The organism is Pseudothermotoga thermarum DSM 5069 (assembly GCF_000217815.1).
GTDB classification, from domain to species: domain Bacteria; phylum Thermotogota; class Thermotogae; order Thermotogales; family DSM-5069; genus Pseudothermotoga; species Pseudothermotoga thermarum.
Genome location: NC_015707.1, coordinates 1268773 through 1499458, shown reverse-complemented (window position 1 = coordinate 1499458; position 230686 = coordinate 1268773). Strand labels below are relative to the sequence as shown.

Sequence of the window (230686 nt, the reverse complement as noted above, 5' to 3'; positions counted from 1 at the left end):
AGAATCGATAAGGTTTTGACGTTATTGGGTTTAATCATGGTTTGGGTTACATTAATTATTCCTGTTGTGCTTTCATTCATAGTTTTAGTTCAACGGAGTGTGTTTTTGTTTGACTTCTTGATGCCTGCCGAGATGAGTTTTGTATTCTTTATAGGGGCTTTTCTGTTATTGTGGATTTCAAGGAAGAAAGGCATGTATTTCAAATTTGGGAATCATAATAGCTGCTGCAGCACTGTTGGGTGCACGGGGATTAGCTGTTATAACAGGACTTGCTTCTGGATCTATTGAACCCAAGGGATGGCCATTTGTTGCTGTAACTTTGTTGATAGTATTGTACAACCTTTCGATTATCCAGGTAGGTTTATTAGGCTTATGTTTATTCAGAAAGATCACTGTATGAGAAAAATTCGTGGGTCTTTGATAGGTTTGATTTGACAAGGTATCTGGCGCATTATCTCATCTTGCTCAGTTCTTGCTCAGCTCTCGTTACAATTTCTTCCTGTGCCTTAGTGAGGGGAGAACGGGAGGATAACTCAATCGCTTTCAGGAATGCCTCCTTTGCCTTGGTATTATTCCCTGTTTTTCTGTAAAGCAAACCGAGTTCCAAATATACATTTGGAAGATCAGGAGCGTACTCAATCGCTTTCAAGAAACGCTTTTCTGCCTCCTTGTAGTTGTTGAATGGCCACGGTGGTTCTCTGTACCTTATCGCAGAACCAATCAGCGCAAGGGCTTTGTACAACGGATCTTCAAGAAGTTCTATCGCCTTTTCAATGTAAACATCAAAATCGCGAAGCAACCTGAGCTTGGTAAATGGATCGCTGTAGTCGATAATTCTCGAAATTGCCAAAGCGGCAACGAACCAAGATCTACCGTTTGTTGGGTCGAGTTTAATAGCGTTCTCTGCAAGATTTCTCGCTTCGCTGTAATAGGACAATTTCTCTTTCTCCGTCGCACCCTAGATCGCATATTCCAAGATTGCCTCGGATAAGATGGTTAGAAGATGTGAATCAGCTGAATAATCTGGCTTGGCTTTCGCGGCTTCAATGAATTTTTTCAGACCGGTGACGTCTCTTTCTCTTCGCAGACTTTGAAAGATTCTATCGGCATCCTGCAAGTTATTAAAATCCAAGTCACTCACCTTCTCTGCAAAAACACATACAAGCTGTAAGAAAACAAGACACAACATTAAAATTCTGAGCAACATATGACACCTCAAAACAACTTTCTCAGGTTCAGTCCTTGTAAGTTTCAAACACCTTTCTTATCTCATTTGTTGCCTTCAAAAACAATTCGACGAGTACTGGGTCAAAGTGTTTGCCTGCTTCTGATCTGATCATATCCACAGCTTGGTCGAATGGAAAGGGATCTTTGTATGGTCTTTTTGTCGTTAGCGCATCGAAAACATCGGCTATCGCAACTATTCTACCTTCTATGGATATTTCTTCTCCTTTCTTTCCAACTGGGTAACCTGTCCCATCGTATTTTTCGTGGTGATCAGAGATTATTTTCATCGCTGTGCTAAGTAGGTCTTCTTCTGTCATCTGTCGAATTAGTACGTTAGCGTTTTTCACAATCTTCTGACCTATTTCGACATGTCTTTTCATTATTTCCCATTCCTGTGGGTCAAGCCTACCGGGCTTTAGAAGGATGGTGTCGGGGATTCCAACTTTCCCAATGTCGTGGATTGGTGCAAAATTGTATATTTCTCTGACTTTTACAGCAGGTAGTTCTATCACTTCGTCGGAGTATTTCTCAGCCAAGATTCTTGAATAATTTGCCACGCGCTTAATGTGGTTGCCGGTTTCAGTATCCTTGAACTCAACCAAGTTAACAAAGGATTGAGCCATAGCTGAAAGAGCTGTTTGTATAATGTAGCAGTAGTGCAAAATTTTGCCCAATGTTTGTGAGATGAAGAAAAGCTTTTTTCCATCCACTCGTGAATAGGCGTATTTCTTCCTCGAATTCACGAACAAAAATGCGAAAACTTTGTTATTTCTGAAGACTGGAACAGTTAAACTTGAGCGAAATCCCTCCTCAAGTATCAGCTTGGTTGCAAGAGAATTTGAAAACTCTTGGTCTTCAAGATCGTTGATGATTCTGAAAGCGTATTCACCAGTCACCAGTTTTCTTAAAGATGTTTCTGTGATGTGCTGCTTGAAATTTGGCTTCAGTCTAAGTTCTTTTCCCGAGGGTGCATACGCAGTTTCCGCTACAACGAATCCCTCTGGATCGATGAAGGCTATCGAAAATCTTTCGCACCCGATGATCTTCTGAACAGCTTCTCACACTTGTTCTATAAACGACTCCACATTGTAAACAGGAGACAATTGAGCGAAAACCTCATACTGTCGTATTTGATCCAAATCTTCTCTGAATAGGTTTAAAATCAATTCTGTGAGCAATTCACGTTGAAACTCACGAATTGGTTCATGAATAACCACGTCAGCCAAAGTTTGACCTCCTGTATCAAGAATTGTTGATCGATTATATTTTAATCTAAAAGCAATTATACAGAAAAATCTCAAAATTGCAGTTACAAAATCTCCGACAGACAGCCATGAGGCAGATGACGATTACTTTGTGAAGGCACATTGTACCCCTACAAAGTGTCAGTTAGATCTATGATGGATTTTCCTTAATTGCTTGGAATGTTCAGTGGTCCATAGCCGAGTGTATCCAAATTCCTCACCGATATGTAGGGGATAAATCCATGGTTGGAAATCTTTTCAATTAATTCCTTTACTTGTTTTTTGTTTCTTATGTCTGTGTAATCTATCACAATCACAGGGATGCCTTTTTTCTTAATCGATTTCAGCTTTGGAATGTAGAACTGAGTGAGATTTTCTGGAACTGAAAAGTAGTTGACCTTGTTATCCTTGGTTTTTTCCCACGTGCTGTATAAGCCCTCGAAGACAAAACCGCTGATCAAATGTTCGATATTATCGAGTATGTGAAAGGCTCTGTTTACAAGTATCCGTAAATGCGGATAGCGATTGCTCAACTGTATAATGAAATCAGCCAGAGCAATTTCGTACTCCTCCGCATCTTTTCCCTTTAGAACAAGCTGATACGAATCGAGGGTGTCCAAAAAAATCCCTGCGAATTTTTTAGGAACTATTTCACGTTCGATTTTTCTAAAAAGGTATTCACGATATTCTCTGACTCTTATGTCCATGATGTAACTGTTCCAAAGATCGTTTCTTCCGATGACCCATTGCCGATTGAGAGAAGGGCTAAGTTTTTCGGCTTCCCCAACGTTGAGATAAGCGAAAACAAGGTTTTTTCTCCTGACAAAATCCTCAGTTTCGAGATCGTTGGGATCTACAACTATCCAATCGAAGTATCTGTAGGCGGATTCCGATGGCTTGCCGTGGTAGAGAAACGCAACGGATCTGGGAAACTGAAGAGCCGCAAGAGAACAGCTCATGAGTAAAAACATTACAATCGCTATTCTCAAGAGAATCATCCTTTAAGTATAGAATTTGATCGGTTTCATTTTATCACAACCGCGATATTCTTTTTATAATTATCTTTAGTGGTGATCAAATGAGAGTTTACGAAATATTTATTTTTTCGGGTTTGATATTTCTTGTGGATATTGTTTTCAAATACTATGGTTATCTAACAGCTGATATCAACCCCTACGTCCTTTTTGCCGTTTACGTTGCGGCAAGGTATGGTCTGATGTCGTCACTCATTCTGACTTTTCTTTCAACCTTACTTACGATCCTATCAGTTTACATGCACTATGGTAAAGCGGCAACACAGATCGTTCTCAGCTGGGCAACCTTGCGAGTGCCACTTTTGATTCTAATGATATCGATCGTTGCAGGAATTCTCACAGATTTGCGCGAGAGGAAAATAAGAGATCTTGAGAATGAGCTGGTAATAACTCGAAATACGATAAAGGAATACAAGCAAAACTTGGAGAAGTATGAAACTATCACAAACACTCTTCAGAAGAGAATAGTTCTTGAAGAAGGTGTATCGGCTTTTGTCGAAAAACTTAGGCAGATAGAGCTGTACAACAGGGAAGACATTTTCAACCAGGCAATTGATTTGATATCCAAATTCATTGAAGCAACAACAATATCCATTTATCTTCTTTCGAGTAATAACTTTCTGAGGTTGAGAGTAAGAAAAGGTCCTGGTTTCCTTCCAAACTCTTTCCCAATGAACAGGTCTTTGGTTGTATCCAAGTCAGCGGAACTTGGAGTTTTCTCAGTCGCTGATCTTTACTTCACCTCTGAAAACGTTGACTTCAGCATTGAACCTGCGATATCTGTTGCAATAAGAAGCCAGGAAAAGGTGTTCGGATTCATCCTTGTTGAAGTCATTTCACCAGAACATCTTAACAGATCCACACAGACGTACCTGCAAGTTTTGGCTGACTGGTTGGCTTCCTTGCTTGAGATATCATCAGATCTTACAAATTTGGTTGTGACTGACGATGAGATGAAGTTCTATTCGTTTTTGCTGAAAATAAGCGAAAGATATGAAAAGTACAAAATACCTTACTCTGTTATCCACGCAAAACTGGGTAATTCCAAGGAATTTGATGAATTGAAACGTTTGTTGAGAGAAACGGATTTTGTCCTACATAAAGAAGGAGAACTTAGGATAATCTTGACTGTATGTGGCGAAGATGGCTTGAAGCGAGTCTTGGAAAGGCTGCAAAAGGTTCCAAGTTTGACAATAGAGGAGGCGTATAGCAGATCGTAATCTTAGGGCTATTATCAACGATTGTCGGAATGTTGGCATTCTATTTTAAATCATGGTTGTTCGTCATCGTTTATGCGGTGCTTTGCCTTTTTCTTACCAAAAAGGATTTGTTGTCCTTTATCTTGTCATTTGTCATGTTTCCCATTCTTCCTTTGATTTACGGGTTGAGCAAGAAAAATTGGAAACCAAAGTATAAAGAAACGCCGGATTTTGAACTTCCTTCGGCTGGCGTCAAGGTTAGTTACGACAAACTTGATGTAGTGCCTATAGATCTGATCATGAAATATGGATCTATCGAACAGAAGAAAAAAGCAATTGAGACAGTTTACAAAATGGTCGAGGAGTTAAGATTGGAAGCTGATAGGGCAGCTGCAATACTCTACACGTTCCTGATGAATGAAACTTCACAGGACATTGTGCTTTACTGTACAGAGTATTTGGAGCAAATCGAAAGTTTTCTCATTTCGCAGATAGGAAGATATTCAAAACTCGTTCATACGAAAGACGGTTTGTTTAATTTTGCACTCTACTCATATCAGTATTCGAAGACACCATTCTTGATAGATGAACAGAAAATCGAAATCCTGCGGTTTGTCAGAGAGAAATTGGAGCAATCTCCGAATGAATTTTTCGATAAGAACCTCGCAGATCTGTATCTGAGAATTCTCGTGGATCTCGGTGAGAAGGAAGTTTTTGAACAAAAGTTTAAAAGCTTTGAGAACTTGTACACAAACGCAGAAAAAGCCGTGCTTCTTTCATATGCAAGAAAGATTTTTGCTTGGGGTGAGAAAGATGGCAAAACTACTCGAGATAATGAGACGTAATGCGAAATTTTTCATTGCGTTGACGGCGACGGTGATTGCCCTTTCTTTAATCATTGCGGTGAATTATGAGACCCATGTTGAAATACCGGCTGATGGCTCGCAGATCTTGAGTTTGAACAAAAGGATGATTTATCTGAAGCAAAAAGAGCTACTCAAGAAAATTGAAGATACAAAGATTACATCAGAACGACTTGTTTTGCTTGATGAACTTTTAAGGATATCCAGTTTTCTTGGGGATAAAGAAACTCAAAAAATCGCTGTCCAAATCAAGAGGCAAACGCTTTTGAAAGAGTTACTCTCATCACTCGAGCAAGAAGAATCCATTGTGGAACTTTTTAGAACGATGATTGAGAACCTACCTGTGGAACAGCTTCGGAAAGTGAAGGACGAAATTGTAAGGTTGATAGGTGAATGATATGAGGGTTGGTTTGATTTTTGAAGGGACTTATCCTTATGTTACCGGTGGGGTGTCCACATGGGGACATCTTTTAATTCAGCATCTTAGAGATTTTGAGTTTTGTGTAATACATATAGGTGATATTCCGAAAGAAAAAATCCCAAAGTACAAACTCCCCGAAAATGTTGTGGAGTTCTTTGAGTTTCAACTTTTTGCACAGTACGATTTCACGGAAAAACGAGTTCAGCGCGAGTTTTTCGAGAAGCTTGGAAATTCGATCAAATATCCCTTCGATGAACTACAGATTTCGCAGGAGCTTTACAAATTGCTCGAGAGATATAGCGACAACGATTTCACAAAAGTCTTCCAGTGTGATTGCTACTGGAGTGCAATAACCGATTTTTACAAGATCTACCTTCCGGACGAGAGTTTTACGAATTATTATTGGACTGTCAGAGGCATGCTCATACCTGTTGTCAACAGTATGACAATGGGTCTACCCAAGTGTGATCTTTATCACACTGTCACGACGGGCTATGCTGGGTTATGTGCTACGATGAACAGCTTAAGGCATAAAAAGCCTTTGATCTTAACGGAACATGGCATCTACCACAGGGAAAGGGAACTTGAGATACTAAAGTCAAGATGGATTCCTGAAGCTTACAAAAAGGGCTGGATAAAGTTGTTTAAAGTCATGAGCGCTCTTGCATACCAGAGATCCAATGTTGTTACGACACTTTTTGAGAAGAATCAACTATTCCAAAGGGAACTTTGTAAGGATTATTCGAAACTTCGGGTCATTCCAAATGGTGTTGATTACATCAAATTCTCATCACTACCAAGGAAAAAGTCTAAGAAGCCTTTTGTGGCAGGTTTAGTCGGTAGGGTTGTTGAGATCAAGGATATAAAAACCGCTGTGAAAGTTGCCCGATACGTAAAAGATAGAATCCCGGATTTTAAACTGTTGATAATAGGACCTACTGATGAAGATGAGCAGTATTATCGTGAATGTCTGCAACTTGTTGAACTCTTCAAGCTTCAGGACACGGTTGAGTTCACCGGACCTGTTGACGTGACGAAGTACTATCCAGAGATAGATGTACTTCTTCTCACCAGCGTAAGTGAAGGACAACCTTTGGTGATATTGGAAGCTTTTTCAGCGGGTATACCGGTTGTTGCTACGGATGTTGGTGGTTGTTCTGAGTTGGTGTACGGATCCAAAGAAGATCTGTTGGCTCCAGCCGGTGTAATTGCAAAGCCCAAGGATTTCGTAGGTATAGGCGAGGGATTGATAAAACTATACGAAGACGATGAGTTCAGGCAAGCAGCTTCAAGAGTTGCCAAACAGAGGGTTGAGAGAAGATACACGATTGAGAGAATGATCGAGAATTATAGAAGACTTTATGAAGAAGTATCAAAGGAGAAATAGGAATGGCTGGTATTGGTTTTAGGTTGAACAGAATGTTTTATCGAGGTTCTGTAAGTTCGGACATTTTAGCCATTTTCTATTCAATGCTTGTAGCTGCAGGACCGTGGATTATTACAGCTGCCTCCCTTTTTGCAATACTTTATTTCTTCGATATCGAGGATCCGTACCTGTTTGTTTCGCTTGTTTACGGGTTTATCATCTCCGTTATCTTCTCTGGTTTGACAAACACTTTCCTAACTCGTAGGGTTTCTGATCATGTCTATACCCGCAATTACAAGAAGATCTTTCCAGAGACGATGGGATTGCTTTTGGTAGCGAATTCATTGCTAGCACTTTTCTGTGTGCTTTTCCTTGGCATCAACAAACACGAAGCTTGGTTTATATTTGCTTTTACGTATTTGTGCGTATCTTTGCTTTCCTTGTGGATTGTTTCAGTTGCATCACTGGCTACGGAGAATATTCAGCTATACATTGTAAGCTACATCATCTTTGGTGTGACCGCAGCTTTGTTCGTTCGATTTTTCGGCGACGGTTCCTTCGACAAAATCATGGGTTTTTCTCTTTCAGTCAATCTGTCCATGTTCTTGCACTTGATCAACACTTTAAGATCTTTTGGAACCGAAGAATTCATTTCATTTAAGTGGTTCGGTGCGCTGAAAAAATACTGGGAAAACATATTCATAGGACTTGCCTACAACCTGGCTATATGGATTGATGAGTTCGTAGTCTGGAGATCGAAGACTTATTCACAAGAGATTTTGAAAGGCTTCAGGTTTTCTTCTTACTACGATTTACCGATGTTCATATCTTATCTTTCAATAATTCCAACGGTTGTGATGTTTGTCATGGTACTCGAAACGAGGTTCTACAGAAGATACCATGAATTCTATTCGATAATAATCTCGAGATCAACTTTGAACGACATGGAGTTGGCGAAAGACAATATGGCTGAAGAACTCAGAAAAAGTGTCGAACTGACGGTGATCATTCAGCTGTTCTTCTCGACTTTGTTGTTTATTGCAAATGAAATCGGAATCTTTTCCAGAGCTTTTTATGTTGAGAAGGCAATACTCAGAATAGGTATAGTTGGAGCGATGTTCAACGGATTCTACCTAACGATCACCCTGTTACTTCTCTACTTTGATTTTCGTAGGGATGTTCTGTGGTTGAATACTCTCACATTCTTGTGTAATCTTTCATTGTCAATTTGGTTTGTCAACAAAGCACCGTATACTCTTTTACCGGCTTCATATACAATATCCTTCACTATTTTCACCTTCGTCAGTTATGCTATCTTGTTGAAGAAAGTAGAAAAGATAATCCAGATTGAATTTTCGAGGCAGAAGATCCAGATAGAGAAAGGTGTGGTGAGAACGTTGAAGGACCTGAGAGGTGATCTGCGATGAAAAGGGTGTTGATAACGCTATTGATACTGTTGTTAACGCTCAGCTGCGTTGCCTTTGGCGAGAAACCTTTTCTTTTGTTGTACAATCCAACCGAGCAGTACGGTGAATACATGATGAAAAATCACGTTGTACCCGTTCTTGAGAAACTTGGTATCCCCTATGAACTTAGGAGCATTTTCGGGCTGAATTACAACGAGATTGATCATCAAAAATATGCTTTCGTGATTTCTTGGTATTATTCACAAAACGTTCCCTATCCTGAATCATACCTTCGGCAGCTATCGATTTTTGTCAAGAATGGCGGAAAATTCTTCTTCCTCAACAATCTCGGTGTGAAAACATCTTTCAGAGAAGTGAACAATCTGATGAACTTGCTTGGTGTTCACTATCGCGGTGGTTTCAAAACATTGGAAAATTCAACTGCGCAGTTTGAGAAGGAGTATTTCGTACGGGCTCCTTATGGAACCACAAGTGTCCCAGCTGAAAAGTATGACATTTTTGGTAGCGATGTTAAGAAGATCTTATCTTACTTGGATGAAACCGGATCTGAATATCCGATGATCTTTTTGTCGAAAACGGGTGGTGGAGCTGTTTTCAACAGTTTCATAGACAAAGATGGACGCGTGATTCTAAACGTTCAGAAAATCATTGAGTCTTTCTTTGAAACAGCCGTCGGTAATGAGAACAAGGTCTTAGTTGTCAAGAGCGTTTTTGATCCGGATGAATATGTAAGAACACAAAAGGAATTTATAGAAATCTTTGAACTCGCAAAAATCGAGGTGGATTTCGTTGACGTAACCGAATTCTATCGGCTCTCCTTCTTTGAGTTGTGCAAATATCGTTTCATCATATGGAACACTGAGTCAACCTATTTCGAAACACAGACGATCAAAAGATATGTGGAAAGTGGAGGTACTTTCATTTTTTGCACAAACATTTTCAACACACCTTGGAATAAGAACGTTGTAAGCCAAAGAATAAACGTGGAAAAGTTGGTCTTTGTAAAGGAACTTTTCCCACTTCACAATTCAGCCGATGGTATCAAGTATAAAATAGCTAATTTTGTCGTTGGTTTTTCCGTTGTGCTATCAGACAAATCAACGGTACTTGCCAAGCTCGAAGGGGATGGTTCTACACCAGTTATATGGTATGAAGAACGAGGAAAAGGATTTGTTGGCTATATCTATCCAATCACTGTTTTGAAGCCAATTCGTGGATTAATTCTTCAAGCAATACTTGAAATGCAGAATTTCTCGATTTCTGGCTTTCTGAATTCTGTTACCTTCCATCTTGACGACTTTTCATTGCCATCGTACAACGTCGAGAAAAACGGTATATTGGACGATGAGTTCTACTACGATGTCTGGTGGAAGGATATGAAAAACTTCTCTGAACGCTTCGGCATTCCGTTCACAGCGATGTTGATTCTGACTTACAACGGGTCAAGTTCTCCTCCATTCGATTTCACCGAATTTTTCGTGAGCCGTTCTGCTGGACCTTTGAAAGCTGTTCTTGAGTTAAATCAATCGCACCACGAGCTGGGATTCCATGGGTACAACCATATCTCTTTAACAGCAGAAAACTGGAAGAATCCGGAAAATTTGATTCTCAGCCTGGGGGTTTCTAAAGAATTTGTTGAAAGATTAGTCGGTCACAGTATTTTCTTTACTACTTACACTGCTGCAAACAACATTATTGACCTGTATGGTGTTGAAAATCTGCTTAAGGCAATTCCTGAGATCAGGGTAATTTGTACTTCTTATTATTATCCAAACTTCTCTGAATACGAAATCCTCAGCGGCAACGTTTTGATTGTGCCGAGGTCAACATACGGTTATTATCCGGAAGAGAGTGTGGTGCTAACCATTGCAAGCAGTCTCGCACATTTTGGAAGCTTTGCACACTTCATACACACAGACGATGTTTTCGCATCAGATCGAAATCCAGATGGAAAGGACTGGAACGCACTTTATCGAAGTCTTGTAGGAATATATTCGCAGGTGAAATCAACTTTTCCGTTCTTGAGATTCCACACGGTTTCTGAGTTCTACAAGTACATGGTTGATTACATGACAAAAAGCGTTAGATATGATCTGGATGACCATGGGCTGTACATAAATGTCCCGAAAGACAGCCTTTTTCCGAGATACTTCTTCGTCAGGGCAAAAAGAAAAATTGAAACCGTTAAAGGTGGTAAAATCCTATCCTACTTTGCTGAATCCAATCTCTATGTAGTTGAAATGAACGACCATTATCTTTCCATTGATTTCACACATTAAGTCAGACTGCCTTTTTCGAAATGGTTTATCTTAGTTTCTGGAAATCATCTCTATGCCTTTTCGGATGTCTTTTCGAGTGTTTCTAACAAGACTGGTCTAAGACTTATCGAAACCTGCTTACTCAATTACAGCGGTTGCATTTTTTCAAGAAATCCTCACTCCACACTGGGTTTGTGAGAGCGCCTACTGGCAAACTTTCAATGGAAGTTTCTCCTTGCCAAAAAGTTGAAGGCACGCGAAGTTCTGCTCTGACGTACCCATGTTCTCTGAGGTCAACATCTAACACCGTTTCGCTTGATTCTTCGTTTAATTTTTTCTGCAGTAATCCACCTTGTGGTGAAAGCAATCTTAAGATCAAACCTTTTGCTTTTTTGGCAATCACTTTGACTGTATATTTGTTGGTTTTTACAACATCACCTTGCATTGCGATTTTTTCGTTGTTTTTGAAAATTTCCAAAGCCAAGAATGGTCCCAAAGGACAAGCGGATATAGTCACATGCCCAGCGCGAATACCTTCAAGAATGGATTCAACGGTTAAATCTTTTGCGTAAACCCAGGTTGTCGGATACCCAAGCCATTCAAATATGCCATTTCCCAGTTTAATTGGATGACTATCACTGCCGCCGACTGCGATGATTCTTCTTCCAGAAAGCAAAAGATCGTTCCAAACTTTCAAGCTGTGTTCGTTGTTCCTGCTCCAAATGGATTGCCAGACTTCCATACAGTCAAAATCAAACGAATAGCCAAATTCCCACTCTGGACCTCCTGGCTTTGGATGATTTATTGAAAATAAAAGCCTTTTGCGATGAACTTCTTCGCACAATTGTTTTATTTGTTGTTGAGAAATGCATCTGAAATCAAACCACTGTTTTATTCCCCAAACGTTTGCATGACCAAGGTAAGTGGTGATCTCTTCACCAGGTATAACACAGAAATCTTGGCATTTCAGTCTTTGAATATCCAAAAGGTGACTAACAGTGTTGTGATCGGTGATGGCAAGAAAATCAAGTCCACGTCGTCTTGCTGCGGCGATCAGTTCATCCACACCACACTGAGCGTCGGAATGATAAGTATGAGAGTGCAAATCTCCTTTAAACCAAGCTGGACCAGTTTTGCTACAAATGTGTGGATAATTTTCGCTAGTGGTTATTTTTACCAAAGGAATGCTCATGTTTGTCAAAGAAATCTCTGAATCATGAAGCAGTATTTCCACGGTGTAGTCACATCTTTCGGAGTTTATCTTGTAAAGTCCTAAGATGACTTTCCAAACGCCAGGAATTATCGGACCTGGTATATATCCAGGTGTGGCAAAAGTTTCAGCAATTATCACGTGGCTTTTAGCGCTGCCGCTCCAACCTCGAAATCCTTCTGATGATAAAAACGAACCACCTCGTGGATCGAATAAACCAAGATCTATTACATTCCCCTGGCTGCGATCGTAATCATATCGTATTTCCAAATACTTGACGTTCTCTGGCACACTGAACGCAAAAAGTCGATACACGGATGAAAGACGATCTGAAGGTTTGAAGCTTCCAGAATAAACAATCTTCATGGCCATAACCTTTCACCTGTTTCCGCAAAGATGTAAATTCTGTTGGGATTTAGATGAATATACATCTGGTTGGAAAAAGTGGGAGGTTGATCTGTAAAAAGTCTTACTGAAACCAAAGAAGTTCCAACTTGTAGCGTGATCAAAGTCTCCGCACCGAGTGGTTGAATCGCGTACAGATGACCAGGTATGGCGTAAGGACCTGGTTCGCTTGATAGCTTTACATGCTCCGGCCTGAAACCAAGCATAAGATACTTTTCACCTAGTTTTTCAAATGAAAATTTTTGCTCAAGCGGTAAAGTCAGATCAAGCTCAAACTCGTTTCCTACGATTATTGTGAGATCTTTTTCTTGTTTTAAAAAGCATGTGAGTAAGTTCATCGGTGGGTTTCCGATGAATCCAGCCACAAATATGTTGTTTGGCCTGTGGTAAATTTCAAAAGGTGTACCAATTTGAAGCAATTTCCCTTGATCCATAACTCCTATTCTGTCTGCCATTGCCATGGCCTCAGCTTGATCGTGAGTCACATATATGGTGGTTATCTTTTCTTCCTTGCACAAGTGCTGCAAAAAAGCGCGGGCTTCAAGTCTTAGCTTTGCATCAAGATTTGAAAGCGGTTCATCAAATAGAAAAATTTTTGGTCGATAAACCAAAGCCCTGGCAACAGCTGCTCTTTGTTGTTGTCCACCTGATACTTGACCAGGCCTTCGAGACAAAAGATCCTTGATCCCAAGACGCGTTGCGACTTCTAGAACTTTTTCCTCTATTGTTTTGCGCGGAACTTTTCGTAGCTTCAATGGATAAGCGATGTTCTCAAAAAGAGTCATGTGTGGGTACAAAGCATAATCTTGAAAAACCATGGCCACATCTCTTTCTCTTGGATGTACGTTTGTTATATCCTGACCATCAAGGAAAATCTTTCCTTCGGTTGGCTTTTCCAATCCCGCTATGAGTCGAAGGGTTGTTGTTTTTCCACATCCTGAAGGTCCAAGTAATGCAATGAATTCGCCTTTTGCGACGGAAATAGTCAAGTGATCCACGGCAACAGTTGTGCCAAACTTTTTCGTGACGTTGTCCAAAAGAAGATAATCCTTTGTTATCTTGTTTTGTTCCTGCGGTACAAGTTGATTTTCCTTTGTAATCATCTTTTTATCCCTCCAAAGAATCTGAATCCGTATTTCCAATTCACAAATAGATAAAGTACTATAGCTGGAAGCATGTATATCAAAGAATACGCCGAAACCAAAGTTAGCACCGGAGTTCCACCTTCGGTGTAAAACGTGTAAATGGCAATCGGAGCCGGCATTTTCAAAGGACTTCTAATTAAAACCATCGGGATTAGAAAATCTCCCCAAGACTGAACAAAAGCCCACACAGCAACAACCATCATTCCAGGTCTTATGATAGGAATAACAACATCTCTAAACATTTGCAAAGGTTTTGCGCCACTAACAATAGCTGCTTCCTCGTAGGAACGCGGAACACTGTCTACAAAACCTCGCATGAGGAAAATCCCAGTTGGTAACAATCCACCAATGTAGACGAGTATAGTCCCAAGGTGTGTGTCAATCAACTTTAGGGAATACAAAAGCAGAAAGATTGGAACCATTGCAGCCGTTCCAGTAACCACAGCGGAGAATAATATCAAAATGTAAACTATCAAACTTTGACCAGGAACTTTTATCCTGGAAAGAGCGTAAGCTGCAAGTGATGCTATCAAAGTAACTCCGATCATTGCGCCGCCAGCTATTATTGGACTGTTTACAAACAGTGCTCGAAACGATATTGGATTTGATAAAACTACTCGAAAGTTGTTCAAAGTAGGTTTAGTTGGAAGTGAAATTCTCAAAGTAGCAGCTCTACTGAACGGAGCAGTGAAAAGCCAAAGGAGCGGTAACAAAAAGAACGCGATCAAAATTACTATCAGCAATATTCGGGCCAAATTTGATAAAAAGGATTTCAAACGCCTCATTTGTACACCTCCTGACGCTTTAGAAACGTGAGGTAAATTATTGCCAAAATCAAATTGATGGTCATCGTTACTACGGCTGCACTTGCTCCTCTTCCAAACTCAAGAAATCTGAAAGCCTCTCGATAAGTGTACATCGGAATTGTCTCACTTTTGAACAAAGGTCCCCCGCCGGTTATAAGATATGGTGTGAATGAGTTGAACGTCCAAAGTGTGACCAAAATCAAATCGGTGAGTATGTGCGGTTTGATCAAAGGAAAAATCACGTCTCTAAATCTTTGCCAAGCCGTTGCTCCGATCACTTCGGATATATCCCAGTAAGAAGGCGGAATCGATCCGAGGGCTGCGGAAAACAAAAGCATTGAAAAAGCCGTTCCTCTCCAAATGTTGAATAAAATTATTGCAAGAAGAGGCTGCTCAAAGTACCAATCTATTGGACCTATTTTGAAGAATTTCAAAATGGCATTCAAAGTCCCAAAATCTCTATCCAAAAAGGCAATCCAGGCGAACGCAACAGGCACACCTGGTAAAATCCAAGCAGCTATGGCAAGCGTGTAAACAATTTCACGAATTGTTTTCCATTTAAATCTATGAAGCAAAAGAGCTATACCTAACCCCAACGGAACCTGCCCAAGAATTGCAGAACCAACGACGAAAATCGCCGTATTTTTCAAGGCATTACCAAATTCTCCTGGGCGCATCCAGCGTTGAAAGTTGAACAATCGAAGATAGTTCCTTAGTCCTACAAACGTAGGAGAAAGTGCGGCTGGACCGGTGAGTGCTCGATTGGTGAAACTTATCACGATCACCCAAAAGAATGGAAACAGAAGAAAAAGGCAGATGAACAATAGAGCAGGCACCAAAAACAAAAAACCAACTTTTTTTGGCAAAATCTCCATTGGCCTTTCCTCCCTTCGTTGACAAAAGGGTCCGGCATAAGCCGGACCCGATCAGCGTTTTGCTATGATTTATAATTAAAGTTACTTAGTAGGTACGATGATTACTCTCTCGCGGTCTACTATTTCAATCACCGCTTCTTTGTATGCTTCCATAGCCTCCTTTGGTGTCATTATTCCAGATATTACTCGCTCTGTCATGAGCTGGGCTTGGTAAGAAATCTTTGGATATTCCGGATACATCGGTCGAACGGTCGTAAGTGGCAAAACTGCTTCAGCCATGGCGGACATCACGGGATCACCTATAACTGGTACATCAACTCTTGCGCGAATTCTGGGTTGTATCTTTTGAAATTCTATCTGCATCTCTTTACTCATTGCAAAACTCAGCAAAGCCCACGCCAGATCGGGATGACGAGTGTTTGGATTGATGATAAAACCAGTTCCACCGGAGATGGAGACAAAATCTTGTCCACGGTATCCAGCGCCAGGTTCTTTAGCTGGCATCTTTGCCCAACCAACTATTTGCTCGCGGTTTGGAATTGCCCACTCGGAACCAGGAGCAAGGACTGATCTCCAGAACCAATCTCCTTCGACAAGCATGGCAATTTTTCCTTCTCTAAAGGCTTCGAAAGTTTTGGCACGAGCACCTGATGTCAGCTGCATTCGGGCATCTCCAAGTTTCTCGTCAACATAGACTTTTTTGTAGAACTGAAGGGCTTCCAAAATTCCTGGATGTTCAACGATCCATTTTTCAGATTCAAAGTCAAACATGTGAATTCCCGTACCGAGTAGGACCATGAACCAACCTTGCATGGTGGTAGCTTCACCCATTTCAGTACCTGCGTTGATTTGAAGTGGAATTACACCAGGCAGTTGCTTCTTGATCAACCTCGCCGTTTCCAAAAGTTCTTCCCAAGAACGTGGTTGCCATGGTTCTGGGATGCCAGCTTTTTGGAACAAATCACGACGATAGAAAATGACACGAACGTCTGTACCAGCTGCTAGTCCATAAACTTTTCCACGATAACTCAAAATTTCTCTCATTCCTTGAGGTATATACTGCCATCCTTCCCAGTCCCATACCGAAGGTCCGACAATTTCTTCAAGAGGTTTGACCAAACCGGCTTCGGCAAATTCAGGGATCCAAAAGCCGTCGAATCCCAGGATGTCTGCTCCTCTACCAACGCTCAAATCGAGTGCATATTGCTGCTTAAGTGCCTCATCGCTTCCGCTGAACTGAATGAATTCAACTTTCACATCAATGCCTTTCTCTTTCATTGCGGCGGTGAATGCAGGTACAACGATGTCCTCAAACCACTCAACAAGTTGAGTGTTGACCCCTCCTCGAACGGCTCTTGAAATAACTGTAAGCGTAATTGGTTGTCCAAACACCATCGATGCAACCAGCACACAAACCATTACAGTTACCATTAACTTAAACCATTTCACAGCAACCCCCCCCTTTGGAATGGCAGTTGTATATACTTCTATTGTCAGTATAAACGGGATCATGTGCCAATTTCAAGCCTAATTATTCGTGATTATAGGCAATTATCGCCAAAAAAGATTGTATATACAACATGGTATTTTTTCTTTCTCTTTCTTCCTTGTTTTTTCAAGTTTTTTCTTCAAAATATTAACTTTTGATTCCTAAAAAATACTTGATATCATTTCAACAGAAAGATCTCTCACAAAATTGGGAGAAGATGGATGAAATGAAAAAGTACGAAATGATCACAAGATATTTAGAGAGGCTCATACTGACTGAGAAAATCAAAGTAGGCGAAAAACTGCCTTCTGAGAATGATATTTCCAAGCAATTTGGTGTCACACGCATGACCGTTAGACGAGCTTTGTTGGAGCTCGAAAAGAAAGGTTTGATCTTCAAGATACGCGGTTTAGGAACTTTTGTCAGTAGCGATGATCTGCTCTCAACCAGAAGAATAGGTGTTCTGGCTCGAAGCCCAACCATCGTATTTGGAATAGTCAAAACATGTACAGCTCTTGGAATCAAATGCTACGTAGAAGATACAGGACAAGATGTAACAAGTGAAATAAGAGGATTGAAACATCTTTTAGAGCACAAAATTGACGGTTTGATAATAGAGCCAAGGGCATTTACCGTAGAAAATCATGTCTTTCATCGCCTTGTGAATGCGAGTTTCCCGGTTGTTTTTGTTGATAGACTTGTGGAAGGATACACGGATATACCAACGGTTTTATCCGATAACTACCTTGGGGCGAGTTTACTTGCCAAACACATGAAAGAACGTCATAAATCGAATAACGCCGTTTTCGTCACTTTTGAAGGGGTCAACATTTCAAGCGTCAAAGAGAGATATGAGGGAATATGTGAACAATTCAAGCAAAAAATAGAGGTTGTAGAAGTTGATGGTCTTCAAGGAGATTTTTTGCCTCTTCTTGATTTAGTGAAAACAAGAAATATTGACACAATATTCTTCTGCAATGATTTTCTTGCTGTGAGAGGGTTGGGTTATCTTTTAAAAAGCGGCTTGAAGGTTCCAGAAGATGTAAAAGTGGTTGGATTTGACGATGAACCAGTTTCAGCTTTAACTATTCCGGAGTTGACAACAGTCAAGCAAGATTTAGAGCAGGTTGGAAGCCTTGCGGTTTTAACGCTTGTCAAGCTAATCAAAGGTGAGAGCGTTGGGAAATTGTTACGCATAAAAACCGAGTTGGTAATCAGAAAATCTTGTGGCTGCAATTTGTAGGAGGTATTAACATGGCTTACCGCAAAAGGGAGATGGAAGTTTCTCACTTGAAGAGAGCTCTTTTTGAATTGGCGCCGTTTTGCGTTGTTAAAAGGTATCAAATTGGTGATTGGACAAATGAGGGAAACAAAATTTCTTTGCCTTTCAATTGGTCTGGAAAAGATATGACGACCTTTGAGTGTTTTTTTAATCAAGAATTGCCAACAGCAGAACGCGAAGTTTACTTAAACGCTTGGTTTGGTGGAGAAACTCTTGTAAAAATCGACGGAAAATCTTACGGGGAAGTTAATGAATTTCACAAAGAGATCGACTTAACGAGCTTTTGCGATGGTAAAAAGCATCGGATTGAAGCAGTTGTAGTTCCAAGAGGGTTATTTGGGACAAAAGAAGAACCCATTTTCAAATACTCCTACGTGGTTGTTTACGACAAAAAAATGAGGGAAATTTTTTTCTTTACAAAGAACGTTATTTCGGTGATAGAAGAAACGGACGATGAAAGTTTGGCAAACTACTTGATAGACGTAACCAACGATTTTCTTCAGTCGCTGGATTTTCCAAGGGATTTGGAAACTTTCAAAAAGGGGCTTTTCGACAACATCACAGCATGGGAAGTTGAAAAGGTTTGGGATTCGGTTGAAATAGTTCCAAACGAGGGATTGTTCAGCAAAGAAGTTTTGGATACAGTTTTGGAAAAGTTCGAATCGTTCAAAGAGAAAGTCAAAAAGGCTCCTTTTTCAAAGCACGGTACAGTTTACGTTGTGGGTCATTCTCACATAGATTACGCGTGGCTGTGGCCAGTTGAGGAAACAAAAAGAAAGATAATACGAACTTTTGCCAACGCGGTTTTCCTTGCCAAAAAGTACGATTATTTCATCTACAGCCAATCTTCTGCACAAATGTACCAAGATCTCAAGGAAATTGATCCGGAGTTATTTGAAGAGGTAAAGAAACTGGTTGAAAAAGGGCAGTGGGAACCAGCCGGAGGAATGTGGGTTGAATCTGACACAAACCTTGTTTCCGTTGAATCGCTTATAAGGCAATTTTACTACGGGCAGAAATTTTTTGAGAAAGAGTTTGGAAAACGATCCGATTTTTGCTGGCTTCCGGACGTTTTTGGCTTTAGCTGGGTTTTGCCACAAATACTTGTCAAATCTGGAATCAAGTACTTTGTGACGACAAAACTTAGTTGGAACGAATCAAACAGATTTCCGTACGACATATGCTGGTGGCAAGGAATAGACGGCAGTAGGGTTTTGTACTATTCGTACAAAAACGACGACGGAGGATACAACGGCAACATCAATGCAAAATCGTTGATAAATTCTTGGAAAAACTTTCGACAGAAAGAATTGACCAATAAAATACTGATAACCGTTGGCTATGGTGATGGAGGCGGTGGACCAACGGAAGAGATGTGTCAAAACTACATTCACCTGAATGAAATCCCAGGCATTCCAAAGGTTGAATTTTCAACGGTATCAAAGTATTTGAATTCGATGAAGTTTGAAGATACCAATCTTCCTGTTTGGAATGACGAGCTGTACCTTGAATTTCACCGTGGAACTTACACTTCTCAGTCAAAGGTGAAAAAACTTCACAAGCTGGCAGAAGATAGCCTTAGAAAAGCTGAAATTATAAATGCACTCAGCGAAAAAGATTACCAAGAAAAAATAGACGAACTTTGGAAAATCCTGCTTAGAAATGAATTTCACGACATACTTCCAGGCTCTTCGATTCGAAAGGTTTACAAAACCACAGAAAAAGAACTAAGCCAAGTTATTGAAGAATGTGAAAAAATCATAAAAAATTGTGTGAATCAAAGTGAGGCAAAAATCACCCTCTTTAACCCCTCTAGTTTCGAACAACGCATTAAATTCGAGCTTAAAGAAAACCTTACCATAGAAGGTTTTGACAAGGTGAGAACTTACGATGAAAAATATTTGTACTATTCTCAAGAAACTTTGCCACCTTTGGGTACAAAGGTTTTTGATGTAAAACAGTCAACCGAATTGAATGAAAAATTTGAAAAGCCCAAGGATAAGTCTTCGGTTGAATCGAAAAACTTAAGGTTTGTGGTGTTTGAAGATGGAACCTTCAACATCTACGACAAAAGACTTGAAAGATGGATTTTCAAGGAAAACGGTGGTAACAAACTTGTTGTCGCAAGGGATGTTCCTGCTTATTATGACAACTGGGATATAGACATAAACCATGAAAGGCATCTTTTCAAATTGAACGCACAATCCATAAAACTCGTTGAGGAGAACGAGCTGAGAGCGGTTTTTGAGGTTGTGTTTAAATATGGCAAGTCCTGGATTGTTCAGCATTACATCTTTTGGTTTGACGAAGAGTTTGTCGAAATAAGAACAAAACTCGATTGGAGCGAAAAAAGGACTATTCTTAAGGCTGTTTTCGAAACGGATATAAAAAGCAGATATGCAAAGTACGATTTGGATTGTGGTTTCATCGATCGTCCGACAACCAGAAACACAAGCTTTGAAATGGCAAAATTTGAAGTGCCAGCTCACAGGTGGGTTGATCTATCCGAATACGATTACGGTGTTACGATAGCAAACAATTGCAAATACGGTCATTCAGCCAAAGATGGAACCATTTCTTTGTCGTTGATAAAATCTGGCATTTTTCCTGATTTTTACGCAGACGTTGGCATTCATGAATTTTCCTACGCTGTATATCCACACCTAAAACTTGACTTAGGAGATGTTGTGAAATTTGCCGATGTTTTCAACAAACCCATCGAAGTTCTTAAAGGTGGACTTGCACAAAGTTGCTTGATCAGTTTTTGCAAAAAGAATTCGAAAACACTATCGTTAAGGCGAATTGGAAAAAGTTACTATCTAAGGTTTGGAGAAACCGTTGGAAGCCACGAAAAGGTAAAGGTATCTTTCAATCAAAAGGTTGAAAAAGTTTGGACGACAAATCTTTTGGACGAAATTGAACATGAAATCGACCTCACTGAACCAAACAGTTTCATTTTCGAATTGAAACCTTTTGAGATAAAGACCATCAGGGTGGATACTTTCTAAAACAGTTGGCGACCTTTCAAAAGGTGGTTCTCTATAGAGCCACAAATTTTTTATTTTGGTGTAAAATAGAATCAAACTTTCTGCGAGGTGATTTCTATGAAAAGGTTCTTTTTCATAACTCTGATGTTCGTTGTTGCTACAATGATCGCGGCAAATTATGGTGTTTATCACGATTCGACGTTTGACAGAGGTACTGCGATTTTCATTTCAAACATGAGCGAAGAAAAAGCCTATTTGAGAGTTGTCGTTTACAATTCAACGGGAGATGAGCTTTGGAAAAACACCTATCGGCTCAACCTTTACGAAACGATTTTGATCGATCTCACCAAAATCATAAATCCGGATATCAACACGTGGGGATTGGTACTTGTGCAGAGCGATCAGCTTCTTTCCATATCTGTTTCCTACCTTCAGGATGATGCTTTATTTTCACGCGATATCATCACGGAACCTGCACAAAGTTCAATGGATGCAAAATAATATTGGTACAGCGCTTATTATGAAAAAGTTGGGATGGCTGAAACAGACGTTATGATTTCAAACATTTCTACAAGGGAAGCCGATGTCTACGTTTGGATATACGATTTTCAGGGTAAGATTTTAAAGGAGCTTTCTGGAACAATAAGTCCAAAAGCTACCGCATACGTGAGTCTTTACGATGAGCTTGACGTTGAAACTGTTGGAGTGATCGACATTCGCTCTACAGAACCTTTGATAATAGCCGTTGAATACATCAGGGATGGAAAAAGCTGGTCTATAAAGAACATAGTCAATTGGTATACAACCACAAATTGGTAAATCTATTTGCTTTAAGGCTTTTTTAATTTGTATGTAGAATTTTTAGAGTCGGAGGTGATGCTTGATGATTAAAGCTAAATTTTTAGCCATTTTTGCAATTTTATGCGTTGGCGTAATAGCTTTAGGACAAGTTCTTGTTGTCGTGCAGGCAGAGCCATTTTCCATGGTTTATCTGAACGACATCTATTACGGAATGGTTGGTATCGACGGAAAGCTTGAGATAACCTTGACAAGCTATGGGCAATACAGGGTTAGAGTTGTGAAAGATTGGTTTGTAGCTTACGAATCGGTTGTTTATACATCTCCAAATACGCGAATCGTGATTGCCGCTCAGATGAAAAGAGCAGGTGCTCTTAGAATTTTCTCAAATGTTTATCCAGTTGAAGTTTATATTGAGGGGAAATTCATTGGAAGAGCAAATTCCGTCAAAGATTTACTCTATGTGCCCGAAGGAACGCAATATGTTACTTTCAAATCGGATGGGTACATCCCCGAAACGCGTATGTTGACTTTTAACTACACGAAAGAGACGGCTGTGAATATCAACCTAATTCCAGAAGCTTTGATGGTTGATTTGAAAATCGAACCTGAGGCTTTCTCGCCAAACGGAGATTGGTACAAAGATACCACAACCTTTTACATTTATCTGAGTAAACCAGCACAGCTTGTTGTTGAGGCAATTGACCAGAATAAAAATGTAGTTTGGAGCTGGAGAGGAAAAGGAAAAAGCGGAACCAACACGATAATTTGGACTGGTGTGGGACTTCCCGATGGTACTTACGAAATAAGAGTAACTGCTTTGACCGATTCTGAGGCTTATTACGTCAGCAGGCCAGTTACCATCGATAGAAGTGTTTACACCTACACCAAGGAAATAACGCTTACAGTGCTTGGGATAGGCCTTTTTGGAGTGCTTTTGTTCTTTTTGCTTTCAACTTCTCAATGATTAAATAAGTTGAAGGCACTGGCTTTACGGTAACTTTTTTCTTCTCTTCCGTTTGAACCCAGCCATCTAAACCCAAAGCCAGTGCTCTTTCTATTGCCTTCTCGTACTCCTCTTTAGTTATCCTGCGGTTCAAAAGTTCATCATTTCTTGCGCCAAAAAGAGGATTGTATTGGGCCATCAAAGAAACTGGTACATTTGGAGAAAGTCCAAAGTAGACAAATTCAAGAACTTTTTCAGTTGACGAAACATCGTTCGGAAGAACAAGATGTCTTATTATCAAACCCCTCATCTTTTCTTCTTTGAATGGTCCAACCTGCCGTAGCATTTCAACGACTGCTTTCTTGGCTACGGTGAAATAATCTGGTACCTTTGAATATTTCATCCCAGTTTCATCATCAGCGTATTTTATGTCTGCCAGGTATATGTCCACATAACCTTCCAACATTTTCAAAGTCTCGACCGACTCATAGCTGCTGGTGTTGTAAACCACTGGTAGGTTGAAGCCTTTCGATTTTGCAATTTCAAGTGCTTGTACAATTGCCAAAATGTGTGGCGTGGGAGTTACAAGGTTCAAAGTTTTCGCTCCGTTTTTTTGCAAATCCAAAAATATCTCGGCAAACTCTTCAAAGTTGATCTCAACTCCATGTGCAAGTTGGCTGAAGTACATGTTTTGACAGTAAATACATCTCATGTTACAACCGCTGAAGAAAATCGTGCCAGCACCAGTTTCGCCACTTATTGGAGGTTCTTCGCCAAAATGAAGAACCACGGCGTTCAGTATCGGCAAATAACCTGCTTTGCAGCGACCGGTGGAAAAATACCGGTTGACTTTGCATTTAACTGGACAGATATCGCATTTTTCAAGCCTTTTCTTTAAAACTGCCACAACTTCATTCATAATACTCCAACTTTGCTGAAAGCGATGAGAATTTCTCTATCAAATTTTCGTAACCACGAAAGATTTGATCGACATCGCTTATAATTGTGGTCCCTTTTGCCATTAAACCTGCTATCACCAAGGCAGCGGCAGCTCTAAGGTCAGTTGCGGAAACTTGAGTTCCACTTAAATATTCGACACCGTGAACAATGGCAGTCCCATCGGTCACCTCGATTTTTGCACCCATGCGACGTAGTTCATCGACATGGAGGAACCGGGATTTGAAAACCGTTTCTATTATGGTGGAAGTTCCTTCTGCAACCGTCAGGAAAGTCATGATCTGTGGCTGCAAATCCGTTGGAAAACCTGGATAAGGTGCTACATGAACCTTGACCGGTTTTGGCCTGGTTGTCATTTTTACTTCTACAGAGGTTTGATCGATTTTAAGTTCCACCCCAGAAAGGTTCAAAATCTCAAACAAAGAAAATAAATGCTTCGGTTCCAAACCTTCGACGACGGCGTTTCCCTGCGTTGCGGCAACGGCAATTATGTAGGTTCCAGCTTCGATTCTATCTGGAATAACCGAATGAACGCATCCTTTAAGTCTCTCTACTCCGAAGACTTCTATGGTTTTTGTACCAGCTCCTGAAATTCGAGCTCCGCATTTGTTCAAAAAGTTTGCAAGATCTTCTATCTCGGGTTCCATTGCGGCGTTTTGGATTACCGTGTAAGTACCGGCCATCAAAGCTGCGGTGGTCATTATGTGTTCCGTGGCGCCAACACTTGGAAAAGGAAAAGTCACGATCACTTGTGATGGCTTTTCGTTCATTCGAGCTTCAACTACACCATGTTCGACCTTCACCGAAAAACCCAGTTTTTCCAGCCCGTAGAGATGATAATCAACCGGTCGAACTCCAATAGAACATCCTCCAGGCAGAGGAACAAAGGCTTCTTTAAACTTCACCGCCAAGGGACCTAGGACGTTGAAAGAAGCCCTCATCTTTCTGACAAGTTCATATGGTACGGATGTGTTGGCTTTTTCAACAGGATATATCTCAAGTCTGGAACCTTTGAATTCGACCTTGCTTCCAGCGGATTCAAGAATTTGAATCATGGTTCTAACGTCCAAAAGATCTGGCACGTTTTCCAAAACAACTTTTTCATCGCAGAGTATTGAGGCGGCCATTATAGGCAAAACGGCGTTTTTCGCTCCAGATACTTTGACACGCCCCGATAATTTTATTGGCCCCTCAATTACAAGCTTTCCCATCAAGCTATCTCCTGCCTAAGGCTTTCGATCATGTTTTCAAGATTTTGTTCATCATCAGGGTAAACTCTGCAAGCAACCTTTACATGACAAGGTACAGCGCTAACACAGCCATTTTTGATCCTTTCAGCAACCTTCAAGGCATTCTCTTTGGTTATCTCGGTGAGAAGAACTATGAAGGTATCGTCAGAGAATCTTCCAACGCTGTCCATGGGAACGCGAACTATGCTTTTCAAAAACTTACCGAGCTGGATCAAATGTTTTTCAAAATCGTTGTTTTTGTCAACAAGTCGGACCAAAATAACAGCGTAACTTCTGTTTTCTTCAAAGGCTTTCTGGTGATAATAAGAAATGAGCTTGCTCATGTGCTCCATGTTGTAAGTTCTTGTCAAACTGTCGATTATTCTGCTTGTTCCTATATCCTTAACAAAGTCATCGTAAAGCTCAAACTGTTTTTTCACAAGTGCGTTGTATTCAGCAAGCATCTGTTCCATTTGAGCTTCGCGGGCTTTGTAATATTCAATCTGCTCTTCTAAAATTCTGATTTTCTTCAAAAGTTCTTCCCTTTCGTCCACTATTGATTCCTCCTAAAGGTTAAAGTTATTTTCCACATATATGATATCATCAAAATGAAAAATAAATACCCTTAAAAGGGAGTGATCGTTGTGAGAAAAATGCCACTCTTGCTTGTGGTTATTTTTGTAGTTGTGATTATTCTTGTATCCTGCAGTACCCCTACAAATCTGGTTGAAAACAAAAGTCCCCGTTTCAAATCCGCATATCCACCAAATGGTGCTACAAAGGTACCAACTGATGTGACTCTAAGTTGGGAATTCGAAGATCCAGACAACAACATAGTTAGATATGAATACAGAATAAGTAAGGATAAAAACAACCTTGGTAATTTCAAAGGTACCGATAAGAATTTTGCAAAAGTTCCATTAGATCTAGCCACTACCTACTACTGGGAAGTTGTGGCAATCGATACTTTTGGTGCAAAAGCAAGTTCTGGTGTGCTTAGTTTTACGACTGAGCGACCACCTGTGAAACCTTATAATCCCTCACCAGCAGATGATACTTTTATTTACGTTAAATCAATCGATTTAAATTGGGAATGTTATGATCCAGACGGAGATGAAGTTGTTTATGACCTCTATTTTGGTGAAACTAATCCACCTCCTTTGAAAGCAAAAGATTTGAAAGAATCAACTTACAGAGTGGATAACTTAGAGGAAAAGACATATTATTGGAAAGTTGTGGCAAAATCCGATGGTTTACAAGCAGAATCAGAAGTTTGGAGTTTTTCAGTTTCAATACCTGTTGGAAGCAATTTGTTTGTTCTAGCGCAATACAGAATTTATGAAGTTGATGCAACGAACATAACCTCACCGACAACTAGTTTATTGTTCGAATTAACCTCTGGAAAAGCCATCGACAGTTATAACAACAATGTGTACGTTGTTGGGGATAACGGTATCGCTGTTTATGATAGCAGAAGACTTTATCAAAACTCAGAATTCAAAGGTCACAGAATAATTGTCAAAGAGCTTTTAAGCAAAAATGTGAAAGTTGTAGCTGGTGATCTTTATGCGTTTGTGGCAGATAAAGAAGTTTTGAAGATACTGGATGTTAAAGATCCATCAAACATAGGAAAAGTTGCAGAATTTCTTACAAATAACCTGAAAGGCTTCTTTGTTGAAGATTCCAAAGTTTATCTTTGTGAAGAGAACATGTTGAAAGTCGTAGATGTAAGTAGTCCAGCTTCTCCCGCAGAAGTTGCTAAATATGAATTTGACTCAGAATACCCCATCGATGTTTACGTAGTTGACAATTTTGCGTACGTCATCACAGACAAAAGTTTGTGGAAATTCGATGTATCTAGTGAAAGTGAAATAAAAGAAGAAAAGCAAGTTTCTTTAACTGGTAATGGTAAAAGAGTCTACTACGATTCAGGTTTTGTCCTTGCTTTAACCGATCAAAAGCTTTATAGATTTAGCAGCGATTTTTCAAGCAAATTAGAGATTAATTTGTCAAATGGAAACGCTGTTGTCGCAAAGTCAGGATATGTTTACGTTGGTACTTCAAATGGTTTGAAAATTTTCGATATGAACTTAAGCCTTGTAGGAGAAGCTTTGAACAATGAGATTATAGAAGATATTTGCTTTGCACAATAAAATATGAAACCGAAAAAGATGGAAAAATAAAACCCGGCATCAAGCCGGGTTTTATTTTGTTATTCTTGTACCTGTCAAGCCATTCAGCGCCTCTTTCAACTTTGATATTTCCGTGATTAAGCATTCTCTACCAGTGCTTTTTACAAAGTTTATGGCAGCTTCTATCTTTGGTCCCATGCTGCCTTCTGGGAAGTGACCTTCCTTTAGGTATTTTTCAGCTTCCTCTATGGTCAAATGGTCCAAATCCACTTGATTTGGCTTTTTATAGTTTAAAGAAACCTTTTCAACTCCTGTTAGTATGATGAAAATATCTGCATTGATTTCAACTGCTAGCAAGGAGCTTGCCCTGTCTTTGTCTATGACAGCTTCAACTCCTTTTAGCTGTCCGTTTTCTTTTACAACTGGTATTCCACCACCACCAACTGCTATCACCACAACATCGCTAGTCAATAAAAGCTTTATGACATCTTTTTCAACGATTTCCAAAGGTTTTGGAGAAGGTACAACTCTTCTAAATCCTCTTCCGGCATCCTCTTTCATGACCCAGCCTTTTTCCTTTGCCAGTTTTTCAGCTTCCTCTTTTGTGTAAAACGGCCCAACTGGTTTTGTGGGGTTGAAAAATGCTGGATCGTTCTTATCCACAACAACCTGTGTTACGATGGCTGCTATTTCTCTTTTCATTCCCACTTTCAAAAGTTGGTTTCTAAGACTTTGGGCTATCATGTATCCCAAGCTTCCTTGAGTTTGAGCGTCGTTCACATCGATTGGAAATGGTGGTATAACCGACTTTGCCATCTCTTGTTGGATCAAAAGATTTCCAACCTGTGGCCCATTTCCATGGGTTATCACCACGCTGTAATCTTCAAGCAATTCCACGATGTGTTTCATGGCATCGTTTAAAGCACTTAGCATATTCTCAGCTGTCGGGCTTTCACCAGGTCGATTCACTGCATTACCACCGATTGCAATTACAGCTGTTTTCTTCATCCAAATACCTCCTCGCACCACAGAGTACTGCAAACAAAAAAATGTGCGAGGGTACATTCCCTCGCACATTTTCAAAAGTTAAAGTTCGATGTATGGCAACAAAGCCATCTGCCTAGCCCTTTTAATCGCTTTCTTGATCATTCTTTGGTGCTTGGAGCAATTTCCACTAACCCTCTTTGGAATTATCTTGGCTTTTTCGTTCAAAAATTCCCTCAAAAGCCTAACATCCTTGTAGTCTACGTACTCAACCTTCATTTCGCACAATTTACATTTTCTAAGTTTCTTTTTCCTTCTTCTTTGCTCTGCCATTTAAATCGCACCTCCTTAGAACGGTGGTTCATCTGGATTTTCACTTTCACGCCAAAAATCATCAAAGATATCCTCGTCGGAGTTTTCAATTTGACTTTCCGATTCAGCAAATTCAGTTTCTTCCTCTTCTTCAAACTCTGGTTCAACGGTTTCGGACACAGATTTTCGTTCCAAAAATCTTATGTCCCTTGCCCAAATTTCGGCGGTGGTTCTGGTTGTACCGTCTCTTGCCTGCCATCTTTGAAGTCTAAGTTCTCCTTCTACAAGTATCAACTGTCCTTTTTTCAGATACATCTTGGCAAATTCAGCAAGCTTGCCAAAAGTCACTATTCTGATAAAATCGGTGACCTCCTCCGCATCTGGCCGTGGAGGTCTGTTCACCGCAAGATTGAAAGTGGCTACCATCCGCCCGGAGGTAGTGTAACGCGTTTCTGGGTCCCGCGTGATTCGACCAACCAAAATGACCCTATTGAAATAGGGCATTAAGACACCTCATTCTGATTTTTCTTCGGTTGCCTGCTGCTCTTTCCGTTTCTTTGCTTCTTTCTTTTCGAGATCTTCTCTTCTAAAAGTCTGCCAACGTATGATCTGAGGTGTCACCCGGTAAAATTCTTCCAACTTATCAACGTTGGCAGGTGGGGCTTTGAAGTAGATGATCGTGTAATCTCCTTCGGTTTGATGGGCTATTGGGTAAGCTAATTTTCTGATTCCCCAGCGGTCAACGGATTGAATCGTTCCTTTGCACCTTTCGGTGATGATGCTTTTGACTTTTTCAACCAAGCTTTCTCTTTCCTCGCTGCTCAAGCGAGGATCCATGATGAACATGGACTCGTAAATTCTCTCCATACGATCCTCCTCCCTCGGTCTTACGGCCTTGCCTACCTCCGGCAAAGCGGGAGCCTTCAACATTATACAACGTTTATGTCCAACATTTGTTAAATCGTGGTTAATTGATGTGATTTGTGCAGAAAAAGAAGGTATAATCGTGCTTGAGAAAAAAGATTTTGCAAAGGGAGAAAGTGTTTCATGGTAAAAAACGTTGTTTTTGATCTTGGAGGAGTGCTTTTATCCTGGGAACCGTACAAGTACATGCTGGAAAATTTCGGAAAAGAGGTCGCCGATTTTTTGAATCAAAAGGTTTTTGAAGACAAAGATTGGTGGCTCATGGATCAGGGAGTGTACACCGAAAAGGAACTTTGGGAAAAAAAGAAAGCACAACTGCCTGAGTACAGACATTATTTGGAAATACTTGAAAAAGTTGTACCAGAATTACTTGTTCCAATTCAAGAGAACGTATCGGTGGCGTTGAGATTAAAGGAACTTGGCTACAAAATTTATATTCTTTCAAACTTCAGCAAGAACAACTTTGATTACGTTTATTCCAAATACGATTTTTTCAAAGCATTTGATGGCATGGTGATTTCAAGTCATGTGAACGTTGTGAAACCTGACGAGAAAATCTACAGAATACTCATAGAAAGGTATTCTTTGATTCCACAAGAATGTCTTTATGTGGACGACAGGAAGGAAAACGTTGAAATGGGATTGAAACTTGGATTTTTCGCCGTCCATCTCGAAGTCCCATATCAACTTAAAAGTATTGTTGAGAAGATTTTGAAAATCACACTTTAAACCCTTTTCAAACAGGTTTCTAAACCTATCACAGCCGCACCAAGCGCGCCAGTTACGGTTGGATCCTGCGGAACTTGAATGGAAGTGTTGAGAAGTTCTTCTAGGCACTTTTTGATCGCGATATTTTTTGCCACACCTCCGGTTAAAACCACCGGGCTTTCTCCATTTACTCTGCCGTACATTGCAATCAATCTTTTTGCTATCGCCATGTGAACGGCTTTGAGTATGTCCTCAACCTTATGTCCAGAGGACCTTAGAGATATCACTTCGCTTTCTGCAAAAACAGTACAAACACTGCTGATACTCAAATTTTCTTTGGCAAAAAGCGCTACTTCTCCAATTTTTTCTATCGGTACTTCCAACGTGTGCGCCATTACCTCGAGAAATCTACCTGTGCCAGCTGCGCATTTGTCGTTCATGACGAAATCTTTAACTTGCCCATCTTCAAGTTTTATGACCTTGCTGTCTTGTCCTCCTATGTCGATTATCGTTTTCACGTTTGGAAAAATCTCCCGAACCCCCTTGGCGTGACATGTTATTTCGGTAACTTGTAAATCTGCAAAGTCTAAAAGCGATCTGCCATACCCAGTTGCAACAACGAAAGCTTCTTCTCTTGAAATTTTCAACTTGCTTAAAACCTTTTCAAAAAGCATCGTCGCAACCTTGACTGGGTATGCACCAGTTTTTACGACTTCTTTGTAAAGCAAGTTTTTATTCTCATCCAAAACCGCTATTTTCGTTGTTGTAGAACCACTGTCAATACCGACGTAATATTTTGTTTTAGATTCCCTTCTCTCAATACCTTTTTCCATTTCGATCAGCGCCTCCAAACGAGTTTTGATTTGCTGATGATTCATTGAAAAATCGTTCTCAACCGTTACAAACTTTACGTTTAAACTTTTTAGTTGCATTTCGTCAAACCAGTAAAAATCGCAGAACTTTACCGTATGAATTACGGCAAGGTTGGTTTTGAATTTTTCAAATATCCACTCTGTTTGCCTTTCTTGGAGAGATCTTGCACAGAAAAGTCTTTGGCCAAGTAGTCTCAAGGCTATGTTTTCAAACGGATCTTTTGTGTATTCAAGTTGTGAAAACAAAACAAGTGGTCCACTGCACGTGGCGTTGATTGGGAGAACCTTGTTTTCTTCAACGATGCGAATGAAATTTTCATCCACAGGTGATCCAAGTACTATCAAAGGCTTTCCATGGTTTTTCATAGGTCCAACGTACTTTGAACCAGTTATTCTTTCGTACAAAACTTTGGCTTCTTCAAAACGAAATTGATAAACTGCTTGCTCGAGTTTTTCAATATCCTCGTACAGCTTTTTTTGAACCTCAAGCAGTTTTTCTCTACTCACCTTTTTGCCAAAGAACTTTTCCAGCTTCAGCAAGACAACTTCAAGGTCTTTTTTAAGCTTTTCTTTGCTGTGCTGATTAACCACAGTTGGCAGATGCAACGTAAAAACGCTGTGGGTTTTCGTCAAAAAGTCAACGGAACGTCTCATCGAGTCGCAAGAATCAATCCAAAAGAGCACGGCGTCTTTTGGCAGATCGGCGATGGTTCTTCTGCAAAAAGAGCAAACGTTTGGATGAAAATTTTCAAATTCGCAGCCTTTGATCTCAACCCTACGATATGGTATATCCAAACACATGAAAAACTCGAAAGGAACTCGTGGACAGTTGTAGATTATCATGATATCATCTCCAAAAAAGCATTTACCTTTGTTTTGTATTGAGCGGCAGATTGATTGTTGTGATCAACGCAATCGCCGTCCAAAGAAAGGAACGGAATGCCAATTTTTCCAAGTTCTTCCTTTATCAAAGAAACAGAGCCGGAAGATTGCTTACAACCCCAATGGTTGAACTGTATCACGCCATCAACCTTAAAATCTAAAGCAAGTTTCTTTATCAATTGAAGCCTTCTTTCAAGCGAACCTGTTTGGTAATTTTTTAAAAGCTTATCGGCAAGAGTTTCCAAAGGTCTTGAAGTGTCGATTTTCCAATCAAGCCAATCCCATTCAAGTTCACTGGTTACAACTGCGAATTTGGATTTTTCACCGAAAATTTCATAAAGCTCGTTGTCATAATAAGGTGTAAGATACAACCAAAGCAATCTTTTCTCCACATTTTTATAGGTGGGATAACCTTTCAATAAAGATCTTGCGGCTTTCAAAGTTACCAAACTTGGATTGACGTGAAGCGAGTACATAATGTTCACATGCTGATACAACTTCATCTTAATTGGTTCTTCACAAAATTTTTGATAAACTTCCCGCAAAATATCGTGGGTTTCTTTCTCAATTTCAAGGATTATCTTAAGTTTTTTCATGTCAAACTTCTTGTTCAAAAGCTTTTCAATTTCAACAATGAAGTCCTCAAGTTGTTTTGTTACATAATCTTTGTTTGAGGGAAGCTCTTTCCTTGGTATATCCAAAAGAAAAAACTTGATGTTGAACAGCCTTGAATGAGTATAGAAAGTTGGGATATTCCCATCACACAATACATTCGTTGTTGCAACGAACAACGGCTTTGGAAAAATTCCAAGAAGATTTATTCCAAGGCTGGTTCTGTGAAAGGTGCACATGTTACGTGCGATCCCCATCGACTCAGCTTTAGATATAGCAACATCCTCCAGCAGCATTGAAGCAAAAGCGCCAGCTAGTCCCTCAGCTGAAACAGGATGCAAATCAAAGGCTAGCAGAATCTCAACCGGAAAAAGCAAATTCACCCAAACAACATTTTTACCAAAAATAGCTTTTTGAACGACTTGCAAAGCACAGTAATCCATCCAGCTTGAAAAATCGTTTTTCAAAACTGCAACAGTTTTTCTTCTGAGAAACTCCGCGGAAAGCCCTGTTTTCAAAATTCTACGAGCTTTTGAAGGATTATAGATATATTTTCTCAATAATTTCCCAAAGGCAACACTTCTTTTACTCATTTCTCTTTCTCACCAACGAAAAAGTATACTATAAATGCAAAACAATTTATTTTGGAGGGATAACTAGTGTGTGGCATTTTTGGAATAGTTTACTCTCAAGATAGAGAAGACTTAGGACAAATTTTGACTGAGGCTGCTAAGAGGTTGGTTTACAGAGGATATGATTCTGTAGGAATTGCAACCATAAGAAAAGATAAAAGCTCGGAAATTAGAAAGGATGTCGGAGTCGTCGATGAAGTTGCTATTAGGTTGAACTTTACGCAGATGAAAGGTTTTAAAGGAATAGTACAACTTAGATGGGCTACTTTTGGAAAACCATCCCAAAAAAATGCTCAGCCTCACTACGATTGTGACAAAGACATGATTGGTGCGCACAACGGGAACATAGTGAACACAGTTCAACTTAGAAATCTTTTCTTGAGTAAAGGGCATATCGTTAGAAGTGAAAACGACGGAGAAATAGTCGTACACGCGATTGAAATGTTCTACGATCAGTTGAAAGATATGAACAAAGCCATTCAAGAAGCAAGCAAAATCCTCAAAGGTGATTTTGCGTGCGTTATTGCAAGGGTTGACGATGAAAAAATGTACTGTATCAAAAGAGGATCTTCGTTGTATCTAGGCGTTGGTGATGGATTTGTTTGCGCTTCATCTGATCTACCTTCGCTGATTCCATTGACAAGAAGAATTGTGCCACTTAAAGATGGTGAATACGTGGAGTTTACCTATGACAATTACACGATTAGAAGCCTTGAAAACGGTGAAGTTATACATCGTGAACCGCAGGTTATGGACATTTCTTCGGAGGCAGCGTCAAAACTTGGTTACGAGCACTACATGATCAAAGAAATAAAGGAACAACCAGAAAGACTTTCGGCTTTGTTTGAATTTTTGAGATACTACATGGATATATCAAAATACGTGAACATGCTCAACAATGCTAGGAACGTTTTCTTGGTTGGTTCAGGAAGTTCTTATCACGCAGCGCTTGCAGGAAGCTACTTTTTCAACAAAATAGCAAAGAAAGCAGTGTTTGCCTGCGAAGCCGGAAGATTTTTGGAAAATTACGGCGATTCTTTGAGTAAAGAAGATGTGGTTGTCCTCGTTTCACAAAGCGGAGAAACGAAGGATATCATCAACGTTCTAAACCATGTTGAAAACAAAGCAACCGTTCTTTCAATTGTCAACGTCATGGGTTCAACGGTGATGATGAGAAGTCAATTGAACATCCCACTTTGTTGTGAGCTTGAAATATCAGTTCCGGCAACAAAAACCTTTGTGAATCAACTTGCGGTATTCTATTATCTGGCTTCAAAAATGAGCTTTGACGATACCTATCTTAAAGCTGTCAAGACAATCCCTGAGCTTGTTAAAAAATCGATTGAGGTTACAGAGCCACAGATTCTAGAGCTCATAGACAGCGGAATAGACTTTGCAGATTCTTACATGCTGGGATATGGAATCATGCATCCTATAGCTTTGGAAGGAGCTTTGAAGATAAAGGAAGTAGTTTACAACCACGTGGAAGGTTTGCATTCATCCGAGTTCAAGCACGGTCCATTGTCAAGAGTTAAGGATGGATATCCTGTTTTCTTCATCACGCACAGCAGTCAAGCTTCGATCATAATTTCCCACATAAACGAAACAACGTGTAGGGGTGGATTGGCGATAGCTGTCAGCAACAAATCCGAAGAAATTGCAGCGAACGTTCAAAAATTCGTTGAGTATCCAGATTGTCCCTGGTATATTTCGGTTTTCTTGGCAACCGTCCCGTTGCAGCTTTTTGCTTACCATCTTGCGTTAAAATACGGAAACAACCCAGATCTTCCAAGAAATCTTTCAAAAACCATTACTGTAGATTAAATTTTGGTATAGTATAATTTCAGCCGGAGGTGAAAAATATGCCAGAATTTTTAAATCCATTCAGCGGGAAGGTACCAGAAAGAAAGATGACTCTCCAGGAATTGATAAGGGCAATCCGACTCAACCTTGCAGCCGAAGAAGAAGCTGTTCATCTTTATATGGCGCATGCTGAGGCAACCGATCATCCTTTGGCAAAGAAAGTGCTGATTGACATCGCAAATGAGGAAAGGGTACATGCAGGAGAATTTTTGAAACTTTTGGAAATACTCACAAAAGACGAGGCAAAATACCTTGAACAAGGTGCAAAGGAAGTAGAAGAACTGGCAAAGGACGAGTCTGATGAAGAGCCAACGATTGGTTCTCTGAGGGAAGGTGAGTGATATGGCAAACAAGTATCTTATGCAGGAGGATGCCCCCGTAAGTCAAGAAGTATGGGATTTGCTCAACAAAACCATGGTTGAAGTTGCCAAATCTTGTTTAACGGCAAGAAAAATTTTGCCAGTTAAAGGGCCTTTGGGATTTGGTGTGAAACAGATATCTTTGGCGGATGAAAAGGTGATGGAAGGAGTCTTCGTTCCAAAAAGCCTTCCTCTGTTTTACATTCATAAAACTTTTTCATTTCCGATGCGTGATATTGCAAGTTTTGAAAAAGAAAAGGTGGCTCTTGATCTTGGAAAGTTCATCCAAACTGTCAGAGAATGCTGCGAGCTTGAGGACAAAATAGTTTTCGAAGGAATCAACAACAACTATGGATTTCTCAACATGCCAGGAACGCTCAGCTGTTCTATGAAAAGTTGGGAAAAAGTCGGGCAAGCAGCCGAAGATTTGATCAAGGCAATAAGTCTTTTGGATGAAGCGGGCTTTCATGGACCATATATCGTTGCGCTACCTTCCAGCAGGTACAACTTGCTCTTTAGAAGGTATGAAAGTGGAAATCAAACAGAATATGAGCACATAAAGACGTTCATCAAAAGTGTTGTAAAAGCACCTGCGTTAAAAAACGAAGCAATCGTTTTCAGTGATTCTTCAGCGTATGCTTCACTGATAATCGGTCAAGATATGTCTATCGGTTTCATAGGTCCTAAGGACGAACAGCTTGAATTTTCTATATCCGAAAGCATCGCTCTTCTTGTCAATGTTCCTTCAGCTTTCTGTGTGATGAGAGGCTAAAAGCCTCTCATCATTTTTTTGTTGCATTGTTTAAAATTCAATCAACGAAATTGGAAATCCTCAAGTTCTATTACTATTTTATCGTTCACCAAAACAGTTTTGAGAGCAAGCGGAATGTCTTTCTTTATGACCCAAGAAATCTGCGGGATATCGTTCACATAAAAAGTGTACTTTTTTCCTTTGTACTGTCCAACCTTTTCTTCGCCCTCGGCGACGACTTTCATGTTTCCGTAGCTTAAGGGAACTGGGCTTTCCAAGTTTGCCATTTCCAAAATCCCAGCGTAGGCGAAACTTGTAGCCATGAACGTCCACCAATGCGGAATCATGATCTCAGCCAAAGAAATTTGTTCCCCTTTGGCTGTGAACTTTGTCCAATACATTACCTCGTAGTTATCCTTTGATCCCTTAATCTCAACTCCAGCATAGAAGGTTTCTTCTGGTGTGGTAATTTTGTAGGTAAGCGATTTGAAGGTAAAAAGGTTCGTTTCAAATCTGTAAGCAAAAAGTGTTGAGATTGCACAAACCAAAACAATGAAGAAAAGTTTTCTCATAACTATCCCCCCTTGGGTTGAGTCAGTACAAAAAATTCAACGCTCGTTGGATTAGAAATTCGTTAAAAAACCAAAGATCAAAATTCCTGCAAAACCGCTTGTGAATATCAACCACAGTGGATTGATCTTAAATTTACGCAAACCAATGAACACACCAGTTGCAAGGATCATAGTCCAAACATCAAGAAATCTTGGAAGAGAAAGGCTGATCAACGTAACTAGTACCATCACCGTCGTAAAACCCATCAAAGCCGCTGACCATCTTGTTTTATCGATGGAAACCTTTGTTGAAAGTAAAACTATGCATAACACGATCAGTATTGGGGGAAGCAAGAAGAAAAAAGTGTTCAAGAAAGCCCCAAGTAATCCTGCATGTCTGTAACCTGTATATGTGGCGAGGTTAATGGCAACTGGTCCTGGAGTCACCTGAGCGATTGCAACTGCTTGGGTAAACTCGGACAACGACAGAATCCCGTTTTCCATCATTTCCCTTTGAAGCAGACCGACTACCGCCCAGCCACCACCGAAAGAGAAAAATCCTATTTTCAAAAACACCAAGATCATTTTCAAAATCATTTTCCAACACCCCTAAGGTAAAGCAGCGCTATTGTTCCAAGAAAGACAGGTATCAAGAAAGCAGATTTGTACAACAATAAAATCGTTCCCACACTTACAATCAATATGTTGTAAGCAGACCACCTTTGTCTTCTCAAAAGATCATACAAAACGTTGAAAACCAAGCCAATAACGGCCGCATAACAACCTTTTAAAAAAGCTTGAACGTATATTGAATTCAAATGCGGCCTTAAAATGCTTGCAACAGCAACTATTGCAAAAAACGGTGGAAGCACAACTGCTATTCCAGCGGTCAGCGAGCCAAGCGGACCAGCCACTCTTTTGCCAAGCAAAACAGCTGTGTTGAAAGCTATAGGACCTGGAATGGCTTGAGCAAGGGATAAGTCTTTGTAAAACTCTTCTTCCGAAGCCCACTTAAGCTTTTTCGCCTCCCACTGCATAACAGCAACCATGGCATAACCTCCACCCAAGGTGAGCGAAGAAATTCGAAAAAAAGTTAAAAAGATTTTACCAAGCAACTTCAAATCGCATTTGACCTGCAAATTGATCCCTCCAGCAACTTTCTTCTTCCACAAGCATAAGTTAACACATGAACGTGAAAAAAACAATAAAAAAATGGGGCACGGCGCCCCAACCGCGAGGAGGTGTTATCTATCGTGAAGAGGTTGCTGGTTGCCAAAGTTACTCATCCTCGATTGAAATAGTACAATATTCAAAATTCCGCTTCAAGCTTTTTAATTGTATCGTTTGCATGTTGTTACGCCTAATTTATAGGTGAAAACGCGTGTAAAAATAAGCAACAAAAGGTGTAACAAAGAAACAGGAAAAAATCGAAATTTTTGGGCTATAATTTGCAATAACCAGTTATAAAGGGGGATTATTAGATGAAATGCGGTATTGTTGGTGTTGGGAACATAGGTGGAATAATAGCTAAAAGGTTGGTGGAAACAGGTACGTTGGACAAATCGGAACTCTTTCTTGCAAGTCGAACCTTTGAAAGGCTTAAACCTTTTGCAGAACAAGGTTTTCAAATCTCATCGGTAAAAGAAATTGCAGAAAAATGTGAAGTGATTTTTCTTTGCGTAAAACCTCAAGACAGCGATAAAATGTTCGAAGAACTTGGGGAAGCACCGGACAGATTGATAATCAGCACCATGACAGGTGTGACGATTAAAAGAATCGTGGAAAGGACAAAAAGCGTGAAAGTTGTCAGAATAATGCCGAACATTCCATCCATGATTGGACAGGGAGTTATAGGTCTTGCAAAGTCAGAAAGTTTGAATCAGCAAGATTGGCAGACGGTTGAAAAGTTACTTTCATGTCTTGGAAAGATATTCGAAGTCAAAGAAGAATTGATACCTGCGGTGACTGCACTCAGCGGAAGTGGTCCTGCGTTTATATTCGTCATAGTAGACGCTCTGATAGACGCCGGTATAAGGATGGGGCTATCTTATGATCTTTCAAGAAGAATGGTTTTGGAAACGATGAAAGGTTCGGCTGAACTTCTGCTTCAGCTTGGAAATCATCCTGGAGAGTTCAGACATGTCGTCACTTCGCCTGCGGGAACAACGATAGAAGGTATTTATAGAATGGAAAGAGAGAGAGTCAGAGGAGCTTTGATGAAAACAATCCAAGACACATACATGCGAGCGCTTGAACTACAAAAGGAATGAGGTGTTGAATCGTGAAAAAAATTCTGGCAATTTTACTTTTGCTGCCCTCCGTTTTTGTTGTCTCGGTTCAGTTTGCGACCCTTTACAAAGATGGTTACGTGGGAAACAAAACCGATTTACACGTTTTGGGCTTTCCAATAAAAGTAGCGGTGTACGGTGATTCAAGATATGGAGACTCAATTCACAGGCAAATCGTAAGCTTGATAGATCAACTAAAACCTCACATTGTTGTTCACCTTGGAGATATGGTCAACTCTGGGGACAACCTTCAAGACTGGCAAACGTTTTTCGAAATTGTTTCTCCATTGCTTGAGTATAGTTTCTTTCAACCGGTTAAAGGTAACCACGAAAAACCGGATGTTTATTACAGAGAATACTTTGGTAGATATGGTCTTTACAACTACTGGGCGCAGGTTGGAGATTGGTTGTTTGTGTTTCTCGATCCAGATGTTGGTGTAGATAGATTGAAAAAGTTCTTAAAGTCGTTAGATTATCAAGGGAAAAAGGTTTTGATTTTCACGCATTATCCACTTTTCAGTGGAGGACCACATGGAGAAACTGCGACAGTCAAAAGACTTCAAGTTCTGCATGAAACCTTCAAGGAAATGAATGTTCTCGCGGTCTTCAGCGGACATGATCACAACTACCAAAGGATAGTTAAAGACGGTATAACCTACATTGTAACCGGTGGAGGGGGTTCTCCACTTTACAACGTCAGGAAAATAGAAGGAACGATTGTTGCACTTAGAAGGTACCACTTTGTCTTTCTTGAACTAGCAGAAACGCTCAAGGCTAAGGTAATTTCCAGATACGGCGAAATACTGGACGAATTTGAAATCATCCCATAGCTGCTATTTCTCTATCGTATGAATCGGTAAGCCGCTGTTCAAAGCCAAAACGTATATCTGCGCATTTCTTTCAACATTTTCGCAAATTCTAAAAGCTTCTTCAAGTGAACCGCCAGCACATATCAAACCATGGTTTGCCATTATCACAGCTTTGCTTTTTTTCATAGCTTCAACAACGTTTTTTGCTAGTTCCTCAGTTCCAGCCGGTGCGTATTGCGATACAGGTATCTCCGGCGCTATTAAAAAAACACTTTCCGTTAAAGCCGGCAAAGGTTTTCTCAAAACAGATAGAACACTTGAATAAACCGAGTGGGTGTGAATTATGGCTTTGACTTCCTTGAAATTTTTGTATATTTCAAGGTGAAGTTTGTATTCGATGGATGGTTTTATACTGCCAAAAACCATATTTCCCTCAAAATCTATCACCGGTATTTGTTCGGCTGATCTTTCTTCGTAAGGAATCCCACTTGGGCTTATAACGACAAAACCATCCTTGGTTCTCAAACTTATGTTTCCCATACCATCCCTAACATGACCCAATTGATAGAGCTTTTTACCCCATTCTATTATTGCAAGTCTTTCTTTTAGAAACAACTTTGTCCACCTCCTAGAAACCTTTCCACTTCTTCTAAAGTTGGCAAAGCCGGTATTGCTCCACGTTTTGTTACGCACAAACCAGCTACAGCATTGGCAAACCTAACAATTTGTTCCATGTCTTTATACGATAACTCCCAAGGCAAAAGTTCTACCCTTGAAAGTTTATAGAGCACAGCACCTAAAAAAGCATCTCCAGCACCTGTTGTATCGACAACCTTAACGTTGAAAGCAGGAACATGACCTTGCCCTTTTGAAAAGGCAAAATAGCAACCTTTGCTACCCATAGTTATAAAAACCAACTTTGTACCCATTTTCATCACCGTTTTTAAAGCCTTTTCCAAATCTTCTTCGCTTGTTAACAAATACAATTCTTCTTGAGACAACTTAACTATGTGAGCATATTTCAAAGCTTCCACCATAACCTGCTTTGCCACTTTGGGATCTTTCCAAATCATTGGTCTGTGATTTGGATCATAAGAGATGAGCTTTGAAAGTTTTGTAGCAAACTCCACGGCTTTCGTGGTGGCTTTTTTGCAGGTTGGATAAGATAAAGACAACGAACCAAAGTGAAAGATTTTGGCGTTTTCTATCAAGCTCAAATCAACATCATCGCTTTCAAGAAGAGCATCAGCGCCTGGATTTCTCACAAAGGTAAAACTTCTCTCTCCTTTTTCATCAAGATGAACAAAGGTAAGTGTTGTTGGGGATAGATCTGTGAACTTCAAGCCTTTGGTTTCCACACCATTTTTCTCAAGAACTTTTTTCAAAAAGTAACCAAAATAATCTTCTCCAACCTTCCCTATAAAAGCGCTTTTTCCACCAAGTTTTGAAACAGCTACGGCAACGTTTGCTGGTGCACCGCCAGGATTCATTTGATAGACAGGATAACCTTCGGCTGAAAATCCCGCGGGGGTGAAATCGATTAAAAGCTCTCCGAGTGCTACAACGTCGTAAATCAAGCTGGGTCACCTCGGCAATGTTAAAAGTCATTCACTTTGGGAAGTACAAATTTCGGAGGTCAAAAGTGATTTTACACGATACATTTCACGATCTGCTTTTTCTATGAGTTCCTCCAAAGTTTTTCCATCTTCCGGGAAAATTGCAACACCAGCGCATGCACTTATGTTGAAAACTTGACCATCGATAACAATGGGTTGAAGAATGAGTTGCAAGACTCTATCGACAATTTGTTTTGCTTGATCTCTATCGGCGTTTTGTACAAATATGCCGAACTCGTCTCCCCCAAGCCTCCCGACCAAGTCCGACGTTTTGACGGCATTTTTAAGCCTTTTTCCTATTACCTCTAAAACTTTGTCACCAACTTTGTGACCGTGTTCGTCATTGACCATTTTGAATCTGTTGAGATCAATAAATACAACAGCTACAGGTTGATTTTTTGCCTCAAGTTGCTTCAAAAGCTTTTGCGCCTGTGTCAAAAAGCTGTAGCGATTCATAAGCCCTGTAAGCGAATCTTTTGTTGCTACATCCAAAAGCCGTTTGTTAAGATCATCGCTGAGAAACAAAATCAAATTGACTACACAAACTCCTACACCAGCTATGCCTAGAATGGATTCAACAAGGTGAAAATGCGGATGTGAAAAAAGTGAAAAAACCTTCGAGTATGCAAGCAGAAGTACACCAAAACGAAGCAGTGAAAATTTTGAAAAAGGAAGAAGGGAATATATCAGAAATCTCAGAGAAAGGTCTAGCAAGTTTAGAAATAATATCCAACCAACTACAGGTTGAAAGAAGCTCAGCAAAATTAAAATTGTTCCGAATATCAAAATTAAGCCCCTTAAGACTCCACCCCTCATTTTACTTCACCCACGGCTTTGATTTACGCTTTTAATTTTAGCGCCTTATTTTGTAAATTTATGTTACCGTTAGATTTCTTTTAAGAAACGTAAGGCTTGACCATTGTGGTGTTGACTTTTAATCAAAATGAATTGTAAAATTGCCTCGGTGATCTGAATGTTTTTCTTTGAGGAAACTAAAAAACACAAATTGAATTTGTCCAAACCTGCTCTTTTGATAATCGATATGCAAAACTATTTCTGCGATAAATCTTCGCCAGCTTATCTATCTGGTGTTGAGAATGTGATACCAAAAATGGAAACTCTTTCAAGAAAATTTTTCCAACTTGGCTATTTGGTGATAGCAACAATTCACGTTGGAGCAAGCAGAATGATGAAAGAATGGTGGGGAAACGAAATTGGCCAAGAATTTGCAAGGTTTTCACTGAACGTTGAACCAACGAAAATCTTGTTCAAAAACACTTACGACGCTTTCTATGGAACAGATCTTGAGGAAATCTTGTTGAGTAACAAAGTTGAACAAGTGGTTTTAACCGGTGTTATGACGCATCTTTGCGTTGAAACAACGGCTCGCAGTGCTTTTGTGAAAGGCTTTGAAGTTGTTGTGGTTGAGGATGCCACATGGGATAAAAACGATTGGTACCACTTTGCATCGCTCAAAAACCTTGCCCATGGTTTTGCGGTCATTTGTAAGGCCGACGATGTAATATGCACGTTGGAGTCGTAGGAGCAGGACCTGCGGGAATTTCGGCTGCACTTTTTCTCTCAAGGTACAACTTCGATGTCACGCTGTTTGAAAAGGACACCATTGGTGGCTTGATAATCAACGCTTGGAAGGTTGAAAATTTTCCGGTATTCCATCCGCTTTCAGGCGAGGAAATTGCTCAAATTCTCAAAGCTAGGCTTATGGAAAGCCCTGTTAAAGTGGTGCTTCAGGAAGTATTTGAAGTTCATGGCACAACCGTCAAAACAAACACAAACGTTTATGAATTTGATAAACTCATAATTGCCAGCGGTACTGTACCGGTAAAAATTTTGGAATTCGAAGTAGATCAAAACGTCGTCTATGAGTATAGGTTTCTACCAAAAGGAATCAAATGTCTTGCAATTTACGGTGCCGGCGATGTGGCTTTCGATTCAGCCTTGAAAGCAAAAGAAAACGGAGTAAAATTCGTCCACATATTCAACCGTGGGAAAACCGTTAAAGCTGTGCCAAAGTTGGTCGAATGTGCAAAGAATGCTGGCATAATTTATCATGAGGAAGAACCAATTTTGCGAGTATCACCTGGTTTGAAAGTAGAAACAGAAAGGGAAATCTACGATTTCGATGCATTGTTGATATCCATAGGAAGAAAGCCTAATCTTTCTTTCATCAAGGAAAGCTCCAACAATCAGTACATCGTTGGGGATGCTCGCGGTGGTTTTAGACAGATGAGCATAGCCATTGGAAGCGCTATAGAAACGGCTATGCGAATAGTTATGGAGGTGCGTGAAAGTTGAAGATACTTGCAAAATACGGTAAAGACGATCTTGCAACGGTTTTTGTTGGAGAAACATCCTCTGGAAAATTGGTTGAATTTGTCCAATCACTTCAACCACCGTTGAGTCGAAGTGAAAAATGGGTTTTGATAGTCTCAACACTCGTAGGTTGTCCGGTGGGATGTCCTATGTGCGATGCTGGAGGGTACTATCACGGAAAGCTTACAACCCAAGACATTCTAGAACAAATAGAGTTTTTGATTGGATATTACTTTCCATCTGGAAAGGTGGATACCAAAAAGTTCAAGATACAGTTCGCAAGAGTTGGTGAACCTGCGTTCAACGAAAATGTCTTAGAGGTTTTGGAAAAAATATCCCACTATGAAAATTTGATTCCATCGATTTCAACGATAGCTCCCCTAGGAACAGACAAATTCTTTGAAAAGCTCATCGAAGTGAAAAACAAGCATTATCTTGGAAGATTTCAACTGCAGTTTTCAATTCACTCAACTGATGAAACTCAACGCGATAAAATCATGCCGGTTGCAAAGTGGTCTTTGGAGAAAATAGCAAAGTATGGGGAAAGATTCGTGTGCTCTAAAGACAGGAAAATTACCTTGAACTTCGCTGTTGCTAAAGATTACAAACTAGATCCTGAGGTTATAAAAAGGTTTTTTGATCCTAAAAAATTTCTCATCAAGATAACACCGGTGAATCCTACCTACAATGCGATCAAAAATTCTATAGTCTCAGACGTGGATGTTCTCACTGGCATGCCGATAACACACAAAGACTTTGTGGAAAATCTTTCAAAAGCCGGCTATGAGATCATCTTAAGCGTTGGAGAGCTTGAAGAGAACAAGATTGGAAGTAACTGTGGACAGTATGTTCAAAGACATCTTCTGGAAAAGGGAAAACTTCCTGAAGCTTACAGCTATGTTGGCTGACCTTTTTTCTTGATAGTTTTGTCCTCAATGGTTAATTCTTTGAGAAAATCTTTCATCATCGTCAAAATCTCACGTCTAACAGAATCTGAAGAAAAAGTCACTGAGTAGGGAAACGATCTTTCCTGCACATAAAATTTGAGCAAAAATTGTCTGCCAGATTTTGTCCGCTGGTCCACAACCACAATTTTCTTTAGTTTTGGGGCTTCTATACGATGTTGTTTAATTCCTGGCAGAATTATTTCATAATCACTCAGAAAAATGCCTTGAGAATAATTTTTATATTGAAAAGTCACAACCGTTGAGATTGTTACAATGGGCACCAAAACAACAAACGGAAGGAACCTATCCAATAAATTTGTTTCACTTTGTGTTCCAAAAAACAAAATCATCGTTATCACGACTGTAGCTGTCCACAAGAACCAACAATTTATTTTCAGGTTTCGCATCATCTTTTCGTCTTTAAACCACATTGGCTATCCCCTGAAACTATTTTGCCACAATTTTAGAAAATCCAAGGAAAGAAAAAGTGAAAAAAGAAAAGGCCGATCACAATGAAATCAGTGAGTCGATGCAAAAATAACCAACGTTGTTTCAGAAATTTCCTAAGCAGATAATAAACGAAAAGAACAAGCACACCGAGCCACAGCAATAACCCGGTGTGCCAGTAAAGTCCTCTTAACGCAAGATAGCCGTGTGTTATACCAGTTATAAGCAGAGCAATACCAGTGTACCTATGGAATAATCGATCCGTATCTTAAGAACTTTGCGGCCTTTTTATTTTTCTTCAACAAGCGCTTCACGGGAAACAACGAAAAATTGTAAAAAAGAAGCACCACACTTATCCAAGCAAAGACTTTGTAAGCTACCATATTCTATACCCTACAACTGGAATGTCTTTAAGAACCTCGACGTCCGGATGATCATGCCCACACGACGGTCCAAGCTCACATTCAAACTGCGTTGTGTAATCTTTTCCTGCGGGTGCAGCTGAATCCAAATTTAGCCTGTTTCTCCAATCGGCAACTTGGGTGACATCGTAGACTTTGTTTCCAACCATTATGAAAGATTTGAAAAGTTCCCCTGCTCTTACTATCGCTTTAACTTTTGTTCCATCGTATATGGACAAGTTTTCTTCGTCAAAGACCAACAAACCTATTGGATAAATGTGTGATCTTTTCAAAAGCTCAACGTGTCCTGGCCTTTGGGAAATTTCATAAGTCAATTCATTACCCATTGGATATGCGTAATGAACACCATCTTTTACCGTTTGAGATTGACTCATATCGTATACAACGCCAAGAACTGCCGCGTAAGATTTTGCTCCGCCTTTACCGTTGTATTTTTGAAGTTGCTGTGGTGTAAAAACTAGTATTCCAAAAGGTTTGAAACCTTCAAGCTTTTTGACACCGTGGGGTGAGAGCTTGACTATATCGTGCGTCAGTTCTTCTCCAGCGTTGTGACGATTGGCATGCGTTCCGTCCTTCCAAAGCCTTGACCAAGATACATCGTAAACTATCCCGTTTACTGCAACCATTGCTGGACCGTCTTTGCCATTGTACTTTTTAAGCTCGTCAATGGTTATTCCAAGAATTCCAACAAAGTTGTCATCTGTGAGTTTTGAAGGATCAACTTCCTGTCTTGTCAAAAATTTCTTTGGATGCTCAAACGCGTAAACAACTCCTTCAACTGAAACGTAGTTGGGCGTTTCAAGCAAAGTTTTAAGGCTTATTATCATGTACTCTCCGTTGAACTTTGTCACATCGAATTTGTCCAAAGTTGGCGCGGCAAAAACAAGAAAAGCAACAGCCGTTAGAATGCCGATGATAGAAAGACGTTTCATAAATTCATACCTCCTTTGTAGGGATTTTCTAAGTTAAAGAATAATGGCAAAAGTTATTATTGTCAAGTTACAAAATGAAATTGCCATCAAAATTAACAATCTTCTTTTTGTTTTCGCCACAACTTCACCGTGATATAATTCAAATTGTGAAATGTTACGCAAACGCTTTTCAAAGGAGGTAAATTAGATGGCTTCGGTGAAAATTGCCATTATTGGTGCTGGCAGTGCGGTTTTTTCGATGAGGCTTGTGAATGATCTTTGTAAAACCAAAGGCTTAGCTGGCAGTTTGGTCAGTCTCATGGACATCGATCAGAAACGACTTGAAGGTGTTTACGATCTTGCCAGAAGGTATGTTGAAGAACTTGGTGCAGATTTGAAGTTTGAGAAAACAATGGACCTTGAGGTTGCTTTAAAAGATGCTGATTTCGTCATAAACACTGCTTTGGTTGGAGGGCATTGGTACCTTGAAAAGGTAAGGGAAATCAGCCAAAAGCATGGTTATTACCGTGGGATAGATGCACAAGAATTCAACATGGTTTCGGACTATTACACGATAAGCAATTTCAATCAGTTGAAGTTTTTTGTTGACGTTGCAAGGCTTATGGAGAAGTTATGTCCGAAGGCGTGGCTTTTACAGACTGCAAATCCCGTCTTTGAGGGTACGAATTTAATAAGAAGGTGTTCAAACATAAAAGTTGTTGGATTCTGTCATGGGCACTATGGGGTACATGAGATGGTTGAGGCACTTGGGCTAGATATAGAGAAGGTGGACTGGCAGGTTGCTGGGTTCAACCATGCGATATGGTTGAACAGGTTTGTTGTGGAAGGGAAGAACGGCTATGAACTTTTGGACAAGTGGATAGAAAAGAATTCTCACACATGGAAGCCGAAGACACCGTTTGATTTGCAGCTTAGTCCTGCTGCGATAGACATGTACAAATTTTACGGTCAGCTTCCGATAGGAGACACGCCGAGGAATGGTTCGTGGAAGTACAACTACAATTTAGAGGTTAAGAAGAAATGGTACGGTGAACCTTGGGGAGGAGCGGATTCGGAGCTAGGGTGGAAGTGGTATCAAGACATGCTGCAGGCTACGACGAATGCGATAGAGTACTTGCAAAAGAACAAGTTTATAAAGTTGCTGCAGCTTGAGACGTACATGAAGCTTGCGCCGGAAGGAATACCTGAGGAGCTGAAGCAACAGGCGAAGATATTTGCATCGCCTGACAAGTTGAGTGGCGAGCAGCACATACTGTTCATAGATTCTTTGGTTAACAACATTCCAAGAAGGTTTGTGATAAATGTGCCGAACGAGGGCTACATACCGCAGTTACCGGATGGGGTTGTGGTGGAGGTACCTGCGATAGTTGACGCGAAAGGTTGGCACGTAGAGAAGATAGAACCGCCGTTGACGGACAGAGTGGTGAAGTACTATTTGATGCCGAGGATGATGAGAATGGAAATGGCATTGGATGCGATAATGAACGGAGACAAGGATGTTTTGATTGAATTTTTAATAAGAGATCCAAGGACGAAGTCTTACGAACAAGCTGTTGCAGTGATAGAGGAAATAATGTCTTTACCGGGAAATGAAAAGATGAAAGAACACTATGAAAAACGAATCAAATTATGATATACTTTCATCAAGAGATATTTTCAAAAGGAGGGCTGAAGTATGAAAAAACTTTTGGTATTTGCAGTTGTCTTGGTATCTGTCGCAGCATTTGCGGCTGTCAACTTGGACGTCTTTGGTGCGTATCACTTCACTTTGAGTGCATCACCAACAGATGCGGCATCTTTAACTTACCTAACTTTTGGTGGAGCAGCCATGTTTGAAGTTGCCGAAGGAGTAGAAATCGGTGGTGGGGTCGGTTTAGCTTACTTTCTAAAAGGCGTTGAAGATTTTTTGCCTGAAGCTTCTCAAACAAAAATGACTTTGGACCTTCTAGTAGTTGCAAAATACTTCCTGCCAATCGATGACTTTTCGGGCTTGACCTTCAAAGGTTACGGTGGTTTGTCTGTTCCAAACTTCACAAAATTTGATGCCCTTGGTTACGTTGTCGGTATAGGTTTGTACTATACCTTCGACCTAGTTGACTTCAAATTTGGTGTTGGTGCAGGAATTGAGATGAGAACCTACAAAGACAAAAGAAGCGCTACAACAATTCCAGTTGGAGCCTTGCTCAACGTTAGGTTCTAAAAAGACATCGAAAATAAAAAACCCCGGCATCAGCCGGGGTTTTATTATGGTCAGGTTTGCAAAACAAGCTTACTTTATAACTTTAACATGTGCTGCCTGTGGTCCTTTTGGACCGTTTTGGATCTCAAACTCTACTTCCTGACCTTCCTTGAGGGTTTTGAAGCCGTCCATTTCGATTGCCGACCAATGGACGAAAACATCTCCACCCTCCTTCTTGGTTATGAAACCGTACCCCTTTTTGGGGTCAAACCACTTAACTGTACCTTTCATCTTACAACTCCTCCTTAAAAAGAACTACCCTCATCGGGCTATCCCATTATACTCCAAATAGGGAAAAAGTCAAATAGCTTTTTCAGCATTTTTTTCTTTTCTCAACCTATGATAAAGAAGCAAAAGTAGAGCAATACCAACTGTTAATCCGATCAAACGAATCGGTATCCACGCACAAAGTGAAAGAAGTCCCAACAAGATCAGCGCAAAGCGAGTGGCAAGATTGATGTGCCCTTCAAGGTAGCCTTCGATACCCGTGCCGAGCATCAAAGCAGCACAAATGCCAGAAATAAGCGCAAACAAGTTCATGAATGGGGTTGATTGCATCAAAAACGCTTTATCGTAGCAGAAAGCAAAGGGCAATAAAATAGCGATAATCCCAAGTTTTAAAGCCTGAAAACCGGTTTCATTTGGTGAAGCTCCACTTATCGAACTTGCCGCGTATGCTGCCAAAGCAACAGGTGGTGTTATCGCCGAGAAAACCGCAAAGTAAAAAACGAACATGTGAGAGGAAAGCGGGGAAAAGCCGAATTTTATCAGTGCAGGAACTGCCAAAGCCGAGGCAACGATGTACGCTGCAGTTGTTGGAAGTCCCATGCCAAGTATCAGCGAAAGTATTGCCACCATAACAAGAGCCATAAATGGATTGTTACCAGCTAACGAGAAAATGAGGCTGACGATTTTAAACCCGACTCCTGTCAGGCTCACCGCACCAACCACAATCCCAGCTGTGGCACAGGCTATGGCAACGACGAAGACATTCTTTGAGCCAAGGTAGATAGCATCGAGGATTTGTTTTGGTCCCATTCTCCTTCCTTTGTTGAGTAAAGAAACAAGCCAACAAGTTGCGATACTTGCAATAGCTGCCCGCATTGGAGTATAACCGCGTAATATCATTACGACAAGCACCACAATTGGAAGAATGATGTATATATTTTTTAAAACACTTTTTATGCTAGGTATCAATTCTTCGGATAATCCTTTCAAATTTAGCTTTTTTGCACGTAGGTGAACCATTATGTACGCTCCGAAATAATAAAGCAAAGCTGGTATAAAAGCAGCAACGATTATTTTACTGTATGGAATACCCAAAAAAGATGCCATTATGAAGGCCGCTGCACCCATAACGGGAGGCATTATTTGCCCACCTGAGCTTGCAACAGCTTCAACGGCACCAGCAAAAGTTGGTTGAAACCCTAGTTGTTTCATCATTGGTATAGTGAACGTTCCGGTGGCGTAAACATTTGCAACAGCCGATCCAGATATGCTACCAAACAATCCAGAGCTAATGACAGCTATCTTGGCAGGTCCTCCAGCGGTCTTTCCTGCAACAGCTTTGGCCAGATCCATGAAATAATTCCCTGTCCCACTTTTTTCAAGAAAACCGCCGAAAATGAGAAAAATCATAACAATTGTCGCAGAAACACCTAAAGGCGTGGAGAAAATTCCTTCACCAGTTAGGTAAAGATGTTCGATGATTCTATCAAAAGAAACGTACATACCCTTCCATTGGCCAGGAAGCAAATGGCCAAGGTACATGTACAAAATCATTGCCGAGGCAAGTATTGTTAGGGCAAGTCCTACAACCCGTCTAGTTGCCTCAAGAAGTGTGACAACAAGAATTATGCCAAATATCAATTCTTCTGGTCTCACAATTTCAACTTGAACTATCCTGTAGATTATTCTCTCGTAATTTAAGACGGCGTACAAGCAAGGAAGAGCGGACACAAAAACCAATATCCAGTCGTACCAAGGAACTCTATCTTTTGGGCTTTTCTTCGAAAAGGGAAAGTACACAAACACTAGAGGGAGAGCAAATAAAAGATGAATACTCCTTTGCAAATAAGCTTCAAAAGTACCAAATATAGCGGTGTAAAGATGAAAAATCCCAAGAGCTACCAATGCGAAATATCCCACATAGTAAGCCCAGCCTTTCAACGATCTCATGGTTTTCCCTCCAATTATGAAATCTCTCCTGGCAACCTTTTGGTCACCAGGAGAGATTGAAGGATGGTATTTTTTACTTTACCGAAGACCAGAATTTAACTGCTCCAGGATGTGCTGGTGCGTCCCCTAAAATAGCTTCTTTAGGATTGAGTTCTGCCATATCAACAAATGCTTTTGATAGCTCATCTTTTCTCTTCCAAAGTGATTCAGCAAGCTTGTAAACAAGATCTTCCGGCAATGTTTCTCTTATAACAAGACAGGTATAATCTCCAACAGTTGCCACAGGCTCTGTTACGGATTTATAAATACCCGGTTCTATGAAGAACTTCGTTGTTCCAAGCACTTTGGATACTTTTTCGATGGCTTCATCGTCAACGGGTAGAATCACAACATCAACCCTGCTTTCAATGTCCATTATTACAGAAGCAACACGACTTATTTGGAAAGCGAAGCAGTCGATGTTGTTGTCAGCAAGCAAGTTGGCACCATCACTGTAAGATGCGAACTCAACCCTTCCACCCCAAGATTTGATGGTCGACCAGCTGACACCATAGCCTTCCTCAAAAATTGTCCTTATAACGTACTCACTGGCTGTACCAGGTGTCAATGTTGCAAACCTTATTGGAAGTTTCTTCTCCACGATATCCTTCAGGCTCTTTACTCCATATTTCGTTGCAAAATCCTTTCTCATTATGAAGTATGCGTACTGTCTGTACAAGTTTGCAAACATAACGGTTCCTTTAACAGGGTTGGGAGCGAACGGACCAATACCTTTGACGGCAGCGTTGAATATCGACAATGTGGTCAATCCCACATCCGCTTGACCTTTCGAAATCACGATGATGTTGCTTGTTCCACCACCTGTTCCACTGATGGTTTGAAGAACATCTTGTGTCCAAATGTTCGAAATGGCTCCACCAAGCGCAAACCATGTGCCACCGGATGGACCGGAGACGAACCTTAGTTGACTCGGTCACTTGGCTTGAGCAAGAGTAAGAACCGAAAGAGCTAAAAGTATCACTAAGAGTACTTTAAATTTCACAGCTTCCACCTCCCGGCAAAATGAGTTAACACAAAGCAATTATAAATCATTAAAAGCGATGATACAATACTTTCTGGGGTCATACTATGGAACTTGAAATAACACAGGCACCATTGAACTGCTCAAGTGAGTTTGCAAAATATGTTATGATGACCGGTGAAAGATTTCTCAAAGCGGCGTTTGGAAAAAACGTTCAAAAAATGCTTGAAAGTTTGTTCGTTAGGAAAAATAACCTTTTTAGCTATGAATGCACAAGATTCGCAGTTGCAGATGGAAAAATTGTCGGAGCAGTTGTTTTCTATCCGTATGAATACTATATAAAAGCTCGTTGGAACACAGGCTTTTTGATAGTGAAAAATATCTTGTTCACAAAAATTTTTGGTCTAATCAAAATCGATCGGGGATTGGGAAAGCATAAGAAAGACGAAGTGTACCTGAGTCATTTGGCAGTTGATCCTAGTTACAGAGGCATGGGAATTGGTCACAGACTTCTTGAGCACGTGGTTGAAGAGGCTGAGCGCTTGAAAAAGAAAAAAGTAGTCCTACACGTTGAAAGCGATAACGTCAAAGCAATTGGCTTGTACAAAAGTTTTGGTTTCCTAACGGAAAAAACCGCAAAAATTAAAGTTTCTGGTCAGAATTTCGAATTTCTCAAAATGGTCAAATACATTTGAAGAATTTTCATCAACTATTCATTCTCTTGCATCAGAATATCACTATAATACCAATTAGGAGGATGATCGTGTGAAAAGATTGATGCTCAAATCAAAGCTTCACATGGCAAGGGTGACGGATAAAAATCTTGAATATGAAGGAAGTATAGAAATAGATGAAAATTTAATGAAAGCAGTTGATTTGAAAGAATTTGAACAAGTTTTAGTTGTGGACATTGAAAACGCAAACAGATTTGAAACTTATGTCATAAAGGGAAAAGCGGGTAGCGGTATCATCGCGCTGAACGGAGCGGCTGCAAGGCTGGTTGAAAAGGGAGATAGAATAATCATCATGGCATTTGGTCTTTTCGACGACGATGAATATAAATCCCCAAAAATAGCTATACTCAACGAGAGAAACGAGATTGTCCAGATGAAGTGAAATACATTGCTTTGAATTAGTTCCATCTACGCTGGTCAGCCAGCGTGGCAATTTGCGGAATAGCTTGAGGTACTGAAGTTTGAGAGCAGACTTCATAACAAGATCTACTTTTACCTTAAATCTTCTTGAAAGAAATCTTTCAAGTTCAATATATTTGAACAAATCTGGAACCTCTGCAAACTCAACAAAAAGGTCAACATCGCTTCTTTTGCTTTGTTCTCCTCTCACGTACGAGCCGAAAATTCCTATTTTAGAAACTTTGTACTTTTCTTGAAAAATCGGTTTTAATTTCAACAGCTCGTCTTTTATTTCCTCCAAGGTTCTCATTCTTTCATCCCCCAATCAACAGTACATTGTAGAACACGAAGACTTTATTCGTTGACTCCTGAGAGGGAAGATTATTTTTCATGGAAGCTCGGACTTAAATTCGGACTTAAACTAAGTATACCACGCAAAAAAGAGCTCCAAAAATATTGGTTAAACGCCGATTTCAAATTATTAGCACTTGATAAGGTGTATAATAAATTTTGGATAGTCAACGAGCGCTACCATCATGAAAAGAAAAAGGGCAACAGCGTCAATCTTTTAATAGAACAACGGCATGTTAGCTTTGATTGTATTTTACCTCTGTGGAAACATTTTCACCTTGAATTTTGCGCTCGTCGTATCTTCAGTGATGTAATCGTTTGCTATGGAGAATATGCTAAAGAAAAGAAAAGCAAGATAGGCTGGTGAGCCAGAATGGTTTCTATACCGGAGGAATTGAGATATCTTTTTTGGGATACAGATTTTGAATCGCTAAATCACCAGAAGCACAAAAGGTACATAATCGAACGCATACTTGAACTTGGCGATGAAAAAGCCTATAGATGGATGTTCAAAACCTACAAAAGCGAGGAAATAATCGAGGCTGTGAAAAAGAGTAGAAATATCTCACGAAAAACAGCTTTGATGATGTGCAATTTCTACGACATACCGAAGGAGGAAGTAGCCTGTTTGAAAACGTCATTTCCAATAAAACATTAGAAATCCTGAGATTATTGGGAAAAACTGAGGCTTTCAAATCAGCTGGTTTTTACCTTGCCGGTGGAACCGGACTTGCATTACAACTTGGACATAGAAAATCTGATGATTTAGGTTTTTTTACCGAACAGACTTTCGATAGTTTTATTGTTAACAAAATTGCAGATGTTTTGCCTGTACAAATCCAATACATTTCAGAAACCACGGTGTACTTGCTGAGCAACAATGTGAAGATAAGCTTATTCTTTTACCCCTATAAAGTGGTGTTTCCTTTCCTGCAGTTTGAAGGTTGCTTGGTTGCGGATTTACGTGATATCGCCGCTATGAAATTCATTGCTATAGGTCAGCGTGGGGCAAAGAGAGATTTTGTTGATCTTTATTTTTATTTTCTTAAGTATCCCGAAGTAAGCGAACTGCTAAAAATTGTCCAGCTAAAGTACTCCAAGGTAAGTTACAATTTAATTCATTTGGTGAAAAATCTTGGTTATTTTGATGATGTTGAAGAAGATCCAATGCCTGTGTTGGTCACAAAGAACGGTTTTAAAAGCATGACTACAAAACAGTGGAATGAAATCAAAGAGTTTTTCTTGAATCTTCAGAAAAAGATTCTTGCAGACCTTAGTATCGAGTAAGCCGTTTTTCCAACAAGTCTCAATTCTAACCGAGCCTCACCACCACGGAAAGACTTTCATCTCGAATCTTGCGCCGGTTGAATCTTCGGTGACAGGTATTATCTTTTGAAGATCTGCCAGTCGAATGTATCCATTTGTTCAGTACTTGCCTTTGTACCATACGTTGATAGTTATTTCGCTTGAAATCTGAACAAGCATATCGTAATCTTCGTTGAGCCTTTCTGGACTGCTTGAACTCAGATAGCCTTTTTCCAAAAGTTCTTGAATAGTCAACGCGCTGATCTGTTCTATTTCTTCATTTCTCAGTTATATTGCGACAATAAGATCTTGCGCTGCTACGGCTATGTTTCTCATCTCTGCCGCAATCTTAGTTGCAGTTGCTTGTCTGATGGCGTTGAATGGCATGGATATCGCAATCACAAGCAGTGCTGCAATGATGACAAGCACTATCAACAGCTCAATCAGAGTCATTCCTTTAAGCATGGCTAAGTTCCCCTTTCAAATGAACCGTGCTGAGACTGCTCTTTCTCTCACATCAGGACACGATGGTTCACGTAGTATCAAAGGAACATTTGAAATCAGCTGTCGCAGAAGTTCATAGCACAGAGAGCAGTATCATGGAATTTGTTGGTTTTAGTATATCCCACATTGAACGATTTGTTGTTATTTGGTTGAGGATCAGATCAAACCAACACGTTCGTCTGCTCACAAAACTCGTAACAACCAAAAAGAACTTGTTGAAGATAAGTGCAACAGATGAAGATGGTAGAATCATGATAAGAAGATTGAAAACCAAAAAACAAGGGGACAAAAACAACGGGGGACCGAAGATGACAAAATTCGAAACAATTCTTGTCAATATCGCAGCAATATCTGTTCCGCTTTTTGCGCACAGATCAATTACCTACCAATATACCACACCTAAGCATGCTTTACTTGCCGCTTTTGTTTTGTTGATCATGCTCAAACTGTTGATCGAATCAATTCGCAAGAAAGAGTTTTCTGTGCAGTTGTCATACCCCAATTTGTTGTGGTTTGTCTTTGGGATGATTTGTCTTTTTTCTACGATAAAAGTATTTCTTAGCAATAGGATATATTTCCCATTTTCTGTGTACGTAGCTTTGTATGTGATTTTGTTTGGATTCATCGCACTTTATTTTTCGAATCGTTTCACATCTAAAAAGTCCATCGTCAGCGTTTTGCTTAGTTTTCAAATTTCATCGTTGATTGTTTCGATAAACGGTCTGATCAATTTCTACACAGGTTTTGATTTGTTCGTTGGAGAATCAGGTAGAAAATTTGACAGAATGGCTCTTTCAAGCACCATTGGAAATCCAATTTTTACTGCTAACTTTTTAACCATGGTTATGATATCCAGCATTTATCTGATTTTCTCAGATGACTACGGTTGGGAAAGTAATAGGATCAAGCTTGCGAAGTTTGTTAAGTGGTTTGTTGCAATCACTTTTTTGGTCAATTTGATCGCATTTACTTTATGTTTGACAAGATCAGAGTATTTAGGTTTTGGTGTTGCTTTGCTGATTTTCTTTGTTTTGTATAGAACCTACAGCCCAAATAAGTCAGTCGATCAAGATGCTACTTTCAAGAGACTTCATCGCACACTGAAGATGGTTCTAATACTTTCATCGATTGCGATACTAATCGTTTTCAACATTCCAAGTAAGTTAAATCGCAAAATGGTGATAACTCAAAGGCTTCAATTCGAGACTGTCGCCTCAAACATGGAGGAAAGACTTGTAGCATGGAGAGCTTCGATTGAACAATGGAAACACAACAAACTAATTGGTGAGGGCATAGCCACCTTTCGAATCAGGGCAATTGATTGGATGCAGAATGTGATAGAAAAACATCCAGAATCACTCTATGTGTGGGGAAACTTCAAATCCACTCACAACGATTATCTACAAATTCTTGGTGAAACTGGTTTAATTGGACTTGGGATAATAGTGCTGTTTATCATCAGCACTGTCGTGTATGCTTTCAAATACTTGAGTAAAGCTAACTCGAAAGATGAGATTTTCTTATTTCTATCGTTGGGATGTTCTTTCATAGTTTATCTTGCTCAAAGTTTTTTCAGCTTTCCTTCTCATTTTCCTTCAAATACACTTTTTGCAGCGTTTGTGTTCGGTGTTGCGACTGGAAAATATTTCAACCATCGGAAAGTAATGACTTTCGAAATCAAGGTGAAAGGATTTCAAAAGGTACTCTGTCTAACTGCGATTTACCTTTTAACCATTGCTGTCTCGTATTTCAGTTGGACTAACTTTATAGCGCAAGTAAGTTACAAAGCGGGTTTGGAAGCTTACGTGAACTTAAGAGCAATAAAGGAACATAGAAACAATCTGTTGGAGTACAGGAATTTTTACGAACAAAAGCTTGCTGAATGCGACGATGAGGACGTTCTAGTCAAGCTCACGCAGGATCTTGAGAAAATCAATAAAAGTTTGGCAAAGACGGTTGTTTCTGAAGTTGAAATGTATCAAAAAGCTTTGAGCAATCTGATTGTGAGCGCGCAGATGAGTAGAACATATGGTGAAGCCTTCTTTCACCTCGCGTTCCTTGCACCTGGAAGGTCCTCCGAAATGACTTTTGATCTGTTAACAGGAAAATTCACTTCGCTGAGAGGCAAGTACGATGCCGTACAAAAATTGATTGCACCAATTCATAATGAAAAAGAACTGGAATTCATGGAACAAGTTGTCAAAGAAAAACCGCAAATAGCCCAACAAGTAGCAGAATTTCAAGTAATTATTGACGCCATTGGGCTGTTGAAAACATCCTCGCACTCACTGAATGACATAGGAATATACGATGGAATTGCAAAATTCAGCGCCGCTGCTTGCAAAATCATTGATAGAATAAGTGAGACTCTTAACAAAGAAGAACGTTTTTCAAAAAATATAGAACAGCTTCGATCGTTAAGAGAAAAGTATTTCAGCATGCTGTTGACGTATGCAAAAATGAACATCGACAAAGCTCCTGGATCGTGGAACGTGTATCCAGATAGAAAAAACATAGATTTGACAAAGGCTTTGGAAGGCCAGGACGTGTATAGAAGTATGGCAAAGGCGATTTTTGAAGTTGGCAGGACAGATAAAAGAGCAATCGAAATGTTGTTATATCTTGCAGAAAAAGAAGTATGGGCATGCAAGTATATGTACGAAAAAGGTGTATGGGCTGTTCCAGATGGGGTGATTGAGTATCTTCTTCAAATAATAATTGAGCTTGAAAGAACAGGGCAAGTTGACAAGGCAATGCAACTAAAACAAATCGTAAAACAAACATACGAGCCAGCAGCAGCTTTTGTAAAAGAACAGATTGAGAAGATAGATTTATCAAAAGCAATTCAGCAATACTCAAACAGATTTCAAAGAATTGTTGAAGACCTAATTCATTTTCAAGTTGATGAAGTTGTCAACGGTTTTAGACAAACTCTTGTAAGACTGCTGGAAGTTGTTGAAGATGAGCTGAAAGCAGAAATGAATGGTGGAGTTTTTTCGAAACTACTTGGAAAAGAACTACTCATAATTCTGACAAACAAAATTGATGTTCAAACAACAGATAAAATACTACAGCAGCTTTCCAGCGAAATACCGTTCGAGATCCTGTTGTGGGAAAGACTAAAGAGGTTCGAAAGAATGAAGGAGCAAATGTTATAGACAAACAAAATGCGGCCACAAGGGCCGCATTGTAATGATTATGATGTCACCACCAGCGGGCAGTCGTTAAAATATATTCGGCGTTACCGGTGGATCCGCTCATTTCCGGAACAACTCTTCGCAGATCGTCGATACGAACTGCTGATCCTGTATACCTAACAGTTATCGTTATCCTACCAGCCTCCGTGCCTGATCCCTCGGTAACTGACACCGTATAATCACCGCCGGGGTTAGTGTTCAAATATCCTTGACTCACCAAGCCTTGCAACCAGTTGCCTCCCGATATAACCGTTGTTCTTTCGGTCATAACGTACGATTGCGCAGCTGAAGCTATGTTTCTCATGGTCGAAGCTATCTTTGTAGCGTTCGCTTGTCTTACCGCATTCAACGCTATCGGTGTTACGATGGTCAACAGTGCGGCGATGATTGCCAGGACGATCAAAAGTTCAATTAACGTAAAACCTTTCCTCATAATTACACCTCCTTTGGATTAGATTATACACCTTTTTTAAGAAAATCAAATGCTTATTATAAATTAGAATTATTCTTCAGCTGATACGGCACACAAAGCTTTGTTCACAACTCTCACAAGTACCTTGCAAATCTGCGTTCGGTTCCACCATCTTCTCAATGAGCGTTAACCAAGTTGCCAAAACTTTTCATCTACAGTTTTTACAATCTGCTATTAAGATAATTTAGACAAAACAAAGTGTGCATGATCCATGATTTGTAAAGGCTGTTGTATCATCTTTGCATTCGTTCTGGAACAAATTATACACCCATGCGTTGCTAAGTCAACAAATTTAGCTAACTCAAAAGCAATCTCTCGCCTATCTCAACCCGCCAATATAGGCAAGCAAAATTGGTGCAGCTTTATGTTCATTTAACATTGCAAACCTGTTTGCAGAGATTATCAATTTAATTTCCCTAACGTACTCTTCCCGCCTTTGTGAATAGAAGATCAACCCATCTGCAAGTGGTTTGTTGATTTTCCCTGATCGAATGGCTCTGAATTCTCTGTAGAATGGAGAAACATTGAGGTTGTATGCATAGCTTCTCACGGCACTCAAAAGGTCTGGGAACCTTCGAACCTCGTAAATTTCATCTTCCGGTCTCTCCTTCGGCACCACACCGTTGCCGGGCTTGAAGGTTAATTCTCCGAAGATGTTGTTGGCTTCTATTGCAAATCTTGAAGTTCCCCAAGCTGATTCAATCGCTGCCTGCGCAAGGGCTATTTCCACGGGAATGGGCATGACTTTTTCTAAAAGTTCTTGCTTGTTTTTCGCTTTGTATTTTGTCAAATACCTTGACAGCTCGGGGCTGTTTTCGGGAAGCTCAACTATTTTTTCCCTTTCTTCGTAGATCTCTTTGTTCACCTTAATTATTATCGGCAAAAGTATCTTGACGAATAGGTCTTTTTTCTTTTTGACATCGTTGATCTGTCCCAAGTCGTTGGGCAGCCTTTTCAAAATCACCATGGGTACAACTCCAGCGGCAAGATCGTAACCGATTTTGTTGAAAAATTCCTCAACCTCAACGTAACTTTCAAACTCAAGTTCCAACAACTCGACGTACTCAGTTTGTTCTTCCTGTTCAAAAAATTGAACAAATTCAAATTTAAACTTTGGAACGTTTGCAAACACCACAATTATCGCAAGTATAAAAGCTATTTTTTTCAACAACTACGACACCTCCTTGTTTGGAATTATTCACCCTGTACGTTGTAGATCAACCAGTATCTAACGTACTCTTGATTATCCTTATCACGCACACTTATCAGTAATCTGTTGTACATTTTTGTAAGTTCAATTGGACCGATTTGTAAAATTGAATCTTTCAAGTTAGTTTGCAAAGTTCCTTTTTCCGACACGTACAGGGCTGCCGTCTTCACCTCCTTGGGATTTAAGATCTTGACGTTTAACTGAAGCTTGCCGTTTTCGACGGTAAAATTCTGAAAGATTGCAACCAATGGTTTTCTGGAAAGAATGTATCTAACGTGCTTTTCCGTTGCCCAGTCTTCGAGCAATGGTTCGCGAGGTATTTCGTAAAAACCATATTCAGGTGTATAAGGTCCTGGATTTTGGGTAAAGGCTAAGACAAAACCTTCTTCTTTTAAAACGTCAAAGAACTCTTGAAGGTAATGCCCATACGGATATGCGTAGTACCGCATTTGATAACCAGTTTTCTCATAGAATATCTGGTTTGCCTTTCTTGTATCATTTCTAAAGCGTTCAACTACATCCGAAAGAGGCATTTTCTTTAAAAACTTTGGAAAATCTTCGTGGGAAAAAGAATGGTTTGCAAACTCCACACCATCTTTCAACATTTCTCTGATCATATCCCAAGTGAGATAATCGGGATAACCAACTGCGCCAACTTGAAGGAAAACGGCAAACGGAACGTTGTACTTTTTGAAAACAGGATATGCGTGCTGGTAGACCGAACGATAGCCATCGTCCACGGTGAAAATTACCGCTTTGCCATCAAACGATTTTCGACCGTACGCATAATCTTCCAAATCCTTCAACGTCCATATCTCAAAGCCAAGTTCTTTTACAAGCTGTATGTGTCTTTCTAGTTCATAGGTCCACGTGTTGGTCGTTGGATACCTTGCATCATCGAAGCGGTGGTATAGAAAGATCACCACCGACGCATGGTAAATTGTTGCAAAAACAAAAAGGATTATCATCGTTATTTTCCTAAGCATACTTACCATCACCTTGGGTTATTATAATGGTGTGAATCGTCAAAGCGTGCGGCAAAAAAGAAATGAGTGAATAATGTAACCTAGGATCAAACGTTGTTAACATTTAACAGGGAGTGATTAAGTTTGAAAATGGTTATCGTTGCTCTTTTTTTAATTACAAGCGCTTTTTTGCTTGCGCAAACGATTTATTTTTCTCCAGCGCTGGATTTGGTGCTCACCGTCTACAGCCCATTTTTTGAAATGCGTCCTTCAAGACCGAATGAAATTGGTCTGTTCCAAGTACCGGGTAAGTCTTCAACGCTTCAAGTTGTTTCAATTTCAGCGTCTGGATTTAACGATTTAAACAGCTTTGCAAAGCTTTTGGGTGCGCAGCTTATCGGAGCAGAAGAACTCGCGGTTATGAACTTTTGGCTTGGTTCTCAAGAGTTTTTCTACAGAAGATTTTCCATTTCCAGTCAAAAAAGCGAAGGAATTCAAATGATTTTTCTTAGATCAGGAAAAGGATACATTTTAACTTATTATTCCAGCTTTGAAGAATTCTGGCAGCATTTGGTGCCGGCTTTGCTTACTATGACCAGTTTGAGAATAAGTGAAAAACCCCAGGTTTATTTGAACACAGATCACAACTACACCGTGAAGTTGATGGGACCGTTCGTGGCTGTGACGCCTGCAAGAGGAGAAATTGGAGCTTTTGCCACACATGTAGAGGGTAAAAGAGGTTATGTACAAATTGTTAAGGAAAACCTTCCAAGAAAAATCTCCTTGGAAGAGTATTCGAATTTGGTTGAAAGAAATACTTTGATGAAGTTGGCAGGCTACAAACTTTTTTCAACCGGGGTAAACTACGTTGAAGGAATCGATTATGCATGGAGAATTTTTGAATTTGAAAGGACAAACGAAAAATACCGTTGCATCCAAGCTTACACAATTGTTGAAACGGTTGCTTACACAATTACTTACATAGCGAAAGAGCAGGATTTTGATTTCTTCCTACCTGCCGCAGTTTACATTGCGTTTTCCTTCAAACCAATTTGGTAGCCTTGCCGTGGATGTATAATTCAACTTAGGGGTGAATAGTGTGAGAAAAACAATAATATTTTTCACCATGGTGCTCCTGACGACCTTGCTTATAGCTCAAGAACTTTTTGATTACGTCAAGTCAAAGATCAATGTTTCGTATCAAATTGTGTTGGAAAAAATAACCGAAGCTGGAACAAAGCTGATTCACGTTGTTTTGAAAAGTCAAACTTGGCAGAACATCGATTGGGTTCACGACGTGCTCATTGTGATACCCAATGAAGTGGTTTATCCAAAGTTTGGTGTACTGGTCATAACAGGAGATTTTGATCCAACGAAAGCAAAAGATTTGGAAGATTACGTTTGGATAGCCGACAAATTCTCTGCTCCAATGATCGTTTTTGGAGATGTACCAAACCAGCCCATATACGGTCTTAGAGAAGACGACCTGATAGCTCACACGTTGGTGGAATACAGAAAAACCGGGGATCTTACCCTTCCACTTCTTTTCCCAATGACGACAAGCGCAGTCGCTGCCATGAATTTGGCTCAAGAACTTCTTGGGGTTGAGAAATTTTTCGTCACCGGTGCTTCGAAAAGAGGTTGGACAACTTGGCTTACCGCCGTGGTCGATGAAAGAGTTTTTGCCATAGCTCCAATTGTTTTTGACATGCTCAACTTTCCTGCGCAGTACAGGCAACAGTTGACTATGTACGAAAAGTTCAGCGACAGCTTGAGACCTTACGTTGAACGCGGTGTAATGGAATGGATAACTGAAGAGGTTGGTCAAAGACTCATTCGAATGCTAGACCCGTTCTCTTACAGGGATAAACTTACAATGCCAAAGTACATAATCAACGCGACAAACGACGAATATTGGACGATATATTCGAGCATGCTTTACTTTTTCGATCTTCCAGGAAAAAATTATCTACTTTACGTTCCAAACAACCCGCATGGAATTAGAAACATTCCAATGGTTGTGGAGAACGCATCCAACTTTTTCAAGTTGGTTGTTGAGAACAAGCTGCCAGTCTTCGAGTTTTCAATATCAAATTCAAAGATAACCGTGAAGCATTCTGATCTTATAAAGGAAATCTATGTTTGGAGAGCGGTTTCAAACGTGACCGATTTCAGAAAATCCATATGGATGAGAATACCACTTGAACTTATCGATGGATTTTACACAGCAGATTTAATGCCACCTGAAGGAAGACATATCGCGTACTACGTTGAAGCAATCTTTGAAGTTGAAGGAGTGAGAATAAGCTTATGCACGCCAGCGGTTTACAAGTGAAAGTTCCAGGCATAGTTGGGGGAATGGGATCGCTTTCAACGGTGGATTTTCTTCAAAAAGTGGTTTCGCTGACGAAAGCGGATAAGGATCAAGACCATTTGAAAATGGTTGTAGACTTCAACACAGCCGTTCCAGACAGAACAACGGCTTTGTTGTACGGTGGAGAAGATCCCACACCATACCTTGTTGATTCGGTGAATAGGCTGGCGAAAGCTGGGGCAGACTTTGCCGTTTTCATATGCAACACAGCATATGCATTTTTGGAAAAAGTCAGAAAGCAAGCAGTTATACCAGTTTTAAATCTCCCTGAACTTACGGTCGAAAGACTTTGCAAAAAAGGTATAAAAAGATTTTGGCTGACCGGCACGAAAGGGTTGATAAAAAGTGGGGTTTATCAAGTGGCAGCCGAAAAGTTCAACGTAGAAATCTTGATTCCAACTGAAGAAGTTCAAGATAATTTGATGACGATAATTTATTCCGTTAAAGCGGGCAACGTTGAAAAAGCCAAAAAAGTATGGGAAGAAGCAGTTGAACCAAAACTTGAAGGCTACGTGCTTTTAGGGTGCACAGAACTTCCAGTCGTCGCGCGCAGCGAAAGATTAAAGCTAATAGATGTAAACCTTGAGTGGGCAAAGATAGTTATCGAGCTTTGTGGAAAGGCTGTTAAGGAGGATGAAACGGGGGTGTGAAAGTTGAATATAGCAAAGGCTGCTGCAAAGCGTCCTGTTGCAGTACTAATGCTTTTATTGGCTATAGTTGCCTTGTCTTATCTTGCTTTTCAAAGGTTGCATTTGGAGCTGATTCCACAGGTTGAATATCCGTACGCAGCCGTTTTTGCAACTTACATGGGAGCAGGTACTGAAGAAATAGAAGAGCTGGTTACCAAACCTTTGGAGAAAGTTATAGCCACCGTCCCGGGAGTGAAAAACTTTACAAGTGTTTCTCAACCTGGACTTTCTTTGATTTTGGTTGAATACGAATGGGGTGTGGACGTTTTAGCAGTTTCATCGCGCTTAGAAAGGTATTTGAACATCGCTCAAGCTCAGCTTCCTGAGGGAGTAAGACCAACTGTTGTGGAGTTTGATCCATCTTTGTTGCCTGTTTTTGCCTTTTCAACGCTGGAAGATCCAGAAAGATTCATACAACAGCTTAAAAGGCTACCCGACGTTGCCGGTGTAGAAGTTCTTGGCACTGGCGAAAAGGTTGTGAGAATAACGGTAGATCCACAAAAAGTCAGGCAATTTCAAATAGATCCTTCCTTGATGGAAATGTTTTTGTCTGGAAATTTTGTTTACCCCATGGGAACCTTAAAGGACGAAAACGGCAACGTTTACACTGTAACCGTCGATGGAAGATTTAAAGACATCGACGAATTGAAAATGGCAATAGTCGGCTTTAGGGGTTTGACTTATCAAATGGCAACAACAGGGCAAATGCCAAGACTTTTAGTGCCTGTAAGGCTTCACCAAGTGGCAGATGTTGAAGTTGTGGAAAGAAACGTACGTGGAACAGTCAGGGTGAACGGCGAAGAAGCAAAGGTAATCGTTGTCAGAAAAAGATCAGGTGCAAACACCGTTCAAACAGTCAGACAAGTCAAAAAACTCTTGAATGAACTAAAGGTTCCATACACAAGCTTGATAGACCAATCGCTTTACACGGAAAGAGCTATAAGGAGTTTGCTAAGAGATTTGGTACTTGGACTAATAAGCGCTTCTTTGGTTGTTTTAATTTTCGTGCTTGATTTTGTAAGCACTGCAATTGTTGCGCTGAGCATCCCACTCTCTTTGGTCGTGGCAATCGTGCTCATGTACTTTTTCAATTTGAACTTCGACATGCTCACACTTGGTGGTTTAACGATGGCCGTTGGAATGCTGGTTGACAACGCTATCGTTGTTTTTGAGAACATCTACAGGTACAAATCCATTGGTAAAGATTACGTTGAAGCTGCTGGAAGGGGAACTTCGGAAGTTTTTATGGCAATATTCGCTTCGACCGCGACAACGGTTATAGTCTTTTTGCCGCTTGTTTTCACGCAGAGTTTTGCTGCAAGCATGTTCAAATACTTTGCCGCCACGCTCAGTCTTGCTTTAGGTTCATCGCTCGCTGTGGCTGGTGTTTTGGTGCCAGCTGGTTCACGTTGGATAAAGGCGTATAAAACAAGCTCTTACGAAAAGGTTCTTGGCTTTTACAAGCAAGCACTTTCAAAAGCTTTGGATAAGAAGTGGATTTTGATCGCAGTTACAATCTTTTTGGTTGTCATATCAGGTTGGTATGTGCTTAACGCTAAGAGAAGCTTTATCCCAGAATTTGCCAACAACGTTGTTACCATAACGGCTTTGGCAGACGAGCAGGTTTCTTACGAAAAGATGTCTAAGCTAGTCAAGCAGGTCGAGGATTTCATACTGAAAAATAAAGACAAATACAACGTTCAAGCGGTTTATGCAGATATAGGGATAACAAGCCAATTTTCACAGATCATAGGTGGTGCCTCTGAAAACAAAGCCTACATAAATGTGTGGTTGAAAGGCAAAAGAAGTGAATATGTAAAGAAGGCATCGCAACTTGTTGAGGACTTAAAGCAAGCAGAATTTGTGGGACTAAGGCTTGAATTTGGAAGCGGTAATTACCTTGCCGAGATTTTCGGTTATCCATTGACGATAGAGTTAATTGGCAAAGATTTGAACGCTTTGATGGAAAAAGCGCAAGAAATTTGTGACAAACTTTCAAGTAAAAACGTTGGTCAAGTTTCAATACGTGGGGAAGCCAAGATTGAAACTGTTTACGTTGAGCTTGCAAGAGACAGAACGATCTTTTCTGGACTTGTACCTGGGCAGGTTTTCATGGAGCTTCAATATTACACACTTGGAAAATCCATTGGAACATTGCAAACTGAGCACGGCGTTCTACCTGTTTATTTGAATTACGCAAATCTTGAAAGAATAAACCAACTTGAATCGGTGATGCTCAAAGGTTCAGCTGGAAGAGATGTTCCACTGAGCGCAGTTTCCGACGTGACAAAGAAAAAAGTTTTCAACAGCATAGAGCATAAAAACGGTGAAAGAGTTGTTTATGTCGACATAGTTCAATCACATTTGTCAACGTCGGATTTGGTGAAAATCACGCAGCAAGTTTTGCAATCAGTCAACCTTGATGGTATAACCTACTCCTTAGCGGGTCAGAAAGCCTCGATGGACGTTCTGTTTGAACAGTTTAGGATCATCGTAATAACGGCCGCAATTTTGGTTTTCATGCTTTTGAGCGCTTTGTTTGAATCCTTTGTCGTGCCGTTTGTGATTTTCAGCACGGTTCCTATTGTTGCAGTTGCAATTGGTTTTGTGCTGATTCTTTTTGGTTACAGTTTAAATCTTCCTGTACTCGTCGGAGCTTTGACGCTTGTTGGAATCGTTGTGAACAATTCCATTGTGATGATAAGTTTCATAAAAAACTACGCAACTTTGAACAACCAATACAGGCAGACCATAGTTGAAGCAGCTTCGCTCAGGTTAAGACCCATCCTTATGACGACCCTTACAACCATAATAGCTTTGTTGCCTGTTGCATTCAGCAGATCAGAGGGTTCTGAGCTTGAATCTCCTATAGCTTGGACGATAATAATTGGACTGATTTTTACAACCGCCTTTTCTTTGTTCGTCGTTCCAGGTCTTGCTGAGCTGTTCAAAATAGGTGTTAAGGAAAAAGTTTGAGGTGGTAAGAAGTTGAATTTAAAACTTACAAAAAGGATCATAATCGTTGGATTGATACTTACTCTTTCTGGTGATCTTGGACTTGGTGTTTTTGCATCCATCTTTGGCTCCATTTTGTTTTTAACAGGAATTTTGAATTTGGCAAGAATTTTCAAACACGCTGAAATCGCACCCGCTTTCTTCATGCCAGTTGCCTTGCAAATCGTTCTTGCCATACTTGGACAGGTGGTGGCAGGTAAATCTCTTCCTTTTTTGGTAAAAATCTACGAAGGACTAACGCAGCAAGAGTTGAAAAACATCGAAGGATGGGTTTCATGGTTTGTTCCAAGCTTAATTTTGATGGCGGTTCTATCAATAGCAATCTTTGGATTTTTCTCGAGGGCTTATCGAATTCTAGCTGAAAGTTCAAACATAAAGACTTTTTCAACGGTTGCAAAACTTTACAAGTGGGCGGCTTTTCTTTTTATTTTGCTCGTTGGAGCTGTACTTTCAATAGTTGCGCAAGTTGTCGCAATAATGGGCTTTGCGCGAATTAAAGAAGAAGGACTGTGAAAAAACATGTGGTGACCTCCTCCCATTCCTTAAAAGGAATGGGCTTCCTGCTTCATCGTGGGCGTGCTTACCAAGATGTAGGGATTGCTCCCTAACACCCTGGCAGAGGCTTCCCACTCCGCAGGCGTTACTTCGGACCGGTCCAGCCCTAGAGCTTGATCAGGGCCCAAGCCAAGCCCTTTCTTTAAAATCACAACCGCAGCATTAACGTCGCGGTCCATTACCCAGCCGCAATCGCATCTAATGACCCTGTCAGACAGCTTCAGATCGTGTTGTTTGCGCAGTTTGCACAGATCTTTGTAGACTTTTCAAATCTAGGCACAGGGATAGACGTCGCAAGGCTGTGGCTCAACTTTGCTTTCAATCCGCCTACCCCTGCCCCCTGTAATTGCTTGCCAAATTTAGACATCCAGCCAGCTACTGCATCTTCCTGGTAAACGACGACTTTGTACATCTTTAAAAAGCCAATAAGTTTGTTGATCGCGTCTCTGCGTTTGTTGGCAATTTTCTCGTACTCTCTGCGTAGCAACTGCAGCGTCTTTTTGTAGTTGTTTGAACCGCGTTTCTTTCTTGCCAGCCGTCTTTGCAGTCTTCTCAACCGCAGTGTCTCGTGTATCTCAAAGTCTATGCACATGCCATTTGACAGTGTTACTTTATTTTTAACACCAAAATCGATACCGATGGGTTTATCAAAAACAGGACCGTCAGATTCCTTTGGCAGGTAACACGTGACGTGTAAGTAGTAACCAGACGGCTTTAAGACAAGCACTCTAAACTTGCCAAGTCTTTGGATGTGAACACGGTTGCGCTGAAAATCGAGTTTGTATGTTACTCCGTACTGCTTCAGCGGTATGTAGTTTACGTACTCTTTAAATTTCAACGCGCCAAATTTATAGCCGTTAGCTTTAAGCGCAGCTATCGCACGTAAATTATTTTCGATAACCTGAGCTATTTCCTGCTTTATTTGGCTGCCTAGTACTTGCAGTTCCCTGTGTTCAAAGTTATCGCCGACTTTTATCTCGACAACGTTTACCTTGTGGACCGGCAGATCCAGCCTTTTTATGTCAGCAATCAACCAGTTGTACAGCCACTTTGCTTCAAGAAAAGCCCGTTTTAAAAGCTCAGCTTTGTGCTTTGATAAGTTCTGCAGCTTCAGCTGGTACACAACAAGCCTTTGAGATTGTCTTTTCAATTTTGTTTCAGCGAATGTTTGTTTTATTTTTTCAGCCTTATCCAAGTTTGGCTTGCTCCTTTCTTGAGAAGGCTGCTTGTGATATGATTATAAACGCTGTGTTGCTCTTATACATTATAGCCATTCATCGCAATCCCTTGAAAGGGATTTGCTTTCTGGCTTAATTTCTGTAAAAATATCTTTGAGGTGGTTTTGTGAAAGAAGTGTATCTTGACAACAGCAGCACAACAAAAGCTCTTGACGAAGTAATTGAGGCTATGGTTAACGCCTTAAAAGTATGTTATGGCAATCCATCTTCGCTTCATCGAAAAGGTATTGAAGCGGAGAAAATAGTGTTGGACGCAAGGGAAAAAATAGCAAAGGCTCTTCAAGTAAAACCAAGTGAAATTTATTTCACATCGGGAGGAACTGAATCGAACAACTTGGCGATAAAGGGTGTTGCCTACGCTAAACGAAAACAAGGTAACCATTTGATAACAAGCCAAATAGAACATCCATCCGTTCTTGAGGTTTTCAAACAGTTGGAAAACGAAGGTTTCAAGGTAACCTACATACCCGTGGACAAGGAAGGACATGTAGACCTAGAACAGCTTGAAAAATCGATAACTCCAGAGACAATTCTTGTAAGCATAATGTACGTCAACAACGAAGTTGGTTCGATACAACCTATGGAAGAGATTGTCAAAATCGTTTCACGACATGAAAACATCACTCTTCACGTCGACGCGGTACAGGCTTTTGGGAAAATTCCACTTTTGCCTTCTTTGAAAGGGATAGATCTTTTGAGCATCAGCGCACACAAAATATACGGTCCAAAGGGAATAGGAGCTTTGTTCATCAGGGAAAAAACCAAGATCGTTCCGCTTTTCAACGGTGGGGGGCAAGAAAAAGGTATAAGACCTGGGACCGAAAATGTTCCTGGGATAGCTGGATTTTCAGCGGCTGTAGAAGTTGTTTTTAAAAACTTTGAAGAATGGACCTTGCGTATGAGGAATTTGAAAAATCATCTTCGTAACAGGATTTTGACAGAAATAGATGGTACAGTTTTGAACGGTCCAAAGGACGGGGCTCCGCACATCTTGAACATATCGTTTTTAGGTGTAAAATCAGAGGTGCTTTTGCATACCCTTGAAGTTCATGGGATATACGTTTCCTCTGGATCTGCTTGTCTGTCAAAAAAAGGCCAAAAAAGCCATGTGCTTTTGGCAATGAAAAAGAAAGACGAGGAGATAGACGGTGCAATACGCTTTAGCTTATCTCCGTTTTTGACTTTCGAAGACATAGATTACACGGTTGAAGTTTTGAAAAAAGAAGTTGCTCAACTTAGAAAGTATGCAGGGAGGTAAAAAGGTGAACTTGTATTTGATAAGTTATTCTGAGATCGGATTGAAAGGCGAAAATAGATGGTTTTTCGAAGACACGCTTGTCAAAAGAATAAAAGAAGCTTTGAAGGATTTTGAAGATGTAAACATCAGCAAAACGCATGGAAGAATTTATCTGAAGGTCAAAGCACCTAAAGAAGAAGTTTTAAAAAGGCTGAGAAAGGTTTTTGGAATAAACACAACAGCGGTTGCTTTTGAAAGCGATCTTGACTTGGAAAAGATCAAAGAAACGGTAATACAAGCACTTATGGGAGCAGATTTAAACGGCAAAACTTTCAAAATAGAAAGTCGAAGAGCTAACAAAGCCTTTCCGCTCAGTTCGATAGAATTAAACAGAATTCTCGGTGAACATGTACTGAAGAATTTTCAAGGTTTAAAAGTTGATGTTCACAATCCCCAAGTAGTGGTTCACATCGAAATCAGAGAAAAAGCTTACGTTTATTGTGAGAAAATACCAGGACCGGGTGGACTTCCGGTTGGAACCAGCGGAAAGGCTTTGCTTTTGCTTTCTGGGGGAATCGACAGCCCAGTGGCAGGGTATTTAATGATGAAAAGAGGTGCAACTTTAGAAGCGGTTTACTTTCACTCTTTCCCTTTCACAAGCGATAGGGCAAAGGAAAAAGTCATAAAACTTTGTAAAGTTCTTGCCGAATACGGTGGACAAATAGTTCTTCACGTTGTCAACTTTACCGAAGTGATAAAAGAACTTGCCGAAAAATGTCCAAACGATTATTTGACGATAATGATGAGAAGAATGATGGTCAGGGTGGCAGAACAAATCGCGAAAAAAGTTGGTGCAAAGGTCCTTGTAACTGGTGAAAGCCTTGGACAAGTGGCAAGTCAGACCATGGAATCGATAGTTGCCGTAGATGAAGCTGCCAGTATGCCGATACTTCGCCCATTGATAGGCTTTGACAAAGTGGAAATAATAGATCTTTCAAAGAAAATAGGAACTTATGAAATATCCATAGAACCATACGCCGATTGCTGTACAATCTTTGTTCCAAAAAAACCGGAGACAAAACCAAAACTTCACAAGGTAAAACAATTTGAGGAAAACTTGAACTTAGAAAAACTGGTTGAGCATGCATTGGCTGAAACTGAAGTTATAAAGATATAGATTTTTTCAAAGTAATTCTTCTAAGTCGTCTGTTGTGGCATGAGCTAAATTATTGATTTTAGCATAGTACATTGCTCTGTCTGCTTTTGTCAAAAGCCCCTCCAGTGTTTCTCCATCTTCGGGAAATACCGCTATACCGATGTTTGCTGAGATGACATGAACTGTTAAGCGCGTTTCTATTGGTTTTTCAATTGCTTGCTCAATTCTTTTTGCCAGCTCAACAGCTCCATTAATATCCGTACCGTAAGCCATGGTAACAAATTCATCTCCTCCAACTCTTGCAATCAAATCGCTTTTTCTCAAAAGTTCTTTCAACCTTTGTGCTACTATTTTCAATACCTCATCGCCTTCCGCGTGACCAAAGGTGTCGTTAACGTTTTTGAACTTTTTTAGGTCCATGTAAAGCAAAGAAACTTTCTCTGATTCCCTGTCTGCTAGAGCCAGCATTTTTGAACCAAATTCGAAAAGATACCTTCTGTTTGGAAGCTGCGTCAAAGAATCATGGTAAGAAAGATGTTCAAACTTTTCTCTTTCTTCTCTAAGCTGTTTTTCGAATTGCAAACGGTATAGCAAAACACCAACGATATTGGAAAACAATTGACCTATTTGAAGTGATTCTTCGTCGAAAGCATCTTCGTTTTCGAAGTTATCCAAGTGCATCAACCCCTTGGGTTCATCGCCAACTAATATGGGAAGTCTAAGCACGCATTTTATTTGATCGAGTCGTCCAAATTTTCTTAATATTTCCAATTCCTCGGGAGATAAAATTTTAGAATCTCTGGCTGCAAGATCTCTAGCAACATAAGCCCTTTTATCAAATGGTCCTGGGATTTTTCTAAGATCGAACCTTACTTTTTTAAGTTGTTCCAAATCGTATCCAACGGCTGTTTTAAAAACAAGATAGTGGTCTTCTATTAAAAGCAAAGAACCCGCTTGCGCACCTGGAACGACTTCGATAGCGCTTTTAAGCACTTGCAGAAGAATTTCTTCCAACAATGGTAGTTCTGACTGCAAAATTTCCTGCACAAAATCTATCAATTTTCTAAGCGCTGCAGATCTTCTTAAAGCTTGTTTGAACAGATTATTTGTCAATTCCTTTTCTTTAATCAAAAGCTTTTCAAGTTCTAGTCTGTTCAACAAAACAGCCACTATGCTGGAAAAAAGCTGTCCAAGTTTAATTGCTCCATTGTCAAATGCATCTTCACCTTCAAAGTTGTCAAGGTGTATAACCCCAATTATTTCATCTCTGACTATTACAGGTATTCTCAAGGTGCTTTTGATCTCATCCAATCGACCGTATTTTCTAAGTAATTCCAGTTGTTCCAATGGAACTGTTTTCCCATTTTTGCTTGGAAGATGCTTGATAATTTGCACTTGCTTGCTGTAATAATCTTTTTCCTTTTTGATTTCAATTTTGATTTCTTTAAGCTTTTCCAAATCGTAGCCAGCAGTGGCTTTGAAAACAAAGAAGTTTTCCTCTTTTAAGAAAAACGAACCGGCTTGTGCACCTGGTATTGCTTTTACCGCTGTTTCAAGAATTTGATTGTAAATCTGTTCTTCATTTAAGGAACCACCCTGAAGAACTTTTTGAATAAGGTCAACAATGCATTGAAGTGCAAATTCACGTTTTAAAGAATGATCCAAAAGTTTTTTGACCGTATCCTGCTCTTGTTTTATTCTTTCTTCAAAAAGCTTCCTTTCTAGCAAAAGGCAGATTCTTCCCGCAAAAAGTTTACCAATTTCGATTGATTCTTCATTGAAAACATTTTCATCGTGGAAATTATCGAGGTTAAAAAATCCAACAATCTTACCTTGAACGATTAACGGTAAAGAGAGGGTAGATTTTATCTTTTCAATTACCCCAGCGGCAAGAAAAACCTCGTACTGATCGCTTGTGAGCAGTTTTTTATCTATCGCTGCTGGATTTTTTATGATGGTAGCTTCATCGCTTATCTCCTGCCTGTTGAGCTGCTGGGGAGCTAGCTTTACCTTACGAAGTTCTTCAAGTGGAAAACCAACGGCTGCTTTGAAAACGTAAAAACCATTTTCTTCTAAGACTATCGAACCAGCCTCAGCGCCTGGAACGATTTTGACAGCTTCTTCCAAGATGAGTTGATATTCATTTTCTTCAAGCAGCTTTTCTTTTCTAAGAAAATCTTCCATAAAAGTTAATATGGACTGCAAAGCTTGAAGTTTTCTTTCATACCTTTTATTCAACTCTCTATGAAGTACATAAATTTGTCTCAAATCCAGGCTGAACTTAAAAATACCGGCAAGCAATCCAACAAGCAAGGAAATTACCAATGTTGAAAGCTCAAAAAGCTTACCTGCATACTTTGCTTTTAAACCAAACACGAATTCCTTTCCGGCTGGGTCAAAGGATATATTTTCTATGTTGAACAACTCGCAGATTCCATTTGGATCGATTTTTGCAACTGCAATTTTGTCGCTGACGTACCTTTCAAGGTTGGAATCAAAAACGACAAAATGAACCATCAAAAAGTTGTCTTGAGAGAAAATTTCAAACACATAGTGCTCCTGAACATCGGCTGGTTGTAGGAATATTTCTTCAATGAAGGGAAAGTCTGCTTTTAAATATGTAAATTGCCGATGAATTTCTTCTTCGTTTTGCTCAATCAAAGCTTCGTACATTTCTGTCCATTGAAAATACCCAACGCTGATGGAATTTACGAAAAACTCTGCAGCTTTTTCAAAGAAGTTTTTTGAAAGCTCGAATTTGTGGTTGATTTCTGTGTATTTGAGCCACGTAAGGAGTGATAAAGCTGCAAACAGTGCCACTAAAAAGACCATGAAAGCTTGCCAAAAGATTTTAAGGTTCATCTCAACCCTTCCCTTAACCCTGCGTTTGGCAGAAGATTATATCACCAAGTTATTTGAGCACATTTTCAAACCGTTTAACTATCTCATCGTAGCCAGACGGATCGACTAAATTTTCCTTTTTCCCGTTTTTGTAGACGAAGGATACAAATCTAAAGATTCTTTCCAGCCGAATTTTGTAATAAATCGATTCGAAAAAGTTTTGCGAATTGTTGCTGGAAGCTTTGATTATCTCCTCAAGGAGCGTTTTTGAAGTGTAGATTTTCAACCTTTCCACTTTGAAAAACAATGCAAGCATCTCAAGTACTCTGGTGCAAATTGCTTTTGGATCATATTCCAAAAGCGCCAAAGTTTCCAACCTAAGTCTTGGAAGAATTTGCTTGTAATACTGCTCCTGCGGTGACAAGGCAGGGTCCAATTTAACCGAAAGCAAGAAAGCGGCGATATCTTTTTGCACTGGATCCATGGACATGAAAAGTTTTCCAATGACATCCTCTGGTTCGTAAATGTAATAATTATCACCGTAAAGTTTACCAAATGCAGCAAGTGTGTCAAGATATCCTGCCAAAAGGTATTTTCTTGAAACCTCTGGATCAAAGGTTAGAAGAGTTCCATAATGTTCCCTTGGTCGAATGTAAGTTATATTGGCATCGATGAACGAGCGAAGATACTCTAAAATATCCGACACAGCATGCGTCCCAATATCCACGACAACTATCCTTTCATATCCTTTTTCTCTTGCCATTCTCACAGGTATATTGCTGTAAACACCCCCGTCGATGAAAAGTTTTCCACCAATCTCCTCACGTTTGAAAAGCGGAAAGTTTGCGCTGGAAAGAATGTAATCGGCAAGCATTCCTTCGGGAATGTCTTCAATGTAAAGCATGTATGGTTTAAGCTCGCTTATAGAATAAGCAACCAAACCGTAGTGAACTTTCGAGTTTCTGATTTTTTCTTCCGGCAAAAGTTCTTTTATTTTCTGCCTAAGGGGAGATACATCGATACCACCTTCGGAGATAATTCTTCTTGCAGCATCGATTGCTTCAGGGATGGTTAAATCGAAAAACCTTCTTTCAAGAATTTTTCTGACAGATTCGGGTATATTCATCACATCTTCAAATGTGGCTTGAAGCCAAGCGCTTTTGGCAAACTCTATATCTCCCAAGGCAATCAAAGCACCGTTGATGGCTCCGACCGACGTTCCATAGACTGCGGCAATTTCTATTCCAAGATCGTTCAAAGCCTGCCAAACACCTATTTGATATGCCCCCCGCCCCCCTCCACCTGACAAAACCAAAGCAACGCTTAGCATCGTTGTAAAGACTTCGTTCATAGGGTCACCTCGGGGATATTATACTTTGATTGAGAACTATCTTACAATGCCAAAAACGCTCACACTTATTCTTGAACTTCTTGAGGGTGTACCAGCCGGAGTGTAATTACCGGACAAAATCCTTGGATCGTGTACATATCCGTGATAGTAGCCCGTCCGAGTTTGTCCAGTGTTTGGGTTGAAAGTGCCAACTGGTCCTCTGGTTTTCTGCATAATGCTACCAAGTACAAACAACTGACCTTTTGGACTTCCTTGGTTATAATTTTCAACGGTAAACTGTCCGTCGAAAGCATATATACTTGCAACGATTTTCATATTATTTAGTTTTCTCTTGATAACCACGTTATTCCCAGCAACGATGTTAAGTGAAGATGTCTCATTCTGCTCGACATAGCTTAGCAGTTCCTGAATTTTGTTATCTGGAACCGCGGTGCTCAAAGCATTTGGACCAAGGTTTTGAATCAACCATTGTTGTATTGTTGGTGTTATTATTCTTCGATATATGTTGATGTCTTTTTCGCTGAACAGCGTAAGATTACCAGAGTAAGACATATTTTCAGTCGAAGTATCTCCAAGGTTTATGTTCTCGGTTGAATAGATTATTCCGTTGAATTTTACACTGTATGGTCCTTCTGTCCGTCTCCAGTTTGATCCTTGTTTTGCAAAAATCTCCACTATGGCATCTGGAAGCTGTGTCCAAGATATTTCATACTTAGTGTTGCCAATGACTATTTTTATTTTGCTCGTATTAGCATCAACACTAAGATAAAGATTTGAAGAACTTGTAATCTTAAGCCCCATTGGATTTGTAGAGTTGTTCTTAAACTGATTAATTTCAAGGACAAAATGATTGTTTAGAAGTTGTTTGTATTCGTCCTTGATTGCTGTAAAGTCTAACTCATTTCTTTCGGCATCGGAAATCAACCTGTAAGCTGGATTACCACCAAAATCTGCAAGGCTCCTGATAATTTGATCATAGTTTGGAGTATTTGCCGTGATTTCTCGCGGGTTACCCGTGTGTCTTATGAAACCTGGTACCTCAACTGTATCTTGAAAATATGGCTTACCACCCGCGTTGTTAATTCTTATCATACTGTTGGATCTGAAAGGACCATAAATTCTGGTTCGGCTGGTAAACCATATGTTTTCTCCCTCGTCATGACTGAAGTACACATACTTGTTCAGTAGCTCGGGCATCACTACAGCATAGGAATACACTGATTTATTGTCCTTGACAACTCGAGCCACCACAAACATTCTCATTTTTGTGTTCCTGAAAGGAAAAACGTATACAGCAACATCGGACAAGTTGTATTCAGCAGAGTAACTTTCAAACTCATCTCTTAAAATCTGATTGCTATGGATGCCCCTTGATTTGTCGAAAACGCAAAATGACTTGTCATTGTATATCCATTGGTCAACGTAGTCTCTCCAATTTTGGTCGAGTTTAGTACGGAATTCATCCCACCAAATCGGTGTATACGAAGTCGTGGTCAAATTAATACCAAGTAAGCCACTTGATGCAGTTCGCACATAACCTATGCCTATTTGAAGTGCGTTGGAAACGTGTAACTCTAGCTCTTTGTAGCTTGAAACCCTTTGAACATTCGTCATGTGGTTGCTCACCGTGTTATAAATCACCGAAAGCACAATTACAGAAAAAAGAAGTATCAACAGGGTTGTTGGAAGCATGAACCCTTTTTTCATGGAAAATTCCCCCATTCAGGTGGTGCTCAAGCTAACTGTGGTAAGAAATCTGAAGGTTTTTTTAATGCTTCCTGATTCCATTTGAATGACAACTTCTATTGCTTCTCTTTGTTGCGCAGTGCCACCGATCGCACCAACGTTGAATTTGACACTCTTTACCTGTTTTTGCAGTGGTATGACATTCCTTTCTCCTTGTGCTGTAATAAGTTTGATGTAATTATTCTGTTGATCGTATCTTATCTCCCATTGTTCGTATTCAATCTTACCAGCTGCTCCTGGAACTGGTTTTTTCAGGGTTACGAACGGAAGATCTTGTCCAACCTGCACATCTTTCCAAATAGATTGACTGATCAAGGAATCTATTTGCTCAGCTATCTGAGATGCATACAAGTACATTTCAGAAATCACTTGAGTTTTGATCAAATTTCCAAACGCAAACGAATAAACGATGCCAATGGTGGCAATAAGTATACCGACTATCACCAACGTTGCCAGCAAACCCGTAAATGATAGGCTCACCATGCCACCCCCTCAGGCTAAAAACCCTGATAGACATGAAAAGAAATCTCTTTTCCTGGTTTTGTTTCAATTATAACCTTGAATTTTCTATAGAAGGAATTGCTTGATTCGATCTCGATCTGCTTTATCTTAGGGTATTGAGAAGAAAGTGAGCTATTTATCTCGTTCGCAAGTTCCGTGATCTGAGAGCCCCTTTTCAAAAGATAAAGCCTTCTTGCTGTGTAAATTTGCAACATAGACGCTCGATCAATTGAATCAGTTGCTGACATGGATGTTAGGACAGAACCAACACCAGTCATCACAATCAGGGCGACGATGGCTATCAACAACATTCCAACCAAAACTTCAAAAAGACTCATACCCTCCTTCACACAGATGCCTCCCTTTGTACTTATTATATAACAGCTTAAGAAAAAAGAAACATAATTATGAATGAGCCATAGTTTAAAAATGTCTGTACTGCATAGTCAAATCTTAGGCAATTTTTCATATGTTTTCCGTCAATAAACACCATTCATAATACTTTCTGGAACTCTCATACTCGAAGCGCTGCGTCGACAACCAAAGACCCGCCTTTTTCATGTTGCTGCATCCTCACTTTTAGTTTTATACTTTTCCGCTATTTGGTTTCTCAGGAAAGCAATATGACACAGCTCGCAACTCGGATATTGGAGGCTGTATGTGAATGCTTCGACGAAACGATTTGAGCAGTCTGGAAGAAGTTAACAATAATGAGAAAACAAGAAAATCGAAGAAAACATGAGATCTCTCGAGAAAAAGAGCTGACAGCGAATCATAATGATCAGAAACAACGAAAATATTCTGTTTTTGATAGTTGATTTTTATGTTATACAATGCTACTTTACGAATGGAAATCTTTCTCAGAAAGATTACATCATAGGGGGGCACCTGTGCGCAGCAAAATCGATCCCAAGTCAATGAAAGAGATCAACAAAAGAATCATCTTTCGGCATTTGATCGAATCAGGTCCGATGAGTAGAGTTGAACTTGTGCGAAAAACGAGACTCGCTAACAGCGCAGTATGGAGAATCATTCAAGAACTTGAGGAGGAGGGACTGATCTCCCGAAAAGATTATCTTGAACGAACAGCCACGAAAGGTGCAACTGTATTCGGTCCCTCAAAATCGTTTGCATGTTCGATTATTCTTGACATTCAAGTTAATCAGTCGATTATTGCTCTTGGTTTTCTTGACAAAACATGGAAGATCGTTGACAGTTTCGAAACCAATGGACTGGAAAAGTTCCTGGCGAAAACCGACAAGGTGATCTCAAAACTCTGTAATCAGGATGATGTTGACAAAAACAGAACTGTTTTATCCATATCAATACCTGGGGTTGTAGATGAAGAAGGAAGCATACTTTCTCGAGCACCGAACCTACAATGGCAGAACATCAACTTGGTTGAGACTTTCTCGAAATACGGTTTGAAAGTGACAGCAGACAACGATGCGAATTTGTCGTTGCTTGCAGAGTGGTTTTTCTCTCAAGATGTTAGAAGTGCGAAGAATGCTTTTTTCTTGTATTTTGGGGAAGGAATCGGAGGATCACTTTTGATAGATGGCAAGATAGTCAAGGGCAGGAATGGCGCAGCAGGCGAGATCGGACATACGATACTGAAGGTATTGGATTCGAAGTACATCGAAGTCGAGGAAATGCTTTCCATTTCGAAATTGGTAAGAAAATATGAAGAACGTACTGAACGAAATCTGAGAGGAAACTTAACTCAGAAGTTCGAAAACGCAGTCCAAAAATGGAGGGTGGGGGACAAAATAGCAACTGAATTGTTCGAAGAGTTCACGGACAATATAGCAACCACCCTGCTGAACATAGGTTACACGATCAATCCCGAAGTGATAATCTTCGGGGGAATAGTGAACAACATATGGGAAATCTTTGGAAATCTTGTGATAAGGAAAATCGAGATCTTGGACAAATACGACTTCATGAAGGGGATTAACTACAGAGACACCGTTTTTAAGGGTACATCACCATCACTTGTAGGCTGCAACGTGGCGGCAATTGAGAGCCTTTTTGTGAGTATTTGAAAGGGATAGCTTACCACATTCTATAAAAGGAGAGGTGTTGTTGTATGTTGAGGAAGTTTCTTGTGATATTACTGGCACTCACAGTCACATTATCAGTCGCCTCAAAGCTTGAGATTTTCAGCTGGTGGACGGCTGGCGGAGAAGCAGAGGGGCTTCAAGAACTGTTCAACATCTACTCAAAGCTTTACCCAGGCGTGGAAATCATCAACGCAACAGTTGCCGGTGGTGCTGGCGCACAGGCAAAGGCTGTTTTGAAAACAAGAATGCTCGGCGGCGATCCTCCTGACACATTCCAGGTTCACGCTGGTCACGAACTGATTGACACATGGGTCAAGACAGGTTTCATGGAACCGTTGACACAGTTGTTCATCAGCGAAGGTTGGACAAGAGTCATGCCAAAGGGAATCCTCGATATTGTCAGCTACGATGAAGGTACTGGTCGGTTCCCGTGAACATCCACAGGGCGAACGTTCTTTGGTACAACAAGGCAATCTTCGAGAAATACGGTTTGAAACCACCGACGACTTTTGACGAATTCTTCGATGTTGCTGAAAAATTGAAGGCTCGTGGTATTATTCCCCTTGCCCTGGGGACAAAAGATGGATGGGAAGCAGCTCATGCTTTCGAAACAGTGCTTATTGGGACACTTGGTGCAGAAGGTTACAAAGTTTGTGGAATGGCGCGACAAAGTGGTCAGATCCAAGAGTCACCCAGGCTCTTGAAATCTTTGCAAAAATGCTGAAGTACATCAATCCAGACCACTCTGCAAGAAGCTGGGATGAAGCATGCGCACTTATAGTTGAAGGAAAAGCAGCGATGAACATAATGGGAGACTGGGCAGTTGGTTATTTCATGGCAAAAGGATTCAACGATTTTGGTTGGGTACTTGCTCCAAATAACGCAGGGATTTTCGATGTGTTGTCGGATAGCTTTGGATTACCTAAGGGTGCGAAAAACAAAGAGAACGTTATAGCATTTCTCAAAGTCCTCGGTTCCAAGGAAGGTCAAGAAGCCTTTAATATTAAGAAAGGATCAATCCCTGCAAGAACTGATGTCAACAAAGATCTGTTTCCTGAGTACCAAAAATCAGCTATGGATGATTGGTTGAAACATGAGATTGTACCAAGCGTTATGCATGGCGTTGCTGCTTCCGAAAGCTGGGTCACAGAGTTCAAGGATGTCATATCCCTGTTTGTTGCAAGAGCTGATGTCAAGACAACCCAAAGAGCACTCGTGAACATTGCGAAAGCTCAGGGCGTGCCGCAATAATTCCAGATTTATAGGAGGGCAGTTGTGTTGCCCTCCTTTTTGTGAGCTTGTGGAGGTATGGTATGAGAATTCGAAAAGATAAGATCACAGGTTTTCTGTTCATCCTACCATCGATAGTCTTGGTGTCGATATTTGTTTACGGTTTCATTGGTTGGACTGGCTGGGTTTCGCTTGTGAACTGGAGAGATATCTTCCCGGACTTCACATTTGTCGGTTTGAGAAACTATGTGAGGCTATTTGAGCATTTTCGATTCATAACTTCCATGAAGAATACTGTAGTCTTTACGATCTTGTTTTTGGCTTCCAGCATAATTATTGGATTGTTGCTTGCAATTTTGTTGGATAGAAAAGTGAGATTTGAAGGTGTATTTAGAACTATTTATTTGTTTCCAATGGCGATATCTTTCGTTGTGACTGGCGTTGTATGGAGATGGATACTCAACCCAGGTCCTGGTGTTGAGAGCGTCGGCTTGAATCTGCTTTTGGAGAAAATAGGACTTGGCTTGTTGAAGAGCGGTTGGTACACCGATCCAAGAATAGGGATAAAAGCCGTGGTGATAGCTGCAACATGGCGGATGTCAGGATATGTGATGGCGATGTACCTGGCAGGTATCAGAGGTATACCAACGGAACTCTACGAGGCGGCACAACTCGATGGTGCAACTACTGTCCATATTTACAGGTATATTGTTCTTCCACTACTCAAGCCGATCACCCTTGGAGCAGTTATAGTGCTTGGACACATTTCTCTGAAAATCTTTGATCTGGTTTTCGCCATGACTGGTAGCGGGATAGGATTCTCATGTGATGTTCCAGCTTTGTTCATGTACGACACAACGTTCAGAGGTAATTACTTTTCTCAAGGAGCAGCTATAGCCATGATCCTGCTCTTATCCGTAGCAGCGTTGATAATCCCATACCTTGTCTACAGTATGAGAACGGAGGTTCAAAGATGAGCTGGAGAAGAGTTGCACTTTATTTTGTGCTTGTTTTATTTGCGCTTTATTATCTTCTGCCAGTTTATGTCTTGCTTGTAACAAGTCTAAAAGACTTCAAAGAGGTTAGTCTGAGAAACATGTGGAATCCCCCAAGAAGTTTTAGCCTGCAAAGTTTCATTCAAGCTTGGAAAGGCGATCAAAATAGAAGTTTGGGAGATTTATCATAAACTCTCATGAATAACGTCCATTTAGTTGTTTCGATCTTCGTTTTTTTCATTCGATGAACGATCAGCCTTGACAAAGTGGAAGTTCAAAGATATTTACATCATTTTCCAAATGCAGTTGCTTAATATGTTCATCACGTATCAAAATATCTTGATACCCTTCGTTCAGTTTCTGCAGAAAATCAAAAGGATAACAAGCAACCTTATGAAGGTGTCAACTTAAGATGGGAAATACGATAAAATAAACGGGAACCAACCTTCTCACCGAAAGGAGGTTCCCGTGAATATGAAAGTCACAACAACTAATATCACCCAGTACCTACTACAAATTATACTTTCTTGACTTGTTCAAAGTATCCCTTGTTCTCCAGAAATTTTTTCGACATACTTGAACATCCTTATTGTGCAATAATCTTACCACCAAACACAAAATTATCCGAACTCTCTGCACTTTCTGAAGACAATTGTTAACCTAACCAATAGAGGAATATTCAAAGAAGCCAGATACAAAAAAAATGTCACATTTTCAGTGCACATTTTGAGAATAGAGTTATAATGAAAATGACGGAGTGATGAGATGAACAGGTGGAGAGACTGGTATGAGCAGGGAAAAAGGGATTTTGATAAAGCAAAACTCGATCTTGAACACAAATTTTATGAATGGGCTTGCTTCACCGCTCAACAAGCTGCGGAGAAAGTTCTCAAAGCTTTGGCCTTAAAATTAGGCATAAACTTGTGGGGACATTCGCTTGGTGAGATTTTAAAACTCTTATCGCGGCAAATTTCCATATCAGAAGATCTGCTTGAGAAAGCTAAATTGCTTGATTTGTACTACATACCAACACGCTATCCAAACGGTTTGCCTGGAGGAATACCAGCTGAATATTTTTCCGAAAAACAAGCAAAGGAGGCTATCGATGCGGCAGATACTATCATCAAGTTCAGTGAAGGCTATCTTTTTGGACAGAGAGAAAATCCTTGAGACACTGAAAAAAGTTTCAGAAGAAGCGTACAAAACTTTTCCTCAAATAAAGAAAATCATTCTCTTTGGTTCACTTGCAAGAGGGGATCACACAGGCTTAAGTGACGTAGATTTGATTCTTGTTGCAACGAATCTTCCAAAAAACCCCATAGAAAGATTGAAACTTTTTTATCCATTTTTCTCAGACAGAATTCCTATCGCCCTTGATTTGATAGTGATCGAAGAAAATGAAATGGAAAACATCAAGCACATGTTGGGTGGTCCTACGATAATCCTGTAACTCACCCAATTCCCTTCAACTTTCTACCACCTATTATGTGAAAGTGAATGTGGTAAATCTCTTGTCCAGCGTCTTTACCGTTGTTTTGAACGATTCTATAGCTTTCAATACCTTGATCTTTTGTAACCTTTTGAATTATCTCAAACATCCTTACCAACTTTGGAAAATCCTCATTCGTTAAATCGTTTATGGTAGGAACATGTTTTTTATAGATCAGCAAAAGATGAACCGGCGCAACAGGCTTAATGTCTTTGATCACTATAAAATCTTCATCTTCATAAACTTTTTCACTTGATTGTCTTCCTTGGATTATTTCGCAGAAAACGCACATTTTCGACACCTCCAACGTGTTTGGTTTTTCTATTGTATAGGTTATCATCTTACTTGAAAAGGAGGGATAAACATTGGACGAACTTGTTGTTGACGTATTGATTGAAATTCCCAAAGGCAGTAGAAACAAATATGAATACGACAAAAAGCGCAACCTCATACGATTCGACAGGATGTTGTTTTCATCGGTGCATTATCCATGTGACTATGGTTATATAACAGACACGCTGGCTTTGGACGGCGATCCGCTTGATGCTTTGGTGCTGGTTTGGGAACCGACTTTTCCTGGTTGTTTAATTGAATCAATTCCTGTGGGTTTATTCCTCATGCGCGATGAAAAGGGACCAGACGAAAAGGTGCTTTGTGTACCCAAGAATGATCCACTTTGGAACCACATAAAAGATCTTGAGGACGTTCCTCCTCACTTGTTAAAAGAAATCGAGCACTTTTTCTCAATCTACAAAGAACTTGAAGGAAAGAAGGTTGTTATAGAAGGTTGGAAACCAAAGAGTATGGCTATAGAGATCATCAAACAGGCTCGAAAGAGATATCAATTGAAGCAAGATTGTGATTGAATTAGGATAGCAAAAAAGCGGGCTTTTGCCCGCTGGCTCTTTCATATATTGATTTTCCTCTTCAAAACAATTATCTCTTAACCGATCCGAGGGAACTATTATTCAATTGATAAGATCTAAAAGGATTAAATAACAGCTTGCCCAACAAAAACAGCACGCCATAAGCAACCAGAGCACCTTGCCCCAGCTCAACTCCCTCAGACTGCAGTCCACTATATAGTATACGTTGTGGAAAAATTTAACAATCGAGCTTTCTTTCGTATCGTAGGCAAAAATGGAACGATTCTCGAAAAGACAACGCTTGAATTCTATAAAGACTAAGCTTGTGCCTTTCGTATTATTTGTTAATCAGGTTATAATACAATTGAAATGACACGTGGGGGTGAAGGAGTTGCGATTGTGCCCCATCTTAACGAGACCTTTCACTTGGTGTATAACTCCTTGGAATCGCTAAAAAGACGCCGGGACTATAGCGGGGGGAGTGGTAATGCTAAACGGTGGAGAAGTTGTGAAAGGCGATTATTGGAACGAACCAGTTAAGATAGAAAAAGTGGACATAATAGGAGATCACGTAAGAATCGTTGGCTCCACCTTGTATACGAAACGGCACATCGATCAGTTGTTGAGAAAGAGAGATATCGAGAAATTACAGATTGTAAACCAGATGATAGATTTTTCTTCTTCAGCTCAGGATGTCTTTCTCTTCGTTGAAGCTATCCGATTTAAGTATGCTTCTTTGTTTGACCCCTTTTTGGCGATGAACGTCTCCAAAATCGATCCTTTGCCCTTTCAGATAGAAGCTGTTTACGGATACGCGTTAAAGCAACCTCGAATAAGATTTTTGATAGCGGATGACCCTGGAGCGGGCAAAACAGTGATGGCAGGTTTGATAATCAAAGAACTGAAGCTCAGAAAACTGGCTTCTCGAATACTAATTGTTGTACCGGGTCATTTAAAGGACCAATGGAGAAGGGAACTGAGTGACAAATTCAACGAGAAGTTCATAGTCTTAGATAGGCACACTTTTGATAGTCACTACGGAGAGAATCCCTGGGAAGTAAACGATCAAGTGATTTCCTCTCTGGATTTTGCGAAGCAAGATGATATTTTACCGTCCCTAAGTTCCGTTCATTGGGACCTGGTTGTGGTGGACGAAGCCCACAAAATGGCTGCTTACTCTTATGGGGAGAACAAAACCGAAAAAACCCAGCGGTACAAGCTGGGAGAGATTCTTTCGAAAACGTCAAATCATCTTCTATTTCTTACAGCAACACCCCATAAAGGAGATCCAGACAACTTCAGGTTATTTTTGGACTTACTTTATCCGGGATTCTTTGCAACTTCCGAATTGGTGGAGAAATCCCTTGAAAACAAGGATAATCCTCTGTTCATAAGAAGATTGAAAGAAGATCTGCGAGACTTTCAAGGTAGACCTATCTTCACGAGAAGATTTACGCAAACCATCAAATTTAGGCTGTCCGAGAAGGAAAAGATGCTTTACAACGCCGTTTCACGGTATGTGGTTGAACAGTACAACAAATCCTTGGCAAACACCAAGAAGCGAAATGTGGCGTTCGCACTTTTGATTCTTCAAAGAAGAATGGCGTCGAGTAACTATGCACTTCTGCAGTCACTAAGAAGAAGAAAGAGTAGGCTTGAAGAAATTCTAAAAGGAGGCAAGGAGAGAGAAAAAGAACCTTCCATAGACTACGAGACACTCGAAGATCTTGAAGAACTTGAGGAACAAGACAGGTGGAAGAAAGAAGAAGAATGGGAAACCCTGACATTTGCGCAAAGTGCCGAAGAACTGAAAGAAGAAATCAAAACGATAGATGGTTTGATCGACATGGTTAAGGAAATCATAAATGAGGAATCTGAGGTAAAGCTTCTGGAACTCAAGAAAGCCATAGAAGAAGGTTTCAAGAAGATAAGAGAAATGAACGGTGAACCTAAGATTCTCATCTTCACTGAATCAAAGGACACTTTAGACTACCTTGTAAGCAAGATTCGGAGTTGGGGCTATAAAGTCAACTTCATTCACGGGTCGATGCAACTACAAGATAGAATAGAAGCCGAGAAGATTTTCAAGAATGAGACAGAAGTGATGGTTGCAACTGAAGCTGCCGGAGAAGGAATTAACCTTCAATTTTGCCATTTAATGATCAACTACGACATTCCATGGAATCCAACACGATTGGAACAAAGGATGGGAAGGATTCATCGATATGGTCAGACGAGAGACGTTTACATTTTCAACCTTGTTGCAGAGGACACCAAAGAAGGGGAAATTCTAACAAAGCTTTTGGAAAAACTTGAAGAAATCAAGAACAAGCTTGGAAGCGACAAAGTCTTTGATGTTGTCGGTCATATCTATTCGGACAGAGAATTTTATCAACTAATTGTTGATGCTGTTACTCAGGCAAAAACCATGGACGAGATCCTGAGCCAAATAGACATAAGAGTGGATCAAGAGTACATTTCAAAAATCAAGCAAGTCCTCGGAGAATCTCTCGCAACTAAATTTATAGATTATTCCAAGATCAAGGAGATGTTTGAAAAAGCGGAAGAATGCAGACTTATACCTGAATATTTGGAAAGGTTTTTCAAAAAAGCGTTCGAAAGATCTGGTGGTAAATTCAGGGAGACCAAGGATGGATTCATAGCTGTCGAGTCAATACCTGCCGAGATAAAAATGATTGCAAACGACGTTGACTTCAAAAACAGATTTGGACCGTTAGTAAGCAGCTATAAAAAGATAACCTTCGACAAAGAAAAAGCCTCTAAAAGCTCGGATTCGGAATTTGTATCCTTTGGTCATCCACTTTTTGAAGCTTTGATTGAATGGGTTATGGAAAATTTCGTCGAAAACGTTAAAAAAGGTGCCGTTTTCACAGACCCATCCGGAACGTACGACGGGTTCATTTGGTTTTACATAGGAGAGATCAGAGACGGAAAAGGTGAAATCGCGGGAAGAAAAATCATTGCAGTCTACGATAATGGCAAAGAGAAGAGAGAAATCGATCCTTCTGTTCTCTGGGATTTGGCGCCATCTGAAGAACCCGCCGAATCGATGGAAATAAAAGATAGCGATCTTCTGCCTTTTGTGATAGAAGCCGTAGAGAAGTATAAAGAAGAGATAAGAAAAGAAAGGGAGCGGCAAGCAAAAATCAAAGAAAAATACGGAGTTCAATCTCTTGAATACCTTATACTTGAGCTTGATGCAGATCTTGCCGAACTTTACGAAAGAGAAGAAAGAGGGGAAAAGGTAAAACCCGCAATAGACAGGAAAAAAGAGCAAAAAAGCAGGTATGAAAAAGCTAAAGAGGATCTTGAAAAAGAGATAAAGGAAGAGCAAAGCCTGACAATTTCAACGCCAGAGCTCCTGACTGTTGTGAGGGTTATTCCGCAGGTAGGGGAAATGGCGGAAAACGAAGAGATTGAAAAAATAGGAATGCAGATAGCCATGGAATACGAGAGGGACCAAGGAAGGGTACCAGAGGATGTCTCCAGGGAAAACCTGGGCTTTGATATACGCTCAAGAGGGAAGGAAGAAATCAGATACATCGAAGTAAAGGCGAGGGCAAAGGACGGAGAAATCATCTTAACCCCGAATGAATGGATCAAAGCCAGGATGCTCAGGGAAAAGTATTGGTTGTATGTTGTGACAAACGCCGAAAACAATCCAGAACTTTACATTATAAACAATCCAGCAGAAAATCTCAAAGCAATAGAGAAAGTCGAGGTTGTCAGGTACATAATCAACCCAGAGGAATGGAAAAGAAAAAGGATGGAGGTACTGAAATGGAAGAAAGATTTATAGAAAATAGCTTTCCAGTCAAAGAAATCAGCGAAATATCCGCCAAGGAAAAAAACATAAGACACGGGCATATTTCAACCTTGCATATCTGGTGGGCAAGAAGACCTCTGGCAAGCTCAAGGGCAACTGCGTACGCAGCTTTAATTCCTGCAGCGGACGACCCAATCCAGTGGGATAAGACAAGGCAGTTCATAATAGAACTTTCAAAATGGGAAAATTCGTTAAATCCCAGCATCATTGAAAAAGCAAGAAGAGACATTTTAAACGCCAACGGGGGAAGACCTCCAAGAGTTTTGGATCCATTTTCAGGAGGAGGATCGATACCACTGGAAGCCCTGAGACTTGGCTGTGAAACCCACGCTGCGGAATACAATCCAGTTGCTGTTCTAATTTTGAAATGCACGCTCGAATATCCTCAAAAATATGGAAAAATCGTGAAAGTAAAAAACAAGGTAGGTTTGGCAGAAATAGATGCTCAAGCAAATCTTCTTGTTGAGGACGTTAAAAAGTGGGGAAACTGGGTGTTAAAAGAAGCCGAAAAAGAAATCGGACAGTTTTATCCAAAGGATGAAAACGGTGAAATTCCTGTGGGATACATTTGGTCGAGAACCGTTCCATGCCAAAATCCAGCCTGCAACGCGGAAATTCCGCTAATGCGTCAATACTGGCTTGCAAAGAAAGATAGGAAAAAGGTTTCACTGTATCCTTATGTGGAAGGAAAAGAGGTCAAGTTTAAGATAGTTGGAGATGGATACGAACAAATGCCGAAGGGTTTTGATCCGGAAAAAGGAACCGTTTCAAGAGCCGTTGTGGTATGCCCGGTGTGCGGTTCTGTGATAGACGATAAAACGACGAGAAAGCTTTTTCAGCAGGGCAAAGCGGGACAGAAAATGGTGGCAATAGTTTTGAATTCAAAGAGCGGTAAGAAATACAGAATTGCTACCAGGAAAGATCTGGAAACTTACCAGGAAGCGGAAAAATACCTGCGGGAAAAAAGGGAAAAACTGATGGACGAGTGGTTGCTCGATCCTGTGCCGGATGAAGAGCTACCACCAAAAGAAACTCTGGGATTTAGGGTTCAAAGATATGGAATGGCAAAATGGGGAGATCTTTTCAACTCTCGGCAAAAACTGGCTTTGATCACCTTTGTGGAGAAAGTCAGACTTGCGTATAAAAGGATGCTTGAAGAAGGGTACGACAAAGACTACGCAAAGGCTGTGGTAAGTTATTTGGCTTTGGGAGTAAGCAGAACCTCTGATTTTGCAAGTAATTTATGCAGATGGCATCCACAGTGGGAATTCATTCCAAACACCTTTGCTCGACAAGCGTTACCAATGTCTTGGGATTATGCTGAATTGAATTTATTTTCCCCTATATTAGCTGGAACCTTTGAAAGTATGCTGAACCAAGTTAAACGAGTGATTGAAGAAGTTTCAAAAGTTGGTTCTAATTATGCTACAACTATGCAGTCCTCCGCCACGTCTCTTCCTTATCCTGACAACTACTTCGACGCAGTTTTCACGGATCCGCCGTATTATGACAACGTTCCTTATTCTTATATTTCCGACTTTTTCTACGTATGGCTCAAAAGAAGTATCGGAGATCTGTATCCAGAATTGTTTGTAACACCTTTGACGCCAAAGGCAAAGGAAATAGTAGCTTACTCTCACACTCATGGAGGTTTGGAGGCAGGAAAGAAATATTTTGAGGAAATGCTCAAAAAAGCCTTCCAAGAAATGTACCGTGTTCTGAAACCGAACGGCATAGTGACGATTGTTTACGGTCACAAATCGACCTCTGGGTGGGAAACTTTGATCAATTCTCTTTTGGATTCGGAACTTGTGGTAACGGCTTCGTGGCCTATTGATACGGAGATGAAGGCAAGATTGAGAGCAAAGGAATCTGCTGCCTTGGCATCGTCCATCTACCTTGTGTGCAGGAAAATCGAGAGAAAAGACATTGGATGGTTCAGCGAGTTGAAGCAGGAAATAAAAGACTATTTATCCGAAAAGTTGGAAAGGTTATGGCAAGAGGGAGTGAGTGGTGCGGACTTTTTCATCTCAGCCATAGGCGCTTCGATCGAAATTTTTGGAAGGTACAAAAAAGTGATGGACTTTGAAGGAAACGAGATAGCAACAAGCAGATTACTTGAATATGTTAGAGAAGTGGTTACAGATTACGCAGTTAAGCAGATTTTACACAATGGGATAGCTTCGGAGCTTTCCGCACTCACGCGGTTTTACATCTTGTGGCGATGGACCTATGGAGAATCAAAGGTAGAGTTTGACGATGCGAGAAAACTTGCCCAGTCTACGGGAATTGATATCGAAAAAGAGTGGAACAAAGGGTTCATCCGAAAGGTGAAAGAATTTATAGAGGTGCTTGGACCGCATGAAAGAAAGCTTGAAGAGTTGGAGAATTCATCGGAATTGATCGATGTTTTGCACAGGGTTCTCATTTGCTGGAAAGAGGGAAGAAAGGATGAGATGAAGAAAGTTCTTGCCGAAACTGGATACGGTACCAAGGACGTCTTTTACAAAGTGGCTCAAGCCATCTCAGAAACTCTGGGGAATGAGAGCAAGGAGAAAAGGCTTCTTGATGGTTTCTTAACGGGCAAAGACAGTTTGATCGAGGAAATAAAAGGCGGGGGTCAAGGGAGGTTGTTCGCATGATGGCGTTTACTTTGGTGGCAAGACCCCATGAGGACATAATCAAAGGAAAGCTTACGATGGATGTTTTCGCAGCTGACTTATGGCAGGTGCTCATTAAAAAAGCACCCATTGAGTATCAGGACAGGGATCTGTTTTTCAAGAGAACATATGAGACGGAGAACCTAAGGAGGATATTCTCAATAGCCGAGAATCGATTGAAAGGGAAAAGTGGAGATTCTGTGATTCAACTCCAAACTCCCTTCGGAGGGGGTAAAACGCACACGCTGATAGCACTTTACCACAAGGCTCAAGAGTGGGGCGCTAAAACTGTTGTGCTGGACGGCACCGCTTTTGACCCGAAGGAAATACGGTTGTGGGAAGAAATAGAAAGGCAGCTTACGGGGAAAGTGGAAATCACAAGTGGAGATAACGCTCCTGGCAAGGACAAACTGTTAAGGATTCTTGCTGAGAATTCGCCTGTTCTTATACTGATGGACGAGGTCCTGGAGTACGTTACAAAAGCTGAGGCGGTTAAGGTTGGAGACTCCAACCTGGCAGCTCAGACACTTGCCTTCATGCAAGAGTTAACAGGAGCAGTATCTGCGGTGGGAGAAGCCCTCTTGGTGCTGACGTTACCGTCGAGCGCACCTGATCACTACAGCGAAAATGCGGAGAGATTCCTTCAGCAGTTGCAAAAGGTAACCGGCAGAACCGAGAAAATCCATGCTCCCGTTGGTGAAGAAGAGATAGGGCACGTAATAAGAAAAAGACTCTTTGAATCTGTCGATGAAGCTAAGGTAAAAGAAATTGTGGATCAATTCGTTGAATACGCAAAAGTAGAAGGACTTTTAGACGGCGAAGAAGCCATAAGTTACAGGGAAAGGTTTATCAGAAGCTATCCGTTTAAGCCCGAAGTTGTAGATGTGCTGTACAAAAGATGGGGGTCATTTCCCTCTTTTCAGAGAACAAGGGGAGTGTTGAGATTGCTTTCCTTGGTTGTACACGATCTTCTGAATGATAGACTGCCGTTCATCAGACTTGGCGACTTCAACTTGAGGAACGATGAAATAAGAAGAGAATTGATAAAACACATCGGCGAAGAATGGGACAGTATCATTTCTCAAGACATAACTTCAACAGATTCCGGTGCCTCAAAGGTAGACAGGGAAATACAATCCACATTCAGGCCTTTCAAACTTGGAACCGTTGTTGGCACAACAATTTTCATGTACTCGCATTCCGGTGGAACGGAGAAAGGAACAACGATGCGAGAAATTAAGATAAGCACCGTGTATCCGAAGGATATACCAAGTTCAATCGTGGACACAATCGTCATGGAATTGAAAAGACAAGAGTTTTACCTGTCCGACGAGGGGTTGTACTTCACGAATCAACCCAATTTGAACAGAATACTCCTCATGCGCGAGGAAAATGTATCGGAGCAAGAAATTATCCATAAAGAGCGAGAAATCATAGAGGACTCTATAGCCAAAGACAGGGAATCGAAATTCAAAGTCTACATATGGCCGCAGTCTCATAAAGACATTCCGGACGACGAGAGATTCAAACTCGTCATACTAAGTAAAGCCGAACCTGAGATGGAGTTTATGGAAAAATACGGGGAAGGGTTTCGAACATATCGCAACACATTGTTTTTCCTCTGTACGGATGAAACAAGCAAAGACGGCTTTCACAGATTCCTGCGAAGACTTATTGCTCAAGAACTTGTAGCCTCGGACAAACGGATTTCTTTAACAGAGAATCAAAGGCAGGAATTGGAAAACAAAATCAGAAATGCGAAGAACAAAGTCTACGAAGAGCTAAGAAGGTACTATCGGAAGCTGTTCGTTCCTGGGAGGAATGTTTTCAGAACGATAGATTTAGGAATTCCAGCCTACAGTGAAACAGCATTGACTTCTGAGATATATAGACGACTAAAAGACGAAGAAGGTGAAATTGTTGAGCAGATCTCCCCTCTTGTGATCAAGAGCAAGTATTTCCCCGAAGACAAAGAGTATCTGGAAACGAGAACGCTCTACGAAACTTTTCTGAGAACGCCGGGAGAAATGCGAGTATTGTCAAAAGAGGCTTTCATCAAGAGCATAGCACAAGGTGTTAAAAGCGGCCTGTTTGGCTTGGGTTACCTGAAGGAGGGCGAACCGGAGTGCTTGTATTTTAAAGAAGAAGCAAAAGTGGAGCTTGTCGATGGCGAAATCATACTTTCAGAAAAACTGTGCTTGAAGAAACGTGAGGAAGCAAAGGTAGAACCTGCCTACTTTCCAGAGGATCAGTATGAACCTGTGAAATCTGCACAGCAAATCCTCGAGCCAGTTGATGAAAAAGAAGCTTACAGTTCACCAAAAACTGGGATTCATGAATACAAAAATGTGAAACTGAAGCTAAGGGTACCAAAAGAGAATTTGTCTGAGATAGTGCGAATCGTTCTCCTCTTGGCAAAAAGATTCAATAAGCATGACATCAGGGTCGAAATCAAAATGAGTGGCGGAAGCATTGAATCCACGGAATACGAAGACAAAGTAGAAGAGGCTCTGAGGCAAGGAAAAATCGAAATCGAGGAAAAAGAACTCGATTGAGGCCTATTGAACAACTAAAGGCAGGGAGGATAGGTAATAAGAGCAAGAGCGATCACAGCTTTTGTCGCAGTTGTGGTAATCCTAATACTTATTAGCTGCACCAGCACGGAATCAATCGGAACTCAGAGTCAAACTCCTTTTGAAATTATCTGGGAAAGAACGTTAGCTGATGAGGATGAGCTTGCTTGGGTAATAATAAAAACAACGGATGGAAATTACATCGTTCTCAGTTATGCGGGTCCGCTTAAAACTTCTGCTACGAAACTAAGACCGAACGGTGAATTAGTATGGAGAAGAATTTTGGAAACAGATGGATTAGGTAAATTTGCAGTTGAAACAAGTGACGGGGGATTTTTGATCCTGGACAGACGGTTGTCTTTCGAATATGATTACTACAACACTGATCAATCAATACTTTTCAAATTTGATAAAAACGGGGATAAAGTATTCGAAAAGCCTCTTCCGATATTTACAAGTGGATATGCGTGGTGGGCTACTAAAGCGCATAATGGCGGAGTAGTGACGACTGGGTGTAAGCAGATTCAAGTTAATCTGCCGGAATATGATCTCGAAGGACGGGCTGAAGTTATTCACATAGCTAAGGTGAATGGAAATGGGGAAATACTTTGGGAGAAAACTTACGGTGGTTTAGAGGATTATGATGTGTGCTACCCGACGATTAATGGGATTATACCTGATGGTGCAATATGCTTAAAGGATTATTATGAAGGTTACCCGTATTCAATTACGCAGACTTCTGATGGAGGATATGTGGTAACAGGCTGGAGAATACGTTTAGTTGGTGAAATAATCCTTATCCCGGGTTTTATTCCAGAAGTACCAGAAATAGTTGAAGAACTGTTTGTTTTAAAAATTGACACTAACGGAGAAAAAATTTGGGATAAGGGATACGAGGAATATGCGGATAGTTTTGCAAGAATTGTAGAATCTCACGATGGCAACTACATCCTAATAACGGGCAATGAAGAGGGAACCGAGATAGTCAAAATCGACAAATACACGCAGGAAATTATGTGGAAACGGACTTATCCGAATACACAAGTTTACGATATAAAGCAAATTCCCCGTGGGTACTTCGTTCTAACAATATACACCTATGATTCAGAAGGCCGGATGACAAAAAGTGGTCTGCTGAAGATAGATTCGACTGGCAAAGAGATAGATCGATATCTCAGAAGAGACCGGGTTTTTGGAACTTGTATATTAGAAGGCGATACGATAGTAGTGGTTGGATACACTACTGAAGATATTGGAAACCCACTTTCAAGGAGGCAAGCATACGTAGCGAAGGTTGTCTTTTAGGTTGATCTTTTAATCAATCATACGGTTTAAAGTCCTTTTTCAGGAATGCTTAGTAATTCAAAGCACACGTTCTCATATCTTAATTTCTCATCTTTTGCGGTTTTTGCAGACTTGTGCTCGAGAGAAATGTGGACGGGCATAAGTATAGCATGCGTGAAGAAAAGGTAAGGACAACATATACATCGTGTACTGGCTGGCAAATTCTAACGGAGAATTACTAGAATAAATGTGGCTAACTATGAAATCAGTGGCAATTCTGACGTTGGTTGTTGCCTGATGGCAAGCCAATACTCTGAGTGGGGATTCATTGGAACCCTTCCGCCGATTTCTCTACATATCCTTAGGGAAGAAACATATGGCGGAATACTTACCGTTGATCCAGGTTCACCGTTAAGACAAGCGATGCTAATTATCTTAAATGTCCTGGAAAATGATGTTAGTATTAGTAGAAAAGCGACAGGGATCTATGTCTCTTAGGTGAGTTGGAATAAAACCACAATACATCTGTTTGATAGGGGGGATTATGCATGAAAAGGTCAGTGTTTGTTTTGCTGTTTGCGCTATGTTTATGGCTTGCGGTAAGTTGTGTGGCATCAAGTCTTGCAAACAGCCCTTGGCCAAAATTCAGGGGAGATGCACAGAACACAGGAAGAAGCCCATATTCAGGACCACAAACACCAACGTTGAAGTGGATGTACAAAACCGGTGGAAGCGTGGAATCATCTCCAGTGATAGGTTCAGATGGCACGATCTACGTTGGGTCGTGGGATAAAAATGTCTATGCTTTAGATCCGAATGGAACGTTGAAGTGGAGATTTGAAACTGATGATCGTGTGATCTCGTCTCCAGCTATAGGCTCGGACGGCACAATTTACGTGGGTCAGCGGATGGATACATCTATGCTTTGAATCCCGATGGAACATTGAAATGGAAGTATAAAACTGCCGGAAGGGTGTTATCATCCCCAGCGATAGGCAAAGACGGCATGATTTACGTGGGATCGGATGGTGGAAACATATACGCGCTGAACCCCGATGGAACATTCAAGTGGAGGTATAAAACTGGTGACAATGTGCAGTCAAGCCCAGCGATAGGTTCAGACGGTACGATTTATGTTGGATCATGGGATAGAAATATCTATGCGTTAAATCCAAATGGGACGTTGAAATGGAAGTTTAAGACTGGTGAAGCGGTGCGATCGTCTCCAGGGATAGGGCAGGATGGCACGATTTACGTTGGATCGTACGATGGATGCTTATACGCTCTGAATCCTGATGGAACATTGAAATGGAGCTATCCAACCGGTGGATGGGTACGATCATCTCCGGCGATAGACGCAGACGGCACGATTTATGTTGGATCGTATGATGGATATATCTACGCTTTGAATCCCGATGGTACGTTGAAATGGAGGTTTCAAACTGATGATTTGGTGCCATCATCACCGGCGATAAGCAAAGACGGTACGGTTTATGTAGGAGCAAGGGATGAATACATCTACGCTTTGAACAGTAACGGAACGTTGAAATGGAAGTACAAAACAGGTGGTGAGGTGTGGTCGTCTCCAGCAATAAGTTCAGATGGCACAATTTACGTGGGATCCAGCGATGGAGAATTGTACGCAATTGGTGATTAAGATTTGATCTGTATGATCCGTCTACATGGGTTGTCGTGCTGTCAAATAGAGTGAAGACTGCTTGAATTGGTTTGGTTGTACGTAGAAAGAACTTTAACGAAGGAATAACACCTGGCGTGGAAGCGTATTATCCGAACTCTCGAAGAGGGTATACAGGAACGGGCTTTTGTTAGAATTGAAGCGAAGGAAAGCAAGGAGGGGTGGAACGGAGCAAATAAAGCCGAGCAAACCGAACCAGTTCCACCCCGCCACCGTCACCCAAGCATCCGCCACCTCTTCTGAAGCAGACGAGAATGGAGGCGAGGAGGCATGATGAAAGTCAGAGATCCAGATTGTTTTAATACCGTGATAGAGAAAATTAAGGGTTTTCCAGAAGTTATAGCCATCATCCTTTTTGGTTCCTATGCAAAAGGAACAGCAAAGGAAATCTCTGATATAGATATAGCAGTTGTTGTGAGAAATCCAGACAAATATATAGAAGGTGAGATTGGGAGTATGTATTCGCCGAATTTTGATGTTGTGCTTTTCCATCGACTCCCCTTACACATCCAGTTTGAGGTTTTCAAGCATGGAAAAGAGATTTTTTGCAGGGATGAGAAAAAACTTCTTGAGATAAAACGGATGGTGTTCAGAGAATACATAGAAATGTCTGATATGTACGAAAGGATAAAAAGGAAGGTTCTGGCATGAGAATAGTTGACATCATTCTAAGATTTGAAACTCATTCAAAGAATGCAAAAGATTGCGCAGAGAAAGATATATTGCCTCCCTGAATATTTAGACAGCAGGAAAGTATAAACTAAGAATAGGGAGGCAATGGTATGAAAAAAAGCAGGTTTTCAGCAGAAGAGAAGATGGTAATTGTTCTCACAGGACTTAAAGGCAACAAAACGGTTGCCGCGATATGTAAGGAATATGGGATTAGCCAAGCACAGTATTACAAATGGAGAGACAGGTTTTTGGAAGCTGGTAGAAGTGCATTGGAAAGCCCAGAGAATACCAACCAAGTTCAGCAACTTGAGAAGAAGATCCAAGAACTTGAGCAGATCATAGGCAAGCAAGCCATAGTGATAGAGACATTAAAAAAAGACTGTCACACAGAATGGAGGCAAATAGCAAGGCAGCTAATAGAGCAAGGTTTTAGCATAAGTGAAGCAATGAAATATTTGGGGATGAGCAGGAGTGGATATTATTACAAAAAGCGAGGATACAAACGGAAAAGGGATGATGGGGATGTAATAGGAGAGATACTATTGTTGAAGGGGAAGCATCCGAGCTTTGGCTACAGAAGGATATGGGCGATGCTGAGGAGAAGAGGCTGGAAGATAAACAAAAAGAGGGTATACAGGGTAATGAAGGAGAACGGGCTTTTGTTAGAATCAAAGAGGAAGAAAGTAAGGAAGTAATGAGACAGAACTAATAAAGCTGAAAGGATACCCTTTCAACCCTTTCCCAGACACAAAATTCACCCTAAGTCTCTAAGAGCGCAATTTACTATGAAATTCTCGCTCTGACCTGTATCCAGCAGTATTTCCTTATCCTCTTTTTTGAGGAGAAGAGATAGCCCATGTTCTGCCACAAGATTTCTCACAAAGACGGCGTTTTCTATTAAAACCTGTACCTCCACTCAATCTCGTCCCCTTTCTTCAATGATTGTGTACACGAAGTTCATACTTTTTCGCATTACCATGCGGTGCCGTGGATGCTTCCTGCACCTTTACCTCGCTTTGTGGCTTGAATGTCTCCTTCCCAGTAGATAACATGGCAGAGGAAATATCCGGGGTTGCTTATGTCATAGCCTTGTGGAAGTTCACGGACTGGCTGCCATTCTGTACTGTCCATGTAGCGAAAATAAATGTGCGAACCAACTATTCCATATGTATACTTTCTTCCGTATTTGTCAACCAAATTGGGCGAAACATAGACGCAAAGTGGGAAGACTCTAACATGGTACGTTTGTCCCGCAACAAGCTGACTTATTGTGAAACTTTGCGGAGAGATCATCTCGTAGCCATAGTAGTCCTTCGCTGGAACATATACAGCTGGTACAGTCTCACTTTTGATCAACTTTTGTTGACTACTGTCCCATATCTCTACATCAAATCCCCAGATAAGTCGTGCACAAAATTCAGGGACGATTGCTTTCTCGATGGCATCGGAAACAGAGCCACCGCTGATTCTTTTGGCTTCTAAAGAGACTGTCAGAATTCCTTCATCTTCTCCTTGTGCCATTAGTCGGGTCGGACTTGTGACAATGAACAAAAATATGATAATCGTTGTAGTGGCAATTAACTTTTTGCAGAGTCGGCTATTTGACCTGTTCATTTTCACACCTCCTTTCTACCTGAGGATGATAGTCAAGTGTGATGTTTCCTGTAATTTTTGACCGTCCTTAATGCATTTTGGCACTTTTGTACCACAAATTGCTGTATGGATAGCAGGAGTTTAAGAAACTGCCATACGTATACTTTTTCGGGGTTTGTTAGCCGCGCAACCAACTGGATCATTGTAAGATTTTGTGGAGAATCATCTCTGACTCACTGCAAAACGTCGTTAAGCGATACGCTGGTCGTACAATTTCTTCTTTGATTAACACTCGTTGACTTTTGTCCCATATTCACACGACGAATCCACAGATGATTCGTGCAACAATTTCAGGAACGAATACTTTGTCAATCGCATTCCAAGAGGAACGACCACTCGTTCTATTGGCTTCAAAAAGATTGTCAAAGCTCCTTCATCTTCTCCCTGTGCCATTAGTCGGATCGGACATATGGCAAGGATCAGAAACAGGATAATCACTATAGCAGCAACTAATCTTCTGCTCAGTAGATCATTCAAGGCACTTATCCTCACGCTTCCTCCCAGTTCACAGGTGAATTCTTATTGAGAAGAAGTTTATTTATTTCGAATCAAGATAAATTTAAAGACTGAGTCGCGGTACCGTGAACTTAAAACTAACATAAGGTCAAGATAAAGCTGGGACTAAATTTATTATTTGCTACCGTTAAAACAAAAACTACTACACATGTATTTGTTCAAATTGTATATATGTTTGATATAATGATAATTGAAATTCTCTGAACTCTGTTTCCCAACTGTTGAAGTCGAACTGCAATATTTGTGGGCACCAGTTTCAATTTGCACGATGTCAGTTACAGCGTGACTGTCAAGACAATCACGTAGCAGGGGGTGAGTAGCTGTGTCAGTTAAGCAACTGCTAAGGTTAGCAACGGTTCTTGTCGGGGTGTTGCTTTTAACACTGGCTGGATGTGCAGATCCAGGAGTATCTGGTAGTGTCCCTCCAGGCAACGGTGGGGATAACTCTTCGATCACAAAGAGCGAGTTTCGATTCGTGGTTGACTGGGAATACCTTGACAGAACTCTTGGTGGTACTTTTGTCAAATCTGGTGAGTCAGGAAGCGGGTTGACACCGACGCACGTTGGTGTTCGGCTTGTTTATCCGAAAGCAGATGGTTCGTACGATTACTTTGCTCAAGGTACTGAAAGAGTTGAAGGACAAACGCAGGGCATCATAACTTTGAACGTGCCTGTTACACAAACTGCTTTTCTGCAAGTTGTTGTTGTAAGCATGGATCCAAACGATTGGAGAAACAATTATGTTTTAGCCGTTGGATACCGTGATCCAGTTGCAATTCAAGGGGCTATAACAGAAATGAAACTTGAAGACATCACTTTGCAAAGCACAATGGATATATGGGAGTTCTTGGAACCTTGGAAGACAAAATTAGTACAAAAAGATGTTGTACTACCAGCAAATCAAGACATCGATGTTAGGTGGAAGTGGAAAGATGGGATCAGTTTGGGTCTTTTTGCGGGAGCTTCTGGATCACGATATAATGGGGCAAGTCGGATTATAGTAAGGGCCGATTATTATCTTAATAACGTTCGATTTTCACTGCCATGGGGGCAAGATCAGCAATCTTACTATTTTAAGATACCAAAGCAAAAAAACAGCACACAATTGGAGGTAAGCTTTGGTATAACGATATACGGTCCTGACTTTGGTTTGGCGCAGGATGTTTCTCGTGGTTATCCGTGGTTTTACCTTCCAGATGCCAATCCTGAGCGTGTATTAGGCGTTAGTCCAACCAGATGGATGATTCTCTTCACAGAAAATGCAGATTTGTTTATGCTTAACATAGTAATCGATTGGGCAAGAATCGAAAACATGTTTGGTGATACACCAACGCATGTTGGGGTTCGACTAATATATCCAAACGAAAACGCTGCTTTCGCGTTTAGCATTCCAAAAGGCGGAAGACAAGAACTGATTTCATCTGGAATACCTGTTACACCTGGCACGAGAATTCAACTGGTTGTCGTCAACAACAATCCAGATAGCGAAGGTAAAAGATATTTACTGGGAATTGGGCACCATGATGACGTATACAGTTTTCTCTTCAGTAAAGGTGAGGTAAAACTACCGGATGATATTGAATTAATCGATCCAGATAACGAATGGGAGTTTATCGATGGATGGGAAGAACGCTTGAATCAAGGAGAAATAGTCTTATACCAAGAAGATATTGATTGTGCGTTCAAGTGGCGGTGGAAAAATCCAGACAAATTAGGACCATTTAAGAATTGGCTCTCGGGTGATGGATTCATTTTTGCAGGTCTCACTCTTACGCTAAGCAATGGTGAGACATTTGAAAGTGGTCGGTACAGAGCTTTCGATCAATATGATAATGAGTACTTTTACTATAAGTTGCCACCTTTGCAACAAGGAACCACGGGTATTGTGAAGTTAGAGAGAGGAATCCACGGAGCATATTATGGTTTGGGTAATTTTGCATTTGAACTTAAATCAAATCGATTCATGAGTTGGAATTTTACTTATATGCCATCAAACGTCGTTGGGAATTGATTATCGGAGATGAAGGGCGGTTTCAAGGAGGTCGGTCAATCTTAAAAACCAAAGATGGAAATTATTTGGTAAGCGGTTTTTCGAGTCCAGGAGGTTATTCAAGTGATTTTTATGTCGTAAAGATTAACTCAACTGGAGAAATCATCTGGAGCAAGACCTGTTCTTCGGAAATGGCCATTGCCGAGACTATGGTTGATGCCAAAGCAATAGAAACAGATGACGGCAAATACATAATTTTCGGAGGTGGTACGAGCAAAGAAAACTTTGATTACGTGCTTATAGCTATGAAACTCGATAGCAATGGAAACAAGCTATTTGAAAGAATGTATGAACTTAATCTTTCAGGACCAGGTGCTATAACAAAAGCGCACGATTAAGGATACATAATAGCTGGTTATAAGGATAAATACGAAGATCAGGTGCACACTCAAACACTTTGTGTTTTGAAAATAGATGAACAAGGCAACACTGTATGGGAAAAGAATTACAATGAGCCTATACAACCTTCGTCTATGATTAAGACAGCATTTGACAGCTATATTCTTGTAGGTGCTTATGTTGAAGAAGAGTACAACCGAAGACTTGCACTAGTGGAACTTAATAGCAACGGCGAAATTAAGCAGATTGAAGTTTACGAATTGGAAGCGGATTCCTTTTTTGTGATAAAGCAAACAGTTGACGGTAACTATGTTTTAGCAGGTGGAAATAAGGTAATCAAAGTCAACAGTAACTCATGGGAAATAGTTTGGATAAAGTATTATAACTGTTGGTTTTCATTCTTTGACATAGAATCACTTTCTAATGGAGAGTTCGTGGTTGTGGGAGACAACTTGATACTGAAGTTGGATTCCCAGGGCAATCAGATTAAGGACGTAATACTCCAGCGAGATTCTGCTCAGCTTTACCTTTCTTCTTTTGTTTTAGAAGGAAACGAAACAATCATTGTTGCTGGAATAGTGACCTTAAAATATGAATGCAAAGTATACATAGCTAAGATAAAAATCTGATTGATGAAACTTTTGTGAGTAATATTCCCTGATAAGTTGAGATACTTTTAAATTCAAGGCGGGGTTGGAGGCTGTTCTACATACCCCGCCATTTTTGTTTGATTAGACCGGAAGATTGGAGTTAGGTCGAGTTTTACCATCAATAGAGCAGTTTATATGAGTAACACATCGCAACCATTTTAGTATTCATACATGATAAGTAAATTGGATTTCTGTTATCTATTTTGACTTTCATTAACCAGCTTTGGTGGATTTTGCAATAATTTTTGTTACTTCTGTTGGTGGTATCTTATCTACATAGCTTTTTAATATTAGTGATGATTTATAATATCTACAACGAAACGTTATTAGTCTATAAGCACGATTAATATCACAAAACATATAACTACACTGCTTACCGTGCACCTCTTTATTTCCCCTATACCCCCCTTCAAAATGGTCTAAGGGTATCTTAATGGGTACTAACACTTTCGACAGGGTTTATAAGCCAAAATAAGGCGTGCGCCAAAAACAGTAGCTTGTTAATAAGCTTAAACACAACGCAGATTCGCTGCATATGCATTTGTTTTCATGGAGTCTCGTAAGCCATTGTTGGATGTCGCTGTGGGGCGTGCAATATAAGAGACATTATATTGCATTCATTGATTGTCACCAACGGCAAACTACGCGGGAAAACTTGTAGAGGGATCTTATTACTTATAGGCTTGCAACAACGGCACATGCATTTGAAGTCTGCTAGATTGAAATAACCTCGGACAAGGCTTTAAGCAAGATTGATATTTGAAGAGTCAGCCTTTTCGAGTTTGATAAATGAAAATCCGAAACGTATTTATAAATGCATTTTGTGATTAATAATGAGCTGAACAATGAAAAAAAATAATCGCCAATAAAAATCGTATCTACTAATTATTACCAAGATTTGTTATATAAAGTGAAAAAATCATTTTTGCTGAAAATAGTTATGAACAATGACAAGAGTTTTTTATAAGATGTAAAATCCGTTTTCAATGCGGATCAAGTACTTTCCCTAACGATCAGTTCAACGTCGAGCACGATTTGTTTTGGCGAAGAACGCTGTTCGGTGATTTTTTCGTAAAGCAAGTCGAATGCGATCATTCCTTCTATGTGTTTGTCTATCCTAACTGTGGTTAAAGAAGGTTGGACAAACGAGGCATATGAAATATCGTCGTAACCAACTATTGCTACATCTTCTGGTACGTTTCTTTTAAGAGCCTTTAAGGCTTTTAAACATGCTATGGCAAAAACGTCGTTGAAACAAAATATGGCATCGTAATCAAGGTTGGAAAGTTCCATTATTTTGTTGAATGCAGATTCATATCCTTCTTCTATTTCAACCATTTCAAAAGGTTCAATGCCAAATTCTTTATGAGCTTTCAAATATCCTTCATACCTCATTCTTGCGACGGACTTGTACATGTAAGCGTTAAGCATGAGAATTTTCCGTCGGCCTTTTTCAAGAAGGTGTTTTGTCGCAAGATAGCCACCTTTTACATCGTCAGAATAAACTTCATCAACGTTAAGACCTTCAAAATGCACACCAAGTATCACGAAAGGAAAGTTTAGCTTCAGCAGTTTTTCGATATCTTCTTGGGCAAATTGTGTGGGTGAAATTATTATTCCATCCACCCGTTTTTCCAAGAGAGTATCCACAGCCTTGAGCTCATTCACGTAATCCCTTTCGGTGTTCATTAAGATAACCTGGTATCCATATCCTCTTGCTCTCATTTCTATTCCCTTGAAAACTTCCGTGTAAAAAGGGTTTGAGCTGTCTTCAAACACCACGCCAATAGTTTTAGAAACGCTTCGTCTAAAGCATGAAGCAGTTGCGTTTTTGATGTATCCCAACTTTTTTGCAGCCTCGAGAACTTTTTTCCTGGTTTCAGGACTCACGTCTGGTTTGTTGTTCAAAACTCGTGAAACTGTATTGATAGACACACCTGCTTCTTTAGCCACATCACTGATTGTGACAAATTTTTTCAACTTTCAATCCTCCTTTCATCCTTTTATACTCCCCATCGTTAATCCTTTTATGAAGTATTTTTGGAAAATGAGGAAAACTGTTACTGGAACAGTCGCTGCTATCAGCGCACCTGCGGCTATTATATTCCAACTTGAAATCCACTGACCTTGAAGTGTTGTTAGACCTATTGTGACAACCTTTTTTGCATCGCTTTGAAGCAGTATGAGAGACCAAAGATAATCGTTCCAAATCCAAGTGAATTCTAAAATTGCAAGGGCTGCCAAAGCCGGTTTAATCAACGGCATGATTATTTTACTGTAAATGACAAAAGAGCTTGCACCATCTATCGTCGCAGCTTCGAACAAGCTTGAAGGAATAGTTACCATGAAATTTCTTAAGAAAAATGTACAAAATCCAAGTTGAAAAGCTATATGGAACAGTATAACTCCTGTAAGTGTATCGTACAACCCCGTGACAACCGAAAACCTGTAAACCGGTATCAAGAGCATTTGAAACGGGATCAACATACCAGCTACGAATATGATCAATATCAAGTTTCTAAATTTAAAGTTGTACCACGCAAGTGCGAAAGCAGCTAAACTCGATAGAAATAAAGTTCCCGCGACTGATACAGCCGTTACTATAAAAGTATTCTTAAAGTAAATGCTCATTCTACCTTCACGCCATGCCACCACAAAGTTTGAAAAAGTCCAGTTTCTTGGGGGTGACCAAAAGTTTCGCAACATGAATATTTCGTCCATCGTTTTAAACGAGGTAAAAATTGCAACAACAAATGGAACCATCCAAACGACAACAATTACACTGCAAAGTAAATAATAAATGAGTGCTTTGAGTTTTCTTTTCATTCGCGTTCCTCCCTTTTCAGCACGTTGTAAAGGTACAGCAAGATGAAGCCAAGGGTAATCAAGAATTGAATCACCGCGATCGCTGCGCCGTATCCCATCCTGTAGTTGTGGAATGCATGAATGTACATGTAATTAGCCATAACGCTTGAAGAGTAGAACGGTCCGCCGCGTGTCATGACAAACACTATATCGAAAGCCCTCAGGGAATCTATTATGTTCACAGTTATGGCTATAACCATGGCTGGGCGAAGTTGTGGGAGGATAACGTACCAAAATCTTTGAAAGCTGTTCGCACCATCTACTACTGCGGCTTCCACTAGTTCCTTAGACACGTTCTGTAGTCCAGCCAAAAACAAGATCATCGCGTATGGTATTTGACGCCACAAAGCTGCCAAGATCAAAGCATAAGTTACAACTTGAGGATCGCTAAGCCAAGCTTTTGCAAAAGAACCTAATCCCACTGCCCTCAAAAAGACATTCAAAACACCTGAACGTGGTTCCAAAATCCAAGACCAGATTTGACCGATGACAACAAAAGAAAGAGCCATTGGAAGATAAACGAGAGATTTGAAAACTCTTTGACCGGGATACTTTTGATCCATGAGCATTGCAAAAAGTAAGCCAATTGGAACAGAAAGAAGTACAAAACCTATCATCCATTTTATGTTGTTAGAAAGCGAAAGAAGAAAGTATCTGTCTGAAAAAAGCCTTCGAAAATTTTCCAAACCAACAAAGACCTTGCGTGTCATTCCATCCCATCTTGTGAAGCTCACATAGATTGTTTGAAAGATTGGAAATATAACCCAAACAAAGTACATCGCAAGAGGCACAGAAAGGTACAGATAAGGGGTTAACTTTTTCATGTGCAAACCTCCAAAACACCCCGTGGGCACACGCCCACGGGAGTTTATTGGTTTACTTTACTCCGTAGATTCTCTTTCTTTCGGATTCAAGTCTATCAAGGATTGAGGAAATTTTTCCAGGATTCAACATGAATTCTATCATTGCATTCATACCGACTTCAGCCATTTCCGGATTGGTGTCTCTATCGTAGAATTGTGCAACACCATGTGATTCAAGGATCATTTGCAAACCTTTCTTGGCATGTTCATCTGGCGGTGCAACGTGAACGTTGGCAGCCAACCTTCCGAGGTCTTTGGCAAATTTTTCTTGTGCTTCTTTGGAAGCTATGAACTTGAGAAATTCAATGGCTCCTTTTTTGTTCGGAGCATTTGCTGGTATCATGAAACCGTCAATTGGTGTTTCTTCGTACAACCCAACAGATGGATCAATGGTCGGGAATCTGAAGAAGTCTAGGTCATCTTTCACTTCAGCTGGCGCAACATCTTTGATGAACTGTCCCATGTAATACATTGCTGCTTCTCCTCTGAAGAGGAACGTTGCTGCTTCCTGCCATTCGTATGCAGAATGGTTAGCAAGATAGTAACCTTTGTCGATTATTTGTCTCCAATACTCGAACACTTTCTTAATTCTCGGATCGTTGTATGGAACTTTACCAGCCGTTAAATCGATGTGGAAATCAAGTCCGTTGATTCTGAGGTTCAAAATGTCAAACCAACCGGCTGCCGTCCATGGGAATTTCGTTCCTATGGCTATTGGCGTGATGCCTTTTGATTTGAGAGTTTCACAAACTGCGAGAAATTCATCCCATGTCTTTGGCGCTTTAATTCCGTATTTTTCAAAAATGGACTTGCGGTAGTACACACCCCACCAGTACCAGCTTTGAGGGATGAAGTAAATCTTATCTTTGTAAGAACAAGTGCTCTTGAACGATTCTGGGAAGTAATCTGACCAGCTGGAGCCTTCGAAGACCTCATCTACAGGATAGAGCAGACCCATTTCTGCAAAGTACCTCATTCGTTCTCCAGCAAACCAAGTTACAACATCTGCTGTTCCCTTCGGAGAAGCCAGCCACGTTCTGAGCAGGACCTTGAAATCTTCATGTGCAAAGGTGTTCACAACAACTTCGTACTGAGGATACTTTTCTTCGAACATCTTTACAAGTTCTGCAAGAGCTGCACGTGGAGCCGGATCTGACATATAGCTGTTTACAACGATTCTTTCCTTGGCAAAGAGTACGATTGCGAGGATGGTTAAAAGGAGGATTAAAAATTTCCTCATCCTGAAACACCCCCTTGGAAAAATTTTCGGTAACGTTACCGGTGTAAATGTTACCTTGTTAACATACCATTGTCAAGTCCAGTTAATCTTTAAAAATCCCAAAAAGAACCAATCTACGCTGAAAAACCTTCTTGTTCTTATCCAATCTTTTTCTATCTCGCTGTTGCTAAATATTTTTTGCGAAGTTAACATTGATACAAATGAAAAACGGGGAGCAAGCCGCTCCCCACTGAGGTTATTCAAGCAGCTAAACTAACGATTAAAGGACAAAGATGCTTATTATCCAAATGACGAAAGCCGATGCAATGCCTTGAACAAATGTTCCAAACGTCTGTAATTTGTATCCTGCCTTCACGTCCATATTCGAGAATTGCGTAACAACCCAGAAGTAGCTATCATTGGCATGCGAAACAACCATCGAACCAGCGCCTATGGCAACTGTTACCAAAGCTTTGGCAATTGCGGATGTGAATCCCAAAGGTTCCAGCAAGGGAGCCATAAGTGCGGAAGTCGTTATCAAAGAGACTGTGGAAGAACCTTGGGCTGTCTTAATGGCAGCTGCAATTATGAATGGAAGCCAAATTCCAAGGTTTGCTTTCGCAAGTTGTTCACCTATGATTTTTGCAACTCCAGAATTTTGTAATACCCTTCCAAATGCCCCACCAGCAGCCGTTATGAGTATGATTACACCTGCGCTCAAAACAGCCTGCCCAACCCAACCGTTCATCGAAACCATATCTTTCGTCAGCTTCTTGGGTAAAGCAAAAGCAATCAAAACACCTATGATCAATGCTGTAACAGGATTTCCAAGGAAACCGACAAGCTGTCTAAACGCACCATCACCAAAAGGTTTTGTTGGAAAATCTGAAATCGACTTAAGGACTATAAGTACAAGCGGAACAACTATTGGCATGAAAGCAGCCGACGCTTTTGGGGCTTCCTTCATCCTTTGGGCTATTTCTTCTTCGGTCAGCTCTGGCTGCGGATCGATGTATATCTTCGAGGCATATTTGACTGAGAAGATCCAGCCAGTTATCATAGCTGGAATTGCAACGATCAACCCAACAAGGATTACCAAGCCAAGGTCCGCACCAAGGTTCCCTGCGGCGGCTATTGGACCTGGTGTTGGTGGAACCATCGTGTGTGTTGCATATAAACCCAAGCTGAGAGCTATTGCAGTTGTCGAAAGGCTCAATCCTGCTCGCTTAGTCAAGGCTTTGTTGAGAGGTTGAAGAATGACAAAACCCGAATCACAGAAAACGGGGATAGACACGATGTATCCTATGATTGACATTGCAAGTGGCACGTTTTTCTTGCCGGTCACTTTGAGAACGCTTTCAGCCATCGTGAACGCGCCTGCAGATTTTTCCAAGAAAACACCAATGATCGTTCCAGCCACTATGACGATACCTATGGAACTGACTGTTCCGCCAAACCCACCAGTGATTGCACTAACTACATCGCCAAGTTTCATGCCAGAGAGAATACCAAAAAGAAATCCTGCGAAGATCAGCGCAAGAAACGGGTGCAGTCTCCATCTTACTGTGGATACAACTATGAACAAAATACTCAGCACCAGCAAAACCGTTGGCCAAACCACCCTACTCACCCCCTGTTAGAATGATTTGGATCAAATTTATTATACCAAGAGAACGATTTTCGTGAAACATTCTTAGCCAAATAAGAATAGATAACTCCATACCTTATGAACAGCTCAAATACAAGCGACAAAAGTGAGAGAATCGATACTTAAAAGCCAAAAAGCGCACCGTACGGTGCGCTCAAATACTTAAGAAAAGCTATTTCACATTGTAGGACAGGTGATACATCCTATAGAGAAACTTGGAAGAACAGCCCCCACCCCACAAGGTGCTTTGTTTGTGAGGACGAACAAACCTTTCATGTCAATATAACCATGTTCGTCGATCGTCGGTGTTATGGTAATGTCAACACTTTCAAACCAATCTTCAGACACGATCTCTCCGTTGATGTTCCTGCCATTGAAGTAATTTGTTGGATCTTCCAAAAGGCTTGCAAGCTCAACTATATCTGCTGCCCCAGGCTTGAACGATATTATACCCTTAACCTCAAAGGTTCTTTCAACGTTGGATCGACCATACAGCGCATAGTTGCTTTTCTTGTTGAACGCAGAGGTGGTATTCATAACTATCGTTGCGGGGTTGCTGTTGCTCGTGATACCACTACCAAGGTTGTTGTATGCAATGCTGTTGGCAAGAACATGTTTCACTGGTATACCCTCTCCACCAAGTTTGAAGCCGTTTCCTTCCCCGGTTCTTCCTTCAAAGGTTATACCGTTGTTGTAAGCCACGCAGTTTTCGATTACGACCACACCTATTGGACCTGTTTCAACTTTTGAATAAAGGTCCCATCCATCGTCGACGTTGTTGAAGGCTATACAGTTTCTGAAAACATTTCCTGGTCCAACGGTTATCTTTGCCGCAAAACCATCCGCGTTGTTTGCACCAGGGTCGCAGTTGTTGTAGGACATGCAACTCAGTATTAGATTGTACGTAGGCCATTTTTCAAATGGATCTGCCGAGAAACCGGATATTTGTATTCCAGTATCTCCATTATTATAGGCATTCACTCTCTCAAGGATGTTATGATGACCGGCAATGTTGATTCCTTTGACATTCCCGTCGCTGTTGCAAACATCCAGGTTCTTTATGTGCCAATGGTTGGCAAGGATTGCAAACGCCGATGAAAGTGGCCCAGCACCTGCTCCTTTGAAATCCAAGATCGCACGCTGATCCCCGGCAACTTTCATCACAATGGGTTTATCTGGTTCACCATCGATACCACGATGAATTACCAAAGGTTGTCTCATCTTGTAAACACCTGGCTCGAGAACTATGGTTTGCCCTGGCCTTGCGAAATTCACAGCTGTGTGGATATCGATTGGTGATTCCAAAGTGCCCTTCCCATCTGGAGAACCAGTTGGTGACACGTACAACACCTCATTGGCGAAATATCTGTACTCGACCTGAAATTCCATAGATTTTGTTTCATAGCTTGACAGTGATTCGCCACTTTTTGTTCTGTAATTTGGTTCAGGAGTAAACAAGATTTTGAATTTGTTGATTCCCTCTTTCAATTTGATTTGGTAATCCGTCTCGATGTTGGCTGTTACTTTGAGACCATCAACAATCTTTGTTCCAAATTCATCAAAGATGGAAAGTTTTCCATCGGCATTTGCGAAGAAAACAAACTTGTAGTTCTCTAAACCAGAGGTCGATGGAGACAAAACTCTGTAAACAGGTTCAACTGCCTGAAGCGGTTCAGGCTCCGCAGGTGGATCGGTCTTGGGATCGGATGTCGTGAAAGAAATGTTTGTAATCGTCACAACCGTTCCTCTTGCTGCTGCAAATCCAACGTAGATTTTTTCGGGATCCAGAACGGTTAATTTTTTCCAACCATTATCGTACATGATTATTTCAGTAGATGGATCGTTGTTCAAGATAGCGTGATAACCAGTGTTGGTCTTCTTCAACGTCAAAGTATATGTGTCTCCTTGTTTTACAACTTTTCCAGGTGTCCAATCAAAAGCGTTGTATACAACAGTTGCTCCTGTGGTGATGTTTTTCTCAATGTGCTCAGGCGTTAAACCATAAACAAATCTTGTTCCCATAGCAGGCCTTATAACTTGAGTTGTTCCATCAGGCAAAACTCTTCTCATCCTTCCACAAATGATTCCAGCGGAATTTGTCATGAAAAGATCCGTACTTCCATGAACCCCAAGAGAGTCTCTGATGATGATTCCAAAACCTTCTTGGCCATCTGGAGTTGGGTTTATGTAATCAACATGGAACGTTGCAGTGAGGACAAAGTTTTCCTCGTATGGATTGACTTCAGTATAATAGAATGAAATCCCATCGAAAAAGTCTGTGAATTTTCCCCCCTTTTTCACTATTTGCAAAGTGTTCGGATCATAGATACATGCGTGGAGCCTTATGGAACCATCTTCTAGAAATTCAATTCTGTTGGTATCGTCATAGGTTGTTTGACCAAACCTTATGAATTTCCATTTTCTTTCCTCAGTTTCAGCAACTTTCTTTCTTAAATACCCACTTACCGCTTGTTCTCCTCTGACCGCTGTAACTTTTATGTCATATTCAACGTTTGGTATAAGGTCAGTTATTGTGCAAAAGGTGGTTGTCAAGTTATCCGCAACCAATTTGAAAGAATCCTCGTCTGCTCTTTTGAATTCAACGATGTATTTTTCTGCTTCCTTAACTTCGCTCCACTCAACCAATAAAGAGTTATTTTTTCTTGTGTAAGCCTCAACTTTTGGGGCACTTAACGGCAAAAGAAAGGAAAATTTCTGAATTTCAGAATCTTTACTCAGCTCTTCGTCGGTTCGTCGAGCAACAACTTTGAAATGATATGTCCCTGACCTTTTTGGTGAATAACTAACCTGTCTGATTCTCTCCTTGGAACTTCCGACAAGAATTTCATCTAGTTTGTTCAATTGCTCATCCAAAATCTCAATAGTAGCTAAATCTGCACCTTCAAAACCGGTGACAACCTCAAAGGTGATGATAATTACATTGGGATCATTTTCATCAACTTTCACAGAAACAATCTTCGGTGTTGGAACTTGATCCCAAGCTGGTCTTGGTTTTTGCACCGCCTCAGAACCTTCTTCTTCAATTCTAATGTAATAGATATTCACACCAGCTCTTGGAGAGGCAAGGTAATAATCGCCTGGTTCTGTTATCTTGAAAATCTGTTTCTCAATAGACTTCCCAAGTGCTGGAACTGATCCAACGAGTGTACCATCTAATTTGTACAAATTAAGTTGTCTATCTTCGGAGCTGCTTGAGCTGATCAGATAAACTATCACGGTAGCGGCACGATTAACCGAAAAATGAATCGATCGATATTCAGCTGTTCCGGCTCCATTGAGCTTTAAGCGCTTTGTAAAAGTTGTACCATCTGAAGCTACTTTGCTATGAGGTTCAATGTCCACTGGTTTATCTGCTGTGGCTGTTATGAGGAATGGTCCAAATCGAACAGGTGATGTTATCTTTTGACTTTCAAGCTCAGAAATCACAAGTTCCTTCGGCAGAATTTTCTCTTCCACCCTGATGTAATAAATGTTTACTCCACCTTTGGGTGAGGCGAGATAATAAGTACCAGCTTCAGTTATTTCAAAAACTTGCTTCTCCAAGGTCTGGCCAAGGGCAGGTACCGATGCAACAAGTGTTCCGTCAACTTTGTACAGATCAAGTTTTCTATCTTCGCTACTGCTAGAACTAATCAAATATACGATAACTGTTGCTGGTCCATCGACTTTAAAATGAATTGAACGATACTCTGCAGTTCCAGCTCCACCAAGCTTCAATCGCTTTGTGAAAGCTGTACCATCTGAAGCAATCTTGCTGTGAGGTTCTATGACCACCGTCTTGTCAAAAGTAGCTGTGATGAGAAATTCACCAAAATGGATAGAAGAATTCAGCGTCTGACTTTCAAGTTCAGAAATCACCAATTCTTTGACCGATGCAAGTAATAGTGAGGCTGCTAAGATAAATAAGACCAAAAGAAATGACTGTTTCATACTTTCACCCCCTCACTTTTCTTGTTTACCTATAGTTAATTTCATTTTCCATTTTCCACCAAAATTATACATCAAAATGGTCATTCTCAAACTTTTTAACATTTGCCGGACTTTTACTCTAAGCTATCAAAGCAAGCACAAGGTCGTTGACGTTCGTGCCAGTTGGCCCTATCTTCAATAGACAATTTGCAAGATCAAGCGCGCGATATGAATCGTTGTTATCCAACAGTTTAATGGGATCTAACCCTGCTTCCTTAATCTTTAAAACAGTTTGTCCGTCCACTATCCCACCTGCAGCATCAGTTGGCCCATCGGTTCCATCTGTTCCAACAGAAGCTATTACTACCGACTTTAAGCCTGCTATTTCAATCGCAGCAGACAATGCAAGCTCTTGATTTCTTCCACCTTTCCCAGTTCCCTTTACATGCACAACAGTTTCCCCACCAAGTATTATCGCAGCAGGTTTTCTAATTGGTCTATCGAAGATAAGTATTTCTTTTGCAATACTTGCAAGAAACCTTCCAGCTTCTTTTGCTTCGCAGTTCAAAGTAGTTGTCAATATAACCGTATTGTAACCAAGAGATTTTGCGACGCTTTCCGCGGTTTCACAAGCAGTTTTGACACTTCCTATAATGTAATGTTCGGCATTTGTGACAACTTTGGGTGTTTCCTCAAGCAAATATCTTTTGAGGGGTTCATCTAATCTTAAGTTGTAGCGCTCGACAATTTGAAGAACCTCTTGAGTGGTTGTTAAATCAGGATAAGCTGGACCAGAGGCTATGCTATCAAGCCTATCCTGAAGAACATCTGACAACACTAAAGCTATAATTTTTCTTGGGTAAACAAATTCCGCAAATTTTCCTCCCTTGACAAGTGACAAACGCTTTCTTATCGCGTTTATCTCAGTAATATTCGCTCCACAAGCGAGAAGATCTTTTGTAATTTGCTGAAGCTGAGCAAGAGTTATACCTTCCTTCAACTTTTCAAAAAGACTTGATCCACCGCCAGAGATTAAAAACAGTATCTGAACAGTTTCATCGAGTTTTGAAATCAACTGCAAAGCTCTATCGGTCGCTTTCAAAGAGTTTTCGTCTGGTACGGGATGGCCCGCTTCGTAAATTTCAAAGTTTTCTATTTCACCCAAGCTGTGATTATACTTTGTTATCACAACACCTTTTATAATTTTATCTTTAAGAATCTCAGAAGCAGCTTTTGCCATCCTCCAGGCAGCCTTGCCAATCGCAAGGACAAAAAATTTTCCGTCCAGGTTAAGTTTGGAAAGTTGATCTTTTACTGCGTTGTCAGGAAGAACAGATTCGATGGTTTTTTGGATAATCTGCAATGCGTCTTTTACCAGATTGTGTTTTGACATTGCTGCACCTCCTCACAAATCTTATTGTACCAACAGAAAACCGCCTGTTTGACACAGGCGGTCATTGACAAGCTTTTCAATCACTCACACGGCAAGGTTGAATTCGCATATGGCATGATTAAAATATCTGCATCTACACCTTTTTTCTTCAAAGCTGCTTTTAAAGCTTCGTCGACGGAGTCAAAAGGTTGCATGAAAATATCACTGACAACCTTTGGATCCATTTTTGAGCAAAGAAAGATTTCTGCTTTTTTCAAAACCCTGCAAAATCCAACGGCTTTGTGCCCACCAAGCACGAAGTTTTCCTTTATCCACTGCAAGGGTTCATCGATGGTTTTGGCTTTTCTCATCCACTCTTCAAAAGTTTTTTCTCCGAAACCTTCCCTACACTCGGCAACAAGTATTATTATTCCTCCAGGTTTCACAGCTTGAAAAGCGTTATCAAGTCCCTTTTGAGCCTGGTATAAGTTTATATCCTTTGGATATCCACCGCATGAAGCCACAACTATGTCGTATTTTTTCTTTATGGGGACTTTGTACATCTTATCTATGTGCTTCGTTCCTTCCCTATGGGCTGCAACTGGATCTCCAGCAACGACTTTGACGATTTCTTTTTTGCTGTTCAAAACCGCGTTTACAATGAACTTTACTCCAGCCATTTTTCCAGCTTCATCTATATCTTCCCTAACAGGATTTCCTTCTATTCTTCCGGCAGTCGCACCGTCTAAAAGCATCATTGAATGGTTGGCTTCTATGGTTCTTTTGCTGCACACCCCTGGAAGCAGCGCTTTGTTTCCTCCACTGTAGCCTGCAAACCAATGAAGTTCCAAATTTCCTGTGGCGATTATGAAATCCGATTCAAAAACTGTTTTGAAGATTTCAACGGGTGTTCCTCTTTTTGTCGTTCCAATGTAAACACAGTTTGAAATATCATGGTTTAAACACTCCACTTTTTCGTAAACTTCTTTTCCAACGGCCTTTTGCATTTCCTCGGTTGTCATCTTTCTGTGAAATCCCAATGCAAAAACGATTTTCACTTTATCCAGTGTAAAGCCTGCTTTTGTGATTTCTTCCAAAATGGGTGGAACAAGAATATGCGAAGGTGACGGTCTTGTTATATCGCTGACAAGGATGGTTATTTTTCTTGGGCGATGCTTTTGCAACAACTCTTTAAGTGTAGGGCTTGATATGGGATTTTTCAAACTTTCAAGTACTTCGGCGAAAGGATCTACAACACCGGAAGATTCTTCATTTGGAAACAAAACATCACATTTTAAATTTTGAGGGATTTGAAGTTTTATCACTTTCTCACCGTACTTCAATTCAATTTCATTATTTCTCATGATATCCCTCCAACTGCGGTAATTTGATTATTCCTCCCTTAATCAGCGCTTCGTTGATCATTCTTCCCTGTTCTACTTTTTCCCTTATTCTCTTGAGAAGCTCTTCATCGGGCAAGGGGTTTTGCGCAATACCTTGTTCTATTGCTTTCTTTGCAACTGCAAACGCTTCTTCTATGAAAACCTCTTTTTCCTCCATCGTAGGGACAATGTATTCCTCGTGGATCCCTTTTCTGTAAGCATAGTCTGCGATAGCCTGCGCAGCTGCAATGCACATCTCGTCGGTTATCTTCGTTGCCCTTACATCCAATACCCCACGGAAGATCGCTGGGAAACCAAGTGAGTTGTTAACTTGATTTGGAAAGTCGCTTCTTCCAGTTGCCACTATTCTTGCTCCAGCTTCCTTTGCTTCCCATGGCCATATCTCTGGAACAGGGTTTGCTCCAGCAAAAACGATTGCGTCTTTGTTCATGAGTTTAATCCAATCTTTTAAAATAATACCTGGACCGCTTTTTGAATATGCAACGCAAACATCTGCACCTTTGAGTGCTTCCGGTATACCTCCAGAAATATTCTTTCCATTGGTTTTTGACCACATGGTTTTCAACGGTTCAGCAAATTCGTTCAACCGTTCTTTATTTATTATTCCTTTTACGTCGCATACAATCACATTGGACATATCTACTCCAACTTTTTCAAGCAATTTTGCAAATGCGTAGTTTGCACTTCCTGCGCCGATCAATGCTATTCTCACGTTGTATAGATCTTTACCTACTATTCGTAAGGCGTTTATCAAACCGGCAAGTGTAACGGTTGCGGTACCTTGCTGATCGTCGTGAAAAACCGGTATGGAAAGTTCTTCCTGCAGTCTTTCAAGAAGCAAAAAACACTTTGGACTTTCAATGTCTTCCAAGTTTATCCCTGCAACAGATGGGGAAATCCATTTACAAAACATTACGATCTCCTCTAGTTTTTTCGTACCTATACAAAGTGGTATGGCGTCCACTCCACCTAGATACTTAAAAAGCAAAGCCTTGCCTTCTATCACAGGTAAGCCTGCCTCAGGTCCAATATCTCCAAGCCCCAATATCCTTGTTCCATCGCTTATCACAGCTATGGTGTTTTCTCTGTTGGTGTAGTCATACACCCTTGATTTGTCTTTAGCTATTTCTTGACAAACTTTTGCCACACCTGGTGTGTACCAAACGGCAAAGTCTTCGTAGGATAAAATTGGAACTTTTGGTGCGATTTGCACTTTGCCTTTGTAAATTGAGTGAAAAGCTTTGGCTTTGTTTGACAGTTCTTCATGTGTTTTTTGTGGTTTCTCAACATGGTTATTTTCCAGCATCTTTTCACCTCCTGCTTTATACTATTTTTAACTACTACTTTATGATACAATGAAAACGAAATGAAGAAATGTTCTCAAAAGGAGGTTGAGTGTGTGGGAATTCGGTTTAAAGTGATAAGTTTGGTTTTGCTTTTGGTTGTTCTCACCGCAGCAGTGCTAACTGTTGTCAACCTTCTTGAAATCAGAAATCTATCGTTGAATTCCGCTGTAAACAGCTTGAAGCAAAAAGCTGAAAAAGAATCGTTAATAGTTGATAATTGGATAAAAAGTAGGCTTGCTACTCTGAGCACTATTTCGGCAGATTTTCAGACTTTTCTCATGCTCTTTGAAAAAAGTTTTGTCACGATGACATTGAAAGCGAAGATAGATCAACTTGAGCCACTGGGATTTGTGGATTGGTTTTTTGCAAATTTCGAGGGTAAAGCCTACACCTTGAAGGACAAGGAAATAGATCTGTCTCAAATGGGGTTTTTCAATGCAATTATTAACGAAGGTAGATCCTATTTTGTGGCTACAGGAATCAACTGGGAAGGAGTTAAATCAATAGTCTTTGCCGTTCCAGTTTATTCTTACGAAGGAGTAGCAGAAGGTGTTTTCGGCGCGGTGATGCCACAAAAACTTTTGCAGGATTTTGTTTCTTCGGTTAAATATGGACAAACAGGATATGCTTATATCAGCGATTTTACAGGGAAAATTGTTGCACATCCAAAGGAAGAATACGTTTCAAAAAAGCTTTCAGAGTTGGATCCTGCTTTGAAACCAATTGAAGAGCAAATAGCCAAAAAATCTGTTTCGTACGTTTCATACGTTTTTGAAAAGATAAAAAGATTGGTTGCAATGGCACCTGTTGAGAGCGCCGAATGGATGCTTTGCGCTGGAATATTTGAATCTGAGCTCAACGCCCCCTTTATTGCATCGTTGAAAAAGAGTGTTCTTACAACAGCCGTAGCAGTCTTAGTAAGTATTGTAATAGGTTTTCTATTTGGAAGGGTCATCACAAAACCCATACTTGATTTGACGGAATTCTCAAAACAAATTGCTTCGGGTGATCTTACCGGTAAATTCGAAGTAAAAAGCAGAGATGAAACTGGACAGCTCTCAAAAGTCCTTATCCTGCTTGTTGAAAATTTAAGAAATAGCATAGCAAAAATCGTTAATTTGAAAGAGGAGGTGTCAACTTAAGCCGGGAAATACGATAAAATAAACGGGAACCAACTCTTCTCACCGAAAGGAGGTTCCCGTAAAGATGAAAGTTACAACAACAAATATCACCGAGTACCTATACCAAATTATACCAAACCTTTTTCAAAGACAAAGAGTTCCACATGAGGCGAAAGTATCTGCATTGGTTTTGTACTTTTATGGACTTGCATTAAGGAAGGCAGCAGCCATAATTGGAGTCAGTCATGAAGCCTTGAGGAAATGGTGGGCAAGAATGAAAGAAGAGATATTTGCTGAGAAGATAGAAGGCAATGCAGTAGTAGCTGTAGACGAGATGAAGGTGAACATAAACGGTTACTGCTGGTATGTATGGATAGCGTTTGAGGTTAAGAGGAAGAAAGTGATCTATGCGTTGGTCAGCAAAACGCGAGAGAAGGACAAAGCGAGCTTGGTGATGAAGATGGTGAAGAAGAGAGTGACAGGTAAGTTGAGGATAATAACGGACAAAGGGCCATGGTACTGGGAAGCGAGCGAAGAGAATATGGGATATTGGGAACACGAGCATGAGAGGTTTGGGGAGAGGAGTCTTGTTGAGAGCGTGATAGGGATAAAAAGGTACAGGCTGAGGCGTTTTAACATAAGCAGGTTATGGTACAAGAGGAGGGATGAGGACATAGTGAAGTGGCTATTTCCATTTCTTCTATTAGTGCAGTTTTCCTTCTTAAGTTGACAGGTCCAAGATAGTGCAACGGATTTTTCAAATAAACTTGTTGAAAATGTGCAGAAAGCCACAAGTTTGTCTCAGGATGTGAATCAACTGGCAGAAGAAACGACCAAGCTAATAGGTGAGATTTCAGAGTCTATAAGCGAGGTTAACAGTGGGGTAGAAGAGATTTCGTCAGGAGCTGAAAACGTTGCCAAAAATGCTGCAAAACTTGCAGAAAGCGTGGAAAAGCTGAAACAGAAAGGTCAGAAAGCGTCTTCCTCAATTCAAAACCTTGCAAGCAACGTGAATTTGCTGTCTACAACAGGCAAACAAGCCATGGCAATTATGGAGAAACTTGTTCAAATGTCCCAGCAAATAGAAGTGATTACAAACACGATATCTAGCATAGCTGAACAAACAAACCTTTTGGCTCTCAACGCGGCAATAGAAGCAGCAAGAGCTGGAGAAGCAGGACGTGGATTTGCAGTTGTTGCGGACGAAATAAGAAAACTTGCTGAGGAAAGCAAAAGGTCAACACAAGCCATTTCAGAAACTCTGAAAAATATCATGGAGTTGACAGATGCAGTTGCCAAAGGCGGGGGTTATGTCACTCAAGAACTTGGAAATGTTGTAAAGATCATGGAAGAAGCGGTGCAAGATATAAGCGAAATGGTAAAAGAAATAGATAAGTTTTCTTCTTTAACAAACGATTTGGCTGCGACAAGTGAAGAGCAAAGCGGAGCAGTTCAAGAGATAGCTGCCGCCACGGATAAAATAGTTCGCAACGTCGAGACTTTGAAAGCAGATTTTTCGAGAGTTTCAACAGCAGTAGAACAGCAAACCAATGAAACGAAAAGCTTGTTGAATATCACAGAAGCACTCAATCAAATTGTCTCTGACTTGGAGCAATTGGCTTCCAAATACAAGATTTGATATTCATTATGATAAGCACTCAAAAACAAAGCCATCCAGTTGAAAATCTTGTTTCGACAAAACTGGATGGCTTTGTTTCATTAATTTACTTTTGCCACAACTAAGAAGTCCAATGATATTCACCAAAATTCTTTTTGTTGCTGCTTAACTTCTTTCACCCAACTACACAGTGATAACAAATCCACATTTCCACCGGAAAGAATTGCCACGACTCTTTTGTTTCTTGGTAAGATTTTGTGGAAAAGCAACGCGGCAACTGTGACTGCTCCGGACGGTTCCACCAAGATTTTCATCCTTTCCAAGAGAAAAACCATCGCTGCTTTAATTTGTTCTTCGCTTACAAGAAGAACATCATCCACGTATTTCTTAACGACTTCGAAGGTTATTCTCCCAGGGGAAGCGGTTCTAAGTCCATCAGCTATTGTGTTTATATCTTTCAGCTCAACAATGTGTCCAGCCTTGAATGAAAGATAAGTACTGTTGCTCTGCTCGGGTTCAACGCCGTAGATCTTCACGTTTTTCATTTGTTCCTTTACGGCAACGGCAATACCGGATATCAAACCGCAACCTCCGCAGGGAACAAGTATCGCATCAACGTGTCCAAGGTCTTCCAAAATCTCCAAACCTATGGTTCCTTGCCCCACCATTATCCATGGATGGTCAAACGCAGGAACAAAAACTTTTCCCGTTTCCTTGGAAATTTCAAAGGCTCTACTCAACCTTTCTGTAGAAGTTCTGCCAAATTTTTCGATCTTTGCACCGTAGCCTTCTATTGCTGCGAGTTTTGCAGGAGAAGCGTCTTCTGGTACAACCACCGTGACGTCAACTTCTAAAAGTTTACCTGCGCAAGCCAAAGCCTGACCGTGGTTTCCTGATGAACCTGTGACAACTCCTTTTTTTCGTTCGTCTGGGCACATTGAAAGTAAAAAATTCATAGCACCTCTGAACTTGAAGGAACCGGTTTTTTGAAAATTCTCACACTTCAAAAAAGCTTGATTGCCAGAGATTGAATCAAGTGTTTTGGATGTCAGAATCGGCGTTTTGTGTACGTATTTGGATATCCTCTCTCGAGCTGCCTTGACATCTTTCAGGCTTATCATTTGGAATCGCTCCTTTCAAGATATTTCGAAATATAGTGGTTCTCCGGATCGAACTTTTCAGCTTGAAGAAACGGGTTGAACCTTCTGTATTTTGATCTTGGATCAACACCTACACCAGCGTTCCACTGCCAGTTGCCAACGTTCAAGGCTGGATCATAATCGATCAAGTGTTGGGCAAACAATCTTTCTCCTATTCTCCAATCCCACCCAAAATCTTTGGTGAAATAACTTGCGATTATCATTCTAACTCGGTTGTGGACAAAACCTTCCAAATAGAGTTGTTTCAATCCAGCGTCGATTATAGGTATGCCGATCTGTGCGTTCAACACCCTTTTCCAATCCTCAGCCGATGGTTTCAACCATCGTCTGTTATAGTCTTTTCTAAGATCTTGAAACTCACTTTCCGGAAAGTGATAAAAAAGGTAACTAAAAAACTCTCTCCAAAGAAGTTCATCGATGAATTTTGCTGAATTTGGCCTGTTCATCACCCACCTGAAAACCTTTCTGATCGAAATTGTTCCATAACGCAGATGAGCACTGAGTAAGGAGGTGCCGTTTACAGCAGGAAAGTCTCTCAACTTTTCGTATTCTGGCAAAATCTTTTCGAATCTTTCCAATAGCTCCTCAGCCGACTTCACAGCTCCTTCGTGAACAAGTTCTATCTCTTCAAAACCAAGAGAACTAAGCGAAAAATCAAGTTTCTCAGCTTTTTCTTCACCAATTTTGTACACACATGGCATAGATACGGAAAGCCATTCTACTTTTGGTTTTTCTTGGTAAATAGCTTCTAATTTTTCAAGCTCTTTGTAAGCGGCATTTTTGAAGTGAAAGAAGGTTGTGAGAATCTTTCCTTTCTTGGAACGTATTTTGTCGAAACTTAGGAGATAACCTTCCGAAACCTCTACAACGGGGAGAAATTTTTCAGCCTCCTTAACAGCTTGACAAGCAGAATGACCAAGTTCCACGCAGGTGAAGACTTTTGCTTCGGGAAACTGTGTTTTCAACCAACCAAAAACATCTTTTGCTTTTCCGTAGCATATTGTTATCGCCGTTCCAAATTTGGCAAGCTCTCTGTTGAGATTAACAAGTTGGCGGAAGATGAAATTGACCTTTTTCTCTTGTCCCTCACCTGTAAACTCGGACGGATCAAACAAGTAAAATGGAAAAACTGCATTTCCATCCTCTGCAGCATGGATCAACACCCGGTTATCTTCAATTCTCATATCCCTTCTGATCCACCAGATGTTGCATTTAACCATCCAAGACACCTACATTTCGACTACGGTGTTTGATCCAGAGAGTTCCTTGATGATTCTCCCATCTCTGACCAGCAAGATTCTATCAGCTCGCTGCGCAATCTTCTCGTCGTGGGTGACTACGACCAAGGTTGTTCCATTCTCTGCACGCATTCTTTCAAGCAAATTGATGATCATCGCACCAGTTTCAGAATCAAGGTTTCCCGTCGGTTCATCTGCCCAGACTATCTTTGGATTGTGAACCAAAGCTCTTGCGATGGCAACCCTCTGTTGCTCTCCACCAGAAAGTTGTGAAGGAAACTTATCTTCTTTTCCAGCCAACCCAACCTTTTTTAGCATTTCCACAACTTTTTCAGTTACCTTACGCCCTTTTAATCCAAGTATTCTCAAAGGTAGCTCAACATTTTCAAGAACAGTTAGAACAGGTATCAGGTTGAAAAATTGAAAGACAAAACCCATGTTTTCTGCTCTGAACTTTGTTTTTTGCTCTTCGTTCAAAAGGTGAAAAGCCACACCGTCAAAGAAAATCTCTCCCTCTGTTGGTGAATCTATTCCTGAAAGACAGTTTAACAAGGTTGTTTTACCTGAACCAGATGGACCAAGTATGGTTACAAATTCTCCTTTTTCTATGGTTAAATTTATTCCTCTGAGCGCTTCGATCCTCTTTTCACCTTTGCCGTATACTTTCCAAAGATTTTTCACTATTATCATCATTTTACCTCCTAGGATTAGTCAGGTGCTCTCAAAGCTTCGGCTGGACTTTTCTTCGTCAAGACAACCGGTAAAGATACGGCTATTATCATGAAAGTGTATATTGCGATGATGAGCAAAACAAAGTTTTTCAGCGGGAATGAAAATTCACCAGAACCGAAAAGTTCAAAGATCAACCTTAAAACATTTCTTGATTCGAAGTATCCTGCAAAACTTCCAACCAGAATACCAATAGAAGCTATGACTATGTTTTCCAAAATAAATGCCAAGCTGATGTTGTAGCTCGACATTCCCACAGCCATCAAAGTACCTGTTAAACGCCTTCTTACAACAACGCTTCTCAAAGAATGGAAGGCAATTGCACTAAAGCCACTGATCAAGCCAAAGTACAACAAAACAACGGCAGTTTGAACCAAAAGATCTATTCCAGAAAAAAGCTTGTTCAACTCTTCTTTTACGTGAATTGGAAAATCGAATAGTTTGCTGTAAAAGCTTTTGATCTGCGAAACATTTTCTGGATCGATCTTTGCAAGTAAAACCGGTATGGGACGAACTTCCTTTGGAAGACTTTTTGTGGAAGCAACGTACTTTGTTGGAACCAAAAGCTGCCTCATGTCAAAAACATCTACCACTTCGAGTTCAACCGAAGAAGTTCCTCCTATTCTAAATGGGGATCTTACCCTTCCAGAAACGGTTTTTCCCGTTGGTAGATCGTTTTTCTGCAAATAACCGACAATTGCTTTGCCCGGTTCAAGAAGTTTTTCACGCCACCTAGGATCCGTTTCAAATGGTACCAAAGCTTGTTTAAGAAAGTTTTCATCGACAAAGACTATCAAATCGTTTTCAAATTCGGCAACGTAAACTCTTGAGTAACTCAAAATACCATTGCAGATTTCTATTTCGCTTTTTGAAAAGATGAGCTTCAAAGGATTCCTGATCACGATGAAATCGTATCCAAAAAGCCCATTTTCCATCCTTTGTTTTACAAATCTTTGAACATTTGAATGGACAGTTATCACCAAAGTCATGACGAATACTATCAAGCTGAACATGGAAGCGATTATGAACGAATTTTTCCAGTTTCTTTCAACATACGAAAGTGCTATAAAACTTGAAACAGAAGCTTTGCCAACGAACTTCGATAAAAATCTCCTTGCAAGAAAAATCGCGTAGGCAAAGATCAGCCAAGCTGAAATGTAGAAAGCCGCTCCTCTTTGCAATATTTCCCATCCTCCAACGTTTTGACTTGGTGGAAGATAGCTGATCAAACAAGTTAGAAAAACACCAATCAACAAACTCACAATTGGATTTAAGAAGATCAATGTCAATCCTACTGCCAGCGAAAGTATTCCGAAAATTTGAAATTTACCGATAAACAGAATCGTCAAAATTCCCAAGCATATAAGGCTTAATCCAACCATTCGAATAGCTTTTTTAAAAGTCAAACTTTGCAAATTTTCCACCTGAACTTCAAACATTTGAACAGGTGGCTTGTTGGTGATTTGCCAGATTTTTCTAAGAAATATCAACATGGGAACAACCAAGCCGGCAAAGATACCAAGTAAAACAGTTGGAAACGTTACATGGAGTGAAAATCCTTCGAAAGAAGGCACAAAGCTTACGTTCAAAATTTTAACGGTTTCTATGAACTTTTCAAGCAAATACCTTGCCAAAAGTATTCCAAAAAATCCACCGAAAATTCCTGCAACTAAAAGATATGCTAATCCTTCGATGAAAAAAGCTGCCATTATGTGAATGGTTTTCATGCCCAAAGTTCTTAGGATAACCATCGTTGAACTTCTTTCTTCGGCAAAACTTTTTGCAAAAAGATACACAAGGATGAAGGAAGCTAGAATCGAAAAGCCACTGAAAGCTATGGTTACATATCCTAAAGCTCTGTTTGCTGGTGAATTTAACAGTTGAAATTTCATCGCAACAGCTCTAACATTTGAAATTTTACGAAGGTCTTCGACGATCGTTGAGTGTTCTTCAAGTTTTCCATTCAAGTTCAAATAGATTCTCGTTGGAAAACCACCAGGGCCTGCGAAATCATCGATGTGTACAAAAATCGTTCCCAAGTAGTGAAGATTTTCGCCACGAAAGTTTAAAAAGCCATCTTCACCTATATGTGTTACCGTAAATTTCTTTTCTCCAGCTCCAACGTTCACAACTACTTCAACACCAAGGGAAATCTTCAAAAGATTTGCCAAAGATCGTGAAATGATTACTTCACCGGAGAAAAGATCCAACTGCTTATCCACAAAATTTTTCAAATCTTCTGGATAGACTCCTATTATTAAGCAATCTGCGCTCTTATCTTCGTACATAATTCGTCCAACGGTTTCAGACACAGGTAAAATCTTTTTGACTTTTTCGTGGGATGCTATCGAACTCACAATTTGTTCGTCCAAGCTAAATTTCATAAAGATGTTATTTCTTCTATTTTCAACATAGGCATCGGCAGGTCCAAAGTTTTTTGAAAAACTCGATACTACCCAATTTTTTATGCTATCGTTTATGGAAAGTCCTCCCACAATGAGCATAGAAGGAATAGATATCCCCAAAATCAGCACAAAAGCGGTTTTAAAGTGAGCCTTAAAGTTTCGAAAAGCAATCTTGAGAATCGTTTTCAACATGAAAAAACTAGCCTCCAAAATGATTCTATCATTTACAAGATACCGTTAATCGTGTACAATGATAACTAGAAAAACCAAATAACCTCAATTTGGTTTTTCACTCTTTCCCAAGGGGGAGCGGATGTTATCCGCTGAGAGGAGGGTGTAACCCTCGACCCCTTGAACCTGATCCGGGTAATGCCGGCGGAGGGATTTGGGAAAGAGTGAGAGAAAAAAATAAAATCCCTCCGTCAGGAGGGATTTTTTTTCGGAGGTGGGTAAAGTGAAAGACATCGTGATTTCCAAACTGATTCTTGACGCCTTTTATAAGAAGTTATCGCAATGTCTTGATTTGGATGTGGCTATAGCCGGTGCGGGACCAAGTGGGCTTGCGATGGCTTACAAACTTGCCAGCGAAGGTTTAAAGGTGGCAATTTTTGAGGCAAAAAACGCACCAGGAGGAGGAATATGGGGCGGAGGAATGATGTTCAACGAGGTGGTTCTTGAAGAGGAATTGGCCGATTTTCTTGACGAACTTGGGATAAACTACGTCAAGCGCGATGGCTTTCTTGTGGCCGATGCCGTGCACTTTGCATCCGGTTTAATATACGCTGCCACGAAAAAAGGCGCAATTGTTTTCAACAACGTGTTCGTTGAAGATCTTGCGATGAGAGACAGAGTTGTGTGCGGCGTGGTTATAAACTGGATGCCAACCATAAAGGAAAAATTGCACGTTGATCCAATCACCGTTAAGGCAAAGTACGTGGTTGATGGAACTGGTCATCCAGCCAACCTTGTGAGACTTTTGACGAAAAGAGGAATTTTGAACAGCGTTAAAGGTAATACAGAAAACCTTTGTAGCTGTGGTGTTGTGGAGTACGAATTTCCAATGGATGCGGAGAATGGTGAAAAATTCGTTGTGCAAAACACCCATGAGATTTATCCAGGTTTGATAGTGATCGGCATGGCAGCTGTAAGTGTCGGTGGAGGACCGCGGATGGGACCAATTTTCGGTGGGATGATACTTTCTGGATTAAAAGCAGCCGATATGGTGATAGGATTGTTGAAGAAAGAGGTGGTCTTAAAATGACGCAACTTGAAGCAGCAAGACTTGGAAAGCCAACTTCTGAAATGCTTTATGTTGCAGAGCAAGAAATGGTAAACCTTGAAACTGTGATTGAAAAAATAGCTCAAGGTAAGGCGGTTATACCGAGAAACAAAAACCACAAAAGCCTAACTAGACCTGTCATAATCGGCGAAGGTTTTTCCGTGAAAGTTAACGCGAACATCGGTACATCTATCGTTTATTCGAACATTGACGAAGAATTGAGAAAATTGCAAGTTGCTTTGCACTATGGAACAGACACAGTCATGGTGCTATCAACGGGTGGAGATATCAAAAGGTGCAGAGAGATAATTTTGGAAAATTCCCCAGTTCCCGTTGGAAGCGTCCCAATATACGATACAGCTGTTAAGAGTGTGCAACTAGGAAAAAAGGTTATAGATTTTTCCGAAAAAGATTTCATCGATTTGATAAAAGAACATGCCGAAACTGGCATCGATTTTATGACGATTCATGCTGGCATCACTATGAGAACTTTGAATTTGATCAAAAACAGCAAAAGAATTATGAAAATCGTGAGCCGTGGAGGTTCGATCATCGCAGGATGGATGATTGCCAACGAGAAGGAAAATCCTCTTTACACACATTTTGACGAAATTTTGGAAATAGCAAAAGAATACGATGTAACTTTAAGTCTTGGAGATGGACTACGTCCTGGTGCTGTTTTGGATGCCTCTGATACGCTGCAATTTTCAGAGCTTTTCGTTTTGGCTGAGCTTGCCGAGCGTGCGAACGAAGCAGGTGTTCAAGTAATGATAGAAGGACCCGGGCATGTGCCGTTGAACGAGATTGAAATGAACGTGAAATTGATGAAGAAAATCACGAAAGGAAGACCAATTTTTCTCCTAGGTCCCTTGCCGACCGATAGGGGAGTTGGTTATGACCATCTTGTAGCAAGTATAGGGGGAGCCTTGGCCGCGTATTATGGTACGGATTTTCTTTGTTACGTTACACCGGCTGAGCATTTATGCCTGCCAGATGTGGAAGATGTAAAAGAAGGAGTGATAGCCTCAAAGATAGCGGCAACGATAGCTGATGTGGCAAAGGGTAACAAAAAAGCACTTATGCTTGAAGAAAAAATGGCAAGCGCAAGAGCAAACTTTGATTGGGAAAGTATGTTCAAATACGCCATAGCTGGCGATGTTGCAAGAAAAAAGTGGGAAACCAGAAGATACGATGAAGAAGGTTGTTCGATGTGTGGACCATTCTGCGCGATAAAAATAACAAAGGAGTATGTCGAGAATGCGGAAAGGCTTGTCGACCAGCATAATAAGAGCTGATGTTGGTAAAATAGATCAATTACCATGGTTTTCTCATTATGAACTCACTTTTTTCAAACAAAAAGATGTTGAAAAAGTAATGCGCTTTCTAAAAGAAAGAAAGGCTTCTTTTGGCGTTCATGCACCTTTTGTTTTTAGATACTGCCAAGTTCATCCACAGCCGACTAGTTTGAATCCAACTTTAAGACATGATACTTTGAAGAAAAATCAAAAATGCATAGAACTTGCGAAAAGTCTTGGAGCCGATTACGTTATTTTGCATTTTCCAAGTGCAAAACAAAGCGAAAGTTGGCTAGATATATACGAAGATATCGTTCAAGAAATAGCGTGTCTAAAAACAAATGGAATACAAATTAGGATCGAAAACGTTTACTGCAACGATTGTTTTCACACTTCAAATGACTACAAAGATTTTTTGGAAAGGACAAATTTAACTATTTGTGTCGACATAGGTCATCTTCTGATAGATTCACAGATCTACGGCTTAGACCCTGTTGAGTTTGTGGAAAGCTTGAAACCTTTTATTTCGGAATTTCACATTTACTATGCAGACTTGATTGAGTACGAAAAATGTCATCATAAAGCGTGGAAAAATGAAAAGAAATTTCTTCAGTTACTTGAATACATAAGGGATATAGATGCAGATTTTGTTTTAGAACCATCACCCGAATGTCTTGAAGGCTTTGAAAATCTTTTAAAATACCTCGAAGAACTTTAAGTTGAAGGGGTGGAAACTGTGGTTCTTGTGGTGGCTGGTTTTGATCCTTCTGCAGGCGCAGGGATTTTGCAAGATATAAAAACACTTTCACTTCTTGGAGTTCAAACTTGCGCTGTGGTTGCAGTTGAAACCGTTCAAAATGCAGAAAAAGTTTTTCAAATAAAACCACGACCTGTTGAAGATATTTGTCTTGAGCTTGATGTTCTTCCAACACCCAGAGTTGTGAAAGTGGGGTTGTGTCAACCAACTTTTGTTGAACTTTTGAGAAGAAAATATCCAAATGCAAAAATTGTTTGGAATGTAATTTTAAAGTCAAGTTCTGGATTTGAATTTTTCAAACCACAAGAAGTCTTACCATACTTAGGCTTTGCAGATTACCTTTTGATGAACTCTGAAGAATACGATCGTCTCGTCGAGTGTAATAAAAGTTTTTTAAAGAATATGATGGAAAAGATAATTATAACTGGTGGACACAGAAAAGAAGAAAAAATCATCATCGAATACAACGGAGAAAAATTTGTTGAAGAAAAAGTTGAAGGCAAGTTCCACGGAACAGGATGTTGCTTTTCATCGGCTTTTGCTGGTTTTTTGGATTTAGGGTATGAACCAAAAGAAGCCATCATTGCTGCTGCAGCATTGGTGAGAAAGATATTGGAAAGATCAAAAAACTTAAAATACGTCGCAAGTGAGCTTTTGGCCAGAGAATGGCAAAAATACGATATATTGGAACAATTGGACGAACTTTTGGAAGAATTTCTCATGCTCGGTCCTCTGACTGTCCCTGAAGTAGGTCAAAATGTATCTTTTGCGCTCGATTGGTCAAAAACCGAAGAAGAAGTTGCGAAATTTCCTGGAAGAATAAGGATGTGTCTTGGAAAAGCCGTTGTGGTTTCCAAAGCCTGCTTTAAAGATAAATCTCACACTGCTAGGATGGTTTTGACGGCGAAAAAGTTCTTTCCTCACATCAAATGCGCAACGAATATAAAGTTCAAAAAAGAGTATGTTGAAAACGCAATAAAACAAGGGTACCTTGTTTTCAAGTACGATCGATCACTTGAATCGGAGGAATTGATGAAAAAGGATGAAGGTTCAATGGAGTTCATGATAAAGCTTGCCGTTGAAAAACTTGGAAGAATGCCGGATGTAATATGGGACGATGGTTGGTATGGAAAAGAGGCAATGATAAGAGTTTTCGGTAGAAATCCAAAGGAAATCCTTGAGAAGGTCAAAAAGATTGTTTCAGGTTGAACTCACTTTGTCACAGTAACCTTTTTTATAATCCTTGGATTGTCTGGATTGTACCCTTTTAAAATGCAAAGATAGTAAGAGAAAAGCTGTATCAAAACAGTTAAACTCAGTATTCTTGAAAGTCCATTTGAGCTGAACTCTACATTCTTCTTGACAAAGTCTTTCATTTCTGGAATATCACAGAAAGAGTAGACGTCTATTTTTTGCTCGTTCAATTTAGCGGCAGTTTGCAAAAGATCTTCCCTTGTTTCATCGTTTATGCCAAGCAAAAACACGGGTATTTCAGAATTTATCATCGCTATTGGCCCATGCATGAAATCAGACGTTGAAAAACCCTTTGCCCTGACGTAACTAGTTTCCTGTATCTTCAAAGCAAATTCAAGCGCTATAGGATAAGTCAAACCACGTCCAAGTACAAAACATTCGTTCATGTACCTGAACCTTTCAACGAAAAGTTTTATCTCGTTTTCTTTGTCCAAAGCTTCTTTCACCACGTTTTCAACCTGTTGCAGTTTTTTCAACTCTTCATCGGATTTGGAAAGCAAACATGCAAGCATTCCAAGCAGTAAAAGCTCTGCCGAAAAAGTTTTTGTGGCGGCAACGGCCTTTTCCACGCCAACGTTCATGTAAATTGAAAAATCAGCAACTTTAGCCAGCCTAGATTGAGGATTGTTTGTCAAAGAAACGCAAAGTGCCCCGCATTCTTTTGCCATCTCGAAAAAGCTGCAAACATCTTCGGACATCCCAGATTGAGAAACGGCGATCACACATGCTTTATCAAGTTTAAGCTTTCTGGCGTATATTGAAGCAACTGATGGTGCGGCGAGGGATACCGGTATCCCGGCGAAAATTTCAATGGCGTACTTTCCGAATGTGGCTGCGTTGTCTGAAGAGCCGCGCGCCACAAAGACGATGAATTCTATACCCCTCTCAAAGATGCCTTTTGCAACTTTTTCTAACACTTCCAAGTTCGCTTCATAGCAAGTTTTTAAAACTTGTGATTGCTCTTGTATTTCGCTGTACATGTGATGCATGTTTCTTCACCCCAAAATTTAAGACTTTCTAAAAGATTATACCATATGACAAAGATATATTAATGAAATACCCAATACAGTCATGCGCTTTAAAATAGCGTTCATCTTTTAAGCTGGGATAAATCGTCGCGCATCGAAAGATTGAGATAATAAACCACTTTGTTAAACCCCTCAGCATAAATCCATCTTTGCATCTCGATAACTTGTGTTGTGGTAGGTAAATTCATCAATTTCCTTTCTTCATCTGTTGCCAATCTTGGCAAAAGAACCTGTTCGACTTTTTTGACTTCAAGTTGAACTTCCTCGATGAGTATCTTTGCTATGGAGCCTTGAAGATTTCTGTGATAAAGTAACTGACCAATTTCAGGTAAAAAATAAGAACTTTCCACTGCTATGGGAATATCGTCCACAAACCTCAATCTTTTCACAAAATAAACTTTTTCAAGATCTTTCCATTTTGCCTGTTTTAACAGTTCTTGGTTTGGAGAAATAAAACCGCATTCCAAAACAACGTTGTGCGAAACCATCCCAAAAGTCTCAAGTGCATAGGAAAGGCTTATCAGGGGTTCAAAGCCCAGGGAAGGTCTTAGTTTTCTCACGAAAGTTCCATACCCATGCTTGCGAACAAGCAACCCTTCTTTGATGAGTCCTTCAATGGCTTCTCTAACCGTTGCTCTACTCACTTGATATTGCTCCATCAGATCGTATTCTCCAGGTATCTTTTCTCCCTCTTTCCATTCACCTTTCAAAATCTTTTCTTTTATCAACTCTCTGAGTTGCACGTAAAGCGGAATAGGGCTGTTTCTATCAAGCATTTACTTTTTCACCTCTAAATCCAACCCCAACGTTCCTCCAGGGTTCATTATGTTGTTAGGATCGAAGTACTTTTTCAAGCATTTCATAACGTTAAGTTGATTTGTTCCAATACACTCTTCAAACCATGGTGCAAACAGTTTTCCTATACCGTGGTGATGGCTCAACGCCGCTCCTGATTTTACTATACTATCAATTATTCCGCTTTGGTACTCAACAAATTCCTGTATGTCCTTGAATTTCCCAACGAAAATGAAATACAAGTTAGTACCCTGTGGATAAAAGTGAGAACAATGGCTCATGACAATCGTGTTTGGCCTTTGTTTGCAAAAACTTCTAACCGTTTTCCAAACATATTCAACTTGATCCCAAGCTACGGCACACTCAAGCGTATCTATGACTATTCCAAAGTCCATTAGATCATCTCTGATGTATGGATCGGTAAACCTACCCTTTTCCCAAGCTTTTGTGACATAACCTGTGGTGTACATTCCACCAAAATCTTTTGCAATCTTCATTATTTTCCTTTTGATGTTTTTTGCAAAATCCTTTTCACCTTGCGCTAAACCCAAAAGTAAGCAACGTTCCATCGGCTTATAACCTTTCATTCGAATCAATTTGTCTATGATAGTTCCTTCCACACCGTACAATTTCATTGCAACATCGGTTTCCTCAGGATCTGAAAGACGCATCACCGCTGGGAAGCCAAATTGACCTTGCATTATCTCTCTGCATGCGTTTAAAGCTTTCTCAAAACTTGGAAAGATGAAGCTAAACCTTTGATCGTTTTCTGGCATGTACCTGAAGATTTTCAGCGTAACTGATACCAAAAGACCGTAAGCACCTTCGCTTCCTATGAAAATTTGGTCGATCGATGGACCAAGTGCTGCACGTGGATACGGCTTGGTTACTATTTCTCCTATGGGAGTTATATACTTTTGGCAGACAACTAGATCTTCTATTTTGCCGTAGTACGTTGAATTTTGCCCTGCTCCTCTTGTCACAACCCAACCGCCAACCGTTGAATACTCGAACGATTGTGGCAGATGACCACAGGTATATCTGTGCTTTGTGCCAAAGTATTTAGGAGCGTTGTTCAACTTTTCTTCAAGCTCAGGTCCGTATATTCCAGGTTCCACCGTAACGGTGTGGTTCACCTCATTTACGGAGATGATTTTGTTCATATGTTTTGTGAAATCAACACATATACCACCTTTCACACACTCTGTGCCACGTGTAACTGTTGAACCTCCCCCACGTGGATATATTGGTATCTTCTCCTCGTTGCAATATTTCACAAGTTCAACTACGTCTCTTTCGTTTCGCGGGTAAACAACTGCATCTGGAAGGTTTTCTATTATCTTCTTCCGAAGTCTTAAAATATCATAAGCCGTTTTGCCGTAGCTTGCTTTAACGCGTGAAAAGTCATCTGTTTTTACATTCTCCTCTCCCACAATTTGTTTGAGTTTTTCAAGTTGGTTTTTTGAAAGCTTTATAGGTATATTCACCTCAACCTTTTCAAATCCAAGGTCAACAGGCTGCAAGAAATCTTCATCCATCAAGTTCAAAGCTTTTTTCAAAAGCGCATATAACCTTTCGTTTGGATGTTTGAAAAAGCTCGGATCACCCCACTTGAAAATTGCTCTGTACGAGTCAGGTGGTGCAACTTGTTCAACCCATTTTGGAACAAACCCCATGATGGTCCCCTCCTCAGCACTCTGGATAGCCTGTTATTCTTTGAAGTCTTTTATAAAGCGGACGAAGTTTTGGATACAAAGCTTTGTAGACTTTTTCGTAAAGCTCTTGGTAGACCTTTGTATTCTCCAGGTTGGGTTCAAAGGCTTTTTCGTACCTGCTCATGTTTTTCACTGCTTCTTCGAAAATTGAGAAATACCTTAAGCCATAAAAACCAACCATTGAAGCTCCAAGACCTGCTGCTTCCTGCGTTTCCATTCTTAAAACCTGCCTTCCAGTGACATCAGCAATCGTTTGGCAGACAAATTCCGATTTTGATGCCCCGCCTGTGACGACGATTTTTTTCATCTTCACTTTTGATACCTTTTCGATCTTTTCTATTCCATCCCTCAAGGCGTACGATAGACCTTCTATTATTGCCCTGTACAAGTACGCTTTGTTGTGCATTTGACCAAAGCCTATAATTGCTCCCCTTGCCTCTGGCATTTTCAAACCTGCTCCCCAGTAGGGTTGAACTATTAGCCCAACAGAACCAGGACAAGTTTGCAAAATTGCTTGATGCTCAAGAAGATCTTCGGTTGAAAGACCATTTTTTTGAGCCAAAGCTTCTTCGTAAAGCGCAAACTCTTTTTTAAACCAAGTGATCATCCAAAAGCCTCTGAAAATTTCAACTTCTGGGTTGTAGTGTTTTGGTACAACTGCTGGATACGGTGGCATGAATTTTATAGGTTCCATGTACCTTTTGGTTGTGATCTGAATGGTTAAAGTTGTTCCAAGGCTAGCACAGCCCATTGATTCTTCAAGACAACCTGCCGCCAAAGTTTCGCATCCTTTGTCAGAACCAGCTGCCACAACCGGTGTACCTTCTTTTATTCCCGTTAAGTTTGATGCCTCCTTTGTTATGTTGCCAAAAATCGTTCCGGGTTGAACAAGTTCTGGCAGTTTTTCCCTTTCTATTGGAAAAAGATAGGAATGAAAATCTCTTGGATCTGCCCAAGTGTGTCTTTTGTAATCGAAAGGAATGTGTCCGATTTGGTTTGCAATGCTGTCAACGTACTTTTTTGTCAAAAGGTAATGAAACCATCCGGAAAGCAAAAGAAATTTCTCTGTCTTTTTCCAAATTTCTGGTTCGTTCTGTCTCAACCAGTTGGCTTTGCATTTTTTGAAAGAAATCTTCGCTGCCTTGTCCATACCGACGATTTTGAATCCAAGTTGGTAATACCAAGGAAGTTTTGCATCATACCTTGCCATTCTTTGATCTAACCAAAGTATGGCTGGTCTTAAAGGATTTCCCTCTTTGTCAACACAAACGCAAGTGTCCCTTTGAGTGGTAACTACAACCGCTTGAACGTTTTTCCAAGCTTGAGGTGATCTTTCACTTACTACCTTGCAACCTTCTTGCAAAGCTTTGACGTAAACCGATAGATCCTGCTCTGCCCATCCTGGTTTTGGGGAAAAGTAAGGTTCCGCGTAGGTGTGTTTGTGAAGATCAACCAATCTACCGTTTGAGTCGAAAAGCATCACCCTAAGACTTTGAGTTCCACAGTCGATGGCTAATACAGTTTCTTTCCCCATATCCCCCGCCTCCCAAATCCAAAAAGTAAGTTGAGACAAGATTTGCACCAGTTCCGGCAATGTTTTCACATATAACCTCTCCGACGTCAACTTTATTTTTCACCACGATTTTCCTAACCACTTCCATTATCCCTTGAAAGTCTTTGACTGTAACTGGTCTATCCGTTTTCACAGGTAAAAGCGGTTGTTCACTGTAAATTGTCCTAACAGTTGTGCACAAAACTTGGTGTGGATCAAACAGATTTTTCAAAACAAAATCGTACCCCCGTTGACATTTATATCCTTCCAATTTGTAATCGTGGCCTTCTTTCATCACCAAAACTTCACAACCTTTTGGACAAACGCTACATATGATTTTCCTTGATCCTTCTTTCACCTGTTTTTCCTCTTCAAATTCTGTGATTTTCAACGTTAAATGTTTTACATCTTCGTTGATTTCTAGGTCAAAATATTCCGTCTGCTGGGGTCTTAAGAACGCAAAACTTTTTTCGACCGGTTCTTTCGTCCCTATCACCTTTATTTTGACATTTCTCAAAGTTTTACTGGATCTAAAATAAATTCTAACTTTCCTGCTGGATGGATCGACAAACTGTGGTACTGCAAACGCGAAAAATTCGTCGTGTTCGACGGGTATTAAACTTTTTCTTTCAAAAAGCCCTAAGGCGTAAAGTCCTGCCGATCTTCCTGCAACTTTGCCAAGTTGTGTCACAAAATCAACCTGATCACTCACAAAAACGTTGTTACCACATGCAAAAACTCCGTCCAGTAAAGTCATGCAATTTTGATCGACAAACGGTCCTTTGGTACGTTGATCTATCAAAACCCCCAATTGTTCCAAAAGGTCGTTTTCTGGTATCAAGCCTGCGGCAATTATCAATGCATCACATTGCACGATTTTCTCACTGTTTGGAATCGGCCGACCTTGTTCATCGACTTCAACAATTTCCACAGCTTCTAACCTGTCTTTTCCAAAAACCCTTTTAACTGTGTGACGTAAGTAAAGCGGTATTTGAAAAGCGTCAAGACATTGTACTATGTTTCTGATCAAACCAGATGATTCGGATTTTATCTCATAAACTCCTTCAACTTTTGCCCCTTCTATTGTCAAACGTCTTGCCATTATCAATCCAACATCCCCACTTCCAAGGATGACACACTTTTTTGTTGGCAAATACCCCATGATGTTGACGTAGTACTGAACGGTTCCAGCTGTAAAAATGCCGCTGGGTCTATCGCCGTGCACAAATATTTGTCTTGAAGTTCTTTCACGGCAGCCTGTGGAAAATACCATCGATTTGCTTGAAATTTGAAAAACACCATTTTGATTTTGAATGGTGATAAAAAAGCGATTTTTAACTTTTTCGATTTGAGTTACAAAACTTTGCGTCAAAACCTCGACAGGAAAATTTTTGAGCATTTTCAAAAACTTCGCAGCGTATTCTGTACCTGTAAGCTTTTCTTTAAATTCAACCAATCCGAATCCTTCGTGAATGCACTGCTTTAATATGCCTCCAAGTTGTCTTTCGCGCTCGATCAATAGTACCCTTGCGCCAGTTTTACTGGCTTCAATTGCCGCTGCCAATCCACCTGGTCCAGAGCCAAGCACAACGACGTCAAATTCCACCATCGAAATCTCCCCTTGTTGGTTCAAGCAAAATGTAAGAATCTCTTCCTTTCTTTGTGAACTTCGTCAAATCAAAACCTTTTTCAGCCAATATCCAAAGTATTTGCGGTGTACAAAAGCCACCTTGGCACCTTCCCATTCCGGCTCTCGTTCTCCACTTTATTCCATCCAAAGTGGAAGCAGGTATTAACGATTGCAAAGCTTGCTCAATTTGTCCTTTAGTTACCTGCTCGCAACGACAAATGACCAAACCATAGCTTGGATTTTTCTCGATGATTTTTTGTTTTTCAATCAAAGAAAGTTTGCTGAAATCGGGATCGGTTTTACGAACCGGGCAAAATTTTTCGTTTTCGACAACTTTCATGAACTTTGACAAAACTTCAACGGACATTTTCGCAACATCAACGGCTATCGCAGGAGCACTTGTAAGTCCAGGAGATTGAATACCCGCTACGTGAATGAGATTTTGGATTTTAATTGATTTTTCTACGATGAAATCTTCCTCGTATGTCGCAGCCCTGTTTCCAGCAAAGTAAGTGATAATGTCCTTTTCGCTTAAATTATTGACAAGCTTAGCGTGTTTTTTAAGCAGAGACTGAAGTCCTTGCTCGCTTGTGCTGTAATCTTCCTTGTGTGGAACCTCTTGCGCAGTGGGTCCTAACAGTATGTTGCCATGAACGGTTGGGATCACTCCACCACCTTTTGTGACAGAAGCAGCTTGAGTTATTGAAACCATTGAAACGGTAGATTTAACGAGAAATCCCTTTTTCTTGTCTACTATTGCCATTTCACCTTTTCTTGGATGAATTGTGAAAAACTGATCATTTGCCAAGCTTGCCACATAATCTGCCCAAAGTCCGGCTGCGTTTATCACCAACTTTGGAAAAATTCTTCCACGGTTTGTAAGCACACAGACAATTCGATCATCTTCTATCTCCATTCCTTCAACAAAAGTGTTGAAGCTAAACTTGACGCCATTTTGAACAGCGTTCTCAGCCAACGCCAAGGTCATTTTGAAAGGATCAACTATGCCTGCTTGCGGTAAGAAATAACCCCATGAAAACTGATCGATCAAATTTGGTTCCAACTTTTTCACGGACGATTTCGACAAAATTTTAAAGACATCTATACCATTTTTTCGAGCCCTGTTGTTTAAAAAGCCCACCAGCATCAGATACAGCGGATTTTTGAAAAGGATGATCAAGCCGTTTTGAACGTACGGAAAATCTAGTTCCTTGGCAAGTTGGGGGATCATTCTTATTCCCAAAGAGTTGTAAAAAGCCTTTTTAGTGCCAGGTTTTGGAGCAATCGGAGGATGGATCATACCGGCATTTCTTGAACTTTGATGGAAAGCTACATCTGGTTCTTTATCAACCACCAAGATGTTTAATTTGTACCTTGAAAGCTCTCTTGCTATGCTGCATCCAACTACACCTGCACCTATTATTAGAACATCGACCTTTACGCCTTCCAATTCATTGTCACGAAAATTTGGTTTGATTATCGTTTCCTTACCTACTTCCTCACATTCCAAAAGGTTCACAACACCTCTGTAACCAAGTTTTGTGGCAAGTTTTCCTGCTTTTACAACCTGCTCCCATTTTTTTGTTCTGCCTTCTAAAACTATCGCTCCGTTTTTTTCAGAAAGATGAACTTTCACCCCTATTTTGCTTTTAACGAGTTTCTCAAATTCAAAAAGTTTCATCCCATCACCTTCTGACAATAGGATGTACGTACATCATTATCTTAACAAATCCATGAAAGGTATGTCAAGACTTACAGAAATTTAGCCAGAAAGCACATCCCTTTCAAGGGATTGTGATGAATGGCTGCGATTGTTTGGTATAGTTGTTTTGGCTTGAAGCTGAATCAAGCCCTAGGGTCGGACCGGCTGGAAGTAACGCCTGTGGAGCAGGAAAATGCGATGAAGCAAAAAGCCCATTCCTTAAAAGGAATGGGAGGAGGTCACGTTAAAAAAGCCGGGGCATTGGTCCCCGGCTGTTTTTTAACCTATCCAACTTTTTATGTCTTGCTCTACGGTTGAAATTGTTCCAATGTTGAATTTTTCTACCAAAAGCTTTGCAACATTTTTCGACAAAAAGGCAGGTAGGGTTGGTCCAAGGTGGATGTTCTTAACACCAAGATACAGCAAAGCAAGAAGAACCGTTACAGCTTTTTGTTCATACCAAGCGATGTTGTACACTATTGGAAGTTCGTTTATATCCTTCAGATTAAATATCTCCTTTAACTTGAGTGCAATCAAAGCCAGCGAGTACGAATCGTTGCACTGACCTGCATCAAGCACCCTCGGTATTCCGTTGATATCTCCAAGGTTCAATTTGTTGTACCTATACTTTGCACAACCTGCGGTAAGAATAACCGTGTCTTTTGGCAAAGCCTTTGCGAATTCGGTGTAATACTTTCTTACAGGAAATCTTCCATCACAACCTGCCATGACAACGAATTTCTTGATTGCCCCGGTTTTGACTGCTTCAACGATTTTGTCGGCAAGCGCCAGAGCTTGATTGTGAGCAAAACCACCAATTATGAATCCTTCTTCGATGGGTGTTGGCGGGGGACATCTTTTGGCATGTTCTATGATCAATGAAAAATCTTTCGTGCCGTCTTCTTTTTCAGGGATGTGCTTTACCCCTGGGAAAGCGACCATGTTGGTGGTGTACAATCTGTCTTTATAGCTGTCTTTCGGCGGAACCAAGCAGTTGGTGGTCATCAAAATTGGTCCGTTGAACTTTTCAAATTCTTCGCTTTGTTTCCACCAAGAATTGCCGTAGTTTCCAACAAAGTGTGGGTATTTTTTGAAGAAAGGATAATAATGCGCAGGAAGCATTTCACCGTGCGTGTAGACGTCGATGCCAGCATCTTTCGATTGTTCCAAAAGCATTTCCAAATCTCTCAAATCGTGACCTGAAACCAAAATGCCAGGTCTATTTCTAACACCGATGTTCACTTTGGTCATCTGTGGATTGCCATATCTTGAAGTATTTGCTTTATCGAGTAATTCCATGGTTTTAACTGCGTATTTACCTGTTTCCATGACCAAGGAGATCAATTCGTCAGTCGTTATGTCTTTTCGAAGGGTTTGGGATAAAGCTTCTTCCATAAATTTGTATATCTCTTCATCTTTAAAACCAAGAACGTAAGCATGATAGGCATAAGCCGCCATACCTTTGATTCCGTAGGTTATAAGTTCCTTTAAAGATCGAATATCCTCGTTTGGTTCAGACAAGATTCCAACTTCTTCTGCTTTTTTCAAGAAATCCTCTTTACTTTGGCCGGTCCAAGTCAAAAAGTCTGCAAACTCTTTCGCTTCAACTTTCAGTTTTGATTTTAGGGAATCTCGAATGGTTAAACCTTCCTTGATTTTTCCGACAAAATAGTGTGGATCAAAGTTTACGTTGGTAACAGTTGAAAAAAGGCTTTCAAGCAAGAACTTGTTTGTTTTTTCCTCGTTGATCTTTTGTTCTCTTGCCAGTTTGTTTAACCAAGCGATGGCTTTTGTCACGTAAACCAAAACATCTTGAAGTTTTGCTGTTTCATCCGTCTTGCCACATACTCCGGCTTTCAACGAACAAGCTACATTGTTGAGAGCTTCTTGACACTGGTAGCAGAACATCGACATGCTCATACCTCCTTTAATCTTGAATTATCTTGCCGTCTATGGAGATTGTTATCTCAGAATATGGAACTATCGTTTTTGCCTCGAGCATAGCCTGCTTGACCATCATTGCTATGCCGTTGCAACATGGAACTTCCATTTTGAGAACTGTGATGCTTTTTATCGTGTTGTTTTTTAAGATTTCCAAGAACTTCTCGTAGTAAAGATCAAGTTCGTCAAGCTTTGGACAACCTATTATCGTTTTTCTTCCTTTTATGAACTCTTGGTGAAGATTTGCATAAGCATAGGCAACACAATCTGCTGCGATGAGAAGATGAGAATCTTGCAAAAACTTTGCGTAGGGATTGATTAGCTTGAACTGTATTGGCCAGTTGGTTAATTGAGATTCAACATGCGGATGTTCTTGTTGTTCAAGATCTTGACGATGCTCAACCGATGTTCTTTGAATAGTCTGCTCCATTGAACCGGGACAACCACACGGAAGCAGTTGCTGTGAATTGCTTTCAACGTGTGTTTCATGTTCATGATGTATCGTATTTGTATTTCGCTCGACTTCAATTATTTCTATGGCTCCTGTTGGACAAACCGGAAGACAAGCTCCAAGTCCATCGCAGTAATCTTCGTTCACAAGTTTTGCCTTGCCGTTGATCATCTGAATCGCTCCTTCATGGCATGCGGTAACACAAAGCCCGCAACCGTTGCATTTTTCTTCATCAATCCTTACGATTTTTCTTTTCATTCCTTGCACCTCCATTCTGAGAATAGTCAAAGTTGAAAGATTTTTCGGTAACAGATGTTACAAAAAAACTATTGATAAATTGGTATATATTTGGATATACTAATCACAGAGGGAGGGCAATTCGTTTGAACTTCTCCAAATTGATCTGTTCAAAACTCTTCAACGGTCTAAATGAAAAAGAGATATTCGAAGAGCTTAAGAAGGTTTCCTTCATACAAAAAACCTTTCATGAAGGTGAAACGATTTTTCACGAAGGCGAAGAACTTCTTTTCATAGGTTTGATAGTGGAAGGATCGGTTGACGTTGTTCACGTTTCCATTTCTGGAAAACAGTACAAAATAACCACTTTAAGTCAAGGTGATACAATCGGTGAAGCCGTTTTGTTCTCATCTCATTCTCACATTCCAGCTACAGTTGTCGCAAGGGAAAAAAGTTTCATCTTGTTCTTCGATAAAAGTGCGATAACAAAGCTTATACGTAACAACGAAAGAATATTGAGAAATTATCTTCGAATCCTTTCTGACAGGATTTTGATGATGAACAAGCGTTTGAAAGAATCTACGCTCATGAATCTAAGGCAAAGAATATGCAATTACCTTTTGGAGCAGTACAAGAAGACAAAAAGTTTGACTATTGAATTACCATCTTCCAAGGAAGATCTTGCTGAGTTGTTTGGAGTGCATAGACCTTCTCTTTCAAGAGAACTGATCAGAATGCGTGATGAGGGAATAATAGATTTTCACGGCAGAACGATAAAGATACAAGACCTTGAAAAAGTTGAGGACATAGTTTATGAGAGTTTTGAAGTTTAGTTGCAAAGGCTTGCTATCAAGTTGAACCAGTTACTTTGTGAGAAACTTAAAGCCATGTAGTCGGTTTGATATTTTGAAAAAAGTGTTGGATTCGTTGTGAAAAAGATGCTCAATGGATGGTAAATCTGTCTTACTGAATTGTCGACCTTTTTTTCTGCGTAGTAATAGACCACAAAATTCTCGATTTTCTCTATGACACTGTTTATTTTTGCTTTTATCTCCAGATCATTGAAATTATCACTCCAAGTTTCACATAGTTGCTTCATGTCAAAAAGCAAATTGTCAACGTAAGTTACCACATTTGAGTAGTTCAAATCCCTTACAACTCCGGTATGATTCATCAAGGCAGCAGCTAGATTGTTCAAGACATTATTCAAATCGTCCGCTTTTTCAAGATCGTAAACTGCCAGACTCAAACCTATGCCTACATACGTTTGGTAATCACTTCTCCTTTTGGCGAATTCTCGGTAAAAATCCACGATTCTTTTACTGAATTCAAAACTGTCGGTCGATGATGAAATTCCTCCAAGGAACGTGTAATCCCACCCATAAGCTGGTTCACTAAAGCTCGATGCCACAGCGTATTTTGCAAGATCTTTTACCTCATAAAGCACCTCAAAAGATCCCATCAAACAAGCGTCAAAGCCAAGGACATCTAACTTTTGTAATCCGACTTTTGACAAGGCATTTCTGATTGCATCGGCAAGTTCGGATGTGGTAAGAGCGTTGTTTTGCGGACCATCATAGGATATGGCTTTGGGCTTGAATTGTTCTTTTCCATCGTCAATCCAAGCATTTCCATGGTTCCATATTATCAATGCATATCTATTTGCAACGAAGTTTTTCAGTTGTTTTGTAAGCCATTCTTCCAAAAAATCTCCTGAACCTGAGTCAATTCCATCGTAAGGATCGGTGTATGGATCGATCAGAACACGGCTGCCGTTGGAGGAAAGAACATACGTTCCATCCTGTTTGCCTATAGGTCTGTCAAGCATAACAACTGCAGAGAAATTTTGATTATAACCGACAGTTTCAAGTTCTTGCAAATCACTTAAAGCATAGTCATCCAAATCGTTATCCGCACCGAACCAAATTAGAACAAGCCAGTTTGGTCTTACAAAAGAAAGAGTTACACTTATTGAAATCGAAGGATTGTAAACCAAACTTGCAGTCGCTGTGTGTGTTCCTTCAAAATTCTTTGTGGCAAGGATCGAAAAAGTAGCTCTTCCATAGTCATCTGTTGTTGCAATATATGTTTTTCCCATGAGTGTTAACTGTGCTGGTTGGTTAGCGATGGGATTACCAAATTCATCCTTGAACGTGAATGTTAGATAGTTCATCCTTCCTATAACACATGTAAGATCACTTTCAAAATATACCCTGCTTGTAGTAAGAGCTGCACAGGCGTAGAGAAATATAACAACGACAGCTATGAGAATCAGAATTCTGAACGTTTTCAAGATTGAACCTCCTAAGGAAAGTTTACCACAAAAAAGCCGCATCGCATGGATGCGGCTCTGATGAAAAACATTATTCCCAAGTTATGTCTTAAATTTCGCAACCATCGATGAAAGCGTCTGAGACAGACTTGTCAATTCGTGGCTGATTTCTTCAAGTTTTTGTGCTTGCCTTGCTTGCTAATCGATTAGATGTTGAACATTGGATAGGTCCTTGATCATCCCTTCAACGGAATCTGTGAGATGTTTCATAGCTGCTGCCATCTCTTCGGCTGATGCTCCTTGTTCTTGTGCTATCGCAGCAGAATCTTCGACTCGAGAACTCATAGCTTGAACTTTTGACATGATAGATTCAAACTGAGCGGTGATTAACCTTCGATTTTCAAACATCTCATCGACAACTTTGAAGACTTCCTGAGACTCGCTTTCAACATTTGCTACACTATCTCTAAGAGAACCGAGTATTTTGGATATGTTCTTTGTGGCATCCTGCGTCTGCTCAGCAAGTTTTCTTATTTCATCTGCGACCACTGCAAAACCACGTCCTGCTTCACCAGCTCTTGCTGCTTCTATAGCTGCGTTGAGTGCAAGCAAGTTGGTCTGCTCAGCTATAGATTCGATTGTATTCACAACGTTTCCAATCACGTTCGTGGATTCAAGCAATTCCTTCAAGCTCCTGGCTTGTTCCTCTGTGAACTGTTTCAGCTGCTGAATATTCTTGGCAATGATTTCCACGGTTTTGGTTCCCTCATTTGCCGCAGCACTGACTTCCTTAGACTGAACTGCGAGTTCTTCCATGGCTTTCGCTGTTCCTGCTGCGCCGTTTGCAACCTGATCAACTTGTTCCATGACAATTCGCGTGGATTCAGAAATTCTGTTTGCAGCTTCCAAAATGCTCTGAAAGGCTTTTTGCGCGTTCTGCGAAGCACTTCGATTTTCGTCTATCAAAAGATCAAATGTTTTTGCAATTCCTGCAAGGCTGTTCGAACTCTCAATTATGCTGTTTATGATCTGTTTCAAAGATTGCGTCGCTTGATTTAGAGCTTCCTCCATGTGAGAAAGTTCGTCTTTGCCCTTCTTTTCGAAAACCGTCGTCAGATCTCCAGTGCCGAAGTTGACTACCTTTGTTGCATCTTCGCGTATTCTTTTCACAAGTGGGAGCGTTGTGAAAGAAAGCAGCATTAGAACCACGCCGGCCATTATCACATAAATTATTATGGTGTTTCTTGCCAAGATATTTCTCTCTACCAGCAATTCTTGCATATCAGCTATGGAGAAGACATAATAATCAAACCCCGGTACCTTTGACCAAATTGCCAGTTTTTGCTGTCCTGACTCGTTGTATTCCAAATAGTTAACTTTCGAATCCTTCATCGCTTGAAATGGTTTTGAAAGCTCTGCAATCTCGCTGGCTTTTTTGCCAAAATTCTTCATATCCTTATGAAGTATCACATTACCTTCAGAATCCACCAGGGCGACATACCCTTTTGTTCCAATTTTACTTTTCTCAACCAGTGTTTTCCACAACTCCCCATTATCGCTCAAATTCAAGTTCATTCCTAAAATTCCCATCACTGTATCCCATGCAAAAATTGGTGTGACAATTCTTAGAACAGGAACTGAATCTTGATAGGTTAACTCAAGATAAGTGCTTAGATCACCTGCTCTTGCACGTTCTACATAACCTTCGTACAACGAGTAGTCGACTTTTTGAGTTCTTTCTGTCTCCTGACTCACATAACCTGTTGCTTTATTAAAATAGGTTGCTGCAAAGCCAGAATGGATAGTTTCAGGATATTTTGCAAGAGTTTTTCTAAAATTCATGGCAATTAAGAAAGCATCTCCATAAGACGCACCAAGATAATTTGCTGAAAGCTCAGTTAACTCAACCATTTTTGACAACTTTTCAGATGCATACTGTGCAAGAGCTTGGGTGCTGCTTTGTGCTCCTTGGACTATGGAACGGGTTATCATCAAAGTCGATGTTCTATAAACAAAGATGAAGCTCACAATGAATCCTGCTATTACAAGTATGATAATTAAGATAATTTTTGCTCGAATACTCATAGTTAAACCCCCTTTTGAAAAAATTTCATTATAAAGAAGAAATTATTAAATTGCTGCATTATTCACTAGGTTTCTATCACAAAGCTTTCATTCCATCGTCGCTCTGCACCTTTATAAGCTTTGGATGTTTTCCAAATGTTTTGAAATAATGTTCATCAAGCTCTGGGAATATCCATTCGATTATATTTTTTCTGGCAAGGACCAAGACACTGCCCCCAAAACCTCCCCCAACCATCCTTGCACCCAAGATGCCAAGCTTGCCTTTCAGAAATCCAACTATGAAATCAAGTTCATCACAGGATACTTCATACAAATCCCGTAAACTTGTGTGAGATTCGTAAAGCAATTCTCCAAGTAAGTAAAAGCGATTTTCTCTCAACGCTTTAACTGCTTTAAGTACGCGAGCATTTTCATCAATGACATGCTTGGCACGTTTTTTCAAAATTGGATCAAGTATCTCAAGGTCTTCCGGTTTAACTTCTCTAAAGGATTTTTTGCTTATAACCTTTAAGGCTTGTTCACATTCTGCCCTTCTTTTGTTATACTCTGAAGATGATAGCTCATGCTTAACTTGAGTATCGATGAGCACAAACTCGTAATCTCCAAGGTTCAAAGGAACGTATTCAAAGGACAGAGTCATAGTGTCTAACAAAAGGGCGTAGTCTTTTTTCCCAAAAACTGCAGTAAATTGGTCCATGACACCGCAGCGAACGCCCACAAATTCTCTTTCGGCTTTAACGCCTATTTCGACAAGCTGTTTGCCATCGATCGGTAGTTTGAATATTTCTCTTAAACCATAGGCTACTGAGATTTCCAAAGCTGCGGAGCTTGATAAGCCAGAACCGATCGGCAGCGTTGAACTGATATGAATTTTCACTGGCTCGACCTTAAAGCCCATTTGTTCTATTGCCCATATCACTCCCATTGGATAATCGGTCCACTTGCCAAGTTTTTGGTGTCTTTCAAGTACAACTGTTTCGTTGAAGGTATCTGAGTGAAATTCAAACCTGTCGCTCGGTTGAATATCCACCTCAACGTATTTGTCAATGGCAAACGGTAAAACGAACCCATCGTTGTAGTCGGTGTGCTCACCTATTATGTTCACTCTTCCAGGCGCTCTGAACTTTGGCATTCTTCTCCCTCCACCTTGGCTTCTCTAAGCATTTTGGCAGCCTGTTCCGGTACAACCGGATTTATGAAAGTCCAAGTGCCAGTTTCAACACTTGCCATCCATTTTATTTTATCTTTATCGCGTTTTGGTGGGTTAAATTCAACATGGAAATGAAAGATCTCTTCGTTTATAGGTACGTTAACAGGTGCTTGAAAGAACATCATCATGTAGGGGAATTCCTCTTGGTACAAAGCATCGTACTTTGATGTAACCAACTTCAAAATCTTTGCAAAATCCGATCTTTCTTCACCTGAAAGCTGTGTTATGTAGCTTACATGCCTTTTTGGATATATGTGAACCTCAAATGGAAAACGTGCGTAGAATGGTACGACCGCCAAAAAGTGCTTCGTTTGACAAACGATTCTTTCTTTTTTCATCAACTCTTGCTTTACAACATCGCAGATCACACAGCTTCCTTTTTCTTTGTACCACTTTTTCATTGCCATCAGTTTTGTCTCTATTCTCTTTGGGATGAACGGAAAAGCGTAAAGCTGTCCGTGGGGATGTGGTAAGCTTGCTCCAACTTCCTTACCGCGATTTTCGAAAATGAATATGTATTTTACAAAATCGTACTTTGACAGATCGATTGTTCTATCAACCCACATTTCGACCAATTTTTCAATTTGCTTAAGTGGCATGCCAGGTAATGCGGTGTTGTGGTCGGATGTGTATACAACAACTTCGCATACACCGTAAGATCTTTCTTTTTGGAAAAAATCGTCCTGAACAACTTCCGGTGGTTCTCTCAAAAGGGCTGGGAATTTGTTGTCAAAACTTACCAAATCGTACTGCTGCGGCAACTCGGCGCCTCCAATGCATATAGGACAACTTTGCTGGCTTGGTTGAACTGGCCTTTTTTGAGTTTCAGCAGAAACTATGATCCATTCGTCTGTGAGTGGATTGTAACGAAGCTCTTGCATCATGTTCCCCCTTCTGAATAAAAGTGAAACAACCTTTTATTTTCTCTCAAAACGGTGTTTTTCACAAGGAAAATTTTCTTTGGTTCTTCCACAAAACCTCTTTTAGATTCAAAAACACCGTACTTGCTGTGTTCATCAACATATTCTACCTTGAAATCTTCAAAAATGTTTGAAATGTTCAAAAGTTTTACGATAGGAAGCTGTTTTGCGTCGGTGTGGAAAACCAAACCGTAGTTTAAAACATTCACGATCTTCAAGGTTGTTTCGTCAGTTTCGTCTACTTCAACGTAAACCCTCACCGCTTTGTTGAGCAAAGCGTTGACGATCAGCTCTCTAAGAAAATCTCCTTCTGGTAGTTCCACAAATGGTTTTCTCATCAAAATTGCGTCGGCTTTTCCAACGGCACCAAGCCACGATATCCCATCTGCAATGATGTAAGAGTCTTTCAACAGATTTCTTGCAGCTTGTAGCTCATCCAATTTTGAGAAGCGAATTTTGAAGTGTTCAACGTTCATATTTTTCAAACGGTTCAAGATGGTAAGGTCAAACGGCAAGTCAACAACGGGTTTCAATCTGTGAGCCGCGCATTGTTTGACAAAGTGTTCCAAAGCTTTTTCATCCTCGATGTAAAGAGTCATCAAAGCATCGCAGTTGTTTGAAACAGCCTCTTTAATCCTCTTTTCAAGTTCTTCAAAGCTGGTTCTAAGTATTCTCAAAGGTGAAGAAACTTTTGTCACTTTGTTGTACTCACAAACGGTTTTTACATACTCTTTCAACAAAAAGTCTGGTTTTGCTCCTTCTAAAAGCACAACTGGTTCTACTTCAACTGGTTGATCAAAAGGCTTTTGGTAAATCAAATACCCTTTTACTTCACTTCCAATTTTGCTTGTATGAGCTATCGCATTTTTTTCCGACAAAAACCCAATAAGGATATTTTTACCGACAACGAAATTGCTTGCCGTTGCCAACGTAAGATCTAAATCGATCGAAAATGCTTCAACTTTTCCTTCAGCTTTGTCGAGAGTTCCAAAGAATATGCATCCAAAATCTTGCTTCACCAAGTCGATAGAAACCTTCTTGGCTTCGAAAAACGTTGAAAATATCCCTTTTTCCCAAACTTGGCCAAAAATTTTCATATACCCTTCTCCCTGTACTAGAAGACTTCTATTTTTTCCAAAAACTCATGTTGGTTAGTCCCATCGACCAACAAAACTTGCATGGTGTAAAGACCTTTTTGCAAGCCAACAAGTTCAACTTCGACTGCCGGGTATGTGAAAACCTGTGTAACCATATCCGTTGGCTTTGGTGAAACAACATGTGCTTTAATGATTATCTTTCCTTCTTCCACCAAAACCGAATCAACTTCAATGCTGTATCCACCAGTTGGTTTTTCACCTGCGCTTATAACCACAAAAATCTTGGTTCCGAATTCAAAACGTGTTGTTTGTTTGCGATTCTCATCAAAAATTAGTACACTCGGTTCATTGGTGCCTCTGACTGGTTTAACAAGAAAAGTGTCTTTTGACTTTTGTACTTGAAGATCCACTTCCAAACCAGAGACCAATATTTTGCTGGTTTCCTTTGGTAAGATGAAAAGATGTTGAGGTAAATCAATGTAAAAGTTTCTCCTTTTTCCTTTGATTTCAAAACTGTGTACAAAATTGGGACCAACAATTTGCACGTCGAAAACATCGGTTGAAACAAGCGCGGGTGCAAAGCGCCAGGCTTTCAAAAGAAGAACAATTTCATTTTCTTTTGAAAGTATCATGTATTGAACGTTGAAAGATCTTGTTCCAACCGATTGGTAATATTCCGAAGGAAAAACAACTTCAACTGGAGCATAGTAAACAAAGCCCATTAGAGTAACTCCAAAAAGCAAAAATGCAAAAAACAACTTTTGCATAGAAATCGCCTCATATTTCCATAACGTCGCCGGGTTTCATAATCACACACTTCACACCTGTTTTTTGAACTTCTTTGGCGAATTTTTCCGGATCAGCACTTATAACCGGCCAGGTGTTGTAGTGAATTGGAACTACAACCTTTGGTTTGATCATCTTAACAGCTTCCACGGCATCCCACATGTCCATGACGAAATTGCCTCCAATTGGAAGCATTGCAACGTCTACATTTTCCTTTGCCAAAAGCTCCATATCCTTTGTCAAACCAGTGTCACCGGCATGGTAAATCTTTTTCCCCTCGGCTTCGATCAAAAAACCACATGGATTACCCGCATACACCGGAAGATCTCCTTCGATTAAACTTGAGCCATGAACTGCCGGTGTAAGTTTAACCGTTCCAAAATCGAAGGCATATTTTCCACCAATGTGCATTGGATGCGTTGAAATGCCATGCCTTGCAATATAGCTGCAAAGCTCAAAATTCGCAATTACAGTTGAGCCATTCGCTTTGGTTATCTTGATGGTATCACCGAGGTGATCGGCATGACCGTGCGTAACCAAAATGTAGTGAATTTTTGGAAGATCGGAAAGCTTTATCGGGCAAGCTGGATTATCGCTTATAAATGGGTCGATGAGCAAGTTTTTCTCTTTAAGTTCCACCAAAACAGCCGCATGTCCCAAGAATTTGATCTTCATACCATCACCTCCTGCTATATTTTACCTTAATAGAGCTTTTGATGTAGCATTGTACTTGAAAGAGAGTCAAATTAATCAGGGGGAAATTTGGTGTGTCAAGCAGACCCGATTTTCAAATTTTGAAAAATAGATTGGAAAAACTGCTTGAAAAGCTCAAAAATTGTGATCTTTGCCCAAGAAATTGCAAAGTCAACAGGCTAGAAGGTGAAATAGGAGCTTGTCAAATAGGTGCAAAAGTGGTTGTTGCAAGCTATGGTCCCCATTTTGGTGAAGAGTCTTTCCTGGTAGGTTACGGTGGTTCTGGAACCATTTTCTTTTCAGGTTGCAATTTGAAGTGCGTGTTCTGTCAAAATTGGACGATCAGCCAAACTTGCGAAGGGAAGGAAGTCGAACTTGAAAAAGTTATGCTCTTTCTTCAGAAAATTGGTTGTCACAACATAAACCTTGTTACGCCAACCCATCAAGTTCCGATGATCTTTGAGGCTTTGATCAAAGCCTTTCAACTTGGCTTAAAGATTCCAATAGTTTACAACTGCGGTGGATACGAATCGGTGGAAACACTCAAACTTCTGGAAGGAGTCATAGATATCTACATGCCGGATTTTAAATACGGAGACGATGAGATGGCTTTAAAGTATTCTGGTGTTCACAATTATGTGGAAGTGGCTAAAACAGCACTCGAAGAAATGTTCAGACAAGTTGGACCGCTTCGGATAGAAAACGGTGTAGCGGTAAAAGGTGTTTTTGTAAGGCACCTTGTGCTTCCAAATGATCTTGCAAACAGCGAGAAGGTTTTCAAAATCATAGCAGACGTCTCAAAGGATATACCCGTGAACGTCATGGCTCAGTATTATCCAACTTACAAAGCCTCCAGATATCCTGAGCTTTCAAGAAGGATATACCAAAGTGAATATTACAAAGCAGTTGAACTTGCAAAAAAATATGGCTTAACTGTGGTTCAATAGTTTTAAAAAGGTGTATACTTTAATTAACTTCTAGGAGGTGATGGACCTGTCAACTTAAGAAGGAAAACTGCACTAATAGAAGAAATGGAAATAGCCACTTCACTATGTCCTCATCCCTCCTCTTGTACCATAACCTGCTTATGTTAAAACGCCTCAGCCTGTACCTTTTTATCCCTATCACGCTCTCAACAAGACTTCTTTCCCCAAACCTCTCATGCTCGTGTTCCCAATATCCCATATTCTTTTGGGAGTTCGGATAATTTTGTGTCTGGTGGTAAGATTATTGTACAATAAGGAGGTGTCGGGCATGTCGAACAAATTTCTGGAAGACAGGGAATACTTTGAACAAGTCAAGAAAAGGTCTTTAGAGATGTTGCTTAAGGAATATGCGGATGATTCTGATCAAAAGCAAAGGGAAACACTTGCAGATTTGTTTGAAAGGCTTTTGAACACGATAATGCTTTCAGAGAGAAAGATATATCTTGAGACTGAGGAAGGGGACAAAGGGAACGGGAAGTATGAAAGGGATCTTTACAGCACGTATGGAATTTTGGAACTTGAAGTACCGAGGACGAGGAAAGGCGGTTTTAGGCCACATTTATTGAAGGAAAAGTACAAGAGGCTGGACGAATCGTATGTTAAGTTATTGGAATCGATGATAGCGAGTGGGTTTTCGGAGTCTGAGATAATGAGTGTTTTGAAGAGGTTAGGGTTACCATACTCGGAGAAGGAGCTTGAGAGGATAAAGGAAGGGTTGAAGGAAGAATTGAGATGGTTCAAGGAGAGGGAGCTACCGAGTGAGGCATTTGCGCTAATAATAGATGGTTACCACAGTGAGATAAGGGAAGAAGGGAAAGTAAGGTATGGGGTATGTTACATAGTATTGGGGATAGACATGGAGGGGAAGAAGGACATATACGGTTTGTACACGTATTTGGGTAAGGAGAGCAGGGTGGAATGGGGGAAGGTATTTGAGGATTTGGTGAGACGTGGCTTGAAGAGGGTGATGGTAGTAGTAAGCGACGATTTAAGTGGCTTAGGGGAGATAATAAGGATGGTATATCCATTAGCGGATCACCAGCTTTGTGTGAAGCATTTGAAGAGGAATGCGGATAGGCAAATGAAGCGAGAGGATGCGAAGGGGTTCAAGGAAGGGTTGGACGAATTGAAGAAACTCAGCTATGAAGAGGCATTAGGGAAGATGGGGAAGCTGCTTGAGAAGTACAAAGAGGAGTATCCGAGTTTTGTGAGATATTTGGAGGGTAAGAAAGAGAAATACGTGGCATATACGAAATATCCTGAGGAATTGAGGGGATACATATACACGACGAATGCGGTGGAGAGCATAAACAGCAAGATAGAGCGAGTAAGGATAAAAAGTGGGGGATATTTTGGGAGTGTTGAGCTATTGGAGTTAAGCGTGTATTTGCACAGGAAGAACCTGAGGGAGACAAAATGGAGGAACGGGATAATGAGGGTAAAGGGATGTATGTATGAGCTGAACCAGATGTTTCAACTGAGGTATTTTGTCCAGACACAAAATTCACCCTAAGTCTCCAAACCTCTCCAATAGTATCCTCTTCACCCATACCTTCAATGCTTCAAACTCCTTCTCCTCTAGCCCCCCTAATGCCGCTGCAAACTCCTTTAACCTACTCAGCAGTTCATCGAAATTTACATCCTGATCCAACAAAAATACTCCGCTTATCAAGTTCCTCAAACTTATCAGCTCTTCCTTACCATACCTGTTCACGTCTATCAAGATATACTTGAAATCCAATACATGCTCACCAAAAAGTTCGTACGAATCCAACATCTCTTTGTAACTCACCTTCGCTGTCCAATTACGCTTGCCGTTGTACAATACTATCGGTATTATCGCTGGTAAACTGAAATCTTTCTTTCTCATCTCCTTCTTTGCTGCATCTTTCAATATGCTCCTGTATATCTCAACCATGTACAATAGCAACCTGTATGGCATCGCATAGTCTACACTCGATTGCAACTCCAACAATATGTAGATTATTACCTGCTTACCTTTCAACTTAACTCTGTACACCAAATCTGCTTCTTTGTTTGAAAAGTCTTGGAGTATGAAGGATTTGTCGATCCTTACTATGTCTTGTTCATCGATGTATTTGACCCATTCTTCTTTGATGAAGCTCTGCAGCAGTTCAAGAAAGGTTTCTTTGTTTGAGAGAAGAAACTTGTATCCTTTGTCGTGTTGAAAGTGTGGTTTTTGGATTGGTTGGTTTTGGTTGTTTTCCACGTTTTGTGCTCCTTTCAGCACAATCTTTCTGAAGATATCTTACCACAACCACAAAAGATCGCTATGCCCAAGAGTGTGTCTAACCACCTTAGTACATGTTCCAATTTTACCGATCGTAATCGGCAAATTTGGACGTATTTACCAATTTATATTTGCGCATTCATGACAAAAGATCCTTTCACACGGAACTACTCAAGATTTCTTGATGGGTGATGCACAAAAATATTTCGGTTCTCGAACAAATGTTTTGGAAATCTTCAAAAAATTGCCAGATATCGTTGGGCAAAGGTTTTCATGGAATTCTTTGAGAGACATTTTTTCTGGAAGGATACAAAGTGAAGAAACGATTCAAAAGTATTTTCGAATACCTTGGCTATAGCTTTATTCTTGCAAACATCAAAATCCCAGTTTGGTTGTTCTTAGCTGTTGTTGATACGTAGCCCTCTACAATACGCAGATGATATAATTCTCCTGCAGATTTCTGAATGTTAACCGGGGTGATAGGTGTGAAAAAACACCTGTTGTGACGAGTTTGGAAGATATTATCAGAATCCTCAAAGAACATGAGCACGAAATAAGCGAAAAATACAGCGTTAAGAGAATCGGTGTTTTCGGATCTTTTGTGAAAGGAAAACAAAGCAAGAAAAGTGATGTTGACATACTCGTGGAATACGAACAACTGCCAGGTCTTTTGAAACTCATAGAGTTAGAGATGTACATAGAAGAACTTGTTGGCAGGAAAGTTGATCTTGTCGAGATAAACAGCTTCAGGAAGGAATTAAGGGATCGAGTATTGAAAGAGGTCGTGTATATATGAGCCTTCCAGCTACGCTATATATTCGAAGGATATCGTAGAAAGTATTGAGCATATTCAAGAATAACTTCATATCGATGTGACTGGGTAAGTCTTGTGTCTAATTCTTCAGAATTTATTATTGCAAAAATCAAATACAGAATTGTCCGAACTCCGCAAGATTCAACATGTGAACCTTAGTGTGGACTCGTAGAAACACACAACTGATTCAAACAGTTTTGATCTGTGAGTACTCTTAGTCTTCAAAAGACTCAACGATCTTTCCTTTGTGATTTCGTTCTTTTTGTCAACGCAGGTTAGTGATAGGGCATTCTAAATTTCCAGAATATTACAAGAGTTTTTCATAGAATCCCAGGATCTGATTTTCTAAAGAACCATGTTCTTCTATGAATTTTCTGTATTTCTCGGAATCATATTCTTGTGACAGGATCATTTCCACGGCCTCGTCGATATGATTGTAAAGAATGTATTCAGGATAATAGTCTCTTGCTACGTAAAAGTTATGCACAGCTGGTTTGATACCCTTTGCCATAGCCTCCATTATTGCTACTCCATATCCTTCAAGCCAACTTGTGGAAAGGAAGAAAGACTTATCTTCGAGCCAAGAATTAATATCATTTGTCCAAGTTTCAAAGATGAAATGAGATTTGAGATGCATTTCTTCAAGTATGTATAAAAGATATTCAAATAGTCTTTCGTCCTGAATCCTTCCAACCCAGTAAAATTTGTAGTCAGGTGAAATATCAACTAATTTCTTAAGTATTTGGACAACGAATTGAGGGTTTTTCTTATGGTTGAACAAACCAGCGAAAGCAATATTTTTTCGTGGTTCACGAACAGAATATTTGTACCTATTAAGGTTTATTCCATTATATACGATAGAATTACTTATTAAACCTAAAGCAGGACAATTTTGAATTGCTTTATCTTTTATGTGGTTTGCAACGAAGAAAATGTGATCAATCTTCTCCCACTTGATTTGCTTTAGCATATCTGGTAAGTAAGCTTCATATCCATGTAATCTCATTACTAACTTTTTATTCTTTTTCTCAAAATTGTTTGTGACAAAAACAGCCAGCTCATTACCCCATTCAAGCCACACGATGTCTGCCCAGTCGTAAGCTTGTTTTAATTCATTTGCGTTGTTTGAAACCACCAGCTTGGTCTCAAAGATGTTTTTGAAAACATCATAGATGTCCTTCAAAAAGTTGTCAAGTCCAGGAAGACATAAAATGGCAAGCTTTTCAGGTCTTCGAACTTCTTTGAAAGCTTCTTCGTAAATCTGAGAGTATTTATCATCCAACTCTTTCGCCTTTTTCAGGTAATAAAACGCCATTGGAACGTTTTTTAAACCGTTGCAGGCAACTGCCATGTAGAACCAATCATCGGCAGTCTTTTCCCAAATCCTTGTTGAATATCTCCAAGCTTCAAACCAGTTTTCTTCATCAAGGTATTTTTTAACAAGCCTTCTATATTCTTCGTCGTTCATTTGATCACCCCTTATAGAATGATTGATTTTCCAAAAGTTGTTCGATTGGAACGTCTTTTATCACTTTGGCTGGAACACCTGCGACGATTTTCCTTGCTGGAACGTTTCTTGTCACAACTGCGCCTGCTGCAACAAGTGCGTCTTCTTCAATTATGATTCCTGGCAGTATAGTTGCATTGGCTCCTATTCTTGCACCTTTTTTTACAGTTGGTCCTTTGAAATATTTCTTGCGTTCTTCAGTTCTTCCAAGGAAGTTGTCGTTGGTGAAGGTTACTTCCGGAGCTATGAAACAATAGTCTTCTATAATCGACATAGCCGTTATATAAGCTTCGGTTTCTATTTTCACATATTTTCCAATAACCGTTTTGTTTTCCACAGTTACACCACGACCGATGATGGTTTTTTCCCCGATGAAAACATCTTCCCTAATTGAGGCAAGATCTCCAACGAAAACAAAATTGGAAAGTTTTGCACCACGATATATGACACAGTTTGCACCTATTGTTACATAGTCGCCTATTTCAAGCGGTGGTAAGATTTTCTCTTCCGTTGTAGCAGAAGTTGAAGCTTTGAAAGGTTCTTTCCCGAGAACCGTGTTGTCGGCTATCACGCAATTTTTACCGATTTTTGTGTCTTTTCTTATGACAACGTTGTGACCAATAATGGCGTTATCACCTATTTCAACGTTGTCTTCAACAACCACATTGTATCCAAGCTTAACATTTTCACCGATTTTTGCAGTTGGAGAGATGAACATGTTACTCACTCCTTATGTTTTCTTCCATATGATTTTTCTGTTTCGGCTAAAGTTTATCCTACCTGCCGCTAAAGTCTTTGGAAAAGTTGCCGATATAAATATTGGAAACCCTGAGGCGCCCAGGGAAAACTAAAAGGTACCAGGAAGGTACCTGAAAGACAGACAGGGAGGTGTAGTTTAAATGAGGATTAATCACAACATAAGTGCGTTGAACGCTTGGAGAAGCATGAGTGAGACACAGTACAGCATGAGCAAAACACTTGAAAAACTTTCAAGTGGATTGAGAATCAACAGGGCTGGAGACGATGCAGCAGGATTGGCAATAAGTGAAAAAATGAGAGGTCAAATTCGCGGTTTGAACATGGCAATCAAGAACGCACAGGACGCAATATCTTTGATCCAAACAGCCGAAGGAGCATTGACAGAGGTTCATGCGATACTTCAAAGAATGAGAGAACTTGCAGTGCAAGCATCCACAGATACGAACACAAACGTCGATAGAGCCCAGATACAGGCAGAACTTGACCAACTGAGGGAAGAGATTGATAGGATAGCAAGGGTGACAGAATTCAACACGAAGAAACTGTTGGATGGAAAACTTGAGGGATTCAGGTGGAATCCAGATGCGAAGGTAGTTACGGGTGGAAATATCGATGTAAAACTTAGCGCTGTCTCATCAGCAGCAACTGAGGGAACATATGTTATAGAAGTCGGTCAATTCAGTTCAGTTGTCACAGCACAAATACAAGTGAGAATAGTTCATATTGATAGCACAGGTGCAATTGCATCAACGGCAATAGTATCTATTGGTGCCGGTTCTTATGAAATGAACGGTATAACATTCACATGGACAACAGGTCAATTTGACATTGATCAGTTCGGTGGAGCATTACCACAAGAAGCAGTTATAGACAGCGCAGTTGTAAGAGTTGAAGGAAGGTACACAGCTAACAATCAACTTGTATTCCAGATAGGTGCTAACGAAGGCCACAACATGATAGCAGGAATTGACGACATGAGTGCCGCAGCACTTGGTTTGTCAACCTCAACACTCAAAGTTGTCGGTGATACGGAAGTGGAGGCACAAGGAAATGCAGAAAGAACGATAATGGTAGTAGATGCTGCCATCCACAAAGTAAGCACAGCAAGAGCTCAACTTGGTGCTATCCAGAACAGATTAGAACATACGATAAGCAACCTTGGAGTAGCTGCAGAAAACTTGACGGCTGCAGAAAGCCGAATCAGAGATGCAGACATGGCGAAAGAGATGATGGAATTCACCAAACTGCAGATCTTGATGCAATCAAGCATGGCAATGCTTGCACAGGCAAACGTACAACCACAGGCTGTGCTGCAGCTAATGAGATAACAATAACAGCAAACAAAGGCGGGCGTTTGCCCGCCTTTTTCTTTTATAATAGCTTTGAGGTGATAAAATGGGACTTTTGAGCGTTGCGATGATTGTCAAAAACGAAGAGCACAACCTTGAAAGGGCTTTGAACAGTATAAAGGATGTTGTGGATGAAATTGTCATCGTCGATACAGGTTCAACGGATAGAACCGTTGAGATAGCAAAAAAATACACCGACAAAGTTTACTTTCATCCTTGGAAAAACGACTTTTCAGAGGCAAGGAATAATTCTTTGAAATATCCAACCTGTGAATGGGTTTTGATATTCGACGCAGACGAAGAAGCTTCTGAGGAATTTAGAAAAAACATAAGACAGTTTCTTCAAAGCCTGCCAAAGGATGTCAACACGGTGTATCTTCCAACGATAAGCTATCTTGATTGGGATTTTCAAAGAACAGAGGTTGCTTCGACTGCAAGGATATTCAGAAATGGAACGGTTTATTATGAAAACATCGTTCACAATCAAGCGATTTACAAACCAAAAGTTGTCAACGCAAATTTCCCGATCATTCATTATGGATACATTTGGACAAGGAAACTCAAAAAGCAAAAGTACGATCGAACAGCGACGTTAATTAGAGAACAACTTAAAGGTTGCAAAAGCGAGGGTGAAAAGCTTTACTATTTAGTTCAGCTTTACAAAACCGAGAAAACAGGTGGACCAAAACATTTGGCAGCACAGGTTGGATATGAAACTTACCTACTTTTGAGAAAAGTTTCAAAAATTCCTGCAATAGCTTTGGAGTTTGCATATATTTTCGGTTTGGAACTTGCAACGGCTGGACTATATGATATGGCTCAGGAACTGCTCGAATTGACCATACGTGTGGTACCGGAATATCCTGATCCATACTATGGAATGCTTTTTCTAAGTTACAAAAGGCAAGAGTGGGAAAAACTGCTTGAGTGGAGACGAAGGTTTATCGAGAAAACTGAAGAAGCGTCGAAAAACGTTGAAAAATTCTCTTGGACGATAATGTCTTTCAAAGAACTTGGTACGGCTGATCTTTTTGGTTGTCTTGCGGCTTTAAAGCTTGATGATTATGAAAAGTTCAACCAAATTGCTTTGAACTTGATATCTCAAGATGCTCCTGCTGCAAATCAAGCGATTGTTCAAGTTGTTTTGGACGAGGTGGCGGCGAAAGATATTGCAAAAGCCGTTGATGGATTAAAAGCCATTTTGCAGTACTGTTTGAAGAACAAAATGGCCGTCAAAGTGGATGGGCTTTTGGAAAAGATAGCGGAAAAGAAGGTTGAGTTTGATTTGAGTTTGCTTTTACAGTTCAATCTGAGCAGTTTTTCAAAACTTGTTCTTGAAAGAATGCAAACGGGGAAAGATCTTTTGCTTAAGTTTATAAACAACGGAGATCTTTTGGATATCGTTCAAAAAGAAAAGATAAGAGGGCTTATTTTTGTTTATTCTTTGCTTGAGGATAGTGAAAAAGAATCTTTCCTGAGAAATCTCACAGAACATGTTGAACAAGATGTTCTTGGTTGTGTTCATGCCTTGCTTGGGGATTTGTATTTGAAACAATCAAAGTTTTTGGATGCGATAAGAAATTATCGAAAAGCCATAGAACTTTTGCCAGAACTTCACAAATTTATAAAGCCAGTTACCGACGATTTGAAAACACGTCTTGATCCAACCATAGAAGGGGTTTACGACGAGCTTTATAAGTTTTACACGGAAAATTTAGAGCTTCCGATAGACGTTGGAAAGTATTGTCAAAACAAAGCAGATAAGCTTTATCTTCTTTCAGATTCGGATATTGCTTACTATGTTTCTGCGATCAACACGAAGGACGATGAAAAAAGAATTGAGCTTTTGCAAAAGGTAAAGGACATCGAAAAGTTTCCGATGTACTACTACAGGCTTGCAAAGTCTTACGAGAAAAAGGATAAAAAGAAAGCTTTCGAGCTTCACATAAAAGCTGTGGAGCACAACGAAAGGCTTGGGGATATAAGCTTTGGAGTTTATTCTTTCACAGGGCTTTATCCAAATTCTGTTTTTTCTTGGATGAAGGAAGATGATGAAATCGTTTGGGTTGGAAACATCAGCGAAAGGTTCAGCGGACTTGGGGTGATACATCCAGTCAGAGCTTGGAAGATGTCAAAGGAAGGCTTTATCTACGCATTGCCGTATCCATCAAACGACGCACTAAAAGAGTACAAAAGAAGGGAAAAGCAGAGTTATAAAACTTTATCTGTGTCGGTTAAAAAGCAAGATTTGTACGAACTTTTGTCGAAGTTTGGTTGGGAAGATTTGAAAGAATTTGAAAACCACCAAGAGTACGAGTCTGTGATGAAGGAACTTGGAATCGTCGTTGACGAAAAATCGGACAACCAAGTTTTGCTTTTGAATATAAACGAAGAATTCGATTTTGAAAAACTGTTGAAGGGAAAAAATGTTCTTTTGCTGCACGTTTTCCCAGACCTTTCAAACGAGCAAGATCCTACTTGGTTCTATCCTGCCTTCAGGTTGTTTTGGACCTTGCCGGCTTTGAAGAAGAAGTTGAAAAACTTGGGATATGAAGTTGTTGAAAACGGCATTTGTCAGTCTGGCTTAAGGTACGTTTTGGCAAAGCTTTGAGAAAAACAAAGCATACTGGAGTATACATGAAAGAAAATGAGCATAAGTGAGGTATCCTGGGGCTATTTTGGAGGTTTTGGGATTTTTTTGGTGAAATACACAGAAAAACACCCTTTGGCTTTGACGCGCGCGGTAGTATAATTAAATTGTGAAATAAAGAACAATTCGACTCGATATAGAGTTTCGACCTGTTTATAATTCTTCAACCTACGTGCGAAGGGAGGCTTTTTTATGGCTAAGTCTTTGTACGAACAAGCGCTTGAAGTCTTTCGAAATGCCGCGCGCGTGATGAACCTAGATCCAAACATAGCAAGATATTTGGAAAGACCACAGCGTACCATAATAGTTGAATTCCCCGTACTAATGGACGATGGAAGAGTGGAGATATTCACAGGGTACCGCTGCCAGCACAACACAGCAAGAGGACCAGCCAAGGGTGGTATAAGGTATCATCCAAACGTAACACTTGAAGAAGTTCAAACGCTTGCGTTCTGGATGACGTGGAAGTGTGCTTTGCTCAACCTGCCGTTCGGTGGAGGAAAAGGAGGAGTAAGGGTAGATCCAACCAAGCTTTCCAAAGGCGAGCTTGAAAGACTATCAAGGAGGTTCTTCTTCGAGATAGCAAACTTCATTGGACCAGAGAAAGACATACCAGCCCCAGATGTGAACACGAACGCTCAGGTGATGGCATGGTACCTTGACACTTACAGCATGCACGTTGGCTACATGGCTCCTGGTGTGGTTACAGGAAAACCCGTTGAACTTGGTGGATCTGTTGGAAGAAATGAGGCAACAGGGCGCGGTGTTGCAGTCATAGCCTCAGAGGCTTGTAAATACCTTGGAAAAGACATTTCAAAAGCAACCGTTGCAGTTCAAGGTTTTGGAAACGTTGGGTCATTCTCTGCAAAGATTCTTCAGGAGGATTACAAAGCAAAGATAGTGGCGGTAAGTGATATTTCAGCAGCTTACTACAATCCAGATGGAATTGACGTAAATGATTTGATTGCCTACAGAGATCAAAACAACGGTTTGATCAAAGGTTATCCAAAGGCTCAGCCAATCAAACACGAAGAGCTTTTGGAACTTGACGTTGACATACTCATTCCGGCAGCGTTGGAAAACGCTATAACTAAAGAGAACGCTCCAAACATCAGGGCAAAGCTGATCGTTGAGGGTGCAAATGGTCCTGTTACACCGGAAGCCGATAAGATACTGCTTGAAAAAGGTGTAACGATAATCCCAGACATTCTTGCAAACGCCGGTGGAGTTACAGTTTCATACTTTGAGTGGGTGCAAGACTTGCAGTTCTTCTTCTGGGACCTTGACGATGTGAGAAACAAACTTTCCAAGATGATGAGAGCTGCTTTTGCTGAAGTTGCCAAAGTGAAAGAAAAGTACAACACTGACTTTAGAACAGCTGCCTATATACTTGCCATCGATAGAGTTGCGCAGGCAGTTAAGCTAAGAGGAATATACCCATAAAAAGATAAACTTTCAAAATACAAGGCGCACCAATTGGTGCGCCTTTTTTTTAATTAACATTCTAAGGAATAATTTGAAACTTCTCATGTTTAGCAGACTTTCTCTTCTCATTTTTATTCTCTTTTCACGAATTGGTTTTGATTATTTTTGGGAAATTTTTGTACCAAAAAAGTACTTTAAACGACAAGTATCGATTTGTTGAAAATTTCTGAAAGCACTTCACAATCTCTACCAAACGTGGTATATGTTATTCCAAACAAAAAAATTATCTTCTAGAATTTGCAGATCATCTCTACAGATCTGCTTTGGTTGTTGTCGCCCTATTATGTTGACTTAGCTGTTATATATGGTTGTTTGAAATAAAACATATATAGTTTCCTAAATCTTTGTGAAGGGAGGTTAAGTTTGATGGAAGCAACTTTGCGTGAAGAAGAAAGATCTTTGTATCAACAGGCTCTTAAAGTTTTCTATCGCGCCGCCTACGTGATGGAACTTGATCCAGAAATCGCCAAGATCTTAGCAGTTCCTGAAAGAAGTCTTACTGTTCGCTTTCCAGTTGTTATGGACGATGGAAGAATTGAAGTTTTTACAGGTTATCGTTGTCAGCACAGTACAATTCTTGGTCCGGCCAAGGGTGGGGTCAGGTATCATCCAGATGTCACACTTGATGAGGTTGAGACTCTTGCTTTTTGGATGACTTGGAAATGTTCCTTGATGAACCTTCCGTACGGTGGAGGAAAAGGTGGAGTTAAAGTTGACACGACAAAACTTTCTCCGCGCGAATTTGAAAGGTTATCCAGAAGGTTCTTTTACGAAATATCGGACATAGTTGGCCAGTTTAGAGATATTCCTGCACCAGATGTTAGAACGAATTCTCAGGTCATGGCATGGTTTGTTGACACATACAACAAAACAATGAGGCGTTATGAACCAGGTGTCGTCACAGGAAAACCTGTGGAAATTGGTGGTTCCCTTGGTAGGGATGAAGCAACAGGAAGAGGACTTGCCGTAGTGACTGCAGAAGCATGTGAGTATTTGGGTATCGACATATCGAAAGCAACTGTGGCAGTTCAAGGTTTTGGAAATGTTGGATATTTCTCGGCGAAGATTCTTCAACAAGAATATGGAGCCAAAGTAGTTGCGATAAGTGCATCAACAGCTGCACTTTACAATCCAAATGGAATTGATGTTGAAGATTTGATGAATTATAAAATGCAAAACAAAGGTTCACTGGTTGGATATCCGAAAGCACAACAGATTTCCCACAAAGAACTGCTTGAGCTGAATGTGGATATCCTTGTTCCTGCGGCGTTGGAAAATGCTATTACCGAGGAGAATGCTGACAATGTTAAAGCAAAGATAATTGCAGAAGGTGCAAACGGCCCTGTCACGCCGGAAGCTGATAAAATACTAAATTCAAAGGGAATTTTGGTGATACCAGACATTCTTGCAAATGGAGGAGGAGTTACTGTTTCGTACTTTGAGTGGGTTCAAAATGTGCAGTGTATACGCTGGGAGTTGGAAGAAGTTAGAAATAAGCTTGCAAAAAACATGAAAGCGGCTTTTGCTGAAGTGGTAAAAGCAAAGCAAAAATATGGCACCGATCTAAGAACGGCTTCTTACATAGTAGCGATAGGTAGGGTTGCCACCGCCTTGAAACTCAAAGGAATTTATCCATAAATTTTAAGGCGCACCAAACGGTGCGCCTTTTTCAAGTGAGTTTGTCCAACTTATTTGTGGTTTGTTCAAGCAGCGATTTGTAAGCGTTTAAGCCGGTTTGACCTTGCTTTGATTGTTTTGCCTGCTGGGATATTTGTTCCATGAGGTGTTTTATCTTTTCCATTCTATTTTGGTCGGCTTGAAAGATCTTCTTAGCAAGCTCAACCGGTATGTCTGTAAATTTTTCCAAAATGAGCTTTCTTTCGTCCAAAAGAGTTGACATTTCTTCGAATCTTTCTTCTTCCAAAAGTTGATCCAGTTGTTCTTCGATTTCAAGAAGTCTTTTCACCAGTTGCTCGTCAAAAGCTTGCATTCTTCACCTTCTTTCAGCTTCAAGGAAAAATCTCCTTCAACAGGATGATGGAAAACCTTTAGTTCGACTAAAGGTACTAGGAAAAACTGGCGGTTCAAAAGATCGTAGTGTGGAATCGTAAGGTTTTGCGTTTCAAACACTATGTTTCCATAAAGCAGTATATCCAAATCTATAGTCCTTGGTCCCCACTTTTCGGTTCTAACCCTTCCAAGAATTTTTTCTATTTCAAGCAGATTTTCAAGCAACCTTGTTGGTGTTAGAGTTGTTTCAACTTCGACAACGCAGTTGAGAAAATCTGGCTGATCTGTTTTACCGTACGGTTTTGTTTCGTAGATCGAAGATTTTCTCACAATTTGAATTTGACGTTTTTCCATGAGCAAACAGGCATTTTGAATGTTTTTCAACCTATTTTCAAGGTTTGAACCGATTCCTATGTAAATTCCACCTGTTGTTTTTTCAAGGACAACTTGTGCGACGACGACAAAATCGTGCGAAATGGAAACATGAGCAAGGTTAAAGCCTTCAAAGTCTTTGTGCAATATCAACACAGGTTTGCCAAGTTTGTTGTGGATAAATTCAACGTCCTTAAAAAAACAGTTTCTCAACCCTGTTCCAAGTGCTTTGAAAAAGGCTTCCTTTGCCGCAAAACGTGAGGCAAGATAGGTTTTCTTATCCTTTGTTTTTTCAAACTCTTGCTTTTCGTGCGGTCCAAGGATTTTGTCTGCGAGTTTTTCATCGACTCGCTCGATTCTCAACACGTCAACGCCTATTCCAAAGATCATACTGGATAAACTGGCTCACCTATTTCTTCGATTAACTTGAAGTCGACTTTCAACTCTTGCATATACCTTTTTTGCAGATATCTTTTTCCAATATCTCCAAGGATGATGTAGATCAAAACATCTTCGTCGGATTTGGCTAACAGCCCAAGTTCTTTTCTTGCCTTTTCAACTTCAGGTTCGATGATTTCCCCAGGTCTTACGTCTATCGGTTTTTCATCGCCAAGTATTTTTTTGACAAGCTCTGGATCGATTGGAGCTGGTGGCCTACCGTACAATCCCTTGACGTAGTCTTTCACTTCTCTTGTGACCTTCGAGTACCTTTCACCGGTCATAACGTTTAAAACCGCTTGTACTCCAACTATTTGGCTGGTCGGGGTCACCAGCGGAGGATATCCTAAGTCTTTTTGGACTCTTGGAATTTCTTCCAAAACTTCTTTGAGTTTGTGAAGCATTTTTTGCTCTTGAAGTTGTTTGATCAGGTTGGAGTACATTCCCCCAGGGACTTGGGCATAGAGAATTTTTGGATCTATCGTGACCATTTTGACATCGAAAGCAGAATACTTTTCACGAACCTTTGTGAAGTGGTCGATCAAAAAGTTTAAAACGTCCCAGTTTATGGGTGGAACTTCGCCGGATTTGCTCAAAGTGTAGTAAAAAGGTTCAAATGGTGGTTGAGAAGTTCCAAGTGCGAATGGTGACAAAGCAGTATCAATGATATCTGCCCCAGCCATTATAGCTGCTTGATAACTTGCTATTGCAAAGCCGCAGGTGCAATGAGAGTGAACGTCAACCGGCAGAGAGAAGTTTTTCTTCAAAGCGCTGACAAGTTCGTAAGCGGTTTTTGGATCCAAAAGTCCTGCCATATCTTTTATGCACAATGAATCAACACCAAGGTCAACCAATTTTTTGGCATATTCGACGTAATATTCAAGGGTGTGTACAGGGCTGACTGTGTACGAAATTGCTCCTTGTACATGTGCTTTATTCTTTTTTGCTTCATCGATTGCAACAATTAGGTTTCTTTCGTCGTTCAAAGCGTCAAAAACTCTTATTATGTCAATACCATTTTCTACAGCTTTTCTTACAAACAATCTAACGGTATCATCAGCATAATGCCTGTATCCAACCAAATTTTGCCCGCGCAAAAGCATTTGAAGTTTTGTGTTTTTAATTTTTTCTCGAATCTTTCTAAGCCTTTCCCATGGATCTTCGTTTAAAAATCTCACAGCCACATCAAAGGTTGCTCCACCCCATACTTCCATTGAATAAAAACCCATTTGATCCATCGCTTCAAGAGCTGGTAGCATGTCCTTCGTTGACATTCTTGTGGCTATCAAAGATTGATGGCCGTCTCTCAAAGTTGTATCGACAAATTTCATTCTTTCACCTCCGAAAAGTACCTGATAAGCTCTAGCGCTATTTTCACCCTCGGTTCAAAGGTGTCCAAAAGCGCGAATTCTTGCTCTGAATGGAATTTACCTCCGCAGATTCCAAGGCCGTCCAAAGTCGGTACGTTAGCTTGTGAGAAAAAGGCGCTGTCTGCACCACCGCTGGAATGTTCAAATTCAACGTTTATTCCAAGCTTGTTTAATACCTTTTCAACGGCTTCCTTCATCTTTGGATGAAGGGTCATCGAAGGACGGCTTTCTTCAAACTCGATTTGACAGCTTGTTCCAGGGACAGTTGTTTCAGAGCATATTTTTTCAAGAGCCAGCTTGCATTTTTCGAAATCATTTCTTTCAAGGTAGCGAATATCAAAGTAAACTTTGCAGGAATCTGGCGTTATGTTCGATTTTTCACCGCCGTTTATCAAAGTGGGGTTGAGTGTAACAGAACCGAATTTGCCGTTGAGCGAGTATATTTGATCTATCTTCCTTGCGGCTTCCAAGATGGCATTTGCACCTTCGTGCAACCTTGCTGCATGCCCTTTGATACCTTTAACATAAAGGTTTGTAGGAACAATACCTTTTCTAGTTAGAATCAATGATCCGTTTTCTCCACCAGGTTCGAAGGAAAGGCAACACAGACTTTTTTCGGCGTAGGCATAGAAGGTTTTCCTGCTGGCTTTTGATCCAAGTTCTTCGTCGACGTTCATAATTATGCAAAGGTTCTTTACTCCACTTTTCACAGCTTCTTCTGCCACCTTCAAAAGGACGATAATTCCACCTTTCATGTCTGCAACGCCTGGTCCATAGGCAATTGAATCAACTACTTTGAAAGGTCTTTTGGATGATTCGCCTTCCTTAAAAACAGTGTCTAGATGGCCTATCAAAGTTATGTATGGGGGTTCGCCTAAAATGGCAACATGAGCGGCTTCTTCTTGGTGAGCTGAAAAACCTAATTTCCTAAGTTCATCAACAACAAAGCTTGTTCTAGCAAGTTTTGTCGAATAATCTATATCAAAGCCGGTATCTGTGTTAACCAATCTTTCATAGAGTTCTATCAAACGTTTTTCCATATTTTTCACCTTAACTCATTTTACAACTTTTTCATTACAAACCGAGTTCCTGCAACACTAAAATGATCTTAATTCTTCCAGGAAGATTGTAAGAATCGTTTATAACATGAAAATGTCTGCATATTCTCTGTGGGGAAGCACAATCTTCACAAATACCTGTGGTTGCACAGGGAGTTGAAAGCGACAGCCTTTTTGCGTTCATCGGCGCAATGTACCGTATTCTTTCGCGTGCTTCTTGTAAATCCTTCACAATTTTGTTTGCGCTGACAACCAAGATAACGTTCTTAGGACCAAAGGTCACAGCTGCCACTCTGTTTCCAAATCCATCCATGAAGACAAGTTCTCCGTCCAAAGTTATTGCGTTTGCACTGCAAAGGTAATAATCACAACTCATTGCTTCAAGTTCAACCTTTCTTCTGTCTGGAGCGTTGTACCTATCCAAAAATTTGTACTTTCCGCTTCTAAGTAAGTCCAATATTCCTGTTTCAACCAAAGTGACAGATCCGCCAGAGCTGACAACACTTCCTTCTGGGATTAAACTTTCAACTATCTGTTTAGCTTCAGCGGCATCCTTTGCTATGTAGACTTCAAACTTTTTCCTTTCAAGAATCGGTTTTATCTTTTCGCAAAGTTTTTGATACTTGAACTGGTAAAGTTGTTCTCTCACACAATTCACCTCCGAATGTTTTTGTTCCTAAGACTATCATAATATAAATTGCTGAAATACATGGACAAAAGCTGGTCGACTCACTTTTGTATCTTGTACAATAATATGTTGAATAAGCATACAAAATTTTGTATAATATGGAGGGGATGGGTGATGAGAAAGGTTCATCCGTTGTTAAAACCGTTGATACCAATAACAAAAGGGTTGGCCGCGATGCTCGGTCCAGATTACGAAATAGTTTTGCACGATGTTTCTGATCCGGAGCATTCAGTTATCGCCATCGAAAACGGTCATGTGACCGGTAGGACCGTTGGATCACCGTTGACGGATTTTGGTTTGTATCTTCTAAAGTCTCCAAAATTCAAGGATGTTGACTACATAGCCAACTACATGACCACGACTTCGGATGGAAGGATTTTAAAATCCACCACGATTTTCATAAGGGATGAAAGCGGAAAAATCATAGGTTTTCTGTGCATCAACTTCGACACCACAAAGCTTTCCATCTGTAAGCAGATGATAGACCAAGCTTTGACCTTTCAAACCCTTGAAGAACTGACGGGCGCCGAACATGAAAGTTTTGCAAAAAAAGTTGATGAACTACTTTTGGAAGTCATAGACGAGGTTAAAAAGAAAACGGGTAAACCACTGAGGTTTGCCACCAAGGAGGAGAAAATAGAAGTTATACGAAAGCTCGATGAAAAAGGCTTTTTCTTGCTCAAAGGAGCGGTTGAAGCGTTGGCAAAAGAGATGGGAAATTCGAAGTTCACAATTTATGCTTACCTTCGTGAGGCAAGGTCGAAAAAGAACGCAATGTTGTAAAAGGAGGGTTTTTGAATGAAAATTGTTTCAACTGATCAGGCACCGAAAGCAATAGGTCCTTACTCACAAGCAGTGGAAGTCAACGGGTTTGTTTTTGTTTCAGGGCAAATACCAATCGATCCTGCCACAGGTCAACTCGTGGATGGGGATATCAAAAAGCAAACGGAAAGAATTTTTGAAAACATCAAAGCCATATTGAAAGCCGCTGGATGTGATCTCAGCAACGTCGTCAAGGCAACGGTTTTTGCGACAGACATAAACGATTTTTCGCAGATCAACGAAGTTTATTCCAAGTATTTCGACCAGCATAAACCGGCCAGATCCTTCGTACAAGTTTCAGCGCTTCCAAAGGGTGCAAAAGTCGAAATTGAAGTAATAGCCTTCAAGGGTGATAAAAATGGTTGAGCCTTACTCGAGTGGTTTGTTGAAAGAAGATCCCTACGCCAAAAAAGTTGTGATCATGGCAAGAGTGGTGGCAGTGTTAAGGGGAAAGCTGGAAAACAGAAAACTTTCTTTGATACCCATGCCTTCAAGAGCTTTGAAAAGGTATGAAATACACGAGTTAATAGTCACCGATGAACAGGAAGCAGCACCGGGAAAAGAGGTCAACAAAATAGCTTACCTTGCGTTTGTTGAAATTTTAAATCCCGGTGTGGCTGTTGTGGGTGACAAAGTAATCCTTCAAGATGGAAAAACCGTTGGAAGAATCGCTGGTTTTGATGAAACGCACATGCCAAACCATGAAAACATAGTTATCAAAGTGGAAAAGCGTATGAGTGGGGAAGAAATGGGGATCAACGTCGATGATTTGATAATTTTCCTAAAGGAGTGAGGTGAGAAGAATGCAAAAGTACAGGTACCATCTTTACAAGAACTTGAAGTTGGCAATGCCAAAGATACTTGAGGAAGCGAAAAAGGCTGCCGACGAAATTGGTATACCTCAAGAACTGAGAGGAAAGTTTGGTCTCACTGGAGCAATTTCAGGGTGCCATGGTCTATTGACAAAAGAAGTGGATGAAGCCATAAGTGCAGTCGCAAGAAAGGTTATTCCAAATAAAGTCTTTGCCGATGAGATAAGGGATATTGTCAAAGATTACTATGGGGACGACTACGATGCACTTTTAGTGAGCACATGCGAAGCGGCTTTGTGGCTTTCTTTTGATGTTTTGGTTGCACCACCTTTGACTGGTAGGGGAGACAAGTACAGAAGCCGCTACATAATCCCGTACGAAAGACACATTCACCACCACGGTGGGTATGGAAGGCCTGTGCCACCTTACTACAAAGATGTTTTTGCCGACAGAGGATGTACTGCCGGTGAGCTTGGATTTTATGGCAAAAGGCTTGAAAACGTCGATGTGGTCATCGTTCCAATGGCTGGGGCAAGGTACACGGTTCACGGCATAAAATATCATCCTGCAGTTCTTTTGAGCGGTGTGAATGCGATTGAAACCGCCAAGAGAATCGAGCAAGCTGCTGAGAGGTACATCGACACGTTGGCAGGTTTCAGCAGCCTTGGCTATGACACAGTCGGTTATGGTTATGGAGAAAAAGCCGAAGATGGCGCACCATTGCTTCAAAAGAAAATCGGTGAGCTTGCTGAAAAGTACAACGTTCCTTACATAGTTGACAACGCATGGGGTCTTCCATTCATAGGAACGGATCCAAGAAAAATCGGCGCATGGGTTATGACTTACAGCATGGACAAAGCAGCAGGTGCACCAACCTGTGGATTGATCATAGGAAGAGAAGATGTGATGGTTTCCTTGAGAAGAGCTATGGGTACGCACGGTGACAGGTATGGAACTTGGTCTTCTTACGGTAAAGCAGCCTACGTCACCTTCGATCCTGGTAAAGAAGCTTTGGCAGGAGCTATAGCCGCTTTGAAGGTCTTGAAAGAAAGGGCTGACAAAATCAAAGCATCCGTTGACAAGTTGTACCAGATAACCGTTGAGGAGTTCGACAAGCTCGACAAGAGGATCAGACCCATTTTCAAAATTTCCAAAAGTTACAACTCCGCTGCCGTGGAGATCAACTACGACGACTGTTGGGAAAAAGGTGTTCCATTCCCGATATTCACGATCGAAGACATGTACGCCGGAACGAACATACTGCAGGTCGGAACGGATGCGATGGGAATAATACAAACCATCGCATACGATGGTAACATTTTCATATCCCTCGGGCTTGGTACAACGGATGAAAATGGGGATATAATCGAGGAAACAACAAGGCTTGCGGTCAGAGGTTTGGTTAAGTTGATAGAAATAGTTGCAAAGTACGCGGAGTTGATTTGATGGTTGCTGAAGGAATTTTGATGAACAAGATTCCTTTCACAAAAATGAATGGCGCGGGTAATGATTTTATAGTTTTCGACAATCGAGACGGCATTCTCGATAACCTAGATCTTAAAGCCTTTGTGAAGAAAATCTGCGATCGAAGGTTCTCACTCGGAGCCGATGGAGTACTTGTTTTGGAAAATTCCAAAATTGCAGATTTTTCGATGAGATATTTCAACAGCGATGGATCTGAAGCTGAGATGTGTGGCAACGGAGCAAGATGCATTGCAAGGTTTGCATATTTAAAAGGTGTTGCAAAGGAAAAGATGATCTTTGAGACTAAAGCAGGACTTTACGAAGCTGAAGTTGTGGAAGATCGCGTCCGGGTTAAATTCCCGGACGTGGATCTTTCAAAGATTCAACTTGATCAAAGTTATAAATTTTCAGAGGAATTGGAGAAATACCACTTTGCGACTGTCGGTGTTCCGCACACGGTTTTCTACGTGGACGATTTTTCAAACTTGACGCATGAAAAAATTGTTGAGCTTGGCAGAAAAGTCAGATATTGCACCGAAATTTTTCCAAAAGGAGCAAATGTCAACTTTGTCAAGGTGATCGATGAAAACACCATAGCCGTTCGAACTTACGAAAGAGGGGTAGAAGATGAAACCTACGCGTGTGGAACAGGAGCTGTGAGTTGTGCAATTGTTTCAACTTTGCTTGGAAAAGTTAAACCACCGGTTGTTGTGAAAGTTCTTGGTGGAACACTCAAGGTTCACTTTAAAATCGAAGGTCAAAAGACAACTGAGATCTTTTTGGAAGGCGATGCAAGGGTCGTTGCAGAAGGATATATTCTGCCAGACGGTTGGAGTTGGTAAAAGTCATAAAGAAAAAAACTTATTGAAAGGGGGATGATACCTTGCGTAAGCCAAAAATAGTGGTTGTCGGTGGAGGGTGGGGAGGTTGTGCGGCTGCAGCTGCGGCTGCTAAAGCTGGTGCCGAGGTAACACTTTTAGAAAGAACGGATATGCTTTTGGGAACAGGATTAGTTGGGGGAATCTTCAGAAACAACGGAAGATTCACAGCTGCAGAGGAAATGCTTGCGATGGGTGCGGATATATTCACCGTGATGGACAACTGTACAACACACAAAAACGTCGAATTTCCTGGGCACAAGCATGCAAGTCTTTACAACGTTTACAAAATCGAACCAGCCGTGAGGTCTTATTTGACAGAACTTGGTGTCAAAATCATGACGAATGCAAGAGTTATCGATGCAGCTAAAGAAGGCAACAAAATAAGATGTGTTGTCGTTGAAAACGTTGGTCCAGTTGAAGGAGATGTCTTTGTCGATGCGACTGGTACGTCAGCTGTCCCAGCAAATTGTACAAAGTACGGCAACGGCTGTGCTATGTGCATATTAAGGTGTCACAGTTTTGGACCAAGGATAAGCATAACGACAAAAGTTGGAGTGGAAGAGTGGGTTGGTAAAAAGTCTGATGGTACAGTTGGCGCAATGAGTGGATCGTGCAAGCTTTGCAAAGATTCCATCGATCCACAAATTGTAAAGGAGCTTGAGGAAAAAGGTTGTGTGGTAATACCTATTCCAGAATCGGTCAGAGAAGAAGAGAAATTGCTTTCAATGAAAGCTTGCCAACAGTATGCACTTAAGGAATTCATTGAAAACCTCGTTTTGCTCGATACTGGTCCTGCGAAACTTATGGTTCCTTTTTTCCCACTTGAAAGACTAAGAAAAATACCGGGAATGGAAAAGGCAAGGTATGAGGATCCAATTGCAGGCGGAAAAGGAAATTCTATGAGATTCTTCGGTTTTGCCAATTGCAATACGCACCTTCAGGCTATTGGTCCTGTTGATAATTTGTTCTGCGCTGGAGAAAAAGCAGGAGCCATGGTCGGTCACACCGAAGCCATAGTCACAGGTACCCTGGCTGGTCACAACGCAGTTAGAAAAGCTATAGGTGAGAAGTTGTTGGAGTTGCCGTGGGAATTGGCTGTAGGAGATTTTGTGAACTATGTGATAGGTGAGATGAAGAAAGAAGAAGGACGTCAGTACAAGTACACCTTTTCAGGATCAATTTACTTTGAAAGAATGAAGGCTAAAGGTTTGTACACTACAGATGTTCAAGTTATTCGCGAGAGAGTTAAAAAAGCCGGATTACAATCAATTTTCAACACCAAATTAGTTTAAGGGGGTATTTCAGATGGTGGAACTTACCTTAGCTCATTGGCTTTATTTGTTCTTCATGGCGGCAGTTGTCGTGACAATGTTTCTACGCAAAGATACGCCTCTTATCTGTTTGATTGGTGCATTGTGCGTCGCCTGGGCAGTCACAAAATCCTTTATAGGGGCTGTTCAAGCGGTTTTCAACGCGATTGTCGTCACAGCAGTTGAGCTGATGGGCATTGTTGTGGTAATCTCCCTGATGGTTGCGCTCTCCAAACAAATGGAAAGAAGTGGAGCAGCAGCAGTCTTGATAAGTATCCTTGGTAAACCAATCAAAGGCCCAAAGTCAGCATTTTGGTTTGTTGGAATAATCACAGCTATTCTTGCGCTCTTCATATGGCCAACACCGTCTGTAGCTCTTCTTGGTAGTTTGTTGGTTCCTGTTGCCGTCAGCGCGGGACTTTCCCCCGTTGCAACAGGTGTTTCCATCGCAATCTTTGCGTATGGTATCTCTTTGACAACAGATTTTGTAATTCAAGGTGCACCAACTTTGACGGCAAAAGCAGCTGGAATTAGCGTTGGACAAGTTATGAGTGCAATGGTTCCGTTGATCATCACTTGGGCGGTTATTGCTATTCCGTTGACCTATTTCTTCACAATGAAGGCCAACAAAGGGTATGATCCAAAGAAAGACATAGAGATATTTGGCGAAAGCATACTCAAGGATAAGAATTTGAAGCATTCCACTTTGGCAAAAGTCGAGGCTGTTGTTGTGGCGTTGACCTTCCTTGTGAATATCATCTTAATGCTCGCATTGAAACTCAGAGGTGGAGATGCAACGGCGTTGCTCGGTGGTTCTGCCGCTTTGTTGCTTGTTGTTTTCACATTGATTCAGTACAAGTCGGAAGGACTTGAGGTGGGTGTTGAATTTCTCAGAGATGGTTTCATGTTTGGAGTAAAGATATTTGCACCTGTTTTTGCAATCGCGGCTTTGTTCTATATGGGTGGAGGTCCGGCAAAAGCAATATTTGGAGAATCTGGAAGAGAGCTACTCTTTGATCTGTGTAAAGCGCTGGCTCAAAAAGTTCCTTTGAATCGATTCGCTGTGGCGCCAATGCAGGCAGTCATTGGTGCAATAACAGGTCTTGATGGTTCGGGATTTTCCGGTTTACCACTCATGGGTACTTTGGCTGGTGGGTTGAGCGTTGCTGCAAAAGTTAGAGCCGATGTACTTGCAGCACTTGGGCAACTAACAGCGGTCAATACCGGTGGTGGAACAATTGTACCATGGGCGTTGATTGCGGTTGCTGGTGTTACAAAGACAAGACCAGAAGAAATCGCTAGAAAGAACTTTGTGCCTGTGGTTCTTGGATTTGTTGGAGCAACTATAGTTGCCATGATTCTCATGTAGTAAATCAGGGGGGCATACGCCCCCCTTTTCATGAGGTGATGAAGATGGACTTTTCAAGATTTGTAATAGACGGAATAGATTTGGAAACAACCTTACTTGCCGAAAGTGAAGATCAAGCTCGAGAACTTGGATTGAGTTTGATGAAATCTCTTGGTTTCAAAGATGTGGATGTTGTTTTTGTAGAGCACAACGGCTTTGCAGCCAGAATTAGGTTGAGGGCTTACGTTTACAGGCCGGGCGATAAGTACCAATGGTTTGAAGGAGAGGATTTGCGATGAAGATAGTTTTGGTACCCTTGGACCCTGTTCACGATGTTGCAGTTAAAATTCTCAGAAGGATTTTTTCAGAGCGTGGGCATGATGTGGTGCTTCTTCCTCCGGATATGAAGCTTGAAGAAGTTGTTGAAATATGTTTGAAGGAAAACCCAGATTACATAATGGTCAGCAGAACCGTAGGTTACAACGCTGCCGAAATACTTGGAAGATTCATCGATTTGATAGATGCTGCTGGTTTGAGGAAAAAGTGCAAGGTGGTGGTTGGGGGAAAGGCAGTTACACCGCAGTTGGCGGCTGAGCTTGGGTATGACGCCGGATTTGGTGAAAAAACAAAGTGGGAAGAGGTTATAGAATTTGTCGAAGGAAGAACGGTTGAAAAGAAGGAAGAGATTGTTAAAAAGAAAAAGTTTGACATAACACAAGGTTATTCGTACAAAGTAAAAGATTCAGCCTTTGAAGAATTGCTTGAGAAGATAACATCTCAGATATTGAATTGGGCCGAGAGAAGGACCAGCCCTGGTGTGGAAAGGGCTAAGATAAGAGAAAGAATTTTTGAAGGGGAAGATTTGACGCAAGATTATTTGAAGTTGTCGGACGATTTGGTCAGGGAGTTTTACAAAAACAACGTTTTACCAAAGCATGTTCGGTTGATTTCACAAGACGAATACGAAAGGTTCAAAGAGAACTTGATGAAGGTAAAAATAGAACCGAAGTCCTTGAGACATGTTGGCGAAAAACCGTTGGTTTTTGTTCAGTACGGTACAGGATGTCCATTCATGGATGCAATGCACATAAAAGTAAGCGAAGCTTGGGGGGCGGATGGTGTTCTTCACTTTGACCCTTCTTGGGGAGCAAGGTGTGAGGGATTTCTTTCTGGACTTCTTGCACATGAAGAGGATGGTTCGATCATCACCTTTGAGAATTTGAAGATTATAAAATCCGTTTTAGAAGAATCGACGTTGTGGTGTGTTCGAGCACACAGAGGATTGAACACACCTGAAACAGTTGTTCTTGCTGCTAAAGCAGGGGCTGATTTGACGAAGATCAACATGGTCTATGGTTCTTTGAATGGAGGCACAGACCCGGAGAGACTGACCGTCGATGGGGTTTATGCTATCAAATTGGCAGCACGTTATGGAATGCCGTTTGACATTCCAACAAACGAAGAACTCGGGGGAGTTCCAGCTCACAAGGCTTTTGCGGGAATGCTTGTGGTTGCGTACCTTGGTGTAAAACTTGGTGCAAAACCAATTTTGAAACCTTTGTTCTGTTATTCGCCGGATGTCATGATAAACAAGTACATGGAAGACAACTACATTGATTACAATGCGGGAAAGGTGTTTGCTTTAAGAGATATAATCGATGCGCCGATTTGGCCAGGTGAACCGATTGGTTTTATGACGCACACGGAAGACAGGGTTCAATCTGCCATGACGACGGCTTTACACGCTGCACTCGCCAAATCGTTGAATTTGGACGCTATAACAATTGCTTCCACAGACGAAGCTTACGCGAGGGGAGCGATAACAAGCTCAGCAAGAATTGACACTTTGAGAGCCGTTGCGGAAGCTTTCAGATTCTTTGGACAGGCAAGTATAGAACCAACCAAACAAGCTTTTGAGGACGCTGAAATGATAAAGCAAGGAATATACGATACTTTGAAAAAAGTTGCAGAACGAGGAGACTTTGTGGCCTCGTTGTACGAAGGACTTTTTGGAACAAGAGAAGAAGGTGCAAATCCAGGAAGAAACGGCAGAGGAACGGTAAGACTATGTTGACGATAGGAATACTTGGCACGGCAAAAAATACAGGTAAAACAACGACTTTAAACGTTGCTTTGAAATGCCTTTCGAATTTAAAGTTGGCAGTAACGAGTATAGGTTTTGATGGAGAAGATTTTGACTTTGTAACTGGCCTACCAAAGCCAAAGATTTTCGTTGAGGAAGGCTGTTTGGTTGTTACAAGTGCAAAGGCAGCAAAACATTCTACGGCAAAGTTGGAGTTTTTAAAGTCTTTAAGCTTCAAAACTCCAATGGGTGAAGTTGGACTTTACAAGGTCAAAGAAACTGGCACGGTTGTTTTGGTTGGACCAAGCTCAAGCCAAGATTTGTTGACTGCGTTGAAAGAAGTTCAAGAGTATAACGTTGACGTTTTTTTGATAGACGGTGCGGTGAATAGGATGATGCCTTTTCAACATGTCGATTACGTTGTGATCGCAACAGGTGCAGCCAAAAGTACAGATTTAGAAGAGCTTTTTTTGGAAATGAAAGTATTCGTGAAAGTCTTTCAATTGCCCGCAGTCAAGGAAAAACCAACGATTCGTGGTTTGGTGACTTTGCAAAAACTTTTAGAATCAAGGGATGAATCAATTGTCGTTGAATCTCCGTTTCATCTTCTTTTATCCGCTGAGCCAAAGATGCTTGACGGGGTTTTGGATACGGTAAAAATATCGCTATCAAGAAAGCCAAAGCTTTTATGCATAACGGTTAATCCATGTTATCCCGAAAAAAGGTTTGACGATTACAAACTTTCCAAGGTCGACTTAACGCCGTTGGTCTCGAAGTTGAGGACTTCGTTGGGTATAATTACAGTTGATGTGGAGCAGAATGAAAACGAGTTTTGTAGGTTATTAACTCGTGTTGTTGAGAGAAACGGGGGTGTGGAAAGCTGAAAGACTTTTATAGAATGGACGTTTCCGAGATTTTAAAGCATTTTTCCACCGATCTGCAGAATGGACTTTCCAGCCAAGAAGCAAAAAGAATGTTAGAACAATACGGTCCCAACGAACTTGAGGAAGGAAAAAGAAGAACAATTTTTCAAATGTTTCTTTCCCAGTTTGCGAACTTTCTCATAATCATACTTTTGGCGGCAGCAGTGATTTCGCTTTTGTTTGGAGAAACGGTGGATGCAATTTTGATAATGGCAATAGTCGTTTTGAATGTGATAATCAGCACTATTCAAGAAGCAAAGGCAGAAAAATCCTTGGCCTTGCTCAAGAAAATGGCAGCTCCGACGGCCAAAGTCATAAGAGATGGCGTAGTTCAAACTGTTCCATCCAGGGAAATTGTTCCAGGTGACGTTGTCATCCTTGAAGCAGGAAACTACGTTCCAGCGGATGGAAGAGTTGTAGAAGCCGTGAATTTGTCGACCAGTGAAGCAGCTTTAACCGGTGAATCTCAACCTGTAGAAAAAATCGTTCAAGCGATCGATGAAGAAAATCTGCCGATTGGCGACAGGAAAAACATGGTTTACTCTGGAACGATTGTGAGCAGGGGAAGAGGCAAAGCTATTGTTACAGCCACCGGAAACGAGACGGAGATAGGAAAAATAGCAAAAGCGCTTTCACAGATGGAAGAAACAAAAACACCGCTGCAAGTTAACTTGGAAAAGCTTGGAAAACAAATAGGAATAATCATCCTTGCCATATGTGCCATTGTGTTTATCGTTGGGACTTTGGAAGGTAATCCCGTTCTTGAGATGTTTTTGACCGCCGTTAGCCTTGCCGTCGCCGCAGTTCCAGAAGGTTTACCAGCTGTGGTTACAATCGTTCTTGCACTTGGAATGTACAACATGGTGAAACGCCATGCGATAATAAGAAAACTTCAAGCTGTTGAAGCATTGGGTTCTGTTAACGTCAGAGGACTTAACAGGAACAGAGTTCATCCAGAGATTAATCGATAAAATGGAGAAACTAAACGTGGAATATATTACTAATGCACATGTCTATTCAATACAATATTCCAAGTTCAATGAGAAAATAACTAGTATCATATCTCCTAAAGGCGTTGCTAAACTAGTTCAGTAAAACTATCATATACGCCACTGGTGCACACGAGAGAAATATCCACGGACTCGGAATAGTTGGTAGCAGAGTAGACGGAGTATACGCAGCGGGGGAAGTACAGACGCTAATGGACATTTACGGAATTCTACCTGGAAAGGAAGTAGTGATCATCGGATCTGGTGATGTAAGATTAATAATGGCCAGGAGGTTTGCACTTGAAGGAGCAAAAGTGAAAGCTGTAGTTGAAATAATGCCTTATCCTGGTGGATTAACGAGAAATATTGTTCAATGTCTATTAGATTTTAATATACCACTATTATTAAGTCACGCGGTAGTGAAAATCATAGGTAGGAAAAGGGTGGAAAAAGTAGTAGTAGCCAAGGTAGATGAAAAATTACGACCTATTGAAGGTACAGAATTTGAAATACCTTGCGACACAGTAATAATTGCAGCTGGATTAAGACCCAATATTGATCTACTAGAGAAGCTGGGAGTTATTATTGATCCATCAACTGGAGGTCCCGTAGTGAATGAACTCTTAGAGACAAATGTACCTGGAATATTTGTCGCTGGAAATGCTCTTGTCGTAAATGATCTTGTGGATTATGTAGTGCTTCAGGGCGAAATAGCGGCTGAAGGAGCATATATATTTGTGACAAATAATGGGATTCCTATATATGATTGGAAACCAATCATAAAGGTCGCAATATAAGGCTTCTTGTTCCACACTATGTAAGTGGAACACGAAACGTTAGAATATATGCTAGGGTGCAATTCCCGGAGAAAAGAGTATTCGTACAAGTACCTGAATTAAAGATGAAAATATACCATAATGCTGTTAGACCAGCCGAAATGATGGTTCTAGACTTGAAAAAGGATGTATTCTCCAATCTACAAGCTGACAAACTTACCTTAGAGGTGGTACTAGTTGGAAAATAATGAAATAGTAGAGAAGGAATTGATATGCATTCTATGTCCTATGAGTTGTACTTTAAAGGTAACTATGAAGGGCAATGAAGTAATCAAAGTTGAAGGATATAATTGCAAGAGGTATTGAGTATGCCAAACAAGAAGTAATCAACCCACAACGATACGTCATGAGCGTTGTAAAGGTTGTTAAGGGAATTCCCTACAGTTTCAGTCATAACTAGCAAACCTGTACCCAAGAGTTGTATAGATGAGGTAATGAAAAGACTCGTTAATGTTGTAGTAGAGGCACCAGTTGAAATAGGACAAGTAATACTAGAAGATATTTGTGGCGTAGATATCATAGCCACGAGGAGAGTTCGGAGAATAAGTAATTAATTAGTACTGTTCATTACACATTATCTTGACATAGTGCATAGGAACGGGATCTATTCCTAAAATAAACCTTTAAATTCTAGTAAAGAGATTACCACAGGCTGGTGGTCAACAATAATGCATGCACTCATTTCGATAGTAGTATTCATAGTTGTAATTTCACTAGTGATATGGGGTAGAATACATAGGTTTTATGCTGGTTTACTCGGAGTAGTTGCTTTATTGATTCTTGGTGTACTTACACCTGAGGATATTATTAGGTATGCTGATTTCAATGTGGCATGTCTACTCATTGGAATGGGTATTATTGCATATTATATGGAGAAGTCTGGAATAGCTGCCTGGATAGCAATTAAATTTGTTAAGAAGGTAGGTAGAGATCCTTTTAAATCCCTCTATATACTATCAGTCGTTGGCTCGCTCATATCAGCTTTACTTGATAATGTATCTACAACTATACTTTTGGCTCCAATAGCCATCAATATTGCTAGAAGCATGGGTGTGAGTATAGTACCATTTGTTGTAGGAGTAGCACTTGGAGCTAATCTAGTAGGTGCAGCATTAATGATAGGAGATCCTCCCAGTATGATGGTTGCTTCAGCGCTTGATTTAAGCTTCACGGACTTCATAGTATTCAAAGGCAAACCAAGTATATTCTTTATTATTATGGTAGCAGTACCTGTAGCATCAGCAACATTATTATTCACAGCACGAAGCTATATTGACAAGAAAAATTCCAACAATAATCTCGTAGTGCCTGATGAAAAACAGTATCTCAAGGATAAAGTACTAATTGCAGAGGTAATATCAGTATTTACATTAGTTGTAATACTACTCAGTATACGCTCTACATACAATATCCCTCTATGGTTCCCTCCACTATTAGGAGCATTGTTAATTACTATTATGAGGATTAGGAGAAATAATGTCCTTGAACCACTACGGGTCTCAGTAGATTGGTTGACAATAGGTTTTATAGTGGAAATGACAATATTAACTGGAGCACTTTATAAGACAGGTGTCATAGATACACTAGCAAGTTATATACACTTATATAGTAGAAATAATATTGTTATTGCATCTTCGATAATAATATGGGCATCTGTTCTGATATCGGCGTTTATTGATAATATTCCCTATTTTGCTACTATGATTCCACTCGTAGTAAAGCTCTCCGAGATTTCTGGAATGAATATCTATACCTTAATGTGGGCATTGTTATTGGGAGGTAGTCTAGGTGGTAATTGTACATATATTGGAGCAGCAGCTAATGCTGTTGCAGTGGGTATCGTAGAAAAAAATGAAAGAAAAGTGACCTTTGTGGAGTTCGTTAAATTAGGAGTACCTCATACCGTAACGGCCGTATTGATTGGACAAATTTTGCATTACATATTATATATTCTTCTCCCATAGAGGCCTCATTATTATTATCTTATATTTGCTTTAAGACTTTCAATACCGCTACCGACTAGCGAGCATATTGATATTATAGCAAGCATTTTTCTTGCCGAGTCGGTGGTGAATCTTAATGTGTATGCATCAAGCCTCTCCATGATATCCCATTCTTCGAGTGCATCAGCTATAAGGGAATCTCTGAATACTAATTCAACTTTATATGGCTTAGTAATTTCTAGCAGTTTAACTTTGTTTTCCTTTACTTTACTCATTGCTTCTGTAACACCCTCTCTGATGGCCTTTTCAATTTGACTGAGACCTGGAGATATGGCACTATACCTAGAAACACCTTTCTTTAATGGTACAAAGACAACCCAAGGAGTGTACACTTCTACTTCTTTTCTTAAATATTCATCTCCAGCAAGGAACGCTACTGGAACACCTTGTTCACTAGCATAGAGACTATTGAGAATATATTCACTTGCCCTTATACCATTAACCCTTATCTCGGAGAATACCCTCCCATTGTACGTATGTTCTAATGTGCCATGTGGAGTACCTGCTGCGGAGTGGTATCCCAGGTAGAAGATAGCATTGAAGGTGCTGTCTAATAGGCTGACCATACTGAATGCCCTGGGGTAGCCTTGTATAATGTTTACTCTACCATCGAGTTCAAGATAATCAATATTAGTCATTAACCCGTGACTATCTGCAACGTATACTTCTGAAGCCCCATTCCTAAAGGCCTCGTCTGCGAGCACATTTGTCAACCTGGTCATTATCCTGGAGGCTCTCTGGAACTGACTACTCCAAGGAGCAGTCATTGTAGGTAGGACCACGCCTGGCAACCCCTCAATATCCACGGATACGTATATCTTCATAGTAGACCCCTAACCTGTTTATAATTGTTTTAATCTAATATATTAGAGCTGATACATAGGCTTACAAACTATGGCCTATTAACCCAGGGCTTTTTAACAGCTTCTTGCAAACTTCGTAAATCTATCCACCGACCTAAATATATTGGAAGCCGTGAATGAGCCGTTGAATGGGGACGAATAAAATTACCTTTTCACTGATGGCTCCGAGGAATAAATAACTCCTTAAAGCTGTAAACTGTGAGCAGAGTGACGAGGAGCGAACCTACTTGGAGCGACATCAAGTATACTAGATACTAGATAAATGAATACGGGGAACCATTTGTAAAATATTGATCTAATCTAGAGTCAACGTGAATGAGTTGGAAGAGTTCTCTTTATTATTGGGCTGTTCCAATTACCATATTTTATCCATAGAATACTTACAATGCCGCCAATGAAGTTACTTATAGTCATGGCCACCCACACACCTATTATTTCCATGTTGAGGATATATGCTAGTATTGAGCCTAATGCTATACGTAGACCCCATATTCTAATGAAACCAATTATTGTTGGTACCAATGTTCTGCCTGAGCCTCTACCAACGGACATTGCTACGAAGAATACAGCGAAGAAAGGCAGGCTCCACATGAAGATATTAATGAATCTTAATGCTTCAGCATAGATCTCTAGATTGTCGGTGAAAGCCCATATAACCCACTCCCTTATAGAGTAAACAAGGACTACACCTACATATGTAGTAACTAATACGAATAGAACAGTTCTCCACGCAATCTTCTTACTCCTTTCCAAGTTGCCTGCTCCTAGATTTTGTCCTATCATTATAGCTACTGGTTGCGTAATCCCCCACATAGTAGCATCCGCTAGATCCATTATAAGGAATCCTATTGCAAAGGCCGCCGCAGCCACTACTCCAAAGGAGTTTACAAGCCTATTCTGGAACATGAATCCAAGACTATTAAACACATGCATAGCTAAAACAGGAGTTCCTATCTTTATCAACATTGCTGGTTACTGATGGTTCGAATTCCGGGTATCTCTTAAGTAATATGTAAAACCCTATAATTACACCTATAAGTCTGCTAATGACCGTTGCTATAGCTGCACCAACCACGCCTAGCCTGGGGAAAGGTCCCTATACCAATAATAAGAAATGGGTCTAGAACAATGTTCATTAGCGCAGATATTACTCCTACTATTGCAGGTGTTCTAGTATCACCTATCGCCTGTAATACAGTAGCATATGTTATTGAGAAGTATGCTAGTAGCAGGTCAAGGGTATTATACTAGCATAATTCCGAATACTACTTCTCTTAAAGCAAAATACAAGACACTAAACAGTACACCCAGTATAAGTGACACAGTGAAGAATTTAGATAAGGTTTCTCTTACCTTATCATACATTCTTGCACCAACGTACTGCGACAACAAAGCAAGATTAGCAGTACTAAGAGCCATGCTTAAAGCATGAAATAACATGAATGTAGGCCATACTTGTCTAGGGGCAGCTATCAACTCACTTGAATACTGTCCAAGCCAGTATGCATCAACAATATGATATGATATGTGTACCAGTTGAACAAGCATCAATGGTACTCCAAGCTTGAGAAGGGTCTTTATTATCGGCCTATCATTATCGACTATTTCATCCCTATATTTTTCAACTATACTCATACCTGCTGCTGGCGTTTTTAAATCACCTTTTCCTTCTGCTGTAATCAATCAAAATAGTGACATTAAAATGTTTTTGAATAACCTCTAATAACAGGTAACTATAACGCTCAGTGGGATAAGAGCACCAAGTATATAGCTGTTATTATCATCACCACTGCTCCAGCTAGCTTGAAGATAGATTCTTTCCCAACAATGAATCTCTGCAGGATCATGGTTCTAGCTGCTCCTATGATCATGAGAAATATTAGTATCAGTGGTGATATAAATAGAAATACGTACAGTGCTGTGAGCGCGGCCCACGTTGCAAAGCCATGTTCTCTTATTACAATATTGTAGACTATGTATAATCCCGCTGTACATGGCAGTAATGTAAATGATGCTATGAAGCCTAGTAGTATTGTGAACAGCACACCTCTCCCCAGGAGCTTATTCAATTGAAGTACATTGATTATTTTACATTCTATTTTGTCTTCACGGCACACTAGTTCATTTGTTCTTCCATTCTTCTCAATAATAATGAGAATAAACATGAATGTAGCGTAGATCAATAAAAGGCCTGCAAGTATTGATACGTGTAGACGAATTGTAATATACCTGATGAATAATCCAAGTATATAGTACCCAGTATACACTGCTATGAGGAAAGATATGCCGATTTTAAAAGCATACTTGATATTACTTATCACAGATGCCAGGAGCGAAATAAACAATGCATATATACACGGGTCAAAAGAGTCTATTAATGCAAACGTCACTATCATGGCTATTAAGCTACTCTACCGGGTTGTTCAACTAGTTAGCCACCTTTATTCATCGTAATAAGCAAATATCTTATTACCAGAGTAAATTAGGAGAGTGATGGGTTAAAAAAACATGAGTAATATATAATCCTCTATGCTGGTTTAACGGAGCTAATTATTCGTAGTCTATTAATAGCGCCTGGTAGTACTTTGAGGGTGTACTCTATATCATCCATGGTGTGATACCTGGATACCTTGAACAATATGCTCTCATGGGCCTCCTCGTGTTTGCGGCCTATTGCTAGTAACACATGGCTTGGCTCTAGTATGCGGCTTGAACAAGCACTACCACTTGAAACATATATTCCATGCAAACTTAGCTCGACTGTTATTGCTTCGCCTTCAACATAGAGAAATGCAACATTAACGTTATTTGCAACTCTTTTATCTCCCAATGGACCATTTACAAGTACGTGGGGTACGTTTTCCAATATGCCTTTGAGAAGCCTATCTCTCAGGGTCTTCACATAGTTAACTCTGCCTTCGAAATCACTGAAGAATAGCTCTATAGCCTTCTTGAAACCTGCTATGGCTGGAACATTTTCTACGCCAGGCCAGTGCTTCTCTACACTGAGTTGACCTTTTATTGGAGAGTCCAGCTCTATTCCTTTTTTCACGTAGAGAGCGCCCACCCCCCCTTGGTCCATGTATTTTATGGCTACTGATTGTTAACAAATCCACGCCTAACTTGTCTACATCGATTGGCATCCATCCGTATGCGTCAGCTGCATCGGTGTGAAATACAAGGTTAGAGTTAATGGTTTTAGCAGTGTCTACTAGTTCGCGTATATTCTGTATTGTTCCGATCTCGTGGTTCACCATTTGTATACTTACTAGTATTGTGTCCTTATCAACATAGTACTTGAGCATCTCCGGGTCTACGAAGCCTTCAGTGTCTACTGGTATACGTTGAACCTGGAATCCGAATAGTTCAGCTAAGTATTCCGCTGGATGTATTACACTGAGATGCTCAATTGCTGATACAATGACTTTGCCCTTTCTCTGTCTATTCTTGAGTAGGTAGCCCATTATAGCTAGGTTATTTGCCTCTGTGCCGCTATGTGTGAACACTATTTCCTCTACATCCTTGGCTCCAATGGTTCTAGCTAGTAATTCCTTTGTCTCGTAAACGATTTCTAGTGCCTCCCATCCAACTTTATGTGTTATTGAGGGGTGACCATATCCTTTTGTATTAAAATATGGTAACATGGCCTCAACTACTTCTGGCGGGACCCATCCACTGTTTTCGAGATCATAGTAGATATGCCTCGGCGGCTCGCCGTGTTCTCTAAGAAGTTCCTTTATCCTACTACTGGGAGATTCCATTATGCTACACTTTTTTCACTGCCCGAGCATACATGGAATCACTATTCAGGTAACCTAGTTCCACTATTTCAAAACCATATCTTGAGAGGTATAGTTTCAAGACAGGGGGTGGAATATCCCTGGACTTGAAATACAGTTTTAGGTTCTTGATTTTATCTCCCATCTCGGATAACTTATTAGCTAGTACTATCACAGGGTGCTGAGTACATGATGAACCAACATTCCTTATATCTAGTTCTATTTCACTCAATTATTTCCCCCTACTGGTGAAGTACTACGTTCATCCAAAGATGTTTTTCGATCAACAGCAGATCAAATCAAATAAAAGTAAAGTGTTGGAGATGCTCTTTAAAGGTGCCGCTTTGTGCAACGATGCGTTTGTAACAGTGAAAGATGGTAAAAGAATCACATCCGGTGATCCAACGGAAGTTGCGTTGGCAGTTGCTGCTTTTGAAAACGGATTTGAAAAAGAACAGCTTGAAAAAACATATCCAAGAGTTTATGAAATACCTTTTGAATCTGAAAGAAAGATGATGACAACGGTTCACCAGTTTGAATCAAAGAAGATAGTTTTCACAAAAGGAGCACCAGATGTCGTTATATCAAAGTGTAGCCATTTCATGGACTATGAGGGACAAATAAAAGAAATGACCCAGGAAGATAGGGTTGAAATCGAAAAGGTTAACTCCCAAATGGCAGAACAGGGTTTAAGAGTGCTTGCCGTGGCCTTCAAATATCTTGAAAGCGAAGATTATTCGAACCTTGAAGATGACTTGATCTTTCTTGGACTTATGGGAATGATCGATCCACCAAGACCTGAGGTTAAAGAAGCTCTTGAAAAGTGCAAGAAAGCTGGTATCGATGTTGTGATGATAACGGGTGATCACAAAATAACTGCAAAAACAATAGCGCAAGAACTAGGAATAATGGATGAAAATGGGATGATACTGACTGGTAAGGAACTCATCGAAATGGACGTGAAAGATTTAGAGGAAGTTGTTGAAAAGGTGAAAGTTTACGCAAGAGTTTCTCCGAGTGATAAACTCAAGATAGTTGAAGCTTTGAAAAGAAAAGGAAAAATCGTTGCGATGACGGGTGACGGCGTCAACGATGCCCCTGCTCTCAAGAGAGCCGACATTGGCGTTGCGATGGGTATCACTGGTACCGATGTTTCAAAGGATGCATCTGAGATGATACTCACCGACGACAATTTTGCAAGCATAGTTGCGGCTATCGAAGAGGGAAGAAAGATTTTTGACAACATCAGAAAGGTGGTTTATTACCTACTTTCGTGCAACATAAGCGAAGTTGCGACTATTTTCATATCGATACTTTTAAGGTTGCCTTTGCCCTTGATACCCGTTCAGATACTGTGGATGAATTTGGTCACAGATGGTCTGCCGGCTCTTGCTTTGGGAGTTGAACCTGCAGAACCTGATATCATGGAAAGACCTCCACGAGATCCAAAGGAAGGAATAATGAACAAACAGGTTTTAACCAGCATATTACTTGGTGGATTGCTTTTGTCGATACTTACGATGTTTGTGTACGGTTGGGCACTTTGGGAGCATGATGAAATCAGGTTGCTTCGAACAATGGTCTTTTTCACACTTTCAACAGGCCAGCTTCTTCACGCGTTTAACTCGAAATCTTTGAAACATTCACTCTTCAAGGTGGGTATAAGAAACAATCCGCGCTTGATCCTTGCTTGTGTGGTTTCCTTCTTGATGCTTTTGGCTGTGATCTACGTACCAGGACTTCAAGAGATATTTGGGACGCATCCGTTGACGGGAATTCAGCTGCTTGTATCGGTAGTTACCGCTTTGTTGATCGTTCCGCTGTATGAGTTGGTAAAACTGTTTTTGAGAAAAAGATACAGCTAAAATTTTTCAGTTTGAATTTTTTCTCAACACTTTTCCAACTCTTGCGTCGGTGTGTTCACCTTTCTCAACGGTGATCACACCGTTCACTATCACATACTCTATCCCTTCTGGGTATCTCTTCGGTTCTTCATGCGTCGCAGTGTCCTTCACCTTGTCAAAATCAAAAACAACTATGTCTGCTGCCATGTTTGGCTTGATCAAACCCCTATCGCTGAGTCCAAGCCTTTGAGCTGGAAAAGACGTCATCTTCCTGATCGCTTCTTCTAAACTTATAACCTCTAGCTCTCTCACATACCTTGCCAAAACCCTTGGAAATGTACCGTAGTTTCTTGGATGAGGATGACCTTTTGAAAGAATTCCATACGGTGCAAGAGCGCTTCCATCAGAGCCTATCATCGAGTATGGACTTGATATAACCTTCTTCACGTCTTCTTCATCCATAGCGAATCTTATCATTCCAACGTGTGCTTTTTCTTCGATTATCAGATCCAAAACCACATCTATCGGTTCTTTGTTCAGTTGATGTGCAATTTGTTGAACGCTTTTTCCTTCACACCATTTGTTCTTGTCGCTGGAAACATAGCTGATGTAGAGATTCTCGTATCCACTGATTCGACGTTGTACTGGGTCTATTTGCTCGGCTATTTTCCGTCTGATTTCGTTGTTTTTCAGCCTTTCGAGCATTTTTTCTTTGCCACCTTCGTGAACCCAACTTGGAAGAATCGAAGCCAAGCTTGTTGAAGTTGCGGTGTAAGGATAAACATCGCAAGTGACATCTATACCATTTTTTCTTGCTTGTTCTATCATTCTCAAGGTTTTTTCAACCTTGCCGTAATTTTGTTTTCCAAAGGCTTTGTGATGTGAAATTTGAACTGAAATGTTGGCTTGTTTTCCAATTTCTATCGTTTCAGCCACGGATTGTTCTAACCAATCACCTTCACTTCTCATATGCGTTGCGTAATAACCACCGTATTTTGCAACAACTTTGCATAGCTCTATTATTTCCTCAACATCGGCAAATGAACCAGGAGGATATAGCAAGCCAGTTGAGATTCCAAATGCCCCTTCTTCCATCGCTTGTTTGACAAGTTCTTTCATCTTTTCCAGTTCATCGGCTGTTGGTTTTCTATTATCGTATCCCATAACCGATTTTCGAATCGTTCCATGACCGATCAACATGGCATAGTTGATGCTTGGTTTTGAGTTTTGTAGAGCATCCAAATACTGTGCAACTATTTGCCAGGTTAGTTTTAATTCATACTCTTCGGTGGCTTTCTTTTGATCTTCGTAAGCTTGACCAAAAACAGGCGCAGCTGAATCTCCACAGTTTCCAACCACTTCGGTTGTGACACCTTGTCTAACTTTGCTTTCGCAACGATAATTGGCCATCGGTTCTAAGTCCGAATGGCTGTGGATGTCTATGAAACCAGGGCAAACAAAAAGCCCACTTACGTCGATTATCCTTTTGGCTTTTTTCTCTTTGATAAAACCGACTTGAATAATTTTTCCATCTTTGACAGCTATATCTCCGTAAAACCAAGGATTGGAAGTTCCATCGATTATCTTGCCGTTTATTATCAAAAGATCGAACATTTTCATCACCTCATGATTGGTAAAGGTAACAAGCAACAAGATGATTTGGTGATACCTCGATCAACCTTGGATGTTCTTTTTTGCAGATTTCCATGGCATAGCGGCATCTTGGGGTAAACCTGCAGCCTTGTGGAGGATTGAATGGACTTGGCACATCTCCTTCCAAGATTATCCTTTGTCTTTTAACCTTTGGATTTGGAATTGGAATAGCTGAAATCAAAGCTTTTGTGTATGGGTGCAATGGATTGGTGTAAAGCTCTTCGCTGTCACAGATTTCTACTATTTTCCCTAGATACATGACGCCTATTCTATGGGAGATATACTTTACAACGTTTAGCTCGTGAGAAATAAAGAGGTAAGATATCTTAAATTTTTCCTGAAGTTCTTCGAGCAAATTGAGTATCTGACTTTGGATGGAGACATCCAAAGCCGAGACAGGTTCATCACAAACGATCAAATCTGGATTTGTTGCCAGAGCTCTTGCTATGCTTATTCTTTGCCTTTGACCGCCGGAAAACTCATGGGGATACCTTCTCATATGTTCAGGGGCAAGTCCAACCATTTCCAGAAGTTCCTTCACTCTCTCTTCAAGCTCTTTTCCCTTCGCTATACCGTGATAATCCAAAGCCTCTCCGATAATTTCTTTAACTGTAAGCCTTGGATTGAGAGAACTGTATGGATCTTGAAAAACTATTTGCATTTTAGGCCTTAACTTTCTAAGTTCTTTTTGCTTGAGTTTAGTTATGTCGATCCCGTTGAAGATGATTTCTCCCTTTGTTGGTTCAACAAGCCTTAAGATGCACCTTGCGGTCGTGGTTTTTCCACAACCACTTTCTCCGACTAAGCCAAGTGTTTGTCCTTCGTATATTTCAAAATCCACTTCATCAACTGCTTTCACGTAACCAAGGATTTTGTTTTGAAAAATCCCTGTCTTTACTGGGAACCATTTTACAAGTCCTCGCACTTCAACAACTTTTCGCAAACTCAATGGTGTTCACCTCCTCGGGTTCTGAGCCACGTAGGAAGCATCTAACTTTTCTTCCGTTGTCCTGCAAAGTGAGTGATGGGACCTTTTCTGAGCATATCTTTTTTGCAAATTCACATCTTGGATGAAAGCGACATCCAGAAGGTGGATCCAAAAGATTTGGAACCGTTCCTGGGATTGTGTACAACTTACTGCCTTTCTTTGACTCCAAGCTTGGTATAGATTTCAAGAGTGCTTCGGTGTAAGGATGAAGAGGTTTTTCAAAAAGTTCCTTGCAGGGTGATTCCTCCACAAGTTGTCCTGCATACATTACAAAGACGCGACTCGTCATTTCCGCAACTATTCCAAGATTGTGGGTTATCAACAATACACTCATGTTGAATTGTTTTTTCAAATCCGATATCAATTCTAAAGGAGGTGTCAACTTAAGCCGGGAAATACGATAAAATAAACGGGAACCAACTCTTCTCACCGAAAGGAGGTTCCCGTGAATATGAAAGTTACAACAACAAATATCACCGAGTACCTATACCAAATTATACCAAACCTTTTTCAAAGACAAAGAGTTCCACATGAGGCGAAAGTATGAACTTGCATTAAGGAAGGCAGCAGCCATAATTGGAGTCAGTCATGAAGCCTTGAGGAAATGGTGGACAAGGATGAATGCTGAGAAGATAGAAGGCAAAGCAGTAGTAGCTATAGACGAGATGAAGGTGAACATAAATGAGGTTAAGAGGAAGAAAGTGATCTATGCGTTGGTCAGTAAGACACGAGAGAAAGGCAAAGCAGGGCCATGGTACTGGGAAGCGAGAAAAAAGAATATGGGATATTGGGAACACGAGCATGAGAGGTTTGGGGAAAGAAGTCTTGTTGAGAGTGTGATAGGGATAAAAAGGTACAGGCTGAGGCGTTTTAACATAAGCAGGTTATGGTACAAGAGGAGGGATGAGGACATAGTTAAGTGGCTATTTCCATTTCTTCTATTAGTGCAGTTTTCCTTCTTAAGTTGACAGGTCCTCTAAAATTTGAGCTTGTATTGTAACATCGAGAGCGGTGGTGGGTTCATCTGCGATCAAAAGTTTTGGGTTGCAAGCCAAAGCCATTGCTATCATCACTCTTTGTCGCATGCCACCTGAAAGTTGGTGCGGATATTCGTAGTATCTTTTCTCTGGATTGGGTATTTTCACAAGCTTTAACATCTCGATGGTCATTTGCTTTGCCTCTTCTTTTGAGGCTTTTTTTGTGAACAATTATTGCTTCGGAAATTTGCTTTCCTATTGTGTAAACTGGGTTCAACGACGTCATAGGTTCTTGAAAGATCATTGAGATTTTTCCACCTCTGATTTGCCTCATTTCTTCTTCTGATTTTTTGAGCAAGTTTTCTCCTTCGAATATTATTTCTCCACTTTTAATTCTCGCTGGAGGTGTTGGCAGAAGTCTCATTATGGCAAGTGCTACGGTGGATTTACCGCAACCAGATTCTCCAACCATTCCGACAGTTTCCCCTTCGTTTATGTGTAAAGTTACTCTGTCAACGGCGTGAACTGTTCCTGCAAAAGTTGCGAACTCAACACTTAAATTTCTAATTTCAAGCAGTTTATTCTCTCCCACGATGTTCCCTCCATTTATGGAAGGATCCTTCTAGCTCCAATGTATCTAAGATCCAAGCTTTGGGAATAATCGGGAGCAGAAGGATCAAAACTGTTTATAGCAACACCGTTACTTCCGGAGTGGATGTACTTCATATCGCCAATGTAAATTCCAACGTGTGAGGGACCAGGTTTGTAGGTTTGGAAAAAGACCAAATCTCCCGGTTTTAGTTCCTTTCTATCCATGATCGGTATGCCTTGTTCGAATTGCATGTCGGCGTCCCTTCTTAGGAAATAACCTGCCATCTTGAAGCAAAACTGCGTAAAACCAGAACAATCAAAACCATAGGCAGTTGTTCCACCCCAAAGGTAAGGTAAGCCCAGGTATTGCTTGGCTATCTCGATTATGTATTGAGCATCTCTTTTCTCGCTGAAAGCAGCATCGCGCGTGGGGAAGACTTTTATGTCTTGACTTTTCACGTAAATTTCTCTGCCACCTGGAACTAAAAGTTTTGACCATCTTTCATCATGTTCAAGGATTGGTAGCAAAGTACCTTGGACTAATTGCTTATCGAAGGCCACAACACCGTCTAAACTGGCGAATGCTGGCGTCATCTTGGCTGTTATCAAGGCAAATTTGTTGGAAAGAAATTTGTTTAACTCTTTTTCGTCGCAAATCCATATTCTCTCGCCGTAAACCCATCCAAGGTAGTTGTCTTCCATTTGAACAAGGTACCATCCTTCTTTCTCGTCAAAAAGTTTCAAAAGCTCACCCATTCGCGCTTGTGTAACAACATGTTTGCCCTGATCTTTCCACGGAGCTTCTCCAAGGTTCAAAACAGGAACAGCCACCACAGCGCAAATCTTCTCGCCAAGTTTTTTTGATGGAAGCTGTTCTACCTTGATTTCAACGTTTAAGAACCTTGTTTGAATCTCGTTTAGAATCTTTTCTTTGACATTGATATCACTTATTTTTCCTTCCAAAACAACTTTTCCACTTTCTTCCTTCACGTTTAATACAAACACGGTTTCCCTTGGATCGATTTTCATTTCCTTTCTCAGCAGTTCAACCGTTTTTTTAACGTTTTCTACGACTTCCCCAATTTTTGTACTTTCCATTTTTTGATCACTCCCAAAATAAAGTGTTGAAAGGATCATCAGAGAAATTATCACCAACATTTTGTACTTCATCTTTCGACCTCCTATCATTGCCTCATCCTTGGGTCAAGGACATCTCTTAACCCATCGCCAAGCAAATTGAACGCAAAAACGCTGAGCATGATGGCAATACCTGGCCAGACCGAGTAGAGTGGATTAACTCGAAGATAAGGCCTTGCTGCATATATCATGTTTCCCCAACTTGGCGTTGGTGGCAGGATGCCCAAGCCAAGGAATGAAAGAGAAGCTTCGGTTAAAATCGCGGATGGGATACCAAGTGTCACGGAAACTATTATTACACCTATACAGTTTGGAAGAATATGCTTTACGATTATCCTGAAATCAGACAACCCCTGGGCTTTTGCTGCTTCGATGTATTCGGTTTCCTTTATCGCTAATACTTGGCTTCTTATCAACCTTGCTCTGCTAGCCCATCCAAGTACTGAAATAGCGATGAATAGGTTGTAAATACCAGGACCAAGGGCAAACATTATTCCAATGTAAAACAAAAGATCCGGAAAGGCAAAGAGTATATCAACAACTCGCATTATTATCATATCGATTTTGCCTCCGTAATAACCTGCTATAGCTCCCATCGCAATTCCTATTACTGTAACTATTGCCTGTGTCAAAATTCCTATGCTCAACGAAATCCTTGAACCGTAAATTATCCTGGAAAATATATCTCTTCCAAACTCATCAGAACCAAGTATGTAAATTCCATTTTTGCAAATTCTCGAAGGTGATCCAGGAGGCTTTAGACGATTGTCAAGATCTATTTTGTTTGGGTCTGCTGGAGCTATTAGGGGGGCAAAAATTGCCATCAGCGTGAAAATGATTATCACCACGAGTCCAAACATAGCCGGCTTTTTCTTTTTAAGTCTTCTCCAAACATCCTTCCAGTAAGAAATTTGAACAGTTTTTACGTTTTTTTCCATAGCTTTTGTCCCCCTTTATTGAAGCCTAACTCTTGGGTCGAGGAAGGCGTACGATATGTCAACGATTAAGTTGGCCAACGTGTAAACAACTGCCGTGAATAGAACTGTACCCTGAACGAGTGGATAATCACGGTTCGAGAGTGCCAGTATGGACAACCTTCCTAAGCCAGGTATGGCGAAGATCGTTTCCACCAGAAAAGATCCAGTTAGCAATCCCCCTATTTGCATTCCAATAATGGTTACCACAGGTATCAATGCATTTTTAAGTGCATGCCCAAAAATCACAGCTCTTTCTGAAAGACCTTTAGCCCTTGCGGTTCGAATGTAATCTTGTCTTATGACGTCAAGAAGAGTGCTTCTGGTGTATCTAGCAATCGATGCAGCAAATCTTATTCCCAAGACAAAAGCTGGTAATATCATGTGTTTCCACGTGCCGTAACCAGATATTGGAAACCATTTTAGTTTAAGGCCGAAGATCAGTTGAAAAACCACCGCAACCCAGAAAACAGGCGCACTAATGCCGGCTAAAGCTATTATTCTTGCTGTATGGTCAAAAATTGTATCTTGTTTAACCGCTGATATTATTCCCACGATTATTCCAATCACGATTGCCACACTTGCTGAAGTCAGCGCGAGTTTCACCGTAGTGGGGAAAGTATCCATTATCATTTTCATAACAGGTTGGTTGGTTTTGAATGAGCGTCCAAGGTCACCACGCATGGCGTTGAAGATAAATCTTCCAAATTGAACGATTATTGGATCATCCAAGCCAAGTTGTTTTCTAATTCTCTCTATGGTGGCAGGATCAGCGTGCTTACCAACCATTTCCAGCACAGGATCTCCTGGTACAACGTTCAGCAATATGAAAGTGATCAAAGAGACTCCAAGCAAGACTGGAATCGCGAGAATAAGTCTTCGCACGATGTAAGACAACACAGGTTTTCCACCCCTTTTAATAAAGGGGGAGATGACCTCCCCCTTTAATTCACAGAAAAGTTTTCATTCTTTCCAAGCGTACGTGTAAACCGTTATACCAGTTGGATGCCTGAACAATCCTTTGACGTTTTTCTGGGTTGCAAGAAGGTTTTTCAGGTGGAACAACGGTATTATCGCAACATCTTCTCTTAGAATGATGTATTCGATCTCTCTGTACATCTGAATCCTCTTGTTTTGATCAGGTTCTATTCTCGCCTTTTCCAGCATATCTTGAACCAGTGCGTTGTTGTAACCAGACGACATCATGTTATCCCTGGCGAAAAAGACATACAGATAGTTATCCGGATCTGGTATGTCAGCCCACCAGTTTCCATAGTTTGCGGGAATTTTTCCTTTGCGGCGGGCATCTCTGAATGCGGCACTTTCGACTGGTATTATTTCAAGATCTATTCCAACTTCTCTTGCCATTGCCTGGATTATGATGTTTGGATCTGAGAGTGTATCTCCACCCCACTGCCACGCTTGCACTTTGACACTAACACCGTCCTTTATCAGCTCTTGTACAAGTCTTTTTGCTTCTTCTGGATTGTATTCGTAAGCTGGTCCTTTACCAAGTTCATACGCACCAGGTATACCGGGTGTAACAAAACTTGTTGCAACAGTTGCACGCGGTCCAAAAATGCTTTTTGCCAATTTTTCCTTGTCTATAGCCATTGCCATGGCTTTTCTGAGTCTGACATCTGACCACATTGGATCGCTCATGTTCATCAAGAAATAGTACGTGTTCAACGCGACCGTCTCGATAATGTTGAATTTTCCACTTGCTTTGATTCTTTCATATTCGATGACTGGTATAACGCAGACATCAAGAGTACCATTTTCAAATTCCATCAAAGCTGTTGTTGTGTCGGGAACAATTCTTATGTGAATGCCATCCAAGTATGGAAGGCCAGGTTCAAAGTAATATGGATTTCGCTCAAGTACTATTTCAGTTTGTGGGACATATTGCTTTAGTCTGAAAGGTCCTGTACCAATTGGATTAAGCTTCCAATTTTCTCCAGCAGCTTTTACAAGTTTTTCAGAATATATCGATGCACCTGGCACTGCTAGATTGTAAATGAATGGTGAATAGGGCTTCTCAAGGATTATCTGGAATCTGTAGTTGTCGATCTTCTTGAAACCTTCTATGGATGTTGCTTTTCCCGCCATGAAATCTTTTGCACCAAGTATCATGTCGAACAACCAAGCGCTCAACCCTTTTCCTTTTGGATCAAGCATTCTTTCGATTGTGAATCTCACATCGTCAGAAGTCAACTCAGTTTTTCCGTCATGGAATTTAACACCTTTCTTCAGTTCGAACGTGTAAACAAGACCATCCTCTGAAACTTCTGGCATTTTGGCAAGAAGCTCTGGCTCAAGTTCCAAGGTTTCTCCTTTGTAGCGAACTAAAGTGCTGAAAAGAAGCCTTCCAAGTGTGTAGACGGATAGCAAAGTGCTTTCTTGAACGTCGAATCCAAGCGGGTCACTGGTTAAATAATCGTAAAGAATGCCACCTCTTTTTGGTTGAGAAGCTGAGAACCCAACTGTGTACACTGTTAATACTGAAAGCAGGATAAAAACAGTTACAAACTTTCTCACACCAAACACCCCCTTAAGATTTTTTTGGGTACTTTGACCTAAATTGAACTCAAACCAGACGACAAATCAGTTGTTCCAAATCACCGCAAAGAAAATCAATCAACGGTATTTCTAATAAGGTATAACACCCTGGTTTTTGTTTCAAACTTGCCCTTGCCGCTGCCACCATAACTTGTGCTGTAGCAGCCGGATTGTTGATACTCATTGTGAATTCCATTCTTTGATTGTGCGCACTTGCCGATACACCTTTTCTTTCTATCTTCACCCCATGTCCCATGTCAACAAGGCTTGAAACATCGTTAACCTTATATACATACGTTTCATCGTGTGAAAAGTATGGATCGCTCAAGATCTTTTCTGCCACCTTCTCAAACTCGTACCCATCTTTCACCCTCACGTACACAACTCTTTTGTGCTGTCCCATCCCTTTTGGTATGGTTATCGAAATCGCATCTTCCACACCTTCTATTGCCTTCACAGCAACTGTGTGCCCCATGCTCATCCCAGGTCCAAAGTTCGTATATGTTATCCCCCTCGGTGCTATTACTTCCATCAAAGCCCTTACTATCGAATCTGTCCCTGGATCCCATCCAGCTGCGATCACAGCCACAACTTTGTTCTCCTTCGCAACAACGTCGAGATTTCTCCTAAGTCTCACTATCCCTTCAGCGTGAATATCGTAAGCATCGACTGTGTTCATTCCCATCTTCAAATAAAGTGGGGCAACTTCAGGTATCAACCTACTGCCTATGGCCAATATTGCAACATCCACATTGCCAAGTTCTTTAACTTGCTCGAAGGTGACAACTGGAATATCCTTTATCTTTTTTCTAAGGTCATTCACTACGTGAGGCTGTTCAACTATTCCAACAAGTTCCATGTCTGGGCTTTCTTGAACTGCAGTGACGACTTCCTTGCCAACTCGCCCGCAACCAACGACGAGAACCTTTGTTTTCGGCACAGCAATACCCCCACGGCTGAGGCTTGGTATTCAATTTCGAAAATTTGTTATACCATTTTTACCTTATGTCATATTATACATTCTTTTTGCAACATTTGCAAGAAAAAATTATACTTCTTCTTCCTTTGTAAAAAGCACATTTCTTTTCATTTGGTTTCTCGTTTTCAGCGATTTTTCAACGTGGAATTTCTCTCCGGTTATCGGATCCATCTCGGTGTAATACATTGCTGTGCTCAGGGTACCTGGTGTTGGGGTGAAGATTTGAATTTGCTGTGGACGATAACCAAGGTGTTTTTCTATGAAATCGTGTAAATAATTGTTCTCTTTTAAAGATTCCCCAGGATGGGCGACTATGAAATAGCCTATCACGTACCTTTTTTCTCCCATCTTTCTTGCTTCGGTTTCGAAAATCTTTTTGAATTTCAAAAACAGTTCAACAGGTGGTTTTCTCATAAGTCGAAGAACATCTGGATGAGCATGTTCAGGGGCTAGTTTCAGCTGACCCGGTGTAAATTCGACAAGTCTTCGAATGATGTTGAGATAATCTTTATCGTGAAGTATAAGGTCATGTCTTAAACCGGAGGAAACATAAACATGCTTTACACCTGGTACTGATTTGACCTTCTCCAAAAGTGAAAGAAATCTATCGTGATCCGGTAAAGAAAGGTTGCAAGGATTTGGGTGAAGACAGAATTTTCCACACTGACCTTTTTCGCTTCTTGTTTTGCAGAATGCCCCGTACATGTTGGCAGTAGGTCCACCTACATCGGTGATTGTTCCTTTGAAATTTTCGTGCTTTGTCAAGATCTTGGTTTCTTCCAAAATCGATTCTTCACTTCTTGAAACAACATGCGTTCCCTGATGGTGCGTTAAAGCACAGAAGGAACACATACCATAACAGCCACGGACTGCCGTTATGGAAAACTGTATCATGTCTATTGCAGGGACATGTCCCTGAGCTTCGTAATATGGATGTACCTTTCTTTCGAAGGGAAGCAGATACAACTTGTCAAACTCTTCTTGTTCAAGCGGAAACTGTGGGGGATTTTGAACAACGTAGCGTGTGTCTTGCTTTTGGTAAAGGACAATGTTTTTCATTGGATCTGTCAAATAAAGTTGCATTTTTGCCATTTTGGCGTACGCTTCTTTGTTGATAGATATTTCTTCAAAACTTGGAAGTTCAATCCCTTCTTGAGGTTTTTTGCTCGTCCAGTAAACTATCCCACGCAAACTTTTACACGCTTCTATATCTTCGGTTTTGGAAAGTGTTTCGGCTATTTGTAGCAGAGTTTTTTCTCCCATGCCGTACACCAATAGGTCTGCTTTGCTGTCCACAAGAATTGACTTTCTGATCTTGTCAGACCACCAATCGTAATGTGCGAATCTTCTAAGACTTGCCTCAATTCCACCTATGATTATTGGAACCTTTGGAAAGAACCTTTTGATCAAGTTGCAGTAAACAATTACAGCACGATCTGGTCTTCTGTTGTTAACTCCGCCAGGTGTGTACTCGTCGCTTTTTCTTTTTTTCATTGAAGCGGTGTAATTTGCAACCATTGAATCGACGTTTCCAGCGGTGACGCCGAAAAACAACCTTGGCCTTCCAAGCCTTGTGATGTCTTTACCACTCTGCCAATCTGGTTGAGCTATTATTCCAACCTTGTAACTTTTTGAAACTAAATAGTGCCCAAGCAAGGCAACACCAAAGGATGGATGATCGACGTAAGCATCACCCGTGACGAATATGATGTCAAGTTCTTTCCAACCGAGTTTTTCCATTTCCTCACGAGTTGTTGGAAGGAACATGAAAGACTTCACCCCAAAGATAGGCTATTTTTTATCTGCCTATCAAAACGACAGAACTTCTTGGCTGAGCTATGTAAAAGTATCCCACAGGTTCTGGATCGTCCAGAAAATCATCAGGGGAATCGTATGACGTATCAACAACTCTGTACCATTTTTTTCCGTGAACGTATGGAAGAATGAACTTTAAAGGTTCTCTCCATTGATTCAAAATGACGTATATATCGTCGTCCTCTTCTTCACCAACTCTTGTCGGTGCTCCGCTTATCATGAAGGCTATCGAGTGGGAATGGTAGCTGAAATCAGGTTCAAACGGCTTTACCCCATGCCAAGTGAGATCTGGTATGCCTGCGAGGGTTTGAGAACCTGTGAAGAAGTGTGGTCTTCTCAAAGCAGGATGTGATTTTCTAAAGTGGATCATCTTTTTGAAAAAACTAAAGATATCCGCGTGTTTTTGCTTGAGTTCCCAGTTCAGCCAAGTGGTTTCATCATCATGACAATATGCGTTGTTGTTGCCAAACTGCGTTCTGTACATTTCATCGCCCATTAGAATCATCGGTGTACCGTGAGATACCATCAAAATGGTGATGAAGTTTTTCACCTGTTGCTTTCTGATTTTGTTTATAACTGGATCGTCCGTTTCCCCCTCAATCCCATAGTTACAACTAAAGTTTTCATCCATTCCATCCTTGTTGTCTTCACCGTTTGCCTCGTTGTGCTTGTACCTGTAGCTAACCAGGTCACGCAATGTGAAACCATCGTGACATGTTATGAAATTTATGCTGGCATGCGGACTTTTTCCACTGTAAAGATCTTGGCTTCCCGCTATTCTGGTCGCAAGCTCTGCAACGACCCCTTCGTCGCCACGCACAAACCTTCTTACAACATCTCTGTACTTTCCGTTCCACTCCGCCCATCCTTCGGGAAATTGTCCCAAGAAATATCCGCCAGCGGCATCCCAACCTTCCGCTATCAACTTGTAATCGTGAAGTATCGCATCTTCTGCGATGTCTTTCAAAAGTGAAAAATCCCCGATCCATCTGCCATCTGGTGTGCGGCCAAGTATCGACGCTAGATCAAACCTAAAACCGTCCACGTGCATTTCAGTTGCCCAGTACCTCAAGCTGTCGATTATCATCTGTTTGACAACAGGATGATTGCAGTTCAAAGTGTTTCCACATCCAGAGTAGTTCAAATAATACCTTTTGCATTTTGGATCCAGTATGTAATAAATTTCGTTGTCTATGCCTCGGAAGGACAAAGTTGGACCAAGTTCATTGCCTTCGGCGGTGTGATTGTAAACAACGTCGAGTATGACTTCAAAACCATTCTTGTGAAGTTCTTTCACAAAGTCTTTGAAAAGGAAAACTTGTTCTCCAAGTCTTAGACCAACTGAGTAATTTCCCGTGACCGCGAAAAAGTTGATCGGGTTGTATCCCCACATGTCTTTAAGCCTTTTTCCAGTAAGTGGATTTATCCTGGTGTTTGAAGATGGACAAAATTCGAAAATAGGCATAAGTTCAATCGTGGTTACACCAAGCTCCTTCAAATGGTCGAGTTTCTCAAGTATTCCAAGATAAGTTCCGGGGAACTTAACGTTTGAACTTGGATGAATTGTGAAAAACCTAACGTGCATTTCGTAAATAATGGTGTCTTTCCAAGGAATCTTCGGTCTTTTATCACCTGACCAATCGTACTTGGAATCGTCTATGACTATGGACTTTGCAGGACTTTTGGCAGAATCTAGGATGGAAAAGGAAAGATCTTTTTCAGGAGACTTTTTGTCGTATCCATAGAGGTATTCTTCATCCCACTCAAAAGAACTCGATATGGCTTTTGCGTATGGATCTATCAAAAGTTTGTTTACGTTGAACCTTTTTCCGTTTAACGGGTCATATTCTCCGTCGATCCTCCAACCGTAGTATTGACCGTGACCGACTCCGTAAACGTAGATGTGCCAAATGTCGCCGGTTCGGTTTTCAATCGGATCTAGGACAAATCTGTGGGAAGGTTTTTCATCGTGAAAGTTTTGATAAAGCTCAAGTATCACACGTCTTCCATTTCTTGTGAAAATGGCAAAGTTAACACCCGTATCGTCTGGCGTAGCTCCAAGCTTTGGATAACCTCGTTTTGTTTTCAACTTAACTTCGGGTCCTGGGTTTTTGTACTGTATCGGATAATCTGGCATCGTATCACCACCAATAGTATAAGGTATAATAAAACCAAGGAGGTGGTGTTAAACTGGCACTTAAAACTGTTGAAATTCCTGAAAATATCGATATCGTCGCTGTGCTTGGCCAGTACGATAACAGAATCAGATTTTTGAGAAAAAGGTTTCCGGTGAGCATCGAGGTTTCCGACAACAGGATAACCGTTATAGGTAACGACGACGCGGTTGTTTCAACGGTTGAAAACATAATTTCCCAAGTCGTCGCAGCCGCAAGGAAAGGTTATTTCATGGATTGGGCTGAATTTGAAGCATTAGTCGAGTTTTGTAGCGAAGGAGAAACGAAGGCGGAAGGTTCTTCAAATGGCAAAACCGTCTTGGTTGGAAAAATAAGACCGAAGACTCCTGGTCAAGCTGAGTACATTGAAGCGATGAAAAATTACGACGTGATATTTGCCATTGGTCCTGCCGGAACTGGAAAAACTTATCTGGCAGTTGCAATGGCTTTGGAATATCTTAAAAGTGGAATTGTTCAGAGGATAGTTTTGACAAGACCTGCTGTGGAAGCTGGAGAAAAGCTTGGCTTTTTACCGGGAGATTTGGTGGAAAAAGTAGATCCTTACTTAAGACCCATATACGATGCCATTTTCGACATGATGCCAGCTGAGAAATTCTATAATTATAGGCAAAAGGGAATAATCGAGATAGCACCGCTCGCGTTCATGAGAGGAAGAACCTTGAACAACTGTTTCATAATACTTGATGAGGCTCAAAATGCTACTCACCAGCAGATGAAGATGTTCTTAACCAGAATTGGCTTCAATTCAAAGGCAGTCATAACCGGAGATGTCACTCAGTTAGACATCGATAGAAGTCAATCTGGTTTGATCGAGTGTGAGAAGATCTTAAAAGGTATCAAAGGTATAAAGTTTGTATATCTCACCGATATGGATGTGGTAAGACATCCGGTCGTGAAGGATATAATTAGAGCCTACGAAGAGTACGAGAGGAAAAAATATGGGAAAAACAATACTTAACTTGCTTAAGAAAAACTGGCAAGACCTTTTAGTGGTATTTCTTTCGATTTTGTTTCTCAAATTCCCGAACTTTTCAGCCAACAGTTCGTTCTTCGGAACCTACTTTGTCAGTGTTTCAATCTGGCTGATTTTTGTCAAGCCAAAAATATCCATCAAACCATATTCGCTTCACAAGGCTTATTTTTATCTGCTTTTCAGTTTAACCATCGCTGGTTCACTGTTTGCAAGAATTGTCGAAAGACAGTTTGGAAATCATGCCTCTTTGTTCTTTATCCCCGTTTTTCTCGCTTCTTTGTTGGTAAGCAAGGACCTAGCAATAGATCTTGCTACTTTTTTTTCAATAAGCCATGCACTTTTGCATGGTTTTGAGACTTTTCCGGCAACTTTTTTGAGCTCAGTTGTTGTTGCGATAACATCGGCTGGGATTAAGAAGCGTTTGGAATTGGCGAAAACAGCCATGTACGTTGTTTTGATTTCTCTCGTTTACTTGTTGATTGCTTATTATACTCGCAACTTTTATTTCAACTTGAAAGAATTTTTGATTGCGTTGGTTTTCCCCGTTGTTTATTCGATCGTTGGAATAGGACTTTTGCCGTACATAGAGTACATAAGCATGATTTATTCCAATTTGGGCATGATGGAGCTTGGAAATTTGAACAACCCGCTTTTGAAAAGTTTATCTTTGAGAGCACCGGGAACTTATTACCATTCCACGATCGTTGCCAACTTAGCTGAGGCTGCTGCAGAAAGAATAGGAGCGAACGCTATTTTAGCCAGGACTGCAGGCTATTTTCACGATATTGGAAAGATCAAGAGACCTTATTTTTATACTGAGAACATATCGGAGGTCAACCCACATGATGAGCTCAGTCCAAAGTTGAGTCATTTGATCATTCAAGACCATGTGAAATCTGGTTTGGAGTTGGCTAGAAAACATCGCTTACCGTTATTAGTTCAGGATGTCATTCCACAGCATCACGGTACTAGGGTTCAAAAGTTTTTCTACCACAAAGCAAGGGCTATGGGGGAAGAAATAAGTGAGAATGAGTTTCGCTATCCTGGTCCAAAGCCTCAATTCAAAGAAGCTGGTATAATTATGCTTGCGGACGCCGTTGAAGCAGCTGCCAGAAGCATAAAAAACCCAACTCCTGGAAGAATTCAAACACTTGTGGAAGAAATTGTTTCTGGCATTTACAACGAAAGGGAATTGGACGAATCTGGTTTAACGTTGGAAGATTTGGAAGCGATTGCCGAAGAATTCACCAGAATACTCGTCAACATGTTCAAAAGCAGAGTTGAGTATCCAAAGGAAGAGATAAAGAAGGTGATCTCCCTTGCCAATGGTTCGAGTGATAAACAAAACGCGCAGAAAGCTCCCGATGAAAAAAATAAAGAAAGCAATTCGAAAAGTTCTTGAGAATGAACTTAAGGATGCGAAGATAAACGTTGTATTTGTTGGAGAAAGAAGAATCAGGGCTTTGAACAAAAATTACAGATCCATCGATGCCCCGACGGATGTTTTAACCTTTGTTTACAAGGACGAAGATCTTTACGCGGAAATATACGTCTGCCCCGCCGTTGTTGAAAAAAACGCAACCAAGTACAAAGAACCGTTTCAGCGAGAGCTTTTGAGAGTTTTGATACACGCGTGTTTACACGTTGCCGGTTATGATCACGAACTTAAAGATATAAAATCAAAGGAAATGTTCGAAAAACAAGAACGCTATCTTAGGGAGGTTGATTTTGAATGATCGTTCGACCTTTCAAAGCCATAAGGCCAAAAAAAGAATTTGCGTCAAAGGTTGCAGCTAAACCTTACGACGTCATAAGTTCAGAAGAAGCAAGAAAAATTTTCAAATCGAATCCTTTGTCTTTCTATCAAATCAACAAACCGGAAGTTAACTTTGATGAACCTATTGAACCAAGTGACGACAGAGCACTTGAGGTCGCAAAGAAAAACCTTGAAAGAATGATAGCCGAAAAGATTTTCATACAGGATGAGGAACCATGTTTTTACGTTTACAAGCAAGTTGCACCAGATCACGTGCAAATAGGTTTGGTGGCAACCTTTTCTGTGGACGAATATCTTTCCAACAAGATAAAGAAGCACGAATTGACCAGAAAAGACAAAGAAGATGAAAGAGTAAAGCATATCCTTTACTTGAAGGCTCAAACGGGTCCTGTTTTTCTAATGTATAGATCCAACGAAAGTATTGATAAGTTGATCATAGAAGAAACCAACAAAGAACCAGAATACGACTTTGTAGACGAAGATGGCGTTAGGCAAGTTGTTTACTTGGTGAAAGACAAGGAGAAGATAGAAAGCATCAAAAAGGCTTTTGAAAAAGTTGACAGCTTCTACATAGCCGACGGTCATCACAGGGCTGCGGCTGCGGTTCGAGCGGCTTTGATGCTTAGAGAAGAGAACAAAAACTACACAGGTGAAGAGGAATTTAACTACTTTTTGGCTGTTCTTTTCCCACACAGTCATCTTAGAATTTACGATTACAATCGCGTGGTTAAGGATCTAAATGGTTTGAAACCTGAGGAATTCCTTAAGGCTCTGGAGGAAAAGTTCGAAGTGCAGCCAGCACCAGAAACGCCTTACAAACCCAAGAAAGCCCACGAGTTTGGAATGTACCTTGAAGGTAAATGGTATGTTTTGAAGATTACGGAAAAGTTCATCGATGCTTCCGATCCAGTCAAAAGTCTTGATGTGAGTTTACTTCAAGAACACGTGCTTTCGCCGATCCTAGGTATAAAGGACCCAAGGACCGACAAAAGGATAGATTTTGTTGGTGGTATACATGGATTGAAAGCTTTGGAAGAATATGTGGACAATAAAGGTTGGGCAGTTGCCTTTTCGATGTATCCAACGTCTATAGAGGATTTGATGAAAGTTTCAGATTCAGGTCAAATAATGCCACCAAAATCAACTTGGTTTGAACCAAAGTTAAAAAGTGGTTTATTCATTCATGCGATCTGAACGTTATGAACCTTTTCAGTGTCATAAACAAGGAGGTGGTTAGATGTTCTTCTACGATCCAACGTTTGTTCTTTTGATACCAGCCTTGCTGCTGGCGTTCTGGGCTCAGATCAAAGTGAGCACAACCTTTTCGCGCTACTCAAGAGTAAGGTCACTAACTGGTTACACTGGCAGTCAGCTTGCAATGAGGCTACTTGATTATGCTGGCATTTACGACGTGAGAGTTGAACCAACTCCTGGTCATCTCACAGACCATTACGATCCAAGAACCAAAGTGGTTAGACTTTCGGCTTCGACCTATGCCAGCAGTTCTGTGGCGGCTCTTGGTGTGGTTGCTCACGAAATTGGTCATGCTATACAACACGCTCAAAAACATCCGTTGCTTGTCTTTAGAAATGTCTTAGCACCGGTTGCAGGTTTTGGTTCATCGCTGGCTTGGATACTGTTCCTGATGGGTTTGATATTTGCAATTCCCGCTCTGTGGCAATTTGGAATACTCTTGTTCTCTTTGGCTGTTTTGTTCAGCTTGGTTACACTGCCAGTTGAATACGACGCCAGCAGAAAGGCTATCAAGCTTTTGAGAGAAAACATTTTGATGAGCGAGGAAGAACTTGTAGCTGTTAAAAAAGTTCTGAGTGCAGCTGCTCTCACTTACGTTGCCGCAACTGCGATGTCGATCTTGCAGCTTCTTAGGATGCTCATTCTTGCCGGTGCTTTTGGAAGAAGAGACTAAAATCAAGAAAGCCGTGGGGGGTAGTTTTTTAAGAAGAAGATATGAAAAGATTGCAAGCAATTGTTTTGATTTTGCTAGTTACTGTGGTATGGGGTTTAACATTTCCAATACAAAAGATAGTTATAGGCAACGCGAATCCTTTCTTTTACAATGCCTGTAGATTTGCTGTTGCAACAGTTCTTTCAATGGTTGTGTTTAGAAAGAAGTCAAACTGGAAGCATGGTTTGATTTTAGGTTTTTTTCTTGCCATCTCTTACGCAACGCAAACAAGTGGTCTTAAGATAACTTCTTCCACAAAGAGTGGGTTTATAACGTCTCTTTACATACCGCTTGTCCCTTTGTTTTCGTACTTCATCGAAAGATCCAGACCGACTATTTTACAACTTGCGGCGTTTGTTAGCTCGATACTTGGACTATACCTTCTCAACGACCCTTCACACGATCCGTTCAACTTTGGGGACTTTTTAACACTCATCTGTGCAGTTGGTTTTGCGATTCATGTTGTGCTTATAACACATTACACCAAAAACAACGACGATGAAATATCTTTGCTTGTTCCACAGCTGTTTTTGACGTCCGTTTTAAACTTTCTTTTCACGCCGATTGGAGGAAAGCCCTTGGGCGTAAGCTTTGGTTTTGTGGTTGTGCTGGTTTTTACGGCGATCGCAGCAACGGTTTTTGCAGTTTGGGTGCAATTAAAGTACCAAAAGCATGTAGGCTCGAACACCGCGGCGCTCATATACGTGGGAGAACCTGTTTTTGCTGCTATTTTTTCTGCTGTAATTCTTGCTGAAAGGTTTTCTACATCCCAACTTGCTGGGATGGCAGTACTGATATTATCGATGATCGGAGGAAGTGTGAGATTACAGAAGTAGTTAAAGATGTATTAGATGTATTTTTGTGCTATAATTTTGGACCTGTCAACTTAAGAAGGAAAACTGCACTAATAGAAGAAATGGAAATAGCCACTTAACTATGTCCTCATCCCTCCTCTTGTACCATAACCTGCTTATGTTAAAACGCCTCAGCCTGTACCTTGTTATCCCTATCACACTCTCAACAAGACTTCTTTCCCCAAACCTCATTTATGTTCACCTTCATCTTGTCTATAGCTACTACTGCATTGCCTTCTATCTTCTCAGCATTCATCCTCGTCCACCATTTCCTCAAGGCTTCATGACTGACTCCAATTATGGCTGCTGCCTTCCTTAATGCAAGTTCATACTTTCGCCTCATGTGGAACTCTTTGTCTTTGAAAAAGGTTTGGTATAATTTGGTATAGGTACTCGGTGATATTTGTTGTTGTAACTTTCATCTTTACGGGAACCTCCTTTTATACTGTTAGGTCAGGCTGTGAATTATACCGGTTTAACTGATGATTTAATACAACTTTCAAATCTTATCGTGGGAAGATTCAAGGGCGGTTTGGCGTACGTTAACATTTTGGCGAGTATGCTTTTTGGTGGAATTTCAGGTTCAGCAGTAGCGGATGTGGCATCCTTGGGAGTTGTTGAAATACCAATGATGGAAAGACAGGGATACTCAAAAGAATTCGCAACGGCTTTAACTGTGACTTCTTCGATCCAAGGGATAATAATCCCACCAAGCCAGAATATGATCATTTATGCTATGGCTGCAGGCGGAGTTTCTGTTGGAACACTTTTTGCAGCTGGTTATCTCCCTGGGGTGATTTTAGGTTTAAGTCAGATGGCTGTGGTTTTCATACTTGCCAGATTGAAGAATTTTCCAAGAGGAGAACCTGTTCCAAGAGATAAGATCCCTGGGATACTTTCAAGGTCAATACCTGTTTTGCTCGTTGGTTTAATAACGGCTGGAGGAATTATCTTTGGATGGTTCACGGCTGCAGAAGCTTCGGCATTTGGTGCTTTTCTTGCACTTATACTTGGACTCATTTTTCACAAGGAATCCAGATCTTGGCGAACGGTGTTGAATGTCTTCAAAGAGTCAGCTCGGACTGCAGCAATGGTTTTATTTTTGATCGCTAATGCTACGGCTTTTAGTTACATAATGGCGTATCTACAAATACCTGTTTATTTAGCGAAAGCCATCCTTGCAGTAAGTACAGACAAATTCATCGTGTTATTGATGGTGAACTTGCTTCTCTTGGTGCTAGGACTTGTTATGGACATGGCCCCTTTGATAGTCATAATGACTCCGATATTGTTACCCCTTGTAAGGAGTGTTGGAGTATCAGCTGAGCAATTTGGAATAATAATGATGATAAACCTTGGAATAGGTCTTTGCACTCCACCAGTTGGCAACGCGTTGTTCACTGGTTGTGCGATTGGTAAGACAACCATAGAAAAAACCACGGTAGCTATGCTACCACTGTATGCTGCGATGATTGGGTCTCTTTTCTTGATAACCTATGTTCCAGCCATAACTATGGTAGTTCCAAGACTCCTTGGATTGATAAAGTGATAGACCTTATAATCTTTCTGTGGTTTTTTCCTCTTTTGAATAAGTTGAAAGCAGTGATGATAACATCGTAGATAGTGTTGTTTTGAGCTAAAATAATTTTTAGGGGGATGAATGTGAGTTTCATTTGCAAAAGAAGAAGCATTAGAAAGTATCAGGAGAAAGAGGTTGAACAAGAAAAGGTTTTAGAGCTTTTAAAAGCTGCAATGTGTGCGCCCTCTGCTTGGAACCAACAGCCATGGCATTTCATTGTGATACGTGATAGGATCAAAAAGCAACAAATTGCAGAGGTTCACCCATATGCCAAAATGGTTGCTCAAGCTCCAGTTTGTATAATAGTATGCTGCGATTTGTCGCTTGTAAAATCTGAAAAATTCTGGCCGCAAGATTGTTCGGCTGCAACGGAAAATATTCTCATAAGGGCTACAGAACTTGGGCTTGGAAGCGTTTGGTGTGGAGTTTACCCTGATGAAGAAAGAATTAACGGTTTGAAGAAGCTTTTTAGTCTACCAAAAAACATAATCCCATTTTCCGTAATTGCCATAGGTTATCCTGCTGAAGAGCCAAAACCTGTTGAAAAGTTCAAACCCGAAAGAATTCATTACGAAGGTTGGTGAATCAAAATACAAGAAGGAGGTTAGAGTACAAATATGTCTGTTCCTGAAATAATTTTCTTGGTTGAGGAATCTCCAGAAGGTGGTTTTGAAGCACGTGCTCTAGGTTACTCAATATTTACTCAAGCAGAAAGTCTCGAGGAACTTAGGGAATCTGTTAAGGATGCTGTTATATGTCATTTCGATGAAAAAGATCGTCCAAAGATTATTCGACTTCACATTGTTAAACAGGAGGTTTTGACTTTTTGAAAGTTCCTCGTGATTTAAGTGGAGAGGAATTGGTAAAAGTTCTAGAGCAACTTGGTTATGTGATTACTCGTCAATCGGGTAGTCATATAAGACTCACTTATAAAAGTTCAGAGAAGATTCACCATCTCACGATACCTAATCATAAAACCTTAAAGGTTGGCATTGTAAACAGTATTCTAAAGGAAGTAGCGCGTGAGTTGAATCTCAGTATCGATGAGATAAAGAAGCTTTTTTAAAAGTTTTTTGAGATCTTCAAATCTGATAGAATTCACTACGAAGGTTGGTGAGCTAGTTGGAAAAAATACTTGCTTTGGAATCAACTGTTATAGCGCATGGGTTACCAAAGCCTATCAACGTTGAAGTGGCTTTGGAACTTGAAAAGCTTGCACGCGAAAAAGGTTGTGCGCCAAAGACAATAGGCATCGTTGAAGGAGAAATAAAGGTTGGTTTGAGCGAAGAGGAAATTCAAAAACTTGGAACACGTGACGATGTTTTGAAAGTTGGTGTAGCCGAAATCCCATATGCCGTTGCGAAAAGGCTGTGGGCTGCAACAACAGTTAGTGCAACTATGAGGATTGCTTCAAAATATGGAATAAAAATTTTTGCAACAGGTGGCATAGGTGGTGTTCACAGCACACAAAATTGGGATGTTTCTCAGGATCTTTTGGAGCTTTCAAGGACAAGAATGATCGTGGTGAGCGCCGGTCCAAAGTCGATACTGGACTTAAAAGCCACCATGGAAATGCTTGAAAGTCTTGAAGTTACCGTGGTTGGTTTTAGGACAGATAAACTTCCTGCTTTTTATTTGAGATGTGTGGATGTTGAAATCAAAAGAGTTGAAACAGTTGAAGAAATTGTCAGGATTTTTAAAGCCAAAGAAAGGCTTGATTTGCCAGGTTCGCTTTTGGTTTTCAACCCTATACCAGAAGAGTACGCGATAGACGAAAGGGATTTACAAGAGTGGGAAAAGAAAGCGTTAGAAGATTTGCAAAAAGCAAAAATCACAGGAAAAGATGTCACACCGTTTTTGCTTGCAAAATTAGCTGAGTATTCTTCGGGAAAAACCGTTGAATCGAACATAGCGCTTTTGAAAAACAACGTATCGCTTGCGTGTGATATTTTGAACTGCCTTTTTAATTTGGAAAGGGGGAAAACTAGATGAAAAGATTGCTGTTCATAATGTTTCTGAGTTTGGCAAGTTTTGTTTTTGCATCTGCGTATGGTTACTTTGTTCCAAATGTGTTCTTTGGTGCATCAGGCTACAACAGCATTTCTGTGTTACAAGAAGATCAAATAAAAGAGGTGGAAGTAAACCTTGGAACAAGTTATGGTGCTTCGATGATTTTTGAATACGGACTTGAGATAGGTTTGAGGATTGGGGTTGTGCTGAGTTTTGACAACTTGGCTTTGAAAACTCAAAACGACACCCTCTATTCCACCATTTTGGGTGCAGGAATATCCACAAGCTTTGTTTTTCCTTTTCCTCAAGTTGAATCCATTGTCAGAATTTCGGCAGGTTTAAACTTTGTTCTGCTTGGACCAGCTACAAACCTTTCTGCCGTTGACTTAGAAGGTGAAGGGTCTTTCGAAGGAAAAGTTTATTTTACAGACGTGGAATTTTTTAAAGCTTTGACAGAACAATTCTCGATAGGCGCTGGAATAGGGATAAGGTTTTACGATCTTTACATCAAAGATCAAGATCTTGTTGTTAAATCTATGCCGGTGCCGATAAAAATCGTTTTCAGCTATCGATTTTAAAACCCCACCAAGAGGTGGGGTTATTTTTCTTCAAACCTTCCTATCTTCAAAATCTTTCCTATGTTGGCATCTGGGCAAATTATAGGTTTTAAAATTGGTTTTGCACAAGTCATGAAGGTTGTAACCCCAGGGCCATGTCCAGCGTACTTACAATCGCTGTGAATGACTACCCCTATTGTGGCTGCGCCTTTTCTGTAACATCTTCCAAAGCTGTTGTCATGGTCTTGGATGTAGACTATATCTCCAAACCGAAGTTTGTCTAGTCCATAATCGCGCAACGTAACTTCGTCGGCTGTCATGATATCGTAGTCACCAGTACCCATACTCGTTGATCCAATCCCTGAGCCCATCAAGAATGCTGGTACGACGGCAACAACTGGAATGTGTAATTCCCCATTTTTCTCGATGATTCCAAATTTTTCAAGCAAATTTGGATCGATGTTGTAAACGTGTACATCCGGATAATCAAGGAGCTTCAAACCCTGACCGAAAGCTTTTATCAATATTTTGTCGTCCAAAGTTAGTTTTTCCAAGACTTCTTCTGGGAAATCGATCAACACGTGTTCTGCTCCACCGTGGTGACCTATCACCACGCCTTTGGCTCCCTTCGCATCTCCCGTAACAACCTTCGCTTCATTACCAATGCATGCATAGAAGTTGTAGCCACGGTTTGTTGGTGATTCTCTTTTTTCTTGGTCAAGAATTGTTGAAACACCTGGTTCAACGTGATCTGCAGCCCAACCGAAAACAGGATCTCCAACCCTGACGTTGTAAGTTATACCACCGGTACCAGGTAACATAAAAGGGGTTCCGTCATGTGCAACCGAATGTCTTCCGGTATGCTCGGGCTTGGCTATCGTACCTTGAACAGAGATCATGACAAGTTTGTCTTTGTTCGTTCTCATAACAATCACCTCAAGAAATATTCTACACATTTTTGATTTGTTCAACCAGATGCTTCTTGAACCTCGGACGCTAAGAAAGCTTCCTTAGGCGCGGTGGAAACGAAAATCATAGAAATTCCAAAGAGTATCAAATTCAAAACAAGAAGAAGTGCAAACACATTCATCTTGTCTATAAGCAAGCCTCCTATCAACGATCCAAGCGGAGTCAAGCCGCTTGCAACAAAAGTCAGAGTAGACAGCACTCTCGAGCGCATTTCGGATGGTATCAAAAGTTGTAGATTAGCGTTTATTGGAATGTTTACCATCATATTCAGGATACCCATGACAACAAATGATGAATAGGAAATTGTCGCAATCAAAGCTAATCCTGCTGAACTTAGCCACCAAAGCGTTATTGTAACGATACAACCCAAAAATGTTTGGGATATCAAGCCCAGGGTGATGAGTTTTCTTGAACTTGTTTTTGAAAATACTGTTCCTGTCAGTATGCTACCGAAAAGTACTCCCACCATAAGCATCGTTTGAAGTACACCGAAAGCCTGAGGTGGAAAGCAAAGTTCTTGTCTAAAAAGGTAAGGAAAAATGACAGCAAAAAATGGCGCGGAAAAGAAGTTTAACGCTGCTGCAAATGCGAAAAGGAACTTCAGTCCTCTGTGTCTGAGCAAGAATTTGACGCTTTCGCTGATTTCTTTGAATACCCTGATCTTTCCGCCTCTCTTTCTGTACTCGTATTTAATAAACATCTCACTCAATGCGGACAGAAAATAAAAGATTGCGGTAAAAAGCAAGACATTTTTGATCCCTGCCAGTCCATAGAGAACTCCACCAATTGCCGGTCCAATCATTTGAGCTATTGAAGCAGCTGCGGAATTCAAAGAAGCTGCTTGCCTTAATTTTTCAGGTTCAACCAAATCTGCGAGCATCGCAGAAGTTGGCGCGTCAAAAAGTGCACTTATGATTCCAAATATCCCATAAAAAATGAGTAACGCAGAGAAATTCAACCTGTTCATTGTTGCAAACAAAAAGGCGATTGTCAAAGCAAGCCCCTTGGCAAGATCAAGGTAAACCATCAGATGCTTTCTGTTGAGTCTATCTCCTATCACACCGGCAAAAGGGAGTATGAAGGTATGAAGAATCTTGGCAGGCTTCCCACAAGGGTGAAAATTCCCATCATCGTTCCAGAACCAGTCAGATCAAGGATGTACAACGGTAAAGCTACCATCAAAGCCGACCATCCAAGAAGTGATTCAAATCTTCCCGTGACAAAAAGTAAAAGGTTGCTGGTTTTTTTACTTTGTTTTAGTATGTGCTCACCCCTTTTTAAAGTGCTACCTCAAAATATTTTACATTATACTTCAAAAAAATCAAGAGAGCGTATAAAATATATTCAACAGCGGTGAAAAATCTTTCACCTAGACATTTGGACTTGCCTATTTTGTTTTAATATGGTATAAATTTATGTGTATACTTTGAGATACACCATCATTTAACGGAGAGGTGGCCGAGCGGTCTAAGGCGCACGCCTGGAGAGCGTGTGGTGGGCAAAACCCACCCGTGGGTTCAAATCCCACCCTCTCCGCCAAACAGGTACCGGGACGTATGTCCCGGTTTTTCAATAAGGAGGTGATTTTTGTGGAAGAAATCGTTGAAAAACTTAGACCCGTTGTTGTGGATATACTGGAAGGTTTTGGACTAGAACTTTTTGACATGTCTTTCACAAAACAGAGAGGAAAGTGGACTTTAAAGATCGTCATAGACGATCCAAATGGGTATGTCAGCATCCGCCAGTGTGAACAAGTTTCGAATGAGGTTGGAAAATATTTAGACCTTCACGAGGATTTGATACCGACAAGCTATATCCTTGAGGTCTCGTCACCGGGTTTGGACAGGCCGCTTCGAGGCCCTAAAGATTACAAACGTTTTGCTGGAAGACTTGCAAAGTTTTGGTTAAGTGAAGGGAAGGTTGTAACAGGTCATATAGGAGAGTTATCTGAAGATGAACTAAAAGTCAACACTGATCAAGGAGAGGTAGTTTTGAAACTGTCGCAGATAAAAAAAGCAAGGCTTGAAGTTGAATTCTAAGGAGGGATGAAGCATGAACATAAATCTTTTGGAAGCACTTGATCAACTTGAACAAGAAAAGGGTATAGCAAAGGACGAGGTTATATCAATCTTAGAAAAAGCTTTGGTGAGCGCTTACAAGAAGAACTTTGGTACAGCGAAAAACGTTGAAGTGAAGATAGATCCAATGACTGGGGATATCCAGTTATTCCAAGTTTTCGAAGTCGTGGAAGAGCCAAAAGATCCTCTCACTCAAATTTCGCTTGAAGAGGCAAGGAAGATAAACCCTTCTGCAGAAATTGGGCAGAAAGTGTACAAAAAAATCAACGTGAAAAATTTTGGAAGAATAGCCGCTCAAACTGCTAAACAAGTTTTGATACAGAGAATTCGTGAACTTGAAAAGGAGAAGCAGTATGAATACTACAGCCAGCTTGCTGGAAACATCACGACGGCAGAGGTCATAAGGGTTACACCCGATTGGGTTGATTTGAGGATTGGAAAGCTTGAAACAAGGCTTTTGAAAAAAGAATGGATAGACGACGAGACTTTCAAACCTGGTGATTTGGTGAAAGTTTACGTTCAGGAAGTTGTAAAGGACAAGAAAGGTCCAAAACTGATCGTCTCCAGAGCTTGTCCAGAGTTTGTGATTGGACTGCTTAGATTGGAAGTACCAGAAGTGGAAGCCGGTATAGTTAAAGTTGTGGCGATCGCGAGAGAGCCTGGCATAAGGACGAAAGTTGCCGTTGTTTCGACCAACCCACAGGTTGATCCAGTTGGAGCTTGCATTGGAGAAGGTGGAGGTAGAATTGCAGCTGTACTGAGAGAACTGAAAGGTGAAAAGGTGGATATATTCAAGTGGTCAGACGATTCAAGGCAGTTGATAGCAAATGCACTTGCACCTGCATCGGTTGTAAACGTTGAAATACTTGACAGCGAGAAAAAAGTGGCAAGAGTTCTTGTTCCACCCACTCAGCTTTCGCTTGCGATTGGGAAAGGTGGGCAGAACGCAAGACTGGCAGCAAAGTTGACCGGATGGAAGATAGACATAAAACCTATCATGAACGCATGAAGGGAGGTAAAGAAGTTGTTCATTTATGAAGCTTTAAGAAAAGAATTGCGTTCAAAAAAGTATAGAATGACCGCCCAAAGGGAAATAATTTTAAAAATCTTTGCAGAGTCCGATGAAAAACATCTCGGAGCTGAGGATGTTTATAGAAAACTCATCGAAAAAAGGTACAGAATAAGCAAGGCAACGGTCTATAGGACGGTTGAATTGCTTTCAAAGTTAGGTTTTCTAAGAAAACTTGAGTTTGGAGAGGGAATATACAGGTACGAATTGGCAGCTCAAAATAAAGATACCTTGCATCAACATATAATCTGTAAAAACTGTGGAAACATTGCCGAGATAGATGAAAAACTTGTCAACGAGTTGGTTAAAAACGTTGCAAGCAAAACTGGATATATCATAGATTATCACGACATAAAATTTTACGGTTTGTGCCCAAAATGCCAAACTGAAAACAGCAGTATTCCAACAAACAACACATAACCGAAAATACCAAAGTGAACTGATGGAAAAATCAGTGAAAAATCCAAAAGTTTTTCAGCAACAAAAGCGAAGGGCCACGTGCCCTTCGTTGTTAAAAGTGCTAATGATCTAAGTCCTATGAGGTTAAGAACAAGCGAAGTACAAATTCCCCAAAGCAAAGGAGTAATTGCAAACGTTGCAACGATTCCAACAAAAGGAGATAAAAAGTTAACGTACGAAAACAGGCTCAAAAAAGGCGCCACACCTAGAAAAGCCGACAAGGATACAGCGAAAGGTTGAAGCAATTTTGAAGACTTTTTCAACTTTGGAAGGAAAAATAAAATTGCACCAGTGGCTGAATAGCTCATCAAGAAAGATAGCGATAACACAGAGTATGGTTCAAGCAAAATATTAACGGCTCCAACTATTCCCAACACGTTCAGTGGTTCTATGGGATAATCCAAGATCTTAAAAAGATTCCAAATCGCAAGCATTAACGCTGCTCTGAGTGCAGATGGGGTTGGACCCGTTGAAAGGGCAAACAAAATCGCAAAGATTGTGCTTATGGATCTTCTAAGATAGAACTTGTAGGTAAAAAAGCTGATCAAAATTTCAAAAGCCGCGTAAACTATTCCAACGTGAAGGCCAGATACCGCGAACAAATGTCCAAGACCACTTTTCGCTATCTTTTCCGATTCGGCTTTATCAAAATTACCATCGCTGAAAATTAATCCGTTGATTGTTTTAGCGTGGTTCGGTAAAGCTTCTTCTATGAGTTTTTGTTGGTCTTTCTTCCAATCTTGCAAGATGGATAAAATTTTCCACAAACCTTTGGCGGTGTATGGTGAAGTTTCGCAGAATATAGGTTTAAGAACATACCTTGGGTAAGAAAAGGTTGTTGAAATATTTCCAAATGCGTAAAATTCCTTACCAGCTTCGATTTTCGCCTCAAGTATTTTCAAATCGTGTTTCAACCGTTTCCACTTTCCATTTTGATAGTACCTAACATTGGTTGCAATGCAGTAATTCGATTTTTTCACAGTCACAAACCCAACCACTTCGATTTCTTTGTTCAGTTTTGAACCTTGTGAAAGCAAAAATCCTAATGCAACACAAACAACGTATAGTTTGATGTAGTTTTTTCTAACAAAAATCAACGGTAAAAGAAGCAAAAAGATGACTGGGGTTATTATCACCCCAGTCATCAAGCCTATGAAACAAATCAGCCAGGCATATCTCATGCGCCGAACTTTTCGAGTCTAAGCGCGTGGGCTAGGATCAACCCCATTGCATCGATTGCGTAAAAGGTTCCAAGTGATCCGCGGGCGCATTCGAATTCATCAAAGGCTTTGCTCAAACCTCTTCTGGTATATTTTGAGTAAATCATGAACGGAACAGGGTGCCAGCTGTGTGATTTCAAGGCAGCAGGTGTGGAATGATCACCGGTTACAACGAAAACATCTGGATTTAAGGACAAAATCTCGGGTATAAATCGATCAACTTCTTCTATGACGTGCACCTTATCTTGCAAATTGCCATCTTCACCGTAAGAATCGGTTTTTTTAACGTGCAGGTAGAAAAAGTCGTACTTTTCCCAGTTTTCTTTCAAAGTCTTTATTTCGTCTTCCACCGTTGATCCTGTTTCCAAAACTTCCATTCCCACTAGTTTTGCTATTCCACGATACATTGGATAAGTTGCTATCGCTGCAGCTTTCAATTTGTAGACCTCTGGGAAAAGCGGAAGTTTTGGATATTTCGAAAATCCCCTGATCAAAGCAAAGTTCATCTTCGGTTCATCTTTGAGCACTTCGGCTATTTTGTTCATCAATTGATTGACTATCTTTGCGGTTTTTTCTGCCTGAGGTCGCAACGGTTCTGTGTAAACAATCGGTTTGCCATCTTTTTGAGGATCGGCATCGGTAAGTTGATCGTCAAGATCTTCTCCCGTAAACTTCACCACAAAACGGTGTTCTTTGCCAGGATAAAATCGAATCTCAACATCTTCGATCTTTTTAATCTGTTCAGCAAGTTTAGCCACAACCTTTGCACTTTCCTCTGTACTCGGTCTACCTGCTCTTCTGTCAACAACTACACCATCTTTCACCGTAGCGAAGTTTGCCCTTGCCACAACGTCTTTTTCTCCAACATCCACGTTGCTCCCAAGTGCCTCAAGGATACCTCTTCCAATTTGATACTTGATCGGATCATAGCCGAACAAGCTCAAATGTCCAGGACCACTTCCAGGAGTTATACCAGGCAAAACGGGAATGGTTTGTCCAAGATCGGATTTTTGCGCCAAGGCATCCAAATTCGGTTTTTTAGCCATTTGAAGGGCCGTTCCAGTTGAGTCTTGTGGAATATCACCTACGCCATCCATCACAAGAAGCACTATCTTGGTTTGAGCTGGTTGAACTAGTTCTTTTAGAATTTCCTGTCTGTCGTAGTTCACAGAATCACCTCCATCACTCTTTTTTCAGAAAGCTTTTTATTGTATCCTTGAAGACCTCGTTGGATATAGTTTCAACCTCTTGCAGCGAAGGTTCTGTAGCCAAGGTTTTGATCAAGGTTATCAAAAAGTCTGAACCAGTTTCGATTTTGTCAAAATCTATTTCTTCAAAACTGAAGCTCTCTTCTTCCTCCAATCTGGACATTCTCAAAGCTAAGTTCCAATGGTATTCTTGAATGTCTGGGATGCATTCTCTCAAAAATTCCTGAAGATTGAAAACCTCGTTTGATTCGATGAATATGTACAATCTCGCAAGGGCTATTGCAACTGCTAGCATTATTCCGCTGCCATACAAACCAACGGATATCTTTGTAGCGTTCTTTTCTATTTCAATGGGATCGAAGTTGCTGGCAAATATCGTTGCGATCACTAGCTCAATGTCTTTTACAGTGTCAACGTCGGTATCGTAACCTGGAACGATACCTTGTCTTAGTGCGATTATTCTTTCTGAAACTGGTAAAAGATGAGCTAGCCGCACCAAATTCAATTTCCCAAGATGCATGGATTTTTTTATCAACTCTAGTTTTTGTTCGATTATTCCAACTGGTTTTAACTTTGGCTTCCAAAATCTTAAGAAATTTTCCAGTTCCTCCGCTTTTCCAGAGTACTCTTCGGACAAATCTTTCAACATTTTGATGCCGCGCTGGAAGTCCACGAAAAGTGTCAGTATCGCGCGGTTGTAGGCAACGTACGATTCCTGGCTAAGTTGGTATGCTTTTTCTATTGTTTCAACGGCTTCTTCGTAAAGTCCTACCCTTCTAAGTTCAAGAGCATACTCAACCAAGAACGCCACGTTGTTTGGATCTTTTTCAACCAACTTCTTCAAAAGCTGTAAAGCCTCGAAATGTTTTCCAAGCTTGGTGAGCGTGTAGCACAAATTAAAGGTGCTGTTTAGATCTTCTGGATCAAGTTGAATGGCTTTTTTCAAAGCTTTCTCAGCGTGGGAAAATTTCTGAAGCAGGTTCAAGACTACTCCTAACCTCGCGTGGGCTTGTTGAAATTCTGGATCACGTTGAACAATAGCCTGATAAAAATCTTGAGCTTGTCTTAGTTCGCCCATTTCCACATAACAATCACCGATTTTCAACAAGGGTAATAGGAAATTTTTGTCGCATTCAAAAGCTTTTTGATACTGCAAGATGGCATCTTCATATTCCTTTTTTGCCATCAAAATATTGCCAAGTTCAAAGTAAGCTAAGGAAAATTTGTCGTGTTTGGAAAGGCAGGACCTTAGAAAAATTTCAGCCGATTCATAGTCCTTTACCTTTGCCGCAATCAAAGCTTTGAAGAAATCGTAGCGATAATCTTTGGAAATTTTTCCAGCCTTTTCAAGGTATTCTTCGGCTTTTTGAAGATCTTCTTTGTTTAGAGCTTCTTTGAGTTTTTCGTAGTAAAAGTAAACCAAATAACTCGCATAGTATTCGTCCTTTGTTAATTCATACTGAGCTTCGAGTCCTCGAACGATCACGTCCAAAGGAATTTGGTTTGCTTCGATGATCAAAGGTAAATCTTCAACCAATACTGGCAGCTTAATCGGTAAATTTGAAATTTTCGCTTTTTCTGGATCAAGCGGAAGGTAAACTATCGCTTTTATCTTCTATCGCCTCCTGTGGTATTTCAAAAGTGATTCTACCAATTTTTCCTTGAGAAATGTTGTTGAAAAAACTAACAATAGCTCTCTCTTTGTCCAACACCCCACCTTTTGCCAACATCTTTTTTTCCAAAGCATAAGCTTCGATGAATTCATCGAACGAAACAGAATCCTTCTTTGTCAATTTTGCGTATATCTCGTAGGCTTTCTGAAGAACTTCTGGTGGGGTCAATTCAAGCGGAAGAGATCCCACAAGCAAAAGTTTTGCCGCCGTTTCAATCTCAGAAATTTTTGGTAAGAGCAATCCAGGTGTATCCAGAACTCTGAAAAGATCTTCAACTGAAAACCACTGTAATCCACGGGTAATTCCAGGTACAGCTCCAACCTTTGCAGACCTTGTTCCTTTGAGTTTGTTTATCACGGTGGATTTCCCAACGTTTGGACAACCGACTATGGCTATCAACGAGTTTTTTGGGGCAAATTTCGATATGAAGTTGATCAAACTTTGTCTTGAAGAGTTTTTATCTACAACGAAAACGTTTTCGCCCTTTGATTCGAAAAACTTTTTCCATTTCTGTGTCAAAACAGGATCGGCTAGATCGGATTTTGTCAACAAAATCACGTTTCTTTTGCCTTTGATTATGTTTCTATCGTAAGAACGAGTTGCAATCGGGGCTCTTGCATCCAAAAGCTCCACGAAAAGGTCTATGTGTTTTTTAATTTTCTCTAACATTCTTGCAGCCTTTGCCATGTGCCCTGGATACCACATGAAAATACCTCCTTGAAAATTGTACAACATCGGTTTTTTCTGTCTAGATGATGGTAAAATAAACTCATGGAGGGATTATCTTGAAAGTCCTTGGATTGATACTTGCAGGTGGTGCCGGTGAGAATCTGGGTCCACTTGTTCTGAAAAGAGCAAGCGCTGCTTTACCGGTTTTTGGTAAATACCGCGCCATAGACTTTACTTTGAGCAACATGGTAAATGCCGGTATAAAGAAGGTTGGTGTTTTAACGCAGTACAACCCAAGGAGTTTGATGGACCATCTTGGCTCGGGAAAGGAATGGGATCTTGACAGGAAGAACGGTGGCCTATTTATCTTGCAACCTTACGTGAGCGCGGAGGGTCAATATTGGTACAAAGGCACCGCCGATGCAATTTTTCAAAACATGACGCTTTTAAGGCGTGGAGAAGAAGATTACGTTTTGATTGGTTCAGGAGATCACATCTACAAAATAGATTTTACAGAGGTTTTTGATTTTCACTTTGCAACCGATGCGGATATCACCCTTCTTGTTAAGGAACTGGATGAAACATACAACTTGAGTCAGTATGGAATTGTGCAAATGAACGGACATAGAATCGTTGAAATAGAGGAAAAACCAAAAAATCCAAAAGGCAATTTGGCTTTCTTGGGAATCTATTTCATGAACAAATATCTTCTCATGGAACTTTTGTACGCTTACGTGACCAAAGGTGAAACGGATCTTTTGAACATAATCATTTCAGAGTTGGACAGACTTAGGGTAAATGGATATCTCTTCAAAGGATATTGGAGAAACGTCAAAAAAGGCATAAACGAATATTTCAGAATAAACATGGACGGTCTTAAGAAAGAAATTAGGGATGAGTTGTTTTACAAGTATGGAAAGGTTTATACAAAGTTAAAAGATCTTCCACCACCAAAAATAGGAAGTACCACTGTTGTCAGAAACAGCATTGTTTCAGATGGTTGCATTGTCAATGGATACGTTGAAAACTCTGTTTTGTTCCGCGGAGTTGTTGTAAAGGCAGGCGCTGTTGTTCAAAACGCCGTGGTAATGCAAGACACGGTTATAGAGGAAGGAGCAGTCGTCAAAAATGCAATACTCGATAAAGAAGTTTTGATCAGGCAAGAGATGAAGCTGATAGGTCAACAAGAAAGTTTGGCTGTTTTGGAAAAAAGAGCGGTTCTCTGAGGTGATCTTTATGAGAAAAGTTGTCGCTTTGATCTTGGCTGGTGGGCATGGCAAAAGGTTGGGGGTCTTGACGGAAAAAATAGCCAAACCCGCTGTTCCTTTTGGTGGAAAATACAGGTTGATAGATTTTACCCTCAGCAACTGTGTAAATTCTGGTATATACACCGTTGGAGTTTTGACGCAGTATCGCCCTCACATTCTCACAAGTCACATCGGCATAGGCAGACCTTGGGATCTTGACAGAAAAAAGGGAGGAGTTACGATCTTGCCGCCTTATCTAGGAGGAGTTGCGGGGTGGTACAAAGGTACTGCTGATGCGGTTTATCAAAACATTGAATACGTTGATTCGCATTCTCCTGATTACGTGTTGATCCTTTCTGGTGATCATGTCTATGCGATGGATTACAACGATATGATAGATTTTCACATAATGAAAGGAGCAGACGGAACTATAGCGTGCATGGAAGTTCCCATAGAGGAAGCCAGCAGATTTGGAACAATGATAACCGATTTGAACTTCAGAATAGTCGATTTTGAGGAAAAACCACCAAAGCCAAGATCAAATTTAGTTTCTTTGGGTATTTATGTTTTCAACTGGGACTTTTTGAAAAAGCATTTAATCGAGGATGCACATGATGAAAAAAGCTCACACGATTTTGGAAAGGACATTATTCCGAAAATGGTTAAAAACGGTGAAAGAATTTTCGCTTTCAAATTCGAAGGTTATTGGCGTGATGTTGGAACAATTCAATCTTATTGGGAAAGCAATTTGGAATTGACCAGGCCAGTACCACCGCTCAATCTTTACGATAGACACTGGAGGTTTTTCACGCAAACTGAGGAGATGCCACCTGCATACTGCTCTCCAAACTCCAAAATAGTGAATTCTATAATAAGCGAAGGATGTGAGATCCACGGAACAGTTGAAGGAAGCGTGATTTTCCAAGGTGTCTACATAGGTGAAAATTCTTATGTGAAAAACAGCGTTGTTATGACAAACGTTCACATTGGTAAAAACTGCAAAATTGTCGATGCCATAATAGCTGAAAATGTGGTTATAGAAGATGAGGTTGTAATAGGAGAGGGAGAAGATGCCGTTAACCAATTGGATCCTGAGGTTTACACTGGTAGGATAACTGTGGTAGGCATGTATTCAACCATTCCGGCAAAATGCAGAATTGGAAAAAATTGCGTGATAGGTATTTCGGTGAAAAAAGAAGATTTTGCAACGAACGTCGTACCATCTGGCGGCTATGTTCTAGCCAAGGAGTGATAAAATAATGGATTTTTACTTTGTCAAATACAAATTCAGAGGAAGGGTAACAGGAGAAGATGGAGTTGGATACTTCTTTGGGAAAGTCAACGATGCTCCCGAATACGATTTGATAGTCGTGCCGACCCGTTTTGCAAACTATCTTTCTATTGATTTATCTGCAGATTATGTTACCTTTACAAAGAATTTTTCAGAGCTTAAACGCAGGATTTTCCAGCAAATCCCAGAGGCAGAAGACATGACAAGAGAGCTTTCAAATTACCTAAAAAGTTACATCAACAGAAAAGGAGGACCCTTGTTTGGCTCTGAGCTTACAGCTGCAATCCAAGGTAAGGATGCAGACCTTGTTCATTACATAATCCAGGAAGTCTTCAAAGAATGGGCCCCAAAAGTTGAGGTTGCTGTGGAATTCAGCGAAGTAACTCACGAAGAGCTTTCTGCGGAAAGTTTTACGCAACTGCTTGAGGAATTTGAAAACGAAGGTTTTGCGGACACTTTGAAAAGAGCTGATTTGGTTGACCTACCGGAAGTTTTTCCATTGATTGACCCAATAAAAGGAAGAACGATCGCGGATTTTGATCTCGGTGATCCGATATTTTTTGTTGTTTTGAACGTTCGGAAACCTGAGCATTTGGAACTATTGAAAACGCTTTATCCCAAACATTTTTCAAAAGGAGTGAATGTTGTTCCACTTGCAGGCACACTGATCGCCAAAGAACTTGTTAAGGGAAAGAAAACCGATTACTTTCTGATAAAAGTTGATATGGGAAATGGATTTGTTGGGAAAGCAATCGTTCCGAAATCGATAAAGGTTATGAGCGATTATTCAAGATACGAAGAAAAAATCTCCCAAATGGAAGAAAAAAGTTGGGAAAGTAAAATAGAAGAGATGCTGAAAGAAGAAAAAGCAGTTGTTCGTCCTGCAGTGCAAGGTAATTACAAAGCGGCTTCCAGTTTTGAAAAACAGGATCTTTTGATAGCCTTCTTGCTCACTTTGATGATTCTTGGAATAGTTTTGGTTTTTTCGTATTTCTTCATGCTATGAAAGGATTTATTTTGGTTGACGCTTTGTTTGGAATTTTGGTACTGTTAATTTCAATCGGTTTTGTGTTTCAAACAGTCGCGCTGTACGAAACGGTGAACCAAAGAGCTTTTGAGTACGACTTGGCAAACAGAACTGTTGTAAACGTTCTTGTGAGACAATTTGTTAAATGTGAAATTTGCAAAAATATCAATGGTTTTGAGATAATTGAAAAAGAGGATGGTTTTACTCTTTCAAAGAATAACGTGGATTTTCACGTGCACTTTGGGAGGTAAAAAACAATTTGATAATTCACGCATCAGTTGGGACTTTGTACAAATTGGGAATAAGAAAAGGTAACGTACCTGCAGGATTGAAGACAGCATATCTACTTCTCGATGGAAGGTGCCAATACAATTGCTTGTACTGCACCCATTCTTTTGAGTCATCTTCCCGCCGAGAATTTCTCAGTCGAGTTTTGTGGTTGGAAATATCTTTGGACGATTTGGTCAAATCCTTGAAAAAGGATGTTTTTTCAAGGATTTGCCTTCAGGTTGTATCTTACAAAAACTACAAGCAAGATCTGCTGAATCTTTTAAAAGCGTTAAAGTCGCTTGAAATACCCATATCAATTTCAGTTCGGGTTTGTGATATCGAAGAGGTTAAGCAATATTTTGAAGCTGGTGCAGAAAGAATAGGAATAGCAATAGACGTTGCCAACGAAGATCTTTACAGAAAAATACGCGGAGGAAACTTGAAGAAAACCTTGAATCTCATCGAGGAAGCTGCCCAGCTTTATCCTGGAAAAATTTCAACCCATTTGATTGTAGGATTAGGTGAAACCGATCGAGAAATCGTTCAAATTATTGAGAGAATGAGTAAGATAAACGTTGCCGTCGCCCTCTTTGCCTTCACTCCTGTTAAAGGTAGCAAACTTGAAAATCATACCCCACCATCTTTGGAAAGATACAGAAAAATTCAGCTTGCAAGGTGGCTCATTTTCGAAGGCAAATCGGATTCAATAATATTTGAAAATGATGCGATAGTTGGTTTCAAAGATCTCCCAGAGGATTACCAAAAGGCTTTTTTAACAAGTGGGTGTCCCGACTGTACAAGGCCGTACTACAACGAAAAACCCGGAAAATATCTTTACAACATACATGCGGAAGAGTTGTTAAACGGTGAAAGATTTATCGAGGAGGCGAGAACGTGAAAATGCTAACTTTCAAAGGTGGGACGCATCCTCCTGAGAAAAAAGAACTCTCAAACAAAGTCTCCATCGCTGAAATGCTTGTTCCCGAAATAGTTTATGTCTTTCTTTCAAATCACGCTGGAGCACCTGCAAAATGCGTAGTGAAAGAAAATGATTTTGTGAAAACTGGTCAAGTTATCGGTGAACCAGGCGGATTCATTTCAGCCTATGTTCATTCTCCGGTGACCGGTGTTGTTAAGAAGATTGACAAGATTTATCATCCAATTCAAGGCAGACCCATGGACGTGGTGGTGATTGAACGAACATCAAATGATGAGTGGCAACTTTTGGATCACGAGCAAGATTGGCAAAGCATGACCAAAGAACAGTTGATTGATGTTGTCAAAAAAGCCGGGATAGTTGGACTTGGTGGCGCAATGTTTCCAACTCACGTTAAATTAAACCCACCACCTGACAAAAAGATAGATGTGTTTATCGTCAACGGTGCTGAATGTGAACCTTACCTAACAGTTGATCACAGGTTGCTTTTGGAAAGAACGCAAGATCTAATCATTGGGATACAAATTGTCATGAAGATACTTGGAGCAGAAAAAGCTTACATAGGTGTTGAATCGAACAAGTTAGATGCTTATAAACATTTGAAGAGTTTTCTTGATTCAGCCGACAAAATAGAAGTAAAACTTCTTAAGACAAAATATCCGCAGGGAGCCGAAAAACAACTTATCTACGCTATAACTGGAAGGAAAGTACCGGTTGGCGGACTTCCAATGGACGTTGGTGTTGTGGTTCAGAATGTTCAAACAGTGATAGCCATAAAAGAAGCCGTGGTTGACAGAAAGCCACTTGTGCGACGTGCCCTGACCATAAGCGGTGAAGGGGTTAAAAATCCTGTGAATGTTTATGCTCGCATAGGAACAACTGTGGAGCAACTTTTAAACTTCGCCGGGGGGTTAAAAGAAGACGCAGAAAGGGTGATTTTGGGAGGTCCGATGACTGGAATAGCAATAAATCGACTCGATATACCGATAATGAAGGGTACAAGCGGGATCACCGTTTTGCTGAAGGAAAAACCATCCGTTCAAAAAAACTGCATTCGCTGCAGCAAATGTGTTCAGGCTTGTCCAATGGGACTGCAGCCGTATTTGCTCTACTATCTTTCAACGAAGAAAAAATACGATGCGGCGTATTCTGAGGGTTTATTTAGCTGTATCGAATGCGGTGTTTGCGCTTACGTTTGTCCATCCAAAGTGGAACATGTGAGAGCCATAAAACTTGCTAAGAAAGTTTACCAAGCGATAAGGGGTGGTAAGAAATGAACCTGGTAGTCAAGGATGCACCCCATCTTAGGACGGATGACTCTGTCAGAAAAATAATGGCGGACGTTTTGATCGCGCTTGCTCCAGCCGTTGCGGCAGGTGCGCTTTTCTTTGGTTGGTATGCTCTGGTGCTCTGTATTTTTGGTGCGTTGATAGCTGAATTGATAGAATTGTTCATAGTTAAAGTTTTGAGAAAGCAAAAAGATTTTACACCAGATTTGAGTGCTGCGGTAACGGGCTTACTTCTTGCCATGAACCTTCCACCGACGGCACCTTGGTGGCTTTTACTCATAGGAATAGTGGTAGCCATAGGTGTTGCAAAGCAGGCTTTTGGTGGAATTGGTCAAAATATCTTCAATCCAGCTTTGGTTGGAAGAGTTTTTCTGCTCATATCTTTTCCAACTTTGATGACAAGGTGGATCAATCCAGTTTCTTCGTTTAAAGCTTTTGCACCGGATGCTTTGACTTCTGCCACTGCTCTTGGTGTTTTGAAGCAACAAGGATTTTCGCAGGTTATAGCTAAATTTTCCTACTTGGATCTTTTCTTAGGAAACGTGGGAGGTTGTATCGGAGAGACAAGCGCTTTGATGCTTTTAATAGGTTTTGCCTACTTGGTTTTTAGAAAGCGTATAAAGATCATGATACCTGTAACCTACATTGGAACTGTTTTTGTCTTTTCCAGTATAACCTATTTTGTCAATCCAGAGAGATTTGGAACACCATTGCTTCACATTCTTGCAGGTGGTTTAATGCTTGGTGCTTTGTTTATGGCAACGGATATGGTTACAACCCCGATGACTTTGAAAGGCCAAGCTGTTTTTGGCTTGGGTTGTGGTATTGTCACCATGGTGATAAGATTCTTCGCCGGTTATCCTGAGGGAGTTTCCCTTGCCATACTTCTCATGAATGCCATCACGCCGTTGATAGACAGAGTTTTCAAACCTAAAATCTTTGGGGAGGTTAGAGCATGAAAGAATACATGAAGATGGGTTTGATCTTGTTGGCTTATTGCGCCATAGCTGGATTTGCCCTTGGGATCGTTTACGTTGTAACAAGAGATAGGATTCTTTTGGCCGAACTATCGGAGAAGTTGCAGGCTATTGAAACGGTTTTGAAGGATGACAAAGGAAACTACATAACTTCACTGTCTGAAATAAAGGCGGGATTGGAAGCAGCAGAGGGCGAAGGTGTTATTTTCTCCGACCCATTTGGAAAAGTTTATGCGCCAGTTTACAAGTTCAAATCACCTTTGGGTGATATTTATGTTCTCACAGGTTCAGGTATTGGTTATGGCGGGGAAGTAAAAGTTGTTGCCAGCTTTATTAAAAAGCCTGAAGGTTTTGAGCTTTTCTCCGTGCGTGTGACAGAGTATGCCAAAGAAACCCCTGGACTGGGGGCAAGGATAGGTGAAGAGGAAGTCCAAAGAAGGTTCTATCCAATGCCAGCAGAGGCCATAAAGAACGGCATTCTTGTGGACGTGGATGCAAGGGCGACTCATCTGTCTCCAGAAGAAGCAAAGAAGAAAGGGATAGCAAAAATCAGTGACGTTATGACCGGTGCGACAATAACCTCCAGAGCTGTGGCAGACGCTTTAACTGTGATGATCCAATATCTGTACACGGAGGTGTTAAAATGAGCTCTCTGAAAGAATTTACGAAAGGATTTTTCAAAGAAAATCCGACCTATGTGCAAGTTCTTGGAATGTGCCCTACCTTGGCGGTGACAACAAGTGCAATCAACGGTTTTGGTATGGGACTTGCAGCAACTAGCGTTTTAACGATGTCCAACATCGTCATTTCTGCGATAAGAAAAACCGTTCCAAAAAATTTGAGAATACCGATATTCATAGTGGTTATAGCGACCTTCGTGACTATCATCGACCTTTTGATGCACGCGTTCACTTACGATCTTTGGAAGACTTTGGGTTTGTTCATACCTTTAATCGTTGTGAACTGTATAATAATGGGACGTGCTGAAGCTTTTGCCTCTAAAAACAGCATATGGCATTCAGCACTGGATGGACTTGGTAATGGCTTGGGCTTTACTGGATCGCTGGTGCTTCTTGGAAGCATAAGAGAACTTCTTGGTTCTGGAACAATCTTTGGAATAAAAGTTTGGGAAAAATCTTTCAACATGTTTGTCATGATACTTCCTCCCGGTGCTTACATGACTCTTGGTTTATTGGCTGCACTTTTTGCTTGGATTTCTTTAAAACGCAAGAAAGGAAGTGAAAGCAAATGAGGGTTTTCTTGATACTCTTTTCCGCAATTCTCATAAACAACTATGTGTTCATAAGATTTTTGGGAATTTGTCCGTTTCTCGGCGTATCAAAGAAGATGGATACAGCCGTTGGAATGGGATTTGCTGCAACTTTCGTCCTCGTCATGTCCTCGACGATAACGTGGTTTGTCAACAGGCTTTTGGTTGCACTGGGAATAGACTTTTTGAGGACCGTTACATTCATTCTCGTCATAGCAACCTTTGTTCAGTTCGTTGAGTTATTCTTGAAAAAGAACAGTCCTGGGTTGTACGAAGCGCTTGGAATATACCTTCCTTTGATAACGACAAATTGTATAATACTCGGTGTTGCCATATTGAACGCCCAGGCAAAGTATTCTCTTCTTGAATCGATATTCCATGCCCTTGGTGCAGGATTGGGATTTTTGCTTGCCTTGGTGATTTTCGCTGGAATCAGGGAAAGACTCGAACTGTACGATTTGCCAAAGCCTTTTGAAGGCTTGCCCATAGCGTTGATAATAGCATCGATAATTTCAATGGCTTTCATGGGCTTTCAAGGTTTGATAAAGCTATAAGGAGTGTGGTAAACGATGCTGACAATTGTTTATTCAACTATATTGCTTGCGATTCTTGGCTTTGCTTTTGGAACTTTTCTTGCATACTCTGCAAAAAAATTTGAAGTTAAAGAAGATCCACGTGTGGAACTTGTAAGGCAAGTTCTTCCAGGTGCAAACTGTGGTGCGTGCGGTTATCCTGGTTGCGATGGTTTTGCAAAAGCGGTTGTCGCTGGGAAAGCAACTCCAGATATGTGTTTACCTGGAAAAGCTGCAGGTGTTCCTGAGAAGATAAAGGAGATATTGAAACAAAATGCAGCCAATTGAAATCTTTGCGCTCAGCCATTTTGGAAAGTTCAAAGTTGAAGAGATAGAGTCGATCAAGGGAAAAACGTTGAAAGATATCCTTGAATCGGATTTTTTGCAGGGAAATGAAAAATTCAAAGCAAGATACGACGAAAAATTTCTTTTGGATCAAAAAAGAAAAATCGAAGAACACGGGGTAAAGTTGATAGACTACTGGCACGAAGATTATCCGAAACTTTTAAGAGAAACTTTTTCTCCGCCTCCTGTTCTTTTTTGTCTTGGCAATGTGAAACTTTTAAACGAAAGATGCATATCCGTTGTTGGCACAAGAAAGCCTACCAGTTACGGCAAAGCGGTCGTAAAGAAAATAGTTTCGCAGCTTGTTCAAGCTGATTTTGTTATCGTCAGTGGCCTGGCGTTTGGGATAGACGCTTTTGCACACGAAACAGCTTTGGAGCTTGGCGGGAAAACTGTTGCAGTTCTTGGTACAGGGGTTGATATTTGCTATCCTTCTTCGAACAGGAGAATCTATGAGAAGATTGTTCAAACCGGATGCTTAATCAGCGAGTTTCCAATGGGTACAAAGCCGGCTAAATACCAATTTCCAATGAGAAATCGGATCATAGCCGGCTTATCTCGTGCTACAATCGTTGTGGAAGCACCTTTGGAAAGTGGCGCTTTGATAACGGCGCGTCAAGCTGCCGAAATGGGAAGAGAAGTCTTTGCAGTACCCGGCGACATAGACAGAAAATCCAGCGAAGGTTGTAACTGGCTGATCAAAATGGGAGCTATTCCCCTTACGGATTGTCAACAGATTTTTGATCTTTATGGAATAAAAGGTGAAGTAGAAAAAACAAAAGACGATTTTCTTGAAATTTTCAAAGATGGTCCAAT

Annotated in this window: 219 protein-coding genes, 1 tRNA gene, 6 pseudogenes and 1 riboswitch (1 of these 227 cut by a window edge); of the genes and pseudogenes, 115 read left to right on the top strand and 111 right to left on the bottom strand. The window is 40.6% G+C overall.

Translation table 11 applies throughout. The annotated features are described in order from the left end of the window. Nucleotides 1-451: 451 nt before the first annotated feature. From THETH_RS07530 to THETH_RS07520, 5 genes are all read right to left on the bottom strand, one after another. The gene (locus THETH_RS07530; protein WP_052295986.1) at nt 452-937 is read right to left on the bottom strand and encodes a tetratricopeptide repeat protein; all 486 of its coding nucleotides are present in this window, start codon (nt 935-937) and stop codon (nt 452-454) included. A 21-nt stretch (nt 938-958) separates the two neighbouring features. Further along, the gene (locus THETH_RS10370) at nt 959-1204 is read right to left on the bottom strand and encodes a hypothetical protein (protein ID WP_211205262.1); all 246 of its coding nucleotides are present in this window, start codon (nt 1202-1204) and stop codon (nt 959-961) included. Between the two features lie 31 nt (nt 1205-1235). Next, entirely contained in the window at nt 1236-2123 is an 888-nt protein-coding gene (locus THETH_RS07525; protein WP_052295984.1) for an HD-GYP domain-containing protein, read from the bottom strand. Between the two features lie 162 nt (nt 2124-2285). Next, a complete protein-coding gene (locus tag THETH_RS10715) occupies nt 2286-2453 on the bottom strand; it encodes a hypothetical protein (RefSeq protein ID WP_157723335.1) in 168 nt (55 codons plus the stop codon). 185 nt (nt 2454-2638) lie between these two features. After that, nucleotides 2639-3460: an endo alpha-1,4 polygalactosaminidase gene (locus THETH_RS07520; protein ID WP_013932754.1), complete on the bottom strand. Its 822-nt coding sequence runs from the start codon at nt 3458-3460 to the stop codon at nt 2639-2641. A gap of 89 nt (nt 3461-3549) precedes the next feature. On the opposite strand from THETH_RS07520, the gene THETH_RS07515 reads away from it, so the two are divergent. Genes THETH_RS07515 through THETH_RS07490 form a run of 6 tightly spaced genes read left to right on the top strand, consistent with a single transcriptional unit; the run spans nt 3550 to nt 11060 of the window. Then, complete coding sequence (locus THETH_RS07515) at nt 3550-4725, top strand: GAF domain-containing protein (RefSeq protein ID WP_013932753.1); 1176 nt, start codon at nt 3550-3552, stop codon at nt 4723-4725. A 32-nt stretch (nt 4726-4757) separates the two neighbouring features. Beyond that, entirely contained in the window at nt 4758-5549 is a 792-nt protein-coding gene (locus THETH_RS07510; protein ID WP_211205261.1) for a hypothetical protein, read from the top strand. After that, the gene (locus THETH_RS07505) at nt 5518-5964 is read left to right on the top strand and encodes a hypothetical protein (protein WP_013932751.1); all 447 of its coding nucleotides are present in this window, start codon (nt 5518-5520) and stop codon (nt 5962-5964) included. The genes THETH_RS07510 and THETH_RS07505 overlap by 32 nt, the downstream gene beginning before the upstream one ends. Before the next feature lies 1 nt (nt 5965). Further along, a complete protein-coding gene (pelF, locus tag THETH_RS07500; protein WP_013932750.1) occupies nt 5966-7375 on the top strand; it encodes a GT4 family glycosyltransferase PelF in 1410 nt (469 codons plus the stop codon). Nucleotides 7376-7377: 2 nt separating this feature from the next. Beyond that, a complete protein-coding gene (gene pelG, locus THETH_RS07495) occupies nt 7378-8781 on the top strand; it encodes an exopolysaccharide Pel transporter PelG (RefSeq protein WP_013932749.1) in 1404 nt (467 codons plus the stop codon). Further along, the gene (locus tag THETH_RS07490) at nt 8778-11060 is read left to right on the top strand and encodes a DUF2194 domain-containing protein (RefSeq protein ID WP_013932748.1); all 2283 of its coding nucleotides are present in this window, start codon (nt 8778-8780) and stop codon (nt 11058-11060) included. Before pelG ends, THETH_RS07490 begins: the two co-directional genes overlap by 4 nt. Nucleotides 11061-11181: 121 nt before the next feature. Here the strand turns inward: THETH_RS07490 and THETH_RS10365 are convergent, their stop codons facing one another. From THETH_RS10365 to THETH_RS07465, 5 genes are all read right to left on the bottom strand, one after another. Continuing rightward, on the bottom strand, nt 11182-12615 hold the full coding sequence (locus THETH_RS10365; protein ID WP_052295983.1) for a CehA/McbA family metallohydrolase: 1434 nt from the start codon (nt 12613-12615) through the stop codon (nt 11182-11184). Then, nucleotides 12612-13757, bottom strand: coding sequence for an ABC transporter ATP-binding protein (locus THETH_RS07480; RefSeq protein WP_013932746.1), 1146 nt, complete (start codon nt 13755-13757; stop codon nt 12612-12614). The genes THETH_RS10365 and THETH_RS07480 overlap by 4 nt, the downstream gene beginning before the upstream one ends. Further along, nucleotides 13754-14584 carry a carbohydrate ABC transporter permease gene (locus THETH_RS07475; protein ID WP_013932745.1) on the bottom strand — a complete coding sequence of 277 codons (831 nt, stop codon included), beginning with the start codon at nt 14582-14584 and terminating at the stop codon, nt 13754-13756. Before THETH_RS07475 ends, THETH_RS07480 begins: the two co-directional genes overlap by 4 nt. After that, the gene (locus THETH_RS07470) at nt 14581-15480 is read right to left on the bottom strand and encodes a carbohydrate ABC transporter permease (protein WP_013932744.1); all 900 of its coding nucleotides are present in this window, start codon (nt 15478-15480) and stop codon (nt 14581-14583) included. Before THETH_RS07470 ends, THETH_RS07475 begins: the two co-directional genes overlap by 4 nt. Nucleotides 15481-15561: 81 nt before the next feature. Then, nucleotides 15562-16929: an ABC transporter substrate-binding protein gene (locus tag THETH_RS07465; RefSeq protein WP_211205260.1), complete on the bottom strand. Its 1368-nt coding sequence runs from the start codon at nt 16927-16929 to the stop codon at nt 15562-15564. Nucleotides 16930-17195: 266 nt separating this feature from the next. On the opposite strand from THETH_RS07465, the gene THETH_RS07460 reads away from it, so the two are divergent. The 5 genes from THETH_RS07460 (at nt 17196) to THETH_RS07440 (ending at nt 23003) form a co-directional block, all read left to right on the top strand. Then, entirely contained in the window at nt 17196-18212 is a 1017-nt protein-coding gene (locus tag THETH_RS07460; RefSeq protein WP_013932742.1) for a LacI family DNA-binding transcriptional regulator, read from the top strand. A gap of 11 nt (nt 18213-18223) precedes the next feature. After that, nucleotides 18224-21259, top strand: a complete 3036-nt coding sequence (locus THETH_RS07455; protein WP_013932741.1) for an alpha-mannosidase — start codon at nt 18224-18226, stop codon at nt 21257-21259. Nucleotides 21260-21355: 96 nt separating this feature from the next. Further along, nucleotides 21356-21739 carry a hypothetical protein gene (locus THETH_RS07450; protein ID WP_013932740.1) on the top strand — a complete coding sequence of 128 codons (384 nt, stop codon included), beginning with the start codon at nt 21356-21358 and terminating at the stop codon, nt 21737-21739. Nucleotides 21740-21772: 33 nt separating this feature from the next. Continuing rightward, complete coding sequence (locus tag THETH_RS07445) at nt 21773-22057, top strand: hypothetical protein (RefSeq protein ID WP_013932739.1); 285 nt, start codon at nt 21773-21775, stop codon at nt 22055-22057. A gap of 64 nt (nt 22058-22121) precedes the next feature. After that, nucleotides 22122-23003: a PEGA domain-containing protein gene (locus tag THETH_RS07440; protein WP_013932738.1), complete on the top strand. Its 882-nt coding sequence runs from the start codon at nt 22122-22124 to the stop codon at nt 23001-23003. Here the strand turns inward: THETH_RS07440 and THETH_RS07435 are convergent. From THETH_RS07435 to THETH_RS07425, 3 genes are read right to left on the bottom strand one after another with little or no spacing between them, the layout of a single operon-like run. Beyond that, nucleotides 22939-23901, bottom strand: a complete 963-nt coding sequence (locus tag THETH_RS07435; protein WP_013932737.1) for a radical SAM protein — start codon at nt 23899-23901, stop codon at nt 22939-22941. The two genes, THETH_RS07440 and THETH_RS07435, sit on opposite strands and share 65 nt — an antisense overlap. Then, nucleotides 23894-25150: a UDP-N-acetylglucosamine 1-carboxyvinyltransferase gene (gene murA, locus THETH_RS07430; protein ID WP_013932736.1), complete on the bottom strand. Its 1257-nt coding sequence runs from the start codon at nt 25148-25150 to the stop codon at nt 23894-23896. The genes THETH_RS07435 and murA overlap by 8 nt, the downstream gene beginning before the upstream one ends. Beyond that, complete coding sequence (locus THETH_RS07425; protein ID WP_013932735.1) at nt 25150-25722, bottom strand: diguanylate cyclase domain-containing protein; 573 nt, start codon at nt 25720-25722, stop codon at nt 25150-25152. The genes murA and THETH_RS07425 overlap by 1 nt, the downstream gene beginning before the upstream one ends. A 90-nt stretch (nt 25723-25812) precedes the next feature. Here THETH_RS07425 and THETH_RS07420 point away from each other — a divergent pair, with 90 nt between their 5' ends. Further along, nucleotides 25813-27321, top strand: a complete 1509-nt coding sequence (locus THETH_RS07420; protein ID WP_013932734.1) for a fibronectin type III domain-containing protein — start codon at nt 25813-25815, stop codon at nt 27319-27321. A 51-nt stretch (nt 27322-27372) separates the two neighbouring features. Here the strand turns inward: THETH_RS07420 and arcC are convergent, their stop codons facing one another. The 4 genes from arcC to rpsF all read right to left on the bottom strand — a co-directional run bounded on the left by arcC (nt 27373) and on the right by rpsF (nt 29463). Next, a complete protein-coding gene (gene arcC, locus THETH_RS07415) occupies nt 27373-28308 on the bottom strand; it encodes a carbamate kinase (RefSeq protein WP_013932733.1) in 936 nt (311 codons plus the stop codon). 78 nt (nt 28309-28386) lie between these two features. Further along, on the bottom strand, nt 28387-28617 hold the full coding sequence (gene rpsR, locus THETH_RS07410) for a 30S ribosomal protein S18 (RefSeq protein WP_013932732.1): 231 nt from the start codon (nt 28615-28617) through the stop codon (nt 28387-28389). Nucleotides 28618-28632: 15 nt separating this feature from the next. Further along, nucleotides 28633-29100 (bottom strand): single-stranded DNA-binding protein, encoded by a 468-nt coding sequence (locus tag THETH_RS07405; protein WP_013932731.1) that lies wholly within the window; start codon nt 29098-29100, stop codon nt 28633-28635. A gap of 9 nt (nt 29101-29109) precedes the next feature. Then, a complete protein-coding gene (gene rpsF, locus THETH_RS07400; protein WP_013932730.1) occupies nt 29110-29463 on the bottom strand; it encodes a 30S ribosomal protein S6 in 354 nt (117 codons plus the stop codon). 180 nt (nt 29464-29643) lie between these two features. Here rpsF and THETH_RS07395 point away from each other — a divergent pair, with 180 nt between their 5' ends. Continuing rightward, complete coding sequence (locus THETH_RS07395; protein WP_013932729.1) at nt 29644-30249, top strand: HAD family hydrolase; 606 nt, start codon at nt 29644-29646, stop codon at nt 30247-30249. Here THETH_RS07395 and THETH_RS07390 read toward each other — a convergent pair. Beyond that, nucleotides 30246-31943 carry an acyl-CoA dehydratase activase gene (locus THETH_RS07390; protein ID WP_013932728.1) on the bottom strand — a complete coding sequence of 566 codons (1698 nt, stop codon included), beginning with the start codon at nt 31941-31943 and terminating at the stop codon, nt 30246-30248. The two genes, THETH_RS07395 and THETH_RS07390, sit on opposite strands and share 4 nt — an antisense overlap. Then, on the bottom strand, nt 31940-33187 hold the full coding sequence (locus THETH_RS07385) for a 2-hydroxyacyl-CoA dehydratase subunit D (RefSeq protein ID WP_013932727.1): 1248 nt from the start codon (nt 33185-33187) through the stop codon (nt 31940-31942). The genes THETH_RS07390 and THETH_RS07385 overlap by 4 nt, the downstream gene beginning before the upstream one ends. Before the next feature lie 66 nt (nt 33188-33253). Here THETH_RS07385 and glmS point away from each other — a divergent pair, with 66 nt between their 5' ends. From glmS to THETH_RS07370, 3 genes are read left to right on the top strand one after another with little or no spacing between them, the layout of a single operon-like run. After that, nucleotides 33254-35050 (top strand): glutamine--fructose-6-phosphate transaminase (isomerizing), encoded by a 1797-nt coding sequence (gene glmS, locus THETH_RS07380; RefSeq protein ID WP_013932726.1) that lies wholly within the window; start codon nt 33254-33256, stop codon nt 35048-35050. Between the two features lie 38 nt (nt 35051-35088). Beyond that, entirely contained in the window at nt 35089-35430 is a 342-nt protein-coding gene (locus THETH_RS07375; protein WP_013932725.1) for a ferritin family protein, read from the top strand. Nucleotide 35431: 1 nt separating this feature from the next. Further along, nucleotides 35432-36220, top strand: a complete 789-nt coding sequence (locus THETH_RS07370; protein ID WP_013932724.1) for a family 1 encapsulin nanocompartment shell protein — start codon at nt 35432-35434, stop codon at nt 36218-36220. Nucleotides 36221-36261: 41 nt separating this feature from the next. On the opposite strand, the gene THETH_RS07365 is transcribed toward THETH_RS07370, so the two are convergent. The 3 genes from THETH_RS07365 to THETH_RS07355 are packed head-to-tail and all read right to left on the bottom strand — an operon-like array spanning nt 36262 to nt 37889. Further along, nucleotides 36262-36771 (bottom strand): hypothetical protein, encoded by a 510-nt coding sequence (locus tag THETH_RS07365; RefSeq protein WP_013932723.1) that lies wholly within the window; start codon nt 36769-36771, stop codon nt 36262-36264. Nucleotides 36772-36822: 51 nt separating this feature from the next. After that, complete coding sequence (locus tag THETH_RS07360) at nt 36823-37347, bottom strand: chromate transporter (RefSeq protein ID WP_013932722.1); 525 nt, start codon at nt 37345-37347, stop codon at nt 36823-36825. Then, nucleotides 37344-37889 carry a chromate transporter gene (locus THETH_RS07355; RefSeq protein WP_013932721.1) on the bottom strand — a complete coding sequence of 182 codons (546 nt, stop codon included), beginning with the start codon at nt 37887-37889 and terminating at the stop codon, nt 37344-37346. Before THETH_RS07355 ends, THETH_RS07360 begins: the two co-directional genes overlap by 4 nt. Before the next feature lie 342 nt (nt 37890-38231). Here THETH_RS07355 and proC point away from each other — a divergent pair, with 342 nt between their 5' ends. Further along, nucleotides 38232-39020 (top strand): pyrroline-5-carboxylate reductase, encoded by a 789-nt coding sequence (proC, locus tag THETH_RS07350; RefSeq protein WP_013932720.1) that lies wholly within the window; start codon nt 38232-38234, stop codon nt 39018-39020. Nucleotides 39021-39031: 11 nt separating this feature from the next. Next, a complete protein-coding gene (locus THETH_RS07345; RefSeq protein WP_013932719.1) occupies nt 39032-39868 on the top strand; it encodes a metallophosphoesterase family protein in 837 nt (278 codons plus the stop codon). Nucleotides 39869-39871: 3 nt separating this feature from the next. Here the strand turns inward: THETH_RS07345 and THETH_RS07340 are convergent, their stop codons facing one another. The 3 genes from THETH_RS07340 to THETH_RS10360 are packed head-to-tail and all read right to left on the bottom strand — an operon-like array spanning nt 39872 to nt 42279. Further along, nucleotides 39872-40462 (bottom strand): class II aldolase/adducin family protein, encoded by a 591-nt coding sequence (locus tag THETH_RS07340; protein WP_013932718.1) that lies wholly within the window; start codon nt 40460-40462, stop codon nt 39872-39874. Further along, on the bottom strand, nt 40453-41424 hold the full coding sequence (locus tag THETH_RS07335) for a carbohydrate kinase family protein (protein ID WP_013932717.1): 972 nt from the start codon (nt 41422-41424) through the stop codon (nt 40453-40455). The genes THETH_RS07340 and THETH_RS07335 overlap by 10 nt, the downstream gene beginning before the upstream one ends. Nucleotides 41425-41451: 27 nt before the next feature. Beyond that, complete coding sequence (locus THETH_RS10360) at nt 41452-42279, bottom strand: GGDEF domain-containing protein (protein WP_013932716.1); 828 nt, start codon at nt 42277-42279, stop codon at nt 41452-41454. Between the two features lie 157 nt (nt 42280-42436). On the opposite strand from THETH_RS10360, the gene THETH_RS07325 reads away from it, so the two are divergent. Genes THETH_RS07325 through THETH_RS07315 form a run of 3 tightly spaced genes read left to right on the top strand, consistent with a single transcriptional unit; the run spans nt 42437 to nt 44705 of the window. Next, entirely contained in the window at nt 42437-43006 is a 570-nt protein-coding gene (locus THETH_RS07325) for an isochorismatase family protein (protein ID WP_013932715.1), read from the top strand. Then, nucleotides 42988-43779 carry an NAD(P)/FAD-dependent oxidoreductase gene (locus tag THETH_RS07320; protein WP_013932714.1) on the top strand — a complete coding sequence of 264 codons (792 nt, stop codon included), beginning with the start codon at nt 42988-42990 and terminating at the stop codon, nt 43777-43779. Before THETH_RS07325 ends, THETH_RS07320 begins: the two co-directional genes overlap by 19 nt. Beyond that, on the top strand, nt 43776-44705 hold the full coding sequence (locus tag THETH_RS07315) for a radical SAM protein (protein WP_013932713.1): 930 nt from the start codon (nt 43776-43778) through the stop codon (nt 44703-44705). The genes THETH_RS07320 and THETH_RS07315 overlap by 4 nt, the downstream gene beginning before the upstream one ends. Here THETH_RS07315 and THETH_RS07310 read toward each other — a convergent pair. Together THETH_RS07310 and THETH_RS10710 are read right to left on the bottom strand one after the other, a co-directional pair. Then, nucleotides 44693-45175 (bottom strand): hypothetical protein, encoded by a 483-nt coding sequence (locus THETH_RS07310; RefSeq protein ID WP_013932712.1) that lies wholly within the window; start codon nt 45173-45175, stop codon nt 44693-44695. The genes THETH_RS07315 and THETH_RS07310 overlap by 13 nt on opposite strands. 392 nt (nt 45176-45567) lie before the next feature. Next, a complete protein-coding gene (locus THETH_RS10710) occupies nt 45568-46545 on the bottom strand; it encodes a cytochrome b5-like heme/steroid binding domain-containing protein (protein WP_013932711.1) in 978 nt (325 codons plus the stop codon). Nucleotides 46546-46732: 187 nt separating this feature from the next. Between THETH_RS10710 and aglA the strand changes: the two genes are divergently transcribed. Further along, on the top strand, nt 46733-48178 hold the full coding sequence (gene aglA, locus THETH_RS07300; RefSeq protein WP_013932710.1) for an alpha-glucosidase AglA: 1446 nt from the start codon (nt 46733-46735) through the stop codon (nt 48176-48178). A gap of 42 nt (nt 48179-48220) precedes the next feature. After that, entirely contained in the window at nt 48221-48745 is a 525-nt protein-coding gene (locus THETH_RS07295) for a hypothetical protein (RefSeq protein ID WP_013932709.1), read from the top strand. 69 nt (nt 48746-48814) lie between these two features. Here the strand turns inward: THETH_RS07295 and THETH_RS07290 are convergent, their stop codons facing one another. From THETH_RS07290 to THETH_RS07280, 3 genes and pseudogenes are all read right to left on the bottom strand, one after another. Further along, entirely contained in the window at nt 48815-49015 is a 201-nt protein-coding gene (locus THETH_RS07290) for a cold shock domain-containing protein (RefSeq protein WP_013932708.1), read from the bottom strand. Between the two features lie 69 nt (nt 49016-49084). Next, nucleotides 49085-50962, bottom strand: coding sequence for a TRAP transporter permease (locus tag THETH_RS07285; RefSeq protein ID WP_013932707.1), 1878 nt, complete (start codon nt 50960-50962; stop codon nt 49085-49087). 73 nt (nt 50963-51035) lie between these two features. Further along, nucleotides 51036-51917, bottom strand: a pseudogene (locus THETH_RS07280) (TAXI family TRAP transporter solute-binding subunit); the annotation flags it as partial. A gap of 173 nt (nt 51918-52090) precedes the next feature. On the opposite strand from THETH_RS07280, the gene THETH_RS10350 reads away from it, so the two are divergent. Together THETH_RS10350 and panD are read left to right on the top strand one after the other, a co-directional pair. Then, nucleotides 52091-52678, top strand: coding sequence for a GNAT family N-acetyltransferase (locus THETH_RS10350; RefSeq protein WP_013932706.1), 588 nt, complete (start codon nt 52091-52093; stop codon nt 52676-52678). A 70-nt stretch (nt 52679-52748) separates the two neighbouring features. After that, nucleotides 52749-53099, top strand: a complete 351-nt coding sequence (panD, locus tag THETH_RS07270) for an aspartate 1-decarboxylase (protein ID WP_013932705.1) — start codon at nt 52749-52751, stop codon at nt 53097-53099. A gap of 75 nt (nt 53100-53174) precedes the next feature. Here panD and THETH_RS10555 read toward each other — a convergent pair. Then, nucleotides 53175-53426: pseudogene (locus tag THETH_RS10555) on the bottom strand (nucleotidyltransferase family protein); the annotation flags it as partial. 435 nt (nt 53427-53861) lie between these two features. Here THETH_RS10555 and THETH_RS07255 point away from each other — a divergent pair. Then, complete coding sequence (locus tag THETH_RS07255; protein WP_211205259.1) at nt 53862-54125, top strand: DUF6922 domain-containing protein; 264 nt, start codon at nt 53862-53864, stop codon at nt 54123-54125. Nucleotides 54126-54139: 14 nt separating this feature from the next. Beyond that, the gene (locus tag THETH_RS07250) at nt 54140-54754 is read left to right on the top strand and encodes a nucleotidyl transferase AbiEii/AbiGii toxin family protein (protein ID WP_013932703.1); all 615 of its coding nucleotides are present in this window, start codon (nt 54140-54142) and stop codon (nt 54752-54754) included. Nucleotides 54755-54892: 138 nt separating this feature from the next. On the opposite strand, the gene THETH_RS11015 is transcribed toward THETH_RS07250, so the two are convergent. Further along, on the bottom strand, nt 54893-55027 hold the full coding sequence (locus THETH_RS11015) for a hypothetical protein (protein ID WP_281011964.1): 135 nt from the start codon (nt 55025-55027) through the stop codon (nt 54893-54895). A 33-nt stretch (nt 55028-55060) separates the two neighbouring features. Continuing rightward, nucleotides 55061-55237, bottom strand: a complete 177-nt coding sequence (locus tag THETH_RS10550; protein WP_013932702.1) for a prepilin-type N-terminal cleavage/methylation domain-containing protein — start codon at nt 55235-55237, stop codon at nt 55061-55063. 134 nt (nt 55238-55371) lie between these two features. Here THETH_RS10550 and THETH_RS07245 point away from each other — a divergent pair, with 134 nt between their 5' ends. Then, nucleotides 55372-58434 carry an O-antigen ligase family protein gene (locus THETH_RS07245; RefSeq protein ID WP_041446431.1) on the top strand — a complete coding sequence of 1021 codons (3063 nt, stop codon included), beginning with the start codon at nt 55372-55374 and terminating at the stop codon, nt 58432-58434. 46 nt (nt 58435-58480) lie between these two features. Here the strand turns inward: THETH_RS07245 and THETH_RS07240 are convergent, their stop codons facing one another. From THETH_RS07240 to THETH_RS07230, 3 genes are all read right to left on the bottom strand, one after another. Continuing rightward, nucleotides 58481-58906 (bottom strand): type II secretion system protein, encoded by a 426-nt coding sequence (locus THETH_RS07240; protein ID WP_013932700.1) that lies wholly within the window; start codon nt 58904-58906, stop codon nt 58481-58483. A gap of 358 nt (nt 58907-59264) precedes the next feature. Beyond that, nucleotides 59265-60116, bottom strand: coding sequence for a glucosaminidase domain-containing protein (locus tag THETH_RS07235; RefSeq protein ID WP_013932699.1), 852 nt, complete (start codon nt 60114-60116; stop codon nt 59265-59267). A 23-nt stretch (nt 60117-60139) separates the two neighbouring features. Next, nucleotides 60140-61141, bottom strand: a complete 1002-nt coding sequence (locus tag THETH_RS07230) for a polysaccharide deacetylase family protein (RefSeq protein WP_013932698.1) — start codon at nt 61139-61141, stop codon at nt 60140-60142. A gap of 123 nt (nt 61142-61264) precedes the next feature. Here THETH_RS07230 and THETH_RS07225 point away from each other — a divergent pair, with 123 nt between their 5' ends. Genes THETH_RS07225 through THETH_RS07205 form a run of 5 tightly spaced genes read left to right on the top strand, consistent with a single transcriptional unit; the run spans nt 61265 to nt 67711 of the window. Further along, nucleotides 61265-62179: a hypothetical protein gene (locus THETH_RS07225; protein WP_013932697.1), complete on the top strand. Its 915-nt coding sequence runs from the start codon at nt 61265-61267 to the stop codon at nt 62177-62179. 40 nt (nt 62180-62219) lie between these two features. Beyond that, nucleotides 62220-63455, top strand: a complete 1236-nt coding sequence (locus THETH_RS07220; protein ID WP_013932696.1) for a PhoPQ-activated protein PqaA family protein — start codon at nt 62220-62222, stop codon at nt 63453-63455. Next, complete coding sequence (locus THETH_RS07215) at nt 63452-64144, top strand: aspartate/glutamate racemase family protein (protein WP_041446430.1); 693 nt, start codon at nt 63452-63454, stop codon at nt 64142-64144. The genes THETH_RS07220 and THETH_RS07215 overlap by 4 nt, the downstream gene beginning before the upstream one ends. A gap of 3 nt (nt 64145-64147) precedes the next feature. Further along, nucleotides 64148-67159, top strand: coding sequence for an efflux RND transporter permease subunit (locus THETH_RS07210; protein ID WP_013932694.1), 3012 nt, complete (start codon nt 64148-64150; stop codon nt 67157-67159). Between the two features lie 12 nt (nt 67160-67171). Then, the gene (locus tag THETH_RS07205) at nt 67172-67711 is read left to right on the top strand and encodes a DUF996 domain-containing protein (protein WP_013932693.1); all 540 of its coding nucleotides are present in this window, start codon (nt 67172-67174) and stop codon (nt 67709-67711) included. Between the two features lie 29 nt (nt 67712-67740). Here the strand turns inward: THETH_RS07205 and THETH_RS11100 are convergent, their stop codons facing one another. After that, on the bottom strand, nt 67741-67956 hold the full coding sequence (locus THETH_RS11100) for a hypothetical protein (RefSeq protein WP_407635688.1): 216 nt from the start codon (nt 67954-67956) through the stop codon (nt 67741-67743). A gap of 17 nt (nt 67957-67973) precedes the next feature. After that, a complete protein-coding gene (locus tag THETH_RS07200) occupies nt 67974-68948 on the bottom strand; it encodes a transposase (RefSeq protein WP_211205258.1) in 975 nt (324 codons plus the stop codon). Between the two features lie 149 nt (nt 68949-69097). Here THETH_RS07200 and THETH_RS07195 point away from each other — a divergent pair, with 149 nt between their 5' ends. Together THETH_RS07195 and thiI are read left to right on the top strand one after the other, a co-directional pair. Next, nucleotides 69098-70249, top strand: a complete 1152-nt coding sequence (locus THETH_RS07195) for a cysteine desulfurase family protein (protein WP_013932692.1) — start codon at nt 69098-69100, stop codon at nt 70247-70249. Between the two features lie 4 nt (nt 70250-70253). After that, the gene (gene thiI, locus THETH_RS07190) at nt 70254-71405 is read left to right on the top strand and encodes a tRNA uracil 4-sulfurtransferase ThiI (RefSeq protein ID WP_013932691.1); all 1152 of its coding nucleotides are present in this window, start codon (nt 70254-70256) and stop codon (nt 71403-71405) included. 6 nt (nt 71406-71411) lie between these two features. On the opposite strand, the gene THETH_RS07185 is transcribed toward thiI, so the two are convergent. The 5 genes from THETH_RS07185 to THETH_RS07165 are packed head-to-tail and all read right to left on the bottom strand — an operon-like array spanning nt 71412 to nt 78161. Further along, entirely contained in the window at nt 71412-74246 is a 2835-nt protein-coding gene (locus THETH_RS07185; RefSeq protein ID WP_013932690.1) for a sensor domain-containing diguanylate cyclase, read from the bottom strand. Nucleotides 74247-74295: 49 nt separating this feature from the next. Next, entirely contained in the window at nt 74296-75576 is a 1281-nt protein-coding gene (locus THETH_RS07180) for a patatin-like phospholipase family protein (RefSeq protein ID WP_013932689.1), read from the bottom strand. A gap of 36 nt (nt 75577-75612) precedes the next feature. Next, nucleotides 75613-77283, bottom strand: a complete 1671-nt coding sequence (locus tag THETH_RS07175) for a hypothetical protein (RefSeq protein WP_013932688.1) — start codon at nt 77281-77283, stop codon at nt 75613-75615. Between the two features lie 15 nt (nt 77284-77298). Beyond that, nucleotides 77299-77805, bottom strand: coding sequence for a hypothetical protein (locus THETH_RS07170; RefSeq protein ID WP_013932687.1), 507 nt, complete (start codon nt 77803-77805; stop codon nt 77299-77301). A gap of 14 nt (nt 77806-77819) precedes the next feature. Next, complete coding sequence (locus THETH_RS07165) at nt 77820-78161, bottom strand: type II secretion system protein (RefSeq protein ID WP_157723331.1); 342 nt, start codon at nt 78159-78161, stop codon at nt 77820-77822. Between the two features lie 552 nt (nt 78162-78713). On the opposite strand from THETH_RS07165, the gene THETH_RS07160 reads away from it, so the two are divergent. The 7 genes and pseudogenes from THETH_RS07160 (at nt 78714) to THETH_RS07135 (ending at nt 83561) form a co-directional block, all read left to right on the top strand. Beyond that, on the top strand, nt 78714-79868 hold the full coding sequence (locus tag THETH_RS07160; protein ID WP_013932685.1) for an ROK family transcriptional regulator: 1155 nt from the start codon (nt 78714-78716) through the stop codon (nt 79866-79868). A 44-nt stretch (nt 79869-79912) separates the two neighbouring features. Next, nucleotides 79913-80320, top strand: a complete 408-nt coding sequence (locus THETH_RS11010; RefSeq protein WP_281011954.1) for an extracellular solute-binding protein — start codon at nt 79913-79915, stop codon at nt 80318-80320. Then, nucleotides 80317-81137: pseudogene (locus THETH_RS11000) on the top strand (ABC transporter substrate-binding protein). Before THETH_RS11010 ends, THETH_RS11000 begins: the two are co-directional and overlap by 4 nt. Before the next feature lie 62 nt (nt 81138-81199). Beyond that, entirely contained in the window at nt 81200-82093 is an 894-nt protein-coding gene (locus THETH_RS07150) for a carbohydrate ABC transporter permease (protein WP_013932684.1), read from the top strand. Beyond that, a complete protein-coding gene (locus THETH_RS10345; RefSeq protein ID WP_052295981.1) occupies nt 82090-82302 on the top strand; it encodes an ABC transporter permease family protein in 213 nt (70 codons plus the stop codon). The genes THETH_RS07150 and THETH_RS10345 overlap by 4 nt, the downstream gene beginning before the upstream one ends. A gap of 574 nt (nt 82303-82876) precedes the next feature. After that, complete coding sequence (locus tag THETH_RS07140; protein WP_013932683.1) at nt 82877-83281, top strand: HEPN domain-containing protein; 405 nt, start codon at nt 82877-82879, stop codon at nt 83279-83281. Further along, nucleotides 83259-83561, top strand: coding sequence for a nucleotidyltransferase domain-containing protein (locus THETH_RS07135; protein ID WP_013932682.1), 303 nt, complete (start codon nt 83259-83261; stop codon nt 83559-83561). Before THETH_RS07140 ends, THETH_RS07135 begins: the two co-directional genes overlap by 23 nt. 1 nt (nt 83562) lies before the next feature. Here THETH_RS07135 and THETH_RS07130 read toward each other — a convergent pair whose 3' ends face one another. After that, nucleotides 83563-83892 (bottom strand): histidine triad nucleotide-binding protein, encoded by a 330-nt coding sequence (locus THETH_RS07130; RefSeq protein WP_013932681.1) that lies wholly within the window; start codon nt 83890-83892, stop codon nt 83563-83565. Between the two features lie 73 nt (nt 83893-83965). Between THETH_RS07130 and THETH_RS07125 the strand changes: the two genes are divergently transcribed. The 9 genes from THETH_RS07125 to THETH_RS10545 all read left to right on the top strand — a co-directional run bounded on the left by THETH_RS07125 (nt 83966) and on the right by THETH_RS10545 (nt 97893). Further along, the gene (locus tag THETH_RS07125) at nt 83966-84466 is read left to right on the top strand and encodes an inorganic diphosphatase (RefSeq protein WP_013932680.1); all 501 of its coding nucleotides are present in this window, start codon (nt 83966-83968) and stop codon (nt 84464-84466) included. Nucleotides 84467-84953: 487 nt separating this feature from the next. Beyond that, nucleotides 84954-88286: a helicase-related protein gene (locus tag THETH_RS07120; RefSeq protein ID WP_013932679.1), complete on the top strand. Its 3333-nt coding sequence runs from the start codon at nt 84954-84956 to the stop codon at nt 88284-88286. Beyond that, nucleotides 88268-90955 (top strand): DUF1156 domain-containing protein, encoded by a 2688-nt coding sequence (locus THETH_RS07115; RefSeq protein ID WP_013932678.1) that lies wholly within the window; start codon nt 88268-88270, stop codon nt 90953-90955. Before THETH_RS07120 ends, THETH_RS07115 begins: the two co-directional genes overlap by 19 nt. Continuing rightward, nucleotides 90955-93528 (top strand): ATP-binding protein, encoded by a 2574-nt coding sequence (locus THETH_RS07110; RefSeq protein WP_211205257.1) that lies wholly within the window; start codon nt 90955-90957, stop codon nt 93526-93528. The genes THETH_RS07115 and THETH_RS07110 overlap by 1 nt, the downstream gene beginning before the upstream one ends. Before the next feature lie 72 nt (nt 93529-93600). Next, nucleotides 93601-94851, top strand: a complete 1251-nt coding sequence (locus THETH_RS07105; protein ID WP_013932676.1) for a hypothetical protein — start codon at nt 93601-93603, stop codon at nt 94849-94851. Between the two features lie 527 nt (nt 94852-95378). Next, nucleotides 95379-95759, top strand: a complete 381-nt coding sequence (locus THETH_RS10945) for a PQQ-binding-like beta-propeller repeat protein (protein WP_013932675.1) — start codon at nt 95379-95381, stop codon at nt 95757-95759. Nucleotides 95760-95773: 14 nt separating this feature from the next. Next, entirely contained in the window at nt 95774-96487 is a 714-nt protein-coding gene (locus THETH_RS07095; RefSeq protein WP_456153940.1) for an outer membrane protein assembly factor BamB family protein, read from the top strand. A gap of 309 nt (nt 96488-96796) precedes the next feature. Then, entirely contained in the window at nt 96797-97177 is a 381-nt protein-coding gene (gene mntA, locus THETH_RS07090) for a type VII toxin-antitoxin system MntA family adenylyltransferase antitoxin (protein WP_013932673.1), read from the top strand. 131 nt (nt 97178-97308) lie between these two features. Further along, a complete protein-coding gene (locus THETH_RS10545; protein ID WP_013932672.1) occupies nt 97309-97893 on the top strand; it encodes an IS3 family transposase in 585 nt (194 codons plus the stop codon). 59 nt (nt 97894-97952) lie between these two features. Here the strand turns inward: THETH_RS10545 and THETH_RS10540 are convergent, their stop codons facing one another. From THETH_RS10540 to THETH_RS07075, 3 genes are all read right to left on the bottom strand, one after another. Beyond that, nucleotides 97953-98114 carry a hypothetical protein gene (locus tag THETH_RS10540; RefSeq protein WP_013932671.1) on the bottom strand — a complete coding sequence of 54 codons (162 nt, stop codon included), beginning with the start codon at nt 98112-98114 and terminating at the stop codon, nt 97953-97955. Between the two features lie 56 nt (nt 98115-98170). Then, nucleotides 98171-98812: a hypothetical protein gene (locus THETH_RS10340; RefSeq protein ID WP_013932670.1), complete on the bottom strand. Its 642-nt coding sequence runs from the start codon at nt 98810-98812 to the stop codon at nt 98171-98173. A 264-nt stretch (nt 98813-99076) separates the two neighbouring features. Then, on the bottom strand, nt 99077-99328 hold the full coding sequence (locus THETH_RS07075; RefSeq protein ID WP_157723330.1) for a hypothetical protein: 252 nt from the start codon (nt 99326-99328) through the stop codon (nt 99077-99079). A gap of 361 nt (nt 99329-99689) precedes the next feature. On the opposite strand from THETH_RS07075, the gene THETH_RS07070 reads away from it, so the two are divergent. The 3 genes from THETH_RS07070 to THETH_RS07060 all read left to right on the top strand — a co-directional run bounded on the left by THETH_RS07070 (nt 99690) and on the right by THETH_RS07060 (nt 102385). After that, nucleotides 99690-101378: a hypothetical protein gene (locus THETH_RS07070; RefSeq protein ID WP_013932668.1), complete on the top strand. Its 1689-nt coding sequence runs from the start codon at nt 99690-99692 to the stop codon at nt 101376-101378. A gap of 65 nt (nt 101379-101443) precedes the next feature. Continuing rightward, a complete protein-coding gene (locus THETH_RS07065) occupies nt 101444-101755 on the top strand; it encodes a hypothetical protein (protein WP_041446424.1) in 312 nt (103 codons plus the stop codon). A 66-nt stretch (nt 101756-101821) separates the two neighbouring features. Beyond that, nucleotides 101822-102385, top strand: a complete 564-nt coding sequence (locus THETH_RS07060) for a hypothetical protein (RefSeq protein WP_169310357.1) — start codon at nt 101822-101824, stop codon at nt 102383-102385. Between the two features lie 1014 nt (nt 102386-103399). On the opposite strand, the gene THETH_RS07055 is transcribed toward THETH_RS07060, so the two are convergent. The 9 genes from THETH_RS07055 to THETH_RS07015 all read right to left on the bottom strand — a co-directional run bounded on the left by THETH_RS07055 (nt 103400) and on the right by THETH_RS07015 (nt 117012). Next, on the bottom strand, nt 103400-104386 hold the full coding sequence (locus THETH_RS07055; protein ID WP_013932665.1) for a LacI family DNA-binding transcriptional regulator: 987 nt from the start codon (nt 104384-104386) through the stop codon (nt 103400-103402). A gap of 15 nt (nt 104387-104401) precedes the next feature. Next, nucleotides 104402-105232: a carbohydrate ABC transporter permease gene (locus THETH_RS07050; RefSeq protein ID WP_013932664.1), complete on the bottom strand. Its 831-nt coding sequence runs from the start codon at nt 105230-105232 to the stop codon at nt 104402-104404. Continuing rightward, the gene (locus THETH_RS07045; protein WP_013932663.1) at nt 105229-106095 is read right to left on the bottom strand and encodes a carbohydrate ABC transporter permease; all 867 of its coding nucleotides are present in this window, start codon (nt 106093-106095) and stop codon (nt 105229-105231) included. Before THETH_RS07045 ends, THETH_RS07050 begins: the two co-directional genes overlap by 4 nt. 52 nt (nt 106096-106147) lie before the next feature. Further along, entirely contained in the window at nt 106148-107374 is a 1227-nt protein-coding gene (locus THETH_RS07040; protein WP_013932662.1) for an ABC transporter substrate-binding protein, read from the bottom strand. 259 nt (nt 107375-107633) lie between these two features. Then, nucleotides 107634-108974 (bottom strand): GntP family permease, encoded by a 1341-nt coding sequence (locus tag THETH_RS07035; RefSeq protein WP_013932661.1) that lies wholly within the window; start codon nt 108972-108974, stop codon nt 107634-107636. Nucleotides 108975-109178: 204 nt separating this feature from the next. Beyond that, entirely contained in the window at nt 109179-112952 is a 3774-nt protein-coding gene (locus tag THETH_RS07030; RefSeq protein WP_013932660.1) for a right-handed parallel beta-helix repeat-containing protein, read from the bottom strand. A 118-nt stretch (nt 112953-113070) separates the two neighbouring features. Next, nucleotides 113071-114324, bottom strand: coding sequence for a glycerate kinase type-2 family protein (locus THETH_RS07025; protein WP_013932659.1), 1254 nt, complete (start codon nt 114322-114324; stop codon nt 113071-113073). Between the two features lie 80 nt (nt 114325-114404). After that, nucleotides 114405-115667: a nickel-dependent lactate racemase family protein gene (locus THETH_RS07020; protein WP_013932658.1), complete on the bottom strand. Its 1263-nt coding sequence runs from the start codon at nt 115665-115667 to the stop codon at nt 114405-114407. After that, nucleotides 115657-117012, bottom strand: coding sequence for an NAD(P)-dependent malic enzyme (locus tag THETH_RS07015; RefSeq protein ID WP_013932657.1), 1356 nt, complete (start codon nt 117010-117012; stop codon nt 115657-115659). Before THETH_RS07015 ends, THETH_RS07020 begins: the two co-directional genes overlap by 11 nt. A gap of 93 nt (nt 117013-117105) precedes the next feature. Between THETH_RS07015 and THETH_RS07010 the strand changes: the two genes are divergently transcribed. The 3 genes and pseudogenes from THETH_RS07010 to THETH_RS11095 all read left to right on the top strand — a co-directional run. After that, nucleotides 117106-118194, top strand: coding sequence for a PDC sensor domain-containing protein (locus tag THETH_RS07010; RefSeq protein WP_041446422.1), 1089 nt, complete (start codon nt 117106-117108; stop codon nt 118192-118194). Nucleotides 118195-118258: 64 nt separating this feature from the next. Next, the gene (locus THETH_RS07005) at nt 118259-118903 is read left to right on the top strand and encodes a DDE-type integrase/transposase/recombinase (protein WP_013932418.1); all 645 of its coding nucleotides are present in this window, start codon (nt 118259-118261) and stop codon (nt 118901-118903) included. A gap of 360 nt (nt 118904-119263) precedes the next feature. Next, a pseudogene (locus THETH_RS11095) lies at nt 119264-119812 on the top strand (methyl-accepting chemotaxis protein); the annotation flags it as partial. A 119-nt stretch (nt 119813-119931) separates the two neighbouring features. Here the strand turns inward: THETH_RS11095 and THETH_RS06995 are convergent. Genes THETH_RS06995 through THETH_RS06980 form a run of 4 tightly spaced genes read right to left on the bottom strand, consistent with a single transcriptional unit; the run spans nt 119932 to nt 125515 of the window. Next, entirely contained in the window at nt 119932-120912 is a 981-nt protein-coding gene (locus THETH_RS06995) for a threonine ammonia-lyase (protein ID WP_013932656.1), read from the bottom strand. After that, complete coding sequence (locus THETH_RS10335) at nt 120909-122171, bottom strand: FAD-binding domain-containing protein (protein ID WP_013932655.1); 1263 nt, start codon at nt 122169-122171, stop codon at nt 120909-120911. Before THETH_RS10335 ends, THETH_RS06995 begins: the two co-directional genes overlap by 4 nt. Nucleotides 122172-122180: 9 nt before the next feature. After that, nucleotides 122181-122879 (bottom strand): ABC transporter ATP-binding protein, encoded by a 699-nt coding sequence (locus tag THETH_RS06985; RefSeq protein WP_013932654.1) that lies wholly within the window; start codon nt 122877-122879, stop codon nt 122181-122183. 17 nt (nt 122880-122896) lie between these two features. Then, nucleotides 122897-125515: an ABC transporter permease gene (locus THETH_RS06980; protein ID WP_013932653.1), complete on the bottom strand. Its 2619-nt coding sequence runs from the start codon at nt 125513-125515 to the stop codon at nt 122897-122899. A 101-nt stretch (nt 125516-125616) separates the two neighbouring features. Further along, nucleotides 125617-125725, top strand: a riboswitch (TPP riboswitch). Nucleotides 125726-125777: 52 nt separating this feature from the next. Here THETH_RS06980 and THETH_RS06975 point away from each other — a divergent pair. From THETH_RS06975 to THETH_RS06960, 4 genes are read left to right on the top strand one after another with little or no spacing between them, the layout of a single operon-like run. After that, on the top strand, nt 125778-126584 hold the full coding sequence (locus THETH_RS06975) for a sulfide-dependent adenosine diphosphate thiazole synthase (RefSeq protein WP_013932652.1): 807 nt from the start codon (nt 125778-125780) through the stop codon (nt 126582-126584). Then, complete coding sequence (thiC, locus tag THETH_RS06970; protein WP_013932651.1) at nt 126581-127897, top strand: phosphomethylpyrimidine synthase ThiC; 1317 nt, start codon at nt 126581-126583, stop codon at nt 127895-127897. Before THETH_RS06975 ends, thiC begins: the two co-directional genes overlap by 4 nt. Next, entirely contained in the window at nt 127860-128615 is a 756-nt protein-coding gene (locus THETH_RS06965) for a sugar phosphate isomerase/epimerase family protein (protein WP_013932650.1), read from the top strand. Before thiC ends, THETH_RS06965 begins: the two co-directional genes overlap by 38 nt. 9 nt (nt 128616-128624) lie before the next feature. Continuing rightward, nucleotides 128625-129863, top strand: a complete 1239-nt coding sequence (locus THETH_RS06960; RefSeq protein ID WP_245530472.1) for a thiamine-phosphate synthase family protein — start codon at nt 128625-128627, stop codon at nt 129861-129863. 2 nt (nt 129864-129865) lie between these two features. On the opposite strand, the gene THETH_RS06955 is transcribed toward THETH_RS06960, so the two are convergent. The 6 genes from THETH_RS06955 to THETH_RS06930 form a co-directional block, all read right to left on the bottom strand. Beyond that, nucleotides 129866-130897 carry an SIS domain-containing protein gene (locus THETH_RS06955; protein ID WP_013932648.1) on the bottom strand — a complete coding sequence of 344 codons (1032 nt, stop codon included), beginning with the start codon at nt 130895-130897 and terminating at the stop codon, nt 129866-129868. 101 nt (nt 130898-130998) lie between these two features. Continuing rightward, nucleotides 130999-131712 carry a GntR family transcriptional regulator gene (locus tag THETH_RS06950; protein ID WP_013932647.1) on the bottom strand — a complete coding sequence of 238 codons (714 nt, stop codon included), beginning with the start codon at nt 131710-131712 and terminating at the stop codon, nt 130999-131001. Beyond that, nucleotides 131713-133407, bottom strand: a complete 1695-nt coding sequence (locus tag THETH_RS06945) for an FAD-binding oxidoreductase (RefSeq protein ID WP_013932646.1) — start codon at nt 133405-133407, stop codon at nt 131713-131715. A gap of 13 nt (nt 133408-133420) precedes the next feature. Continuing rightward, complete coding sequence (locus THETH_RS06940) at nt 133421-134980, bottom strand: FGGY-family carbohydrate kinase (RefSeq protein ID WP_013932645.1); 1560 nt, start codon at nt 134978-134980, stop codon at nt 133421-133423. Beyond that, on the bottom strand, nt 134931-136607 hold the full coding sequence (locus THETH_RS06935) for an FAD-dependent oxidoreductase (RefSeq protein ID WP_013932644.1): 1677 nt from the start codon (nt 136605-136607) through the stop codon (nt 134931-134933). Before THETH_RS06935 ends, THETH_RS06940 begins: the two co-directional genes overlap by 50 nt. Further along, nucleotides 136594-138309, bottom strand: a complete 1716-nt coding sequence (locus THETH_RS06930) for an NAD(P)/FAD-dependent oxidoreductase (RefSeq protein ID WP_013932643.1) — start codon at nt 138307-138309, stop codon at nt 136594-136596. The genes THETH_RS06935 and THETH_RS06930 overlap by 14 nt, the downstream gene beginning before the upstream one ends. Nucleotides 138310-138429: 120 nt before the next feature. On the opposite strand from THETH_RS06930, the gene THETH_RS10705 reads away from it, so the two are divergent. Continuing rightward, nucleotides 138430-138648 carry a hypothetical protein gene (locus THETH_RS10705; RefSeq protein WP_013932642.1) on the top strand — a complete coding sequence of 73 codons (219 nt, stop codon included), beginning with the start codon at nt 138430-138432 and terminating at the stop codon, nt 138646-138648. On the opposite strand, the gene hcp is transcribed toward THETH_RS10705, so the two are convergent. Beyond that, nucleotides 138610-140244 (bottom strand): hydroxylamine reductase, encoded by a 1635-nt coding sequence (gene hcp / locus THETH_RS06925; RefSeq protein ID WP_013932641.1) that lies wholly within the window; start codon nt 140242-140244, stop codon nt 138610-138612. The genes THETH_RS10705 and hcp overlap by 39 nt on opposite strands. A gap of 13 nt (nt 140245-140257) precedes the next feature. Next, nucleotides 140258-140980, bottom strand: a complete 723-nt coding sequence (locus THETH_RS06920) for an ATP-binding protein (RefSeq protein WP_013932640.1) — start codon at nt 140978-140980, stop codon at nt 140258-140260. Nucleotides 140981-141105: 125 nt separating this feature from the next. Between THETH_RS06920 and THETH_RS06915 the strand changes: the two genes are divergently transcribed. After that, nucleotides 141106-141792, top strand: coding sequence for a Crp/Fnr family transcriptional regulator (locus tag THETH_RS06915; protein ID WP_013932639.1), 687 nt, complete (start codon nt 141106-141108; stop codon nt 141790-141792). On the opposite strand, the gene THETH_RS06910 is transcribed toward THETH_RS06915, so the two are convergent. From THETH_RS06910 to THETH_RS06880, 7 genes are all read right to left on the bottom strand, one after another. Then, nucleotides 141789-143252, bottom strand: coding sequence for a clostripain-related cysteine peptidase (locus THETH_RS06910; RefSeq protein ID WP_013932638.1), 1464 nt, complete (start codon nt 143250-143252; stop codon nt 141789-141791). The genes THETH_RS06915 and THETH_RS06910 overlap by 4 nt on opposite strands. Nucleotides 143253-143429: 177 nt before the next feature. After that, entirely contained in the window at nt 143430-145316 is a 1887-nt protein-coding gene (locus tag THETH_RS06905) for a methyl-accepting chemotaxis protein (protein WP_013932637.1), read from the bottom strand. A 76-nt stretch (nt 145317-145392) separates the two neighbouring features. Further along, nucleotides 145393-146448, bottom strand: a complete 1056-nt coding sequence (locus THETH_RS06900) for a galactokinase (RefSeq protein WP_013932636.1) — start codon at nt 146446-146448, stop codon at nt 145393-145395. Beyond that, nucleotides 146418-147407: a galactose-1-phosphate uridylyltransferase gene (gene galT / locus THETH_RS06895; protein ID WP_041446421.1), complete on the bottom strand. Its 990-nt coding sequence runs from the start codon at nt 147405-147407 to the stop codon at nt 146418-146420. Before galT ends, THETH_RS06900 begins: the two co-directional genes overlap by 31 nt. Then, nucleotides 147407-148543: a hypothetical protein gene (locus tag THETH_RS06890; RefSeq protein ID WP_013932634.1), complete on the bottom strand. Its 1137-nt coding sequence runs from the start codon at nt 148541-148543 to the stop codon at nt 147407-147409. The genes galT and THETH_RS06890 overlap by 1 nt, the downstream gene beginning before the upstream one ends. 17 nt (nt 148544-148560) lie before the next feature. Next, entirely contained in the window at nt 148561-149310 is a 750-nt protein-coding gene (locus tag THETH_RS06885; protein WP_013932633.1) for a protease complex subunit PrcB family protein, read from the bottom strand. A 10-nt stretch (nt 149311-149320) separates the two neighbouring features. Then, nucleotides 149321-150004 (bottom strand): metal-dependent hydrolase, encoded by a 684-nt coding sequence (locus THETH_RS06880; RefSeq protein WP_013932632.1) that lies wholly within the window; start codon nt 150002-150004, stop codon nt 149321-149323. 92 nt (nt 150005-150096) lie between these two features. Here THETH_RS06880 and THETH_RS06875 point away from each other — a divergent pair, with 92 nt between their 5' ends. Next, the gene (locus THETH_RS06875) at nt 150097-150969 is read left to right on the top strand and encodes a radical SAM protein (RefSeq protein WP_013932631.1); all 873 of its coding nucleotides are present in this window, start codon (nt 150097-150099) and stop codon (nt 150967-150969) included. A gap of 49 nt (nt 150970-151018) precedes the next feature. On the opposite strand, the gene THETH_RS10535 is transcribed toward THETH_RS06875, so the two are convergent. After that, the gene (locus THETH_RS10535) at nt 151019-151207 is read right to left on the bottom strand and encodes a hypothetical protein (protein WP_013931581.1); all 189 of its coding nucleotides are present in this window, start codon (nt 151205-151207) and stop codon (nt 151019-151021) included. A gap of 84 nt (nt 151208-151291) precedes the next feature. Here THETH_RS10535 and THETH_RS06870 point away from each other — a divergent pair, with 84 nt between their 5' ends. Continuing rightward, nucleotides 151292-152521, top strand: coding sequence for an IS256 family transposase (locus THETH_RS06870; protein WP_041446485.1), 1230 nt, complete (start codon nt 151292-151294; stop codon nt 152519-152521). Here THETH_RS06870 and THETH_RS06865 read toward each other — a convergent pair. Further along, a complete protein-coding gene (locus tag THETH_RS06865; protein ID WP_013932630.1) occupies nt 152513-153238 on the bottom strand; it encodes an Rpn family recombination-promoting nuclease/putative transposase in 726 nt (241 codons plus the stop codon). The two genes, THETH_RS06870 and THETH_RS06865, sit on opposite strands and share 9 nt — an antisense overlap. Nucleotides 153239-153761: 523 nt before the next feature. On the opposite strand from THETH_RS06865, the gene THETH_RS06860 reads away from it, so the two are divergent. Continuing rightward, complete coding sequence (locus THETH_RS06860; protein WP_013932629.1) at nt 153762-154055, top strand: nucleotidyltransferase family protein; 294 nt, start codon at nt 153762-153764, stop codon at nt 154053-154055. A gap of 325 nt (nt 154056-154380) precedes the next feature. Here the strand turns inward: THETH_RS06860 and THETH_RS06855 are convergent, their stop codons facing one another. Both THETH_RS06855 and THETH_RS06850 read right to left on the bottom strand, forming a co-directional pair. Further along, on the bottom strand, nt 154381-155541 hold the full coding sequence (locus THETH_RS06855) for a glycosyltransferase (protein ID WP_013932628.1): 1161 nt from the start codon (nt 155539-155541) through the stop codon (nt 154381-154383). Nucleotides 155542-155545: 4 nt separating this feature from the next. Beyond that, nucleotides 155546-156298, bottom strand: coding sequence for an N-acetyltransferase (locus tag THETH_RS06850; protein ID WP_013932627.1), 753 nt, complete (start codon nt 156296-156298; stop codon nt 155546-155548). 181 nt (nt 156299-156479) lie between these two features. On the opposite strand from THETH_RS06850, the gene THETH_RS06845 reads away from it, so the two are divergent. The 4 genes from THETH_RS06845 (at nt 156480) to THETH_RS06830 (ending at nt 163461) form a co-directional block, all read left to right on the top strand. Further along, on the top strand, nt 156480-157667 hold the full coding sequence (locus THETH_RS06845) for a flagellin N-terminal helical domain-containing protein (protein WP_013932626.1): 1188 nt from the start codon (nt 156480-156482) through the stop codon (nt 157665-157667). Nucleotides 157668-157734: 67 nt separating this feature from the next. Next, nucleotides 157735-160299 carry a glycosyltransferase family 2 protein gene (locus THETH_RS06840; RefSeq protein ID WP_013932625.1) on the top strand — a complete coding sequence of 855 codons (2565 nt, stop codon included), beginning with the start codon at nt 157735-157737 and terminating at the stop codon, nt 160297-160299. 231 nt (nt 160300-160530) lie between these two features. Beyond that, on the top strand, nt 160531-161781 hold the full coding sequence (locus tag THETH_RS06835) for a Glu/Leu/Phe/Val family dehydrogenase (protein ID WP_013932624.1): 1251 nt from the start codon (nt 160531-160533) through the stop codon (nt 161779-161781). 408 nt (nt 161782-162189) lie between these two features. After that, on the top strand, nt 162190-163461 hold the full coding sequence (locus tag THETH_RS06830) for a Glu/Leu/Phe/Val family dehydrogenase (RefSeq protein WP_013932623.1): 1272 nt from the start codon (nt 162190-162192) through the stop codon (nt 163459-163461). A gap of 31 nt (nt 163462-163492) precedes the next feature. Here THETH_RS06830 and THETH_RS06825 read toward each other — a convergent pair whose 3' ends face one another. From THETH_RS06825 to THETH_RS06805, 5 genes are read right to left on the bottom strand one after another with little or no spacing between them, the layout of a single operon-like run. Further along, nucleotides 163493-163813, bottom strand: a complete 321-nt coding sequence (locus THETH_RS06825) for a hypothetical protein (protein ID WP_013932622.1) — start codon at nt 163811-163813, stop codon at nt 163493-163495. Further along, nucleotides 163786-164595: a 2-amino-4-hydroxy-6-hydroxymethyldihydropteridine diphosphokinase gene (folK, locus tag THETH_RS11090; protein WP_013932621.1), complete on the bottom strand. Its 810-nt coding sequence runs from the start codon at nt 164593-164595 to the stop codon at nt 163786-163788. The genes THETH_RS06825 and folK overlap by 28 nt, the downstream gene beginning before the upstream one ends. Further along, nucleotides 164592-165974: a pyruvate carboxylase subunit B gene (locus THETH_RS06815; protein ID WP_013932620.1), complete on the bottom strand. Its 1383-nt coding sequence runs from the start codon at nt 165972-165974 to the stop codon at nt 164592-164594. The genes folK and THETH_RS06815 overlap by 4 nt, the downstream gene beginning before the upstream one ends. Continuing rightward, nucleotides 165971-167053, bottom strand: coding sequence for a M20/M25/M40 family metallo-hydrolase (locus THETH_RS06810; RefSeq protein ID WP_013932619.1), 1083 nt, complete (start codon nt 167051-167053; stop codon nt 165971-165973). Before THETH_RS06810 ends, THETH_RS06815 begins: the two co-directional genes overlap by 4 nt. A 34-nt stretch (nt 167054-167087) precedes the next feature. After that, nucleotides 167088-167720: a lactate utilization protein gene (locus tag THETH_RS06805; RefSeq protein ID WP_013932618.1), complete on the bottom strand. Its 633-nt coding sequence runs from the start codon at nt 167718-167720 to the stop codon at nt 167088-167090. 153 nt (nt 167721-167873) lie between these two features. Here THETH_RS06805 and THETH_RS06800 point away from each other — a divergent pair, with 153 nt between their 5' ends. From THETH_RS06800 to THETH_RS06735, 15 genes and pseudogenes are all read left to right on the top strand, one after another. Continuing rightward, nucleotides 167874-168542, top strand: coding sequence for a helix-turn-helix transcriptional regulator (locus THETH_RS06800; protein ID WP_013932617.1), 669 nt, complete (start codon nt 167874-167876; stop codon nt 168540-168542). 15 nt (nt 168543-168557) lie between these two features. Then, the gene (locus tag THETH_RS06795; protein WP_013932616.1) at nt 168558-168947 is read left to right on the top strand and encodes a RidA family protein; all 390 of its coding nucleotides are present in this window, start codon (nt 168558-168560) and stop codon (nt 168945-168947) included. Next, entirely contained in the window at nt 168940-169374 is a 435-nt protein-coding gene (locus THETH_RS06790) for a DUF6917 domain-containing protein (protein ID WP_013932615.1), read from the top strand. The genes THETH_RS06795 and THETH_RS06790 overlap by 8 nt, the downstream gene beginning before the upstream one ends. A gap of 10 nt (nt 169375-169384) precedes the next feature. Further along, nucleotides 169385-170839, top strand: a complete 1455-nt coding sequence (locus THETH_RS06785) for an aminotransferase class V-fold PLP-dependent enzyme (protein WP_013932614.1) — start codon at nt 169385-169387, stop codon at nt 170837-170839. Next, nucleotides 170839-171699 (top strand): diaminopimelate epimerase, encoded by an 861-nt coding sequence (dapF, locus tag THETH_RS06780; protein ID WP_013932613.1) that lies wholly within the window; start codon nt 170839-170841, stop codon nt 171697-171699. The genes THETH_RS06785 and dapF overlap by 1 nt, the downstream gene beginning before the upstream one ends. Before the next feature lie 41 nt (nt 171700-171740). Continuing rightward, entirely contained in the window at nt 171741-173030 is a 1290-nt protein-coding gene (locus THETH_RS06775) for an FAD-dependent oxidoreductase (protein ID WP_013932612.1), read from the top strand. 13 nt (nt 173031-173043) lie between these two features. Beyond that, nucleotides 173044-174417: a transporter permease gene (locus THETH_RS06770; protein WP_013932611.1), complete on the top strand. Its 1374-nt coding sequence runs from the start codon at nt 173044-173046 to the stop codon at nt 174415-174417. 44 nt (nt 174418-174461) lie between these two features. Beyond that, the gene (locus THETH_RS06765; protein WP_013932610.1) at nt 174462-174695 is read left to right on the top strand and encodes a hypothetical protein; all 234 of its coding nucleotides are present in this window, start codon (nt 174462-174464) and stop codon (nt 174693-174695) included. Further along, nucleotides 174692-176470 (top strand): cobalamin B12-binding domain-containing protein, encoded by a 1779-nt coding sequence (locus THETH_RS06760; RefSeq protein ID WP_013932609.1) that lies wholly within the window; start codon nt 174692-174694, stop codon nt 176468-176470. Before THETH_RS06765 ends, THETH_RS06760 begins: the two co-directional genes overlap by 4 nt. After that, on the top strand, nt 176464-177363 hold the full coding sequence (locus THETH_RS06755) for a hypothetical protein (protein ID WP_013932608.1): 900 nt from the start codon (nt 176464-176466) through the stop codon (nt 177361-177363). Before THETH_RS06760 ends, THETH_RS06755 begins: the two co-directional genes overlap by 7 nt. A gap of 14 nt (nt 177364-177377) precedes the next feature. Beyond that, nucleotides 177378-178373 (top strand): cation-translocating P-type ATPase, encoded by a 996-nt coding sequence (locus THETH_RS06750; protein WP_052295978.1) that lies wholly within the window; start codon nt 177378-177380, stop codon nt 178371-178373. A 128-nt stretch (nt 178374-178501) separates the two neighbouring features. Next, nucleotides 178502-179188: an NAD(P)/FAD-dependent oxidoreductase gene (locus THETH_RS10530; protein ID WP_211205295.1), complete on the top strand. Its 687-nt coding sequence runs from the start codon at nt 178502-178504 to the stop codon at nt 179186-179188. A gap of 267 nt (nt 179189-179455) precedes the next feature. Beyond that, nucleotides 179456-179533, top strand: coding sequence for a hypothetical protein (locus THETH_RS11085; RefSeq protein WP_407635687.1), 78 nt, complete (start codon nt 179456-179458; stop codon nt 179531-179533). A 40-nt stretch (nt 179534-179573) separates the two neighbouring features. Then, nucleotides 179574-179781: pseudogene (locus THETH_RS11080) on the top strand (DUF1667 domain-containing protein). Between the two features lie 114 nt (nt 179782-179895). After that, nucleotides 179896-181191 (top strand): ArsB/NhaD family transporter, encoded by a 1296-nt coding sequence (locus THETH_RS06735; RefSeq protein ID WP_013932607.1) that lies wholly within the window; start codon nt 179896-179898, stop codon nt 181189-181191. Nucleotides 181192-181205: 14 nt separating this feature from the next. Here the strand turns inward: THETH_RS06735 and THETH_RS06730 are convergent, their stop codons facing one another. From THETH_RS06730 to THETH_RS06710, 7 genes are all read right to left on the bottom strand, one after another. Then, a complete protein-coding gene (locus THETH_RS06730) occupies nt 181206-182054 on the bottom strand; it encodes a M55 family metallopeptidase (RefSeq protein ID WP_013932606.1) in 849 nt (282 codons plus the stop codon). 345 nt (nt 182055-182399) lie between these two features. After that, nucleotides 182400-183059 (bottom strand): MATE family efflux transporter, encoded by a 660-nt coding sequence (locus THETH_RS10325; protein WP_052295976.1) that lies wholly within the window; start codon nt 183057-183059, stop codon nt 182400-182402. Between the two features lie 276 nt (nt 183060-183335). Next, nucleotides 183336-183728 (bottom strand): MATE family efflux transporter, encoded by a 393-nt coding sequence (locus THETH_RS10320; protein ID WP_211205254.1) that lies wholly within the window; start codon nt 183726-183728, stop codon nt 183336-183338. 107 nt (nt 183729-183835) lie between these two features. After that, complete coding sequence (locus tag THETH_RS06720) at nt 183836-184489, bottom strand: hypothetical protein (RefSeq protein ID WP_013932605.1); 654 nt, start codon at nt 184487-184489, stop codon at nt 183836-183838. Between the two features lie 131 nt (nt 184490-184620). Beyond that, entirely contained in the window at nt 184621-185037 is a 417-nt protein-coding gene (locus THETH_RS10995; RefSeq protein ID WP_281012966.1) for an aminotransferase class V-fold PLP-dependent enzyme, read from the bottom strand. Continuing rightward, nucleotides 185018-185854 carry a cysteine desulfurase family protein gene (locus tag THETH_RS10990; RefSeq protein ID WP_211205253.1) on the bottom strand — a complete coding sequence of 279 codons (837 nt, stop codon included), beginning with the start codon at nt 185852-185854 and terminating at the stop codon, nt 185018-185020. The genes THETH_RS10995 and THETH_RS10990 overlap by 20 nt, the downstream gene beginning before the upstream one ends. Nucleotides 185855-185858: 4 nt before the next feature. Next, on the bottom strand, nt 185859-186104 hold the full coding sequence (locus THETH_RS06710) for a hypothetical protein (RefSeq protein ID WP_013932604.1): 246 nt from the start codon (nt 186102-186104) through the stop codon (nt 185859-185861). Nucleotides 186105-186195: 91 nt separating this feature from the next. Between THETH_RS06710 and THETH_RS06705 the strand changes: the two genes are divergently transcribed. Next, the gene (locus THETH_RS06705) at nt 186196-187737 is read left to right on the top strand and encodes a cation-translocating P-type ATPase (protein WP_245530470.1); all 1542 of its coding nucleotides are present in this window, start codon (nt 186196-186198) and stop codon (nt 187735-187737) included. 6 nt (nt 187738-187743) lie between these two features. On the opposite strand, the gene THETH_RS06700 is transcribed toward THETH_RS06705, so the two are convergent. Genes THETH_RS06700 through THETH_RS06690 form a run of 3 tightly spaced genes read right to left on the bottom strand, consistent with a single transcriptional unit; the run spans nt 187744 to nt 190679 of the window. Then, a complete protein-coding gene (locus tag THETH_RS06700; protein WP_013932603.1) occupies nt 187744-189330 on the bottom strand; it encodes an N-acyl-D-amino-acid deacylase family protein in 1587 nt (528 codons plus the stop codon). Between the two features lie 10 nt (nt 189331-189340). Further along, nucleotides 189341-190318 carry an ABC transporter ATP-binding protein gene (locus THETH_RS06695; protein ID WP_013932602.1) on the bottom strand — a complete coding sequence of 326 codons (978 nt, stop codon included), beginning with the start codon at nt 190316-190318 and terminating at the stop codon, nt 189341-189343. Next, a complete protein-coding gene (locus tag THETH_RS06690; RefSeq protein WP_211205252.1) occupies nt 190296-190679 on the bottom strand; it encodes an ABC transporter ATP-binding protein in 384 nt (127 codons plus the stop codon). The genes THETH_RS06695 and THETH_RS06690 overlap by 23 nt, the downstream gene beginning before the upstream one ends. Nucleotides 190680-190887: 208 nt before the next feature. On the opposite strand from THETH_RS06690, the gene THETH_RS10925 reads away from it, so the two are divergent. Next, the gene (locus THETH_RS10925; RefSeq protein ID WP_013932601.1) at nt 190888-191325 is read left to right on the top strand and encodes a hypothetical protein; all 438 of its coding nucleotides are present in this window, start codon (nt 190888-190890) and stop codon (nt 191323-191325) included. Here THETH_RS10925 and THETH_RS06680 read toward each other — a convergent pair. The 8 genes and pseudogenes from THETH_RS06680 to glgX all read right to left on the bottom strand — a co-directional run bounded on the left by THETH_RS06680 (nt 191317) and on the right by glgX (nt 201526). Continuing rightward, a pseudogene (locus THETH_RS06680) lies at nt 191317-191806 on the bottom strand (ABC transporter ATP-binding protein). The gene THETH_RS10925 and the pseudogene THETH_RS06680 overlap by 9 nt on opposite strands. Before the next feature lie 134 nt (nt 191807-191940). Then, complete coding sequence (locus tag THETH_RS06675) at nt 191941-193095, bottom strand: C40 family peptidase (RefSeq protein WP_013932600.1); 1155 nt, start codon at nt 193093-193095, stop codon at nt 191941-191943. Between the two features lie 14 nt (nt 193096-193109). After that, nucleotides 193110-194000, bottom strand: coding sequence for an ABC transporter permease (locus tag THETH_RS06670; RefSeq protein ID WP_013932599.1), 891 nt, complete (start codon nt 193998-194000; stop codon nt 193110-193112). A 15-nt stretch (nt 194001-194015) separates the two neighbouring features. Further along, a complete protein-coding gene (gene nikB, locus THETH_RS06665; protein ID WP_013932598.1) occupies nt 194016-194936 on the bottom strand; it encodes a nickel ABC transporter permease in 921 nt (306 codons plus the stop codon). 63 nt (nt 194937-194999) lie between these two features. Next, complete coding sequence (locus THETH_RS06660; protein ID WP_013932597.1) at nt 195000-196574, bottom strand: ABC transporter substrate-binding protein; 1575 nt, start codon at nt 196572-196574, stop codon at nt 195000-195002. Nucleotides 196575-196623: 49 nt separating this feature from the next. Then, nucleotides 196624-197535, bottom strand: a complete 912-nt coding sequence (locus tag THETH_RS06655; RefSeq protein ID WP_013932596.1) for a diaminopimelate dehydrogenase — start codon at nt 197533-197535, stop codon at nt 196624-196626. Between the two features lie 108 nt (nt 197536-197643). After that, nucleotides 197644-199341 carry a YgiQ family radical SAM protein gene (locus tag THETH_RS06650; protein WP_013932595.1) on the bottom strand — a complete coding sequence of 566 codons (1698 nt, stop codon included), beginning with the start codon at nt 199339-199341 and terminating at the stop codon, nt 197644-197646. Nucleotides 199342-199372: 31 nt separating this feature from the next. Further along, on the bottom strand, nt 199373-201526 hold the full coding sequence (glgX, locus tag THETH_RS06645) for a glycogen debranching protein GlgX (RefSeq protein ID WP_013932594.1): 2154 nt from the start codon (nt 201524-201526) through the stop codon (nt 199373-199375). A 53-nt stretch (nt 201527-201579) separates the two neighbouring features. On the opposite strand from glgX, the gene THETH_RS06640 reads away from it, so the two are divergent. Genes THETH_RS06640 through THETH_RS06615 form a run of 6 tightly spaced genes read left to right on the top strand, consistent with a single transcriptional unit; the run spans nt 201580 to nt 207136 of the window. Beyond that, complete coding sequence (locus THETH_RS06640) at nt 201580-202542, top strand: PhoH family protein (RefSeq protein ID WP_013932593.1); 963 nt, start codon at nt 201580-201582, stop codon at nt 202540-202542. Next, on the top strand, nt 202523-203959 hold the full coding sequence (locus THETH_RS06635; protein WP_013932592.1) for an HDIG domain-containing metalloprotein: 1437 nt from the start codon (nt 202523-202525) through the stop codon (nt 203957-203959). The genes THETH_RS06640 and THETH_RS06635 overlap by 20 nt, the downstream gene beginning before the upstream one ends. Then, on the top strand, nt 203922-204293 hold the full coding sequence (gene ybeY, locus THETH_RS06630) for an rRNA maturation RNase YbeY (RefSeq protein ID WP_157723322.1): 372 nt from the start codon (nt 203922-203924) through the stop codon (nt 204291-204293). The genes THETH_RS06635 and ybeY overlap by 38 nt, the downstream gene beginning before the upstream one ends. After that, nucleotides 204290-205528, top strand: a complete 1239-nt coding sequence (locus THETH_RS06625; protein WP_013932590.1) for a DUF1015 domain-containing protein — start codon at nt 204290-204292, stop codon at nt 205526-205528. The genes ybeY and THETH_RS06625 overlap by 4 nt, the downstream gene beginning before the upstream one ends. Before the next feature lie 43 nt (nt 205529-205571). After that, complete coding sequence (locus tag THETH_RS06620; protein ID WP_013932589.1) at nt 205572-206261, top strand: zinc metallopeptidase; 690 nt, start codon at nt 205572-205574, stop codon at nt 206259-206261. A 41-nt stretch (nt 206262-206302) separates the two neighbouring features. Continuing rightward, complete coding sequence (locus tag THETH_RS06615) at nt 206303-207136, top strand: DMT family transporter (RefSeq protein ID WP_013932588.1); 834 nt, start codon at nt 206303-206305, stop codon at nt 207134-207136. Nucleotides 207137-207181: 45 nt separating this feature from the next. Here THETH_RS06615 and THETH_RS10785 read toward each other — a convergent pair whose 3' ends face one another. Both THETH_RS10785 and THETH_RS06610 read right to left on the bottom strand, forming a co-directional pair. Continuing rightward, complete coding sequence (locus tag THETH_RS10785; RefSeq protein WP_169310355.1) at nt 207182-207346, bottom strand: hypothetical protein; 165 nt, start codon at nt 207344-207346, stop codon at nt 207182-207184. Next, the gene (locus THETH_RS06610) at nt 207318-207497 is read right to left on the bottom strand and encodes a hypothetical protein (RefSeq protein WP_013932587.1); all 180 of its coding nucleotides are present in this window, start codon (nt 207495-207497) and stop codon (nt 207318-207320) included. The genes THETH_RS10785 and THETH_RS06610 overlap by 29 nt, the downstream gene beginning before the upstream one ends. Before the next feature lie 99 nt (nt 207498-207596). Between THETH_RS06610 and THETH_RS06605 the strand changes: the two genes are divergently transcribed. From THETH_RS06605 to THETH_RS06580, 6 genes are all read left to right on the top strand, one after another. Further along, complete coding sequence (locus tag THETH_RS06605; RefSeq protein WP_083815695.1) at nt 207597-208703, top strand: TRAP transporter large permease; 1107 nt, start codon at nt 207597-207599, stop codon at nt 208701-208703. 113 nt (nt 208704-208816) lie between these two features. Beyond that, nucleotides 208817-209317, top strand: a complete 501-nt coding sequence (locus THETH_RS06600; protein WP_013932586.1) for a nitroreductase family protein — start codon at nt 208817-208819, stop codon at nt 209315-209317. 33 nt (nt 209318-209350) lie between these two features. Continuing rightward, nucleotides 209351-209563, top strand: a complete 213-nt coding sequence (locus tag THETH_RS06595; protein WP_013932585.1) for a 2-oxoisovalerate dehydrogenase E1 subunit beta — start codon at nt 209351-209353, stop codon at nt 209561-209563. Then, the gene (locus tag THETH_RS06590) at nt 209560-209799 is read left to right on the top strand and encodes a type II toxin-antitoxin system HicA family toxin (protein ID WP_013932584.1); all 240 of its coding nucleotides are present in this window, start codon (nt 209560-209562) and stop codon (nt 209797-209799) included. The genes THETH_RS06595 and THETH_RS06590 overlap by 4 nt, the downstream gene beginning before the upstream one ends. A gap of 56 nt (nt 209800-209855) precedes the next feature. Beyond that, complete coding sequence (locus tag THETH_RS06585) at nt 209856-210725, top strand: pseudouridine-5'-phosphate glycosidase (protein WP_013932583.1); 870 nt, start codon at nt 209856-209858, stop codon at nt 210723-210725. Further along, nucleotides 210722-211321, top strand: a complete 600-nt coding sequence (locus THETH_RS06580) for a hypothetical protein (RefSeq protein ID WP_013932582.1) — start codon at nt 210722-210724, stop codon at nt 211319-211321. Before THETH_RS06585 ends, THETH_RS06580 begins: the two co-directional genes overlap by 4 nt. 20 nt (nt 211322-211341) lie before the next feature. Here the strand turns inward: THETH_RS06580 and THETH_RS06575 are convergent, their stop codons facing one another. The 3 genes from THETH_RS06575 to THETH_RS10985 are packed head-to-tail and all read right to left on the bottom strand — an operon-like array spanning nt 211342 to nt 213451. Next, nucleotides 211342-212226, bottom strand: a complete 885-nt coding sequence (locus THETH_RS06575) for a DUF4438 domain-containing protein (RefSeq protein ID WP_013932581.1) — start codon at nt 212224-212226, stop codon at nt 211342-211344. A 41-nt stretch (nt 212227-212267) separates the two neighbouring features. After that, nucleotides 212268-213329 (bottom strand): MFS transporter, encoded by a 1062-nt coding sequence (locus THETH_RS06570; RefSeq protein WP_157723321.1) that lies wholly within the window; start codon nt 213327-213329, stop codon nt 212268-212270. After that, complete coding sequence (locus THETH_RS10985; RefSeq protein WP_281011857.1) at nt 213326-213451, bottom strand: hypothetical protein; 126 nt, start codon at nt 213449-213451, stop codon at nt 213326-213328. The genes THETH_RS06570 and THETH_RS10985 overlap by 4 nt, the downstream gene beginning before the upstream one ends. A 266-nt stretch (nt 213452-213717) precedes the next feature. Between THETH_RS10985 and THETH_RS06560 the strand changes: the two genes are divergently transcribed. From THETH_RS06560 to THETH_RS06545, 4 genes are all read left to right on the top strand, one after another. Beyond that, nucleotides 213718-213808 (top strand) — tRNA-Ser (locus THETH_RS06560). A 50-nt stretch (nt 213809-213858) separates the two neighbouring features. After that, nucleotides 213859-214308, top strand: coding sequence for a ribosome maturation factor (locus tag THETH_RS06555; protein WP_052295971.1), 450 nt, complete (start codon nt 213859-213861; stop codon nt 214306-214308). A gap of 13 nt (nt 214309-214321) precedes the next feature. Then, the gene (gene nusA, locus THETH_RS06550; RefSeq protein WP_013932580.1) at nt 214322-215356 is read left to right on the top strand and encodes a transcription termination factor NusA; all 1035 of its coding nucleotides are present in this window, start codon (nt 214322-214324) and stop codon (nt 215354-215356) included. Between the two features lie 15 nt (nt 215357-215371). After that, on the top strand, nt 215372-215836 hold the full coding sequence (locus THETH_RS06545; protein ID WP_013932579.1) for a Fur family transcriptional regulator: 465 nt from the start codon (nt 215372-215374) through the stop codon (nt 215834-215836). Here THETH_RS06545 and THETH_RS06540 read toward each other — a convergent pair. From THETH_RS06540 to THETH_RS06525, 4 genes are all read right to left on the bottom strand, one after another. Next, a complete protein-coding gene (locus THETH_RS06540) occupies nt 215776-217056 on the bottom strand; it encodes a ComEC/Rec2 family competence protein (RefSeq protein WP_013932578.1) in 1281 nt (426 codons plus the stop codon). The two genes, THETH_RS06545 and THETH_RS06540, sit on opposite strands and share 61 nt — an antisense overlap. Beyond that, on the bottom strand, nt 217053-218264 hold the full coding sequence (locus THETH_RS06535; protein ID WP_013932577.1) for a 2,3-bisphosphoglycerate-independent phosphoglycerate mutase: 1212 nt from the start codon (nt 218262-218264) through the stop codon (nt 217053-217055). The genes THETH_RS06540 and THETH_RS06535 overlap by 4 nt, the downstream gene beginning before the upstream one ends. Nucleotides 218265-218277: 13 nt before the next feature. After that, nucleotides 218278-219822, bottom strand: coding sequence for a tetratricopeptide repeat protein (locus THETH_RS06530; protein ID WP_245530468.1), 1545 nt, complete (start codon nt 219820-219822; stop codon nt 218278-218280). Between the two features lie 64 nt (nt 219823-219886). Beyond that, nucleotides 219887-220681: a GTPase gene (locus THETH_RS06525; RefSeq protein ID WP_013932575.1), complete on the bottom strand. Its 795-nt coding sequence runs from the start codon at nt 220679-220681 to the stop codon at nt 219887-219889. 80 nt (nt 220682-220761) lie between these two features. On the opposite strand from THETH_RS06525, the gene glgD reads away from it, so the two are divergent. The 12 genes in view from glgD to dprA are tightly spaced (at most 18 nt apart) and all read left to right on the top strand, a layout consistent with a single transcriptional unit that may run on beyond the window. Then, a complete protein-coding gene (gene glgD / locus THETH_RS06520) occupies nt 220762-221871 on the top strand; it encodes a glucose-1-phosphate adenylyltransferase subunit GlgD (protein WP_013932574.1) in 1110 nt (369 codons plus the stop codon). Between the two features lie 10 nt (nt 221872-221881). Continuing rightward, nucleotides 221882-223144 (top strand): glucose-1-phosphate adenylyltransferase, encoded by a 1263-nt coding sequence (locus THETH_RS06515; protein ID WP_013932573.1) that lies wholly within the window; start codon nt 221882-221884, stop codon nt 223142-223144. A gap of 7 nt (nt 223145-223151) precedes the next feature. Next, nucleotides 223152-224189 (top strand): DUF4899 domain-containing protein, encoded by a 1038-nt coding sequence (locus tag THETH_RS06510; RefSeq protein WP_013932572.1) that lies wholly within the window; start codon nt 223152-223154, stop codon nt 224187-224189. Nucleotides 224190-224200: 11 nt separating this feature from the next. Continuing rightward, on the top strand, nt 224201-224461 hold the full coding sequence (locus THETH_RS06505; protein ID WP_041446416.1) for a hypothetical protein: 261 nt from the start codon (nt 224201-224203) through the stop codon (nt 224459-224461). Nucleotides 224462-224469: 8 nt separating this feature from the next. After that, entirely contained in the window at nt 224470-225378 is a 909-nt protein-coding gene (locus tag THETH_RS06500; protein WP_013932570.1) for a radical SAM protein, read from the top strand. 2 nt (nt 225379-225380) lie between these two features. Next, a complete protein-coding gene (rsxC, locus tag THETH_RS06495; protein WP_041446636.1) occupies nt 225381-226694 on the top strand; it encodes an electron transport complex subunit RsxC in 1314 nt (437 codons plus the stop codon). Continuing rightward, nucleotides 226691-227665: an RnfABCDGE type electron transport complex subunit D gene (locus THETH_RS06490; protein WP_013932568.1), complete on the top strand. Its 975-nt coding sequence runs from the start codon at nt 226691-226693 to the stop codon at nt 227663-227665. Before rsxC ends, THETH_RS06490 begins: the two co-directional genes overlap by 4 nt. Further along, a complete protein-coding gene (locus THETH_RS06485) occupies nt 227662-228330 on the top strand; it encodes an RnfABCDGE type electron transport complex subunit G (protein ID WP_013932567.1) in 669 nt (222 codons plus the stop codon). Before THETH_RS06490 ends, THETH_RS06485 begins: the two co-directional genes overlap by 4 nt. After that, complete coding sequence (rsxE, locus tag THETH_RS06480; protein ID WP_013932566.1) at nt 228327-228935, top strand: electron transport complex subunit RsxE; 609 nt, start codon at nt 228327-228329, stop codon at nt 228933-228935. The genes THETH_RS06485 and rsxE overlap by 4 nt, the downstream gene beginning before the upstream one ends. Beyond that, complete coding sequence (rsxA, locus tag THETH_RS06475) at nt 228932-229507, top strand: electron transport complex subunit RsxA (protein WP_013932565.1); 576 nt, start codon at nt 228932-228934, stop codon at nt 229505-229507. The genes rsxE and rsxA overlap by 4 nt, the downstream gene beginning before the upstream one ends. An 18-nt stretch (nt 229508-229525) precedes the next feature. Continuing rightward, nucleotides 229526-229813: an RnfABCDGE type electron transport complex subunit B gene (locus THETH_RS06470; RefSeq protein ID WP_041446635.1), complete on the top strand. Its 288-nt coding sequence runs from the start codon at nt 229526-229528 to the stop codon at nt 229811-229813. Then, on the top strand, nt 229800-230686 hold the 5' portion of the coding sequence (dprA, locus tag THETH_RS06465) for a DNA-processing protein DprA (RefSeq protein ID WP_013932563.1). 124 nt of this gene lie beyond the right edge of the window; only the first 887 of its 1011 coding nucleotides appear in the window; the start codon lies at nt 229800-229802; its stop codon lies off the right edge, out of view. Before THETH_RS06470 ends, dprA begins: the two co-directional genes overlap by 14 nt.

Bases quoted from the DNA above. Each gene is read 5' to 3' on its own strand.
- THETH_RS06760 (WP_013932609.1), top strand. From the start codon at position 174,692: ATGAAGATAGTTTTGGTACCCTTGGACCCTGTTCACGATGTTGCAGTT.
- rsxC (WP_041446636.1), top strand. From the start codon at position 225,381: ATGCTAACTTTCAAAGGTGGGACGCATCCTCCTGAGAAAAAAGAACTC.
- aglA (WP_013932710.1), top strand. From the start codon at position 46,733: ATGGCTTCGGTGAAAATTGCCATTATTGGTGCTGGCAGTGCGGTTTTT.
- glgX (WP_013932594.1), bottom strand. From the start codon at position 201,526: ATGCCAGATTATCCGATACAGTACAAAAACCCAGGACCCGAAGTTAAG.
- rpsF (WP_013932730.1), bottom strand. From the start codon at position 29,463: ATGGAGAGAATTTACGAGTCCATGTTCATCATGGATCCTCGCTTGAGC.
- THETH_RS06510 (WP_013932572.1), top strand. From the start codon at position 223,152: ATGGATTTTTACTTTGTCAAATACAAATTCAGAGGAAGGGTAACAGGA.
- THETH_RS06945 (WP_013932646.1), bottom strand. From the start codon at position 133,407: ATGGGGTTTGTTCCAAAATGGGTTGAACAAGTTGCACCACCTGACTCG.
- THETH_RS10545 (WP_013932672.1), top strand. From the start codon at position 97,309: ATGAAAAAAAGCAGGTTTTCAGCAGAAGAGAAGATGGTAATTGTTCTC.
- THETH_RS06575 (WP_013932581.1), bottom strand. From the start codon at position 212,226: ATGAGAACGAACAAAGACAAACTTGTCATGATCTCTGTTCAAGGTACG.
- THETH_RS07285 (WP_013932707.1), bottom strand. From the start codon at position 50,962: ATGAGATCGTTGAAAGGCTGGGCTTACTATGTGGGATATTTCGCATTG.
- THETH_RS06830 (WP_013932623.1), top strand. From the start codon at position 162,190: ATGGAAGCAACTTTGCGTGAAGAAGAAAGATCTTTGTATCAACAGGCT.
- THETH_RS07505 (WP_013932751.1), top strand. From the start codon at position 5,518: ATGGCAAAACTACTCGAGATAATGAGACGTAATGCGAAATTTTTCATT.
- THETH_RS07475 (WP_013932745.1), bottom strand. From the start codon at position 14,584: ATGAGGCGTTTGAAATCCTTTTTATCAAATTTGGCCCGAATATTGCTG.
- THETH_RS07515 (WP_013932753.1), top strand. From the start codon at position 3,550: ATGAGAGTTTACGAAATATTTATTTTTTCGGGTTTGATATTTCTTGTG.
- arcC (WP_013932733.1), bottom strand. From the start codon at position 28,308: ATGAAGAAAACAGCTGTAATTGCAATCGGTGGTAATGCAGTGAATCGA.
- rpsR (WP_013932732.1), bottom strand. From the start codon at position 28,617: ATGGCAGAGCAAAGAAGAAGGAAAAAGAAACTTAGAAAATGTAAATTG.
- THETH_RS06885 (WP_013932633.1), bottom strand. From the start codon at position 149,310: ATGCAAAAGTTGTTTTTTGCATTTTTGCTTTTTGGAGTTACTCTAATG.
- THETH_RS06940 (WP_013932645.1), bottom strand. From the start codon at position 134,980: ATGGGGAAAGAAACTGTATTAGCCATCGACTGTGGAACTCAAAGTCTT.
- THETH_RS06485 (WP_013932567.1), top strand. From the start codon at position 227,662: ATGAAAGAATACATGAAGATGGGTTTGATCTTGTTGGCTTATTGCGCC.
- THETH_RS06850 (WP_013932627.1), bottom strand. From the start codon at position 156,298: ATGTTCATCTCTCCAACTGCAAAAATCGGTGAAAATGTTAAGCTTGGA.
- THETH_RS06815 (WP_013932620.1), bottom strand. From the start codon at position 165,974: ATGAAATTTGTCGATACAACTTTGAGAGACGGCCATCAATCTTTGATA.
- folK (WP_013932621.1), bottom strand. From the start codon at position 164,595: ATGATCTTTGGAATAGGCGTTGACGTGTTGAGAATCGAGCGAGTCGAT.
- THETH_RS10350 (WP_013932706.1), top strand. From the start codon at position 52,091: ATGGAACTTGAAATAACACAGGCACCATTGAACTGCTCAAGTGAGTTT.
- THETH_RS06490 (WP_013932568.1), top strand. From the start codon at position 226,691: ATGAACCTGGTAGTCAAGGATGCACCCCATCTTAGGACGGATGACTCT.
- THETH_RS06625 (WP_013932590.1), top strand. From the start codon at position 204,290: ATGATCGTTCGACCTTTCAAAGCCATAAGGCCAAAAAAAGAATTTGCG.
- THETH_RS11085 (WP_407635687.1), top strand. From the start codon at position 179,456: ATGAGTTGTACTTTAAAGGTAACTATGAAGGGCAATGAAGTAATCAAA.
- THETH_RS07240 (WP_013932700.1), bottom strand. From the start codon at position 58,906: ATGAGGAAAGGTTTTACGTTAATTGAACTTTTGATCGTCCTGGCAATC.
- THETH_RS06525 (WP_013932575.1), bottom strand. From the start codon at position 220,681: ATGTGGTATCCAGGGCACATGGCAAAGGCTGCAAGAATGTTAGAGAAA.
- THETH_RS06995 (WP_013932656.1), bottom strand. From the start codon at position 120,912: ATGATAAGCCTGAAAGATGTCAAGGCAGCTCGAGAGAGGATATCCAAA.
- THETH_RS07185 (WP_013932690.1), bottom strand. From the start codon at position 74,246: ATGAACCTTAAAATCTTTTGGCAAGCTTTCATGGTCTTTTTAGTGGCA.
- THETH_RS10945 (WP_013932675.1), top strand. From the start codon at position 95,379: ATGAAAAGGTCAGTGTTTGTTTTGCTGTTTGCGCTATGTTTATGGCTT.
- THETH_RS06515 (WP_013932573.1), top strand. From the start codon at position 221,882: ATGAGAAAAGTTGTCGCTTTGATCTTGGCTGGTGGGCATGGCAAAAGG.
- THETH_RS07450 (WP_013932740.1), top strand. From the start codon at position 21,356: ATGAAAAGGTTCTTTTTCATAACTCTGATGTTCGTTGTTGCTACAATG.
- THETH_RS06635 (WP_013932592.1), top strand. From the start codon at position 202,523: ATGGGAAAAACAATACTTAACTTGCTTAAGAAAAACTGGCAAGACCTT.
- THETH_RS06770 (WP_013932611.1), top strand. From the start codon at position 173,044: ATGGTGGAACTTACCTTAGCTCATTGGCTTTATTTGTTCTTCATGGCG.
- THETH_RS07175 (WP_013932688.1), bottom strand. From the start codon at position 77,283: ATGAAAAAAGGGTTCATGCTTCCAACAACCCTGTTGATACTTCTTTTT.
- THETH_RS07005 (WP_013932418.1), top strand. From the start codon at position 118,259: ATGAAAGTTACAACAACAAATATCACCGAGTACCTATACCAAATTATA.
- THETH_RS10535 (WP_013931581.1), bottom strand. From the start codon at position 151,207: ATGGGATATTGGGAACACGAGCATGAGAGGTTTGGGGAAAGAAGTCTT.
- THETH_RS06755 (WP_013932608.1), top strand. From the start codon at position 176,464: ATGTTGACGATAGGAATACTTGGCACGGCAAAAAATACAGGTAAAACA.
- THETH_RS07030 (WP_013932660.1), bottom strand. From the start codon at position 112,952: ATGAAACAGTCATTTCTTTTGGTCTTATTTATCTTAGCAGCCTCACTA.
- THETH_RS10365 (WP_052295983.1), bottom strand. From the start codon at position 12,615: ATGAAGATTGTTTATTCTGGAAGCTTCAAACCTTCAGATCGTCTTTCA.
- THETH_RS06890 (WP_013932634.1), bottom strand. From the start codon at position 148,543: ATGAAAATTTTTGGCCAAGTTTGGGAAAAAGGGATATTTTCAACGTTT.
- THETH_RS06935 (WP_013932644.1), bottom strand. From the start codon at position 136,607: ATGGTGGAATTTGACGTCGTTGTGCTTGGCTCTGGACCAGGTGGATTG.
- THETH_RS06985 (WP_013932654.1), bottom strand. From the start codon at position 122,879: ATGATAATAGTGAAAAATCTTTGGAAAGTATACGGCAAAGGTGAAAAG.
- murA (WP_013932736.1), bottom strand. From the start codon at position 25,150: ATGGGAAAGCTTGTAATTGAGGGGCCAATAAAATTATCGGGGCGTGTC.
- THETH_RS06730 (WP_013932606.1), bottom strand. From the start codon at position 182,054: ATGAAGATATACGTATCCGTGGATATTGAGGGGTTGCCAGGCGTGGTC.
- THETH_RS06540 (WP_013932578.1), bottom strand. From the start codon at position 217,056: ATGAGATATGCCTGGCTGATTTGTTTCATAGGCTTGATGACTGGGGTG.
- THETH_RS07130 (WP_013932681.1), bottom strand. From the start codon at position 83,892: ATGTGCGTTTTCTGCGAAATAATCCAAGGAAGACAATCAAGTGAAAAA.
- THETH_RS10710 (WP_013932711.1), bottom strand. From the start codon at position 46,545: ATGAAACGTCTTTCTATCATCGGCATTCTAACGGCTGTTGCTTTTCTT.
- THETH_RS07020 (WP_013932658.1), bottom strand. From the start codon at position 115,667: ATGAGAAATAATGAAATTGAATTGAAGTACGGTGAGAAAGTGATAAAA.
- THETH_RS07490 (WP_013932748.1), top strand. From the start codon at position 8,778: ATGAAAAGGGTGTTGATAACGCTATTGATACTGTTGTTAACGCTCAGC.
- THETH_RS07140 (WP_013932683.1), top strand. From the start codon at position 82,877: ATGAACAGGTGGAGAGACTGGTATGAGCAGGGAAAAAGGGATTTTGAT.
- galT (WP_041446421.1), bottom strand. From the start codon at position 147,407: ATGCAAGAGCTTCGTTACAATCCACTCACAGACGAATGGATCATAGTT.
- THETH_RS06720 (WP_013932605.1), bottom strand. From the start codon at position 184,489: ATGATAGTGACGTTTGCATTAATAGACTCTTTTGACCCGTGTATATAT.
- THETH_RS06930 (WP_013932643.1), bottom strand. From the start codon at position 138,309: ATGAAACTTTTTGAATTTGAGAAACTCGTTAAAAGCAAAATAGGGGTG.
- THETH_RS07440 (WP_013932738.1), top strand. From the start codon at position 22,122: ATGATTAAAGCTAAATTTTTAGCCATTTTTGCAATTTTATGCGTTGGC.
- THETH_RS07180 (WP_013932689.1), bottom strand. From the start codon at position 75,576: ATGAACGAAGTCTTTACAACGATGCTAAGCGTTGCTTTGGTTTTGTCA.
- THETH_RS10550 (WP_013932702.1), bottom strand. From the start codon at position 55,237: ATGCTTAAAGGAATGACTCTGATTGAGCTGTTGATAGTGCTTGTCATC.
- THETH_RS10785 (WP_169310355.1), bottom strand. From the start codon at position 207,346: ATGAGGTTTGGGGAAAGAAGTCTTGTTGAGAGTGTGATAGGGATAACA.
- THETH_RS06795 (WP_013932616.1), top strand. From the start codon at position 168,558: ATGAAAATTGTTTCAACTGATCAGGCACCGAAAGCAATAGGTCCTTAC.
- THETH_RS06580 (WP_013932582.1), top strand. From the start codon at position 210,722: ATGAAAAGATTGCTGTTCATAATGTTTCTGAGTTTGGCAAGTTTTGTT.
- THETH_RS10345 (WP_052295981.1), top strand. From the start codon at position 82,090: ATGAGCTGGAGAAGAGTTGCACTTTATTTTGTGCTTGTTTTATTTGCG.
- THETH_RS06700 (WP_013932603.1), bottom strand. From the start codon at position 189,330: ATGTTCGATCTTTTGATAATAAACGGCAAGATAATCGATGGAACTTCC.
- THETH_RS07320 (WP_013932714.1), top strand. From the start codon at position 42,988: ATGCACGTTGGAGTCGTAGGAGCAGGACCTGCGGGAATTTCGGCTGCA.
- THETH_RS06950 (WP_013932647.1), bottom strand. From the start codon at position 131,712: ATGCTTGATAGAAACAGCCCTATTCCGCTTTACGTGCAACTCAGAGAG.
- THETH_RS07395 (WP_013932729.1), top strand. From the start codon at position 29,644: ATGGTAAAAAACGTTGTTTTTGATCTTGGAGGAGTGCTTTTATCCTGG.
- thiC (WP_013932651.1), top strand. From the start codon at position 126,581: ATGACGCAACTTGAAGCAGCAAGACTTGGAAAGCCAACTTCTGAAATG.
- THETH_RS06705 (WP_245530470.1), top strand. From the start codon at position 186,196: ATGCTCTTTAAAGGTGCCGCTTTGTGCAACGATGCGTTTGTAACAGTG.
- THETH_RS06620 (WP_013932589.1), top strand. From the start codon at position 205,572: ATGTTCTTCTACGATCCAACGTTTGTTCTTTTGATACCAGCCTTGCTG.
- THETH_RS06965 (WP_013932650.1), top strand. From the start codon at position 127,860: ATGCGGAAAGGCTTGTCGACCAGCATAATAAGAGCTGATGTTGGTAAA.
- THETH_RS06905 (WP_013932637.1), bottom strand. From the start codon at position 145,316: ATGAGTATTCGAGCAAAAATTATCTTAATTATCATACTTGTAATAGCA.
- pelF (WP_013932750.1), top strand. From the start codon at position 5,966: ATGAGGGTTGGTTTGATTTTTGAAGGGACTTATCCTTATGTTACCGGT.
- THETH_RS06650 (WP_013932595.1), bottom strand. From the start codon at position 199,341: ATGTTCCTTCCAACAACTCGTGAGGAAATGGAAAAACTCGGTTGGAAA.
- THETH_RS06675 (WP_013932600.1), bottom strand. From the start codon at position 193,095: ATGAAGTACAAAATGTTGGTGATAATTTCTCTGATGATCCTTTCAACA.
- ybeY (WP_157723322.1), top strand. From the start codon at position 203,922: ATGAAAAAAATAAAGAAAGCAATTCGAAAAGTTCTTGAGAATGAACTT.
- THETH_RS10325 (WP_052295976.1), bottom strand. From the start codon at position 183,059: ATGTTGATAAAGATAGGAACTCCTGTTTTAGCTATGCATGTGTTTAAT.
- THETH_RS06955 (WP_013932648.1), bottom strand. From the start codon at position 130,897: ATGCATCACATGTACAGCGAAATACAAGAGCAATCACAAGTTTTAAAA.
- dapF (WP_013932613.1), top strand. From the start codon at position 170,839: ATGGTTGCTGAAGGAATTTTGATGAACAAGATTCCTTTCACAAAAATG.
- THETH_RS07455 (WP_013932741.1), top strand. From the start codon at position 18,224: ATGGCTTACCGCAAAAGGGAGATGGAAGTTTCTCACTTGAAGAGAGCT.
- THETH_RS06840 (WP_013932625.1), top strand. From the start codon at position 157,735: ATGGGACTTTTGAGCGTTGCGATGATTGTCAAAAACGAAGAGCACAAC.
- hcp (WP_013932641.1), bottom strand. From the start codon at position 140,244: ATGTCGATGTTCTGCTACCAGTGTCAAGAAGCTCTCAACAATGTAGCT.
- THETH_RS07405 (WP_013932731.1), bottom strand. From the start codon at position 29,100: ATGCCCTATTTCAATAGGGTCATTTTGGTTGGTCGAATCACGCGGGAC.
- THETH_RS06610 (WP_013932587.1), bottom strand. From the start codon at position 207,497: ATGAGGCGAAAGTATGAACTTGCATTAAGGAAGGCAGCAGCCATAATT.
- THETH_RS06735 (WP_013932607.1), top strand. From the start codon at position 179,896: ATGCATGCACTCATTTCGATAGTAGTATTCATAGTTGTAATTTCACTA.
- proC (WP_013932720.1), top strand. From the start codon at position 38,232: ATGAAATGCGGTATTGTTGGTGTTGGGAACATAGGTGGAATAATAGCT.
- THETH_RS07045 (WP_013932663.1), bottom strand. From the start codon at position 106,095: ATGAAAAAGTTAACCCCTTATCTGTACCTTTCTGTGCCTCTTGCGATG.
- THETH_RS10360 (WP_013932716.1), bottom strand. From the start codon at position 42,279: ATGAGGGGTGGAGTCTTAAGGGGCTTAATTTTGATATTCGGAACAATT.
- THETH_RS06835 (WP_013932624.1), top strand. From the start codon at position 160,531: ATGGCTAAGTCTTTGTACGAACAAGCGCTTGAAGTCTTTCGAAATGCC.
- THETH_RS06750 (WP_052295978.1), top strand. From the start codon at position 177,378: ATGGACGTTTCCGAGATTTTAAAGCATTTTTCCACCGATCTGCAGAAT.
- THETH_RS10990 (WP_211205253.1), bottom strand. From the start codon at position 185,854: ATGGAATCTCCCAGTAGTAGGATAAAGGAACTTCTTAGAGAACACGGC.
- THETH_RS07390 (WP_013932728.1), bottom strand. From the start codon at position 31,943: ATGATAATCTACAACTGTCCACGAGTTCCTTTCGAGTTTTTCATGTGT.
- THETH_RS06825 (WP_013932622.1), bottom strand. From the start codon at position 163,813: ATGCAAGCTTTTGACGAGCAACTGGTGAAAAGACTTCTTGAAATCGAA.
- THETH_RS07025 (WP_013932659.1), bottom strand. From the start codon at position 114,324: ATGTCAAAACACAATCTGGTAAAAGACGCATTGCAGATTATCCAAAAA.
- THETH_RS07470 (WP_013932744.1), bottom strand. From the start codon at position 15,480: ATGGAGATTTTGCCAAAAAAAGTTGGTTTTTTGTTTTTGGTGCCTGCT.
- THETH_RS07375 (WP_013932725.1), top strand. From the start codon at position 35,089: ATGCCAGAATTTTTAAATCCATTCAGCGGGAAGGTACCAGAAAGAAAG.
- THETH_RS06615 (WP_013932588.1), top strand. From the start codon at position 206,303: ATGAAAAGATTGCAAGCAATTGTTTTGATTTTGCTAGTTACTGTGGTA.
- THETH_RS06595 (WP_013932585.1), top strand. From the start codon at position 209,351: ATGTCTGTTCCTGAAATAATTTTCTTGGTTGAGGAATCTCCAGAAGGT.
- THETH_RS07245 (WP_041446431.1), top strand. From the start codon at position 55,372: ATGGAATTTGTTGGTTTTAGTATATCCCACATTGAACGATTTGTTGTT.
- THETH_RS06810 (WP_013932619.1), bottom strand. From the start codon at position 167,053: ATGGAAAAACGTTTGATAGAACTCTATGAAAGATTGGTTAACACAGAT.
- THETH_RS07165 (WP_157723331.1), bottom strand. From the start codon at position 78,161: ATGAGTCTTTTTGAAGTTTTGGTTGGAATGTTGTTGATAGCCATCGTC.
- THETH_RS07115 (WP_013932678.1), top strand. From the start codon at position 88,268: ATGGAAGAAAGATTTATAGAAAATAGCTTTCCAGTCAAAGAAATCAGC.
- THETH_RS07365 (WP_013932723.1), bottom strand. From the start codon at position 36,771: ATGAGAAAACTTTTCTTCATTGTTTTGGTTTGTGCAATCTCAACACTT.
- rsxE (WP_013932566.1), top strand. From the start codon at position 228,327: ATGAGCTCTCTGAAAGAATTTACGAAAGGATTTTTCAAAGAAAATCCG.
- THETH_RS07435 (WP_013932737.1), bottom strand. From the start codon at position 23,901: ATGAATGAAGTTGTGGCAGTTTTAAAGAAAAGGCTTGAAAAATGCGAT.
- THETH_RS06880 (WP_013932632.1), bottom strand. From the start codon at position 150,004: ATGAAGATCAAATTCTTGGGACATGCGGCTGTTTTGGTGGAACTTAAA.
- THETH_RS07445 (WP_013932739.1), top strand. From the start codon at position 21,773: ATGGCTGAAACAGACGTTATGATTTCAAACATTTCTACAAGGGAAGCC.
- THETH_RS10925 (WP_013932601.1), top strand. From the start codon at position 190,888: ATGAGGCGAAAGTATGAACTTGCATTAAGGAAGGCAGCAGCCATAATT.
- THETH_RS07460 (WP_013932742.1), top strand. From the start codon at position 17,196: ATGAAAAAGTACGAAATGATCACAAGATATTTAGAGAGGCTCATACTG.
- THETH_RS06920 (WP_013932640.1), bottom strand. From the start codon at position 140,980: ATGAAAAGAAAAATCGTAAGGATTGATGAAGAAAAATGCAACGGTTGC.
- THETH_RS07310 (WP_013932712.1), bottom strand. From the start codon at position 45,175: ATGTGGTTTAAAGACGAAAAGATGATGCGAAACCTGAAAATAAATTGT.
- mntA (WP_013932673.1), top strand. From the start codon at position 96,797: ATGATGAAAGTCAGAGATCCAGATTGTTTTAATACCGTGATAGAGAAA.
- THETH_RS06980 (WP_013932653.1), bottom strand. From the start codon at position 125,515: ATGTTGAAAACGATTCTCAAGATTGCTTTTCGAAACTTTAAGGCTCAC.
- THETH_RS10320 (WP_211205254.1), bottom strand. From the start codon at position 183,728: ATGAGTATAGTTGAAAAATATAGGGATGAAATAGTCGATAATGATAGG.
- THETH_RS07110 (WP_211205257.1), top strand. From the start codon at position 90,955: ATGGCGTTTACTTTGGTGGCAAGACCCCATGAGGACATAATCAAAGGA.
- THETH_RS07150 (WP_013932684.1), top strand. From the start codon at position 81,200: ATGAGAATTCGAAAAGATAAGATCACAGGTTTTCTGTTCATCCTACCA.
- THETH_RS07385 (WP_013932727.1), bottom strand. From the start codon at position 33,187: ATGAGTAAAAGAAGTGTTGCCTTTGGGAAATTATTGAGAAAATATATC.
- THETH_RS06670 (WP_013932599.1), bottom strand. From the start codon at position 194,000: ATGGAAAAAAACGTAAAAACTGTTCAAATTTCTTACTGGAAGGATGTT.
- THETH_RS07040 (WP_013932662.1), bottom strand. From the start codon at position 107,374: ATGAGGAAATTTTTAATCCTCCTTTTAACCATCCTCGCAATCGTACTC.
- THETH_RS06800 (WP_013932617.1), top strand. From the start codon at position 167,874: ATGAGAAAGGTTCATCCGTTGTTAAAACCGTTGATACCAATAACAAAA.
- THETH_RS07170 (WP_013932687.1), bottom strand. From the start codon at position 77,805: ATGGTGAGCCTATCATTTACGGGTTTGCTGGCAACGTTGGTGATAGTC.
- THETH_RS07360 (WP_013932722.1), bottom strand. From the start codon at position 37,347: ATGATTTTGAAAATGATCTTGGTGTTTTTGAAAATAGGATTTTTCTCT.
- THETH_RS06845 (WP_013932626.1), top strand. From the start codon at position 156,480: ATGAGGATTAATCACAACATAAGTGCGTTGAACGCTTGGAGAAGCATG.
- THETH_RS07370 (WP_013932724.1), top strand. From the start codon at position 35,432: ATGGCAAACAAGTATCTTATGCAGGAGGATGCCCCCGTAAGTCAAGAA.
- THETH_RS07480 (WP_013932746.1), bottom strand. From the start codon at position 13,757: ATGATTACAAAGGAAAATCAACTTGTACCGCAGGAACAAAACAAGATA.
- THETH_RS07325 (WP_013932715.1), top strand. From the start codon at position 42,437: ATGTTTTTCTTTGAGGAAACTAAAAAACACAAATTGAATTTGTCCAAA.
- THETH_RS06785 (WP_013932614.1), top strand. From the start codon at position 169,385: ATGCAAAAGTACAGGTACCATCTTTACAAGAACTTGAAGTTGGCAATG.
- THETH_RS10705 (WP_013932642.1), top strand. From the start codon at position 138,430: ATGGCTGCGATTGTTTGGTATAGTTGTTTTGGCTTGAAGCTGAATCAA.
- THETH_RS06900 (WP_013932636.1), bottom strand. From the start codon at position 146,448: ATGCCAAAGTTCAGAGCGCCTGGAAGAGTGAACATAATAGGTGAGCAC.
- THETH_RS06765 (WP_013932610.1), top strand. From the start codon at position 174,462: ATGGACTTTTCAAGATTTGTAATAGACGGAATAGATTTGGAAACAACC.
- THETH_RS07230 (WP_013932698.1), bottom strand. From the start codon at position 61,141: ATGCTTAGGAAAATAACGATGATAATCCTTTTTGTTTTTGCAACAATT.
- pelG (WP_013932749.1), top strand. From the start codon at position 7,378: ATGGCTGGTATTGGTTTTAGGTTGAACAGAATGTTTTATCGAGGTTCT.
- THETH_RS11010 (WP_281011954.1), top strand. From the start codon at position 79,913: ATGTTGAGGAAGTTTCTTGTGATATTACTGGCACTCACAGTCACATTA.
- THETH_RS06790 (WP_013932615.1), top strand. From the start codon at position 168,940: ATGGTTGAGCCTTACTCGAGTGGTTTGTTGAAAGAAGATCCCTACGCC.
- nusA (WP_013932580.1), top strand. From the start codon at position 214,322: ATGAACATAAATCTTTTGGAAGCACTTGATCAACTTGAACAAGAAAAG.
- THETH_RS10335 (WP_013932655.1), bottom strand. From the start codon at position 122,171: ATGGTTAAATGCAACATCTGGTGGATCAGAAGGGATATGAGAATTGAA.
- THETH_RS07120 (WP_013932679.1), top strand. From the start codon at position 84,954: ATGCTAAACGGTGGAGAAGTTGTGAAAGGCGATTATTGGAACGAACCA.
- THETH_RS07050 (WP_013932664.1), bottom strand. From the start codon at position 105,232: ATGAAAAGAAAACTCAAAGCACTCATTTATTATTTACTTTGCAGTGTA.
- rsxA (WP_013932565.1), top strand. From the start codon at position 228,932: ATGAGGGTTTTCTTGATACTCTTTTCCGCAATTCTCATAAACAACTAT.
- THETH_RS06855 (WP_013932628.1), bottom strand. From the start codon at position 155,541: ATGAACGACGAAGAATATAGAAGGCTTGTTAAAAAATACCTTGATGAA.
- THETH_RS07295 (WP_013932709.1), top strand. From the start codon at position 48,221: ATGAAAAAACTTTTGGTATTTGCAGTTGTCTTGGTATCTGTCGCAGCA.
- THETH_RS07290 (WP_013932708.1), bottom strand. From the start codon at position 49,015: ATGAAAGGTACAGTTAAGTGGTTTGACCCCAAAAAGGGGTACGGTTTC.
- THETH_RS10340 (WP_013932670.1), bottom strand. From the start codon at position 98,812: ATGAACAGGTCAAATAGCCGACTCTGCAAAAAGTTAATTGCCACTACA.
- THETH_RS07015 (WP_013932657.1), bottom strand. From the start codon at position 117,012: ATGCTGGAAAATAACCATGTTGAGAAACCACAAAAAACACATGAAGAA.